This is a genomic window from Microbacterium sp. ET2, from assembly GCF_030347395.1.
GTDB lineage: Bacteria > Actinomycetota > Actinomycetes > Actinomycetales > Microbacteriaceae > Microbacterium > Microbacterium albipurpureum.
In genome coordinates, this window is sequence record NZ_CP128170.1 from 2,945,170 (window position 1) to 3,172,482 (window position 227,313).

Consider the following 227,313-nt stretch of genomic DNA (forward strand, 5'->3'; position numbering starts at 1 on the left):
CGTCCCTCCTCGGTCTCCGCGAGATCGACGGCCGTGAAAGCTGCGGCATTGACGATGGCGCCGTATTCGCGCCACCGCCTGGCCTGTGCGAGGTCGGGGGAATCCAGATCGAGGTCCTCACGATCGGCGAACTCGACGTGCGCGGAATCGGCGAACTCCCGCCGGAGTGCGCGACCGAGTTGGCCCTTCGCGCCCAGGACGAGGATGCGTCGCGGTGCCATGGGCCTCACGTCGGCCAAGCGAGGATGAGCTTTGTCCTTCGCCGACATCTCGACGCGATCCAGAGGGATGGGCCAGTCGATCGCGACGGATTCGTCGGCCAGATTGAGGAAGGTGTAGGGAGCCTCCGCAGACCAGTGATCGTTGACGAGGTAGGTGTACGCGGTGTCGGGTTCCAACGTCTGGTAGGAGTTGCCCACCCCGCGGGGGACGAAGATCGCACGCGAGGGATCGAGTTCCGCGGTGAACACCGCGCCGAAGGTCGGGCCCTCGCGCAGATCCACCCAGGCGCCGAACACTCGCCCGGTCGCAACGGAGATCCACTTGTCCCACGGCTCAGCGTGAATGCCGCGGGTCGTGCCCACGGCGTCGTTGAAGGAGATGTTGTTCTGTACCGGTCCGAAGTCCGGAAGACCGGCGCGCACCATCGTTTCGCGCTGCCAGTTCTCCTTGAACCACCCGCGGCTGTCGCCGTGGACCGGCAGGTCCCACACGACCAGCCCCGGAATCGGCGTGGCAGTGTGGGTCAGGCGTTTGCCGAACCCGATCGTCACCGTCTACTGACCCTTCGATGCGTAGAACGCTTCCACGCCATCCTTGGTCGCAGCCCACCAGTCTTCGTGGCTGCGATACCAATCGATGGTCGCGCGCAGGCCGGCCTCGAAGTCGCGGTAGCGCGGCTGCCAACCGAGTTCGGCGCGCAGCTTGCCCGAATCGATCGCATACCTGAGGTCGTGTCCAGCGCGGTCGGTGACGTGATCGTATGCGTCGGCGGGTTGCCCCATCTGCGTGAGGATCAGCTCGATGACGGTCTTGTTGTCCTTCTCTCCATCCGCGCCGATGAGATATGTCTCGCCGATCGAGCCCCTGTCAAGGATCGTCAGGACAGCCGAGGAGTGGTCGTCGGCGTGAATCCAGTCGCGCACGTTCTCGCCGTTGCCGTAGAGCTTCGGCCGGATACCTCGGATGACGTTCGTGATCTGACGTGGAATGAATTTCTCCACGTGCTGGTAGGGCCCGTAGTTGTTCGAGCAGTTGGAGATGGTCGCCTGTACGCCGAACGAGCGCACCCAAGCACGCACCAGCAGATCGCTGCCTGCTTTGGTGGAGGAGTAGGGCGAGGAGGGGTTGTACGGCGTCGACTCGGTGAAACGCGCCGGATCGTCGAGCTCGAGGTCGCCGTAGACCTCGTCGGTGGAGATGTGATGGAAACGGGTGCCGTACTTCCTGGCAGCTTCGAGCAGCGTGTAGGTGCCGATGATGTTGGTGTCCAGGAAGGGCCGCGGGTCGTGCAGAGAATTGTCATTGTGCGACTCGGCTGCATAGTGCACGATCGCGTCGGATCCACTCACCAGATCATCGACGAGCTCCGCGTCGGCGATGTCGCCGCGGACGAAGGCGAAGCGCTCGTCGGGGAGCCCGGACAGCGAGGCGAGGTTGCCGGCGTAGGTCAATTTGTCCAGCACCGTCACTCGGTGGTCCGTGTTCTCGAGCACGTGGTGCACGAAATTCGAGCCGATGAAGCCGGCGCCTCCCGTCACGAGCAGATGAGCCATCAACGACCTCTTTCCAGAAGCTCGAGAAGATATGTCCCGTACCCGGACTTCACGAGCGCCTGAGCACGCGTCCGCAACTCGTCGTCCGAGAGGAACCCCTGCCGCCAGGCGACCTCCTCCGGTACGCCGATCCGCATGCCGGTGCGTCGCTCGATGGTCCGCACGTAGTCGGCGGCGTCGGTCATCTGATCGAAGGTCCCGGTGTCCAGCCACGCCGTCCCGCGGGGGAGCACCTGAACGTGCAGGGCCCCTCTCTGCAGGTAAGCCCGGTTGATGTCCGTGATCTCGTACTCGCCCCGGGCGCTCGGCTTCAGGCTGCGAGCGATGCCCACCACCTCATTGTCGTAGAAGTAGAGACCCGGTACCGCGTAGTTGCTCTTCGGAGCGGTCGGCTTCTCTTCCAAGGACACCGCTCGGCCGTCATCATCGAACTCCACCACTCCGTAGGCGGTGGGTTCTGCCACCCAGTACGCGAACACCGCACCACCGTCGATGTCGGTATAACGCTTGAGCTGCGTTCCCAGACCGGGTCCGTACAGGAGGTTGTCGCCGAGCACCAGGGCGACCTTGTCATCGCCGATGAAATCCGCGCCGATCGTGAAGGCCTGCGCAAGGCCGTCGGGTGACGGCTGCTGCGCGAAGGTCAGGTTGACTCCGAATCCGGACCCGTCACCCAGGAGTCGCTCGAAGAACGGCGCGTCGTGCGGTGTCGTGATGATCATGATGTCGCGGATGCCCGCGAGCATGAGGGTCGACAGCGGGTAGTACACCATCGGCTTGTCATAGACCGGGATCAGCTGCTTGGAGACGCCCAGCGTGATCGGGTGAAGTCTGGTGCCGCTTCCGCCCGCGAGGATGATGCCTTTCACACGCCAATCGTTTCACATCCCGCTCGTTCGTCGTGCGAGCACCGCCTGAGCGCGTTGCTAGCATTATCGGGCCTCTCCTCGCCCGTACTCTTTTTGATTGGCGACCCGTGTCTCCCAGGAAAACCGTTCGAGCCCCGGCCGCTCTCTGGGCGATGCTGTCAGTGGTGGCGACAGCGATCGTGGGCGCCGTCCGATTCGCCTTCAACCGTGACTTCTATTTCGCCGACGACAGCCAGACCGGGGCCTTCGGACAGTGGTGGGAACTCGGCGATCATCTTCTCCAAGGTCGCATTCCCGTTCTCGAGCCCTACGCATGGCAGGCGGGTAACTACTTCGCCGAGGGGCAATGGGGTCTGCTCAATCCGGTCACATGGCTTGTCGCGCTCGGAGCGCGGGCGATGGAGGAGCCGACGTTGCACGGAGCGATCGTCAAGATCGCGTTCCTCATGATCATGTCGGGTGGGGTCTTCCTCTTGGCCCGTTCGTTCGGAGCCGGGGCTTCGTGGTCGGCCCTGGCGGGGCTGCTCGTCCCCATGAGCGGTTTCACCGTCTACATGGATGCGACATCGTGGGCGACGGGTCTGTTCAACGCCGCCGTCTTCCCCTGGGTCTGGTGGGCCCTGCGCCGTCTGGCCGAGGACGGTCGATCTCCGTGGCCCTACCTGGTGAGCAGCTACGTGCTCATCACCTTCGGCTACGTGTTCGGCGTGTTGATCCTGATCGTCGTGCTGGTCGAAAGTCTTATCCGTGCTGTCGTCGCCCGCGACAGGGGTCGCATCCTGAGGGTTCTCGCCGCCTCGGTGTGGGGTGGGCTGTTGACCATCGCCATCTACCTGCCTGCTCTGCTCACGGCTCCCGTGACGGAGCGAGCCGGCTTCGAGATCCTCAACACCTGGTTCCTCAGTGCGGATCTGACCGACCTCGCGTCGACAGCGTCCCCGATGGGCAGTGCATCGATCGGTTCGTGGTGGGGGCCGGTGACCGATGCGCCTCTGGTCTACATCGCTTGGATCCTTCCGTTCGTTCCCCTCTTCCTCCCGATGGCACGGGATGCAGCCCGTCGTTGCATCCCCCTCCTCGTCTTGGCGACGATCGTGCTGCTGATCGTCGTGGGTCCGAGTGACGTCGGTCCGATCCGGTGGCCGGTCCGTTTCATGCCCTATCTCGCGCTGCCCGTCGTCATCCTGGTCGCCGTCATGGCGACGAGGACGTTCCCATCACGGATCACGCGCCGTGGAATCGCCTGGTCGGGCGCCCTCATCGTGCTCACCGCGCTCCTGTCCTACGGGAACACCCCTGGCGGGTGGAAAGGCATCGCGACCATCGTCATCGTCCAGGCAGCGGCACTCTGCGGCCTGGTGTTCGTGGCATGGGAGAAGAAGTGGCCGGCGACCGAACGCACCAGGACGGTCATCGCGGTCGGAGCGGGACTCGTGGTGACGGTGCTCCTGGTGGTTCCTCAGCTGCTCGTCTTCCCGGCCACGCCGCTGCCGAAGTTCGCCGTGCCGGACAGCGTGTCACGGATGAGCGCCGTGGTTTCGGATGCTCCCGGTGATGCCATCGTGGTCGGAGACATCTACGCGGACGGTGGGCGCGAAGCGAGCTTCGACGAACGGCTGCTCGGCAATCTGTGGTACCTCAGCCCGGCCCACGTCGGGAGCCTCTACACCGTTCTGCCCTACTCGCGCTTCTCCAACGACCTGTGCTCCGACCTCCGGGGCTCGACCTGCGACGAGGCGCTCGAGACGTTGTGGTCGACGGACCCGGACACCGGCCTCCCGGTGGCGGATCTGATGGGGGTCTCGACGATCATCGCGATGAAGGAGACGTTCCCACGTGCTCCCGACGCTCCCGCGGGCTGGCGCATCGTCGACGACGGCGACTTCACGTGGCGGTTGGAGCGTTCCCAGCCGATCCCGGGTGCCGGAGGCGTGGTCTACACGGGAACGGGAACCGAGGTCACGACCATTGCGCAATCGGATACGGCGGTCACGCTCCGAGTCGACGACGTCGGTGACGATGGGCGCATCGTTCTGAGTCGCCTGGATTATCCCGGGTACTCGGTCGACGGCGCGGGGTTCGATCAGCCGGTCCGGGGATGGCTCCTGACAGTGGACGCTTCTGGGGCCGCTCCCGGTGACGTCATCACCGTGAGGTTCCGGCCTCCGGGATTCGGAGCGATGATCGCGGCGTACATCCTCTGCGCCGCCCTCGTGGCGGGCTGGATGGTCGTTCGTTTTCGTCAGCGGGCTGGAGCTCCGGTGGCCGGGAACGTCCCACCGGCGCCGACGGAGCCTACAGAGGATTCAGCCGTCCCGAGAGCTGAGCAGCGTACACGCGGCTGAGTCCTTCGGGAAGGGTCGTCCGCACGAGCCCGTCCAACTCGGGCCAGACGATCGACTTCACCCTCAGGTCCAGGGATTGCCCTCTCGCATCGCCGCCCCCGAGGACGATCGGGCCCCGCCGGCGGCGCAGTCGCGTCAGCTCGGCGAGCAGGGCGCCGATGGATACCGCGCGCATCGTGCCGATGATCTTCACGACGGTCGATCCTGCGTCGACGGCGCGTGTTCGTCGCATCGCGGCGGCCACTACAGCGGCGCAATCGTCTTCGTAGATGTAGTCGCGCAGCGTGTCCAGTGGTACGTAGACGGGAATGGGCTGGCCGTTGAGGTGTCCGCGGATCAGCGCCGAGATCAGTCCTTGCGCCTTCGTGAGGTCCTGCCCGGCGCCGTAGATGTTGGTGATCCTGCCGATGAACGACCGCCAGCCGCCTTGCGATGTGGCATCGGTCAGCAGCTGTTCCATCTGCAGCTTCGCGCGACCGTAGTTCGACAGTGGACTGGTCGGCGTGGCCTCGGTGAACGGTGGCGACCCGGATCCCGCATAGGCGCCGCCAACCGAAGAGGCCAGGAAGAAAGTGAGGCGTGCGCGGCGATGCGGTGGCAGCGCCATGATCGCCAGCAGAAAACGGCGGAAGACATCGACCTCGATCTCCAGTTGCTCTGCCGGCGTGGAGGTGACTCCGCGGCCAGCCGACCAGTAGATCTCGAGGTCGTCATCTCCCTCAGCGAACGACGACAGACCGTCGCTCATCGCCTGAACCGCCGAGTCAGGCTCCGCCCACGGGATGAGCGTTGCGAAGGCCTCGTCGTCGTGAACTCGGGCGATCGCTCGACCGAGCAACCCGCGTCCGATGATCCAGCGTCGTGTCATCCGTGACCGGAGGGGGAGGTGGAGGTGTCCGGTTCCGAGACCGGGTTCGTGTGCCCGAGAGGCCCCGAAGCGGGGTCGCGCACGATCAGATAGGCGGGTTTCCCCAGCGCGGTGTTGACCGCCACTCCCAAGTACTCAGCGATGATCCCGAGGGAGACCAGGATGAAACCCGTGCCGAGCGCGGTCAGAACCATCTGCGACGTCCACCCGTCGGGTATGTCGCCGGAGACGAAACGGGCGATCGTGAGATAGATCGCGAAGATGATCCCGCCGATGAAGAAGATGACCCCTGCCGCGGTCACGAGCCGAAGGCCACGAGTGCCCGAAGTCAGGACCATGCGCCAGAAGTGGGCGATCAAGCGTCGGTATGAATAGCCGGACCGTCGGTCGCCTTCCTCACGCAGTGTCACCGGCGCGGTCTCCACCGTGGAGGCGATCCAGGACAAGGCGACGTCGAGGTACACGCCCGTGCCTGCGTACGCGGCGACGCTGCGGCCGATCTCGCCGAGCATGAGGCGGAAGCTGTTGAAGTGAGATGCCCGGCCTCCGCCCAGCACGCTTTCCAGGATGCGCTTCGAGGTTTTCGACGCCGTGTTCCGGACGAATCCGTGAGGCGCTCGATTGACAGGGTCGGCGTAGACGAGATCGGCTCGCTCTCTCAGTGCGACATCGAGGAGGGAGCTGATCTGGGCTGGGTCGTGCTGACCGTCCTCGTCGAGCGTGACGATCCACTCTCCTCCCGAACTGGCCATGCCTGCGAGCGTCGCTGCGTGCTGGCCGAAGTTGCGGCTCAGCCAGACAGGCTTCACCCAGGTGTATCGCTGAGCGAGCTCACGGATGACCCTGGCGGAATCATCCGGGCCGCGGTCATAGGCCAGGACCACTTCGTCCACTCGTGCGGGGTGTCCGCCGGGGGTGCGGAAGCCGTCGACCAGCGGAGCGATCTCCTGGATCACTCCCTCCAGAGTGCGCTCTCCGCCGTAGACGGGGATGACGATGCTGATGCGGTGCTCGTACCCGTGATCCATGCTCACCGCATCCTCCTCTTCAGCAGACCATAGGACAGCCGACGCGCGCGAGCCATGATCCCCGCCCGCAGGTCGCCCATTCGGACGTCTCCCGCTGTCACGACATCGGGGTATCGGCTCCTCACCCATGCGTGGAAGGCCCGCGCCTGCCCCGACTGCTCACGGACGAGAGCAACGCTCCACTGACTGGCGCTCATGCGGAAGGTCGCACCCACCGTCGAGTCAGGGGCGAACGATCCGTGCAGGAGAACCCTGCTGTAGGTGGCCTGGTCGATGAGGTAGGGGAAACGATCGAACCAACCCCCCGTCTCGGTCAGCGCCTCACGTCTCATCATGACCGAGGCCGGTTCCCCGAAGAGATTCGATCCTGCGCGCACCGCGGCGCGCACCGCATTCTTCCCCGGCATCGGGCGGCCGATCCCGCGCAGGCCCCATCCTTTGACGACCACCCGTCCTTCGGAATCCACGACGTCCCGCCGGCAGGCGGTCAGAACGGCACCGCTGCCGCGCAGAATCTCCACCTGTCGCTTCAGGACTCCTGGGCGCAGCACATCGTCACCGCAGACGAGTTTGATGAACTCGCCCGATGCGGCCTCTGTGACCCGATTCCAGTTCCGGCCGGCGCCGCCACCGGCCGGAGTCGAGAGCAGTGTCACCCGATCGTCGTCGGCGAACCGGCTCATGACGGCCGCAGTGTCGTCCGATGAGGAATGGTCGGCCACAATGAGCTCGAGGCCGCTGACGTCCTGGTCGAGGACCGAGCGCAGGGTCTCGTCGAGAGTTCGTCCGTTGTTGTATGCGGGCACGACGACGCTGATCGTGGGCGTGCTCACGTGAGACTCCTTTCGCGCGGCGTGGGCCATATCCCGTCCACCGCGAGCGCATCCAGCGCGAGGTCAAACAGCTTCTGAGCTTAGTCGAGGTCGACTCTCACTCCCTTCGCGCTCAACGTGCGTCGATGCGGGTCAGCACGATCTCTCCGCCCTCGAAGGGGAACCTCTGCGCATCGATCTCGTCGATTCCATTCAGCTGCACGGGCGCGCACGACGTGTCAGTCAGGAGCCACCGGGTACCCGAGGCTGCGATGTCCGTTCCGTCCAGCGTGCCTTCCAGACGTCCTTCGATCAGCCCGCCCACGGCGTCGACCTGCGCCGGCCATGCCATCCCGAGATAGTAATAGGCGATCGTCTGCTGGGAGGTGATCTTCGTCGTCCGTGGGTCCACGCACGAGTCCGTCGCGATCAGCCCGGGCTCTTCAGCGCCGGCGGTGCGGGCTGCGGAGGCGATGGCCTGCTCACGCGAGCTCATGGGGTTCCACGTTTCAGACATCTCCGGGTCCACGACGAACGCGACGGCATCAGCGAGGGAGAGGGCGTAGACGACCGCGGCGACGGCGGCGGCGGCGATGACGGCCGGCCTGACGCGCCGTCTGCTCCCGAGTGCGCCCGGCGCCCCGGCCATGAGACAAGCGACGATGGCGCCGACCACGCCTGTGAGGAAGAACATGTCGATCCAGAACCTGTACGGCTCGGCATTCGCGCCCCACAGGTCATTCAGCGAGAGCAGCGCCGCCGTGAGCACGGCCGCTGACAGCACCGGAGTGGCGAAGCGGTCGCGCCGCGTGATGGCGATGAGCAGAAGCACCAGGATCGGCAGGGCCACCGGGAGTGATGCGATCAGTGTCTCTCGATGAGCCACGCCGAGATTCTCATTCGACGCCACTCGGTAGGTGAGGAACGGGTCGCCCGAGAGAATGCCGCTCACCGTCCAGAGGATCGGCGGAGCCGCCACCGCTGCAAGGATCATCCCGTAAAGGACCAGCATTCCCCGCGACTTCGCGACACCCAGGAGGATGCCGGGAACGGCGACGAGGAGCCCGAACACCAGAGCGGGCAGCTGGCCGGCACGGTCGGCGACGAGGGGCCCGCCGACGATGACGACGAGCACGGCGACACCCGAGGCGACCCACCACCACCATCGGGCTCTCCAAAGGAACACCGCCGCGGTGATGGCCGCAACCAGGTACACGCCGGTGATGAAGCTGTAGGTCTGGAACCCCGACAACGCCCCGAGGGCTGCGGCGGAGCCGATGCTCACCGTGATGCGCGCGGGTCTGGACGTCGGTCTGGCCCAGACGAGCGCGAGCGAGCACAGGACGACGACGATGACACTCAGCCCCGCGGTTTCAGCGTTGCTCGAGAACATCACGCCGTAGGGGCCCCACAGCACCGCGTGACTGTCGAGAGGAGTGCGCCAGCCACCGCCGGTCACGAAGGACAGCGTTCCGACGACGAACGGAGCCGACGCGAAGAGCCCCGCCCACCAGCGACGCGCGAGGATCGACATGGTGACCGCCAGCATCGCGACCGCGGCAAGCTGCATCGCGATGGACACGGCATTCCACGCGACGACGGGTTCGATTCCGACGAGGTGGGCGATCGCTCCGACGCCGACGTAGTACGAGCGGGGATAGTGGTTGACGCCGGTGAGCGTCATCGGCTCGACTACCTCGTAATTGCCTGCAGCGGCGTTCGCCACGATGCTGAGATACCCCAGCTGGTCATGCCAGAACGCTGTCCTCATGGAACGCAGCGGACCCGGCGGCGATGTCAGAACCGGCACGAGGAAGATCGCGCTGTAGGCGAGAACGCTGAAGACCGCCGCGATGATCGTTCCGCGGGCCCGGACGGCAGGGCGCATCAGGTCTCCTGGAGGCGAAGGCTGTATCGACCTGACAAGGGTAAGAGCTGAACCCGGCTGATCAGCACAGCGCGGCGGTGTAAGGTTTCGGGCTGTGCGCAGCCTTATTGCCCGGATCGCCGGACGCCCCGAGGTTCGCTACCTCTTCTTCGGTGGGCTGAATACAGCGTTCTCCTACGGTCTGTTCACCGTCGCGCTGCTGCTTTTGCACGCGGCCGGCGTTCCCGGCGATTACGCGATCGCCATCACCTTCAGCTGGCTCGTGTCGAACCTCACATCGTTCCTGCTGCAGCGACGATTCGTCTTCCGCGGGACCGGGCACCCCGTGCGCGAATTCCTCAAGTTCACCTCTGTGACGTTCGGGTCCTTGATCGCGAATCTGGTGCTGTCCTGGTTCTCCGCCTCGATCCTCGGTTTCGACAGCGCCGGGGAGAAGCTCATCAGCCAGCTCGTGGTCACGGTGCTTCTGGTCGTCGTCACCTATGTGCTGCACCGCGTGTTCTCCTTCAGCAAAGCGGGGGCACAGCCTGCCGGCATGGGGGCGGTGGAAGCCGTGCCCGAGGGACCGTCCGCCGACTGATGCCCGGCTCGGTAAACTTGACAGCCGTCGCGCGGTCTGCGTGGCTCACCGCGGTATAGAAATGGGATGCATGGATCTCCTCGTCGTCGGCTCCGGGTTCTTCGGCCTCACCATCGCGGAACGGGCCGCGGCGGCGGGTCGCAAGGTGACGGTCATCGATCGCCGTTCCCACATCGGGGGCAACGCCTACAGCGAGAACGAGACGCAGACCGGTATCGAGGTCCACCGCTACGGGGCGCATCTGTTCCACACCTCCAATCCCGGCGTGTGGGAGTACGTCAACCGGTTCACCACGTTCACCGACTACGTGCACCGCGTGTACACCAACCACCGCGGCGTCGTCTACCCGCTGCCGATCAACCTCGGAACCATCAACCAGTTCTTCACTGCTGCGTACTCGCCGGATCAGGCGCGGGCGCTCATCCAGGAGCTCGCGGGCGAGTTCGATGTCGCCGAGGCTCGGAACCTGGAGGAGAAGGGCATCGCACTCATCGGGCGGCCTCTCTACGAGGCGTTCATCCGGGACTACACCGCCAAGCAATGGCAAACCGACCCGACCGAACTTCCTGCCGAGGTCATCAGCCGGCTCCCGGTGCGCTACACCTACGACAACCGGTACTTCAACGACACCTGGGAGGGGCTGCCCACCGACGGGTACACGGCGTGGTTGGAGCGAATGGCCGACCACCCGAACATCGAGGTGCGACTGGACACCGACTTCTTCGACGAGTCGCAGCCCCTGCACAAGAAGGCAGTGGTCGGGCAGTTGCCGGTCGTCTACACCGGGCCGGTGGACCGGTACTTCGACTACGCCGAGGGTGCACTGTCCTGGCGGACCCTGGACTTCGAGGAGGAGGTGCTGGAGGTCGGCGATTATCAGGGCACGTCGGTGATGAACTACGCCGACGCCGATGTGCCGTACACGCGCATCCACGAGTTCAAGCACTTCCACCCCGAGCGCTCCGAGCGGTACCCCCGGGATCGCACGGTGATCATGCGCGAGTTCTCCCGCTTCGCCTCCGCCGAGGACGAGCCCTACTACCCCGTCAATACGCCTGACGACCGCGCCGGCCTTCTGGCCTACCGCGAGCTCGCGAAGGGCGAGGAGGGTGTTCTGTTCGGCGGCCGTCTCGGCACCTATCAGTACCTTGACATGCACATGGCGATCGGCTCCGCGCTGTCGATGTGGGGCAATCAACTGGCGTGAGCGGGCCCGCATAGACTCGACCCGTGACCACTGCCGCCGTCGGCGCCCCCGGATCAGCCCGGCGCTACGTCCACTCGCTGTGGCTGCTGTCGGCGCGTGATCTGAAGGTCAGGTACGCCACCAGCGCGCTCGGATATCTGTGGTCGATCCTCGACCCGCTGGTGATGAGCGCCATCTACTGGTTCGTCTTCACGCAGATCTTCGACCGCACTGTCGGACATGAGCCGTACATCGTCTTCCTGATCGTCGCCCTGCTGCCGTGGGTGTGGTTCAACTCAGCGGTGTCCGATTTCACACGGGCCTTCAACAAGGACGCGCGGCTGGTGCGATCGACGGCGATCCCGCGGTCGATCTGGGTCAACCGCATCGTGCTCAGCAAGGGCATCGAGTTCCTCTGCTCGATCCCGGTGCTGGTCCTGTTCATCCTCTTCGCGGGTCCGGGCATTCAGCTCAACTGGGGATTGCTCCTCTTCCCCGTCGCGATGGTGCTGCAGACCGCTCTGCTTGTCGGGCTCGGGTTGCTGGTGGCGCCGTTGTGCGTCCTCTGGAGCGATCTGGAGCGCACGACGAAGTTGATCCTGCGGGCGCTGTTCTACGCGTCGCCCGTCATCTACGGCGTCTCGGACCTGCCCGGGGTGTTCGAGACGCTCGCGGCATTCAATCCGCTGGCCGGAATCTTCGCGCTCTATCGCGTGGGCTTCTTCCCGGAGGAGTGGGACCCGTGGGTGGTGTCCATCGGAGCCGTCATGTCGCTCCTGATCCTCGTGCTCGGAATTGTCGTGTTCCGCCGGCTCGAACGCCCCGTGTTGAAGGAGCTGTGATGACCCACGCGATCGAGGTGGAGGATCTCGGGGTCCGGTTCCGACGGAACCGTCGCGGCCGGCGCAGCTTCAAGGACCTCTTCGCCGGGTCGAACCGGCGCTCGCGACCCGGTGAGTTCTGGGCCCTGCGGGACGTGAGCTTCACCGTCGCGCCCGGCGAGTCGATCGGTGTGGTCGGCCGGAACGGGCAGGGGAAGTCCACGCTGCTCAAACTCGTCGCCGGCGTCCTCCTCCCGGACGAGGGTTCGGTGCGCGTCACCGGGGGAGTCGCACCGCTGATCGAGATCACGGGCGGCTTCGTCGGCGACCTGACGGTCCGCGAGAACGTGCGGCTGACCTCCGGACTGCATGGGATGCCGCGGGCCGAGGTCTCGCGCCGCTTCGACGGCATCATCGACTTCGCCGAGCTCGACGACTTCGTCGACACCCCCTACAAGCATCTGAGCAACGGGATGAAGGTGCGCTTGGCCTTCAGCGTGGTGTCGCAGCTGGAAGAGCCGATCCTTCTGGTCGACGAAGTGCTCGCCGTCGGCGATCGCGCGTTCCGAGAGAAGTGCTACACGCGCATCGACGAGTTGCTGGCAGACGGGCGGACGCTGTTCTTCGTCTCGCACAGCGAGCGCGACCTGCGTCGATTCTGTCGTCGTGGCCTCTATCTCGACAAGCATCATCTGGCGTTGGATGCTCCGATCGCCGACGTGCTCGATCGGTACAACGCCGACTACCCGACCGGCTGATCGCGCCCGTGAGCGGTGCTCTCGTAGTGTGGGGGAGTGCGAGTACTCCTCTCCGGTGGCGCCGGCTATATCGGCGTGCACACCGCGATCGCGCTTCTGGAAGCCGGACACGAGGTCGTCGTTGTGGACGACATGTCGAACTCCTCACTCGAAGCGCTCGTTCGGGCGGGAGAAATCACCGGGGCCGGCATCCCTCTCCTCGTCTCGGACATCCGCGACGAGGCCCGGGTGCGCACATTCGTGTCGGAGAACGCTCCGCTGGACGCGGTCATCCACTTCGCAGGATTGAAGGCGGTCGGCGAGTCGGTGGCCGATCCGCTTCGGTACTACGACGTGAACATCGGATCGGCTGTCGCTGTGCTCAAGCTCATGGCTGCCGAGTCCATCCCGACAGTGGTCTTCTCCAGCTCGGCCACCGTGTACGGACAGCCGGAGCGGCTGCCCCTGGTCGAAGACTCGCCCACCGGGCTCGACCTGCCCAATCCGTACGGCAAGACCAAGCGCATCGTGGAGGAGATCCTCGCCGACGCTGCAGCCGCCGGCCCGGGCGTGCGTGCGGTGGCGCTGCGCTACTTCAACCCCGTCGGAGCCCACCCGAGCGGCCGGGTCGGCGAAGACCCCGTCGGGGTGCCGACCAACCTCATGCCCTACGTCGCTCGCGTCGCGGTCGGAGAGCTTGAGCGCGTGGGCATCTTCGGTGATGACTATCCGACCCCCGACGGCACGGGGCTGCGGGACTACATTCACGTCATGGACCTTGCCGCAGGTCATGTCGCGGCCCTCGAGAACGCCCGCCCGGGCTACGAGGTCTTCAATCTCGGGACCGGCGTCCCGATCAGCGTCCGCCAGCTCATCGCCGCGTTCGGGCGGGCAGCTCGGCGCGAGATCCCGTCGACCGTGCTGCCACGACGCGCCGGGGACGTGGCAGCCTCGTACTGCGATCCCGCCAAGGCGTGGAACCGATGGGGATGGCGCGCCGAACGGAGCATCGACGACGCCTGCGCTGACGCGTGGCGCTGGCAGTCCAGAAATCCGCAGGGGTACCGGACACCCTAGAGCTGAGACGTCTCCGATTTCAGCGGCGGCATCGGCTGCCACGACCCGTCGCTTGCGATCTTGCGTCCGTCACGGAGCCCGCGGATCAGGTTCGAGGTGCCTCGAACCGTACGCTCGACGAACAGCAGTCGGATCAGCTCTTTCCCGAAGGTCAGCGCCGTACCGAGGCCGAACAGCGGAGCGCGGTACACGCCCAGCGCACGGTAGTACTGCTTGATCAGGGCGCGATTTCGCATGATGTAGTACCGGTAGGCGTTGCTCGAGGCGTTCATGTGGCGGATGCCCATGTCCCACTGCTTGATCTCGCGGGTGCGACGCAGCACGAACTCGTCGACGATCACCGACGTCGTGATCCGAGACGCCAGCCACCCGTAGACCTGGTCGTCCCAGTAGATGAAGAAGCGGGGGTCGGGCAGCCCGATCTCGGCGACGATGTCCCGGTGGATGAACATCCCCTCGAAGCATCCCGAGTTCATCTCCTTGTAGCCGGAGGCGTCGAAGCTCGCGGGAGCGAAGGGGATGGGGATGCCGAGGGGCTCGGCGATGCGGTACTGCCAATAGAACTCGCTGCCGTCGTAGTCGTAGCGCCGGCCTTGGATGCTCTTGAAGCGAGGCGCCCAGGTGCCCATCTTGGCCAGGCCGTCGGGGAGGACCTCGACGTCGTCATCCATCAGCCAGATCCAGGTCGAGCCGAGGTCGTAGGCGACCCGCATCCCCTCGCTGAAGCCGCCGGACCCGCCCGTGTTGGTGTCCATCCGCCGATAGACGAGCTCGGTGCCGAGACGGTCGCGGAACGATTCGACGACGTCGCCGGTGTCATCTGTCGACGCGTTGTCGACGATCACGACGTGACCGGGCTTGGGGTCCATCCGTTCGATGCTCTCGAGGAGTCGGGAGAGCAGTCCCGAACGGTTGAACGTGACCACGGCGATCGTCGCGCTCTGCGGAGCGAAGGCGCCAGGGGTCGCCGAGGTCACGACCGCTCCGCGAAGATCCGCGCCCACGATTCCCGTGACGTCATACCCGCCTGCGCGGCGCGATACTCCCGGGCCAGCCGCGGCCACTCGCGTTGCAGCTGTCGGTGAAGCCGCACGCTCGCTACGAGCATCGAGCGGAATTTCGCCCGGTCGCGCGTGTAGATGTTCTTCCCGGAGCCATCCGCGGCGCTCACCAGGGCGCTGTCGTAGAGAGGGACGCGCCACCAGTTCGCGTCGCCCTTTCCGAACTCGACTTCGGGGGCTCGCACGTTCTCGGGCCGGGGGCGATGGAACCAGTGGGAAACCAGGGTCGACAGGGTGAACCACCGCAGCATCAGCCCCTCAGGACTGTCGAAGGTGTGCGCTTTCAGCCTCTTGTACACCAGGCGGCCCCGGCGGGCCCTCAGCGGAACACCGGTGTCTCGGTGAACGGTCGTCTCGCCGAACTTCTTCGCCAGTGCGCGGGCTTCGGGCATCGCTGTCGCGATGTTGCGCGCCATGTGCGATGGACCGGAGAGGACGTCGCGCAAGGCCCGGTGACGAAGAGCAACAGGGTAGTACTGCATCATCATCAGATGCTTCAGATCGGCACGACGGCTGTGTCGGATGAGCGTGCCACCACGCTCGACCGGGGAATGCAGGAGCGCGGCGACCGCACGATTTCGGATATGGAAGTAGGCCTGCCAATCGATCGAGTCGTCCTTGCCGACCCACGACACGTGCCAGAGAGCCACCCCCGGAACCGAGACCGTGGGGTAGCCGGCGTCCCGTGCCCGGAGGCAGTACTCGGCGTCATCCCATTTGATGAACGCGGGAAGGGAGAGGCCTATCTCGCGGATGACGGATACCGGGATCAAGCACATCCACCAGCCGTTGTAGTCGGCGTCCAGCCGCATGTGGAGGATCGGCGACTGTCGCAGGTTGGCGACGCTGAAGTCGTGCGGCATCTTCTCCTGGAAGAGCGTCCGCCACATGAAGGGCCCGTCGTCGACGACCTCCGCCCACGCGTGGAGCTTCGGACGATCGAGAAGATCGAACATGTGCGCGCCGACGATCGTCGGCACGGACGCATACTGGCCGAAGACGATGGATCGACGGATGGACTCCGGTTCGATGCGCACGTCGTCGTCGAGAAGCTGGACGAAGTCGCTGTCCGGTCGCTCGAGCGTTTCGGCCATGGCTCGGGCGAACCCGCCCGAGCCGCCGATGTTCGGCTGCGTCACGATCTGAAGCTGCTCGCCGAGCGCGGCGGCGGTCTCCTCGTAACCGTCCTCCTGATCGACTCGCTTGTCACCCTGATCGACGACGAAGATGCGATCCAGCAGCGGAAGCACGTCCGGTGACGCCGCAAGACTCTGAAGGGTTGCGACGCAGTAGTCGGGCTTGTTGTACGTCGTGATGCCGATCGACGCCTTCCCGGTCCGCACCGGTTCCTGATCGGTCGTCCACTCTGCGCCGTCGAAACGGGCCTCGGATTCGTCGGCGACGAGGTCGAACCAGATGAACCCGCCGTCACTGTACTGATCCAGCACGAGATCGAAGGTGGACTCCGTTTCGCCGGTCACCTCGCGCGTCTCGATGCGCTGTTTCGTCCCGCCTCCGTTGGATCGGTACACGAGGATCGAGACCGGTCCCGACGTGCGAACAGTGAGTCTCACCTGGCGCACGGCGGTCCAGTGCTGCCAGTAGGACGCGGGGAAGGCGTTGAAGTAGGTGCCGAAGGACACTCGCCGCCCCGGGACGATACGGGCGGTGGTGCGATCGAGGATGTGGCCGAGCTGCGCGCGATTGGACACACGCACCGGCTCCTCATCGATCACCGACCACGTTTCCGGGTCGATGTAGAGAGAGAGCAGATCGGGGTCGCGTTCCGTGGGGAAAACGACGTTCGAAAGGACGTGGGCCACGGGAGGTCTCCGAAGGTATGCGTGCAGGCGATGAGCCGAAGAGAGCCTACCTGGCCCGCGGTGGCACTTCCTGAATGGCCGCGCCGGTGCACCTCACCGCGGCACGTCGAAGATCGGCAGTCCCGGGCCGACATCGTCGGGGGCGCCCAGGCGCTCGCGCCAGGAGCGGGAGTGGCCCGCGCGCACGGCGCAGAGGACGAGCATGAGCCATCCGATGCCGAACAGGGTGAAGCTCTCGAACAGCGAGTCGATCAGCAGCGCTACGAGGATCAGGGGCGTCCAGGCGTAGATGACCGACCGGCGCTCGCTGGCGTCGAGCCACGCGCGTACGAGTGCGGCGGCGCAGAACGCCAGGAACAGCAGCAGCCCCACCCAGCCGATCTGCAGCAGCACGTCGAGGTAGGCGTTGAGCCCCGTGGCGTGGTTCGTCCGCGTCAGGGCGTTCAGGGCGTTGAAGGGCCACTCGTCGACGTCCCAGGGGCCGTACCAGCCCTGCCCCTGCACCGGGCGGAAGCGCATGAGATCGACCATCCGGTTCCACAGTTCGACCCGGATGGAAAAGTCGGTGCCGGCCCCGAGGAATGTGACGATCGGCTGCCGGGCGACGTACCCGACACCGATCCCGATCACCACCAGCGCGCCGAGCGCCCACTGCACCGCCCCGCGACGGGCCGGCGCCGTGTGGCGCACGAGCGCGAGCGCGGCGGTGGCGAGCCCCACACCCACGGCGAGGACGAGCACGGTGGGGGAGTCGCTGAGCGCGGCCAGGGAGCCGGCGAGGATGACGGAGTACAGCGACGTGCCGGGTCTGACCGACTGCGTGCGGTACTCGATCAGGAACGTGATGAGGGCGAGCACGGCGACGAACCCCAGCACGTTGCGGGTGCCGAAGATGCCCTGGATGGGCCCGAGCTGAGCGATGTTCCCCTGGATCCCGAGGAAGCGGAAGGGGGTGTCGAGAAGGATGCCGCTGAGGATCTCGACCCCGAGCGACACGGTCAGCAGCACCCGGAGCACGTCCCCGAGCGCGCGGGCGGTCTGCAGAGTGTCGCGCACGTGCCCGAGCGTGACGGCGAGGAAGGCGATGGCGACGAAGGACAGCCACCCCCAGAACGACCCCGTGGGGTCCGAGCTCCAGAAGATGCTGACGAACGCCCACCCCGCCAAGAGGACCAGGGTCGTCGGCACGAGCCGCAGGAACGAGATCTCCCGACGACGGACGAAGAGCATCGCACCGCCGAAAAGGCAGAGGACGGCGAGGATCGTGACGTAGGTGACGCGACCGGTCATCCGCTCGATGAGGAAACCGGAGAACACCGCTCCCAGGACGCACAGCGAATAGGCGCGGGCGAACGCGGCCGACTCGAGGAGATGCGACACCCACCCGCGGTGCGGCGCGCCCGCCTCCGCTGCGGTCACCGCGCCGGCTTCGCGTCGGTGTTCGATGCGTCGGTGTTCGTCGCGTCGGTGTGCGATGCGGCGGTGCCCGGTCCGGGGGCGTCGGATGCGGCGGTGTCCGGTGCCGCGGCGCCGGCTGCGGACTCGCTCGAGGCAGAGCCGGTCGCTGCACCCGCGACCACCGCACCTGCGGGCGTGGCGACGAGCCCGCGGGGGCGGGGGCTGTCGGCGCGGAGGGCGTCGAGCATCAACTCACCGCGCTCGATCGCCAGTGACTGCTCGGTCGGCCCGACGCCGACGTGCGGGGTCTGCTTGATCTTGCCGCCGAGCATCACCAGGAACATCCAGCCCCACATCAGCAGCGGCGTGGACTCGGCGACCCCCTGCACGAGGAGGATGGCGCCGACGAGGGTCGGAAGGAGCGTCAGGGGAGAGTAGGGCCGGTCGGCGCGCAGGTCCCACCGGGGCCGGTCGATGGCGAAGAACCACGCGCGCCAGATGAAGGCCAGGAGGGCCGCAGCGAAGATGACGACGCCGATGATGCCGAGCTGCAGATAGACGTCGAGCCACATGTTGTGGGCCTGCATCACTGTCTCGCCATGATCGACGATCCACCGGTCGAACAGCGGCTCCGACGGCAGCCAGGGCGTCGCGAAACCCCACCCGACGATCGGACGCTCGTTCGCCCGCTCGAGTACCGCCTGCCAGATGCCCTGGCGTCCGGTGAGGTCGCTCTCGCGTCCGACGGCGCGGAAGAGCGCGTCGCGAGAGAACCACAGCGCGAGGCCCCCGCCGATCGCGATGACGGCATAGGCGATGTACCACCGCGTGCGCTCCCCGGGCCGGCGCGTGCGGCGCATGAGGAGAACGGTGATGAGGACGATGAGGGCGAGCACGCCGGCGAGGAAAGCCGTGGCCGAGGCCGCCCGCACGTAGAGGAATGCCGCGAGCGCGATCCACCCGATGAGCAGCACGCGACGAGGTGCGCGCGCGGCGAAGCGGATCGCGAAGACGATGATGCCGAGAAGGGCCACGGGGCCGAGGAGATTGGCGTTCCCCATGACGCCCTGGAGGCGCCCGCCGTCGAAGAGGTTGTCGCGCGACCAGTAGACGATGGGGTCGTAGTCCACGGTCGGGTCGGGGAGGGCGAAGCCGGGAAGGAGCGGCCCCTGCACGAAGAGCGACACCGCCAGTTCGAACAGCAGCGACAGCCCGAGCACCCACTTCAGCGCCGACGCGACGGCGCGGATGAGCTCGCGCCAGGTCAGCATCGCCGCCACGAACAGCCCCTGCAGGGTGGTGAGGGCGAGCAGGAGCCAGGTGAGTGCGGATGTCCCGAGCCAGGCCGACCACGTCAGCGACAGCGCCGCCCAGGCGACGTAGGCCACCGCGAACCACGGCAGTCGCCGCCACTGGAAGGGCGGACGGATGGCGATCCACGCCGTCAGCGACAGCACACCGGCCGAGATCATGAGCACCCCGGCCCCGGCATCGCCGAGCACATGGACCCAGCCGACACCGGCGAGCATCGAGGCGAGGACGAAGATGCACCATGCGCGAAGCAGCAGATGCCCTGTCTTCTCGCGCACGGGCGGGCCGGGGCGTGCCGCGACCGGATGCTTCGTGTGGACGGCCATGGTGCATTCAGGCTACCGGCGGCCGGGCTCCTAGGCTGGACCCATGCTGGTGCCGATCGCGAACGATCCCCGTGACTACGCCTGGGGATCGACCACCCTCCTGGCCGAGCTCGAAGGACGCGAGCCCTCGGGCCGCCCCGAAGCGGAGGTGTGGTTCGGCGACCACCCGGGGTCGCCGGCCCGGGTCGTCGGAGGCCGGTCGCTGGATGAGTGGCTCGCCGAGGAGGGACGGGCGGCTGGAGCCCCGACGAGGCTCCCGTATCTGCTGAAGCTGCTCGCAGCGGCATCCGCCCTCTCGATCCAGGCGCATCCGACGATCGCGCAGGCGCAGGACGGGTTCGCGCGGGAGGAGGAAGCGGGCATTCCGGTGGATGCCGCGCACCGCACCTACCGCGACCTGAACCACAAGCCCGAGCTCATCGTCGCCGTCTCCGACGAGTTCGTCGCGATGGCGGGGCTCCGCGACGTCGCGGCCACCCGGCGGCTGCTGGGAGCGCTGGGCGAAGCCGCCGCTGCGCTGGAGGCGGTGCTCGCGGCATCCGATCCCGCGGACGGTCTGCGCGCGGCGCTGACCTGGACTCTCGCGGGCGCGACGCCGGACGACCTGGGCGCGCTGCTCGGGGCTGTGCAGTCCGCGCGCTCGGAGGAGTTCGCCGCCGAGCTCGCCAACGCCCGCCAGCTGATCGCCGATCATCCCGGCGATGCGGGCGTCGTGGTGGCCCTGCTGATGAACCTCGTCACCCTGCGCCGCGGCGAGGGGCTGTTCGTCGACGCCGGTGTGCTTCACGCCTACGTGCGGGGACTCGGCGTGGAGATCATGGCCGCGAGCGACAACGTGCTGCGCGGAGGCCTGACGCCCAAGCACATCGACGTCGACGAGCTGCTCGCGATCGTCGACACCACGCCGGGTCCTGCCCGCGTGGTGCGCCCCCGCCCCGACGGCGCCGGCATCGGCCGCTACGACGTGCCGGTCGCCGACTTCGCGCTGACCACGGTGGAGGTGCGGGGGAGCGCGGTGGAGGTGGCGCTGTCGGGCACCGCGCTCGTCGTGGCCACCGAGGGAGATGTCACCGTCGCCGGCGGCAGCGGGGACGCGGTGCCTCTCCGGCCGGGCCGGGCGGTTCTCGTCGCCCCTGACGAGCCCGCCGTCGTGCTCCACGGCACCGGTCGCGTGTTCCTCGCCGAACCCGGCAGATGAGACTTCTCTCATCTGCGCCGGAATCCGCAGGGGCGTGATCGAACCGCGACACGCCGACGGCGCGTCGTGAAGATTCACCCGCCGGTTGAGGGTTTACGATCTGCGACTTGACCGCGGGGAACTACACGGGTGTAATTACTCGTACACGCAGCAGGGCGTGGGTGACAGGTGGGAGAACGAGATGGCGGCGCAATACCGTTCCGGCGTTCCCGACAATTGGTTCGTCGATCCGGTTCAGCTGGGGGTCCCGGGCGTTCGTCGTCCCGTCGTCGAAGACGAAGAGACCCAGCTCGGCTGGCAGACCGACGCACTGTGCTCGCAGACCGATCCCGAGGCGTTCTTCCCCGAGAAGGGCGGCTCGACCCGTGATGCCAAGCGCATCTGCTCCTCGTGCGACGTGCGCACCGAGTGCCTGGAGTACGCGCTGCAGAACGACGAGCGGTTCGGCATCTGGGGCGGATTGAGCGAGCGGGAGCGCCGCAAGCTCAAGCGGCGGGCCGGCTGACGACGACAACGAGGGGATGCTGCGGCGTCCCCTTCGTCGTCTCCGCGGCGCGTGCGACCAGGCCCCGCCGGCTTCGCCGCCTAGGCTGACCAGGTCATGCCCGCGAGAGTCCATGCCTTCCTCGTCGTGCGCCCCGACGGGCGGACGACGGCGGCCCCCCACCTGCGTCGCACGCTGGCGGCGCTGCGGCAGCAGTCCCGTCCCGTCGACGCGCTGACGATCGTGCTGTGCGGCGAGAGCGCCGGCCTGTCCGAGATCGCGGCGTCCTCCGGTGCCGAGTCGGTCATCACCGCCTCGGCCTCGACCGGGTTCGCCGCCGCCACGGCGCTGGCCTCCCACCGGCTGAACGGCGACGCGGTGTGGCTTCTCGCGCAGGACACCGCGCCCGAACCCGATGCGCTCCGGCAGCTCCTCGGCGCCCTCGAGCTCGCGCCGTCGGTGGCGTTTGTGGCTCCCAAACTCGTGCGGTGGGATGACCGCAGCGAGATCGTCTCGCTCGGTGTCACGCTGACCCGGCTCGGTCGGACCGTGGGGCTGGCCGATGGCGAACTCGATCAGGGCCAGCACGACGCCCGGCAGGATGTGCTCGGCGCCGACGTGCGCGGCCTTCTCGTCCGGGCCGACGCGTGGCGGCAGCTCGACGGCCTGGACCCCGGGCTCAGCGGCGCGGATGAAGGACTCGACCTCGGCATCCGCGCCCGACTCGCCGGCTCCCGGGTCTCGATCGTCCCGTCGGCGCTCGTCGCCACCGAGGGCGACGGCGTCGCCGGCCTCCCCGCGCCGACCAATGCGCGCCGACGCCGCCGGCGCGCCTTCGCGACGCGCGCCGCAGAGCTTCACCGGCGGCTCGTCTACGCCCACCCCGCCGCGGTCTTCGCCCTCTGGCTGACGATCCTCCCCATCGCGGTGTGGCGGACCGCCGCCCACCTCGTCACCAAGCAGCCCGAACGCGTGCTCCCCGAGTGGTGGGCGGCGGTCGTCGCGCTCGTCCGCATCCCCCCCGTGGTGCGTGCCCGCCGTCGCATCCGTCGCACTCGCCGGGCGTCCTGGCTGCAGTTGGCCGCCCTCCGCATCTCGCAGAGCGAGCTCAGGGAGCGCCTCGATGATGAGGCCGACGCCGAGGCTGCCACCGACTCGGGTGTCTACGTGCGCCGCGACCTGCACTTCTTCACCGGCGGCGGAGCGTGGCTGGTGCTCGGCGCTCTGGTCCTCTCGGTCGCGGCCTTCACCGCGCTCCTGGCCTGGCCCGTGATGGGCGGAGGTGGCCTGCTGCCGCTGCGCACGACGCTGACCGAGCTCTGGGCCGACGCGGCCTTCGGCCGGCGCCAGCTCGGTCTCGACGTCGTCGGCCCCGCCGACCCGTTCGCCACCGTCCTCGCCATCGTCGGGAGTCTGTGGCCGGGCGACCCCTCACGGGCGCTGGTGCTGCTGTGGATCCTGGCCCTGCCGCTGGCGGCCGCAGGCGGCTGGTTCGCCGCCACGCGCGTCACCGAGCGCGCGGGGCTCCGGCTGCTCGGCGGCGCGCTGTGGGCGCTCGCCCCCATGTTCCTGGCCGCCCTCACCGACGGGCGACCGGCGGCCGTCATCCTTCATCTTCTTCTGCCGTGGCTGTTCTACACCGGCTCGGTGGCCCACCGCTCGTGGGCGGCGGCGGGGGTCGCCTCCCTGCTCCTGGCGGCGGTGATCGCCTGCGCACCGTTGCTCGCCCCCGCGGTCGTCGCGCTGTGGGTGCTGGCGCTGCTGCTGGCCATCGTCGTGCGTTCCGGACGCGGGACAGCGCAGCTGGTCTGGACCCTCGTTCCGACCGCGGTCATGGCGGCACCGCTGGTCTGGTGGCAGGGGATGGCGGGGCAGTGGTGGGCTCTCGTGGCCGACCCGGGACTGCCGTGGTCGGGCTCGCAGGTCGGTGCCGATGTCGTCGGCCGGAGCCTGCTGATCGCCGGGCTGCCCTCGCCCGACGCCGGCGAATGGGCGACGATGCTGGAGGGAGTCTGGGTGTGGTGGGTGCCGCTCCTGGTCGCCCCGATCGCGGTTCTGGCGCTCCTGGCGCCGCTCACGCCGCGGTGGGCCACCGGGATCAGCCTGCTCGTCATCACCGCGCTCGGCATCGTCACCGCTTTCATCGCGGTGGGCATCTCGGTCTCGGTGGTGCAGGGGCAGAGCGTGCCGCTGTGGCCGGGCCCCGGCCTGAGCCTCGCGTGGATCGGCCTGGTGGGCGGGTCACTCGTCGCCCTGGACGCCGGTTTCGCGCCGCGGATGCGCAGCGCACGGGTCGCGGCCGCCGTCACCGCGGGTCTGGCCATCACCGTGCTCGCCGTCCCTCAGCTCACCGCGCTCGCGCGGGGTGCTGCGGAGCTCACCAACGGACCCGACAGCACACTCCCCGCCTTCATCGCCGCCGAGGGGGGTGACGACCCCGACGTCGGGACTCTCGTGCTCACCCCGCAGAACGGCGGCGGGGTCGCCGCGGCGGTGGTGTGGGGCGAGAGCGAGACGCTCAGCGGCCAGAGCACCGTGGAGGCCACGCGAGCCACTCCCACCCCCGCCGATTCGACCGTCGCGACCCTGGCAGTCGACCTCATCTCCACGACCGGGGAGGGGTCTGTCGCCGAACTCGCCGCTCGCGGGATCGGCTTCGTCGTGCTGGCGCCGGCTGCGCCCCCCGAGTCCGACGCCGCTCGCGCGTTCCGGTTGGACGCCGTCCTCGCCCTCGATCAGCGGAACGGACTGGACAACGCCGGTGCCACCCCGAAGGGCGAGCTGTGGCGCGTGACCGGGGAAGTCGCCGAGCGACCGGGTCTGCCGGCATCCGCCGCCGATCTCTCACGCGTCATCCTGTGGGCGAACCTCGTCGTGCTCGCGATCGCGCTCCTGCTCGCCGTCCCGACGCGGGCGTCGCGGCGCGCGGCGCGCCGGACGCCCCGCATCGTCGGCTTCGGCACGAGCGGCCCGGGCGCTGTGGAGGAACGATGAAGGATCGCCGCAGGTTCCGTTGGGCAGCAACGAGTGCCCGGATGCTGGCGGGCACGCTTGCCGCGGCCGGGTTCGTCGTCGGCATCGTGACCCTGTCGGCGGTGCCCTGGCCGACCGTCGAACGTGCGCCGTTGGCTCTTTCGGTCACCCCTGAGCCCGACACCGTCACCCTCGCGTGCCCCGGCGGCCTCATCTCCCTCGGCCGCACCGCCGAGGATGCGCTCGGACTGAGTCAGGCGGCCGTCGCCGCGGTGACCAGCGGAGGGACCAGCGGAGGGCGACCGGGCGACGCCGCTGCCGAGCCTCGCATCCTCGAGACCGAAGTGCCCGAGGCCGTCGGGCCCGAGGCGTACACGGCCGAGCCGGTGGACCGCCAAGCGGCCGCCCTCGCCGCCGCGGGGGCGGCGACGGTGTCCGACCCCGACCTCTCCGGCTTCGCCGCGTCGGCGTGTCGCCCGCCGCTCACGGAATCGTGGCTGGTCGGCGGGTCGGGAACGACGGGCGCGGCCGACCTCGTCATCCTCACCAACCCCGGGTCTGTTCCCGCGACCGTGCAGCTCACCCTGTTCGGCGCGTCTGGGGAGCAGCAGCCCGCCGGTGGCGCCGACATCGTGGTGCGGGCGGGGGCTCAGCGCGTCGTGCCGCTGGCCGGACTGCTCCTGGGCGAGCAGAGCCCGGTCATCCGCGTCACCGCCATCGGGGCCCCCATCCAGGCGTCGCTGCAGACCAGTGTCACCCGCACCCTGCAGGCGGCGGGCATCGACCAGATCGGCCCGATCGTGGCGCCCTCCACCGAGCAGGTGATCGCCGGCGTGGCCGTACCCGCCGCGACGCAGGGCGAGGGTGCCGGTGAGGGCGCCGAGACGATCGTGCGTGTCATGGCGCCCGCCGCCGGCGCCACCGGGCCGGTCTCTGCGACGGTCACCGCCACCGACGCCGCGACCGGGGTGAGCGTCGGAGCGCCCGTCGTCGTGCCCCTCGAACCCGGGGTGCCGCTCGAGGCGGAGGTGGCCGGTCTCACCGACGGCGAGTACGTGGTGCGCGTCGAGGCCAACGCTCCGGTGGTTGCCGCAGCCTGGCACACCAGCGGGTTCGTGCAGGGGAGCGACTTCGCCTGGTTCACCCCGGCCCCGGCCCTCGGTGCCACGGCGCTGGTGGCGGCTCCGGCAGGTCCTGTCCCGGTGCTGACGCTCGCCAACAGCGGCGAGGAGACGGCGAGCGTCACCGTCTCGACGCTGGAGGGTGCGGTGATCCAGGCCGTCGACGTGCCCGCAGGCGGGTCGGCCGTCGTGCCGGTCGAGCCGCGCACAGTCTCGGTCATCGACACCTCGGGGGGCGTGATCCACGCCGGGCTGTCGCTGTCGGGCGACAACGCGCTCGCCGGCTACCCGGTGTGGCCGTCCGACGCGGCGGCCCCGCCGACCGTCGTCTACCCCTGAGCCGGGCCCACCGGTGCCGCTCAGAGGAAGCGGAAACGCTCCGGACCCAGGTCCCACGGGTCGCGGTCGAGGTACTCGGCGGCCGCGCGGAACACGCAGCTCTCGATCATCATGCGGCGGTGCAGATCGTCGTTGCGGTGGAGGTGGCCGAGGCGCTCGATGGGGATGCGGTACAGGATGATGCGCTTGCGGTCACGGGAGACGACCCAGCGGGGGATGCCGTCGGCGTCCGTCGCGGGAGGCATGTCGGCCATCTCGAAGCTCACTTCGCGCAGCTCGGGCCAGGCGGAGCGGAGGAATTCGGCCACCGAGCCCACGGCCAGGTCGAACCGCTCGACCCGGGTGTCCAGCGGCGGAAGCGGCGGGCGGACCACGGGGCTGCGGCCCTCGCGTCCGTGTCGTCCGTGACGGTCGGGGCGGGAGTACGCCTGCGCGCTTCGTCCTCGACGCCAGGCCATGCGTTCATCCTACGGCGCGGCATCCCGTGGGTGTCCGAGGTCGTGACTAGCGTGAAGGGCGATGCGCGACAGACTCTGCTCCAAGGTCGGCTGCGCCCGTGAGGCGACGTCGACACTGACCTTCGATTACGGCGACCAGATGGCGGCCCTCGGGCCGCTCGGGCGGACCGGCGATCCCCACGCGCACGATCTCTGCGCGATCCACACCGAGCGGATGTCGGTGCCCAAGGGCTGGGTCGTCGTCCGGCACGAGACGCTGCGCGTCTGACCGCCCGCCTGCGGCGCCGGCGTGAAGCAGGGGCGTGGGAGAATGGGGCAATGGCCACTCCCATCGTCGCCGCCGCGCCCGCGGCATCCGATTCGTCCGCCGCCACCGTCGACGGGGCCCGCTCGAGCGAATACTCCGTCGCCGACCTGTCGCTCGCACCGGCCGGGCGCCACCAGATCCGACTCGCCGAGAACGAGATGCCCGGTCTCATGGCGCTCCGAGAGGAATTCGGTCCGTCGCAGCCGCTGCGCGGTGCCCGCATCGCCGGGTCGCTGCACATGACGGTGCAGACCGCGGTCCTGATCGAGACCCTCGTGGCCCTCGGCGCCCAGGTGCGCTGGGCCAGCTGCAACATCTTCTCCACGCAGGACGAAGCGGCCGCCGCGGTCGTCGTCGGTCCGACCGGCACGGTCGACCAGCCCGCCGGAGTGCCGGTGTTCGCGTGGAAGGGCGAGACGCTCGAGGAGTACTGGGCGTGCACCGACCGCATCTTCGACTGGTCGGCAGAGGGCGCTCCGGGGCCGAATCTCATCCTCGACGACGGCGGCGACGCCACGCTCCTCGTCCACAGGGGCGTCCAGTTCGAGAAGGCAGGCGCGGTGCCCGATGCGGACGAGGGCGTCTCGGCGGAGTACCGCATCGTCCTCGAGACGCTTCGCCGGAGCCTCGCGCGCGATCCGCAGCGCTTCACCCGCATGGCCGCCGACCTCCTCGGCGTCACCGAGGAGACGACCACGGGCGTCCACCGTCTCTACGAGCTCGCCGCCGCGGGGACCCTCCTCTTTCCCGCGATCAACGTCAACGACTCGGTGACGAAGTCGAAGTTCGACAACGTCTACGGCATCCGCCACTCGCTGCCCGACGGGCTGAACCGCGCCACCGACGTGCTCATCGGGGGCAAGGTCGCCTTCGTCGCCGGGTACGGGGATGTCGGAAAGGGGGCCGCCGAGGCGCTGCGCGGCCAGGGGGCCCGCGTGATCGTCGGAGAGATCGATCCGATCTGCGCGCTGCAGGCTGCGATGGACGGCTTCCAGGTGGCGCGGCTGGAGTCGGTGCTCGAGCAGGTCGACATCGTGGTGACGGGGACAGGGAACACCGGCGTCGTCACCGTCGATCACCTCCTGGGGCTCAAGCACCTCGCGATCGTGGCGAACGTCGGTCATTTCGACGACGAGATCGACATGGCGGGCCTGGAGTCGCTCGCCGGCGCGGAGCGTGTCGAGATCAAGCCGCAGGTGCACGAGTGGCGTCTGCCGAACGGTCGCAGCGTCCTCATCCTCAGCGAGGGACGCCTGATGAACCTCGGCAACGCCACGGGTCATCCGTCCTTCGTCATGAGCGCGTCGTTCACCAACCAGGTGCTCGCTCAGCTGGAGCTGTACACGCGCCGCGAGGAGTACCCGACCGGTGTCTACGTGCTCCCGAAGGCGCTGGACGAGAAGGTCGCGCGTCTGCACCTTTCTGCGCTCGGCGTCGAACTCACCGAGCTCTCACCGACGCAGGCGGCCTACATCGGCGTGCCGGTCGAGGGTCCGTACAAGCTCGATCACTACCGGTACTGAGGCGCGGAAGCACCTACGGCGCAGGTCTGCGGAGGCGTCGGCCGGCGGAGCGGGTCAGCGCTCGGGGAAGCCGCGCGGTGCCGCGGTCTCACCCGCGGTGAGGGCCGCCACGCGTCGCGCCTCCAGCGCGAGGGCGCGGTACTCGCGGTCGCGGCGGATGCTCGCCACTGCGCGCAGAAGGGTCTCGGGATCGGTGGGCGGCAGCGGCGAGACGTGCGCGGCCACCTCGTTCGCCAGCGACACCGCGACGCGCGTGCGGGCGGCCGGTTCGAGGTTCACCGCATTGCGGACGAACTGCGCGATGCGCCGGGCGAGCGGATCGGGCAGGCGAGCGACATCCGCGATGGTCGCCCAGCCCTCGAGCGCCGGCGGCATGCCGGGAGCCGGGGCCGGCAGACGCGGAGTGCGGGTGCGCTCGGCGTAGGTGCCGGCCAGCAGATCGCCCAGCCGCTGCGAACGCGGAGTGAAGGCGCCCACGATGGCGGCGAGGGCCCCGACGGTGAACCAGATCTCCAGGACGCCGACGAGGGCGCGGATGAACGCCTGCCGGAAGCCGGAGGCGCCGCCGTCGCTGCGGACGATGCGCCCGCCGACGGCGAGCTTGCCGACGCTGCGGCCGCGCGTGGCGGTCTCCACCACCGTGGGGAGGACGACGAGCACGGTCACGATGACCGCGATGGTGAGGATCGGGGTCACGACCGGGTCGAGGGCGCCCGAGGCGGTGAGCCAGCCGGCCGCGATCGCGAACAGGATGAGGATCGCGGCGCCGATGAGGACGTCGATCAGCGTGCCGAGGGCGCGGAGGAAGAAGCCGATCGGCTGCACGTCGAGGGCGACGGCTTCGCCGGTGAGGATCTCGTCCTGGTCGATCTCCACGATCTGCGGACGCGCTGGTGCGCCGCTTCGGGGATCGGTCCCGGCGCGCGGGGGAGACGTGTTCGCCGAGCCGTCGGGGGGCATGACTACAGTGAAACACATGGACCTCGACGCCCTCACCGCTGCGCGGCGGGAGGAGTGGGCGCGACTGGACGAGCTCAGCAGGCGCCGCCGTCTGACCGGGTCGGAGGTCGACGAACTCGTCGACCGCTATCGCGCGGCGTCGGCGGATCTCGCCGAGATCAAGACGACGGCCGGGCGGACGCCCGAGGGCGACCACGTCTCGACGATCCTCGCCCGCGCGCGGCTTCGGCTGACCGGTGGACGAGAGAACCCGCTGCGACAGATCCCCCGGTTCTTCCTGCTGCAGCTGCCCGCGGCCCTGTACCGGCTGCGGTGGACGACGCTGGTGATCGCGCTGTCGTTCATCGCCGTCGGCGCGGTGGTGGCGTTCTGGATCTCCTCCGATCCGGCGCTCGTCGCGACCCTCGGGCCGCAGGCCCAGCTGGAGTACTACGCCGACGAGCAGTTCACCTCGTACTACAGCGAGAACCCTGCCGCCGCCTTCGCCGGGACGGTCTGGACCAACAACGCCTGGATCGCGGCGCAGTGCGTCATGTTCGGCATCACCGGGATCTGGCCCGTGATGGTGCTGGTGCAGAACGCCGTCGCCGTCGGCACGGCCGCCGCGATCATGCTCGCGTTCGACCGGGGCGACGTCTTCATCCTGTTCATCCTCCCCCACGGGCTGCTCGAGCTGACCTGCATCTTCGTCGCCGGTGCGGCGGGGCTCCACATCTTCTGGGCGTGGGTGGCGCCGGGGCGCAGGCCGCGGGCCGAGGCGCTCGCCGCCGCGGGGCGTTCACTCGCGACCGTGGCGATCGGTCTCGTGCTCGCTCTGGCGGTGGCGGGTGTCATCGAGGGTTTCGTCACGGCGCAGCCGTGGCCGTGGGCGGTCAAGATCGGCATCGGCGCGCTGGCGCTCGGCGCGTTCCTCGCCTACATGCTCATCGTCGGCCGCCGCGCCGAGCGACTCGGCGAGACCGGCGACATGACGGAGTTCGAAACCGGCACGCCCACCCTCGTCGCCGGCTGACCCCGCGGCGCGGGCGCCGCGCGCGCGAAGGTGGCGCAGATGGTGGCCTTGGGCGTGTGAAGGTCGCATTCTGCGCCACTTCCATGTCGGGCGGGGGAGTGAAAGGGGCGCAGATGGTGGCCTTGGGCGTGTGAAGGTCGCGATGTGCGTCACTTCGGTTGGCCGGATGGGACCGAGTGACGATGTTGGTCGCGTGGCGGGGCGAGTGGGCGACCATCTGTGCCACCCCGATGGTGTCGGGCTGATCGGGGTGGCGGAAGTGGTCGTCGTGGGGGCGAATGAGCGACCACCTCTGCCCCCCGTGAGAGCCCGGGCGTATGAGGTGGAGGTGTTGGTCAGAGGTCACGGCGAGCGAGCAGGGTTTCTTTTGAATCAATCAAAAGAACACACTAGGGTGGAGACGTGACCTCGCCAGCCGCACCGACCTCCGCCGAGGCGCTCCGCTCGGCGGGGCTGCGAGTCACCGACTCGCGGCGAGCGGTGCTCGATGCTCTCACCGACGCACCGCACTCCAGCGCCGACGAGCTGTACCGACGCGTCGTCCGGAGCATCCCGCAGACCAACCTGCAGTCGGTGTACAACGCCCTGGCCGACTTCGTCGCCGCAGGCGTCGCGCGGCGCATCGAGCCGGCCGGTCACCCGGGGCTGTACGAGCGCCGCGTCGCCGACAACCACCATCACCTGGTCTGCACGTCGTGCGGCGCGGTCGCCGACGTCGACTGCGTCGTCGGCAAGGCGCCCTGTCTTCACCCGTCGTCGGCGCAGGGCTTCGCCGTGCACACCGCCGAGGTGACGTTCTGGGGGCTGTGCGTGGATTGCCGGCCGGGCGGCGCCACGGCCGACACCGGCGCGCCCTCGCCGCTACCCCCGACGACGCAGCGCTGACGCGGCGGGCCCCGGCCCCGCATCCGCGCGCCCGGTGCGCGAAGCCGCCACGTCCATCATCCCCACCCCTGAGGAAGGAAACACATGACGCATCACGACGACGTCACCACCGCCAGCGACATCGACACCGCGACGGGCATCGGCGGCGAGACCGAGGTCGACCAGGCCGTCACGGTCACCGACGAGCCCGAACAGCAGGCGGCCTCCTGCCCCGTGGTGCACACCTCGATACCGCACCCGACCGCGGGATCGGCGAACCGGGTGTGGTGGCCGAACCAGCTGAATGTGCGGATCCTGGCGAAGAACCCCACCGAGCGCGACCCGCTGGGTGCCGACTTCGACTACCGCGCCGCGTTCGAGGCCCTCGATCTGGCCGCGGTGAAGCGCGACATCGCCGAGCTGCTCACCACCTCGCAGGACTGGTGGCCCGCCGACTTCGGTCACTACGGCCCGCTGATGATCCGCATGGCCTGGCACAGCGCCGGCACCTACCGGGTGACCGACGGCCGCGGCGGGGGCGGCGCCGGGCAGCAGCGCTTCGCGCCCCTGAACAGCTGGCCCGACAACGTCAACCTCGACAAGGCACGTCGCCTTCTCTGGCCTGTCAAGAAGAAGTACGGCCAGAGCATCTCATGGGCCGATCTCATGATCCTCGCCGGCAACGTCGCGCTCGAAGACATGGGCTTCCCGACCTTCGGCTTCGCCGGCGGCCGCGCCGACGTGTGGGAGCCCGACGATGACGTGTACTGGGGCGCCGAGACCGAGTGGATGGGCAGCGACAAGCGCTTCTCATCCGAGGGGCGCCAGCTCGACAAGCCGCTGGGTGCGACCCACATGGGGCTCATCTACGTCAACCCCGAGGGCCCGGAGGGACACCCCGACCCGATCGCCGCGGCGCACGACATCCGGCAGACCTTCGCCCGCATGGCGATGAACGACGAGGAGACCGTCGCGCTCATCGCCGGCGGCCACACGTTCGGCAAGACCCACGGTGCGGCGCCGGACTCGGCGCTCTCCGACAACCCCGAGGCCTCTCCGCTGGAGGAGCAGGGGCTCGGGTGGCGCAGCTCCCACGCCAGTGGCAAGGGCGATGACACCATCACCTCGGGCCTGGAGGTCACCTGGACCTACCACCCCACCCGCTGGGACAACGAGTTCTTCCACATCCTGTTCGCCTACGAGTGGGAGCTGATGAAGAGCCCGGCGGGCGCCCACCAGTGGCGTCCGAAGAACGGTGCCGGGGCAGACATGGTGCCCCTGGCCCACGACGGCTCGAAGCGGCGCGAACCGCGCATGCTCACCACCGACCTGGCGCTACGCATGGACCCCGAGTACGAGAAGATCTCGCGGCGGTTCCTGGAGAGCCCCGAGGCCTTCGCCGACGCGTTCGCCCGTGCCTGGTTCAAGCTGACCCACCGCGACATGGGTCCGCGCGACCGGTACCTGGGCGCCGAGGTTCCCGAGGAAGTGCTGCTGTGGCAGGACCCGGTGCCGGCGGTCGACCACGAGCTCATCGACGCCGCCGACGCGGCCGCGCTGAAGAGCGAGATCCTCGCTTCGGGCCTCTCGGTCTCGCAGCTGGTCAGCACCACGTGGGCGGCGGCATCGACCTTCCGTGGCAGCGACAAGCGCGGCGGCGTCAACGGCGCGCGCATTCGCCTCGCCCCGCAGAAGGACTGGGCCGTGAACAACCCCGCGCAGCTCGCAGAGGTGCTCTCCGTGCTCGAGGGCATCCAGCGGCGTTTCAACGAGTCGCAGACCGGCGGCACGCGCGTCTCGCTCGCCGACCTGCTCGTCCTCGCCGGCAACGCCGGCGTGGAGAAGGCCGCGGCCGAGACCGGGATCACCGTCGAGGTGCCCTTCCGTCCCGGGCGCACCGACGCCACGCAGGAGATGACCGACGCCGACTCGTTCGCGTGGCTCGAGCCCGTCGCCGACGGCTTCCGCAACTACTACGGATCCGACGCGACGCTCCCCGCCGAGTACCACCTGCTCGACCGTGCGAACCTCCTCACCCTCACCGCACCCGAGATGACGGTGCTCGTCGGGGGCCTGCGGGTGCTCGGCGCGAACTGGGACGGCTCGGACCACGGTGTCTTCACCGACCGGCCCGGCGTGCTCACGAACGACTTCTTCGTGAACCTGCTCGACCTGGGGGTCACCTGGAAGCCGCTCGACCCGGGCTCGCACGCTTTCCAGGGACGCCGTGACGGCAGCGGCGAGTCGGTCGGCATCGGCACACGCGTCGACCTCGTGTTCGGCTCGAACTCCGAGCTGCGCGCGCTCGCCGAGGTGTATGCCGGCGACGACGCGACCGAGAAGTTCGTGCGCGACTTCGTCGCCGCCTGGACCAAGGTCACCGAGCTCGACCGCTTCGACCTCGTCTGACGGCCGCGGCGGGGCATCCGTCGCAGGCAGCGGGCCCGCTCTCTTCACAGAGGGCGGGCCCGTGCTCGTTCCACAGGAGGACGGAGAGCGGATGACGCGGGCCGGCGTCAGCGCGTCCGGGCCTCCTTCTGCGCCGGCGGCGCGGGCGTCTTCTCGAACAGCGCGCGGTGCAGGAAGCCCGCGAGGAGGCCTCCGAGGATCGGGAACACGATGAAGACCCACAGCTGCAGGAACGGCTCGGCTCCGCCGTAGACGGCGGTCGCGATCGAGCGTGCGGGGTTGACGGAGGTGTTGTCGATCGGGATCGTCGCGAGGTGGATGAGGGTGAGGGTCAGCCCGATGGCGAGCCCGGCGAAGCCCGCGGTGCCGCGCTGCGGGTGGGTGACCCCGAGGATCACGATGACGAAGATCGCGGTGAAGAGCACCTCGGCGATGATCGCGGCACCGAGGCCGAACCCGCCGGGGGAGAGCTCGCCGAAGCCGTTGCTGGCGAAACCACCGTCCTGGGCCTGCGCGAGCCAGTCGCCGGGGCCGAACAGGCCGATGAGCACGATCAGCGTCGTTCCGACGAGTCCGCCGACGACCTGCGCGATGAGGTAGGCGGGCACGTCGCGCCAGGCGAAGCGCCCGGCGGCGGCGAGGCCCAGCGTGACGGCGGGGTTGAAGTGACCCCCCGAGATCGGGCCGAAGGCGTAGATGCCGGCGATGAGCGTCAGGCCGAACGCCAGGGAGACGCCGACGAACCCGATGCCGAGCGAGGTGCCGTTCTCGCTCGCGCCGAGATCGGCGGCGAAGAGCGCCGCCGAGATTGCGCCGAAGACGAGGAGGAAGGTGCCCAGCGCCTCTGCCACCAGCCTGGTGCTCGTCGAGGGCGTGGCATCGAGCGCAGCGGGGTCGAGCCGCGCCGGAGGTGATGCGTCCGGCATGTCGGTTTCCTTTCGTCGCGCCGAGCGTAGCGTCGGACGGGGGCGGCGCGTGGCCGCACACGCGGCTCAGCCGCGGGCTGGCACTGCGCCCCGAGGTATGCCGCGTCAGCGGCCGGTCACAGCCGTCCCGCGGCCTTCAGGGCGAGGTAGCGGTCGGCGACGGCGGGCGGCAGATCGTCGGGCGAGGCGGCGATCGACTCCGCGCCGGCACGACGGACAGCGGCGGCGACCCGCTCGGCGTCGCGCGCCGCGCGCGCGTGGGCGGCCTGCCGGTACAGCTCGTCGGCGTCGGGCCGCAGATCCGGGTGCACCGGGTCGTCGGTGACCGAGGCCACCACGACGCGGGTTCGCGCGGTCAGCGCCGGAAGCGACCCGAGGAACCCGCGGGCGGCCTCGGGGGCGTCCTGTGCGGTCAGCAGCACCACCAGCGAGGGGCGAGAGGTGAGGCGTCGCACCTGCGCGATCGCCGCGTCCCAGTCGGTGTCGATCAGCTGCGGGTCCACCGGAGCCATCGCGTCGACCAGGGCGGGGAGGAGACCGGGGCCGTCGACCCCGGTCACCCGGGCCCGCACGAGCCGATCGAACATCAGCAGGTGCACGTGGTCGCCCGCCCGCGAAGCGAGGGCCGACAGCAGGAGGGCGGCCTCCATCGCCGCATCCATCCGCACCCCGTCTCCGACGCGCGCGGCAGCGGTACGGCCGGTGTCGATGATGATGACCACGTGCCGGTCGCGCTCGGGTCGCCAGGTGCGGAGCATGGTCGTCCCGGCACGAGCGGTCGCCCGCCAGTCGATGGAGCGCACGTCGTCGCCGCGCACGTACTCGCGAAGGCTGTCGAACTCGGTGCCCTGCCCGCGGACCTGGACGCTGGTGTTGCCGTCGAGTTCGCGCAGTCGCGCCAGGCGCGAGGGGAGGTGACGCCGAGAGGTGAAGGGCGGAAGGATCCGCAGCGCTCCCGGGGCGTCGAGGCGCCGCTGGCGGCCCGCGAGTCCCAGGGGGCCGGCGCTGCGCACCACGAGGAAGTCCGTGCGCAGCTCACCGCGCCGGCGGGGGAGGAGCGGCACCCGCACCCGGCGGGATTCGCCGGGCGGGATCTCGACGGCGATGCGCTCGAGCGGTGCCCCGGCCGTCGGCTGCCACGCATCGCGCACCCGACCCCGGATCGTCCGCGCACCGGCGTTGCGGAGCGTCACGCCCGTCTCCACCTGCTGTCCGAGGAGGCTTCTTCGAGGGATGTCGCGGACGACGTCGAGCTGCCGCGGATCGGGTGTGGCCGCGGCATCCCCGAGGGCCAGCGCGAGCGACAGCAGCGCCCAGGCGAGCATCGCCAGCCACGCGTCGACACCGGCGATCGAGAGGAGCACGACCGGCACCACGCCGAGACCGACGAAGAGGGGAAGGCGCCCGGTGACGTACACGCTCAGACCGGCACGCGCGTCTGCTGCACCACCGCGGTGAGCACGGCGTCGACAGACACGCCCTCGAGCTCGGCGTCGGGGCGCAGCCGGATCCGGTGCCGCCAGGTGGGGACGAGCAGGGTCTGAACGTGGTCGGGGGTGATCGCGGGGTAGCCGCCGAGCCAGGCCCAGGCCTTGGCCGCCGCGAGGAGCGCGGTGGTCGCCCGGGGGCTCACTCCCAGCTGCACCGACGGGCTCTGGCGGGTCGCCTGCGCGAGGTCGACGACGTACCCCAGCACATCGTCGGTGACCGTCACCCGTGCAGCGGCGTGCTGCGCTGCGACGATCTCTGCGGGATCGACGACGCGGTCGAGGCCTGCGGCCCCGAGGTCGCGCGGGTCGAACCCTTCCGCATGGCGCCGGAGCACGGCCAGCTCCGCATCGCGCGGGGGCAGATCGACGATCAGCTTCAGCAGGAAGCGGTCGAGCTGGGCCTCGGGGAGGGTGTAGGTGCCCTCCTGCTCGATCGGATTCTGCGTCGCGGCGACGAGGAACGGCGACGGCAGCGGCCGGGTCACGCCGTCGGAGGAGACCTGGCGCTCCTCCATCGCCTCCAGGAGCGCCGCCTGGGTCTTCGGCGGGGTGCGGTTGATCTCATCGGCGAGCACGATGTTGCTGAACACCGGGCCGGGGCGGAACTCGAATTCGCCGGTGCGCGCGTCGTAGACGAGCGAGCCCGACACGTCGCCGGGCATGAGGTCGGGGGTGAACTGGATGCGCTTGGTGTCAAGGCCCAGCGCGGTGCTGAACGATCGCACCAGCAGCGTCTTCGCGACCCCGGGCACGCCTTCGAGCAGCACGTGACCACGGGCGAGGAGGGCGATGAGGAGGCCGGTGACCGTGCCGTCCTGGCCGATCACGGCCTTTCCGACCTCGCTGCGCACCCGGTGCATCGCGTCTCGGAGCGCCGCGTCGTCGGGCGCCGCTGCGCCAGAGGTGCCCTCGGTGGTGTCGGGGTGATCGGTCATGGGCGGTTCCTTTCGGGACGAACAGCGTCGCGGAGGGCTGCTTCGAGTTCGCGCAGGCGCGAGGCGATGACGGTGAGCTGGGCGTCGTCGGCCGGGACATCGTCGAGGAGGATGCCGCGGACGACGCGCCGGTCGGCGGAGAGCCGTTCGGCGGCGGCGTCGGAGATCTCGTCGGCCGCGGCGTTCGGGCCGAGGCCGAGGAGCCGGGCCAGGCGGCGCAGCGCCGCGATGCGGAGATCATCGGCGGCGTGTGCGGCATCCCGGGTCTGGGCGTACAGGCGGGCGCGGCCCTCGGCGGTCTCCGCGGCGCGGACCGTGACCGGGAGGCGCTCGCGCACGAGCGGCCCGAACCGGCGGCCGCGCCAGATCGCGGCGGCCGCGGCGGCGAGGAATAGGAGAGTGATCGCGGGGCTCACCCACGGGGGAGTGGACTCGCCGAGCGAGGGGTCGGTGTTCTCCAGGTCGGTGTCGCCGAGCATCGGGTCGTACCAGACCACGAGCGGATGCCGCGCGAAGAGGTTCACGCCGAGGGCGGCGTTGCCGTCGTCTGCCAGCACCTCGTTGACGAGGACCGCGCGAGCGTCGATGGCCGCGACCCGGCGCCCGTCGGCATCGGCGACGACGAGGCCCGCCTGCCCGTCCGCGGTGAGGTAACAGCCTTCGGCGCCTTCTCCGGCGTCGAAGACCGCGCCCGGGACCACCGGGCCCGACCGCTCGGCGTCGGCGAGGTCGCACTGAGGGTCGAGCAGCGCATCGGCACGTGCGCCGATCGTCGTACCAGGCAGGAAGAGGCGCAGCGTGCGGGAGCGGGGGTCGATGAGCACGATATCGGCGGCGGGATCGGCGAGGTCGATGAGTCCCTCGTCGGAGAGGGCCGGTGTGTCGGGAAGCACGAGCGTCGATCCCGTGGAGGCCTCGTCGAGCGCGCGGGCCACGTCGGCGCGGCTGCGAGCGACCTCGACCTCGACGCCCTGATCGCGCAGCACCTCCACCAGCGCACGGGTTCCGGTCGGGCCGGCCGACTCCGGATCGAGGGCGTCGCGCTGCGCCCACTCGCCGATTCCAGCCAGAAGCGCGCCGATGCTGCCGACGGCGAGGAGGGCGATGGCCAGCGCGATCCAGCCGCCGATCCGCCGTCGTCGCGAGGTGGGCGGCGGGGCGACGGAGGCGCGGGCCTCGGTGCGAGGCGGAGAGGCGGTCATCCGCTCATTCCCGTGCGAACGGGGGTGGCCGGCCTCGCGGCGATCAGCTGCTCGTCGAGGCGGCTGAGCTGCTCGTAGTCGCCGCGAGAGCCGGGTCGGCGCAGGTAGCGGACATCATCGAACGCGGAGGCGCCCGCCTCGAGATCGGCTGCGGAACTCGGGAAGACACGTCCGGCCGAGCGGGCGAACGCATGCACCGTGGCGCCGGGCGGCGTGCTGACGACACCGCGCTCGGCGAGACCGCGCGCGAGCGCGCGGAAGCGCAGGATGAGGGCCTCGTCCCAATCCCCGGCGGCGGCGGCGGATGCCGCGGCGCGGCGCAGATCGTCGGCGGAGCGCTCGTCGGAGTCGCCGAAGAGGGTGGCCACCGGCGCCGCTGCACGACGACGTGCGCGGGGAAGACCCCACACCAGGACGGCGACGATGATCAGCGCAGCCACCGCGATCGCGGCGACGAGGGCGAAGGTCGACCCGAGGCCGCCGGAGACGTCGGTGGAGAAGAGTCGGCCGAGGAACTCCCCGATGGCGCGGGCGATGCGGTCGAAGGCCGTCGGCTCCGCCTCGGCGTAGACCGGATTCGACAGCTCCCGCTCCGCCCACTCCCGCGCCTCGTCGCCGTCAGGGGTGACGGGCGTCGCGACGAGCATCCGCGCGACGCCGGAGATCACGGTGCGTCGCGGTCGGCGTCGTCGGGGCCGGGCCTGTCACCGGGTGCTGCCCAGCTCGTCGGCGGTGCGGCCGGCGGCGCCGGGGGGCCGGCCGGCGGGGAGTATCCCGGCGGTGGGCCGTACCCGGGCGGCGGGCCGTAGCCCGGCGAAGCAGGGGCTCCCTGAGGTGGGGGCGGCGGGCCGTAGCCCTGCGGCGCGGGATAGCCCGGTGGCGGGCCGTAGCCCTGCGGAGCCGGGTACGCGGGGGAGGCCTGCGCGGGAGGTCGCGGCGCCATCGAACGGCCGATGTGCAGGCGGTAGGGGTCGGGAAGGTCGGCCCGTCCGGCGTCGCGCTGCTCCACGTAGCTCTGCAGATCGAGGTCGAGGCCCTCTCGGCGCATCCGGCAGTCGATGTAGACCAGCGCCGACGCGGTGGACTGCACCACGACGGCGACAGCCTGGATGAGAAGGGTCACGACCTGCGTGAGGATGAGCCCGAAGATGAGGGCCACGATCGCGCCCGGCTCGGGGTCGCCCGTGGGGGAGATGATCGTGGAGACGCCGCTCGTGAGGAGGCTGAACGGCACGCTCACCACCTGCGCGAGCACCGAGAAGGTGAGGGAGACCAGCACGAGCACCCCGAGACCCACCCAGAATCTGCCGCGGATGAGGGTCCACGACCGCACGACGGCCCCTCGGATGGTGGCGTGCTCGAGGATGATCGCGGAAGGCGCGAGCATGAGCTTGGTCGAGAGCCACAGCACGAGTGGGATCGCCGCCAGCACGGCCAGCACGGTCAGGACGATGGCGACGGGGAGAACCGCGAATCCGATGGCGACGAGCACGAGCACCACGAGGGTCACGGCGACGATGCCGGCGGCCGCGAGCAGGAAGGCGTAGCCGATCAGGCGCCACACCACGGGCTTCAGCTGGGCCCAGATCGCACCCAGGCTCGGCTTCTCGGCGACGGCACCTCGGGCGACCTCGGTCACCACCACGCCCTGGACGATGACGCCGACGGCGCCGGCGACCAGACCCAGGACGATCCCGGCGACCACGACGAGGGCGATCGACCCGGCCAGCACCGTGTCGAACTCCTCCGACCCCGGCCGCAGGGTGTCCAGGCGTGAGAACGCGCCGATGGCGATGGCGCCGATGGCGACGATCACCACGATGTAGGTGACGGCCTGGATGCCCAGGGCGAATCCGAGCAGCACCTTCGGGTTGTGCCGGAGCGCCGTGAACGACCTGCCGAGGATCGTTCCGAACGTCAGAGGGTGCAGGGGAATGATGCCGGGCCGGAATGCCGGCGTCCACGCCGGATACGACGTCACGGGGCGGTCCTCCTCGCGTCTGCGGCCATGCGGTCGCGGTCGCGCCGCACCGGTTCCATCGTGTCATACCGGCGCGCGGCGGCCTCCTGACTCCCTGCTGATGCTCGGTGCACCTCCAGGCGCCGTCGACTAGTGTGGCTCAGAGCGTTCGACACCCGTGGCGTCTCACCGAGCCCGACCGGACCCGAAGGACGAAAGACCCGATGACATCACGGATCCTGGTTGTCGACGACGACACCGCTCTGGCAGAGATGATCGGGATCGTGCTGCGCACGGAGGGTTTCGAGCCCGCCTTCTGCGCTGACGGTGCTCGCGCGGTCGAGGCGTGGCGCGAGGAGCGGCCCGACCTCGTGCTGCTGGACCTCATGCTCCCCGGCATGGACGGCATCGAGGTGTGCACGCGCATCCGGGCCGAATCCGGCATCCCGATCATCATGCTCACCGCACGCACCGACACCGCCGACGTCGTGCGAGGGCTCGAATCGGGAGCAGACGATTACATCGTCAAGCCCTTCAATCCCAAGGAGCTCGTCGCCCGGATCCGCACCCGATTGCGACCGGCCTCCCAGACGACCCCCGATGTGCTGCGCATCGGCGACCTCACCGTCGACGTCTCGGCGCACGAGGTGAGGCGCGGTGAGGACCCGATCGCGCTGACGCCCCTGGAGTTCGAGCTGCTCGTGGCTCTCGCCTCCAAGCCCCAGCAGGTGTTCTCGCGCGAGATGCTGCTCGAGCAGGTGTGGGGCTACCACTACAAGGCCGACACGCGCCTGGTCAACGTCCACGTGCAGCGCCTCCGAGCCAAGGTCGAGCGCGACCCCGACAACCCGCGGATCGTGACCACCGTCCGCGGCGTCGGCTATCGCGCGGGCGCCGTGGCGTGACGGTCTGACATGAGGGCCCCATGACGACCGGCTCGGATCCCCGCACGGTGACGAGCTCGGCGCCGACGGCCGGGACGGCGACGGGTTCCACCGCGATCGGCCGCCGCATGGCGCAGTGGCGCGACTGGCGCTCGTGGCCCGACCGCCTCACGAACCTCTGGCGCCGATCTCTGAGGTTCCGCACCGTCCTCATCACCCTCGCCCTCACGGCGCTGACGGTCCTCATCGCCTGTGTGTGGATGGCCCTCGCGATCCAGCACGACCTGTTCACCGCCGGGCGCGACCAGGCCACCGGCGGGGCGCTGCGGGCCACCCAGTCCGCTCAGGAGCGACTGGACTCGGCCGAGCCCGGGAACGACCCCGTGCAGCTGCAGCTGCTGATGACCACCCTGAGCACCGACCTGGCCGAGCAGTCGGGGAGCGACCGGATCGCGATCTTCCGCATCGACCGCGCGTCGCGCATCGCCCCGCAGGACCTGGTCACCCAGGGCCTTCCCGAGGAGGTGCTGAGCGAGGGCCTCCGGCAGAAAGTGCGGGCCGACGGCGACGTGCAGCAGTGGTGGCAGTCGGTGGCGCTGGAATCCGAGAACGGCGGCACCGTTCCCGGCATCGTGGTGGGCCAGCAGCTGTCCTTCCCCGTCGTCGGCGCGTACGAGGTCTACATCGCCTACGACCTCGCCGGTGAATCGCAGATCCTCACCTTCATCCAAGGAACGCTCTGGGCGGTCGGTGTGGGCCTCGTCATCCTCATCGGGCTGATCGCGTGGTTCGTCCTCCGCTCGGTGACCACCCCCATCGGGGAGGCCGCCGATACCAGCGCGAAGCTCGCCCGGGGAGAGCTGAACGTGCGACTCCCGGTGCGGGGACAGGATGAGCTGGCGACCCTCGGCCAGTCCTTCAACGCGATGGCCGACAGCATCGAGTCGCAGATCAAGGAGCTCGCCGAGCTGTCCCTCGTCCAGCAGCGCTTCGTCTCCGACGTCTCGCACGAGCTGCGCACGCCGCTCACGACGATCCGGCTCGCCGCCGACATGATCAACGACCAGCGCGACTCGTTCGACCCCGCCACGGCGCGCGCCGCGGAGCTGCTGAACGCGCAGGTGCAGCGCTTCGAGACCCTCCTGACCGATCTGCTGGAGATCAGCCGCTACGACGCCGGATCGGTCCAGTTGGGCTCGAGCCCACGAGTCTCGCCCATCTCGCAGGCGACGTCATCGAGTCGATGGGTCAGCTCGCCGAGCAGCACGGATCGGATGTGCGTCTGGTGGCTCCCGGGGGATATTCCCCGGTCGACATGGATCCTCGGCGGGTGCGGCGGATCGTCCGCAATCTGCTCGGCAACGCCATCGAGCACGGCGAGGGGCGCCCCATCGTCGTCACCGTGGACAGCGACCAGCAGGCCGTGGCGCTCGGGGTCCGCGACTTCGGGCTCGGGATGCGAGCCGAGGAGGTCGAGCACGTGTTCGACCGGTTCTGGCGTGCCGACCCGTCCCGCAAGCGCACGATCGGCGGCACCGGTCTCGGCCTGTCGATCTCGCTCGGAGATGCGCGCCTCCACGGTGGAGAGCTCGCGGTCTGGTCGGAGCTCGGGCGGGGATCGCACTTCGTGCTGACCCTGCCGCGCCTCGCGCAGGGGCTTCAGGGCGCGTCGCCCATCGCCGTGGTCCCGGGGGAGGACAACACCGCGCCGCTGGACGCCCTCGGGCTCACCCAGCCGATCCAGGTGCTGTCCGAGAGCGCCACCGTCGCGGCATCCCCCGGTGACGGCCGTCGGTCTCAGGGGGCATCGTGAGAGGCGCGGCGAGGGGCGTCCGCGCGCTGCACGCCCTCGCGGTGGCGGTCCTCACCGTCCTCGCGCTCACCGCGTGCGCGGGGCTTCCCCTCACCGGAACGGTGCAGGGCGGGCGTTCGGTGGGGGAGCAGCTCCCGGGGCCCGACTTCCTGCGTCTTCCCGACCGGCCGCAGCCGGGCGCGACACCGGAGGAGATCGTCGACGGATTCCTCCGCGCCGGGGCGGGCCCGCTCAGCGACTGGGCGCGGGCGCGCGAATTCCTCGCGCCCGCCCTTCGGGATACATGGGATCCGACGGCGGGGGTCATCATCGAACCGACCGGCACGACCCGCACGCCGGTCGCCGTCGGCGAGAACGCCGTCGAGGTGGCGGTCGCCCCGACGGCGACCGTGGACGCGACCGGGGTCTATGAACCCGCCACCGGCGGCACCCTGCCGCTGCGGTTCGAACTGCTTCAGCAGGAGGACGGCGAGTGGCGGATCAGCCAGGCACCCGACGGCATCGTGCTCGACCGCGATTCGTTCGTCACCGCCTTCGATCGGTACACCCTCGCCTTCTTCGACCCGACCTTCGAGTACCTCGTTCCCGACGGGCGGTGGTTCCCGACGACGAACGCCGCCACGCGCATCGCCGCGGCCCTCGTCGAGGGTTCGCCGGTGGAGTGGCTGGCAGGCTCGGTGGTCTCGGCCTTCCCCGACAGTGTGGCGCTCAGCCCGACTGCGGTCCCGGTGTCTCTGGGCGAGGCGCAGGTGAGCCTCAACGAGGCGGCGCTGACGGTCGAGCAGCTCACCCTCGACCGGATGCAGACCCAGCTCGATGAGAGCCTGGCCTCCGCCGGGGTGACCCGGGTGCAGATGCGGGTGGGGTCCTCCGACGTCGAGGCGGGAACCGTCGCCGTGCGCTCCACCCGTGTCGCAGCCCAGCCGCTCGTTGTCACAGCCGATGGATTCGGGTTCCTCACCGGCGACGAACTCGACCGCGTGCCGGGACTGTCCGATGCGCTGGATCAGGCGGCGGACGTCGACGCGCTGCAGCTGTCGCCCGACCGCGTCTTCGCCGCCGCACGCTTCGCAGGCGACGGATCGACCGGTCGCGTGGACGCCGACGGCGACGTGCAGGTGTTCGATCAGCGTCCCGGTCTGGTCGCGCCGACGATCGACCCGTTCGGCTACGTCTGGACCGTTCCCGAGGCGACTCCGGCCGCGCTGCGGGCGTGGGTGCCGAGCGGACCGATCGAGATCGCCAACGCCTGGCCGGGCGCCGCCACGATCTCGGCGATGGCGCTGTCGCGCGACGGCACACGCCTGGCCGCGGCCGTGACCGTCGGTGGGCGGACGACGCTGAGCGTCGCCGGCGTGATCCGGGATGGGGATGGAGTGCCGAGCGGCCTCGGCGACCCGGTCGTCATCGGCGACCTGGAGGGCGCGGTGTCGTCGGTCACCTGGCTCGACGACTCGTCTGTGGCCGCCCTCATCGACGGCGGCACGGAGCCGCGCCTGCGGGAGCAGGTCGTGGGGGGCGAGGGGACGGAGTCCGCGGCGCCCGCCGGAGCCGACACCCTCGCAGGTGGCAACTCCGCCTCCTCGCTGCGGGTCCACACCGATCAGGGCGGCCTGTTCGTTCGTCGCGGCGCGAACTGGACGCAGACGGCGGAGGGCATCCTCGTCCTGGCGACTCAGCAGGGGGCGCCGCGCTGACTCCTCCCCAGGCACGCGCGACGCGACGTTGTCCACCGATCACGCGGCGGCGGCTCGCGCCCGCGCCGGGACGCGCGAGGCTGACGGCATGCCCTTCCTGTCCACCGTGTCCGAGTCGCTCGCAGACGCTCTCGCCCTCATCCTCCCGGTCGAGTGCGCCGGGTGCGACACCGAGGATCAGGCGCTCTGCGCGGGATGCCGCGATGCGCTCGTCCCGCGGCCGACGAGGCGTCTGCTCGACGAAGAGGTCTGGGTGCACAGCGCCCTCGCCTTCGAAGGGATTCCGGCCCGCGTCATCCGCTGCCTGAAGGAGGAGGGCCGCACGGGACTCGCCCGACCGCTGGGCAGGGCGCTGCGCGACGCCATCCTGTCCTCGGACGCGCCTGGGGACGCCGTCGTCGTTCCGGTGCCGTCCTCGCGCCGGGCGCTGCGTCGCCGCGGCTTCGCGGTGACGCCGCTCCTCGTCCGACGGGCCGGGTTCCGCACCGTCGGGCTGCTCGCACCCGCGCGGGTGACCGCCGATCAGCGGGGGCTCGATCGCGACGCCCGGGCGCGCAATGTGGCCGGGAGCCTGCGCGTCCGCGCGCGGAGTGCCGAGCTCCTGCGCGATCGCCCCATCGTGATCGTCGATGACGTCCTCACCACGGGAGCGACCCTCCTCGAAGCCGCGGGCACGCTCCGATCGGCGGGGCTCACCGTGGCCGCGGCGGCAACGGTCGCCGCGACTCCGCGGCGCTCATCCGCAACTCACAGGTGATCAGGTGGGCGTCCTGCGTGACAGCTGTGGGCCACGGCACTACGTTGGGGGGACACACGCACACTGCCGTGTATACAGAGGCGACTGGTGGTCCGCCCTTGTCCGGGCGGACCGGATCAAGGAGGTCTGACATGGAGAGCAGCATCGTCGGCGTAGGGGTCGGTATCACCGATCGGTTCCGCGCGGTCGTCGAGGAGAAGGCGCCCCGGATCGAACACCTCGCGCCGCGAGCCCAGCGCCTGGACGTCAAGGTCACCCATCGCACGTACCGCAACGGTCACGTGGAGGACCACACCGTGGAACTCACCGTCACGGGCAAGGGCCCGGTCGTGCGGGCCGAGGCGACCGACGCCGACAAGTTCACCGCCCTCGACCTCGCGGTCGACAAGCTCTGCGAGCAGCTGCGCCGCGCGAAGGACAAGCGGGTCGATGCGCGCAATCATCCGCGCGGCCCGAAGTTCGAAAAGGGCACCGGGGCGCTCGAGGGGATCGACGTCGAACCCGCATCCGTCGACGTGCTCCGTGCCGTCGCGACCGGTGAGGTGCCGATCGTGAACGGTGAGGCCGAGGAAGAGGAGTACACCCCCGTCGTCATCCGCACGAAGGAATTCGGGCCCGAATGGATGACCGTCGAGGACGCCGTGGACCGCATGGAACTCGTCGGACACGATTTCTTCCTCTTCATCGACGTCCGCACCGACCACCCGAGCGTGGTCTACCGCCGCAAGGGATGGGACTACGGCGTGATCTCACTGACCACGCAAGCGCAGCCGGCGGCGGAACTGGTCTCCTGACCCCCTGACGAAGAGACGGATGCCCCGGGCGAAGGTCAGCCCGGGGCATCCGCTCGTCCGGCGCAGCGTGTCGGGGTCAGTCGATGAAGCCGTCGAGCAGGCTGCCGATCACGAGACCGCCGAGGATGCCGCCCATCAGGCCGCTTCCCCCACTGTTGCCGCGACCGCCGCCCCAGCCGCCGCCCCACTGGTCAGGACCGTTCTGCGGGCGGGACGAGTCGATGTCGCGCTGGGCGAGCTGAAGGGCCTCGCTGGCGAGGTGCGCGACGCGACGCGACATGGTCATGGCCTGCTCGCGGTGGTCCTCGTCGATGTCGATCGCCGCCGAGGCGGAGGTGCCGAGATAGCGGTCGAGGTCGATGCGGATGCGCTCCGCCTCGGCGATCCGGGTGCGCGCGTCCGCGCCGATCCACCCGCGGTGGCCGGCGATGACATCCCGCGCGACGGCGAGCTGCCGGTCGGCGTCGTCGATCGAGTGCCGCACGTGCGCGATGTCGGGGATCGGCCGCGCCGCACGCTCTCGCGCCTTGGCGACGGCCTCGTCGAGGGCGATGTTCGCCGCGCGCAGGCGCGTCAGCTGTGCGAAGGGATCGGTGTTCACACCGGCGGCGGGAAGGGCGGCAAGCGCCGCCTGCAGCTCGCCCATCGCTTCGGCGACGCCCGCGGTCTGCGGTGCGGTCCGGGCCGCGATGAGGTCGCCGCGCGAGTCCTCCACGACTGCGGCGAGGGTCGATTCCGCCCGGAGCGCCTCGACTTCGAACGTCTCGACGGCGTCGATGAGGGTCTCGGCGCGGCGCACCGCCTCGGTGCAGGCCTCCAGGGCCAGGTTGGCCTGCTCCCGCTGGCCGGCCTCGCGGCGCCGCTCGGCGATGCCGGCGCTGTGCTCGGCGAAACCGAGGAGCTGCTCGGCCTCGGCCGGGTTGGCCTCGATCTGGTGAAGAGCCTCGTCGGAGTAGCGGGCGCCGAGTCGGGTCACCGTCTCCCGGGCCTGCGGCAGGCGCCCGCGCAGCCGTTCGGCGTCGCGGCGTACCCCGGCGATGATCTCGGGCGCCCGGCGAGCGCGGGCGATCGGCTCGGCGAGCGCCTCGGTGCGGTCATCGAGCAACTCCTCCGCCCACTCGCACAGCTGCACGATCCGGGCGTTGCGGGTGCGCAGCTCCTCCGGAGTGTCGGGGATCTCGTCGTGGTTGAGCTGGTGGAGATGGAACGCCTCGCTCATGTGGGTGCGCACCGACTCCAGCGCCTCGCGGAGATCGGCGGTAGGGCCGCTGCCGAGCTCGGCCTCGGCGAAGGCGAGTTCGTCGGTGGTGACGCGGATGCGCTCGTCGGTGGCGACCAGGGAAGACTGCGCCCGCCGGGCGAGATCGGCGTCCTGCGCCGCGACTTCTTCGCGTTCCTTCTTGCGACTGCCCCAGAATCCGGCCATGGATCGATCCTACGGTTCCCGTTCGAGCGGGCCGCTGGACAACGGCTGGGGAACAGGGTGATGGAGGGGAGGCTTCGCCCACGGCGTAACCGGCCTCGGGGTTCACGGTCGCGGAGGGCGCCCCCGACGCGGTCTCTGGGTAGCCAGGGCGACGGCGAGCGCGTGATCCGGATGCTGCGCCAGCACCTGCGCCGCATGATCGAGCCACCGCACCTCGGCCTCGAGTGCGTCACGTCGGGCGGCGAGGACGAGGGCCCGGGGGAGGGCATCGGCCTGTTCGGCGGCGCCGAGCTCCTCGCGAACCCGCGCCAGCTCCGCCGCCGAGGAGCGGCGCTGCGCCGCCAGCACATCGTCGACGTCGACGCCCGGGAGGCTGGCGGCGAGGGCGACCTTCGCCGCGACATCCTCTCTGCCGGCCCGCGCGCGGGGAGCGGGCGAGCCGAACCATTCCGCGACGGCGGACGATCCCGCCGGCGTGATGCTCCAGTAGATGTGGCCCTGGGTGTCGGGTTCTCCCCGCACCACCAGGCCGTCGCGCTCGAGCCGTTCGAGGGTGCGGTAGATCTGGCCGACGTTCAGAGGCTGATCCGCGCCGGTGCGCCGATCGTGTTCGGCGCGCAGCTGGTAGCCGTAGCACGGCCCCTGGTCGAGGATCGCGAGGAGACTCTGCGGTACCGACATCCGTCTCTCGCTTTCGCTGCAGGTGCGGCTCGAGTATATGCATACCCGGCAACGTGCCCGCCGCCGCGATCTTCGCCCAGCCCACGCCAAGGTCACGGGTGGATAACATGGGGAGGTTCGCCCGACAGTATGGAGATTTCGTGGCCAATCCTCTCGAGAAACTGCTCCGCGCCGGCGAGGGCCGGATCCTGCGGCAGCTGCAGCGGATCGTGAAGGCGGTGAACGCCCTCGAAGAGGACTACGCCCAGCTCACCGACGAGGAGCTGCGCGGCGAGACCGCCGAACTGCGCGCCCGCCACGAAGCCGGCGAGACGCTGGATCAGCTGCTGCCCGAGGCTTTCGCCGCGGTACGTGAGGCGGCCAAGCGCACGCTCGGCCAGCGGCACTACGACGTGCAGATCATGGGCGGTGCCGCCCTGCACCTCGGCAACATCGCCGAGATGAAGACCGGTGAGGGCAAGACCCTGGTGGCGACCCTCCCCGCGTACCTCAACGCGATCGCCGGCAAGGGCGTGCACGTCATCACCGTCAACGACTTCCTCGCCAGCTACCAGTCCGAGCTCATGGGACGCATCTTCCGGGCCCTCGGCATGACGACCGGGACGATCGTCTCGGGGCAGAACCCGCAGGTGCGCCGTGAGCAGTACAACGCCGACATCACCTACGGCACCAACAACGAGTTCGGCTTCGACTATCTGCGCGACAACATGGCGTGGCGCAAGGAGGACCTCGTCCAGCGCGGCCACTTCTTCGCCATCGTCGACGAGGTCGACTCGATCCTCATCGACGAGGCGCGCACCCCGCTGATCATCTCGGGACCGTCCTCCGGCGAGGCCAACCGGTGGTTCACCGAATTCGCCAAGATCGCACGGACGCTCGAGCCCGGCGTCGATTACGAGATCGACGAGAAGAAGCGCACCGTCGGCGTCCTCGAGCCCGGAATCGAGAAGGTCGAGGACTACCTCGGCATCGACAACCTCTACGAGTCGGCGAACACCCCGCTGATCTCGTTCCTGAACAACTCCATCAAGGCGCTCGCCCTGTTCAAGCGCGACACCGACTACGTCGTCATGAACGACGAGGTCATGATCGTCGACGAGCACACCGGCCGCATCCTCGTCGGTCGCCGCTACAACGAGGGCATCCACCAGGCGATCGAGGCCAAGGAGGGCGTGCCGGTCAAGGCGGAGAACCAGACCCTCGCCACGGTGACGCTGCAGAACTACTTCCGTCTCTACGAAAAGCTCTCCGGCATGACCGGAACCGCCGAGACCGAGGCGGCAGAGTTCATGTCGACCTACAAGCTCGGCGTCGTCCCCATCCCCACGAACAAGCCGATGGTCCGCAAGGACCAGTCCGACCTCGTCTACAAGAACGAGGAGGCGAAATTCGCCCAGGTCGTCGAGGACATCGTCGAGCGACACGCCAAGGGCCAGCCGGTGCTCGTCGGAACCGTCAGCGTCGAGAAGAGCGAGTACCTCTCTCGGCTGCTGGCGAAGAAGGGCGTCAAGCACGAGGTGCTCAACGCCAAGAACCACGCCCGGGAGGCCGAGATCGTCGCCCGCGCCGGACGTCTGGGCGCCGTCACCGTCGCGACGAACATGGCCGGCCGTGGAACCGACATCATGCTGGGCGGGAACGCGGAGTTCTTCGCTGTGCAGGAGATGAAGGCCAAGGGTCTGGATTCGCTCGAGACCCCCGACGAGTATGAGGCGGAGTGGGACGCCGTATACGACGCCGTGCGCGAGGGCGTCTCCGAAGAGGCGGCGAAGGTCGTCGAGACCGGTGGCCTCTACGTGCTCGGCACCGAGCGACACGAGTCCCGCCGCATCGACAACCAGCTGCGGGGTCGATCGGGTCGCCAGGGCGACCCCGGCGAGAGCCGTTTCTACCTGTCGCTCACCGATGACCTCATGCGCCTGTTCCAGTCGGGGGCGGCCGAGGCCATCATGGCGCGGACCAATTTCCCCGATGACGTCGCGATCGAGTCGGGCATGGTCTCGCGCGCCATCAAGAGCGCACAGTCGCAGGTCGAGGCGCGGAACGCCGAGATCCGCAAGAACGTGCTGAAGTACGACGACGTCCTGAACCGGCAGCGTGAGGCGATCTACGCCGACCGCCGTCACATCCTGCAGGGCGATGACATCGCCGACCGGGTGCAGCACTTCATCGAGGACGCCATCAACGCCGTCATCGACGACCACACCTCGTCGGGTCACACCGAGAGCTGGGACTTCGACGCCCTGTGGACCGAGTTGAAGACCCTCTACCCCGTGAGCGTCACGATCGACGAGGTCGTCGCCGAGGCCGGCAACAAGGGCCGCATCACTCCCGAGGTGCTCAAGCGCGAGCTGCTCTCCGACGCCAAGATCGCCTACGACAACCGCGAGGAGTCCCTCGGGTCGCCGGCGATGCGTGAACTGGAGCGCCGTGTCGTGCTGCAGGTGCTCGATCGCCGCTGGCGCGACCACCTCTACGAGATGGACTATCTCAAGGACGGCATCGGCCTGCGGGCGATGGCTCAGCGCGACCCTCTGATCGAGTACCAGCGCGAGGGCTACCAGATGTTCCAGGCGATGATGGGTCAGATCAAAGAGGAATCGGTCGGCTACCTCTACAACCTGGATGTCGAGGTGCGACGTGCCGGCGAGGGCGACCAGCCCGCCGAAGTGGAGGCCAAGGGTCTGGGCGCGGTGCCCGTCGAGGGGGAGCGGCTGCAGTACTCCGCGGCCAACGACGCCGGCGAGGTCGAAGTCCGCAACGATCGGGGTCAGGTGCAGCAGGCCGCGACCAACCGCATCCGCCAGGCCGCGGCCGCGGCGACCACCGTCGCCGAACCGCCCGAGGCCCCCGCGCCCCGCGGAGCGTTCGGGCAGCGGACCGGCGCCGACGCCGCCGGCGGCCCACCGAAGCCCGCGCCGCAGAACCGCGCAGAGCGTCGGGCGGCAGGCAAGAAGCGCTGACGCCCGGCCGGTCCACGAGCCGGCGATTGGACGGCTGCGGCGGTCGGTGACGGCCGTTCCACCGCCGCTATCCTGAGTCGATGACGCTCCTTCGCCCCCTCGACCAATCGCGCAAGCTCCGCGACGTTCTCTACGAGATCCGCGGTCAGGCACTGGTGGAGGCGCAGCGGCTGGAGGCCGAGGGCCACAACATCCTGAAGCTGAACACCGGCAACCCCGCCGCGTTCGGGTTCGACGCGCCCTACCAGATCGTCCGCGACATGATCGATGCCGTGCCTCACGCGCACGGGTACAGCGACAGTCGAGGAATCATGTCGGCGCGGCTCGCGGTGGTGTACCGCTACGAGCAGACGCCCGGGTTCCCGCAGGTCGACCCCGACGACGTCTATCTCGGCAACGGCGTGTCCGAACTCATCACCATGACCATGCAGTCGCTTCTCGACGAGGGCGACGAGGTGCTCATCCCCGCGCCCGACTACCCGCTGTGGACCGCGATGACGAGCCTCGGCGGCGGAACTCCGGTGCACTACCACTGCGACGAGTCGGCGGGATGGCAACCCGACCTCGAGGACATCCGCGCCAAGATCACCGAGCGCACCAAGGCGATCGTGGTGATCAACCCGAACAACCCCACGGGGGCGGTGTACACCCGAGAGGTGCTGGAGGGAATCGCCGACATCGCCCGCGAGCACTCGCTGCTGCTGCTGGCGGACGAGATCTACGATCGCATCGTCTTCGACGACGCCGAACACATCCCGATGGCGGTCGTCGCCCCCGACCTGCTCTGTCTCACCTTCAACGGGTTGAGCAAGACCTATCGGGTCGCGGGATACCGTTCGGGATGGCTCGTCATCACGGGTCCGAAAGACCACGCTGCGGGCTTCCTCGAGGGGATCACGCTGCTCGCCTCGACGAGGCTCTGCCCCAACGTCCCCGCACAGCACGCCGTGCAGGCCGCGCTCTCGGGCATCCAGTCGATCGACGCCCTCATCGCGCCGACCGGCCGCCTGCATGAACAGCGCGATGCGGCCTGGGAAGGGCTCGAGGCGATTCCCGGGGTGACCTGCGTACGGCCGGCGGGTGCGCTGTACGCCTTCCCGCGGCTCGATCCCGAGGTGTACGAGATCCGCGACGACGCCAAGCTCGTCTACGACTTCCTCGTCGCCGAGCATGTGCTCCTCGTGCAGGGCACGGGCTTCAACTGGCCGACGCCTGACCACGTACGCATCGTCACGCTGCCGGAGGCGAGGGTGCTCAGTCAAGCGATCGAGCGGCTCGGCAACTTCCTGTCGTCGTATCGCCAGTAGCCCGGGCGTCCCGTGCGCGCGGGGGGCGGGGGCGGCAGCGGCGAGGGTCCCTCGCCTCCCGGGAACCGTCAAGGCCCTCCCGGACCGACATCGTCCTGTCTACCGTTGCGATATGGCGATCGAGTTGAACGAACCTGCACTGCGCCACGCCCGCTCCCTGGTCCGCGACGGGAAGGTGGTCCGCGACGAACGAGACGACTGGTCGGAGGCGGCGCCGAGCGCCGACGACGAGAACGAGTTCATCGACAGGGAGGGCTGGACGCAGTACTCGCACTGGCACCTCGGCATCGACAGGAGTGAGAACGGCGAGACCAAGAAGGCCTATTCGTTCCCGTTCGGCGATTTCCGCCGCGTTCACCGGTCAGGAGTCATCTCCGGTGAGAGCAGGGCCGGTCAGTACGAACACATCGAGATCCGCGATGCGCTGAAGTCGCTCCTCGAGCTGATCGACGAGGGCTGACGGCGAGCGTCACAGGAGGGCGAGCGAGGTTGTGCGCCAGCGACCGTCCATGCCCTCCAGGCGCACGGCCACCGCCCGGGTGCGGGCCGGGCCCGCGACCACCACGACGCCCTCGATGATGCCGTCGGCGGGCGAGGAGTGCCGGATGGTGAGGATCTGGTGCACCGGGCGCTTGGCCGGCACCCCGCGGGCGCTGCGGGCGCGGGCGGCGAGGTTCGCCCGGGTGAGGAGCTTGCGGTACGCGTCCTCCGTCAGCCAGCGGGCGAGCTGTTCGACCTCGCGCACCCCGGCGAAGACTTCGAGCACGCCGCGGGTCAGGTTCTCGATGAAGACCTGCGGGTCGGGGAGGGCCTCGGTCGAGGTGCGCTGAGGCGCGAAGTACTCCGAAAGCTCTCGTGCACCCGTGGGTGGTTTGGGTGCGCGGGCCGGTGCCGGCGGCGTCGGTGCCATCTCTCGCCAATCTCGTCAGGACATCGGTTGCCGAGAAGTACAACACACGGACAACTCCCAGAAAGAGCCCGGGGAGCCCCTGGGGATAAGTTCTCATCGACTCCTCACGTTCTGGACTACTGTCACGGCGTGCGATGGGACCGCTTCTTCGACGACCTCGAAGACCAGCTCGCCTCCGAGTGGGAGGCTGAGCGCGCTGCCCTCGACACCGAGGCGGAGCGGCTGCGCGTGTCCCGGCTCGAGATGCGCCAGCGTCTGACGGTCCTGCAGGCCGAGGCGTCCCACAGCGAGGTGTCGTGGGAGCTGAGCGACGGTTCGTCTCTGAATGCCGGCCTCGTCGGCGTCGGTGCCGACTGGGTGGCGCTCAGCGACGCAGCTCGTCGGACGGGGATCACCCTCGTGCCCCTTCCCGCGATCGTCGGGATCAGGATGAGCCAGGCCGACCTGCTCCGCACCGCGCGTGCCGACGGCGCCACGCTCTCGGGCCTGGCGAGCCGGATGACCTTCGGCTTCGTCGTGCGTGATCTCGTGCGCCGCCGCGCAGCGGTGGCGCTGCAGCTGTCATCCGGTCGGGGGATGACCGGGACGATCGATCGGGCCGGAGCCGACCACCTCGACATCGCCCTCCACGATCCCGGCTCGCCGCGGCGGACGGGAGAGGTGACGGGATACCGGATGGTGCCCTTCTCGGCGCTGGCATGGCTCAGGGCGGAGGAGGGGGTCAGCGTCCTCTGACGCTTCTTGCGCCGTCAGTCGGGGTTGCGGACGAAACCGGTGCCCCACAGCTCAGGGAAGCTGGCCTCCTGCGACTGGTGCCACAGGGCGATCCGCCGGGCCTCCTCAGCCTGATCGTCGAGGTAGTCGGTGACGCTCTGCTCCTCCACTCGCCAGCGGGCGGGCGATCCGACCCGGGCACCGCGAAGCCGGCGCTCATGGACGAGCGCGATCACCTCGTCCACCGAGACCCCCAGCACCTCGGCGACCTGCGCGGGCGCGAGCATGCGCACGTCGGCGGACGGGGATTCGGGCATGCCCCCATTATCGTCGCGGGCTCCGGCGGGCCGACGAGCCCGCGCGGCGTTGTGGATAACGGCGGCTGTGGATAACGCGCGGGCCTGTTCCCCGGCCTGAGCGAACATGGCCTCATGACCGCTGTGGACACCGGCCGCCGCCCTCGCGCCTTCTGGGCCGACGCACGCTTCCTCCTCGGCATCCTTCTGATCGTGGCCTCCGTGGCCGGGGTCTGGTTCGTCGTCTCGGCCGCGCGCCAGACCGTGCCCGTCTTCGTCGCCGCTCGCACGATCGTCTCGGGGGAGTTCGTCTCGACCGAGGATGTGCGCGTCGAGCAGGTGGCTCTCGGCGCCCTCGAAGGGTCGTACCTCGATCCCGCGTCGTGGGAGGGGTCACTCGCGGAGGGGATCGTCGCTACGCGCACCATTGCCTCCGACGAACTCGTGCCGCGCAGCGCCGTCGAGTCCGCCGACGCGGTGCGCACCACCTCGGTCGTGCTCCGCAGCTCCGTCGACGTCCCGGCGGCGGTGGAGGCGGGATCGGTGGTGGAGGTGTGGGCGGCGCCGCTCGTGGAACCGGGCACCTACGACGTGCCGCGGATCCTCGTCGCGGACGCCACGGTCGCCTCTGTCACGCGCGACGACTCGATGATCGGCGGGGGCGCCGCCGCGCTGGAGATCGTCATCCCGCGCGCAGACGTCGCGGTCGTGCTCGAGGCCATGTCCGACGAGTCCGCGCTCTCGGTCGTGCCCGCGGCCGGAGGCGCACGATGAAGGTTCTGGTCGCGGTGGATGAGCCGCGGGGGTCGGACCTCGCTCATCAGCTCGCCTCGGAGGGCGTCGAGGTGGTGGCGGTCGTCGCCGCGGATGCGTTGGCGCTCTCCGGGGAGGATGCCGCCTACGGCAGCGATGCCCGCATCACCGCGGTGGCGCTCCGCGAAGTGGAGGCGGTCATCCTCCAGGCCGATCGGCGGACCATGACCGCCGCCGCCGTGGCGCTCTGCGATCGTCACGGCGTCCGCATCGTGGCGTTGTGCGCCGAGGATGCCGACCGTCCCCTGGCCGAGGCGTACGGGCTGTCCTCGACGCTGGCACCGACCGACCCGGGCTGGCGGATCGCCGAGGCCCTCACGCTGGACGGCCTGACACGCGGCGCGACCGCTGCCTCGACCGGCGGCGCGGGGGGAGTCGAGCGCGAGCGACCAGCGCCCCGCATCATCGCCGTGTGGGGTCCGGCCGGGTCGCCCGGTCGATCCACGGTCGCGGTCGAACTCGCCCTGGAACTCGCCCGGGGCGGACGACGCGTCGCTCTCGTGGATGCCGACGCGCACGCCCCCGCTCTCGCCCTCACCCTGGGGCTCGCCGACGAAGGGCCCGGCTTCGCCGCCGCCTGCCGCCACGCGGGCCGCGGCGAGCTGACCACCGCCGAACTCGAACGCATCAGCACGCCGCTGGGTCGCACCGGCGTGCGGGTTCTCACCGGCATCAACCGTCCGTCGCGGTGGCCCGAACTCTCGCACGCTCGGGTGGCGGCGGCCCTGGAAGCCTGCCGCACGTGGGTGGAGTTCACCATCGTCGACGTCTCCTCGTCGCTCGAGCGCGACGAGGAGATCGTCAGCGACCTCGACGGGCCGCGCCGAAATGCCGCGACGCTCGCCGCGCTCGAGGTCGCCGACCACGTCGTCGCGGTCGCGGCGGCCGATCCCGTCGGCGTCGCCCGGTTCCTCCGCGGCTACACCGAGCTGCGCGCGACGGTCGGGGCGACTCCCGTCGCCGTGCTCGCGAACCGGCTGCGACCCGGAGCCCTCGGCATCGACGCGCGGGGGCAGGTGCGCCGCACCCTCGACCGGTTCGCCGGCATCCGCGACGTCTGGTTCGTCCCCCACGACGCCCGCTCCGCGGATGCAGCTCTGCTCGCCGCGCGCCCCATCGCCGAGGTCGCACCGCGCTCGCCCTTCGCCGCGGCGATCCGGCGGTTCGTGGGCGAGACCCTCGAACCGCCCGACCCCGGTGTGTCGCGGCGTGAGCAGCGCGCACGGCGCATCCGCCCGGCTCGCGACGCGAGACGTGTCCGGACCGCGGGCGCGGACGATCAGGCTCCGGAGCGGTCGCGTGTTCGGGGCGGGCGGCGCCGCGGCGCGGTCGCCGTCCCCGAGGCGCGCTGAGCCGCGGCATCCGTCCCTCACCGGACTGCCCTCCCTCACCGGACTGCCCTCCCTCACCGGACTGCACCGCCACCGCGCATAGGCTGGGAGCCGTGTCGACGCTCAGTGATCTCGTGTACGCGCAGGGCCGCTCCCGGTCGGAGGAGGTCGAGTGGCTCCACGGCCTCGCCGGCGACGGGCAGCTCCTGGCGGACCTGGCCTTCGCCGACATCGTGATCTGGGTGCCCACCGCCGATGACTCCTTCGTCGCGGTCGCGCACACGAGGCCGAGCGGCGCGGCGACGCTGTTCTATCGCGACATCGTCAGCGACCGGGTCCGCCCCCAGTGGGCCACCCAGGTGCGCGACGCCTTCGTCTCGGGGCGCATTGTCGACTCCGCCTCACCGGACTGGTTCGAGGAGACCCCCACCCGCGTGCGGGCTGTGCCGATCGTGCGCCGAAGCGGCGAGACCGTCGAGACGGTCGGGGTGCTCACCCGTCACACCAACCTCGGCGAGACCCGCACGCCGTCGAGACAGCAGATCACCTTCAACGACTGCGCCGACGACCTGTTCGGCATGATCGCCTCGGGCGAATTCCCCGACCTGTCCACGCCGACCGCGCCGCGGCGCGGGGCGCCCCGCGCGTCGGACGGGCTCATCCGCATCGACCCCGCCGGCGTCGTCACGTTCGCCAGCCCCAACGCGCTGTCCGCCTTCAACCGGATGGGATTCGACGACGAGCTCGAGGGCGAGTCGCTGGTGGAGGTCACCACCCGCATCCTCACCACGCGACGTGAGTTCGACGAGTCGCTGCCGCTGGTGGTCACCGGCCGAGCACCGTGGCGTGCCGACATCGAGGCGCAGGGGGTCACGGTGTCGTTGCGGACCATCCCGCTCCGCGACCGTGGCACCCGCATCGGGGCGATCGTGCTCTGCCGCGATGTCACCGAGCTGCGCCACCAGGAGCAGGAGCTCATCACCAAGGACGCCACGATCCGCGAGATCCACCACCGGGTGAAGAACAACCTCCAGACGGTGGCCTCGCTGCTGCGGATCCAGGCGCGGCGGTCGCACTCCGACGAGGCTCGTGAGGCCCTCACGCAGGCCATGCGCCGGGTGTCGGCGATCGCGGTCGTGCACGACACGCTGTCGGAGGGTCTCACCCAGAGCGTGGACTTCGACGACGTGTTCGCCCGCGTGCTGAAGCTCGTCGCCGAGGTCGCGGCGGCACCCAACACCCGTGCGCGAACGCGCTCGACCGGCCGATTCGGCACCCTCCCGAGCGCCTACGCGACCCCGCTCGCGCTCGCGCTGACCGAACTCGTCACCAACGCGGTCGAGCACGGACTGGCCGGTCAAGAGGGCGACGTGGAGATCCTCGCCGACCGCAGCGACGAGCGACTCGAGGTGCGGGTCCGTGACAACGGCGTGGGTCTGCCGGAGGGCCTGGTCGGGCGCGGTCTCGGCACACAGATCGTGCGCACGCTCATCCAGGGCGAACTCGGCGGCACGATCGACTGGCACACGCTGGTCGGCAGCGGGACCGAGGTCACGATCGAGATCCCGCTGCGCTACATCGAGCGGATGCAGGGCTGAATCGTCGCGGACATCCCCCGACCCGCCGCGGAACGGGTTTTCCCGAAGCGGCTCGACGCAATTCTTGACGGGTCGCGGGGAAGGGCCCCGCGGACAGGTCGCGGGGGAAGGGCTCCTCGGACGGGTCGCGGGGGAGGGGCTCCTCGGACGGGTCCGAGGGACGGCCGCCGGGTGAACCCGGGGGAGGCGAGGGGCTCAGCTGGCGCGACGGGCGCGCGCGGCGCGACGCTTCAGGGCGCGACGCTCATCCTCGGACAGCCCGCCCCAGACGCCGGAATCCTGGCCGCTCTCGAGGGCGTACTGCAGGCACGTCTCGGTGACGGTGCACCGGGCGCACACGGACTTCGCCTTCTCGATCTGGTCGACGGCAGGCCCGGTGTTCCCGACGGGGAAGAACAGCTCGGGGTCGACGGTGAGGCAGGCGGCCTTGTCGCGCCAATCCATGGTGGTGCTCCTTGATGCAGAATGGTGGGGGAAATGGTATGTCCCGGAATCGGGGCCGATACCCTGTGGGAGTGCGAGCGGATGCCCGCCCCACGTCGCTGTGGGAGCACACGGCTTATCTAATGGTCCCATAGCACATGAAGGGAATCAAGAGTCGACGTCTTGGTTTCGGCCAGGTTTCCTTCCGCCCCCCGGAACGAGAGAGATTCATGCGCGACATCATCGCCCACCGGATCGCCGGTTCGCTGCTGGCTCTCGAGGGCATAGGACTGCTGGTCCTCGTCGGCTGGCAGGTGGTCGCGCTCGCAGGCGGCGACACCGGGATCCTGACGACTGCGCTCGCCCTGCTCGTGCTGACCCTCGCCGGCGCGGCGATCGTGCTCGCGTTCGCGGGTGCCACGTGGCGGCGGGTCTCGTGGGGCCGATCGGGCGGAATCGTCACTCAGCTGTTGATCCTCGCCGTCGCGCTGGGGGCGGCGACGGGCGCCTATGCGCAGCCGTTCTCGGCGCTGCTTCTCGCGGCGCCGGGGGTGGTGGTGCTGGTCGCGCTCATCTGGGCGACTCGGACCTCGGCGCCCCCGGAAGCGTCCGACGGGGATGCGGGCCCCGGGGCGTGACCCCGGTGCGATCTCAGGCGGCGAGGCCCAGGATGCTCCGCACCCGGGCGACGTGGCCGGTGGCCTTGACGTTGTAGAGGGCGTGAGCGACACGGCCGTCCGCGTCGATCACGAAGGTCGAGCGGACGACACCCTGCACCGTCTTGCCGTAGTTGGACTTCTCTCCCCAGGCGCCGTAGGCGTCGTGCACGGCATGGTCGGGATCGCTGAGCAGCGGGTAGGTGAGACCGTCGCGCTCGCGGAACTTCTGCAGGGTCGCCGCGTCGTCGCGCGAGATTCCGAGCACGGCGAACCCTGCGGCCTGCAGCGGGGCGAGCGAGTCGCGGAAGTCGCACGCCTCGGTGGTGCACCCGGGGGTCATCGCGGCGGGGTAGAAGAAGAGCACCACACCGGTGCCGCGGAAGTCGGCGAGCGAGACCGGCGTGGAGTCCTGGTCATCGAGGGTGAAGTCGGGGGCGAGGTCTCCGGGTTCCAGACGCGTCATGGCTCCAGCCTAGGGCGAACCGGATGCCGGGGCGCTGCCCGGTCGCCGCGGTCGGCGAAGGTGGCGAGAAGCCGCTGCAGCGAGTCCAGCCGCGCCGGACCGGTGGGCCCGAGTCGCCCCTCGGCGACCGCCTCGATGAGCGCGCAGTCGGGGGCGTCGGGCAGATGCGTGCATCCTCGCGGGCACTCGTCGGCGACCTCGGCGAGTTCGGTGAAGGCACGCAGGATGTTCGCGGGGTCGACGTGACCCAGACCGAACGAGCGGACACCGGGAGTGTCGATCACCCACCCCGATCCGGACGCTCCGCGGTAGCGCAGCGAGACCGTCGAGCTGGAGGTGTGACGCCCGCGGCCGGTGACCTCGTTCACATGTCCCGTGGCGCGGCCCGCGTCGGGAACCAGGGCGTTGACCAGGGTCGACTTGCCGACACCCGAGTGCCCTACGAAGACCGTCGCGTGCCCTGCCAGCGAGGCGCCGATGCGCTCGACCGGCATCTCGCCGCGCGCACTGGTGAACACCTCGAGGTCGAGCCCTTCGAAGTGGCTCAGGAAGTCCGCGGGGTCGGCGAGGTCGGTCTTCGTCACGACCAGAAGCGGGCGGATCCCGGCGTCCAGCGCGGCGACGAGATAGCGGTCGACCAGGCGTTCCCGCGGCTCAGGATCCGCCGCGGCGACGACGACGAGCATCTGGTCGGCGTTGGCGACGATGACCCGCTCGACCTGATCGGTGTCGTCGGCGCTGCGGCGGAGGAGCGAGGAGCGCTCTTCGATGCCGATGATCCGGGCGAGGGTGCCCTCGTCTCCGGATCTGTCGCCCACCAGCCGCGCCCGGTCGCCCGTGACGATGGGGACCTTGCGCAGCTCACGCGCCCGCATCGCGATGATCTCGTGCTCGTCGTCGCCGTCTTCGTCCACGAGGACCGCGTACCGGCCCCGGTCGACACCGAGCACCCGACCGATCTGGGCGTCGGCATGCGCCGGGCGGCGCTTGGTGCGCGGACGGTTGGCCTTCGGATTCGGCCTGACGCGCACATCGGCCTCGTCGAAGTCGAGGTCATCGTCGTCGGCGTCGTCCAGCCAGCTCACGGGTGGTCATCCCTCCGCAGCTGCGCGGGGGCCGTCGAGCATCCCCTGCCAGAGCTGCGGGAACTGGGGCATCGTCTTCGCCGTCGTGCCGATGTCGTCCACCGACACCCCCTCCACACGCAGTCCGACGAGGGCGCCGGTGGTGGCGAGGCGGTGATCGTGGTGGGCGCGCCAGAGACCGGCACGAAGCGGCCGCGGGACGATGCGGATGCCGTCGGCGAGTTCGTGCGCCTCGCCGCCCAGAGCGCGGAGGTTCGCCACGAGCGCCGCGATGCGGTCGGTCTCGTGTCCGCGGATGTGTCCGATGCCGTACAGGGTCGTCGGTGCGTCGGCGAAGGCGGCGAGGGCGAACAGGGTGGGGGTCAGCTCGCCTGCGGCGGAGAGGTCGAGGTCGACGCCCGCGATGGTCTCCCCGGCGCTCACGGTCAGCGCGCCACCTCTGCGGACCACGCGTGCCCCCATAAGGGACAGGATGTCACTGAGCATGGCCCCGGGCTGGGTGGAGTGCAGCGGCCAGCCGGTCACCGACACCGAGCCGCCCGCGATCATGGCCGCGGCCAGGAACGGTGCGGCGTTGGAGAGGTCGGGTTCGATCGCGACATCCTTCGCCCGGATGGGTCCTGCGGGGACGACCCACTCACCGGGCGCGGGCCGCTCGACATGGACGCCTCTGCGGGCGAGGGCTTCGATCGTCATGTCGATGTGCGGGATGCTCGGGAGCCTGCCCCCGGAATGGATGAGATGCAGGCCCACGTCGAATCGCGGAGCGGCCAGCAGCAGCCCGGAAACGAACTGGCTGGAGGCGCTGGCGTCCATCGTCACCTCGCCACCGCGCACGTGCCCGCGGCCCCGCACGAGGAAGGGGAGCGTCCAGTGGCCGCCATCGTCGATGTCGACACCGACATCGCGGAGCGCGTGGATCATCGCACCCATGGGGCGGTGGAGTGCCGTCTCGTGGGCGGTGACCTCGACGTCGTTGTCGGCGAAGCCGGCGACGGGGCTGATGAACCGCATCACGGTGCCGGCCTGACCGCAGTCCACCGCGCCGCCCCCGTGCAGCGGCCAGATGGGGGTGATGAGCAGGTCATCGCCGAAGTCGCCCTCGCCGGGTTCCGTCTCGACGCAGACGCCGAGCGCCCGCAGCGCATCGATCATCCGGGCGGAGTCGTCGCTGTGCAACGGGGCGATCAGCCGGCTGGGGCCGTCGGCGAGTGCAGCGAGGACGAGTTCGCGGTTGGTCAGCGATTTCGACCCCGGCACCGTGACGACGGCGCGCAAGGGGCCCTCCGCCGTCGGGGCGGCCCACGCGCGGACGTCGGAGTCGGGGGAATACCCGGGCGGTGTCATCGAGTTCTACCCTAACGAACCACCGAGAGGAGCCGGGATGATCGCCACGCTCGAACGGCCTGACGCACAGACTGTCGAGGAGATCGCCGCCGTAGACTGGCGCGTGATGTCTGACCAGCCAGCCTCCGTCGAGGAAACGCGTACGCAGTTCGAGCAGCAGGCGCTGCCGTTCATGGACCAGCTGTACGCCGCGGCGATGCGGATGACGCGCAATCCGGCCGACGCCGCCGACCTCGTCCAGGAGACGTTCGTCAAGGCGTTCGCGTCGTGGAAGAGCTTCACCCAGGGCACGAATCTGAAGGCGTGGCTCTACCGGATCCTCACCAACACCTACATCAACACCTACCGGAAGAAGCAGCGCGAGCCCTTCCAAGGGGCGATCGACGAGCTGGAGGACTGGCAGCTCGGCGGAGCCGAATCGACGACGGCGATCAGTACGCGTTCGGCAGAGGCCGAAGCGATCGATCACATGCCGGCGTCGGTGGTGAAGGACGCTCTGCAGGCGATCCCGGAGGACTTCCGGTTGGCGGTGTACCTCGCCGATGTGGAGGGCTTCGCCTACCAGGAGATCGCCGACATCATGAAAACCCCCATCGGCACGGTCATGAGCCGTCTGCACCGAGGCAGGCGGATGCTGCGTGACCTGCTGGCCGATTACGCGAAAGAGCGCGGTATCGACACCGCCGCCACGGGAGTGAAGAAATGACGGACTGCGGCTGCGAGAAGGCACGGCGCGACCTCGAGGAGTACCTCCGCAACGAGGTCTGCAAGACCGAGCACAAAGACATCACCGAGCACCTGGACAACTGCCCGGGATGCCGCGACGAGGCGTTGGTGGCCCGGACGCTCACCGAGGTCGTGGCCCGGGCGTGCAAGGAGACCGCGCCCGAGGAGCTGCGCGACCAGATCCTCACGCGGCTGCGCACCGCCCAGGCCACGCACTGACCGTGCCTGACCGGCCACCGCCAGAGACGGTAACCGGTCAGCGCAGAGTTACAAGGTGAGGGCCGCCCGCATGATCTCGGCCTGCTCGGCCGCGTGCACCTTCGGCGACCCGGTCGCCGTCGACGCCATCGCGGGGCGCGAGATCAGTTCGATGTCGCGGCCGTCGAGGTGCTTGCTCAGCTCGAGGGCGATGAACGGCCATGCGCCCTGGTTCTCGGGTTCGTCCTGCACCCACACGAGGTCGGCGCCGGGGTAGTTGGCCAGTACGCGGTGCAGCGCTTCGACGGGTGAGGGGTAGAACTGCTCCAGACGCACCAGGGCGATCCGCGGGTCGGGCTTCTTGTCGAGCTCCGCGCGCAGATCCCAGTGCAGCTTGCCGGAGTGCAGCAGCACCCGCTCCACCTTCGACGCCTCGACGCCGCGGTCGTCGTCGAGCACCGGCTCGAAGCGACCCGACAGGAAGTCCTCGACCTTGCTGGTCGCTCCGCGCAGGCGCAGCATCGCCTTGGGCGTGAAGACGACGAGCGGTCGGCGAGGACGTGCGTATGCCTGGCGACGCAGCAGGTGGAAGTACGACGCCGGGGTCGACGGGCGAGCGACGATCATGTTGTCCTGGGCGCACATCTGCAGGTACCGCTCGATCCGCGCCGACGAGTGGTCGGGCCCCTGGCCCTCGTACCCGTGGGGGAGAAGGAGCGTGACGCTGGACTGCTGGCCCCACTTCTGCTCGGCGGAGGAGATGAACTCGTCGATGACGGACTGGGCGCCGTTGGCGAAGTCGCCGAACTGCGCCTCCCAGAGCACCAGCGCGTCGGTGCGCTCGACCGAGTAGCCGTATTCGAAGGCCATCGCGGCGTATTCGCTGAGCAGGGAGTCGTAGACCCAGAAGCGCCCCTGGTTGTCGGCCAGGTTCGTGAGCGGAATCCACTCCTGGCCGTTCTGGCGGTCATGCAGCACCGAGTGGCGCTGGACGAACGTGCCGCGGCGGGAGTCCTGACCGGCCAGCCGCACCGAGGTGCCCTCGACCAGCAGCGAGCCGAAGGCGAGGAGCTCGGCGAAGCCCCAATCGATGTTGCCGTTGCGGCTCATGTCCAGGCGCTTGTCCAGCAGCTGCTGGAGCTTCCCGTGCACGGTGAAGCCATCGGGCTTGTTGACGAATGCGTCGCCGATGAGGTGCACCATGTCGCGGGAGACGCCCGTGGTGTCGAGCTCGCCTGCGGGCGTGGCCCCGGCCTCATTCGCATCCGGACCGACGGTGGGCGAGGATCCGGTCTCGGCCGCGTGCGTTTCTGCGAAGGCGATCTCGAGGCGGTTCTGGAAGTCGCGCTTGGCCTGCTCGTACTCTTCCTCGGTGATGTCGCCGCGGCCGACGAGCGCCTCCGTGTAGAGGCGCCGCACCGAACGCTTGGCCTCGATGAGGTTCGTCATCAGCGGCTGCGTCATCGAGGGGTCGTCGCCCTCGTTGTGGCCTCGGCGTCGGTAGCAGACCAGATCGATCACGACGTCGCGGTGGAACTTCTCGCGGAAGGCGAAGGCCAGCTGCGCCACGCGGACGACGGCCTCGGGGTCGTCGCCGTTGACATGGAAGATCGGCGCCTGGATCGTCTTGGCCACGTCGGTGGCGTACACCGAGGTGCGCGCGTCGCCCGGCATGGTGGTGAAGCCGACCTGGTTGTTGACCACGATGTGGACCGTGCCGCCCGTGCGGTAACCGCGCAGCTGCGACATCTGCAGCGTCTCGACGACCACGCCCTGGCCGGCGAAGGCCGCATCCCCGTGGATGAGGACCGGCAGCCACGAGAACGTGCCCACGGGCTTGCGGTCCTGGCGGGCGCGCACGATGCCCTCCAGCACGCCGTCGACGGTCTCGAGGTGCGAGGGGTTGGCGGCGAGGTAGACCGGGAGCTCACTGCCGTCGTCGGCGACGAAGGTGCCCTCGGTGCCGAGGTGATACTTCACGTCGCCCGAGCCGCGCTTGGCCCCCACGGCGACCGAGCCCTCGAATTCGCGGAACACCTGTCCGTAGGTCTTGCCGCCGATGTTGGTCAGGACGTTCAGGCGGCCGCGGTGGGCCATGCCGATCGCCGCGCCGTCCAGGCCCGCCTGCGCGGCACCCTGCAGCACCTCGTCCAGCAGCGGAATGAGCGACTCGCCGCCCTCGAGACTGAAGCGCTTCTGGCCGACGTACTTCGTCTGGAGGAACGTCTCGAAGGCCTCGGCCTGGTTCAGCTTCGACAGGATGCGAAGCTGCTCATCGTGGCCGGGCTTGGTGTATTTGACCTCGACGTTCTGCTGGAACCACAGCCGCTGCTCGGGGTCTTGAATGTGCATGTACTCCAGGCCGATGGTGCGGCAGTACGAGTCGCGCAGCACACCGAGGATCTCGCGGAGCTTCATGAGGCGTTTGCCGCCGAAGCCGCCGGTGACGAACTCGCGGTCGAGGTCCCAGAACGTCAGCCCGTGCTGCTCGATCTCGAGGTCGGGGTGGGTGCGCTGGACGTACTCGAGCGGGTCGATGTCGGCCATGAGGTGGCCGCGCACGCGGAAGGAGTTGATGAGTTCCTGCACGCGTGCGGTCTTGTCCACCCGCTCGGCGACGTCGACGTTGATGTCGCTGGCCCAGTGGATCGGGGCGTAAGGGATGCGCAGTGCGGCGAAGATGTCGTCGTAGAAGCCGCGCTTGCCGATGAGCAGCTCGTGGATGATCTTCAGGAACTCGCCCGACCCGGCACCCTGGATCACGCGGTGGTCGTAGGTGCTGGTGAGGGTGATCGTCTTGCCGATCGCCATCTCGTTCAGCGTCTTCTCGCTCGCGCCCTGGAACTCGGCCGGGTAGTCCAGCGCGCCCGCGCCGACGATGCATCCCTGACCCTTCATCAGGCGCGGCACCGAGTGGACGGTGCCGATGCCGCCGGGGTTGGTGAGGGAGATCGTGGTGCCCTGGAAGTCGGCCGCGGTGAGCTTGTTGCCCCGGGCACGCGTGACCAGGTCCTCGTAGGAGGCGAGGTACTCGCCGAAGGTGAGACTCTCGGCCCGCTTGATGCTCGGGACCAGGAGCGACCGCGTGCCGTCGGGCTTGGGGAGGTCGATCGCGATGCCGAGGTTGATGTGCGCGGGGGCCACCACCGAGGGCTTGCCGTCCACCTCGGCGTAGAAGACGTTCTGGCTCGGGAACGCCTTCAGCGCCTGGATCATGGCCCAGCCGATGAGGTGGGTGAAGCTCACCTTGCCGCCGCGGGTGCGCGACATGTGGTTGTTGATGACGATGCGGTTGTCGATCATCAGCTTCGCCGGCACGGTGCGCACGCTCGTCGCGGTGGGCACGGTCAGCGACTGGTCCATGTTCGCCGCGAGGGTCTTCGTTATGCCCTTGAGGACCGTGACCGTGTCTTCATCGGCCTGCTCCGGTGCTGCCGACGGGGTGACCTTGGGAGCCTGCGCCGGAATCGGCTGCGGCGCCGCCGGCTTCGCGGTCGTGCGGGCGACGGGCTGGGCGCCGATCACGGGAACCGGTGCGGTGATCGGGTGGGCATCGTTCGCAGGGGACGAAGCCGGAGCGTCGGATGCGGCGGGCGCATCGGATGCACCGGGCGCATCGGATGCCGGGGGCGACGGGTCCTTCGCCGGTGCCGCGTCGCTGGCGGCGGCGCTGTCATCCGCGCCTCCACCGTCGACCTCGACGGGGTGATAGGCCTCGAGGATCGGCCACCACTCCTTGTCCACGGAGTTCTTGTCGACCTTGTACTGCTCGTACAGTTCGTCGACCAGCCATTCGTTGGCCCCGAACTCTCCCTCGCTCGACACCCCGACGCCGGTCACCTGGCTCGACACGCTCGATCGCCTGCTTTCATCGCCGAAATTCATCTGTCGCACAGGTCTCGGTCCGGCCCGCACGCACGATTGTTAAGACTAACCCAGTCTGCCGAGGCCGTTCCCGGGTCCAGCCCCGCTCAGTGGGCCACCAATCGCCTCTCTTCACGCGAGCGCAAAGATCCCTAGGATCGGTGCAATGGAGTTCTACGGCGAGAAACCGCAGGTCGACCTCACGTACTCGGACGTGTTCCTGGTTCCGCGCCATTCGGCGATCACGAGCCGCCTCGACGTCGATCTGTCACCCGCGGACGGCACGCCCGCGACCCTCCCGCTGGTGTCGGCGAACATGAACTCGGTGACGGGCGCACGCCTGGCCGCCACTCTCGCGCGACGCGGCGGGCTCGGCGTCCTGCCGCAGGATCTTCCCCTGCAGGAGCTCGACGCGGCGATCCGGTGGGTCAAGGCGCAGCCGGTGCCGTGGGACACCCCGCTGGTGCTGCCCTCGTCGGCGACCGTCGCCGACGCCGCACGGCTCCTCCCGGCCACTGATGGACACGGCATCGTCGTCAGCGACGCGCCCGCCGGACGCGTGCACATCGACGACGTCCATGGGGTGGTGCCCGCCCGCAGGCTGGGCTCGGCGCTGCCCGATGCGCGCCTGGGCGATCTCGCCCGCGGACATGCGGCGTCGATCGATGCGGACGATGTCGACGACGCCCGGCATGCCTTCGACCTCATCGTGGGCGCCGACGCCGAGACGGTGTGCGTGCTGCACCACGGTTTCGTCGTCGGCACGCTCTCGCGCCGCAGCGCGCTGCGCACCACGCTCTACCGCCCGGCCGTCGACGCCTCGGGGCGCCTCGCGGTCGCCGCCGCCGTCGGGATCAACGGCGACGTGGCGGCCAAGGCTCGCGCACTCGTCGCCGCCGGCGTCGATGTGCTTGTCGTGGACACCGCCCACGGGCACCAGGACGGCATGCTCCGCGCCCTCCGCGCAGTGTCGGCCGAGGGTCTCGGCGTGCCGATCGTCGCGGGGAACATCGTCACCGCGGACGGGGTCGCCGACCTCGTCGACGCCGGCGCGACGATCCTCAAGGTCGGCGTCGGCCCGGGTGCGATGTGCACCACGCGCATGATGACGGCGGTGGGTCGTCCGCAGTTCTCGGCCGTCCTCGAGACCGCCGCGGCCGCACGGGCCCGCGGCGCGCACGTGTGGGCCGACGGCGGGGTGCGCTACCCCCGCGATGTCGCGCTGGCGCTCGCAGCCGGGGCCGCCTCCGTCATGATCGGCTCCTGGTTCGCGGGCACCATCGAGGCTCCGGGGGAGCTTCTGCGGGATGACGCGGGTCGGGCATACAAGGAATCGTGGGGCATGGCATCGACCAAGGCGGTGCAGGAGCGCTTCGGTCGGCTCGATCCCTACGAGCGGGCACGCAAGGAGCTCTTCGCCGAGGGCATCTCGTCGTCGAAGATCTACCTCGACCCGCTCCGACCCGGCCTCGAGGACCTGCTGGACATGATCACCTCGGGCGTGCGGTCGTCCTTCACCTACGCGGGCGCGCACACCGTGTCGCAGTTCCACGAGCGCGCCCGCGTGGGCCTCCAGTCCGCCGCCGGCTATGAGGAGGGCAAGGCGCTCCCCGTCAGCTGGTGATGGTGTCAGCAGGCGTGACCGCTCAGAGCGGGTACTGTCCCGGCTCGCGCCGCATCGTGATCCAGCGGGTCGCGGTGAAGGCGTCGATGTTCGCCTGCGCGCCTCCGTGGCGCGAGCCGGTGCCCGACGCGCCGACGCCGCCGAACGGGGCGTTGGCCTCGTCGTTCACGGTCTGATCGTTCACGTGCACGATCCCCGACGGGATGCGCTGCGCCATCTCCCACCCCGCCATCGCGTCGGCGGTGACGATGCCCAGCGACAGCCCGTACTCGGTGTCGGAGGCGAGGGCGACCGCCTCGTCGTCGGTGGCGAACGACACCACCGATGCGACCGGGCCGAAGACCTCGTCGCAGTAGGCGGCGGCGTCCTTCGGCGGGTTCGCGAGCACCGTCGGGCGGTAGAAGAGGTCCTGGTAGGTGCCGCCCGCGGCTAGCGTCGCCCCCTGGGCGACGGCGTCTTGCACGAGCGTGTGCACGCGGTCGCGCTGGACCTCGTCGATGAGCGGCCCGAGGTGCACCTGACCTGCGGCGGGATCGCCGACGACCATCGATTCGGCCTTCGCGGCGAGCTTGTCCACGTAAGCGTCGAAGAGCGACTCGTGCACGATGTGGCGGCCCACGGTCATGCAGATCTGGCCCTGGTGGAGGAACGACCCCCACGTGGCGAGGTTGACCGCCCTGTCGACATCCGCGTCGTGGCGGATGACGAACGCGGAGTTGCCGCCGAGCTCGAGGTGCGCCCGGGTCAGGTGGCGTCCGGCGAGCTCGCCCACGGCGCGCCCGGCGCGCGTGGAACCCGTGAACGCCACGACCCGCACCCGCGGGTCGGCGACCATCGCCTCACCGACATCGGCGCCGCCGGGCACCAGCTGCAGCAGTCCCTTCGGAAGGCCCGCCTCCTCGAAGATGCGCACCATGCTCACCCCACCGGTGATGACGGTGCGGGGGTCGGGTTTGAGCAGCACGGCGTTGCCGAGGGCGAGCGCGGGGGCGACGGCGCGGATGCCGAGGATCAGCGGCACGTTGAACGGCGAGATGACCCCGACCACACCGACGGGAACCTGCTGTGCCAGGGACAGCCGGGGCTCCTCGCTGGCCAGGATCGAGCCGAGGGGGGCCGAGGGGAGGGCTGCGGCCTCGTAGCACTCCGCGGCCGTCACGTGCAGGGCGAAGCCGGCGAGAGGCGGGATGGCGCCGACCTCGCGGACGTTCCAGCCCATGATCTCCTCGGCGTGCTCCTCCCACAGCTGCGCCGCCTTGCGCAGAACACCGGCGCGTACCGGATGCGGGGTCGCCGCCCACTCCCGCTGGGCGCGTGCTGCTCCCTCGGCTGCTTTCGCGACATCCGCGGGCCCGGCCATGCCGACCATGGTGAGCGTTTCACCGGTCGCGGGTTCGACGGAGGCGGTCTGACCCCCCTCGCCGTGCACCCAGGCTCCGTCGATGTGGATGAGCCCCGCGAACACGTCGGGGTTGATGAGGGTGGAGGTGGCGGTGGGGGAGTCGGTGACGGTCGACATCGTTGTTCCTTCGTCAGATGTGCACGTTCAGCGGATGGATTCGCATGAATGCGTGTGGGAAGCGTACGACGATCTCGGCGGTCGAGGGAGGGTCAATCCCACTCATCGGCACATCGATCCCCCGGGGCGATCGGCGTCGTCCTGCCGTAGACTTCTCGGCGAAATGGACGACCCTCCCAGTTGTAGACCCTCGCCCCACCGCCCCGCCCCCTCCCTGAACGGGGGTGGCACGTGATGGATTACGTCATGTTGGGCGTGGGGCTCCTGCTGACCGTCGGCACAGGCCTGTTCGTCGCGAGCGAGTTCGCGCTGGTCAATCTCGATCGTGCCGACCTCGAGGCCCGCCAGGAGGCGGGGGAATCCCGGCTGTCGCTGACCATCAGCGCGCTGCGCATCACTTCCACGCACCTCTCGAGCGCCCAGTTGGGCATCACTCTGACGACGCTGCTGACCGGCTACACGATGGAACCGGCCATCTCCAACCTGCTGCGTCCGATCCTGATCGGCTGGGGATGGCCGGAGGGCGTGGTCGTGGCGCTGTCGTCGATCATCGGCGTCTCGATCGCGACGGTGTTCTCGATGATCATCGGCGAGCTCGTCCCGAAGAACTTCGCTCTGGCGGTCCCGCGCCAGACCGCCAAGCTCGTGATGCCCTTCCAGGTGGCCTTCACCACCGTCTTCCGCCCCGCCATCCGGCTCCTCAACGGCAGCGCCAACGCGGTGCTGAGGGCCCTCGGCATCGAGCCCAAGGAGGAGCTGTCGGGCGCGCGCACGGCTGAAGAGCTCTCGAGTCTCGTCCGACGGTCCGCCAGCGCCGGCGTCCTGGAGAAGGACACCGCCAGCCTCCTGGACCGCAGCTTGAACTTCGCCCGGCTCACCGCGGCCGACGTCATGACGCCTCGCCCCAGCATCCATGCCCTGTCGTCCTCCGACAGCGCCGACGATGTCATCCAACTCGCCCGCCGGACGGGCCACTCGCGCTTTCCCGTCACGGGGGAGTCGATGGACGACATCACCGGCATCGTGCACCTGAAGGCCGCGATCGGCGTGCCGCGAGAGCGGCGTGCCGACGTGCCGGCGGCGGCCCTGGCGAGCGAGGTCCTGCGCGTGCCCGAGGCGGTGCACCTCGACGCCCTCGTCTCGGAGCTGCGGGCCCGCGGCTATCAGATGGCGGTCGTCGTCGACGAGTACGGCGGGACCGCGGGCGTGGTCACCCTGGAAGACCTCGTGGAGGAGATCGTCGGCGAGGTGCTCGACGAGCACGACCGCCGCCGCGCCGGCATCGTGCGCGGGAGCGGGTACGTGAGCTTCCCCGGCGAGCTCCGCCCCGACGAGGTGCGCGACCGCACCGGCATCCGCATCCCCGAGGGAGACGTGTACGACACCGTGGGCGGATTCATCATGAGCGTCCTCGAGCGCATTCCCGCCGTCGGCGACAGCGTGAGCATCGAGGACGGCGATCTGGAGGTGCAGCGGATGGACGGCCGCCGCGTCGACCGGGTGCGCTTCACGCCGGCGGTCGTCGCCGCCCACACCTCGGCGGGGGGTGAGGACCGATGAGCGATTGGGCGGGAATCGCCTGGCTGGTCGTACTCCTCCTCGGCAACGCCTTCTTCGTCGGCGCCGAGTTCGCCGTGATCTCGGCCAGGCGCTCGCAGATCGAGCCCCTGGCGGAGAGGGGCGTGCGCGCTGCTCGCACCGCGCTGTACGCGATGGAGCACGCGACCCTGATGCTCGCGACCTCGCAGCTGGGCATCACGATCTGTTCGCTGCTGATCCTGAACGTCTCCGAACCCGCCATCCACCACCTGCTCGAAGAGCCGCTGGCGCTCACGGGGCTGCCCGAAGGGCTCGTCGACGCGATCGCCTTCGCCATCGCCCTGGTGCTGGTGTCGTACCTCCACGTCGTCTTCGGAGAGATGGTGCCGAAGAACCTCGCCTTCTCGGTGCCCGACCGTGCGGTGTTGATGCTCGCGGCCCCGCTGGTGTGGGTGTCGAAGGTCTTCCACCCCGTGATCTTCACGCTGAACTGGATCGCCAACCACGTCGTGCGCCTGTTCCGGGTGGAGCCGAAGGACGAGGCCGCCTCGACGTTCACGCTCGAGGAGGTCGCCACGATCGTCAACCAGTCGCGCATCGAAGGCGTGCTGGACGATTCGGCGGGGACGGTCGCGGCGGTGATGGAGTTCACTGACAAGAAGGCGAAGGACATCGCCGTGCCGCTGGCGGACCTGGTCACCCTTCCCGAGACCACGACGCCCGGCGACATCGAGCGGGCCGTGGCCCGGCACGGCTTCTCGCGGTACGTCATCGTCGGCTCCGACGGCGCCCCGGTGGGCTACGTGCACCTCAAGGACATCCTCCGGGTGGCCGAGGGGCCGGATGCCGCGGTGGACACCGCCATCCCGCCCAAGCGCATCCATCACATGGTGCCGGTGCAGGAGACCACCGACCTGGAGGACGCCCTGGCGCTGATGCGACGGGACGGCCGCCACCTCGCGCAGGTGCGGAACGAAGGCGGAACGATCACCGCGGTGCTGTTCCTCGAGGACGTCATCGAGGAACTCGTCGGTGAGGTGCAGGACGCGACCCGCCGCCGCCGCTGAAGGCCGAGGTGAGGCGCCGGACGCCTGAGTAGGGTGACGGGATGAGCACCTGGGATCTGTCCACCACCGCGGCCGAGCTGCATGCCCCGACCGATACCGATGACAAGTACCGGCGGGGCGTCCTCGGCATCCGCACCGGCTCGGAGCAGTATCCCGGCGCCGCGGTGCTCGGCGTCGAAGCGGCGTGGCGGACGGGCGTCGGCATGGTCCGCTACCTCGGCCCCGACCGGCCCACCGCGCTCGTCCTGCACCGCCGCCCCGAGACGGTCACCTCCGGAGGGCGGGTTCAGGCTTGGCTGATCGGGTCGGGAACGGATGCCGCACAGCGACCGCCGGGAGAGGCCGCGGCGTTGCGTGCCATCCTCTCCCGACCCGAACCGGTCGTCGTCGACGCCGGCGCGCTCGACCTCGTCGCCGACGGGGCGCGGGAGGGCGGCGTGAGGATCCTCACCCCGCACGACCGTGAGCACGACCGGCTGCGCGAGGGGCTCGGTCTGGCTCCCCTGGGCCCCGACGCGGGCGACCTGCGGGTCGAGGCGGCGGTGGAGACCGCCCGCCGCTCGGGCGCGATCGTGGTGCTGAAGGGCGCGCGCACGGTCGTCGCCGAACCGGACGGCTGGCACGCTCTCGTCGCCCAGGAGGGGACGGCATGGCTCGCGACCGCCGGCACCGGCGACGTGCTGGCAGGGGTGCTCGGGGCGGTCGTGGCGGGTGCGGCGGCCCGGGAGGAGCGTTCGGAAACCAACGGGGATGCCGCTGACCCAGATCTCGCGCCGTGGGCACGGCGTGCCGCGGCCGGCGTCTGGGTCCATCAGCGCGCCGGTGTCCGTGCGGCCGAGCGCGCGGCGGACGGGGCGGGGCGGGGCGGCGGTCCGGTCACGGCGCTCGATGTGGCCGCGGCTCTTCCCTCCGTCGTCGCTGAAGCGCTCGGCGGCTGACTCGGCCCTCGGGTGGGTGATCCCTCGCCCGCCTAGGATGAGCGCGTGTCGAAACGGGCAGTGCTGTGGATCGCGTTCGTGCTGGTGCACGTCGCGGTGGGGGTGCTCGGCTTCCTCCAGCCCAATCAGCCCATGGGCGATGTCAACCTCGTCTACGAGCCGTGGGCGAACCGTGCCGTCGCGGGTGCCGGTGTCGTCGGGGTCACCGAGAACTGGGTGTACCCCGCCCTCGCTCTCGTGCCCCTCATGCTCGCGCACGTGCTCGCGCCGGTCTTCGGCTCCTACCTCGTGGCCTGGGCCGTGCTGGTGACGGTCGTCGACGCGGCGGCGTTCCGGGTGCTGGTCGGTCGGGGCCGGTCGCAGGGACGTGTGGTTGCGGCGGTCTTCTGGTTGGTGTTCATCGCCGCGCTCGGGCCCGTGGGGATGTACCGCCTGGATGCGATCACCGTGCCTCTCGCCGTCGCCGGGTGTCTGTGGCTGCTGACGAGACCCGCCGTGGCCGCGGCGCTGCTGGCGGCGGCCACTTGGATCAAGGTCTGGCCGGCGGCGCTCCTCCTCGCCGCCGTCGTCACCGTCCGTCGCCGCCTCGCCGTGATCGGGTCCGCCGCCGCGGTGTCGGCGATCGTGGCGGGGATCATCGTCGCGGTGGGCGGGGCGCGACACCTGTTCGGCTTCGTCTTCGACCAGACCGAACGCGGCCTGCAGGTCGAGGCGCCCGTCAGCGCCTATTGGCTGTGGCGCGCCGTCGCCGGCTTCCCCGACTCCCGCGTGTACTACGACGACGACCTGCTCACCTGGCAGGTGTCCGGCCCCGGCGCTCCCGTCGTCGGCGGGGCGATGACGGCCGTCCTCGTCGCGGCGGTCGCTGTGGTGACGGTCATCGGAGTGACGCGGGTGCGCCGCGGCATCCCCTTCCTCCGCGTGTTCCCCGCGCTCGCCTCGAGTCTCGTCCTGCTCCTGATCGTCACCAATAAGGTCGGTTCGCCCCAGTACCTCACGTGGATCATCGCGCCATTCGTGGTCGGGCTGGTGCTCGACCGTGAGCGCTGGTGGTCGCCGGCCTGCCTCGCGCTGGTGTCCGCCGCCCTGACCCAGCTGGTCTACCCGATCTGGTACGGCAGACTGCTCGGGGGTGACCCGCTTGCGGCCGGTGCCCTGACGCTGCGCAACGCCCTGCTCATCGCACTGCTGGTGTGGAGCGTCGTCCTGCTCGTGCGCACGCCGCGCGCCGCGCGCGCGCCGGTGCACGCGCTGATCTGATCCGCCACCGAGAGGAACCCCATGCTCGTCGCTTTCTCCGTCGCTCCGAGCGGCACCGGCCGCTCCGACGGCTCCGTCCACGATGCCGTCGCCGCCGCTGTCCGTGTGGTGCGCAGCTCCGGGCTGCCGCACCGCACCACCTCGATGTTCACCGAGATCGAAGGGGAGTGGGATGAGGTGATGGACGTCGTCAAGCGCGCGACCGAGGCCGTCCTGCCCTTCGGCTCGCGGGTCTCCCTCGTGCTGAAGGCCGACATCCGTCCGGGCCGGACCGGCGAGATCGAGGCGAAGATCGAGCGTCTCGAGCGTGCGCTGCAGGACGACGGGTCATCCGACACGGACGACTGACGGTCGGGTGGACGTCGCAGCGCGGCATCCTCCACGGGGGAGTCGAATCGATTCGACACGTCCTTCAGACGGACGTAGCATGCGAGAGTGACCTCCTCGACTCTCTCGAGGGGGGCGGCGACGTGGGCGCTCCTCTCCCTCGCCGTCGGCAGCTTCGGCATCGGCATGACTGAGTTCGTCGTGATGGGACTGCTTCCCGAGATCGCCGCCGACCTGCTGCCTGCGCTGTCGGTGGCCGATCCCGATGCCGCCATCGCGCAGACCGGGTGGCTGATCTCGCTGTATGCGCTCGGCGTGGTCGTCGGCGCCCCGACGATCGCCGCGGTGGTGGCGAAGTACCCGCGTCACCGGGTGATGCTGGGTCTCGCGCTGGCGCTGACGGCATTCAATGCCCTGACCTTCGTCCTCCCGACCTTCGAGCTCGTGGCGGCCTCGCGGTTCCTCGCGGGCCTGCCGCACGGGGCGTACTTCGGAATCGGCGCGCTCGTCGCCGCCGAGGTGCTCGGCCCCGGCAAGCGTGCGAAGGGCGTGGCGGTCGTGCTCACGGGTCTGACGGTCGCCAACGTCGTCGGGGTGCCCCTCGGCACCTTCCTCGGCCAGCAGGTGGGGTGGCGGGCGGCGTTCGTCGTCGTCGCCGCCGTCTTCGCCCTCGCCGCCTTCTGCATCGCGTCGTTCGTGCCCGCGCACGACGGTGACGCCGCTCGGACGTTCCGTGCCGAGCTGCGGGTCTTCCGCATCCGCCAGGTGTGGCTCACGCTCGCGGTGGGCGCGATCGGATTCGGCGGATTCTTCGCGGTGTACAGCTACATCGCCCCGCTCGTCACCGATGTCGCGGGTTCGCCGGGGTGGGTCGTGCCGATCGTGCTGGTCGTGATGGGCCTCGGAATGACGGTAGGCAACGTCCTCGGGGGCGTCCTGGCCGACATCGATCTGCACCGGACCCTCCTCGGAGGATTCGTGGCCCTCGCGCTCGTGCAGACCCTTCTCGCGCTGTCCGCTCAGACCCTGTGGGCCCTGGCGGTGTTCATCTTCGCCACGGGGCTGGTCTCGGCGTGCGTGAGCCCGGCCATACAGACCCGGCTGATGGATGTCGCAGGCGACAACCAATCGATCGCGGCGGCCCTGAACCACTCCGCCTTGAACATGGGCAACAGCCTCGGCGCTCTCCTGGGCGGGGCGGTCATCGCGGTCGGCTGGGGCTTCGTCGCGCCGGCGTGGGTCGGGGTCGCGCTCGCGCTCGCCGGTCTCGGCCTCGCGATCGTGAGCATCGCGACCGATCGGCAGCGTCACCCGATCTCCGTCTGAGCGGTCCGATTTAGGCTGGGCGGGTGGCTGCCGTCAACCCGCCCGAACATCCTCGGCCGGTCGACCGCGCCCGGCAGGTGCTCGCCGGAGTGCTCGCGGAGGCGCGTGAGCGCCTGCCGCACGACGGTGAGGATCCCTCGGTCCCGGTCGCCGGGACGGTCGTGCTGCTGCGCGACGGCGAGCGAGGACCGGAGGTGCTTCTGCTGGAGCGGCCCGACCGCGGCTCGTTCGCCGGTGCCTGGGTCTTTCCCGGCGGCAAGCGCGAGGACGCGGATGCTGCGGAGGACGGGTCGGAGGAGGGGGCGGCGCGCCGCGCGGCGGTGCGTGAGACGTTCGAGGAGGCCGGGCTCGTCGTCGACCTTGACAGCCTCTGGGCGCTGTCGTGCTGGGATCCACCCCCGGGCCTGCCGCTGCGGATCCGCACGTGGTTCTTCGTCGCCCGTGCGGGGGACGGGTCGCTCGCGCTCTCGGCCGACGAGGCCGTGGACGCGCGCTGGCTGAGACCCGAAGACGTGCTCGAGCGGCACGCCGGGGGCGAGGTCACCCTGTACCCGCCGACGTGGGTCACTCTCCACACCCTGGCCGGAAAGCGCGACGTCGACGCGCTCGTCGCGATGCTGCGACGCAAGGGCTTCCGACGCTACGAGACGATCGCGCGCCAGGGCCCCGCGGGCCCGCTGCTGCTCTGGCAGGAGGATGCGGAGTATCGGCTCGATGGGGGTGAGAGCGACCGCGCCGCCGATCCGGCCCGCCACCGGTTGGAGATCGGCGAGCTCCCCTGGATCTACACCGCCCCCGATCCCGCCTCCGGGTAGCATTCCCGGATGCCAACGACCCTCCCGCGCCACGACCCCTCCGCCGAGGGAGTCGACCCCCGCGGCGTCCTTCCCGGGTGCGGACGGGTTCAGCCTGAAGCTCGAGGGCGCTGGGCCGCCGCTCAGGCCGAGAGGAGCCGCCGGAGGTGGATCCCGACGGCGTCGGTCTCGATGAGGAACCCGTCGTGGCCGAAATCGCTGACGAGCTCGACCGCGCGATCACCGTCGATGTGGTGCCGGAGCCCCCGCGCGATGCGGTGCTGTCCATCCACCGGGAAGAGGCGGTCGCTGTCGATGCCGAGCACCAGGGCCCGGGCGGTGACGCGCTCCAGCGCGCTCTCGACGCCGCCGCGGTCGCGGCCGATGTCGTGCGAGTTCATCGCCTCGACGAGGGTGAGATAGCTGTTGGCGTCGAAGCGGCGCGTGAACTTGTTGCCGTGGAAGTCGAGGTAGCTCTCCACCGCGAAGCGTCCGCCGTGCCCGAGCGGGCTCACGCCGGACTGCCACGACCGCTGGAACCGCTGGTTCAGCTCGGTGGGCGAGCGGTAGTTCAGAAGCGCCATGCGCCGGGCGAGCGCGAGCCCCCGGTGCGGACCGTCTCCGTCCCCGGCGTCGTAGTACTCCCCGCCCTGGAAGCGGGGATCGATCCGTATCGCCTCGAGCTGCACCGAGTTCAGGGCCACCTGGTCGGCGGTCGTCACCGGTGGAGCCGACAGCACCGCCATCCGCTCCACCCGGTCGGGGTGCGAGACGGCCCACTCCAGCGCGTGCATGCCGCCCATCGACCCGCCGATCGCCGCGGCCCAGCTGTCGATGCCGAGGGCATCGGCGAGGCGCACCTGGGCGGCGACCTGATCGCGGACCGTGAGGTACGGGAAACGCGAAGCCCACTCGTAGCCGTCGGGCGCGACGCTTGCGGGGCCGGTCGAGCCCTGACATCCGCCCAGCATGTTCGGCGCGACCACGAACCAGCGGTCGGTGTCGACGGGCTTTCCGGGACCGACGATGTCGTTCCACCACCCGTCGGTCGGGTGTCCGGGGCCCGCCTCACCGGTGACATGGCTGTCGCCGGTGAGGGCGTGGAGGATGAGCACCGCGTTGTCGCGGGCCGGATCGAGCTCGCCCCAGGTCTCGAATGCGATACGGATGCCGGGAAGCTCGCGGCCGCCCTCGGTGCGGAACGCGCCGAAGGCGGCGAACTGGCGCGCCCCCGCGGGGTCGCCGTCACGCCAGGCGCCGGTCACGGGTGGGCGGCCGAGAAGCAGACGGGCATCGGCCTCCGTCACCGGCGCGCTCGGCACCGTGTCCTCGGAGGTCTGCCAGTCCATGCCTGCCATTCTCTCCGCTGGTAGCGCTGACCAGCGCCGTGTTACGGCCCCGGCTATTGTGGGGCCGGGGGGACGGACGTGAACACAGCACAGGACGTGAGGCGCCGCGAGGTGATCGCTCAGTACGGTGTCGTCGGTGAGCCCCCCGAGCCCGACCTCGAGGGTCTGGTGGAGCTGGCCGCAACCATCTCGGGCGTGCCGACCGCGGTGATCAACATCATCGACGACCGGCACCAGCATCAGATCGCCGCCGTGGGGATCTCTCCCGCCGTCTGCGCCCGGGAGGACTCGATGTGCGCGGTCGTCTTCGAGGGCTCTCAGCGGGTGGTCGTCCGCGACGCCCGGCGCGATGAGCGGTTCGCTGCGAATCCCTTCGTCACCGGTGACATCGCACGCATCAGGTTCTACGCCTCGAGCCCGCTGGTGACGCCGGGGGGAGTTCCGATCGGCACGCTGTGCGTCTTCGACGACGACCCGGGCCTGCTCACCGACGAACAGGGTCACGCGCTCGACGTCCTCGCCCATCAGGTGGTCGACGTGCTGGAGCTGCGCAGACTCGCACGTGAGCTCAAGCGATCCAACGAGGCGCTCGAGGGTTTCGCCCGCCAGGTCAGCCACGACCTGCGCAACCCCCTCACCGCGATCAGCGGCTTCCTCGAACTCGCCGTCGACAGCCCCGAGCTCGCCGACGCACCGGTCGCGGCCCGCGCGATCGAGAGGGCGGAGGCCGCGGCGCACCGCATGTCGGGCATGCTGGACGACCTGCTCGCCTTCGCGCGCGTGGGTGGTGTGCCCCCCACGACGGTGGGGGTCGATGTCGCCGATCTCCTCGGGGAGATCCAGGATGATCTGCACTCCGCCCTCAGCCAGAGCGGAGCCCGCATCGATGTCACCGCTTCGACGGACATCGAAGGAGACCGCACGATGCTCCGCGTCCTGGTGGAGAATCTCGTCGCCAACGCCGTGAAGTTCGCAAGCGCAGCCGGCGGGAGGCCCCACGTCGACGTCCGCGTCGAGCAGACGTCGTCCGGCGTCCGGCTGATCGTCGACGACGACGGTCCCGGCATCCCGGTGGAGGAACGGGAACGGGTCTTCGGGCTGATGGAGCGAGGTCGAAACGCCCCGGCGCCCGGCCTGGGGATCGGCCTGGCCACCTGCCGGCGCATCGCCGAGGCGCACGGCGGTCAGATCGGCATCAGCGATTCCCCGCTCGGTGGCGCCCGGGTCTGGGTGACCCTCCCCGGATCTCGCCGATCCGAGCCCGTCCCCGCCTGAGCGCACGATGATGGGAGCATGGCGCGCTTCCTCCTCATCGCCGCATCCAGCGGCATCGGCCAGGCCACCGCGAAGACCCTCCGCGAGAGCGGGCACGAGGTCATCACGACCGCCCGCGGTGATGACTCCATCTCTCCCGACCACGTCGTGGACGCCACCGACTTCGCTGCCGTCGACGAGGTGTTCGCCGCAGCGGGGGAGCTCGACGGAGTCGCCTGCTTCGCCGGGTCGCTGCTGCTCAAGCCGGCGCATCTGACGACGGCCGACGAGTACGACGAGGTCATCGCCGCGTCTCTCACGACCGCGTTCGCGACCGTGCGGGGAGCCGGCAAGCACCTCAAGCGCGGGGGATCGGTCGTGCTCGTGTCATCCGCGGCGGCTCTGCACGGCACGGCCAATCACGAGGCCATCGCCGCCGCGAAGTCGGGGGTGATCGGCCTGGCCCTGTCAGCCGCCGCGACCTACGCGCCGCGCAACCTGCGGGTGAATGCGGTCGCCCCGGGACTGACCGAGACGTCGCTGACCGCATCGCTGACCGAGACCGACGGGGCGCGCAAGGTGTCGGAGGCGATGCACGCCCTCGGGCGCCTGGGGAAGCCCGAGGATGTCGCACGGGCAGTGGCCTTCCTCCTCGACCCCGCGAACGACTGGATCACCGGGCAGGTGCTGGCCGTCGACGGGGGCCTGGCGCGGGTGCGCCCGCGCATGAAGGTCTGACGCCGGCGCCGGTCGCGCGCACACTGCGCGGCCGCCGGCGTGCGGGCCCAATTCGCCCGAGCGGAGATCTGCGCTCGCGCGGGCGCGCGGGCGGATCGGTCCGCGGGAGCGTGGATCTCCGCGGGAGCGAGGAAGGCCGTTCCGAAAGAGGAGACGGATGCCGCGGGGCGGCGTCGTGCCTCGATGGCGCGCCGCGCTCCCCGCGACCCAGACGCGGGGCGCCCCGCGAACCCTGGTCGAGCTCGCGGGGCGCCCCGGGGTCGCGCAGGTCAGGCGCGTGCGGCCTCCGACACCCGGCGGGCGGCGGCGAGCGCCTGCTCGAGGTCGGCCTTGAGGTCGTCGACGTTCTCGATCCCCACCGACAGGCGCACGAGCCCGGGGGTGACCCCCGCGGTGAGCTGCTGCTCGGGCGTGAGCTGCGAGTGGGTGGTCGAGGCGGGGTGGATGACGAGCGAGCGCACGTCGCCGATGTTGGCCAGGTGGCTGAAGAGCGACAGCGAGTTGACGAACTCGCGGCCCGCATCCACACCGCCCTTGAGCTCGAAGGACAGCACCGCGCCCACGCCCTTCGGGGCGTAGCGGTTCGCGGCGGCGTACCAGGGCGAGGTGGGAAGACCCGAGTAGTTCACCGAGGCCACGTCGGGCTGGTTCTCCAGCCACTCCGCGATCTCCTGGGCGTTCTGCACGTGCCGCTCGATCCGCAGCGACAGCGTCTCGATGCCCTGCAGCAGCAGCCACGCGCTGTTCGGGGAGATGGATGCGCCGAGGTCGCGCAGCAGCTGCACGCGGGCCTTGATGATGTAGGCCAGGCCGTCACCCACCGCCGCGGTGTAGCTCGCGCCGTGGTACGACGGGTCGGGCTCGGTGAACCCCGGGAACCGGTCGACGTTCTTGGACCACTCGAACGATCCGCCGTCGACGATCACGCCGCCGATAACGGTGCCGTGACCGCCGAGGAACTTCGTCGCCGAGTGCAGCACGATGTCGGCGCCGTGCTCGAACGGGCGGATGAGGTACGGGGTGGCGATGGTGTTGTCGACGATCAGCGGCACCCCGGCCTCGTGCGCCACGTCGGCGACGGTGCGGATGTCGAGCACGTTGATCTTGGGGTTGCCGATCGTCTCGGCGAAGAACGCCTTGGTGTTCGGCCGCACCGCCCGACGCCACTCCTCGGCGTCATCCTGGTTCTCGACGAAGGTCACCTCGATGCCGAGCTTGGCCAGGGTGTACTTGAACAGGTTGTACGTGCCGCCGTAGATCGAGCTCGACGACACGAAGTGATCACCCGCCTGGGCGAGGTTCAGGATCGCGAAGGTCTCGGCGGCCTGGCCGCTGGAGACCAGCAGGGCGCCGGTGCCGCCCTCGAGCGCCGCGATGCGCTGCTCGACGACATCCTGCGTGGGGTTCTGGATCCGGGTGTAGATGTTGCCGAACTCCGCCAGTGCGAAGAGGTTCGCGGCGTGATCGGTGTTGTCGAACACGTAGGACGTGGTCTGGTAGATGGGCGTCGCGCGGGCCTTCGTCACCGGGTCGGGCTGGGCGCCCGAGTGGATCTGCTTGGTCTCGAAACGCCAGTTCTCGGGTGCGGACATGGGCTGCTCCTACCGGTCGATGGGTGTCGCGGCGGGTTCCGCGACCTCTCCGAGGGTACGGAAGGCCGCTCCCGCCGACAATGCGGGGGAAATGTGACGTAATGCGGGCGCGCGCGGGCCGCGCGCCCGCCGCCGGGTGCGGCTTGTAGCGTGAGGAGTATGACCGATGCCACGACGACGGATGCTGCAGATCGACCGACCGCGAAGCGTGCGGTGGTGACCGGGGCGAGCTCGGGAATCGGGGAGGCGACGGCGCGGAAGCTCCGCGCACTCGGGTGGGACGTCGTCGCCGTGGCGCGGCGCGCGGAGCGGCTCGCGGCACTGGAGAACGAGATCGGCGTGGTCGCCTTCGCCGCCGACCTCACCGCCGAAGCCGATGTCGAGGCGCTCGCCGAGTGGCTGTCGGAGACCGGGCCGGTCGATGCGCTCGTCAACGTCGCCGGGGGGGCACGCGGCACCGACCGCGTCGAGGACGGCGACCCCGACGACTGGCAGTGGATGTTCGAGGTCAATGTGCTCGCCACGCAGCGTCTCACCGCCGCCGTGCTGCCGCTGCTGCGCCGCACGGCGGCGGGCCGGGCGACCCACGCCGACGTGGTCTTCGTCACCTCGACCGCCGCGCAGATCGCCTATGCCGGCGGCGCCGGGTACAACGCCGCGAAGGCGGGGCAGTCGATGATCGCGCACGCGCTGCGCCTGGAGGTCAACGGCGAGCCGCTCCGGGTCATCGAGATCGCGCCGGGCATGGTGCAGACCGAGGAGTTCACGCTCAATCGCCTCGGGGGTGATCGCGCCGCGGCCGACCGCGTCTATGAGGACGTCCAGGCACCGCTCACCGCCGACGACGTCGCCGACGTCATCGGTTACGCGCTGTCCGCGCCCGGGCACGTCAACCTCGACCTCGTCACGATGCGACCGGTCGCGCAGTCGGCGCAGCACCTCCTGGCCCGCGGGCCCCTCCACGTCCGCACCGCCGGATGATGGCGCGTTCGCTCGACGAACTGGCCACCGCGGGTCTCCTGGATGCCGGGTGGGCGGCCGCCCTCGGCCCCGTCGCCCCTGACATCGCCGCCCTCGGCGAGCGGCTGCGGGCCGAGACCGCCGCGGGCCATCACTACCTCCCGGCAGGGGAGCGGGTGCTGCGGGCCTTCTCCCGTCCGATCGACGACGTGAAGGTGCTCATCGTCGGACAGGATCCCTACCCGACGCCCGGTCATCCGATCGGTCTCTCCTTCGCCGTCGATCCTCGCGTGCGACCGCTGCCGCGGAGTCTGGCGAACATCTACAGCGAGCTGAGGGACGACCTCGGCATCGATCCGGTCGCCCACGGCGACCTGTCGGCGTGGAGCGACCAGGGCGTCATGCTGCTGAACCGCGTACTCACCGTCCGCCCCGGCGAGCCCGGCTCCCATCGCGGCTGGGGATGGGAACGCGTCACCGAACACGCCATCCGCGTCCTCGCGGCCCGAGACCGACCCCTGGTGGCGGTCCTCTGGGGACGGGATGCCGCGACCCTCCGTCCACTCCTCGGCGACACCGCCGTCATCTCCTCGGCGCACCCGTCGCCTCTCTCGGCCAGCCGGGGCTTCTTCGGCTCGCGGCCGTTCTCACGCGCGAACGAGATGCTCGGTGCCCAGGGCGCTGCGCCGGTCGACTGGCGCCTCCCCGCCGCCGCGTAGGCTGTCGCCATGCTGGAGGAGGAGTACGAGACGGCGCGGCGCCGGATCCCCCGTCATCTTCGTCGCAGACCCGAGCCGGAGCGCCCGTTCTCCTTCGAGGTACGCCCGGTCGCGGACCGGGACATCCCTGACATCCGTGAGATCTACAACTACTACGTGACCAACTCGGTGGTGACCTTCGACGAGAAGAAGTGGACCCTTGCGCAGTGGCGCGACAAAGTCGCCTACCTGAACAAACTCGGGTTGCCGTTCCTCGTCGCCGAATCACCCTCGGGCCAGGTGCTCGGGTACGCGTACGTGCAGCCGATGTCGAGCAAGACCGCTTACCGATACTCGGTGGAGAACTCCATCTACCTCGGACAGGCCGCTACCGGGAAGGGGCTCGGACGGGCGCTCCTCACGGCGCTCATCGCCGCCTGCGAGCAGGCCGGGATCCGCGAGATGGTGGCCGTGATCAGTGACAAGGGCGCTGAAGCCTCGATCGCCCTCCACGAGAAGCTCGGGTTCGAGGAGGTCGGCCGCATGGGCCGGGTCGGCTTCAAATTCGGCCGGTGGCTCGGGACGGTGTATCTGCAGAAGTCGCTGAAGCCGGCGAAGAAGCGGCGTTCGCTCTTGCGTCGGTGATCAGCCCGGACGACCGTGCTCGCGCACCCGCTCCACGAGGGTCTGCCAGGGGCCTTGCAGATCCGCGTCGCCGAACTCGGCCTCCCGGTCGGCGCCGTGCGAGGTGGCGTGCACGCGCCAGCGGAACCGATCAGCACCCCGCGTCGCGCGTGGCGCCACGTCCCAGGGACAGGCGTCGATGAGCGGAAGCCAGGATGAGGCGTCGTCGCCCTCGACCTCCGCGCGCCATCGACGGGGAATTCCGGTTATACCGCCCGTGCGTTCCACCAGGATCACCACGATCGCCTTCGCACTCCGATCGCCGTCGTCCCTCTGTCCGTCCATCCCCGTCCACGATGCTCTCTCGGGGCCGCAGCGCCTAACCGGCGAGGTCGACCCCGACACCCGCCCAGGCGGCGCGGACGGCCGCTGCTTCTTCGGATGATTCACCGTACTCCGACTGGGCGGTGGACACTGTCGCCGCGGCGAACTCGGAGAAGTCGGCGGTCGGAGAGAGGCTGCCCGACGTCAGGGTCAGGTACCACACCCGCCCCGCGCGTTCCCAGGCGTACCCGCCCAGCGCGGTGGCGACGAGGTGGAATGCCCGGTTGGGGATGCCGGAGTTAATGTGCACGCCGCCGTTGTCGTCGACGGTCACCACGTAGTCGTCCATGTGCCCGGGCTGCGGGTCGCGACCGAGGATGTCGTCGTCGTAGGCGGTGCCCGGCGCCGCCAGCGAGCGCAGAGCGCGTCCCTGCACCGCGGGGGTGAAGATCCCCTCGCCGACCAGCCAGCTCGCCTCTTCGGTGGTCTGGCCGAGGTGGTGCTGCTCCACCAGCACCCCGAAGACGTCGGCGATCGACTCGTTCAGCGCGCCGGACTGGTCCTGGTAGTCCAGACCCCCGGCGGCCTCGATGACGCCGTGCGCGAGTTCGTGGGCGATGACGGTGAGGGAGCCGGTGAACCCGGTGAACACCTCGCCGTCACCGTCGCCGAAGACCATGCGCTCGCCGTTCCAGAAGGCGTTGTCGTAGTCGCGGCCGTAGTGCACGGTCGCCAGCAGCGGGCCGCCCCGCCCATCGATGCCGTTGCGGGTGAAGGCATCCCAGAACGCATCGAAGGTGATGCCGAGCCCGGCGAATGCCTCGTCCACGGCGGCGTCGCCGGTGTCGGGATCGTCTTCGCCGCGTACGCGGCGACCGGGGAGCACCTCGCGCTGCTCGGCATCCGAGATCGTCCGATCGGGCGCGGGTGTGGTCTCGGCGGTGATCGTGCCGTCGTCGTCGATGGAGAGTCGAAGCCTTCTCCGGGTGATGCGGTACGGCGGGGTGGCCTGCAGGGTGGCGCGCGCCGCAGCGGCCGCGTGGGCGAATGTCGCCTCGTTCACGGAGGCGATCCGGGCGAGAAGATACGGAGGGATGATCGCGCGCATGGCGACCACGCTAACGTCCGCCTCCGACACAGGGGCGGGTCGCCGGGGGATCGATCGTGGGCACCGACGCCAGCAGGCGCCGCGTGTAGGCCACCTGTGGTTGCTGGAGCACCTTTTCGGTGGGCCCCTCCTCGACGATGCGGCCGTCCTTCATCACGACCACCTCGTCGCAGATGCTCTGCACGACGCCGATGTCGTGAGAGACCATCACGAGCGTGAGGTCCTCCTGACGGCGGAGATCGGCCAGCAGGGCGAGGATCTGCGCGCGGACGGTGACATCGAGCGCCGAGAGCGGCTCGTCGCCGACGAGCAGGCGCGGGCGGTGCACGAGCGCCCGGGCCAGAGCGATCCGCTGGCGCTGGCCGCCGGAGAACTCGTGCGGGAACCGCTCGGCCATCGCGGCCTCGAGCCCGACCTGCTCCAGCACCTCGCCCACCCGTGCCCGTCGGTCGCCCTCGATCCCGAGGGCCCAGAGGGGTTCTCCGACGATGCGCCCCACGCTCATCCGCGGGTCGAGGGAGGCGTAGGGGTCCTGGAACACCACGCCGGTCAGGCGCCGGAGCCAGTGCAGCGAGCGTGCGGACGCCGTGGCGTCGACGGCGCGCCCGTCGACCTCGACCGTGCCCGAGGTGGGGGCATCGAGCCCGAGGAGGATCCGCACGAGAGTGGACTTCCCCGACCCCGACTCGCCGATGATGCCCAGCGCGCTCCCGGCGCTGACGTCGACGTCGGCGTCCTCGAGAGCGGTCGTGTACGTCCGCCGCTCGAACAGGGTGGTCTTCGGCAGCGCGTGACGGCGGGTGAGGCGCCGGGCGCTCACCAGGATGTCGCTCACGGCGTCCTCCCCTCGGGGCGCCAGAGCGTCGCGGTGGCATCGCGCAGGAGTCCGCGGGTCACGGGCGAGGCGGGGTTGCGCAGGATCGTGGCCACCGGGCCCGCCTCCACGATCCTCCCGTCCTCGAGGACCACGGCGTCGGTGGCGACCTGGGACAGCACGGCGAGGTCGTGGGTGATGAAGATCAGCGACATCCCGTCGTCCGAGACGAGCGTGCGAAGAAGATCGAGGATCTCGGCCTGGATCGTCACGTCCAGCGCCGTGGTGGGTTCGTCCGCGATGAGCAGGCGCGGTCGGCAGGCGAGAGCCATGGCGATCGCTACCCGCTGACGCTGGCCACCGGAGAGCTGGTGCGGGTAACGCGTCACGATGCGCTCTGGCTCGGGGAGGGCGACGCGTGCAACCTCGGCGACGGCTCGTGCCGCGGCATCCCTGCGGGTCGCCCGTTCGTGGATGCGCACCGCCTCGGCGATCTGGCGGCCGACCGTGCGGATCGGGTTCAGCGCCGAGCGCGGCTCCTGGAACACGATGCCGATCTCGTCGCCGCGGAGCTCTGCGAGCTCGCGATCGCGAAGACCGATGAGTTCGCGGCCGTTCCAGCGCACGCTCCCCGACGCGCTCGCGCCGTCGGGGAGGAGCCCGAGGATGGCCAGTGCCGTGAGCGACTTGCCCGACCCCGACTCGCCGATGAGCCCCACGCGCGCACCGTCGGGCACCTGGAACGAGATGCCGTCGACGACGCGTCGGCCGTCGATCTCGACGACGAGGTCCTTCACCGACAGGCTCATGCGACCACCTCGGGCACGTGTGTCCGTGCGCGGCGGGCGGAGCCCCCGCGGCGGGAGAGGGTCGGATCGGTCGCGTCGCGGATGCCGTCGCCCAGCAGGTTCAGCCCGAGCACCGTCAGGGTGATCGCGAGGCCCGGCCAGAGCACAGACAGCGGGTAGACGGTGAGGTACTGCTGAAGCTCAGCCAACAGCAGCCCCCACGACGGCTCCGTCGGGGGCGCCCCGAAGCCCAGATACGACAGCCCCGCCTCGGCGAGGACGGCCACGGCCATGCCCCACGACAGCTGCACGATGAACACCGGCGCGATGTTCGGCAGCAGGTGGCGGACGAGGTTCTGCGCGGCGGTGAGACCCGAGGCGCGGCCCGCGAGCACGAAGTCGCTCTGCAGCACCCGCCGGAGCTCGGGCCGGGTGACCCGGGCGATGTTCACTCCGAAACCGATCCCGACCGCCCAGATCACCACCCACAGCGAGCCGCCCCACACCGCCGAGATCATCATCGCGATGAGGAGCACGGGGAAGGCGATGAGGATGTCGACGGTGACCGCGACCGCTTCGCGCAGCCAGCGGCGGGTGAGCGCGCCGAGCGCGGCCAGGGCGAGACCCATGACGGTGGCGACCAGCCCCGCGCCGACGGCGACGACGACCGTCGTCCGCGAGCCGGCGATGAGGAGGCTGAGGATGTCACGTCCCGTGCCGTCGGTGCCGAGGACGTGGGGCCAGCCGGGCGATGCCCAGCGGTTCGGGATGTCGACCTGCTGGGGGTCGAAGGGCGTCCACACGAGCGAGATCACCGCGGTGACGAGGATCACCGCGACGACGACGAGACCGAAGCGGCCGGTCGACAGCGCCCACAGGCGTCGGAGGGCGCTCATGCGGCCTCCCGCTGACGTGGATCCAGAAGGCGGTGGACGATGTCGACGACGAATCCGATGAGGAGGACGAAACCGGTGAGTATCAGCAGCTCGCCCTGGACCATGGGGAGGTCTCGGCGGTCGACGTCCTCCACCAGCATCCGTCCGATCCCGGGCAGGCTGAACAGCTGCTCGATGATGACCGCCCCGACGACGATGCCGGCGACCTGGAGGCCGAGCACCGAGATCACCGAGAGGCCGACGTTGGGGAGGCCGTGTCGGATGAGCGCTGAGTTCCGGGTGAGACCCTTCGCCGCTGCGGTGCGGACATAGTCCTGTCCGATCGCCTGAAGCGTGGCGCTCCGGACGAAACGCAGCAGCATCGCGCCCTCGATGACGCCGATGGTGAGCGCGGGGAGGATGAGGGCCCGGAGCGCGTCGGCGGGCTGACTCCAGCCGCCCCGGGGGAATCCCTGGGCGGGGAGCCAGCCGAGCCACACCGCGAAGACCACGACGAGCATCATCCCCGCCCACACCACCGGCACGGCGGCGAGGGCCTGGGCTCCGACGCTCAGCGCCGTGCCGTCGGCTCGCCCGCGGCGCAGGGCCGCGAGGACCCCGAGGGGGATGCTGAAGACCAGGGCGAAGAGGAGGGACAGGATGCCGAGCGGCACCGTCACGCGGGCCTTCTCGGCGAGCTCGGTGGTGACGCCGGTGCCGGTGTAGAGCGAGGTGCCGAGGTCGCCGCGGAACACCCCGCCGATCCAGTCGGCGTACTGCGCCCACAGTGGGGCATTCAGCCCGAGGCTCTCCCGGATGGCCGCGACCTGCTCGGGGGTGCCGTTGGTGCCCGCGATCTGCTGCGCGACGTCGCCGGGGAGAACCCGCAGGGTGAGGAAGATCAGCGCGCTGGCCACGAACAGCCCCAGCAGCAGCAGGGCTCCCGGGTCAGCGCGTATCGGATCACTCGCTCTTGGTCAGCTCTGCGAGGTTGAGGCGGGCGTTGACGTTGTCCGCGGGCATCCCGTCGATGCCCGTTGCGACCGCGCTCACCCCGGCCCAGTTGTAGAGCCAGTCAGCAGCGGAGTCCTCGGCGACGATCCGAGCCGCCTCGGCGAGGAGGGCGTCGGCCTCGTCCTCGCTCGTGGCGCGCAGCGACTGGTCGTAGAGGTCCTGCACCTCGGGGTTGTCGTAGGTGAAGTAGTAGTCGGGGTTCGCCCAGTTCTCGAAGTCGCGGGGCTCGGCGTGGTTGACGTAGCTGAGCTCGTAGTCCTTGTTCGTGTACACGTCGTTGACCCAGACGCCGAAGTCGACGGCGTCGACCTCGAGGGTGATGCCGACCTCGTTGAGGTTCGACACCAGGATCTGCGGGATGGTCGTGCCGTAGAACGAGGGGATCGTGAGGGTCAGTTCCAGGTCGTCGACGCCGGCCTCCTCCAGCAGGGCGCGGGCGGCCTCGGGGTCGTACGGTGCGGTGTCGCTGAGGTCTTCGTAGCCGGGGTCGGGCTCGGGAATGGGGCCGTAGAGCGTCTGGCCGGCGCCGACCGCCTCGACGATGGCGTCGTGGTCGATGGCCTGACGGATCGCCTGGCGCACGCGCTGGTCGTCCAGCGGTGCCGCCGTGCTGTTCATCGCCAGCACGCTCTTGTCGGTGGCGGTGCCGAGCACCACGGTCCAGTCGCCGTTCTGCTCGATCTGCTCGGTGAGGTTGGGATCGAACCCGGTGAGCACGTCCACCTCGCCCGCGGCGGCGGCGTTCACGGCCGCCTGGTCCTCGGCGATGTACTGGAACACCACCTCGCCGACGCCGGCGGCCTCGCCCCAGTAGGCGTCGTTGCGCGTGAGCGTGATGCTCGCCCCCTGCTGCCACTCGTCGAGGACGAACGGACCGGTGCCATTGGCAGCGGTCTGGTAGTCGACGGTGTCGCCCTCCTTGAGGATGATCCCGGCGCGACCGGTGAGATTCCACAGCAGGCTCGAATCGGGCTCGGTGAGCGTGAGGGTCACCGTCTGCCCGTCGGCGGCGATCGATGCCACATTCGCCAGGCGAGAGGACTCCGCCCACTCCGGGGTGTCCTTCCGGGTCTGGAGCGACCACACGACATCCTGCGGGGTGAGTTCTTCACCGTCGTGGAAGGTGACGCCCTCTTCGACGGTGAAGGTGTAGGTCAGGCCGTCGTCCGAGACCTCCCAGTCACTCGCGAGCGCCGGCACGACCTCCTGGTCGGTGGTCCTGGATACCAGGCCCTGGTAGACGTTGTCGATGAGGACCTGGTCCAGGGCCGCGCCGGTCGTCTGGCGGATGTCGAGGTTTCCGGGCTCGAGCACCAGTCGGACCGCCACGGACGCGTCGGGATCGGGCTCGCCCGTCGTCGTCGGTGCCGGGTCGGCGGAGGAGGTGCAGCCGGCGAGCACGAGGGCGGATGCAGCGAAGAGGGCGGTGGCGGCCAGTGCCGTACGGCGAAGCATGTGATTCCTTTCGGGACGGCATCCGGGGGACGGGGATGCCGGCAGGCTCGTGCGAGCGAGCCGCGGTGCGGATACAGCCTAGGGAACCGTCGGGAGCCCTGCCGAACCCGCTACACCGAACGCAACAGAAGCGTTAATCCTTCCCAGCGACCCGTCGCACCTCCGAGGCGAGGGCGACGGGCGCGTCCTCCTGAAGATTGTGGCCGCCGGCGAGGGTGAGGACGGAGGCCGCGGGCACGCGCTCGCGGAACACATCGACGTCGGCGTTCGTGACGTAGCCGCGCTCGCCGCGGATCAGCTCCAGCGGGGCGCGCACGGCGGCGAGGTCTTCCCAACCCGCCTCGCCGAGCACCGCGGCCACGGCGTCGCTTCCCGCTGCCGCGCCGCGGTCGTCGGAGGGTCCGTCGCCCGCGGCGGATGCGGCGGCTGCGATGTGGGCGAAGTGGTGCTTCCACTCCACGCGCCCGTCGGCTCGGATGCGCGAGTTGAAGTAGACCCCGCGCGCGGCCTTCTCGCGCGTTCCGCCGCCGAGGCCGAACGCCATGGCCCTGTCGACGAGCTCGTCGCGGTCAGCCCAATCGGTGGGTCCGGAGAAGAACCGGCGGATCTCGGCGGCCCCGGCGTTCGGGTCGAGGCCCGGTGTGATGTCGATCACGACCAGGCGCTCGACGAGCTCGGGGCGGGTGGCGGCGACGGCGGCCGCGGTGAGACCGCCGAGCGACTGTCCGACGAGCACCTGCGGACGAGCGGTCCAGGCGGTCATCGCCGTGGCGACGTCGGGAGCCAGTACCCGTCCGACATAGGCGGCGTCATCCCGCCACGACGAATCGCCATGACCGGGCAGGTCGATCGCGAGGGCAGGAATCCCCAGGGCGATGACGGTGGTGTCCCAGGTGTGGGCGTTCAGGCCCGCGCCGTGGAGGAACGTCACCACGGGGCGGTCGCCGGGGGCATCGAACCACCAGCGCAGTCCGCTGACGACCCGACCGTCGGGAAGGTCGATCCGAAGGCGCTCACCGTGGGGGAGCGGGCCCGGCAGACCGGCGTCGGCGGCCTGGGCGGGGAGGAATGAGAACTCATCGGCGGGTTCGGTCACGCGGCCATTCTGCCTCAGGCCCGCTTACGGCCGCGCGGGTAGGCTGACGCCATGACCGCGGAACAGCGCGTACACCTGGCGAAGTCGGCTCCCCCCGCCTACACCTCGCTCGCGGGCCTGGCGAAGCAGGTCGGGGCGATCGCGGCCGAGGCCGGCATCGATGACCGCCTCAAGGAGATCGTGCAGATCCACGTCTCCCAGCTCAACGGCTGCGCATACTGTGTGCGCGTGCACGTGGAGAAGGGGCTGAAAGCGGGGCTCGATGCCGACGTCGTCGCACAGATCGCGACGTGGCGCGATTCGGGCGTCTTCTCCGAGCGCGAACGGGCAGGGCTGGAGCTGGCCGAGGCCTTCACCTTCATCCACGACGACGGGATCCCCGACGACGTCTACGACCGCGTCGGGGGCGTCCTGAGCGAGGCCGAGTACGTCGCCCTCAGCTGGATCCTCATCTCCATCAACGCCTTCAACCGCCTCGCCATCGCCGGGCGGTATCCGGTCGCGTCGCGGGAGACCAGCGCGGCGACCGCGCGATGACCTCGGGCGACCCGCACGTCCCCGGCAGCGTCAACCTCCGCGACACCGGGGGGCTCCCGGCCGGCCGCGGCAGGACGCGGTTCGGCGTCCTCTTCCGGTCGGGGAATCTCGCTCAGCTGCACGACGACGGGGTCTCAGCGATCGGTCGACTGGGTATCCGCACCATCGTCGACCTCCGCGCCCACGACGAGGTCGCGCACGCCCCGAGCCGAATCGACTCGCTGCCGGTCGCCACGGCCCATGTGCCGCTCTTCCTCGGCTCGGTGACCTCGTTCTTCTCGCAGGACATGAGCCTGTCCGACATGTACCGTTCGCTCGCCGAGGAATCGGGTGAGCAGATCGTGGCCGCGATCCGCGCCGTCCTCGGTGATCCCCCCGCCCTGGTCCACTGCACGGTGGGGAAGGATCGCACCGGGGTCACTGTCGCCATCGCGCTCGCCGCGGCGGGCGTCGACCGCGAGGCGATCATCGCCGACTACGCCCGCACCGAGGGGCTGCTGCCCGAGTGGCGCAACCGCGACATCGTGGCGCGGCTGAAGCAGCGGCATCCCGAAGCCGTTCATCTGGAGGAACTGGCCACCCGGTCTCCGGCGCCGGTGATGCGCGCGTTCCTCGACGACCTGGAGAAGCGGTACGGGTCGGCGGCCGGCTTCCTCCTGGCGCACGGGCTGACCGATCAGGAGGTGCAGCGGCTTCGCGGCGTGTTGGTGGAGGAGGATGGCACCGTCGCCGAGCGCGCCGCCGCCGCCGAGAAAGACCTCGCGTCGAACGATTCAGGTTAGGCAACCCTTCCTCGGCGGTATAGTGGTGGGGTCATGTCGAAGATCATCCCGTCGCTCACCGAGCACAACACCGCCGCGTGCCGTTCCTCGCGGCACACGCGTGTGCAGCATGTGATCGCCGCCGACGAATCGTCGTTGGTCGAGCTCGAGACGCTGCTGGCGACCCTCCCGCTGTGCTCGACCGGACGGGTATTCATCGAGATCCCCGACGACGCCTCCCGCAGCGACATCGCTGTTCCGCCGCGGATGGTGCTCACCTGGCTCGATCGCTCGCGCCGCAGCGGCGCACCCGGCACGGGGCGCGGCTGCGCCTCGGGCGAGGCTCTGTCCCGCGCGGTGATCGCGTGGGCCGACGAGATGCTCTGCGACGACGGCGACGCCACGCGCATTCATCTGCTGGGCGGCTACCTCGGGACCGTCGACATCGTCGAACACCTCACCGGGGTGCGCGGGATCGACCCCTCGCACATCTACACGCCGGCTCGCTACGGCCTCAGCTCCGCGCGCTGACGCGTCCGGGCCGGCGCGGAAGGTAGCGGCCGTCCTCCAGGCCCGCCTGGATCTCGAAGCGGTTGCGCAAAGGATCACGCCCCGCCAGCAGGTAGAGGACGGGCATGAGGAACCCGTACCGGCGCCACTGTCGCTTATGCACCGCCTCGTGCGTGAGGAGCGGGTCGTCGATCGTGCCCGTGCCGGTGAGGAAGCAGTCGCCGACGCACACTCCGCCGCGCGCGAAGGTCCACTTCGGCATGCCGCGGAAGACGAGCAGACCACCCCGGCGCTCGACCCTGCCGGTGCTCCACAGCGCGCCCCACACGCGGCCGAGGGCGCACCCGTAGAGGTACCCGAGGTAGCTGACCGGCGAGTCGAGAAGAACGGAAGGGATGAACCGGTCGGGGTCTGTGCGGTCGTCGCTCACGCCAACGCCCCGACGATGCGCAGGATCGCGCCGAGATCGTCGACGGCGACCTCGGGTTCGCTCGGGGAGAACTCGGTGAGTGTCGCTCCCGCGAGGGGGAGGCGGGCGCGCACGGCGCGGATCGTGCCGACGACCTGCTCCACGGTGGCTCCGAAGGGCACCGGATGACTCACCCCGCTGATCAGCCCTGGGTCGAGCACGTCGAGGTCGACGTGGATGTACACGCGGCTCGCCCCGGTCGCAGCCACCGCCTCGGCGACGGCTTCGGGGTCGGCGAGGGTTTCGGCGCCGAGGAGGGTGATCCCGGATGCCGGGGCGAAGTCCTCCTCCTCGGGGTCGAATTCGCGGGTTCCCGCGAGGATCACGCGATCCGCCGGCAGCGGCGGGTTCAGAGCCAGCCCCACGGGGGCGTCGCCGAGGAGCGCACGCACGACCATGCCGTGGAACGCGCCGCTCGGCGAGGTCGACGGCGTCTGCAGGTCGGCGTGAGCGTCGAGCCACAGGACGGTCACATCGGCGGTGTCGAGGGCAGCGAGGGAGGGGAGGGCGACCCCGCAGTCACCGCCGATCACGACCGCGGGCCCTTCGCCGTCGGCGACAGCGCGGGAGACAAGCTCGGCGATGCGGGTCAGCGAGCTGAATCTGCGCACTCCCGAGCCGAGCTCCTCGCCGGCCTCGGCGGGGACGTCGAGGATCGTCGTGGCGGCGCGCGGGAGGTCGCCGGCGATCGCCAGCGCCCCGTCGACCAGACGCATCGCCCGCGACGACGACGACCCCTGCCACTGCGGGACGACGATGAAGCGTGCCACGTCGACTCCTTTCGTGAGAACGGCGACGGGGGTGGGCGATCGTGCGCCCACCCCCGTCGATGCGATCAGACCGCGTCGGGGCTGGCCGGCAGAGCCTGCGGCGTCGAGCCCCCGGTCTTCAGCGCGGCCAGGCGCGCCTCGACCTCGGTGAGCTCACCGACGTCCTCCAGGGCGGTGAACTGGGCGTCCAGGCTCGAGGCGGCCAGTTCCTGCTTCCCCTGGGCGAGGGCCTCCTGACGGCGGACCTTGTCCTCGAACCGGCCGAGCTCGCTCGTGGGGTCGAGCACGTCGATCGAGCGGACCGCGTCGTGCACCTTCGTCTGGGCCTCGGCGACCTTCGCGCGCGACAGCAGCTCGGAGCGCTTGGACTTCAGCTGGTCCAGCTTCTGCTTCATACCGTTGAGGCCGTCCTTGAGCTTGTCGACGACCTCGGTCTGGGTGGCGATGGTCGGGGCAATCGCCCGAGCCTCGTTCTCCTCGCTGATCTGGCGCTGCAGCGCGATCTTGGCCAGATTGTCGAACTTGTCGGCGTCGACGGTGTTGCCCTGGGTCCGCAGCTCGTCGGCCTTCCGGCTGGCCGCGAGCGCCTTGTTGCCCCACTCGGCCGCCGCCTGCACGTCCTCCTGGTGGTCGCGCTCGAGCAGGCGCAGGTTGCCGATGGTCTCGGCGATCGCCGACTCCGCGTCGGCGATGGAATTGGTGTAGTCGCGCACCAGCTGATCGAGCATCTTCTGCGGATCCTCGGCCTGGTCGATGAGGGCGTTGATGTTCGCTCGCACGAGCGTGGAGATGCGACCGAAGATGGACTGCTTGGCCATCATGTTTCCTTCCTGTCGGTACGTGGGGTGAGCCGGAGCTCGGGGTCGAACGATGTCGGTGCCGGTGGTGGGTCCGGACGTGGGCGGCGGATCAGAAGCGGCCACCTCCGCGGCGCCCGCGGGTGCCGCCCCCTCCGAAGCTACCGGTGCGGAAGCCGCCGCCCGATCGACGTCCGCCGAAGGAGGCGGACCCGCCGGAGCGCCTCGAGGAACCGCCCCCTCCGCTGCGGAGGGAGTTGACGACGATACCGCCGAGGATCGCCCCGAGGATGTCGCTGCCGCCGCCTCCGGCGCGACCGCCGCCGAACATGCCGTCGCTGCCGTATCCGCCCCCGTCGAAGGCGCCGACGTCTCGTTGGGCCGTGGCCAGGGCCTCGTCGGCGAGGGCCTGGGCGCGCTGAGCCTCGGCCAGTGCGGCGCGCGGATCGGAGGTCTGGAGCTGCTCGGCGCGGACGGCGGCGGCGCCGGCCTCGGCGAGCCGGGTGCGTGCGTTCGCGCCCACCGCCCCGCGCCTGGTCATGATGTAGTCCTCGGCGGCGGCGACCCGGGCGCGAGCGCCGGCGAGGGTGCGGGAGAGCGCCTCGGTCAGCCGGTGCTGCTCGGCCTGGGCGTCGCGGATGCCCGCCACGAGTGCGTCCAGCTGCTGATCGGCGGCCTGGAGCCGCTGCAGTGTGGCGAATGGGTCACGGGGGCTCGCCGACAGTTCGTCGCGGGCGAGCCCGGTGACCTGCCGCGTGGCGGCGACGGCAGCAGCGACCTGTCCGTCGGGGTCGGGGAGCACCCCCGACGCGGCCGTCTCTCGCTCGAGCTCGGCGATGAGATCGGATGCCGCGGTCTCGGCGGCACTCAGATCGGTTGCCAGCTTCTCCACCGCGTTCTCGAGCACCTCGGCCTGATCGACCGCCTCCTCGGCGGCGCGGATCCCGACGGCGGCCTCGCCGCCGTCGCCGCCGTCCAGCGCAGTGCGTGCCTCGGCCAGCTGCTGCTCGGCGAACCCCAGACGCTGGCGCGCCTGATCGACGTTGTCGGCGACGGCGCTGAGGGCGGTGTCGCGGTAGGTCGTGCGCAGCTGCGACATCCGCTCCTCGGCATCGCCGAGCCGGGCGACCGCGCGCTCACGCTCACCCGCGACCCGGGTGAGCGCCTCGGGGGCGGTGCGCTCGAGCTCGCGCAGCTCATCGAAGTCTGCGGCCTTCTCGTCGAGCCCGGCGTTGGCGTTCTGGCAGAGCTGGAGGATGCGCTCGTTCCACTCGCGACGCTCGGCGTCGGTGTCGGCGATCTCGTCGTCGAGGCGCTGCTTGAGCGTGAAGGCCTCGGCGAGCCTGCGCCTTGGCGGTGTCGAGGGCGGCGACGAAGTCGGCGGTGGCGTCGTCGCCGAACTGCGCGCGGGCGAAGCCGAGCTCCTGCTCGCTCGTGCGGACGGCGTCGTCGGTGTCGACGAGCGCGGAGGAAGCCTGGCGTTCGAGGTCGGCGAGCGGCACCTGCGGGGCGTCTGCGGCGCCTGACCGCTGGCTGGGGCCGGCGGCGCGGCGGCGGCGCACGACGAGCCAGATGATGACCACGGCGGCGATTCCCACCAGCACGAGGACGAAGATCCATCCCGCTCCGGCGCCGGAGGTGGTGGCGGACTCGAAACCGGCGACCGTCGTCGTCACGGCACCCACCCAGTCTCCGTCGCGGAGGAAGGGTCGGATCTCTCCTTCGATGGCGGTCAGCTCGTCCGCCGACACCGGGCCAGCGCTGTCGGCGGAGATGTAGTACTCCCGCCCGTCGGTCGAGACCGCGAGCACGTACTGGTCGACGCCGAGGCCGTTGCGAGAGGCCACCTCGTCGGCCCACTGCTGGCTGTCCTCGGGGTTGGTGAACTCCGAGACGAACACGGCGTAGAGGTCGATGCCGGTCTGGTCGTACAGCTCGGCGAGCTGATCCTGGACGGCTGATTCCTGAGCCTGGTCGAGCACGTCCGACTCATCGACCACGTACCCGGCGCCCAGCTCCACCGGGTCGGTCGCCGAAGCGGCGGGCCCGACCGCCACGAGGATCATCGTCAGCGCCGCCGTGACCGCCGCCGCCCATCGCGCACGCATGGATCAGCCTCCCACCGTGAGTCTATGCAGGGGTGCTCACCGGACGGTAGGGAAACGTCCAGGCTCAGCCCAGGGGCGGGTCGCTGCAGCGCGCGGCGACGGCGCGCGGGTAAGGTCTTCTCCGCCTCGGAGGGGAGCAGATGGACGATCGATACGGTGGCGACGTGCTGTCGGCAGGCTGGCGCGAGCGCGGCCGTCCGGTGGTGGCGCGCGTGGCCGCGGAGCGCGACCTCGTCGTCGAAGTCGCCGACGACGGGTTCTGCGGAGCCGTGACCGGCGTCACCGGCGGACTGGTCGAACTCGAGGACCGCCTCGGGCGGCGGCGGGTGTTCCCCCTCGGCCCCGGGTTCCTCATCGACGGCGCCGACGTGATCCTCGACCCGCCGCGCCCCGCAGCGGCATCGGCGCCGCGGCGCACCGCATCGGGATCGTTCGCCGTCGCCGACGCGCGGGCCCGGACGGCCCGGGCGAGCCGCATCCTCGTCGAGGGACGACACGATGCCGAACTGGTCGAGAAGGTCTGGGGAGACGATCTGCGAGCCGAGGGCGTGGTGGTCGAGTACCTGGAAGGGGTCGACCACCTCGCCGATGTCCTCGACGCCGATCCGCCCCGTTCCGACCGCCGCTACGGCGTGCTCGTCGACCACCTCGTGCCGGGCTCGAAGGAGTCGCGACTGGCGGCCGCCGTCGTGGCGTCCCGCCACGGGCCCTTCCTGCGGATCGTGGGGCATCCCTTCGTCGACGTGTGGCAGTGCGTCACGCCTCGGGCGATGGGGATCACCGCGTGGCCCGAGGTGCCCCGGGACATCGAGTTCAAGGTCGGTGTCTGCCGGGCGCTCGGCTGGCCCGCGCGGGATCAGGTCGACATCGCCCGCGCCTGGCAGCGGATTCTCAGACGGGTGAGCTCGTACCGTGACCTCGAACCGGCGCTTCTCGGGCGTGTGGAGGAGCTCATCGATTTCGTGACCGAACCCGGCGCCGCATGAGGGGTCGGTAGCCTGGGGGCATGCCCGAAGCCACCGACGTCCGCGTCTTCCGTGAGCGGCCGGTGTCGTTCGTCCGGCGCAGCGGCCGGATGTCCGAGGCCCAGGAACGCGCCTGGGCGGAGCTTTCGGCGCACTACCTGCTGCAGATCGAGCGAGGGGATGCCGCCACGAGCGTACGGCCGGGTGCCGTGATCGATCCCGTGCGCGTGTTCGGCCGCACCGCACCCCTCGTGGTCGAGATCGGGTCGGGCCAGGGGCACGCGATCGTTCACGCCGCGGCATCCCGTCCCGACAGCGACTTCCTCGCCGTCGAGGTCTTCAGGGCGGGCCTTGCCCGCACGATGCTCGATGCCGACCGCGCGGGCGCGCGGAACCTCCGCCTGGCCGAGGCCAACGCGCCCGAGGTGCTGGAGCACCTGCTGCCGGCGGGCTCGGTGGACGAGCTGTGGATCTTCTTCCCCGACCCGTGGCACAAGAAGCGGCATACCAAACGTCGACTCATCGACGCGGATTTCGCCCCCTTGGTCCGGCAGGCGCTCCGCCCCGGCGGCGTCGCGCGACTGGCCACCGACTGGGAGGATTACGCGAGGCAGATGCGCGTCGTGTTCGATGAGGCGCAGGGATTCACGCGCGATTTCGCAGGGGAGTGGGCCGAGCGCCACCCCGGGCGGGTACTCACCGCGTTCGAGCGCAAGGGTGAGCGGGCGGGGCGCGCGATCCGCGACCTCGCCTACCGTGCCGCCGGCGGGCACTGATGCCCGCGCTTCCCGAGGTCGCGACCCTCCACCGCCCGGCGCTGTCGGCGAAACTCGCCCCGGCCATCCTGGTCTGTCTCGCCGCGCCGGCGTTCTTCGTCCTCCTGATGCCCTGGCTCGGGTGGATCCTCCTGGCCGCGGGCCTGGTCGCAGCGTTCCTGGTCGAGCGATCCGACGCCCGCCGTACGATGACCACGGGCACGGCCGCCGAGGGGTTCGAGGGGCGTCGGCCCCCCGGCATCCTTCGCGACCTGTCTCTCATCGCCGCCGGTCTGCTCATCGTCAGTGCCATCCCGCTCAAGGCCGAACTCGACAACATCGCCATGCTGCGGTTCACCGTGGCCCTCGGCGGAGCGGTGCTGGTGCCCTACCTGATCTCGCGATTCGTGTATCGCGATTACGCCATCCGCTTCCCGTGGCGAGGCGGGGGCCGCTGGACCTCGCTGCAGTGGGGCTGGCTCGTGGGCGTGCTGGTGCTCGGCTGGCTGATCCTGCCGTTCTACTTCATCACCTCGGGGGTCTACCAGAACTGGCCGGTCGTGGACACCCCCGACCTCATCGCACGACTGTTCGTCGGCGTCGGCGCGGTGGGCATCTGGGACGAGCTGTTCTTCATCTGCACGTGCTTCGCGCTCCTTCGCCGCCACTTCCCCGACGTGCAGGCCAACGTGCTGCAGTCGATCATCTTCGTGTCGTTCCTGTGGGAACTGGGCTACCGCGCGTGGGGTCCGGTGCTCACCATCCCCTTCGCGCTTCTGCAGGGCTACATCTTCATGCGCACGCGGTCGCTCGCCTACGTCGTCACGGTGCATCTGCTCTTCGACGCGGTGGTGTTCGCCGTGCTCGTGCACGCGCACAATCCGGGCCTGCTCGACGGACTGTTCTTCGTACCCAGCCCCGCCGGCTGAGCCCGGCCGGGGACGGCCCGATCCCCGGGACCTTGGTCCCTGCCTGCGTCGCGCCACCGCCCTAGCGTCAGGACATCGCCCCACTGCGCGGAGGGGCCGAGTCGCCGAGGCTGGAGGAGCGAGATGAGCACTGTCAGAACCACGGGCATGGATACCGCCGAGACCACCGGATGGGCCGGATGGGTCGTCTTCGCCGGCGTGATCCTCCTCGTCAGCGGGGTCTTCAGCGCCGTCCAGGGTCTGGTTGCCCTCATCGGTCCGGACGCGTACTACGTGATGGCCGGCGGATCGCTGTGGCTGATGAATGTCGCCGGCTGGGGCTGGTGGAACCTCATCGTCGGGACTCTTCTCGTCCTCACGGCCATCGCGCTGTTCGCCGGGCAGACCTGGGCGCGTGTCATCGCCGTCGTCCTCGCGGTCCTCAGTGCCGTCGGCCAGCTCATGCTGATCCCGGCTCAACCCTGGTGGTCGCTGATCGTCATCGCGATCGATGTGGTCATCATCTACGCGCTGACGGTCCACGGCCGCGAGCTGCGCACCGACGTCTGAAACGATGCGGCGCACTTCGGCCCGACGGGTCGTCGGCGCGCGGAAGAGGAAATGCCCATGACCACCTTCGACTACGGTCCGATCGAGTTCTGCGATCGCCTTCGACGGCGATCGCCCCGGTCCCGCCGTTCCTCAGGCGATCGACGACCTCGTCGCCTTGGGGACGGTGAACCTCCTCGATCTCGTCTTCGTCCGACGTTCGCCGGAGGGCGAGATCGAGACGCTCGAGTTCAGCGACACCGTCGACGACGGTGCGCCCGCCCTCGACCTGGCGGGTCTGGCCGGCCAGGAAGACATCCGGTACCTGGCGGACAGCCTGGAACCGGGCACCTCGGCGGCGATCCTCGTCGTCGAGCTGTTGTGGGCGAAGGCCTTCGCCGCCGCGCTCTACGACGCGGGCGGCGCGGTCATCGCACGGGAGGCGATCCCCGCTCCCGTCGTCAATGCATTCCTGTCCGAGTACGCGGACTGAGGGGAGAAGGACATGCCTTTGGGACGTCGGGGCCGCCCTGGCCTCATCGGGATGGCCGCCCGAACCGCGGTCGTGGCGGGTACCGCCACCGCTGTGTCGGGTCGCGTCCAGCAACGCCAGCAGCAGAAGTACGCCGAGCAGTCGCAGCAGCAGGCCGATCAGGCCGCGCAGCAGCAGGCGGCCATGGACCAGGCTGCCGCGCAGGCCGTAGCCGACGCTCAGGCAGCTCAGCCGTCGGCCGGCCCGCCGCCCGCGGCAGGCGATGACATGATGGCCAGGCTCACCCATCTCGCGCAGCTGCACGCACAGGGCGTCCTCACCGACGACGAGTTCGCGGCCGCCAAGGCGAAGCTCCTCGGCTGAGTCCTCACGGGCGGGCGCGGGACGCCCCGCGACATCCCTCGCAGATCGAGCAGTGCGCGCGAGTCAGCGATCACGCGATGAAGAAGGGTGCCCCCGACAGGAATCGAACCTGCGACCTTTGGTACCGGAAACCAACGCTCTATCCCCTGAGCTACGGAGGCGTACCGGTCGAGATTACCACCCGGAAGGGGGCGTCCCCGACGGTCAGGGAGCCACGACGTCCTCGTTCAGCGGCGCGTCGGCGACGACATCCGCTCCCTCGCCGAGAGTGCGCACGGCCTGGGCGACGCGGTCGGCGAGGTACGCATGGCCCTCGGTGGAGGGGTGGTCGCGGCCGATCCCGGTGTCGATCACCGCGTCGTAGTTGGTCTCGGTGATCCACTCCTCGTCGATCGGGGAGATGTACCACCAGCCGCGGCCGGCCGCGAGAGCGGCGAGGTCATCGTCGATCTGCGCGGTCGCCGCCTCCACCGGCAGCACCTGCGGTGCGGGGCCGAGGATCACGACGGTGGCCTCGGGATAGGTCGCCGCGACCGCATCCCAGACCGCCGTCACGGCCTCGGAATACCCGGCGGGGTAGAGGCGGCGGTCGTTGATCGAGCCCTGCAGGATCACCAGGTCGGGATCGAGCGACGGGTCCAGCGCTGCCACACGTTCACCGAACGAACCGCCGTCCAGACCGGGCTTGAGGTAGCCGCTCCCGCGGACACCGTCCACCACGACCTCGGCGCCGAAGCGATCGGCCAGAAGGTACGCATATCCGAGGGATGGGTCACTGGCGGCGGAGCCGAAGGTCCACGAATCGCCGAACACCAGGATCCGGGGGTCGTCGGGGAGTGCCAGGGGAGCGGGCTGGATGACCGCATCCTCGGGTGCGGCGACGGCCACGGGTGGGGCCGGCGGCGGCGTCAGCCAGGCGCGGATGCCGGCGACGGCAGCCACCGCGCCGACCGTGACGGCGAGCGCCAGCACGGCCGCGATCAGGCGGGTACGCCACGACAGCCGAGGGGCGAGGGCACGGGTCACACGGGAAGGGTAGATCACTCTCGTCCCGACGCCGAATCCGACGCCCCCGGGGCCGTGCGAGGATACTCCGGTGCCGCGTGTCGTGACCGCTGAAATGGACCTGGAGATGTGGTCTCCCGTCGACCTCATCCTCCAGGTCGCGGCAACCCGCCATACCCCTCTCGCCGAGGAGTCGCTGACCCTGCGCCAGGGCGATCGCGAGTACACGCCCACCGAGATCGTCGACCAGAACGGCAGCCGCCTCCACCGGATCACCGGCGAAGCCGGGGTGCTGCAGGTTCGCTACCGCGCAGTAGTCACCGGCCCGGCCGCCGCGACCGAACCCCGCGACCTCGAGACCATCACCTATCTCCGCCCGAGCCGCTACTGCCAGTCGGACGAGGTCTTCGCCCAGGCGCGCCGCCAGTTCCGGGGGCTCGAGGGCGTCGAGCTGCTGGTCGCCGTCGAGGACTTCGTCGCCTCGAGCACGACCTATGCGCCCGGCCTCAGCCAGGGCACCGACAGCGCGGTCACGACGCTGATGACCGGGCAGGGCGTCTGCCGCGACTACGCGCACGTCGTCATCGCGCTGCTTCGGGCGATGGACGTGCCGGCGCGCTACACCGCCTGCTACGCCCCGGGGCTGGCGCCCATGGACTTCCACGCCGTCGCCGAGGCGTACCTCGACGGGGCCTGGTACGTCATCGATGCCACGCGCCTGACCGACCGGCGCTCGCTCGTGCGCATCGCCACCGGGCGGGACGCCGCCGATTGCGCGTTCCTCAGCTACCACGGTGGTGCGGTGGGGCTGCAGCACTTGCGGGTGGATGCCGAGTGGATGACGGGGGCCGATGGCGACCCGGATCTCCCCGGCGGCGCGGACGACCATCGCGCGCTCGTGCGGATCGGCTGACTCGCGGCATCCGGCGGGCCTTCACGCCACATCTAGACTGGTCGGGCTATGAATCCCGACACGCTCTCCGCCACCCTGCTCGATGTCATCGCCCCGCTGGCCGAGGCCCGACGTCCGGGTGCGAGCGAGGGTCTGACGGCGGCCGACCTGGTTCTCGAGCGGCCGAAGAATCGAGATCACGGCGACTGGGCTTCCAACGCCGCACTGAAACTGTCGAAGACCGTCGGGGCGAACCCGCGCGAGTTCGCCGGTGAGATCGCCGAGCGCCTCCGCGAGGTCGGCGGGATCGCGGGGGTGGAGGTGGCAGGACCCGGCTTCATCAACATCCGACTGGATGCCGCCGCCGCCGGCGCCCTGGCGAAGCAGATCGTCGACGCGGGGGAGGCCTACGGCACCAACGACTCCCAGCACGGCAACACGATCAACCTGGAGTTCGTCAGCGCCAATCCCACCGGTCCGATGCACATCGGGCATACGCGGTGGGCGGCGCTCGGCGACTCGATGGCTCGGCTGCTGCAGGCCAGCGGCGCAACCCTGGCCCGCGAGTTCTACGTCAACGACGCCGGCGCCCAGATGGAGCGGTTCGGTCGCTCGGTGCTGGCCTCGGCCAAGGGCGAGCCGACCCCCGAGGACGGCTATCCCGGCTCGTACATCGACGACCTCGCCCGGCGGGTGCTCGCCGCGGAGCCCGAGCTGCTCTCGCTTCCCGACGACGAGCAGCTCGCCCTCGCGCGCGATAAGGCCTACGAATACCAGCTCGGCGATCTGCAGGCGTCGCTGGAGAAGTTCAACGTGCACTTCGACGTGTTCTTCAGCGAGCGCAGCCTCCACGCCCCCGGCCCCGACGGGGCACCGAGCCTGGTCGACCAGGCTCTGGACCGGTTGCGGGCCCAGGGGCACGTGTTCGACGACGAGGGTGCGGTCTGGGTGCGCACCACCGACTTCGGCGACGACAAAGACCGGGTGATCCGCCGGTCCAACGGCGAGTACACCTACTTCGCCGCCGACGCGGCGTATTACCTGAACAAGGGCGACCGAGGGTTCGCGCACAAGATCTACCTCCTCGGAGCCGATCACCACGGGTACGTGCACCGTCTCAAGGCCCTGGCGGGCGCAGCGGGCGACGACCCCGAGAAGGACATCGAGGTGCTCATCGGTCAGCTCGTCTCGATCAACGGCGCCCGGCTGTCCAAGCGTGCGGGCAACATCATCGAGCTCGACGACCTCCGGGATTGGATCGGCACCGACGCGCTGCGCTACTCGCTGGCGCGCTACCCGGCCGATTCCCCGCTGACGCTCGACCCCGAGATCCTGCGCAAGCGCACGAACGACAACCCCGTCTTCTACGTGCAGTACGCCCACGCCCGCACCCACAACGTCTCGCGCAACGCCGCGGACTCCGGGGTGGACCGGTCGGAGTTCGCCCCGGAGCTGCTGACGCACGAGACCGAGTCGGCGCTGCTCGGCGCCCTTCAGGAATTCCCCCGCGTCGTGGCGTTCGCCGCCGAGGTGCGGGAGCCCCACCGCGTCGCCCGCTACCTCGAGGAGCTCGCCGGGCTCTACCACCGCTGGTACGACAACTGCCGCGTCATCCCGCTGGGCGATCAGCCCGTCGAGTCGGTGCACCGCACCCGCCTGTGGGTGAACGACGCCACCGGCCAGGTGCTCCGCAACGGCCTGACGCTCCTCGGTGTCTCGGCTCCCGAGCGGATGTAGCTCCGTGACTGCCGGCGACACCCAGCCGACCCGGCCACTCCCGGAGTGGGCGGTCGCCACCGAGCCGCCCGCGCGGCGTCGCCGGCGGGTCTGGCCGTGGCTGCTGGCGGTCCTGTTCGTCGCGGGCCTCGCCGTCGCGGCCTGGTTCGTGGGGGAGGCGATCGCGCGCGACCTCGTCAAGAGCACCGTCCGGGAGCAGGTGATCACCGCCCTCGACCTTCCCGCCGACCAGCCGATCGACGTCGAGGTCGACGGCGCCGTCCTTCCTCAGCTCATCCGCGGCAGCCTCGACGACCTCACCATCTCCTCCGACGACGTCACGATCGGTCCTCTGACCGGTGACATCGACGTGCGCACCCAGGGAGTGCCGATCCGCGGTGACGCCGACCTCGAGGCCGGGAGTGGATCGGTCACCCTCGATCGCGCGCAGCTTCAGAGCCTGCTCACCGGACTCGAGGGGTTCCCCGACGGTGCCGAGGTGGACCTGGACGCTCCGGATGTCCGTCTGTCGACGTCCTTCCCCGTGTTCGGGATCGAGGTACCGGTCACGGTCGCGGTCATCCCCTCGGCTGTGGACGGCGACCTCGCCCTCACTCCGTCGGCGGTCGAGGTCGCGGGAGCGGAGCTGACCGCCGATGGGGTGCGGCAGCAGTTCGGCGGCCTCGTCGACGGGCTGCTGCGGGACTGGACCATCTGCATCGCCGGCGATCTGCCCGCGGGCATCACCCTCACCGGCCTCGCCGTCGACGGAGACCGGCTCATCGGGGCTTTCGACATCGACCCGGCCATTGTCCGCGACGCGTCCCTGCAGGAGAACGGCACGTGCGCCTGACGGGCGGAGATCATCGTGGCGCCGTCACGCGACCGGTGGGTAGCGGGGCTCTGCCCTAGACTGCAAGGACTGCCCGACGCGTGAGTCCTCCGGTCGAGGCAGCCCGTCACACCGGCGATCCCGGTCGACGTCGCGCCGAAGCATCCACCGATTGGTCTCCCACCCGTGTCCGCCGCCCCATCGCCCGGCTCGTCTCCCGCTCGAGTCGTGCCCGCCGATCCGAACGCCCTCGCCGCCGGCGTGTGGCCCGGGCGCGCCCACCGCGGCGATGACGGAGAGCTCGTGCTGGGCGGAGTCGCGGCGACCGCGCTGGCGGTGCAATTCGGCACCCCGCTGTACGTGATGGACGAGTCCGAGGTACGTGAGCACGCCCGGCGGGTGCGCGACGCCTTCGAGGGCGCGGCCGCCGCGCACGGCACGACAGTGCGCGTCTACTACGCGGGAAAGGCGTTCCTGTCGACCGAGATCGTGCGGTGGGTCACCGCAGAGGGCCTGGGCGTCGACGTCGCCAGCGGCGGGGAACTCGCCATCGCGATCGCGGGCGGAGCGGATGCCGCGGCTGTGGGTTTCCACGGCAACAACAAGAGCGTCGCCGAGCTCGAGCGAGCGATCGACCTGGGCGTCGGCTCCATCGTCGTGGACAGCCACATCGAGATTGAGCGGCTGGCTTCTCTGACCGCGCGCGCCGACGCGCCGCGCACCGGTCCTCAGACCGTGTTCGTGCGCGTCAACAGCGGAGTGCACGCCGAGACCCACTCGTTCCTCGCCACCGCGCACGAGGACCAGAAGTTCGGCTTCGCCCTGCACGACGCTCCCGCCGCGGTCGCGCGGATCCGGGAGATCCCGGGCTTGCGCTTCGGCGGGTTGCACTCCCACATCGGGTCGCAGATCTTCGGGGTCGCCGGGTTCCGCGAGGCCGCCTCGCGCCTCATCGACCTGCACGCGGCGCTGCTCGATGAGGGCGACGTCCCCGCCCTGAACCTCGGCGGCGGGTTCGGCATCGCCTACACCGAGGCCGACGAGCCGACCGACATCGCGGACCTCGCCGCGGCGATCGTCGGTGCGGTCGCCGAGGAGTGCGCGGCCCGCGGCATCCCCGTTCCCCGCCTCGCTTTCGAGCCCGGACGCTCCATCGTGGGCCAAGCGGGGGTGACCCTGTACGAAGTCGGCACGGTCAAGCCCGTGCATCTCGAGTCGGGCGTCGATCGGCTGTACGTGAGCGTCGACGGCGGAATGAGCGACAACGCCCGCACCGCGCTGTACGGTGCGCAGTACTCCGCCCGTGTCGCCTCGCGCACGAGCACCGCCGACCCTGCGCTCAGCCGGGTCGTGGGCAAGCACTGCGAGGCCGGCGACATCGTGGTCGACGTCGAATACCTTCCGGGCGACGTGGCCCCCGGTGATCTGCTCGCCGTCCCCGCGACCGGCGCCTACTGCTACTCGCTCGCGAGCAACTACAACGCCGTACCCCGGCCCCCGGTCGTCGCCGTGCGCGACGGCCAGGCCCGGCTCATCGTCCGCGGCGAGACCGTGGACGACCTCCTCGCCCGAGACGTCGGCGCCGCGGTGCGGCCGGCCGACGCATCAACGAAGGGACCCCATGCCTGACTACCGTCGCCTGCGCGTGGCGCTCCTGGGAGCCGGCGCCGTCGGCTCGCAGGTCGCCGCGCTGCTGCGTCTGCACAGCGCCGAGCTCGCCGATCGGGCCGGTGCCAGCCTCGAGCTCGCCGGCATTGCGGTGCGCAACCTCGACGCGCCGCGCGAGACCGACCTGCCCAAGGAGCTGTTCACCACCGACGCCGAGAGCCTCATCGTCGGCGCCGACATCGTGATCGAGCTCATGGGCGGGATCGAGCCGGCACGCACCTACCTGCTGCAGGCGATCAACTCCGGCGCCGACGTCGTCACGGCCAACAAGGCGCTCCTCGCCACCCACGGCCCCGAGATCTTCGACGCCGCCGACCAGGTCGGAGCGCAGGTGTACTACGAAGCGGCCGCGGCGGGCGCGATCCCGATCATCCGGCCGCTGCGCGACTCGCTCGCCGGCGACCGCGTGCAGCGCATCATGGGCATCGTCAACGGCACGACCAACTACATCCTCGACCGCATGGACACCGAGGGAGCAGAGTTCGCCGACGTGCTCGCCGACGCGCAGCGTCTCGGGTATGCCGAGGCCGACCCGACGGCGGATGTGGAGGGCTACGACGCCGCACAGAAGGCCGCGATCCTGGCGAGCCTGGCCTTCCACACCTCGGTTCCGCTGGAGTCGGTTCACCGTGAGGGCATCACGGGCATCGATAAGGCGATGATGGATGCCGCGCGGCACGCCGGCCTCGTGATCAAGCTTCTCGCCGTCTGCGAGCGGCTGCGCGATGCCGACGACTCCGAGTCGATCTCGGTGCGGGTGTACCCCGCGCTCATCGACCGCGCCCACCCCCTCGCCAGCGTCCACGGCGCCAACAACGCCGTGTTCGTCCAGGCCGAAGCCGCGGGCAACCTCATGTTCTACGGCGCGGGGGCCGGCGGCGTGCAGACCGCCTCCGCCGTTCTCGGCGATGTGGTCTCCGCCGCTCGGCGTCACATCGCCGGCGGCGTGGGCGTGGGGGAGTCCACCCGTGCCAACCTCGCCGTCGTGCCGATCGGCCGGGTCACCACGCGCTACCAGATCACCCTCGAAGTCGACGATCAGCCGGGGGTGCTCGCCACGGTGGCGGGCATCCTGTCCGAGGGCCGTGTGTCGATCGCGACCGTCGAGCAGACGGTCGCCGGCGAACCCGTCCCCGGCGGCGGCATCGCGCCCCAGACCCCCGAGAACACCGCGCGCCTGGTCATCGGCACGCACAAAGCCAAGGAGCAGGACCTGAGCGAGACCGTGGCACGATTGGCCGGCAGCGGCGTCGTCGAGCGGGTCGTGTCGGTGCTGCGAGTGGAAGGAGAGTGACATGGCGCACGTCTGGCGGGGAGTCCTCCGCGAATACGCCGATCGACTGGGAGTGACCGACGACTCCACCGTGGTCACCCTGGGAGAGGGAGGCACACCCCTTCTGCCGGCCCCGGCGCTGTCCCGGCGCACGGGCGCCGACGTCTGGGTCAAGTACGAGGGGATGAACCCCACCGGATCGTTCAAGGACCGAGGCATGACGGTCGCCCTCTCACGCGCCGTCGAGCACGGCGCGAAGGCGGTCATCTGCGCGTCCACGGGCAACACCTCCGCCTCGGCGGCGGCCTACGCCGCGCACGCCGGCATCACCGCGGCCGTCCTCGTGCCCGAGGGCAAGATCGCCATGGGCAAGCTCAGCCAGGCTGTCGCACACCAGGGCCGGCTCATCCAGATCCGCGGCAATTTCGACGACTGCCTTGAGATCGCGCGCGAGCTCGCCGACAACTACCCCGTGCATCTGGTGAACTCGGTCAACCCCGACCGCATCGAAGGCCAGAAGACCGCGGCGTACGAGGTCGTCGAGGTGCTCGGCGATGCGCCGGACTTCCACTTCATCCCCGTCGGCAACGCCGGCAACTACACCGCCTACTCGCGCGGCTACCGCGAGGAGGTCGAGCGGGGCGTGGCCACGCGGGTGCCCCGGATGTTCGGGTTCCAGGCGGCCGGCAGCGCGCCGCTGGTGACCGGCTCGGTGGTGCGTCATCCCGAGACGATCGCCAGCGCCATCCGGATCGGAAACCCCGCGTCGTGGCAGTTCGCCATCGAAGAGCGCGAGGCCACCGACGGCTACTTCGGGGCCATCGACGACGAGCGCATCCTCGCCGCGCAGAAGCTCCTCTCGGGAGAGGTCGGCATCTTCGTCGAGCCCGCGTCGGCGATCAGCGTCGCCGGGCTGCTCGACCGCGCCGAGGCCGGTGTCATCCCCGCCGGGTCGCGCGTGGTGCTCACCGTCACGGGGCACGGGCTGAAGGACCCGCAGTGGGCGCTGCGCAATGCCGACGGCTCCGAGGTGCAGCCGACGGTCGTCGACGCCGCGACCACCGAGGTCGCCTCGGTCCTCGAGCTCGCCCCCGTCGCGGCGCCGGCGTGAGCGGGGTGCCCGTGGGGCGAGAAGTCGTCGTGCGGGTGCCGGCGACGAGTGCGAACCTCGGCCCCGGATTCGACACTCTCGGCCTCGCGCTCAGCGTCTACGACGAGCTGACCGTCACCGCGCTCGAACCCGGTCGCCTCGAGATCGAGGTCGAGGGGCAGGGTGCGGAGGGTGTCCCGCGGGATGGCTCGCACCTGGTGGTGACCGCCATCCGCTACGCGTTCGACGCGGTCGGGCGCGAGATGCCGGGGCTGAGCCTGCGCGCCGTGAACGTCATCCCGCACGGACGGGGACTCGGGTCCTCGGGCGCGGCGGTCGTCTCAGGCCTCCTCGCGGCCAAAGGGCTCCTCGCCGGTGACGTCGATCTGGATGACGACACCCTCCTCCACCTGGCCACCGAGATGGAGGGCCACCCCGACAACGTCGCGCCGGCGCTCTTCGGCGGACTCACGATCGCCTGGGTCGACAACGGACGCCCGCAGCACAAGAAGCTGCTCGTGCATCGGGGTGTCGCACCGCTGGTGTTCGTCCCGGAGTTCACGATGTCGACGTCGGTCGCGCGGAGTCTGCAGCCTCTTCAGGTGCCGCGCGAAGACGCGGTGTTCAACGTGTCGCGGTCGGCGCTGCTGATCGCCGCGCTGACTCAGAGCCCTGAGCTGCTGCTCGCGGCCACCGAGGACAAGCTGCACCAGAACTACCGCGCGCAGGCGATGCCCGACACCGACAGGCTGGTGCGGGCGCTCCGAGCCGTCGGCTTCGCCGCGGTGGTCTCCGGAGCAGGCCCCAGCGTCCTCGTGCTCGCCGACGGACCGGGTCGGCGCCTCGAAGCGGTAGACGTCGCGCAGCGCGCCACCGACACCCCGTGGGAGGCCCTCATGCTGGCCGTCGACGTCAAGGGTGGTACAGTGAGGGAGTACGCGGAGGGTTCCACGTGACACGTGAATCTGGCCTCCGTCGCAAATCTGCGAAACCACCGCACACCTCTCGTCCTGCCGAAGCGCTCTAGCCACGCCAGGTCGCCGGGCCATGGACGAGATTCTGCTTTGCCGCGCGTGCGGTCATCGTGCACCGTCTGACATTCATCTGCCTGCAATCTGCTGAGAAGGAGGACTCGTGGAGTCCATCTCCGAGGTCCACACCCCTGACGACACCACCGACGAGCGCGCCGACGCGCCCGAGGCGGCCGCCACGGACCCGAACACCACCCCTGACAACCAGGCCGAGGCCGCCGAGTCCGAAGGCGCCGCTCCGGCGGACGCGGAAGAGACGACGGACGCCGCCGCCGAGGCGACGCCGTCCGACGAGCCCGCCGCCCAGCCCGCCGATGCCGCTGCGGAGGCACCGGCCGCCGATGCGGCCCCCGCCGACGAGGCGCCTGCCGACGTCGCCGCCGCGGAGGCGCCTGCCGAGGCACCTGCCGACGACGCGCCCGCCGAGACCGCGCCGCGTAAGCGAGCGCCCCGTCGGGCCAAGACCGAGGGCGCCACGGCGACCACTCGCCCCAAGCGCACCCGCGCCACCAAGGCGGAGAAGGCTGCTGCGGTCGACGCGACCGCCGCTGACCAGCCCGCCGCTGACCAGCCCGCTGCGGATGAGACCGCGACCTCAGCTACCGAGGCGGCGCCTTCTGCCGAGGACACGGCCGACGACGCCGCATCCACGCCGAACGCCGCCGACACCGCTGATGGTCCGGCGGAGGCTCCTTCGGATGACAGCACGACCGAGGATGACGAGGCGGCGCCGACCGCCGAGAAGTCCGACGACGCGTCGTCCTCGTCCGAGGGTGGCGCCGACGCGGGGAGCCGTGACGACAACGCCGACGAGACCCCCTCGCGCGGCCGGAGCCGCAACCGCAATCGCAACCGCAACCGCGGCGGCCAGAACGGCAACGCGCAGGAGACCGGCAACGGCCAGGGCGGCCAGAACCAGGGCGGCCAGAATCAGGGCGGCAGCGGGCGCGGAGCGCAGAACCAGAACGCCGCGGTCGCCGCGAACGCCGGCCCCGACGCGTCCGATGACGACACCTCCTCGACGGGCGGCCGCGGTCGTCAGCGCAACAAGCGCCGCGGGCAGGGTCAGGTCGACGAGTTCGAGACCGAGGTCAACGAGGACGACGTCCTCATCCCGATCGCGGGCATCCTCGACGTGCTCGACAACTACGCCTTCGTCCGCACCACCGGCTACCTCCCCGGTCCGCAGGACGTCTACGTCTCGCTGGGTCAGGTGAAGAAGTACAACCTGCGCAAGGGCGACGCCGTCGTCGGCTCGATCAAGCAGCCGCGCGAGGGCGAGCAGTCCAGTCGGCAGAAGTACAACGCGCTGGTCAAGGTCGACGCGGTCAACGGCCTGTCGGTCGACGACGCCGCGGAGCGCGTCGAGTTCGGCAAGCTCACGCCGCTGTACCCGCAGGAGCGCCTGCGCCTGGAGACGGCGCCCGAGAAGCTTACACAGCGGATCATCGACCTCGTCGCCCCCATCGGCAAGGGTCAGCGCGGTCTCATCGTCGCGCCGCCGAAGGCCGGCAAGACGATCGTGCTGCAGCAGATCGCGAACGCCATCGCGATCAACAACCCCGAGGTGCACCTCATGGTCGTGCTCGTCGACGAGCGGCCCGAAGAGGTCACCGACATGCAGCGCACGGTGAAGGGCGAGGTCATCGCCTCGACCTTCGACCGTCCCGCCGAGGACCACACCACGGTCGCCGAGCTCGCGATCGAACGCGCGAAGCGCCTGGTGGAGCTCGGTCGCGACGTCGTCGTGCTGCTGGACTCGATCACGCGCCTCGGCCGTGCCTACAACATCTCCGCGCCCACCTCGGGTCGCGTGCTCACCGGCGGGGTCGACGCGTCGGCCCTGTACCCGCCCAAGCGGTTCTTCGGCGCCGCGCGCAACATCGAGAACGGCGGGTCGCTCACGATCCTCGCCACCGCGCTGGTGGAGACCGGCTCGAAGATGGACGAGGTGATCTTCGAGGAGTTCAAGGGCACCGGCAACAGCGAGCTGCGTCTGAACCGTCAGCTCGCCGACAAGCGCATCTTCCCCGCCGTCGACGTCAACGCTTCGTCGACGCGTCGCGAAGAGATGCTGATGTCGGCCGACGAGGTCAAGATCACCTGGAAGCTCCGGCGCGCACTCGCGGGCCTGGACCCCCAGCAGGCGCTGGAGGTCGTGCTCGGCAAGCTCAAGGAGACCGGCTCGAACGTCGAGTTCCTCGTGCAGATGCAGAAGTCGATGCCGGCGCCCGCGCAGGGCGGTCACGGCGGCCACGGCAGCAGCCACGGTCACGACAACAGCATCCGCTGAGCGGATCGTCCGTGGCTGAGCCCGCGATGTGGGAGTCCGTCCGCGCGCTGATCGACGAGCACGCGGCGGTGCAGCACGAGCTGTCCGATCCGGCCGTGCACGCCGACGCCGCGCGTGCGAAGCGCGTCAACCGGCGGTACGCCGAGCTGTCGCGCATCGTCGCGGCGCACGAGGCGGTGCTCGCCGCATCCGAGGATCTGGATGCCGCGCGCGACCTCGCCCGGGAGGATGCATCGTTCGCCGAGGAGGTCCCGTCGCTGGAGGCCCGGCTTGCGGACGCTCAGGAGAAGCTGCGGCGGCTGCTAATCCCCCGGGATCCGGATGACGCCCGCGACGTGATCATGGAGATCAAGGCCGGCGAGGGCGGAGCGGAAAGCGCGCTGTTCGCCGCCGACCTCCTGCGGATGTACGTGCAGTACGCCGCCGCGAAGGGCTGGAAGACCGAGCTCCTCGAGCGCACGGAGTCCGACCTCGGCGGCTTCAAGGACGTGCAGGTGGCGATCAAGGGATCCTCGACCGATCCCGCGCAGGGCGTGTGGGCGCACCTGAAGTACGAGGGCGGCGTCCATCGTGTGCAGCGGGTTCCCGCCACGGAGTCGCAGGGGCGGATCCACACCTCGACCACCGGTGTGCTCGTCTTCCCTGAGGTCGACGAGCCCGAAGAGGTCCAGATCGACCCGAACGACCTCAAGGTCGATGTCTTCCGCTCCTCAGGACCGGGCGGTCAGTCGGTGAACACCACCGACTCCGCCGTGCGCATCACCCACCTTCCCACCGGGATCGTCGTGTCGATGCAGAATGAGAAGTCGCAGCTGCAGAACCGCGAGGCCGGTATGCGGGTGCTCAGAGCCCGGCTCCTCGCGCGTCAGCAGGAGGAACGGGATGCCGCGGCATCCGATGCCCGGAAGTCGCAGATCCGCGGGATGGACCGCTCCGAGCGCATCCGCACGTACAACTTCCCCGAGAACCGCATCGCCGACCACCGCACCGGGTACAAGGCGTACAACCTCGACCAGGTGATGGACGGCGCTCTGGAGGCTCTCATCGAGTCGTGCATCGCTGCGGACGAGGAGGAGCGGCTCGCCGCCCTCGGCGGCGACGCCTGACGGCTGTTCGCGGACTTCATCGCCGCGCGGCGGAGGAGACCCGGGCACCGGAGGACGGATGCCGCAGGGAAGCCCTCCCACGTGCGGATCTCCTCCGCTGCGCGCCCACCGAAGCGCCGCCGGAGCGCGACCGGCAGGTCAGGGCGCCGGAGGGTGGGGGAGCGGCCCCCGAAGGCGCTCGAGCTGCGCGGCGACGGCGAGGATCATCCGCTCTCCGCCCGGCCGCCCGATGAGCTGCACGCTCACCGGATGCCCGGCACTCATCGCCACCGGGAGCACGAGAGCGGGAAGGCCCGCGACGTTGACGAAGCTGCTGAAGGGCGCGTACTGCACCTGCTGGGCGAAGCCGCGCTCGGGATCGTCGCGGTCGTACCAGCCGATGGGCCGCGGCGTCTGCGCGAGCGCCGGGGTGAGGATCACGTCGTAGGGAGCGAATGCGCCGATCGTCTCGCGCTCGAAGACGCGCGCATCGGCCAGGGCGCCGAGCAGCCCCCGGGCGTCGAGGGCCCTTCCCTCGCGCACGAGCCACGCGGTGAGCGGCTCGACGATCTGCAGATCATCATCGGTGAGGGGGATGCGGGCGGCGCTCGCGCGCCACAGCACGCGGAAGAGCGGCCCGTACCCGTGCGGCCGCCACGCGGCCTCGGTCACCTCGTGTCCACGGGATGCGAGAATCCTCGCGGCCTCGCCGAGCGCGCCGACCGCCGCGGGATCCACCACGATCTCGAGGTCGTCGTCCCACGGCGACACCGTGGTGACGCCCACGCGGAGGCGCGGCGGATCCGCGGCGGTCGCGGGGAGGAAGGGCGGGCCATCGACCGCACGCACCGAGAAGTCGTAGGGAGCGAGTCCGCACAGCGCGTCGAGGAAGAACGCCGCGTCGGCGACCGTCCGGGCGATCGGACCGGTGACCGCGAGTCCCTCCGGTGCATCCAGGCCCGACCCGAGCGGGAGGCGACCCCGCGACGGCTTCAGTCCCACCACTCCCACGGTGGCCGCAGGGATCCGGATCGATCCGCCGCCGTCCGACGCCGGCGCGATCAAGAGGACGCCGGCGGCCACCGCCACCGCCGCGCCGCCGCTCGACCCGCCCGCGCCGTACCCGGGATTCCACGGGTCGCGCGCCCAGGCTCCGCCCCCGAGGGGCTCGGTGAATCCCGTGAGACCGAACTCCGAGGTGCTCGTCTTGCCGATGCTCACGGCGCCCGCCCGGTCCAGGGCCGCTGCAAGCGGATCCGATGCGGTCGGTATGAAATCGGCGCGGGCACGCGATCCGTACCGGGTGGGGACGCCGGCGCGCGCCACGAGATCCTTGTCGGCGATCGGGATGCCCCAGAGCGGTCCGTCGGGCGTGTCGGCGTCCCGCCGCGCCGCCTGCTCGAGCGCTTGTCCGGCGGTCACCTCGACGAAAGCCCCCAGGTCCCTCGTCGACGCTGCGCGCCCGAGGGCTGCCTGGACGACCTCGACGGTGCGGAGCTCGCGACGCTGCAGCGCGGCAGCGAGATCGACCGCCGACATCCCGAGAAGTTCGCTCACCCTCCGACCCTAGTCAGCCCGGCCCTCCCGCCCCGCGGCGTGGCGAAGCCGGACCGCCCCGCGCACAAGAGGCGCGGGGCGTACCCTGAGCGCGTGATCATCTTCCTCATCCGCGCGCTCATCTTCCTCGTCTCCGCCGCGCTCGGGCTGATCGTGGCAGATCTCCTCCTGCCCGGATTCCGCATCGACTGGGCCAACTGGTGGGGTTTCGCCCTGGCCATCGTCATCTTCGCGGTGCTGCAGAGCATCCTCACCCCGTGGATCGCGAGCGTCGCACGCCGGAACGCGCCCGCCCTCCTCGGCGGGATCGGCATCATCTCCACGCTGGCGGCTCTGATCGTCGTGGTGCTCATTCCCGGGGCAGGCATCACGATCGGGCAGCCGTTCGTGCTCACGTGGATCCTGGCGCCGGTCATCGTGTGGCTGATCACAGCGCTCGCGACGCTGTTCCTGCCGATGATCTTCCTCAAGCGGAGGATCGACGAGCGACGCGACGGAGCCGACAGGGGCGGGAAGCGGGCCTGACCGCTCAGATCACATATTCCGGGGCGGTCAGAACCGCGCGCGTGTCCTCTCCTTCGCGCCGGGGCCGGGGCTTGGCGGGCACTCCCACCAGCACGCTGTCAGCGGGGGCGTCCTTGGTCACCACCGCGTTCGCGCCGACGACGGAGCGGGCACCGATCGTGATCGGTCCGAGGATCTTCGCACCCGCGCCCACCGCGACGCCGTCGAGCAGCGTGGGGTGACGCTTCCCGCCCTCCCGCTGACGGCCGCCGAGGGTCACCCCGTGGTACAGCATCACGTCGTCGCCGACCTCGGCGGTCTCGCCGATGACGACCCCCATGCCGTGGTCGATGAAGAAGCGGCGTCCGATGACCGCACCGGGGTGGATCTCGATGCCGGTGGTCCAGCGGGTGACCTGCGAGCCGAGGCGCGCCACGAAACGCAGCCGTCGCCGCCACAGCGCATGCCACACCCGGTGCGCCCAGATCGCGTGCAGCCCCGGGTAGAGCAGGGCGATCTCCCACGCGCCGCGCGCGGCGGGGTCGCGCAGCTTCGCTGCGGCGAGGTCCTCGCGCACGCGGACGAGGGCTCGGGTGAGGATCATGCCGGTACCGCCTGTTCGTCGCGGAGGTCCGCGTACATCGCGGTCGAGAGGTAGCGCTCGCCCGAGTCCGGCACGATGACGACGATCCGCTTCCCGGATGCTTCGGGTCGGCGCGCGATCTGCAGGGCCGCACTCACCGCGGCGCCCGCCGACATCCCGGCGAGGATCCCCTCGCGTGCGGCCAGATCGCGGGCAACCCTGATCGCGTCGTCGAAGTCGGCGTCGATGATCTCGTCGACGACGTCGCGGTCGAGCACATCGGGGACGAAGTTGGGACCGATCCCCTGGATGCGATGCCCGCCCGGCCGGCCCTCGGTGAGGACGGGGGAGTCCTTCGGCTGCACGAGGACGACCTGAACGTCGGGGTTCCGCTCCTTCAGCACGCGACCCACACCGGTGACGGTGCCGCCGGTGCCGAATCCCGCGACGACGTAGTCCACGCGACCGCCGGTGTCGCGCCAGATCTCCTCCGCGGTCGTCCGGCGGTGGATCTCGGGATTCGCCGGATGCTCGAACTGGCGGGCCAGCACCGCGCCGGGGGTGTCGGCGGCGATCTGCTTCGCCGTGCGGACGGCCTCCGTCATCCCCTTGTGCGGATCGGTGAGGACGAGCTCGGCCCCATAGGCCTTCAGCAGCGTCCGCCGCTCCTTCGACATCGACGCCGGCATGGTCAGGATGACGCGATATCCTCGGGCGGCCCCGACGAGCGCGAGGGCGATGCCGGTGTTCCCACTGGTGGACTCCACGATCGTGCCGCCGGGCTGAAGCTCGCCGGCCGCCTCTGCGGCGTCGACGAGCGCGATGCCGAGGCGGCACTTCACGCTCGCGCCGGGGTTGTAGAACTCCAGCTTGGCGACGACCTCGGCGTCAAGGCCCGCGGTGAGAATGTTCAGCCGCACCAGGGGGGTGTCGCCGAATGCGGTGGTGATATCGGGATGGATGGCGGACACGGGAGCGCTCTTCGCCGCCGGGAGGACCCGGCTCAGTCCTCTCGGAGGTCGGCGTACAGCGGCGTGGAGAGGTAGCGCTCACCGAAGGAAGGGATGATGACGACGATGTTCTTGCCCGCCGCTTCGGGGCGCGCCGCCAGCTGCAGCGCGGCCCATACCGCGGCGCCCGACGAGATGCCGACGAGGATTCCTTCGCGGGCACCGACGTCTCGCGCCGTGGCGACGGCGTCGTCGAACTCGACGTCGAAGACCTCGTCGATGACGTCCCGGTCGAGGATGGCGGGGATGAAGTTCGGACCGATTCCCTGGATCTTGTGCGGCCCCGGGGTGCCCTTGGTCAGCAACGGCGAGTCGGCCGGCTCGACCGCGACGATCTTCACCCCCGGCACACGCTCCTTCAGCACCTGGCCCACACCGGTGATGGTGCCCCCGGTGCCGATGCCGGCGACGAGGTAGTCGACGGCGCCGTCGGTGTCGCGGAGGATCTCCTCGGCGGTGGTCTTGCGGTGGATGGCGGGGTTGGCCTCGTTCTCGAACTGGCGAGCGAGGACGGCGCCCGGGGTCTCGGCCACGATCTCCTGCGCCTTCGCGACGGCGCCCTTCATGCCGCCGGCAGGATCGGTCAGCACGACCTCGGCGCCGTATGCGCGCAGCAGGATGCGGCGCTCCATGGACATGGACGACGGCATCGCCAGGACGACCTTGTACCCGCGGGCGGCTCCGACCATCGCCAGTGCGATGCCGGTGTTGCCGCTCGTCGCCTCCACGATCGTGCCCCCGGGCTTGAGCTCACCGGATGCTTCGGCCGCGTCGACGATCGCGATCCCGAGGCGGTCCTTGACGCTGGACGCGGGGTTGTAGAACTCCAGCTTGGCCACGACCGTGGCGGCGAGACCCTCGGTGACCCGGTTCAGTCGGACGAGCGGCGTGTCGCCGAAGGCGGACGTGATGTCGGGGTGGATGCCGGGCATGGTGACCTTTCGGGCGGTGGGGGTGACCCTGAGAGCCTACGGGAGGCACGGCGACGCGGCCCGAATATGACAGTCTGGACGGCGGTCATGAACACCCTTCCCGCCGAGATCTCCCTCGCCGACGCGCTGCGCGACGCCCGGGCGCGGCTCGAACGCGCCGGCGTCCCCGGTGCTGACGTCGATGCCGAGCTCCTCGCGGGGCACGTGCTGGAACTCGGTCGGGGTGAGGTGCAGGCCGCCGCCATCCGCGGTGCCGGACTGGACACCGTGCAGCGCTCCCGGTTCGACGCGCTCGTCGATCAGCGGGCGACCCGGGTGCCGCTGCAGCACCTCACCGGACGCGCACCGTTCCGTCACCTGGAACTGCGCGTGGGCCCGGGCGTCTTCGTTCCACGGCCCGAGACCGAGATGGTCGCCCAGCTCGCGATCGACGCCCTGCGCGCGGCCGCCTCACCCGAGCCGATCGCCGTCGATCTCGGCACCGGCAGCGGCGCGATCGCCCTCGCCCTGGCGACGGAGGTTCCCCACGCCCAGGTGCACGCCGCCGAGAACGACGTCGAGGCGTTCCTGTGGGCCAAGGAGAACTTCGCCGCTGTGGGCGCTCCGAACGCGCGCGTCGCATTCGTCGACCTCGCCGCGGCGTTCGGCGAGCTGGACGGAACGGTATCCGTGCTGGTCTCCAATCCGCCCTACGTTCCCGACGACGCGATACCCCGCGACCCCGAGGTGCGCCTGTTCGATCCGCCCGCCGCACTGTACGGCGGTCCCGACGGACTCGACGTCGTCCGCGTGCTGAGCAGCGTCGGACGCCGGCTGCTGCATCCGGGCGGGGTCCTCGTCCTCGAGCACGGCGAATGGCAGGGCGCCGACATCCGCGCCCTGCTGACGGCGGACGGATGGCGCGCCGCGGCGACCCATCGTGATCTGACCCTCCGCGATCGAGCGACCACGGCCCTGCGTCCCTGATCCCGGCTGTCGCGCCCGCGATGGAGGGGAGCCGGGGCACGGAGAGGTCGGGGCCGTAGACTCGTGGCGTCATGTCTACCCTCTTCGACTGCCGTGACGACGAGCAGCTCCTCCCCGGCATGCGGCAGGCCCGACAGGCCATCAGCCGTGGCGACCTCGTCGTGATGCCCACCGACACCGTCTACGGCGTGGCCGCCGACGCCTTCAACGCCCGCGCGGTGCAGCGGCTCCTGGACGCCAAGGGTCGGGGACGTCAGTCGCCGCCGCCGGTCCTCGTGGCAGGGCAGGCGACGCTCCGGGCCCTCGTGGCCGAAGTCCCCGAGCCGGTCGAACGCCTGGTGGCGCAGTTCTGGCCGGGCGGTCTCACCATCGTCCTGCCCTCGCAGCCGTCGCTGTCGTGGGACCTCGGCGATACCCACGGCACCGTCGCCGTCCGCATGCCCGCGCAGCGCATCGCGCTGGAGCTGCTGGAGGAGACCGGGCCTCTGGCCGTCTCCAGCGCCAATCTCACCGGCCGCCCGGCCGCGGTGCAGATCAGCGAGGCCCAGGCCATGCTCGGCGACAGCATCGCAGTCTACCTCGACGGTGGACCCGCCGACGTCGGGGTCGCCTCGACGATCGTCGACGCCACGCCGCTGGTGGTGCGCGGTGCCGAGCGGCGGGTGCGCATCCTCCGCGACGGCGCGATCAGTCGCGAACGGCTGCGCGACGTGCTGGGCGAGCTGCTGGAGGATCCGGAGCCGGCGTCGGCGGGCGACGCCGAGTGAGAGCGGACGGCAGAGGGTGAAGCAGTACGTCTTCACGGTCCTGTTCACCGCCACCGTCACCTTCGTGCTGACGTGGGTGGTCTGGCGGCTGAGTCTGCGCTTCAAGCTCTACCCCGGCATCCGCGAGCGCGACGTCCACAAGACCCCGACCCCGCGCCTGGGGGGAGTGGCGATGTTCCTCGGGGTGGTGGCGGCTTTCCTGGTGTCGTCGCAGAACCCGTTCTTCTCCATCGTCTGGCTCGAGCCGCGCACGGTGATCGCCATCCTCATCGCCACCGCGCTGATCGTCGTCGTCGGGGTCGCGGACGACCTGTTCGATCTCGACTGGATGGTCAAGCTCGGTGCCCAGTTCGTCGCGGCCGGGATCATCGCGTGGTTCGGCGGGCTGCAGATCTACACGCTGCCGATCGGCGATCTGATCATCGGCTCGGGCTGGCAGAGCTTCCTGCTCACCGTGCTGTCGATCGTGATCGTCATGAACGCCGTCAACTTCATCGACGGTCTGGACGGTCTGGTCGCCGGCGTCTGCCTCATCGCCAACGTCGTGTTCTTCGCGTACTCGTATCTGCTCGCCCGCGACACAGGACAGAACACGTACTTCAACCTCGCCACCCTCATCGCGGCGGTGCTCATCGGGGCGTGCATCGGATTCCTGCCGCTGAACTGGAGCCCCGCGAAGCTGTTCATGGGCGATTCCGGTGCGCTGATGCTCGGCCTCCTCATGGCCTGCTCGGCGATCTCCATCACCGGGCAGCTCTCGCCCGAGCTGCTCGACCCCGAGCGCTTCGGCCGCTCCCAGCTGCTGGGTGCCTTCATCCCGATCATCCTGCCGATCGTCGTCGTGCTGCTGCCGCTGCTCGATTTCGGCCTCGCGGTCATCCGGCGCATGCGGGCCGGGAAGTCGCCGTTCTCGCCCGACCGCAAGCACCTGCACCATCGCATGCTCGACATGGGGCACAGCGATCGCGACGCCGTGCTCATCTTCTATTCGTGGACCGCGGTGGTCAGTCTCGCCGTGCTGCTGATGTACGTCGGCACCCAGGAGGAATGGCCGGGAGACTATCTCCTGGGTGTCGCCCTCGGCGCCGTCGGGGTCATCGCCTGCCTCGTGGTCACCCTTCTCCCCGCTCGCCAGCGCGGCCGCAGCGCCGCCGACGTCCCCCAGGAAGCCTCATGACCTCCGATGTGTCCAGCAATCCGATCCTTCGCACCACTCTGCTGTGGTCGGGGGTGGTCACCGTGGTTCTCGCCGTCGCCGCGGCGATCGTCGGTGGCCTCGTGGCCGGCACGGACGGGGTGTGGAGCGCGCTGTCGGGCGTCATCCTGGCCGCGGTCTTCCTCGGCATCACCGGCGCCAGCATCCTCATCGCCAATCGCTGGTTCGGCGACCCGCTGTACATCCCGGTCTTTTTCGGGATCGTCATGGGCGGCTGGATCCTCAAGCTCGTCATCTTCATCGTCGCCCTGATCATCCTGCGCGGGCAGCCGTGGCTGGTGGGCCCCGTGTTCTTCGTCGCCGTGGTCGTGAGCGTCCTGGCATCGCTCGCGATCGACGTGGTGGTGCTCACCAGGATGCGCATTCCCCATGTCAGCGACGTGTCGCTCCCTACCACGGACCCCGATGATGACCTGAACCGGCCTCTCGACGACGAGAAGGACCCGGACACCGGGAAAAACGCCGCCCCCTGAGTTTGATAGGGTGGTGTCTGCGCCCGCCCGCCGCTCTGCGCGCGTCTGCGGAACGACTCTCACCGACCATCGTCGCAACGGTCCTCGACCGGTGCCCCGAAGCTGGAGCCCGCGCTGTCTACTCAAGCTGCGACACTGATCGCGAACACCTCGTCGTCCGACGGTGAGTTCCACCCGCCCTCGATCTCGGACTTCTTCCCGCCGAACATCCTCGAAGGCCTCGGGCTTCCGATCGAGTTCACGCGCATCAACCTCGTGCAGGTGCTCGCGACGATCGTCCTCATCCTCGTCTTCGTCATCGGCACGCGCCGCATGCGGATCGTCCCGACCCGCTTCCAGAGCGTGGTGGAGATGGGCCTGGACTTCGTCCGCGTCAACATCGCGCACGACCTGCTCGGGCGCAAGGACGGCGACCGCTTCCTGCCGCTGCTGACGACGATGTTCTTCATGATCCTGTTCATGAACATCACCGGGATCATCCCGTTCCTGAACATCGCGGGAACCAGCGTCATCGCGGTTCCGCTGCTGCTGGCGATCGTGTCGTACGTGACCTTCATCTACGCGGGCCTGCGCAAGAGCCCGAAGAACTTCGTCAAGAACTCCCTCTTCCCCTCCGGAGTCCCGCCGTTCCTCTACATCATCGTCACGCCGCTGGAGTTCCTCTCCACCTTCATCATCCGGCCGGTGACGCTCACCCTGCGACTGCTGATGAACATGATCGTCGGGCACCTCATGCTCGTGCTGTTCTTCTCGGCGACGCAGTTCTTCCTCTTCACCGCCGACGGCCTGTGGAAGGCCTTCGGCGTCGGCACCCTCGCCTTCGGGCTGGCCTTCACTCTCTTCGAGATGCTGGTCGCCTTCCTGCAGGCCTACGTCTTCACGATCCTCACCGCGGTCTACATCCAGCTCGCGGTCGCGGAAGAGCACTGAGCGGGCAGGCTCCGGCCTGCCCACCCAACCGAAAGGAAACACACCCGTGGATGCAACTACGGTTCTCGCCCAGGTCACCGGTTCGATCGCGACCGTCGGCTACGGCCTCGCCGCCATCGGCCCCGCCATCGGCGTGGGCATCGTCGTCGGCAAGACCATCGAGGGCGTTGCTCGTCAGCCCGAACTGGCCGGTCGCCTCCAGGTCCTGATGTGGATCGGTATCGCGTTCACCGAGGCGCTCGCGTTCATCGGCATCGCCACCGGCTTCATCTTCGGCGCCTGATTCCCTTCCTCACGTTTAAGGAGACGAGATGCTGAACGCTCTTGTCACTCTCGCTGCGGAAGAGGGTGAGTCGCAGAACCCGCTGCTGCCGGCGTACTACGACATCATCTGGTCAGCGGTGTGCTTCATCGTCATCCTGGCGGTGTTCTGGCGCATCGTGCTGCCGCGCATGCAGAAGCTGCTCGACGAGCGCGCTGCCGCGATCGAAGGCAACATCGCCAAGGCCGACGAGGCCCAGCGCAAGGCCGAGGCCGCGCTCGAGGAGTACACCGCGCAGCTCGCCGACGCCCGGCGCGAAGCCGGCGAGATCCGCGATGCCGCCCGCGAGGACGGCAAGAAGATCCTCGCCGAGGCGAAGGATTCCGCAGCCTCCGAGGCCGCGCGCATCACCGCCACCGCGCACGCCCAGATCGAGGCGGAGCGGCAGTCGGCGCTGGTGTCGCTGCGCAGCGAGGTGGGCACGCTCGCCCTCGACCTCGCCGGCGGTGTGATCGGTGAGACCCTCTCCGATGACGCGAAGGCCCAGGCGGTCGTCGACCGCTTCCTCGCCGAGCTCGAGGCCGACGAGGCCGCCAAGGCCGCGACAGGCCAGAAGCAGGGCCTCTGATGGGAAGCGCGACCACGCAGGCCCGGGTGTCGGGCATCGCCGCACTGGATGCCGCGGCGATCACCGACCTCGCCGTGGCGCGTGAGCTCTTCGGGGTCGCGCGTGCGGCGGGTCAGACCCCGCAGCTGGCATCGGCCCTCGCCGACGCGTCGGCGCCGGCACCGGCCCGACAGAAGGTCGTCGACGACGTCTTCGGGCGCCAGGTGTCGGCCACCACGCGCACCCTTCTGAGCGCTGCGGTCGCAGAGCGGTGGTCGTCGGCCGCCGATCTCGTCGAGGGCATCGAGGAGCTGGCGGTGCGCGCCGCCGCTGTGGCGGAGCCGCAGGCCGACGTCGAGGCCGACCTGTTCGCCTTCTCCCGCGTCGTCGCCGACAACGGAGAGCTCGAGCTCGCGCTCGGCAGCCGCCTGGGCGATGCGGCGGCCAAGGGTCGGCTCGTGTCCTCCCTGCTCACCGGTCGCGCCAGCGCCTCGGCGATCGTCATCGCCGACGCCCTCGTGCAGCAGCCGCGTGAGCGCCGCGTGCGTCAGCTCCTGACCTGGGCGATGCGCATCGTGGCCGACCAGCGCGGCCGCAAGGTCGCCACGGTCGTCACCGCCGTCGCGCTCAGCGACGCGCAGAGGGAGCGTCTGACGCGGACGCTCTCCGCCCGCTACGGCACCGAGGTCTCCATCAACACCGTGGTCGACCCGACCGTGGTCGGTGGCCTGCGCGTGCAGATCGCCGACGACGTCATCGACGCCAGCGTGTCGTCGCGACTCGCCGACCTCCGCCAGCGGCTGGCCGGATAACAGACTTCCCGTGCGTTTCCCAGGAAGCGCCGGAGCATTCGGGGTCACACTCGCTGGTGAGGCCCCACCGAACGAAGGAAGATCATGACAGACCTCTCTATCAGCCCCGACGTCATCCGTGACGCGCTGAAGGACTTCGTCGCGGCCTACGAACCCACCGGCGCCGCCGCGACCGAGGTCGGCACGGTCATCGACGCCGCCGACGGCATCGCGCACGTCGAGGGACTCCCCGGCGTCATGGCCAATGAGCTGGTGCTGTTCGGCGACGGCACCCAGGGCCTCGCGCTGAACCTCGACGAGCACGAGATCGGTGTCGTCGTCCTCGGCGACTTCTCCGGCATCGAAGCCGGCATGCAGGTCACCCGCACCGGCGAGGTGCTCTCAGTCCCCGTCGGCGACGGGTACCTCGGTCGCGTGGTCGACCCGCTGGGCACCCCGATCGACGGCCTCGGCGAGGTCGCGACCACCGGCCGCCGCGCCCTCGAACTCCAGGCGCCCGGTGTCATGCAGCGCAAGTCCGTGCACGAGCCGATGCAGACCGGCATCAAGGCGATCGACGCGATGATCCCGATCGGCCGCGGTCAGCGCCAGCTGATCATCGGCGACCGTCAGACCGGCAAGACCGCCATCGCGATCGACACGATCATCAACCAGAAGGCCAACTGGGAGTCCGGCGACCCGACCAAGCAGGTGCGCTGCATCTACGTCGCGATCGGCCAGAAGGGCTCGACCATCGCCGCGGTGAAGGGTGCTCTCGAGGACGCCGGTGCGATGGAGTACACCACGATCGTGGCCGCTCCCGCCTCCGACCCGGCCGGCTTCAAGTACCTCGCCCCCTACACCGGTTCGGCGATCGGTCAGCACTGGATGTACGACGGCAAGCACGTCCTCATCGTCTTCGACGACCTCACCAAGCAGGCCGAGGCCTACCGCGCGGTGTCGCTGCTGCTTCGTCGTCCGCCGGGGCGCGAGGCCTACCCCGGCGACGTCTTCTACCTGCACTCGCGTCTGCTCGAGCGTTGCGCGAAGCTCTCCGACGAGCTCGGTGCGGGGTCGATGACGGGTCTGCCTCTCATCGAGACCAAGGCCAATGACGTCTCGGCGTACATCCCCACGAACGTCATCTCGATCACCGACGGCCAGATCTTCCTGCAGTCCGACCTCTTCAACGCCAACCAGCGTCCGGCGGTCGACGTGGGCATCTCGGTCTCCCGGGTGGGTGGTGACGCGCAGGTGAAGTCGATCAAGAAGGTCTCCGGAACCCTGAAGCTCGAGCTCGCGCAGTACCGCTCGCTCGAGGCGTTCGCGATGTTCGCCTCCGACCTCGACGCCGCCTCCCGTCGCCAGCTGGCGCGCGGCGCGCGTCTGACCGAGCTGCTGAAGCAGCCGCAGTACTCGCCGTACCCGGTCGAGGAGCAGGTCGTGTCGATCTGGGCGGGCACGAACGGCAAGCTCGACTCGATCGACGTCGAGGACGTGCTGCCGTTCGAGCGGGAGCTCCTGGACTACCTGCGTCGCAACACCACCATCCTCGATCGCCTGCGCGACTCCAACGTGCTCGATGACGACACCGTCGCCGAGCTGGACAAGAAGGTCGACGAGTTCATCCTGGAGTTCCGCTCCGGGAAGGGCCAGTCGATCAACCGTCCCGGCAGCGACGAGGTCGCCGCGGCAGAGGCCGAGGACGTCAACCAGGAGAAGATCGTCAAGGGCCGTCGCTGAGCGGAACCGGTAAAGGATCATGGGCGCACAACTGAGGGTCTACAAGCAGAAGATCAACTCTGCTCAGACCACCAAGAAGATCACGAAGGCGATGGAGCTCATCGCTGCTTCGCGGATCCAGAAGGCGATGGCGCGGGTCCGCGCATCCTCGCCCTTCGCCCGCGCGGTGACCCGCGCGGTGTCCGCGGTGGCGACGCACTCCAACGTCGATCACCCCCTGACGCAGGAGCGGCCCACCATCCGCCGGTCGGCCGTCGTGATCTTCGCGTCGGACCGGGGTCTGGCGGGCGCGTTCAACTCGCAGATCCTCCGCGAGGGAATGGAACTGGCGGCGCTGCTGCGGTCCGAGGGCCGCGAGCCGGTCTTCTATCTGATCGGACGCAAGGCCGTCGGGTACTTCCAGTTCCGCCGCATCGAGGCCGCTGCGGAGTGGACGGGTGACACGGACACCCCGCAGTTCCACACCGCCGAGGAGATCTCGGCCACCCTGCTCGACGCGTACAACCGCGGCGGCGAGCAGGGCGGGGTGGATGAGATCCACCTGGTGTACAACCGGTTCGTCAGCATGATGACCCAGAGCCCCGAGACCGTGCGTCTCCTGCCGCTGGAGGTCGTCGAGGCCGAGGAGGAGTCGTCGGCCCAGGTCTACCCGCTCTACGAATTCGAGCCGGACGCCGAGACGGTTCTCGACGCGCTCCTGCCCGTCTACATCCAGAGCCGCGTCTTCAACGCCCTCCTGCAGTCCTCTGCGGCCAAGCACGCCGCGACGCAGAAGGCGATGAAGTCTGCCAGCGACAACGCCGACAAGCTCATCACCGACTACACCCGTCTGCGCAACAACGCGCGACAGGCCGAGATCACGCAGCAGATCGCCGAGATCGTCGGCGGCGCCGACGCTCTCGCGTCGGGCAAATAGACCCACACGAAAGAGAAGAAGCCATGAGCCTCACCGCTGAGAAGACGGATGCCACGACGGCCGCAGCGCCCGCCGTCGGCCGAGTCGCCCGCGTCACCGGCCCCGTCGTCGACATCGAGTTCCCCCACGATGCCATCCCCGACATCTACAACGCGCTGAAGACGACGATCGTGATCGGTGACTCGTCGACCGAGATCACCCTCGAGGTCGCCCAGCACCTCGGCGACGACCTCGTCCGCGCCATCGCGCTCAAGCCCACGGACGGCATCGTCCGCGGCCAGGAGGTGCGCGACACCGGCGAGCAGATCACCGTGCCCGTCGGCGACGTCACCAAGGGTCGGGTGTTCAACGTCACCGGTGAGGTGCTGAACGGCGAGCCGGGCGAGACCATCGAGATCACGGAGCGCTGGCCGATCCACCGCCAGGCGCCGAACTTCGACCAGCTGGAGTCGAAGACCCAGATGTTCGAGACCGGCATCAAGGTCATCGATCTGCTCACCCCGTACGTGCTGGGCGGGAAGATCGGCCTCTTCGGCGGCGCGGGTGTCGGCAAGACCGTCCTCATCCAGGAGATGATCCAGCGTGTCGCGCAGGACCACGGTGGTGTGTCGGTGTTCGCCGGCGTGGGTGAGCGCACCCGTGAGGGCAATGACCTCATCGGCGAGATGGAGGAGGCGGGCGTCTTCGACAAGACCGCCCTCGTCTTCGGCCAGATGGACGAGCCGCCGGGCACGCGTCTGCGCGTGGCCCTGTCGGCGCTGACGATGGCGGAGTACTTCCGCGACGTGCAGAAGCAGGACGTGCTGCTGTTCATCGACAACATCTTCCGCTTCACGCAGGCCGGCTCCGAGGTCTCGACGCTCCTGGGTCGCATGCCCTCCGCCGTGGGCTACCAGCCGAACCTCGCCGACGAGATGGGTGTGCTCCAGGAGCGCATCACCTCGACCCGTGGTCACTCGATCACCTCGCTCCAGGCGATCTACGTCCCTGCCGACGACTACACCGACCCGGCGCCGGCGACCACCTTCGCCCACCTCGACGCCACCACGGAGCTCTCGCGTGAGATCGCGTCGAAGGGTCTGTACCCCGCGGTCGACCCGCTGACCTCGACGAGCCGCATCCTCGACCCCCGTTACATCGGCGAGGACCACTACCGCGTCGCGACCGCCGTGAAGCAGATCCTGCAGAAGAACAAGGAGCTGCAGGAGATCATCGCGATCCTCGGTGTCGACGAGCTCTCCGAAGAGGACAAGGTCGTCGTCGCCCGCGCGCGTCGCATCCAGCAGTTCCTCTCGCAGAACACCTACATGGCGAAGAAGTTCACCGGTGTCGAGGGCTCGACGGTTCCGATCAAGGAGACCATCGAGTCGTTCGACGCCATCGTCAAGGGTGACTTCGACCACGTCGCCGAGCAGGCGTTCTTCAACGTCGGCGGCATCTCCGACGTCGAAGAGGCGTGGGCCCGTATCCAGAAGGAGAACGGCTGATCATGCCTCTCAAAGTCAGCCTGGTTTCCGCCGACGCGGAGGTCTGGTCCGGCGAGGCGTCGCTGGTGGTCGCCAAGACCGTCGAGGGAGAGATCGGCTTCATGGCCGGTCACGAGCCGGTGCTGGCGATCCTCGCCGAGGGCCAGGTGCGCATCACCCGCACCGATGGGTCCAAGATCGTCGCCAACGCCCAGGACGGCTTCCTGTCGATGGAGCGCGACGAGGTCACGGTCGTGGCAGGAAACGCCGCACTGATCTCCTGAGCGCCTGATCCTCCTCCCGCCCTCCCGCGAGAGTGCAACTGGCCGCCGAGAGCACGGGTGAACCCCGCGCCCTCGGCGGCCAGTCGCATCCTCGCCGTCCTTCATCGTGGTGCTGCATGCTGATCCTCCTCCCGCCCTCCGAGACGAAGCAGACCGGCGGGCGCCGGCGCGCGCTCGACCTCGACAGTCTCTCGCTGCCATCGCTCGGGCCGCAGCGCGAGGAGGTCCTCGCGGCGCTGACCGCGCTGTCGGATGATGCGGACGAGGCCGCGCGGGTACTGAAGCTCGGACCGCGCCAGCGCGATGAGGTCGCCGTCAACGCGCTGCTGCGCACCGCCCCGACGCTTCCCGCCGTCGACCGCTACACCGGGGTGCTCTTCGACGCGCTGGATGCTCCGAGTCTCGACGCGTCAGCGCGCCGCTGGCTCAGGACGCACGTGTTCATCCACTCCGCACCGTTCGGCCCGGTGGGCGCCCTGGATCCCATCCCCAACTACCGGTTGAAAGCGGGTGTGCGCCTACCCGGGCTCGCGGCGCCCTCCCGGCACTGGGCGGCTCCTGTCGCCACCGCCCTCGCGACCATGGCGCCGCCGTTCATCCTCGACCTGCGCTCTCACGCCTACGTCGCGCTCGGACCGGTGCCCGCCTCCGTCCCCGCCATCTCGCTGCGCGTCGTCACCGACTCCCCGGGTGGGGCGGTGCGGGCCCTCAATCACTTCAACAAGCACGCCAAGGGCGCGCTCGTCCGACGCCTCGCTGTCGAGCGTCCGCGCATCCGCAGCGTCTCCGGATTGCGGCAGTGGGCGGATGCGGCGGGGCTGCGCCTCCTCGGGGGGAGCGACTCCGCGGAGCTCGACCTGATCGTCTGACGCCGGCTATCGCCGCGTGTGGGCCGCGGTGCGCTCGGTGTTCTCCGCGATCGCGATGAGGGCGACGACGGCTTCGATGACGAAGCGGAGGGCGATCACCGCAAGGAACGAGAAGAGCGGCACCAGGATGACGGTGGCCACGATCAGCGAGATGCCCGCGCCGGGGTTGAACCAGAGGGCGCCGATGCCCTCGACGATCCCGGTCACGAGATAGACGACGAACGCGATCCCGATGGCCATGAGACCCACGACGTAGAACACCGCGGCCAAGCGTCGCGTGATGAAGGTGCGGAACGACAGGTCGAACAGGGAACGGAAGAAGCCCCGGCCGACCTCCGCGGCATCCCTGTCACCCCCGTCGGGAACGCCGGTGTCGTCGACGCCCGCGATGCCGCCGGCCGCAGGTTCGGTGGCGCGTGCCGCCTCGGCAGCGGGCTGACGGGGAAGCGGGGGAGGGGTGTCGGTGCTCATGGGTCCTCGTCCTTCGATGGCGTCTTCCCGCCACGTTACCGATCGCGACGCGCCCGACCCCGTGTTTCTGGGAATTTCCTCACAACGGCGGCGCCGCGTCGATAGCATGACCACGCGGGCAGACCATCCCGCCGTGCTTGCACGCTGGGGATAACTCTGGAGGTCTCATGGATTCTACGTACGACGGATACGGCGCAGTACTGGCCTTCTTGCTGATCCTGCTGCCGCTCCTGCTCATCTTCGCGCTTGCGGGGTATCTGATCAGTGCCTTCTTCCTGATGAGGATCTTCGAGAAGGCGGGCGTCGAGGGAAAGTGGCGGGCCTGGGTCCCGGTGTACAACACGCTGGTCCTCGCCAAGCTCGGTGACCTCTCTCCCTGGGTGATGCTGGGTGCCGTCGTCGGCTCGGCGATTCTCAGCCAGGTACCGGTCATCGGCTGGATCCTGTCTCTGGTGGCCATCGCGGTCGGCGTCATGGTCGGCTGGCGCGTCGGACTGAAGCTCGGCAAGGATTGGCCCTACCTGCTCCTCTGGCTCATTCCCGGCGTCGGAACCCTGATCTGGCTCGGCATCCTCGCGTTCTCCTCCGCCCGCTGGAACCCCAACATCCCACCGGCGCCCTGGGCGAATTCGTTCCTCAAGGACACGACGGTGTGGTCCGGCATCCCGCAGCAGCCGAGCGCGGTCGCCGCGCCCGGCTACGGCTACCCGCCGTCGGCACCCGGCGGTCCCGCCGTGCCGCCCGCCGGGTACGAGCCCGCGCCCGGTTACCAGGCGCCCCCGTCGCCGGCAGCCGCACCGCCGGCGACCCCGCCCGCGATGCCGCCGGCACCTGCCGCCGACCCGCCGTCGGCGGACCCCACCCCGCCTCCCGCCGCACCGCCGGCGAACGAGCCGCCCGCGGATCCTAACGCTCCGCGTCGGTAGCCCCTCCTCGACAGCCCCCGGCCCCAGAGCCGGGGGCTGTCGTCGCTCGGGCGCGGGTAGCGTGGAGTCATGAATGCTGTGCCGCTTCGCCGTCTCGGATCATCCGGTCTCCTCGTCTCGGCCGTCGGGCTGGGCTGCAACAACTTCGGCCGGCCGGGCACGCGCACCGAGACCATCGAGGGCACCCGCGCCGTCCTCGACGCCGCGATCGATGCGGGGGTGACGTTCCTCGACACCGCAGACATGTACGGGGGCGATCCCGGACAGTCCGAGACCCTCATGGGCGAGGCTCTCGCCGGTCGCCGAGACCAGGTCGTGCTCGCGACGAAGTTCGGTCACTCCGGTCGCGACATGGGATACGGGCTGAGCGGGGCCAAAGCGTCTCGCGCGTACATCCGGCGTGCGGTCGAAGCCTCCCTCCGCCGGCTGCAGACCGACCGGATCGACCTCTACCAGTTGCACACGCCCGACCCGGGCACCCCTATCGAAGAGACCCTCGATGCCCTCGGGGACCTCGTCCGGGAGGGGAAGGTGCGCTACATCGGGCACTCGAACCTCAGCGGCTGGCAGATCGCCGAAGCGCACTTCATCGCCGAACGCCGTGGAACCGTCCCTTTCGTGTCATCGCAGGACCATTACAGCCTGCTCGCACGCGGCGTCGAGCGGGAGCGTCTGCCCGCGGCGGAGCACTTCGGTCTGGGGTTCCTGCCGTACTTCCCGCTCCACAACGGCCTTCTCACGGGCAAGTTCTCCCGCACCGAGGCACCCTCCGACACCCGCATCATGCGGCAACGTCCTCACCTGTGGGAGGACGCGCCCTGGGACGCGCTCGAGGCATACGCATCGTTCTGCCGCGATCAGGGGATCACGATGCTCGAGGCGACCTTCGGATGGCTGCTGGCGCGATCATCGATCTCCAGCGTGATCGCGGGCGCGACGAGCCCGGAGCAGGTCCAGGCCAACGCCGCGGCGGCGACGGCGTGGACGCCCACTGTCGCAGACGTCGCCGAGATCGACGCCATCTTCCCTCTCCCGGACGACCCCGCGGCCTGAGCCGTGGAGAGCCGGTTCGCTCAGAGCGCACCGACCAAGGTGGTTGACCTGGCGCAACGGCTGTAGCGTTCACGCAGATGCGAGTGCCGCGACGGGCCCGCATCGTGGAAGGGACCCCTGTGCTCGGCAAGCTCCTCGCCCGCTACCTCCGGCCCGGCTGGCCGCTGATCATCGCCGTCGTGGTGTTCCAGCTCGCGCAGTCGATCGCGTCGCTTCTGCTGCCGACGCTCAACGCCGACATCATCGACAACGGCGTCATCACCGGCGACATCCCCTACATCTGGTCGACGGGTGCGGTGATGCTCGGGATCAGCCTCGTCCAGATCGTGTGCGCCATCGTCGCGGTGTACTTCGGCTCCCGCCTGGCGATGGGCGTCGGGCGTCAGATGCGGGCCGATCTGTTCCACCGGGTCGTCGCCTTCTCGCAGCGCGAGGTCGGTCACTTCGGCGCGGCTTCGCTCATCACCCGCAACACCAACGACGTCCAGCAGGTGCAGATGCTCGTTCAGGTGTCGGCGACACTCATGGTGTCGGCGCCGATCCTCGCCGTCGGCGGCGTGATCCTCGCCATCAGTCAGGACGTCGGTCTGTCATGGCTGATGGCGGTGTCGATCCCGGCCCTCCTCGTCATCGTCGGTCTGATCGTGTGGCGCATGGTGCCCGCCTTCACCGTCATGCAGAAGCGCATCGACCGGGTGAATCAGATCCTACGCGAGCAGCTCAGCGGCATCCGCGTCATCCGGGCCTTTGTGCGGGAGCCGCAGGAACGCACGCGCTTCTCGGTCGCGAGCGCGGAGGTGATGGCGACGGGCCTTCGCGCCGGCAACCTCATGGCGTTGATGTTCCCGGCGGTGATGCTGGTGCTGAACGTCTCCAGCGTCGCCGTGATCTGGTTCGGCGCGTTCCAGGTGCAGCAGAACGACGTGCAGATCGGCACGCTCTTCGCCTTTCTGACGTACATCATGCAGATCCTCATGGGCGTGATGATGGCGACGTTCATGTTCGTGATGATCCCCCGGGCCGCGGTCTGCGCCGACCGCATCGGCGAGGTGCTCGCCACCGACCCGTCGGTCGCGCCGCCTGCCGAGCCGGCCACTTCGCCGGCCCCCCGCGGCGCCGTGCGCTTCGACGGGGTGGCCTTCGCCTATCCCGGCGCGGCCGACCCGGTGCTCAGCGACATCTCGTTCGAGGTGGCGCCCGGAACGACGACGGCGGTCATCGGCTCGACAGGGTCGGGCAAGACCACCTTGATCGGGCTGGTCCCTCGACTCTTCGACGCCACAGCGGGTACGGTGCGGGTGGACGGAATGGATGTCCGCGACTTCGACCCCGACGAACTGTGGCGCCGGGTGGGGCTCGTCCCGCAGCGTGCGTTCCTGTTCTCGGGAACGGTCGCCTCGAACCTGCGCTACGGCGATCCGGACGCCGGCGACGCCGAGCTGTGGCGCGCCCTCGAGCTCGCGCAGGCGGCCGACTTCGTCCGGGCCATGCCGGAGCAGCTGAACGCTCCCATCGCGCAGGGCGGCACCAACGTATCCGGCGGTCAGCGGCAGCGGCTCGCCATCGCGCGGGCGCTGGTGAAGAAGCCCGGGATCTATCTCTTCGACGACGCGTTCTCCGCGCTGGATCTCGCCACCGATGCGGCGCTGCGCGACGCGTTGGACACGTACCTGCCTGACGCGACACGGATCGTGGTGGCCCAGCGCGTCTCCACCGTCCAGAGCGCCGATCAGATCATCGTGCTCGACCACGGTCGCGTGGTCGGAATCGGCACTCACGACGAGCTGGTCGAGTCCAGCCAGACCTACCGTGAGATCGTCGAGTCGCAGCTCTCGGTGGAGGCGGCATGAGCGGGCCGGGGCACGGGCGCATGCAGACGGCGCCGGTGGTGAGGGCCAAGAGCTTCGGTCCGAGCGCGCGACGACTGCTGGGCACCCTGAGTTCGGACAGACCTCGGCTGGCGCTCGTGCTCGTGCTCGGGATCCTGAGCGTGGGTCTGTCGGTGCTGGGCCCCAAACTGCTCGGCGACGCCACGAACATCGTCTTCGCCGGCTTCCTCTCCCTTCAGGCGCCGGCTGGGGCGACCAAGCAGGAGGTCGTCGACCAGCTCGTCGCCGCCGGGCAGGAGCAGCAGGCCGACCTCGTCCGCGCCGTCGACTTCACCCCCGGGGCCGGTATCGCATTCGAGGCGCTGGGCGCGGTCATCCTCGCCGTGCTCGCCGTCTACGTGTTCTCGAGCATCTTCGGCTGGCTCCAGGCGCGGCTGCTCAACGGCATCGTGCAACGGGCGATGAACCGCCTGCGGCTGCAGGTGGAGGACAAGATCCACCGCCTGCCGCTGTCGTATTTCGACCGGGTGCAGCGAGGCGAGCTGCTCAGCCGGGTGACCAACGATGTCGACAACATCGGCCAGTCGATGCAGCAGACGCTGTCGCAGGTGATCATCTCGCTGCTGACGGTCATCGGTGTGATGGTCATGATGTTCCTCATCTCGCCCCTCCTCGCGCTGATCGCCCTCGTGACCGTGCCGCTCACGCTCGTCATCACGGCCGTCGTGGCGGGCCGTTCGCAGAAGCTCTTCGCCGCGCAGTGGAAGGCGACGGGGGTTCTCAATGCGCGCGTCGAGGAGACCTTCTCCGGCCACGCGATCGTGAAGGTGTTCGGCCACCAGCGCGAAGTGGAGGCCGACTTCCTGGCCGAGAACGAGGAGGTGTATCGCGCCAGCTTCGGCGCGCAGTTCCTCTCCGGGATCATCCAGCCCGCGATGATGTTCGTCGGAAACCTGGTCTACGTCGCCATCGCCGTCGTGGGCGGCATCCAGGTGGCATCCGGTCTTCTTTCCATCGGCAGCGTGCAGGCCTTCATCCAGTACTCGAGGCAGTTCACCCAGCCACTTGCTCAGCTCGGCTCGATGGCCAATCTGCTGCAGTCGGGCGTCGCCAGCGCAGAGCGCGTGTTCGAGCTGCTCGACCGGGCCGAGCAGACTCCTGACGCGGAGCCCGCCGAGACCGCTCCGGCGTCGGCGAAGCGGCTGGCGTTCGAGGACGTGTCGTTCCGCTACAGCGCCGACACGCCGCTCATCGACGGCCTCGACCTCACCGTCGAACCAGGCAGCACGATCGCCATCGTCGGTCCGACCGGGGCGGGCAAGACCACGCTGGTGAACCTGATCATGCGCTTCTACGACGTCGACTCGGGCCGTATCGCACTCGACGGCGTCGACACCCGTCGGATGACCCGTGACGACCTCCGCTCCCGTACCGGCATGGTCCTCCAGGACACCTGGCTGTTCGCCGGCAGCATCCGTGAGAACATCGCCTACGGGCGCCCCGACGCCGACGACGCCGCGATCCTCGACGCGGCGCGGGCCGCGTACGTCGACCGGTTCGTCCACGCTCTGCCGGACGGCTACGACACCGTGCTCGACGATGAGGCGGGGAACCTGAGCGTGGGTGAGCGCCAGCTCATCACTATCGCCCGCGCGTTCCTCGCCGATCCGCGCATCCTCATCCTCGATGAGGCGACCTCGTCGGTCGACACCCGCACCGAGCTCCTGATCCAGCGGGCGATGTCGCAGCTGCGGCAGGACCGCACGGCGTTCGTCATCGCCCACCGGCTCTCCACCATCCGCGACGCCGACCTCATCCTCGTGATGGAGGACGGCCGGATCGTCGAGCAGGGGACGCACGAGGAGCTTCTCGCGGCCGGCGGTGCCTACCGGCGTCTGTCCGATGCGCAGTTCCGCGCAGCCGTGACCGATGCCGAGGACGACGAATCGGATGCCGCGGACGCGGCGGGGGAGTCCGCGGGGCCTTCCCGCGTGTCCACTAGGATGTGAAGACGCCACCGCCGGCGATCGTGCCGATCCGGTGGCGAATGCGAGCCGATGTGGGGAGAGGAGAGCAGGTGCCTGAGATCTCCTCCGGAGACCGCGTGATCGAACTCCCGGATGCCACGCTGTCGTTGCGCTGGGCCGCCACCACGCACACCGGACGGCGACGCGAGGTGAATCAGGACGCCGTGCTCGCCTCGTTCCCCCTCTTCGCCGTCGCCGACGGCATGGGCGGTCACATCGGGGGCGAGATCGCCAGCGCCAGCACCGTCGATCGGCTGCGCGCGGTTGTGGAGACCGGACCGGTGAGCGCGAAGACGATCGAGAAGGCGCTGGGTCGTGCCGTGAAGGACATCGCCTCGCACCCCGAGACGACCGACGACGGCACCGGCACGACTCTCACAGGCGTCTATCTGGATCCGACGACCGAACCGGCCACGTGGGTCACGCTCAACATCGGCGACTCCCGGGTCTACGTGCTCCGCGACGACGACGTCGTACAGGTCACCACCGATCACTCGGTCGTGCAGGAGCTCATTTCCTCGGGGCGTCTCAGCCCCGAAGAGGCCGAGAACCACCCCTACGGCAACGTCATCACCCGCGCGGTCGGACCGAGCGAGAGTGTGACACCCGACTACGTGCGCCTCGACATCGTCGACGGCGACAGATTCGTGGTGTGCTCCGACGGGCTCACCAAGGAGCTGACTGATTTCGGCATCCGTCATTTCCTCGCAGAGCACGACGATCCCGCCGGTGCCGTGGGAGCGATGCTCGACGCGGCGCTCGAGAACGGCGGTCGCGACAACATCACGATCATCGTCGTCAACGTCTCCCTGCGCGAGAAGACCGCGGGCGCGGCAGCCGGCGTCGATTCCTCCACAGCCTCGGCCTGAGAGGGAGTTCTCCACCGATCGACCGTGACGTGGGTCGTCATGTGTGCTCGGTGTCCAGGGTGGGTGGGTGTCGTCGTTCACTCCACGTCCTCCGGCTCTCCCGCCGACATCGTCACCGAAGGCGCGATCGTCACGCCGCCTCGAGGCGGCCGACGGCGAGGATCCCTTCGCATCCACCCTCCCCGACGACCCGGCACCCGACGACCTGCTCCACCTCGAGGACGGGTGGGAGCCTCCGCCCCGGCCTCCGCTGCCCATCGTCGCCTCGACGGTCCCGATCCTCGGGGCCGGTGCGCTGTGGCTCGTGACCGGATCCGTCCTCGCGCTGTGGCTCGCAGCCCTCGGGCCCCTCATCGCCATCGCGTCGATCGCCGACGCCGCCCGCACCGCCCGTCGGGACCGGCGTGAGGCCGAGCGGGTGGCCGCGCGGACGCGGGCGGACGTGACGCGTGCGGTGACGTCCCGTCACCGGAGGGAGCGCGAGCGGTGGTGGGGTGTGCACCCCGATGTCGCACGGCTCGTGGGATCCGACGTCGAGGTCTGGCGAACACATCGTGCCCGCGGCGACACCGTCGTCGTCGGCCGCGGACGCATCCCGAGCGCCGTTCGGGTCACCGGCGGACGGGGTGACCCGCGTGCCGGCGAGCTGCGCCGCCGCGCCGCGGTCCTCGAGGATGCTCCCATCGCGGTGCCGCTGGACGCCGGAATCGCCGTCATCGGACCGCCGCTGGTCAGTGCGGCCGTCGCTCGGGCTCTGGCGCTGCAGGCCTGTCTGCTGCATCCGCCCGGGTCGTTCTCTGTGCTGCCGTCGGCATCCGACGACGAGGATTGGCTCGCGAGGCTGCCGCATCGCCGGATCGCCGCCGGGCGCACTCTCGCGCTCCGAGCCGGGGGAGCGGATGCCTCCGACACGGCCGATATCCGCATCGTCCGCGTCGGTCCGGGGGAACCACCGCCGCCCGGGTGCGCGGTCGTGCTCCGTGTCGACGATCCCGACCAGGCGCAGGCCGACATCGGGGGCCAGACGTATGAGATCAGGCCTGAAGCGGTCGGGCGCGCGCAGGCGGCGTCGATCGCAGATGATCTGGCCCAGCGTGCCGCGCGCTCGTTCGGAGACCTGGGCGGGGACGACCGCACTGTCCGGCTGGCCGACCTCCTCGCCGATGACGGCTGGTCGCCCGTCGCCGACGGTGGACTGGCGGCCACGATCGGACGCGATCGCGGCCCGGTGTCGGTGGACCTCGTGGAAGACGGTCCTCACGCCGTCGTCACCGGCATGACGGGGTCGGGCAAGAGCGAGCTCCTCGTCACCTGGGTGCTGGCCCTGTGCGCCCGCTACTCCACCCGCCAGGTCACCTTTCTCCTCGCCGATTTCAAAGGCGGCACCGCGTTCCAGCGCCTCGCGGACCTCCCGCACGTCACCGGCGTCCTCACCGACTTGGACCCCGGAGGTGCCCGCCGGGCGATCGAGAGCCTCCGGGCCGAGATACGGTGGCGGGAATCCGAGCTCGCTCGCACCGGCGCCCGTGACATCCGGGATGACCGCGCCGAGCTGCCGCGGCTCGTCGTGGTCGTCGACGAATTCGCTGCGCTCCTCGCCGAACATCCCGAACTGCAGGCGCTGTTCACCGACCTCGCCGCCCGCGGAAGGGCGCTGGGGATGCACCTCATCCTCGGCACCCAGCGCACGACGGGCGTGATCCGCGAGGGCCTGTGGGCGAACCTGCCGCTGCGATTGAGCCTGCGGGTCGCCGACGCCGCCGACAGCCGAGCCGTGCTGGGGACGGATGACGCGGCGGGTCCGGTGTCGTCGGGAACCGAGCGCGGCACCGCGTGGCTTCGCCGGAGCGTCGATGCCGCGCCCCGGCGATTCCGGGTGGCACTCGCCGGAGCCGACGAGGTCGCCTCCGTCCGCCACGCCGCCCAGGGACCGGCACCGCGACGCTCCTGGCTGCCGGCACTGCCGGTGCGTGTCGACCTGGCCGATCTGCGGGTGCCGGCCGCGGAGGACGGGTCGGCGGCGCCCCTGATCCTCGGGCTGCTCGATGAACCCGAACAGCAGCGGCAGCGGCCGGCGTTGCTCGAGCGCCGCACCGCAGGAGTGGTGTTCCTCGGACGAAGCGGCAGCGGCCGGTCGACCGCGTTGCAGACCCTCGGCGCTCAGCGCGCGGATTCCGCGACGTGGGTGCCGGCCGATCCGGAAGCGGCGTGGGATCTCGTGGCCGACCTCGTCCGCGCTCCGCGTTCGGTGCCACGCTCTCCGCGGCTCATCCTGGTCGACGACGTCGATGCGCTGGTCGGACGCTATCCGATGGACTACGCCGGCCAGTTCGTACAGCGGCTCGAGGATCTTCTCCGCGGCGCCGGGGGTGAGGGCGCCGTCGTGGCACTCACCGCGCAGCGGCTGACCGGCGGGGTGGCGCGCCTGGTCGATCTGGTCCCGCGGCGCGTCCTGCTCGCCACCGCCTCACGTGCCGATCATGTCGCACTCGGCGGCGACCCGGCCGGGTGGGAGGCCCATGCGGTACCGGGGCGCGGCACGATGGACGGCATCGCCGTGCAGGTGGCCACGGCGTGGGACGCCGCGGTCCCGCGCCCGGCCGATCCGCCCGCGATCTGGCGCCCTCGAGAGCTCACCGGGTTCGTGACGCGGCGCTCGCCGCAGGCGCGCGCGGCGCTTCGCACCTGGGAGGAGGCGGGGGCCGCACTGATCGACCTCGACGCCTTCGACGCCGGAGTGGAGCGCGGCAGTCGGACCGGGCGCGTCGTGGTCGTCGGCGAACCTGATGAGTGGCAGCGGCACTGGCGGACCCTCGGGCTGATCCGGTCTGACCACGACCTGGTCGTCGACGCCGCCTGCGGGCCGGAGTATCGGATGCTGACGGCCGACCGCGACCTTCCTCCGTACTGCCTGACCGGACGCGGCCGAGCCTGGCTGCGCCACGCGGGTGGCGAGCCCCGCCGCATCCTTCTTCCCGACGTACCCGCGCATGCTTGACCGCCGTCAGCCGCTGGCCATAACGTCAGCGCATGGCAACCTCCCCTGTGACCCTGGGCCGACCCGAAGGCAAGGGCCTCGCAGCGGGGACGCTGGGGCTCTGGGGCTCGACCGTGATCGGTCTGGCATCGACGGCACCGGTGTACTCGCTGGTCGCAACCCTCGGATTCGTGGTCCTCGCCGTCGGCGCCCAGGCGCCGATCGCGTTCATCATCGCCTTCGTGCCGATGCTGTTCATCGCCTTCGCCTACCGCGAGCTCAACAATGCCGTGCCCGACTGCGGCACGACATTCACCTGGAGCACGAAGGCCTTCGGCCCCTGGGTCGGGTGGCTCGGCGGGTGGGGAGTGGCCGTGGCGGGCACGATCGTTCTCGCCAATCTCGCCCAGATCGCCGGCATCTACTTCTGGGCACTCTTCGGAGACGGCTCGTTGGCCGAGAACGTGCCGCTGGTCACCGCCACCGGTGTTCTCTTCATCGCCCTGATGACCTGGGTGAGCTGGCGGGGGGTGGAGATCGGCGAACGGATCCAGAACGTCCTCCTCGCCATCCAGTACCTCCTCCTGGCGGTCTTCATCGTCGCCGCGCTCTGGCATTTCTTCACCGGCACCGCCCCGAACCCCACGCCGTTCGACCTGGCCTGGTTCAACCCGCTCGGCTTCACCGATTGGAGCGCGTTCACCGAGGCCATCCTCCTGGCGATCTTCATCTACTGGGGGTGGGACACCTGCCTCGCGCTGAACGAGGAGACCAAGGACCCCAAGCGCATCCCGGGTCGGGCGGCGCTCCTGACCACCCTCATCCTCGTCTTCACCTACGTCGGCGTCACCGTCGCGGCGATGATGTACGCCGGTCTGGGCTCCACGGGCGTGGGCCTGGGCAACGAGGCCAACGCCGACGACATCTTCCTGGCGCTCAAGGACGACCTGCTCGGTCCTCTCGCCCCGCTGCTCCTGATCGCGGTGCTCATCTCCGCCGTGTCGTCGACGCAGACGACGATCCTCCCCACCGCGCGTGGCACCCTGTCGATGGCGGTGTACAAGGCACTGCCGCAGCGGTTTCGCACGGTGCACCCCGTATACAAGACCCCTTCGTTCTCCACGATCGTCATGGGCATCGTCGCGAGCCTGTACTACATCGGGATGACGCTCATCAGCGACAACATCCTGCAGGACTCGATCCTGTCGCTCGGCCTCGCGATCGCCTTCTACTACGCGTTGACCGGATATGCCTGCGTCTGGTATTTCCGACGCGACCTGTTCACCTCGGCGCGGAACCTCGTCTACCGCGGCATCCTGCCGTTGCTCGGCGCGCTGATGCTGAGCTACGCGTTCATCCAGTCCGCGATCGACATGTACGACGTCGACTACGGATACACCGTCCTGCTGGGTGTGGGCGGCACCTTCGTCGTCGGCGTCGGTTCGTTGGCGATCGGCGTCGTGCTGATGTTCATCTGGTACGCGTTCCCCGCGTCCAAGCCCTTCTTCCGCGGTGAGCGACTCAACCGTGACACTCCGGTGCTCGTGCCCGATGAGGGGGCCTATCAGCGGTCGGTGGACGGCGGGCTCAGCTGATCGTGCTCCCTGCGACCTCGGTGCTCAGCCGAGGACATCGACGGGGCGGATCACGCCGACGTCTCGGCCGCCGCCGGTGACCGACAGCGGAAGCTCGGCGAGTGTCGCGGCGACGTCGGCCGCAGGCAGCGCGCCATGACGCTCGAGGAGGCGCAGGGCGACCGCGGTGGCCGCACGCGACGACCCGTCGAGGATCTTCAGCGCGACGGTCGCGCCGCCCGGGGCTGTCATCACCAGCACGCCCTCGGCGCCGGTCTTGGCGAAGACGCCGAGGCGCTCGATGGCGACCGTGTCGGGGCGACCGGGCCCTTCGATGGTCCAGGGGTGCTCGCGCACCGTGCGGACGAGGGTTCCGGCCTGGCGGTGCAGCGCGAACGGCGACCGCTCCGATGACACCCCGATGCGGTGGACGGCCCGGGCGAGACCCAGCAGGGTGACGGCATGGACCGGAGCCCCGCAGCCGTCGACGGCGGTCGCGGCGACGCGCTCGCCGGTGAGACGTTCGATCACCTCGCGGATGCGGGCCTGCAGCGGATGCTCGGGCTGGAGGTAGGTCTCCGTGTCCCAGCCGTTCGCGGCGGCGGTCAGGAGCATGGCGGCGTGCTTTCCCGAGCAGTTCATCCGCTCGCGCGTGGGCTCGCCGCCGGCGCGGACGACAGCGTCACGCGTGGGCTGGTCCGACGGCCAGGCCGGAGGGCAGCCGAGCGCGCGTTCGTCCAGACCGGCACGATCCAGGATGCCGCGGACGACGGACACATGCCGGTCGGTGCCGGTGTGGCTCGCGGTCGAAAGGCCCAGCTCCTCGCCGGCGAGGTCGGCACCCGCCGTGAGGAGAGCGAGCGCCTGCAGCGGCTTGAGGCTCGAGCGGGGGAGGATGAGCGCCTCGACGTCGCCGAGCCGTTCGGAGACCACGCCGTCAGCATCCAGAACCACGGCGACGCCGCTGTGACGGGACTCCACGAATCCGCTGCGTTCGACGACGGCGAGCTCGACGGCCTCTGCGGCGGCGATGGTCTGCGGCACGCACGTCAGCCTACCCTCGACCTCTCAGGCGGCTGGATCCCGCATGGGAGACTGAGGTCATGTGGGGTGAGCATCGATACGCGCTGCGCGCGACGTGGACGGGTAACCGGGGGAACGGCACGAGCGGGTACCGGGACTACGACCGCTCGGTCACCATCGAGATCGACGGCAAGCCCACACTGCTCGCCTCGGCTGACAAGCCGTTCCGGGGAGACCCGGCGCGATGGAACCCCGAAGACCTCCTCCTCGCGGCGCTCAGCGAGTGCCACCTGCTGTCGTACCTCCACGCGTGCGTCATGACCGGAGTCGTCGTGGTCGGCTACGACGACGAGGCGACCGGTCTCATGGTCGAGGACGGCGCGGGGAGCGGCGCATTCCGCGAGGTGGTGCTGCACCCGCGTGTCGCGGTCGCTTCAGAGGAGATGAGGGATGCCGCCATCGCCGCGCATGATAAGGCCCATGCCCTGTGCTTCATCGCCAACTCGGTCAACTTTCCGGTGCGCCATGAGCCGACCATCCTGGTGGCTGACGCGTCGGAGTGACGGTCGCGGCGTCGCTCTCACGCTCGGGTGGCGCGAGTGGTCGGGTTGCGGCGCCGGATGCGACCATCTGCGCCACCTCCGCCCCGCGCGACGATCTACAGGCGCTCGTGCGGAAGCACCTGTTTGATGCGCTCGATGGGGTTCTGCGCGGGAACCTCGTTGTACACACCGGCGAGCTCCTGCTCGCTGAGGGCGTGGATCCCCGCCATGATCTCGTCGGTCGCCCCTCGGCGCGCGCGCCCCGAGGAGGCCGCGCCGTGGTGCGAGAGGTCCAGCGGCGTTCCGAACCGGACGGTGATGCGCTCGGAGAACGACGGGCGTTTCGCCCCCACCGGCATCACGCGGTCGGTCCCGATGAGTCCCACCGGCACCACGGGGGCGCCGGTCTCCAGCGCGAGGAAGGCGACGCCGGTGCGGCCCTTGTAGAGCCGTCCGTCCAGCGAGCGCGTGCCCTCGGGATAAAGCGCCACCGCGCGCCCCTCCGCCAGCAGCCGGCGCTGCTGCTCGAGGGCGTCGAGCGCTGCCTGACCCGCCCCGCGCTGAACGGGGATGGCGCCGATCGCGCGGAAGAACTCCCGCGACATCCAGCCCTTCATCCCCGTGCCCTCGAAGTAGCTGGACTTGGCGAGGAAGTGCACCGGGCGGGGCGCGGCGACCGGGATGGCGATGGAGTCGATGAACGACAGGTGGTTGCTGGCGAAGATCACAGGGCCCTGGCGTGGAACGTTGCCCTTGCCCTCGACCCTCGGACGGTAGATGAGTCGCCCCAGCGGCGCGATCACCATCCGCCCCAGCGCATAAGTGATGCCGATCGATTGCGAGGACGCGTCGGTGGCCCCCGGGGGGAGATCGCTGGCTGCCTCGGACGTCACCAGACGAGGGTACTCTCGCTCCTATTCCGTCGTCGGCATCCCCGCCATCCGACCCCACGCGCGCCGGCCTTCGCGGCCTCTCAGCCCAGACAGAGGAAAGGTAGGCCAGGATGGGGAGGTCCTCCCGTCCCTCGACCCTGAGGTTTTTGTGCGTATTCGACCGCTCGCCGCTCTGTCCGTCGCCGCCGTATCGGTCTTGATGTTGACGTCGTGCTCCGGCGCCGCGCCCGACGCGACCGAGTCGCCGTCGGCCCAGGTCGCCGATCTGTGCGATTCGGTCGCCCCGTCGGGCGACGCGTCCGAAGCGGTCACGGTCGAGGGCGAGCCCGGCGCCGCATCTCAGGCGGTCTTCACCGCGCCGCTGGAGATCTCCGAGCTGCAGAGCACCGTCGTCACCGAGGGGGAGGGCGACGCGGTCGAGGCCGGTGAGCTCGTCAACATCGCCTTCACCGCCTTCAGCGCCGAGACCGGCGAAGAGCTGGGATCGCTCAACTACGAGCCCGGCCAGTTCCTGCCGCAGCAGATCTCCGCAGACAACCCCATCGGCCAGGTCCTGGGGTGCGCGACGCCCGGCACGCGCGTCGTCGCCACCTTCCCCGCGACCGAGACCAACGGCGGCGAGGTCTACGTCTTCGACTTCCTCGAGACCGTCCCCGATGCGGCGTGGGGCACTGAGCAGCCCGCGCCCGAGGGGCTTCCCGAGGTGGACCTGGCGGATGACGGCGAGCCGACCATCACGGTTCCCGACACCGACGCTCCCACCGAGGTGGAGCTTGCGACGCTGAAGCAGGGCGATGGCGAGACCGTCGCGCCCGGTGACACCGTGCTGGTGCAGTACACCGGCGTGAAGTGGTCGGACAACGAGATTTTCGACTCCAGCTGGGAGGCCGGGACCCCCACGTCGTTCCAGACCACCGGTGTGGTCGACGGATTCCGTCAGGCACTGGAGGGTCAGACCGTCGGTTCGCAGGTGCTCGTGGTGATCCCGCCGGAGTTCGGCTACGGCGCCGTGGAGGGCAACGAGCTGCAGGAGGAGACCCTGGTCTTCGTCGTCGACATCCTCGGCGTCCAGCACGCCGTACCCACGACCGCACCCTGACGCCGCCGGCGCGCTGGGAGCGCGGATAGGCTGACCGGATGCGGCGCATCCTCGTCCTCGGCTCCACCGGCTCCATCGGCACGCAGGCCCTCGAGGTCATCGCAGCCAATCCCGATCGCTTCGAGGTGGCCGGTCTCGCGACGGGACGTCGGCATGATCTGATGACCGTGCAGGCCGAGCAGTTCGGAGTCGCCGAGAGCGCGTGCGCGCTCGGCGCGGTCGAGGCGGAGCAGCTCGTCCGCGACGTCGAGGCCGATGTCGTGCTCAACGGAATCACCGGTTCCGTGGGGCTCGGCCCCACCCTCGCCGCACTCGAGACCGGCCGCACATTGGCGTTGGCGAACAAGGAGTCGCTGATCGTGGGCGGGGAGCTGGTGACCGCCCTCGCCGCGCCGGGGCAGATCGTCCCCGTCGACTCCGAGCACTCCGCGATCGCCCAGGCGCTGCGCGCCGGTACGCACGACGAGGTGCGTCGCCTGGTGCTCACCGCGTCGGGCGGACCTTTCCGCGGGCGCTCACGGTCAGAGCTCGCCGAGGTCACTCCTGCACAGGCACTGGCCCACCCGACGTGGGACATGGGCCGGGTCGTGACGACGAACTCCGCCACGTTGGTGAACAAAGGCCTCGAGGTCATCGAGGCGCACCTGCTGTTCGGCGTGCCCTATGACGCGATCGACGTCGTCGTGCACCCGCAGTCGGTCGTGCATTCCATGGTGGAGTTCGTCGACGGGTCGACGATCGCGCAGGCGTCACCGCCCGACATGCGACTTCCCATCTCCCTGGGCCTGGACTGGCCGCAGCGCGTGGCCGGTGTCGGCGTGCCGATCGACTGGACCGGTGCGACGCGGTGGGACTTCGAGCCGCTCGATGAGGACGCCTTCCCCGCGGTGCGCCTGGCCAAACACGTCGGAGAAGCCGGCGCGACCTACCCAGCCGTGTTCAACGCGGCGAACGAGCAGGCGGTCGACGCGTTCCACGAGGGGCGTCTGCGGTTCCTCGACATCGTCGACCTGGTCGCCGACGTGGTCGACCGACACGAGGCCCCCGCCGCTCTCACCCGCGCATCGCTCGCGGACGCCGAGAGCTGGGCGAGACGCGTCGCCGACGAGCTGATCGACGCTCGCTGAGGTCGCTCTCCTGTGCCGGCTCTCAGGCCGGGCGAAGGGGATCGGATGACGGTGTGCCGTCGTCCGGGTAGGGCACCGGCCAGCGCGGCTCGGGCACCGGCCATCCGCGGGCGGCGAGAGCCCGCCGGGCGAGCTCACGCGCGGAATAGGGGGTGCGCACACCCCGGATGTCGCGGTAATCCTGGTGCCCCGGGCCGGCCCACAGGATGGCGTCACCCTCTCCGACCAGCGCGACGGCCTCGCGGATGGCCCGCTCAGGAGGAGAGTACTCGTGTATCTCGGCATCGGGCTTCGCGCGTCGCGCCCCCGCGATGAGGGTGGCCCGGATCGAATCGGGGTCCTCGTACCGCGGGTGGTGGTCGGTGATGACGAGGATGTCACTGCCTTCGGCGGCAGTGCGTCCCATGTCCAGCCGCTTCGTGGCGTCGCGATCGCCGTCCGCGCCGACGAGCATCAGGACGCGACCGGGCGTGACATGCCGCACTGCGGCGAGGGTCTTCTCGAAGGCGTCGGGGGAGTGGCCGAAGTCCACGAAGACCGCCGGCCCGCGCTCGCCCGAGACGAGTTCCGTGCGTCCGGGCAGATATGCCCGTATCCCGCCGTCGCGGGTGAATGCCGAGACCAGGTCGTCCCATGCGTAGCCGCCCTCGAGGAGCATGACGATGGCAAGACCGGCGTTGGCGGCCATGTGCTGGCCGATGACCGGGACGACGGTCTCCAGCATCCGTCCGTCTTTCGACGCCAGCCGGAACCGGGTGCCCTGCTGGCGATCCTCGACGATCTCGACGACCCAGTCGGCCCGCGCCGCGGCCTCGGGGTCGACGGCGATCGCGGGGGTCCCGATCGTCAGTGTCGGCACCTCCGATCGCGCGACGGCGTCCGCACCGGCGGCGGAATCGAGGGAGATCACGGCGCGCCGCGCGCGCTCGGCGGTGAAGAGCGGCAGCTTCGCCTCGAGGTACTCGGCCATGTCGGCGTAGTCGTCGAGGTGGTCGTGGCTGAGGTTGGTGAACCCTGCGACATCGAAGACGATGCCGTCGACGCGGCGGCGGCTGAGCGCCTGCGCGCTCACCTCGACCGCCACGGCCTGCACGCCCCGTTCGCGCATGAGCGCCAGCAGCGCGTGCATCTCGTAGGCCTCGGGGGTGGTCAGGCGTGAGACCACCACCTGCCCGGCGATGTGCCGCTCGGCCGTCGAGGACAACCCCGTGACGACGCCGAGCTGATCGAGCATCCCTTCCAGGAGGTGGGACACGCTCGTCTTGCCGTTCGTGCCGGTGGTGCCGAACAGCAACGGCAGGTGGTCGTCGCGCCCGGTGCCGTAGACCCACGCCGAGATGGCGCCGAGATGGGCGCGTGGGTCGTCGACGACGAGGACGGGGAGACCGGATGCCGCAGCGAGAGCTTCACCGGATTCATCGGTGATCACGGCCACGGCACCGCGTTCTGCGGCATCACCGGCGAATTCTGCGCCGTGGCGATTCACCCCGCGGACGGCGACGAAGACATCGCCCGGTCGCAGGTCCGCGGTGGCCAGGGTCACTCCCGTGAGGGTCAGCTCACCGGGGTCGCCGCTGACACGTCGGGCGAAGCGATCGGCGAGATCACCCACGCGGTGCACGGGCGGGTGGTCCGGCCGAAGCACGGGGGGCAGGTGGGGAGCGTCATCCGTCGGCATGGCGCCTCCATCCTCTCACCCGGCTTCGGCCGAACTGCGACCTGCGGCTCAGGCCCGTGCGCGTCGGCGCCAGATCGCCACGACGAGGGTCGCGACGCCGGTCGCGAGGCTTGCGGCGGCGAGGCCACGAGCGACGGGATCATCCACGCCGGCGGACTCCGCCGCCGTGGTGGACGACGGGGTGTCCGACTCGGAGTCGCTGTGCGCGTCGCCGTGCCCGTCACTCGCCGTCGCCGCATCGCTCTCGTCGGCGGCGGAGACCAGGACGAGGGGAGCGGGATGCGCGGGCTCCTCGTCGCCTGCGTCGGCCACCTCGCTCCATGCGGTCGACCCGGTGACGCATCGCTGCTCGACGGGGAAGGCGACGGAGGTGCCCGCAGAGCCTTCGGCGAAGGTCACATCGAGAGCGACCGTGGCGCGCAGCCCGCTTTCAACGGGCTCATCGGCGGTGAACGTCACGCGGGTCGGAACGCCGTCCGCACCCAGGTCCCGGGCGATCGTCCACTCACCGGTCGACACCGGTGTCACCGTCGTGACCTCATCGGGGATGTCGACGGCGAGGGCCATGGTGGGAGAGTCCTCACAGCCGTGTGAGAACGAGAACTGCAGCGTCGTTCGGGTGCCGGCCGGGGCCGTATCGGGGGATACCCCGACGTGCGCCGACGCAGCGAGGGGCATCGCGACAGCGAGCGCGAGGCCGACGAGGGAGCCGGCTGCCGCGAGGTGCGTGCGGCGGGAAACGGGAGTGGTCATGCGGATTTCTTCCTTCACAGATGGGGTCGACGGCGTGCCGCCGGAACCGGCGGGCACGCTCGGATCACCGACGCTCCAACCGGGCGCCGGTGTGCAGGGTCGCTGCGGCCTCAGACGGCCGCGACGAGTGCCGGGGGACCCCGGGAGGAACAGCCCGACGCCGGTCGGGGGCGTACCGTCCATGCCGACCGGTCGATGCCGAGGTGAGGCATCGCGGCGCGAAGCGGGGGCAGCACCGGATGCGTCCTGCTGAGAAGCCGACGCACTCCGCGGCCGAGGGCGTGCAGCATCTGCTCGCCACGGTGGAGCAGGAGGGCGGTGATGATGGCGGCGAGGGCGTGCGCGCCGAGCATCGGGGTGTCCGGAACGGTCGAGACGGCGCCTTCCGCGAGGGGGAGCGGCAGGTGATGGAGGTGCCTTGGAGCAGAGGCGGAGCTCGAGGCGGCGCCCGGCGCGACGAGCGCGAAGGCGACATGGTAGATCGCCTGCGCTGCCGCGACGGTGACAAGTGTCCGCCCGAAGCTCAGCCGGCGGCCGATCAGGAGCAGGGCGACCGGCGTTGCGAGCACGGTCGCCGCCAGAAGCAGGATGATCGGTGGCGGTCCCTCCGCGGCGAGGGTGTGCGAGGTGCCCGCGATCACCGTCGCCGTTGTGGCGGCCGCGACGGCTCGGCCGGCGCGAAGGTGTCGGGGGCTCACAGGCGTCCTTCGGAGGAGCAGGATCATGGAGGTCATCTCAGGCTACGTCGTGCGACAAGAGAATTCGTGTCATCGGTCCGCTGTCGACTGCGGCATGGGAACAAAGATTCGCTTGCGGGGCGCATGAAGTCGTTATGAATGTCGGAACCCTCTGCGATGATGGGGGTAGGTCATCAGGACGGGGATGTCAGTGGACGCGGACGAGAAGCGGCGGCGGGCGGAGGACAAGCGCGCCGGGGTGTTCGCGGATGAGCTGGCGAAGCTGCGGCGGCGTCGGGCGGCGCTGGAGGCGAAGGAGACCCGGCTGCTGGCGGACGCGTACGCGCTGACTCTGGAGCAGCGGTCACGGATCGGGTCGGCGTCGTCGCGGGAGCGGGACATGCCGCTGCGGTCCATGGCGCTGGAGCTGGGGATGGCGGTGCGGGTCAACGACCGGTCGATGCAATCGCAGATGCATGACGCGCACGAACTGATCGAGCTGTTCCCGCAGACGATGGAAGCCCTGGTAGAGGGGCGGATCACGCGGGCGCATGCGCAGGTGATACAGGACGCCAGCCGGGTCATCGACGACCCGGCCGATCGAGCGGACTACGAACGGATCGTGTTGGTGGAGGCGGAGCGGCAGACGGTGCCGCGGACGAAGAAGTACGCCATCCAACGCGCCGCGGTCCTGGACCCGCGGCCACTGCAGGAACGACACGACACCGCGATGCGGGAACGCCGGGTGTGGGTCACCGACCTGGACGATGCCATGTCGACGCTGACGATCCTCGGCAAGAACGTCTACATCCACGGGGCCTACCACCGACTGACGGGCCAGGGCACCGAGATCAAAGCCGTGGACCGGGACAAGCGGCGCGCACACGCGGCCGCGCAGGCCCGGGCCGAAGCCGACGCCGAAAAGAGCGGTGGAAATGCCGACACCGACACGGCCGCTGAGGCTGACGCGGCTGAGCCCTGGTTCGACGACCGGCTCCTGGACGAGATCCGCTGCGACCTCGCGCTGGACATGCTCCTCGCCGGGTCCCCGGTGATCGATCCCACCGACCCGACCACCGGCGGACTCGGAAAGATCACCGCCGAGGTGCAGATCACGATCCCGATCACCACCCTGACCGGGGTCACGTGCTCGGGCGCGGAACTCAATGGAGTCACCCCCGTCGATCCGGACACCGCGAGGCGGATGGCGGGGACGACCCGGGTGTGGGATCGGGTGATGACCGACCCGATCAGCGGAGTCGTGACCGCCGTCGACAGATACCAGCTCCATCCCTCCCAAACCCGGTACCTCAACGCCAGGGATGTGACCTGCCGGACCCCGGGCTGTCGAAGGCCGGCGAAGCTGTGCCATATCGATCATTCGAAGGACTTCGCCCTCGGCGGACCCAGCTGCAACGACAACCTCTGCAACGAATGCGCCCGACACCACACGTTGAAGCACGCCACGAACTGGCATGTCGAACAGCTGCCCGGCGGCATCCTGACCTTCACCAGCCCCGGCGGGAAGACCTACGACAGCCACCCACCCTCACGCGTCACCTTCGTCCCCACCGACGACGGCCAACTCACCGTCGCGCCCTTCTGAGCGGCATCTGACGATGGTTGCCCACCCGGCACACCCACGGCGGACTCAAAGAACCCGGGTATAGCGTGAGTGGCGTGGAGGTCCTTGCATTCGTCATCGGCATCGCCCTGATGGTCGTCGGGCTGGCGGTTTCCATCGCCCTCCATGAGCTCGGGCACCTGTGGCCCGCCAAGCGCTTCGGTGTACGCGTCGGTCAGTACATGATCGGCTTCGGACCGACGCTGTGGTCGCGCCGCATCGGCGAGACCGAATACGGCGTCAAGGCGATCCCGCTCGGCGGATACATCTCCATGGCGGGCATGTACCCGCCCTCGCCCAAGAGCGGCGAGCGCGGCGGTCGGGCCGGCGGCGGGTTCTTCGCCACCATGGTGCAGGACGCGCGCGCGGCCAACGACGAGACCCTCGACGGCGACGACGACCGTCGCGTGTTCTACAAGCTGCCGGTGTGGAAGCGGATCGTCGTCATGCTGGGGGGACCGATCATGAACTTCCTGTTCGCGATCGTGCTCTTCGCCATCCTGCTCTCGGGGATCGGCGTGCAGACATCGACGACGACGGTCCAGACGGTCAACGAGTGCGTGATCCCGGCGTCATCGGAACGTGCGGCCTGCGAACCATCCGACCCGGCCGCGCCCGCAGCGGCGGCCGGTTTCGAGCCGGGCGATGAGATCGTCTCGATCGACGGTACGACGATCTCGACCTTCGCCGAAGCCTCGGAGATCATCCGTTCGTCCCCGGGCGACACCCTCTCGGTGGTGGTGCAGCGCGACGGCGAGGAGCGCACTCTCCAGCTCGTGCCCACGACGGCCGAGCGGAGGGTCTACGACGAAGCCGGGATGCCGGTGACCGATGCCTCGGGCGGGGCCATCACCGAGGAGGTGGGTTTCGCCGGCATCGCCCCGTCCACGACCTACGTCCAGCAGCCGATCTGGGCCGGCCCGCAGTTCGCCTTCGAGAATGTCGGCGCCGTCGCCGGGGTGATCTGGCAGCTTCCGGTGCGCATCTACGACACCGCCACGACGCTGTTCACCGGCGAGGAGCGCGACCCCAACGGACCCCTCAGCGTCGTCGGCGTCGGGGTGCTCGCCGGCGAGGTCGCTGCCGCCGAGGCGCCGATCCTCAACCGGGTCGCGGGCTTCCTCTCCCTGCTGGCATCGCTGAACGTCGCCCTGTTCGCCTTCAACCTGCTGCCCCTGCTCCCTCTCGACGGCGGCCACGTCGTCGTGGCGCTCTGGGACGGCATCAAACGGGCATGGGCGAAGCTGTTCCGTCGCCCACCCCCGAAGCCGGTCGACGCCACCAAGCTCGTTCCGGTCACCTTCGTGGTGTTCGTAGCGCTCCTGGTGATGGGCGGCACGCTGATCCTCGCCGACATCCTGAACCCGATCTCGCTCTTCGGTTGACCTCACGCGAGCGCGGGCGAGCGACGCTCAGGCGGTGACGGGCGACAGCGCGGCGGCCACCAGGCGCTCGAGCGTCAGCATCCCGTCCCTGGACAGGATCGATTCGAGGTGCCCCTGGATGGAGGCGAAGCCGGGCCCGCGGAGGGCGAAGACGTCGCCCGTGGCGGGGTCGGTGGCCACCGCGACATCGACAGCCCCGTCCGCACCGATCCGGGTGGTTCCGGCGGGGACCCGCGCGGTGAAGGTGTTGTAGAAGCCGATCGATGCGGGTTCGCCGAACACGTCCACCGTCTTCTGCAGGCCCTGGTGGGGCTGATCGAGCGGGACGAGGCCGATGCCCAGCCCGTCGGCGAGGATCTGGTGACTCAGGCACACCGCGACGAGAGGGCGGCCCTGCGCACGGCGACGGGCGACGACCTCGCGCATGCGCCGCATCCGCGGTGTGGACGGGTCCCGCGGATCACCTGGTCCCGGGCCGGATACGACCAGCTCCGCGGCATCGATCTGTTCGTCCGAGACCTGGTCCCACGCCACGATCTCGACGTCGAGACCGAGGTGGCGCAGCTGATGGGCGAGCATCGTGGTGAACCGATCCTCGGCGTCGACGACGATCGCCGAGCGACCGGCGAAAGGGCCCCCGCCCTCGGGGGCCTCCTGCGGGTTCAGCCAGAAGGCGGCCAGGCGGGCGTTGCGCGAGGACAGGAGCGAGGCGATCTCAGGGTCGGATCCGAGGGGTCGCACCTCGGCGGCAGGAGCATCTTCGTCGATCGCGTCGTCCCCCGCGGCCGGGACCGGCAGGACGGCCGGCGCCGGGCGATCGCGCGGAATCGCGCCGATGGCGCCCAGCACCCCGGCGGCCTTGCCGTGCGTCTCGCCGACTTCGCCGTACGGATCGGAATGGCGCACCAGTGTCGCGCCGACGGGAACGCGAAGCCGACCGTCGACGAGATACGCCGTGCGGATGAGGATCGGCGCATCGAGGTCGTGCGTCGACTCGCCTTCGGGGATCGCATCGGTGCGCGGAGTGAAGAGGGCGGCGACACCGGAGTAGTAGCCCCGGGGCGAGGTCTCGTGACGTGTGATGACCGTGCAGGCGTTCTGCATGGGGGATCCGGTCACGGTCGGGGCGAACATCGTTTCGCGGAGGATCTCCCGAGGGTCCAGACGGCTGCGTCCGCGCAGCACGTACTCGGTGTGGGTGAGGCGCGACATCTCCTTCAGGTGCGGCCCGGTGATGCGCCCGCCATCGGAGCAGACGGCGCTCATCATCTTCAGCTCCTCGTCCACGACCATGAAGAGCTCCTCGGTCTCCTTGGTCGATCTGAGGAACTCCGTGAGCGTCTCGACGGTCGCGCCGCCTTCGGGATGGCGGAACGTCCCGGAGATCGGGTTCATCGTCACCACGCCGTCGCGGGCGCTGACATGGGCCTCGGGGCTCGCGCCGACGGCGATGTGGCCGGGTGTCACCACGGCGAAGGTCCAATACGCGCCGCGCTCGTGTTCGAGGAGCGCCCGGAACCACGTCAGCGCGGCGGTGACCGGGTCGGCGTCGACGGCGGCGGTGAAATCGCGCCGGATGACGAAGTTCGCTCCCTCGCCGCGGCCGATCTCGTCGGCGATGACGCGCCGGACGATGTCGGCGTACGCCTCGTCGTCGATGTCGAAGCCGGCGTCCTGCAGCGCGACCGGTGCGCTCGGCAGCTCGGCGAGCGCTTCCGCCCGCGAGATCACGGTGCGACCGGTGACGATGAGGCAACGCAACGGGGCCCCGTCGTCGTGGCACGCGAAGCCGCGTTCGCGGACCTGTCGGAAGGGCACGAGGGCGAGAACCTCGCGCGGCGTACCCGAGGTATCGGTCAGCGGGATATCGGCGAGGAGGTCGACGTCCACGACGTCGCCGGTCAGCAGCTCCACGGTCTCGGCGTCGCGGGCGATGAGGGCGAAGGGCAGGGCGCCCTGGGCGAGCTCGGCGAACAGGTCGTGGGGGAAGCCGGTCATCTCGGTCTTTCGTCAGGGGGCGGTCACCCTACGAAGAAGACCGCCCGGAGGCGGTCGGATGTCGCGCGAACATCACCGCCTACGCGGTGAGCCACCAGTGCGCCAACATGCGGCGAACCTACCACACCGGCATCGCAACCCCGCGGGCGAGCCGGTTTTCCCGCCCGGGCGCACGCGCGCGGCGTAGGCTGAAAGGGTGCCTGCTGTGAACATCGGTATGCCTCGCGTGCCCGAGGTCCTCGCCCCCCGCCGCAAGACCCGGCAGATCCGCGTCGGAAAGGTCCTGGTCGGCGGTGATGCCCCCGTGAGCGTCCAGTCCATGACCACCACGCCGACGACCAACATCAATGCCACCCTCCAGCAGATCGCCGAACTGACGGCATCCGGCTGCGAGATCGTGCGCGTGGCGGTGCCGTCCCAGGACGACGCCGATGTGCTCCACATCATCGCCAAGAAGAGTCAGATCCCGGTCATCGCCGACATCCACTTCCAGCCGAAGTACGTCTTCCAGGCGATCGACGCGGGCTGCGGCGCGGTGCGGGTGAACCCCGGCAACATCCGCAAGTTCGACGATCAGGTGGGCGCGATCGCCAAGGCCGCGAAGGATGCGGGCGTCTCGCTGCGCATCGGGGTGAACGCCGGCTCACTCGATCCGCGACTTCTGGAGAAGTACGGCAAGGCGACGCCCGAGGCGCTGATGGAGAGCGCCGTGTGGGAGGCGTCGCTGTTCGAGGAGCACGACTTCCACGACTTCAAGATCTCGGTCAAGCACAACGACCCGGTCGTCATGGTCAAGGCCTACCGCCTGCTCGCCGAGCGCGGCGACTGGCCGCTGCACCTCGGTGTGACCGAGGCGGGCCCCGCCTTCCAGGGCACCATCAAGAGCGCGACGGCGTTCGGCATTTTGCTGGGAGAGGGGATCGGCGACACGATCCGCGTCTCGCTCTCGGCGCCCCCGGCGGAAGAGGTCAAGGTCGGGCACCAGATCCTCCAGTCGCTGAATCTGCGCGAGCGCAAGCTCGAGATCGTCTCCTGCCCGTCGTGCGGACGCGCGCAGGTGGACGTGTACTCCCTCGCCGACAACGTCACCGAGGGCCTGAAGGACATGACCGTCCCGCTGCGCGTCGCCGTCATGGGCTGCGTCGTGAACGGTCCCGGCGAAGCCCGCGAGGCCGACCTCGGCGTCGCATCCGGCAACGGAAAGGGGCAGATCTTCGTCAAGGGTCAGGTCATCAAGACCGTGCCCGAGTCCGAGATCGTCGCCACCCTCATCGAGGAGGCCAACCGCATCGCCGACGAGATGGGCCCCGACGCACCCCTCGGGACCGCGCAGGTCGTCACGACCTGACGCGCGGGCGTGCTCCGAATTCCGCGAGCGGAAGCAGCCCGGCGGGCTCAGCTCCAGAGTGCGTGGTAGGCGTTGATCGCCGGCTGGCCGCCGAGGTGGGCGTACAGAACAGTGGATGACCTGGGGATGTCGCCGCCCTTCACGAGATCGATGAGCCCTGCGAGAGATTTCCCTTCGTAGACCGGATCGGTGATCATCGCTTCGAGCTGGGCCCCGAGAGACATGGCCTCCATGGTCGAGTCGACCGGGATGCCGTACAGGTCGCCGGCCCAGCCCTCGAGCACCTGCATCTCGTCGTCGCGGAGGTCGCGGCCGACTTCGATCAGTTCTGCGGTGCTCCGGGCGATCCGCGTCACCTGGTCGCGCGTCTTCACGATCGTCGCGGAGGCGTCGATGCCGAGGACCCGTCGGCGGACGCCGGTCAGCTCTTCCAGAGCCGCGAACCCGGCGATCATCCCCGCGTGGGTGGACCCCGTGACCGTGCAGACGATGATCGTGTCGAAGAACACCCCGAGCGCCTTCTCCTGCTCGGCGACCTCGAAGGCCCAGTTCGCGAAACCGAGCCCGCCGAGCCGATGCTCGGACGCGCCCGCCGGGATCGGGTAGGGGGTGCCGCCGCCGGCCTCCACCTCGGCCAGCGCCTGCTTCCACGAGTCGCGGATGCCGATGTCGAACCCCGCGTCGTCCAGGCGCGAGTCGGCGCCCATCATGCGGGAGAGCAGGATGTTGCCGACCTTGTCGTTCACCGGGTCATCCCAGGGGACCCACTTCTCCTGGACCAGCCGCGCCTTCAGCCCGAGGTGCGCTGCGACCGCGGCGACCTGCCGGGTGTGGTTGGACTGGTACCCGCCGATCGAGACGAGGGTGTCGGCGCCCGAGGCAAGCACGTCGGGGACGATGTACTCGAGCTTCCGGATCTTGTTGCCCCCGAAGGCCAGGCCGCTGGAGACGTCCTCTCGTTTGGCCCAGATCTCCGCCCCGCCGAGGTGCTGCGTCAGCCGATTCAACCGCTGAAGGGGGCTCGGTCCGAAGGTGAGCGGATGCCGGGGGAAGTCGTGCAGCTTCACGGTGCGCCTTTCATGCGTGCGTGGAGGAAGTCCGTTGTAATATATTGCATTCTCACATGGCCGAGGTGGTGACTCCTTCCTGCGGGAACGGGTGGGAGCGCCGTGGCGGCGCCTGCAGCCCGAACCGTGAGACTGACGTCCCGCCCTAGACTTGTCGCTCGTGGTCACCCGTCTCTCGCACTTCTTCCTCCGCACGCTCCGCGAAGACCCCGCCGACGCCGAGGTCACCAGTCACCGTCTCCTCGTCCGCGCCGGGTACATCCGTCGCCAGGCGCCGGGAATCTTCGCCTGGCTGCCCCTGGGCCTGCGCGTGAAGGCGCGCATCGAGAACATCATCCGCGAGGAGATGTCGGCGATCGGGGCGTACGAGGTGCACTTCCCCGCCCTGGTGCCCGCCGACCCGTACCGGGAATCCGGTCGATGGGAGGCCTACGGTGACGGCATCTTCCGGCTGAAGGACCGCAAGGACGCCGACTACCTGCTGGCGCCCACGCACGAGGAGCTGTTCACGCTTCTGGTGAAGGACCTCTACTCCTCGTACAAGGACCTGCCGCTGTCGATCTACCAGATCCAGGACAAGTACCGCGACGAGGCCCGGCCGCGTGCGGGGCTCCTGCGCGGGCGGGAGTTCACCATGAAGGACGCCTACTCCTTCGACTACACCGACGAGGGCCTCGACGCCTCCTACCAGGCGCAGCGCGACGCGTACGAGCGGATCTTCCAGCGGTTGGGCATGGAGTACGTCATCGTGCAGGCCGACAACGGCCTGATGGGCGGTGCCCGCAGCGAGGAGTTCCTGCACCCCACCTCCGTCGGCGAGGACACCTTCGTCCGCTCGCAGGGCGGGTACGCCGCCAACGTCGAGGCGTTCGAGACGATCGCGCCTGCGCCGCTGCCGGCCGAGGGGCTCCCCGCCCCGGCGATCTTCGACTCGCCCGACACGCCGACGATCCAGACCCTCGTCGACCACGCCAACGCCCATCTCGCCGCGCCCTCCGCGGGCATTGCGGGGCCGGCGACCGACGACGCCACGCAGTGGACGGCGGCGCACACGCTGAAGAACGTGGTGCTCGCCCTGGCCCACCTGGACGGCACGCGCGAACTGGTCGTCGTGGGGATTCCCGGCGACCGCGACATCGACGACAAGCGCGTCGAGGTCGCCTTCGCTCCCGCAGAGGTCGAGGCCGCCACCGACGCAGACTTCGAGAGGAACCCGCAGCTCGTCCGCGGATACATCGGTCCGTGGTCCGAGACCGGGCCGATCCTGGGCGAGGAGTCTGCCAGCGGCATCCGCTACCTGTTGGATCCCCGTGTCGTGGACGGCACCAGCTGGATCACCGGGGCCAACATCCACGAGAAGCACGTCCACTCCCTCGTCGCGGGCCGCGATTTCGTCGGGGACGGCGTCGTGGATGTCGCCTCGGTGCACGCCGGCGACCCTGCCCCCGACGGGTCGGGCCCGGTGTCGCTGGCACGGGGAATGGAGATCGGCCACGTCTTCCAGCTCGGCCGGTTCTTCGCCGAGACGCTCGGGCTGAAAGTCCTCGATGAGAACGGCAAGCTCGTCACGGTCACGATGGGCTCGTACGGCATCGGCGTCACGCGGATCCTTGCGATCCTCGCCGAGCTGAACAACGACGACAGGGGCCTGATCTGGCCCGCGTCGGTCTCGCCGTTCGACGTGCACGTGGTGGCGACGGGGAAGGATGCCGCGGCGTACGCTCTGGCCGAGGACATCGCCGCTCGTCTGGAGGCCACGGGTCGCGACGTGCTCTACGACGACCGGCCCAAGGTCTCTCCCGGGGTGAAATTCGCCGACGCCGAGCTCGTCGGCGTGCCCCGCATCGTCATCGCGGGGCGCGACGCCGCTTCCGGCAACGTCGAGCTGTGGGATCGTGCGACCGGCGAGCGTGAGGTCATGGACGTCGAGGCCGCGATCGCGCGGCTCACCGCCAGGTGAGTCGCGCGTACCGCGCCCGGAACATGCTGAACACGCCGTAGCAGAGCAGCCCGACACCGACCGCGGTCACCAGGGACGGACCGAGGGCGAGGCGGAAGAGCGCCTGCACGGCGCCGTCGAGACCTCCTGCGACATCGGCGTCTGCGGTCACGGTCGCGACGAGCAGCAGGACCCCGACGGTCGCGAGAGCGACGCCCTTGGCGACGAACCCGACGACCCCGAGCACCCGGACGGTCGTGCCGAGCAGGCCGTCCGGCAGCGTCATCCGGTTCTCGAAGGTCCGTCGCACGCCCATCACGACGAACGCGATGCCGCCGACTCCCACCCCGAGGCCGGTGAGTCCGAGCACCACGGGCCCGCCCCAGATGCCAAGGAGCACGGAGCTGAGGTCTTCCGTGGTCCTCTCGGCGTCGGGGCGGGCGCCGAGCGCGACAGCAGCGGCGATGAGTCCCAGAGCGAGGAAGATCACAGCCTGTCCCCACGCGCCGAGGCGGCGGCCCCACACGGCCAGGGGCATCTCATCGCCCCGACGGCGCATCAGAATGCTCTGCACGAGCTGCCAGAGGCCCAGTGCGGACAGTCCCACCGTCAGCGCCCACAGCGCCGCGAAGCCCAGCGGTGCCGCGGCGACGGCCTTGAAGACCACGGTCTGGTCGCTGGCGCCATCCGAGCCCACGGCGATCGCCAGCGTGAGCACCCCCAGGATGAGGTGCACGACCCCGTTCGCGACGTAGCCCGAGCGCGCGAGAACCCGGAACCACTCGGCATCCTCGACGGCGCGCGCTGCGTTCCGGGCTTCTGTCGCCGCCCCCATCACGCCAGCGTAACCAGGAGGGATGCCTGGACGTGACCCGCGCCCCGTCCCGTCATGGTCGTTCTGCGGTGGCGTGGAGGTGGTCGCGGTGCTTGCGGCTCTGCCGCGTGCGGGTGGGGAGGTCGATGGGGCCGGTGACGGTGAGTTCGTCCTCCCACACCGAGATGCCGGTGATCTCGGGGAGGCGGTCGCGGGTGAAGACAGGATCGCGGCCCTCTCGGCGCTGCTGGGTGTAATCCTTCAGCAGCTTGAAGGCGATGCCCGACAGCAGGCCGATGGCGACGAGGTTGGTCAGCGCCATGAGGCCCATGACGCCGTCGGCGAAGTTCCACACGAGATCCGCTCCGACGACCGATCCGACGAGGACGGCGACGACGACGAGGGTGCGGTAGCCGGTGAGCAGCCACGGTGCCGGGTTGATGAACTCGATGTTCGATTCGCCGTAGTAGTAGTTGCCGAGGATCGACGAGAACGCCAGGAGGAAGATGACGACGCTCAACACCACGCTCGCCCATGAGCCCAGTGTGGACTCGAGCGCGCCCTGCGTGAGATCGATGCCGCGCTGGGCGCCGGCGAGATCGGGGACGGAGACGAGGATGATGAACGCCGTGATCGTGCACACCAGGAAGGTGTCGAAGTAGACGCCGAGGGTCTGCACGAGACCCTGCTTGACGGGATGCGTCACCGCGGCGCTCGCGCCGGCATTGGGGGCCGACCCGAGGCCTGCTTCGTTGGAGAACATGCCGCGCTTGACCCCGGTCAGCACGATGTAGCCGAAGGCGGCGCCGACGACCTCGTTGAACCCGAAGGCCTGGGTGAAGATCTGCGCGAACACCTCCGGCACCCGCTCGATGTTCACTGCCACGACGATCAGCCCGAGCAGCAGGTAGGTCAGCGCCATGACGGGCACCAGCAGCTGGGTCACCGACGCGATGCGGCGGATGCCGCCGAACACCACCAGTCCCGTCAGCACCGCGACCGCGCCGCCGATGAGCCAGGGGAGCCACCCGGGGGAGCCCTCGCCGATCGTGGCGACGACGGTGGCGGAGATGGTGTTCGCCTGCAGTGAGCTGAAGGCGAACGGGAAGCACACGATGAGGATGACCGCGAACCACACGCCCAGCCACCGCGCCTTGAGCCCGCGCTCCATGTAGTAGGCGGGCCCGCCGCGGAACCCGTCCTTGTCACGGATCTTGAACAGCTGCGCGAGCGAGGACTCGATGAAGCTCGAGGCGCCACCCACGAACGCCATGAGCCACATCCAGAAGACCGCGCCCGGACCGCCGACCGCGATCGCGGTGCCGACGCCGGCGATGTTGCCCACTCCCACGCGCGAGGCGGCCGAGATCGTGAACGCCTGGAACGCCGACACCGACTGCGGCTCGCCGCTCTCGGTGCGCGGCGTGCGATCGGTGAGGGTGCGGAACATCTCGGGGATGAGACGGAACTGCACGACCCCAGACCGGAGCGTGAAGTACAGCCCGAGCAGCACCACCACCGGCAGCACGACCCAGGTCCACAGGTTGTCGCCCCAGGTGAGGAGCCAGGCGTTGACGTCATCCATCCGCAAAGTATGGCGGGCGACGTCGTCCTCGCGCGAGCATTGTCGCGCCGCCGTCGCGGTCCGAGGTTCCTCCCACCGAAGGCGAATAGGCTGGCGCGGGTGAGCGCCCACCCGAACCCGCGCCGCGTCCGGTGGCGAACGCTCGCGCATCTCGCCACCCACGCGCCGCCGTGGGTGTCGGTGGTGATCGGGGCGGGCGCCCTTCTGCTGGGCCTCCTCGTCGTCACGCGGCCGCTCACCTCCCTCGTGCTCCTGGCGGTCTACGTCGCCCTGAGCGCCCTGGCCACCGGGATCGCCGAGATCGTCCGCCCGAGGGAGCCGCGCGGGCTCTCGCGCGTGCTGGCGATCGTCTGGGTGGCGCTCGGTCTCGGCATCCTCCTGGGCCTGCGTGGCGCTCTGCAGATCCTTCCCGCCGCGATCGCCGTGCTGCTCTTCGTGGGTGGTCTGACCTCCCTCGCCGACGCCCTGATGCGCGGCCGTGCGAGCGAGCGCGTGCTTTCGGCGACCTGGGGTGCGAGTCAGATCGTCTTCGCCATCCTCTCCGTGACGTGGCCCGACGTCACCGTCCTCGTCGTCGCGGTGGTCTTCGGCGTCCGTACCATCGTCTTCGGGGCGACCCAGCTGGTGCGCGTCGTCCGTCAGGCGGCGCTGTCCTCCCGTGAGCGCGCGTCCGCGGACGGCGCGGCGCCGGAGTCCCCACGGCTGCGCGGGTGGCAGGCGGTGGGACGGTACGCCCTCTCGCTGCTCCTGGTGGCGGTCAGCGCCGGCGGCTGGTCGGTGAACGAGTGGTTGCAGGACGGCGCCCCGGTCGTGGATGCGTTCTACACCCCACCCGAGGTGGTGCCCTATGAGCACGGGCGGCTGATCCGCGCCGACGACTACTCCGGTCGTCTCCCGGCGGGAGGGGAGGTCACGCGGATCCTGTACACCACGAGGGATGCCGCGGGGCAGCCGGCCGTCGCGAGCGGTCTGGTCATCTCGCCGGTGGATCCGCCGCGGGGTGCGCGGCCGGTCGTGATGTGGCATCACGGCACGACGGGTGTCGCCCGCGGGTGCGCGCCGAGCCTCCGCGACGACGCCGCCACGCGGTGGGCGATCCCGGCACTGGAGGACGCCCTGGAGAAGGGGTGGGTGGTCGTCTCGACCGACTACTCGGGGCAGGGTGCCCCCGGTGTCTTCCCGTACCTCATCGGCACCGGCGAGGCGAGGTCGTCCTTGGACGCGGTTCTTGCCGCGCGCGAGGCTCGACGGGCTGATCCTGTCGAAGCGGACGATGGCCTGGGGGCATTCCCAGGGCGGGCATGCGGCCCTCTGGGCCGCTCAGATCGCGGACGACTACGCTCCCGACGTGGACGTCCTGGGAGTGGCGGCTCTCGCCCCGGCGGCGGAGCCGGCCGAACTGGCCGAAGAGCTCATCTCCGGCGAACCGAACGCGCTCCTGGCGATCCTCATCTCCTGGGTCCTCGTGCCGTACTCCGACACCTACGATGACGTCGAGCTCTCCCGGTATCTCGCCCCGGGCGCCGCCCCCATCGTCCGCGAGATGACGCAGCGCTGCCCGAGCGAACCGGGGGTGGTCGTCTCGGTCGCGACCGCGCTTGGCGTCTCCGCCGACAATCCGCTGTACGCCAGCGACCTCACGACGGGTCCCCTCGGGGAGCGTCTGGAGGCCAACGCCGCTTCCGGCCCGTGGGAGGTGCCGGTCCTCTTGGCGTGGGGGAGCGCCGACGAAGTGATCCCTCCCTCCCTCCAGGAGGACTTCCTCGCACGTTCCTGCGCTGCCGACAACCGCATGCGGACGCTGGTGTACGACGATTACGAGCACCTCCAGATCCTGCTGCCCGGATCGCGGTTCCTGCCCGTCCTCGTGCGCTGGAGCGATGAGCGGTTCCAGCTGCGCGAACTCGATCGCGACGATTGCGCGCGGTGACCGACCGACACCCGCGGGTGCCCCATCGGGTACCGTAGGAAGGATTCCGGAGCGGCTGGATGCCGGAGAGAGCTGAATAGAGGAGAGGGCATCGTGGATATCGATCTCGGATTGCTGCGCACCATCGAGCGGGAGAAGGAGATCCCCTTCGACGAGCTGCTGCGCATCATCGAGCAGGCGATCCTGACCGCCTATGCCAAGCACTCCTCGGCCACCGGTGAACTGCCTCAGGGCGCCCGCGCGCAGATCGACCGCAAGACCGGTCACGTGGCGATCTACCTGCCTCTCACCGACGAAGAGGGCGCGATCATCGGCGAGGAGGAGACCACTCCCGACGACTTCGGCCGCATCGCCGCCTTCGCCGCGAAGCAGGTCATCAGTCAGCGCCTGCGCGACATCGCCGACGACGCGGTGCTGGGGGAGTTCCGCGGCAAAGAGGGCGACATCGTCGCGGGCATCGTGCAGCAGGGGCCGAATCCCCGCATGGTGCACGTCGACCTCGGCACCGTCGAGGCGATCCTTCCTCCCGAGGAGCAGGTTCCCGGTGAGGACTACGCCCACGGGGCGCGCCTGCGCGTCTACGTCACCTCGGTGTCGAAGGGCACCAAGGGCCCCTCGATCACGGTGTCGCGCACGCACCCGGGTCTGGTCCGCAAGCTGTTCGCCCTCGAGGTGCCCGAGATCGCCGAGGGGCTGGTCGAGATCGTCTCGCTCGCGCGCGAGGCGGGCCACCGCACGAAGATCGCGGTCAAGGCCATCGATCCGACGGTCAATGCCAAGGGCGCCTGCATCGGCGAACTCGGTCGACGTGTGCGGGCGGTCACCGAAGAGCTCGGCGGGGAGAAGATCGACATCGTCGATTGGGACGGCGAGCTTGCGAAGTTCGTCGCGAACGCCCTCTCTCCCGCGAAGGTGACCTCCAGCTTCATCCTCGATTCGAACAGCAAGGCCGTCCGCGCGCTCGTCCCCGACTACCAGCTGTCGCTGGCCATCGGCAAGGAAGGGCAGAACGCACGTCTCGCGGCGAAGCTGACGGGCGCGAAGATCGACATCCAGCCCGACTCGATCCTGGAAGAGGGCTGATCCCGCACCGGGCCGGGGCCCGGCGAGGTGTACCATGGAACCCGTACGAATGTGCGTCGGATGCCGCGCGCGTGCTCCCCGGGCCACTCTTCTGAGGGTGGTGGCGGTCGATTCGGTTCTCATCCTCGATGAGCGCGCGTCGATGCCGGGGCGGGGCGCGTGGGTACACGACACACAGGAGTGCGTGGAGGCCGCGGTGCGGCGCCGCGCATTCATTCGCGCATTGCGGGTGTCAGGTGCGCTTGACACGAAAGCCCTCGAGAAACGGCTGAACGGCTATGGAAAAAAAGTGAACGGCTCGAAATGAGACCCGTCCGCGACTAACGGCCTGCCCTGTCTGGGTGGGCCCAGACAGGAGAATTTGTGGCTGCCAAACCACGCGTGCACGAGATCGCTTCCGAACTCGGCGTCGACAGCAAGGTCGCTCTGGCCAAGCTGAAGGAACTCGGCGAGTTCGTCAAGAGCCCCTCGTCGACCATCGAGCCCCCCGTGGCTCGCAAGCTCCGCGCTGCTCTGCAGGCGGACGGTGCCCCGACCCCCGCGGCGGGCGACACCAAGACCGCACCCGCCCGCCCCGCGGGTCGACCCGGTCCCTCACGTCCCGCGCCCTCGGCCAAGCCGTCGGCACCCGCGCCCGCTGCTCCGGCGGCGACGGCGGCCCCGGCTGCTCCGCAGTCGTCGCCGCGCCCTGCGGCGCCCGGCGCGCCGGCCCCTGCGGCCGAGCGTCCTGCCGCCGCGGCACCGGAGGCCCCGGCCTCCTCCGCACCCGCGCCTTCCCCGGCGGCACCGACCCCGCCCGCACCCCGGCCGGGTGGCGGCGCTCCGCGTCCGGGTGCACCGCGTCCGGGCAACAATCCCTTCTCCTCGCAGCAGGGGATGGGGCAGCGCCCCGCCGGCCCGCGTCCGGGCAACAATCCCTTCTCCTCGCAGCAGGGGATGGGGCAGCGCCCGACCCCCGGTAACATCCCGCGGCCGCAGGCTCCGCGTCCAGGTGCGCCGCGCCCCGGCGCGCCGCGTCCCGGTGGCGGCGGTCGTCCGGGTGGCGGCGGTCGTCCCGGCGCGCCCTTCCAGCAGCGTCCCGGTGGCGCCGGTCGTCCCGGCGGTGCCGGTGGCGGCGGGTTCCGCCCCGGTGCTCCCGCCGGCGGCGGCTTCGCCGGTCGCCCAGGTGGCGGCGGTGGCCGCGGTCGCGGCCCCGGTGGCGGTACCGCCGGTGCCTTCGGCAAGGGCGGCGGAAAGTCCAAGCAGCGCAAGTCGCGTCGGGCGAAGCGGCAGGAATTCGAGATGCGGTCGGCGCCGGTCGTCGGCGGCATCAACGTCCAGAAGGGCAACGGCGAGATCATCCGCCTGCGCCGCGGCGCGTCGATCTCGGACTTCGCGGACAAGCTCGAGGCGCTGCGCGGCTACACCGTCCAGCCCGGAACGCTCGTGACCATCCTGTTCAACCTCGGTGAGATGGCGACGGCGACCGAGTCTCTCGACGAAGCCACCTTCGAGGTGCTCGGCGAGGAGCTGGGCTACAAGATCCAGATGGTCTCGCCCGAGGACGAGGACAAGGAGCTCCTCGAGGGCTTCGGTCTCGACCTCGATGCAGAACTCGAGGCCGAGAGCGAAGAGGACCTGGAGATCCGTCCCCCGGTCGTGACCGTCATGGGTCACGTCGACCACGGTAAGACGCGACTGCTCGACGCCATCCGTCAGACCAACGTGGTCGCCGGTGAGGCCGGTGGCATCACCCAGCACATCGGCGCCTACCAGGTGTGGACCGAGCACGACAGCATCGAGCGCGCGATCACCTTCATCGACACGCCGGGTCACGAGGCCTTCACCGCTATGCGTGCCCGTGGTGCGCAGGTGACCGACCTTGCGATCCTCGTGGTCGCCGCCGACGACGGCATCATGCCGCAGACGGTGGAGGCGCTGAACCACGCCCAGGCGGCGAACGTGCCGATCGTGGTCGCGGTGAACAAGATCGACAAGCCCGAGGCGAACCCGGCCAAGGTCCGCCAGCAGCTGACCGAGTACGGTCTGGTGGCCGAGGAGTACGGCGGCGACGTGATGTTCGTCGACGTGTCGGCGCGCAACAACATCGGCATTCAGGACCTCCTGGATGCGGTGCTGCTGACCGCCGATGCGGGACTGGACCTCACCGCCAACCCGAACAAGGCCGCCCGCGGTGTCGCCATCGAAGCCAAGCTCGACAAGGGCCGCGGTTCGGTCGCGACGGTGCTCATCCAGTCCGGAACCCTCCGGGTGGGCGACGCGATCGTGGCGGGCACCGCCTACGGCCGCGTCCGCGCGATGATCGACGAGAACGGCGAGCCGGTCGAGGAGGCCTACCCCTCGCGACCCGTTCAGGTTCAGGGGCTCAACTCCGTCCCCCGTGCCGGCGACGTCTTCATCGTCACCGAGGAAGACCGCACGGCCCGGCAGATCGCTGAGAAGCGTGAAGCCGCAGAGCGAAACGCCGCCCTGGCGAAGGCGCGCAAGCGCATCTCGCTCGAGGACTTCACCCGTGCGCTGGAAGAGGGCAAGGTCGAGTCGCTCAACCTCATCATCAAGGGTGACGTCTCCGGTGCCGTCGAGGCGCTGGAGGAGTCGCTGCTGAAGATCGAGGTCGACGACAGCGTCCAGTTGCGCATCATCCACCGCGGCGTCGGCGCAATCACCGAGTCGGACATCAACCTGGCCACGATCGACAACGCGATCGTGATCGGCTTCAACGTCCGTCCCGACACCAAGGCGCGCGAGCGCGCCGCGCGCGAGGGTGTGGACGTGCGGTTCTACTCGGTCATCTACAACGCGATCGACGACGTCGAGCAGTCGCTGACGGGCATGCTCAAGCCGGAGTTCGAAGAGGTCCAGTCGGGTGTGGCCGAGATCCGCGAGGTGTTCCGCTCCTCGAAGTTCGGCAACATCGCCGGTGTGATCGTCCGCTCCGGCACGATCACGCGCAACGCCAAGGCGCGGGTCATCCGCGACGGCGTCGTGATCGCCGATGGGCTCGCCATCGAGTCGCTGCGCCGGTTCAAGGATGACGTCACCGAGGTCCGCACGGACTTCGAGGCCGGTATCGGACTGGGCAAGTACAACGACATCCAGATCGGCGACGAGATCGAGACAACCGAGATGGTGGAGAAGCCGCGCGGCTGATCCGCCACGCTGCGGCGAGGGATGCCTCATCGACAACGGGAACCCGCAAGACCCCGACCGTCGACGAGGCATCCCTCGCCTCCGCTCCCACCGATCATCACCGGGGGAGTGGGGAGAGAAAGAGGAATGAAATGGCTGGGGAACGACAGGCTCGACTGGCGGACCGCATCAAGGTGCTGATCGCCGAGCGACTCGAGAAGGGTCTGCGCGACCCCCGGTTGGGGTTCGTCACGATCACCGATGTAAAGGTGACCGGCGACCTGCAGCACGCCTCGGTGTTCTACACCGTGCTCGGCGACGAGGAAGCTCGCCTGGCCTCCGGTGAGGCCCTGCGCCGGGCCACGGGCATGCTCCGCAGCGAAGTCGGCCGGGGCCTGGGCGTCCGGCTCACCCCGACCCTGGAGTTCATCCCCGACGCGCTCCCCGAGAACGCGGGCCACATCGAAGACCTCCTCCGTCAGGCGCGCGAGCGCGACCAGGCGGTGGCGGGACTTGCGTCCTCCGCGAGCTACGCCGGCGAAGCCGACCCCTACGTCAAGCCGCGCGACGACGAGGACTGACCCCGCACGGGAAGACGCAGCATCCCCGCGGATGCCTCCACGAGGCCATCCGACACGAGCGAGTCGATCGCGCGGTCGCGCTGCAGGGCGTCCGGCCAGTCCGCGAGCACCGATTCCTGGGGCACGTCGTGCGCGGCGTCCCTCAGCGTCTTCAGCACCGCTCCGCGCGCCTGCCGGTCGCTGCCCTCGTAACGCGCCTGGCGCCGGCGCACGTCTCCGGTGTCGGGGTGCCCCGCCGTCCGCCACGCGCACATCGCCGACAGCGGACAGTCCGCGCACCGTGGTGCCCGTGCGGTGCAGACCATCGCACCGAGCTCCATCGCGGCCGCGTTGACGGTCGCGGCCGCGTCGTCATCGGGCGGCAGGATCGCCTCCATCGCCGACAGGTCACGACGCGCAGGGGGCCCCGGCTGCGAACGACCCGCCACGGCGCGGGCGAGCACCCGACGTGTGTTGGTGTCCACCACGGGGTGACGCCTGCCGTACGCGAAGACCGCCACAGCCCGCGCGGTGTAGTCGCCGATCCCGGTCAGCGAAAGGAGCGCATCGACATCCTGCGGCACGACTCCGCCGTGTCGGTCGCGGATCTCGGTGGCGGCGCGGTGCAGCCAGAGCGCACGCCGCGGGTACCCGAGGTTCGCCCACTGCCGCACCGCCTCTGCCGGAGGATCGGCGGCGAGGTCTGCCGGGGCGGGCCAGCGCGCGAGCCACGCCTCCAGATGGGGGATGACGCGGGTCACCGGCGTCTGCTGCAGCATGAACTCCGACACCAGCGTGCCCCAGGCGGGAAAGCCGGGGCGCCGCCACGGCAGGTCGCGCGCGTTGTCGCGGTACCACGCGATGAGCGGCGTGGCGAGGTCGGGCATGGCGATCAGCCTAGACAGACCCGCGCGGTGCGCGGGTCGCGCGGTCGTAGGCTGAGTGCCATGCAGTTGCCCGTCACACCGGCCACCACACTGTGGCGGTCGCTTCGCGATGAGGTGCGCCAGCACTACCGCGCGGGGCGCATCATCCTCGCCGTCGACGGCATAGACGGTGCCGGCAAGACCACGTTCGCCGACCACCTCGCCACCGTCTTCGCCGAGGACGGCTCCGCCGTCTTCCGTGCATCGATCGACGGCTTCCACCGTCCTCGCACCGAGCGCTACGCCCGGGGGCGCACGTCGCCCGAAGGCTTCTATCGTGACTCCTTCGACTACGCCACCTTCCGGCGGGTGCTCATCGAGCCGTTCCGCGACGGCGCGCAGACCAGCGGCGCCACGGGCTTCCAACTCGCGGCGTTCGACCACCGTCGCGACGCCCCGGTCGAGGCCGAGTGGGTCACGGCGCCGCGCGACGCCGTGCTCATCGTCGACGGGGTGTTCCTCCTGCGCCCCGAGCTCCGAGGCATCTGGCACTGGTCGGTCTGGCTCGACGTGCCGATCGACGTCGCCGCCGCACGCGTTGCCGCCCGCGACGGCAGCGATCCGGATCCGTGGTCGCCCTGGAACGCCCGCTACCGCGAGGGGCAGGAGCTCTACCTGCAGGACGCCGATCCGCGCGCCGAGGCCTCGGCGATCGTCGACAACACCGATCCCGAGCGTCTCCGCCGCGCCTGGGCGGACTCCTGCTGATGGCGGGCATCCTCCTCGTGGACAAGCCCCCCGGCATCACCAGCCACGACGTCGTCGCCCGCGCTCGACGCGCACGGGGGACGCGCAAGATCGGCCATGCCGGGACCCTCGACCCGATGGCCACGGGGCTCCTGGTGCTGGGGGTGGATGCCGCCACGCGCCTGCTCACCTTCGTCGTCGGGCTCGACAAGACCTACGAGGCCACCATCCGCCTCGGCGAGACGACCACCACAGACGACGCCGACGGGGAGACCACGGCGGTGACGGATTCCTCGGGGGTGAGCGCCGACGAGATCGAGACGCACCTGTCGCCACTCCGCGGCACCATCTCGCAGGTTCCGAGCACCTACTCCGCCATCAAGGTCGACGGGCGGCGGGCCTACGACCTGGCGCGCTCCGGGCAGGAGGTCCAGCTGGCGGCACGCGAGGTGACGGTGACCCGTCTCGAGGTCACCGACGAGCGCCGCACCGGCACCGTGGTCGATCTCGACGTGACAGTGGACTGCTCAAGCGGAACGTACATCCGCTCCCTTGCGCGCGACCTCGGCGTCGCCCTCGGCGTGGGCGGCCATCTCACAGCCCTGCGTCGCACACGCATCGGTCCCTTCCACATCGGCGACGCGGTCGGCGTCGAGGACCTGGTCGAGGCATCACCCTGGCCCCCGGCAGAGGCCGCCGCAGCGGTGCTCGGCGCTCTCGGCGTCACCGCCGCGCAAGCCCGAGACCTTCGCCACGGCAAACGGCTGGCCGGGATCGCCTCGGCTCTCCCCGGTCCCCGTGCCGCGGCGATCGACCCCGACGGGGCGTTGGTTGGAATCGTCGAACGCCGAGGAGACGACATCAAGAGCGTCGTCAACATGCCCGAGGAGGTCGCGGGATGATCCTGTGGTTCACCCTGATCCAGGTCGCGGTCGCCGTCGCGGCGGGGCTGCTCGGCGTCATCCTCGGTCTTGCCGGACGCCGACCGAGCGACGTCACCGTCGGGGCGATGGCGCTGGTCGAAGTGCTGCTGATCGTGCAGATCGTCGTCGCGATCATCGCGCCCTTCGCCGGCAACCAACCCAGCGGCAGCCTGCTGGAGTTCTGGGTCTACCTCGTCTCGGCGGCCCTCCTTCCGCCCGCGGGTGTCGCCTGGGCCCTCGTGGAACGCAGCCGGTGGAGCACGGTGATCATGGGCGTCGCAGCACTCGCCGTGGCGGTCATGGTCTGGCGGATGCAGGTGATCTGGACCATCCAGCTCGCCTGAGCGTCCGGGGGACGACGAACGTAGGATGGAGGACGCCATGATCTCGACCCCCCGCACCCGCATGACCGGCGTCGGCCGCGTCCTCGTCATCGTCTACGGCATCATGGCGCTCGCCGCCACCGGGCGGTCCTTCGTCCAGATCGTCCGCGAGTTCGACGAGGCGCCGCTGGCCTACTCCCTCTCGGCGCTCGCGGCGGTGGTCTACATCCTCGCCACGCTGGCACTGATCTTCTCCGGGTCGCGCACCTGGTACCGCGTCGCCTGGGTCGCGATCTGCTTCGAGCTCGCGGGGGTGCTCATCATCGGCACGCTCAGCTTCGTCCTCCCCGCCCTGTTCGCCCACCCCACCGTCTGGTCGTGGTTCGGAGCGGGGTATCTGCTGATCCCCCTGGTGCTGCCCTTCCTCGGACTCTGGTGGCTGATCCTGCACCGGCCCGCCGTTCGCCCGGCTGCGGCGGCCCGCGCCGACGCGGTGGCGCGATGATCGTCTTCCGCAGCCCGGAGGACATCCCCACCGGCTACGGGCCCTCCGTCGTCGCCATCGGCAAGTTCGACGGCGTGCACGCCGGTCACCGCGCACTCATCGAGCGGGCCAGGGTCAACGCCGCCACCATGGGCACGCCGGTCGTCGCGGTGACCTTCGATCGCAATCCGCTCGCGCTCCTGCGTCCCGACCTGTGCCCGGTGAGCCTCGTCGGACCCGACCAGAAGCTCAGGCTGCTGGCGGAGGCGGGGGTCGATGCCACGCTGATGTTGACGTTCGACCGCGAGCTCGCCGACCTCGAGCCGCGCCGGTTCGTCCAGACGCTCCTGGTCGACGCCCTCGGGGTTGCGATGCTGCTGGTCGGTCGTGACTTCCGGTTCGGCCGGGGCGGTGCGGGAGACGTGACGCTCCTGGAGGAGGCTCGCGGCCGAGCACGGCTTCTCCCTCCAGGTCGTCGACGACGTCCGCGCCATCGAGGGTGAGCGTCGTGTGTCGTCGACGTGGATCCGCGAACTCCTCGAAGTCGGCGACGTCGAGACGGCGGCGAAGCTCCTCGGGCGAGCCCCGTCGGTGCGGGGGGAGGTCGTGCACGGACTCAAGCGGGGGAGGGAGCTCGGCTACCCCACCGCCAACCTGTCCGCGGATCGCGAAGGATACGTCCCCGCCGACGGGGTCTACGCCGGCTGGCTCGTGGATGAGGGGGCGATCGCGGCGGGTGCTCCCGAAGGTCCACGCAGCAGCATCCGCTATCCCGCCGCCATCAGCATCGGAACCAACCCCACCTTCGACGACGTCACCGGTCGGCAGGTGGAGGCGTACGTCCTCGACGAGACCGATCTCGACCTTTACGGTCACCGGGTCGAGGTGCAGTTCAGTCATCGGATCCGGGCCATGGGCGCCTTCGAGGGAATCCCGCAGCTCATCGCGCAGATGGCCGACGACGTCGACCGTGTGCGTGCGGCGCTGACGGTCTAGGCTTGAGGTTTGCCCGACCGCAGGCAAACCGGGAAAGGGAAAGGCCATGAGCCGCACCGAACTTCAGACGCTCGCCGAGCGCGCCGTCGATCTCCTCGGCGGAGAACCGGACGACACCACCCTCCGGCGCTACCTCCACGGGCTCCCCGGCGTCGACGCCGTCGGGCTCGAGCAGCGCGCTGCGGCCCTCGCGACGCGCTCGATCAAGACGACCTCCAAGGCCTGGGCGCTGGACCGCATCATCGAACTGATCGACCTCACGACCCTCGAGGGTGCCGACACTCCGGGCAAGGTCCGCTCCCTCGTCGCCAAGGCGCTCACCCCGGATCCGACCGACCCCACCTGTCCTCGTGTGGCAGCCGTCTGCGTCTACGGCGACATGGTTCAAGGCGCCGTCGCCGCCCTCGGCGCCGCGCACGGCGACCCCGACGACGGCCTGATCAGCGTCGCGGCCGTGGCCACCGCGTTCCCGAGCGGCCGCTCGTCGCTGGCCATCAAGCTCGCCGACACCGCCGAGGCGGTGTCGGCAGGCGCAGACGAGATCGACATGGTGATCGACCGCGGTGCGTTCCTCTCCGGCCGTTACGGTCTGGTCTTCGACCAGATCGTGCAGGTCAAGCAGGCGTGCCGTCGCGCTGACGGCAGCTCCGCATCGCTGAAGGTCATCCTCGAGACCGGGGAGTTGAACACCTACGACAACATCAAGCGCGCCTCGTGGCTGGCGGTCCTCGCCGGAGCGGACTTCATCAAGACCTCCACCGGCAAGGTGCAGCCCGCCGCCACGCGCCCGACGACCCTCCTCATGCTCGAGGTGGTGCGCGACTGGTATCGCGCCACCGGGCAGCGGGTGGGGGTCAAACCCGCCGGCGGCATCCGCACCGCCAAGGACGCCATCGCCTATCTGGTGCTCGTCGCCGAGACGGTGGGGGAGGAGTGGCTTCAGCCGCACCTGTTCCGCTACGGAGCGTCGTCGCTGCTGAACGATGTCCTCCGCCAGCGGCAGAAGCTGCGCACCGGGCACTACACCGGCGCCGACTACGTCACGATCGACTGAGGAGACACGGATGACCCGCGAGGCTCGACACCACGAAAGAATCCACGTCCTTCCTCGACTACGCCCCGGCGCCCGAGTCCCGGTCGATCCTCACCCTGCAGGACGAGTACGGGCTCTTCGTCGACGGCGAGTTCCGCCCAGGATCAGGGCCGGCGTTCGACACCGTGTCACCGGCCGACGAGAAGCGCATCGCCACGGTGGCACACGCGGACGACGCCGACGTCGACGCCGCCGTCACCGCCGCGCGCCGCGCCTTCGACAAGACCTGGTCGGCCATGTCGGGGCGCGACCGCGGGAAGTATCTCTTCCGCATCGCCCGCCTCATCCAGGAGCGCGCCCGCGAGCTCGCTGTCGCCGAGAGCCTCGACAACGGCAAGCCCATCAAGGAGAGCCGTGACGTCGACATCCCGCAGGTCGCCGCGTGGTTCTTCTACTACGCGGGATGGGCGGACAAGCTCGACTACGCCGGCGCCGGCGCGAACCCCCGCCCGCTCGGGGTCGCCGCCCAGGTGATCCCGTGGAACTTCCCGCTGCTCATGCTCGCGTGGAAGGTCGCCCCGGCCCTGGCCGCCGGAAACACCGTCGTGCTCAAGCCCGCCGAGACCACCCCGCTGTCGGCGCTGCTCTTCGCGGAGATCCTGCAGCAGGCCGACCTTCCGCCGGGCGTGGTCAACATCATCACCGGCGCGGGGGCGACGGGGGCGGCGCTCGTGCGTCATCCCGATGTCGACAAGGTGGCCTTCACCGGTTCGACCGCCGTCGGACGCGAGATCGCCCGCGCTGTGGCCGGCACCCCCAAGAAGCTCACCCTCGAGCTCGGCGGCAAGGCGGCGAACATCGTCTTCGAGGACGCGCCGATCGATCAGGCCATCGAGGGGATCGTCAACGGGATCTTCTTCAATCAGGGTCACGTCTGCTGCGCAGGCAGTCGACTGCTCGTGCAGGAGTCCATCCACGACGAGGTCGTCGACCGGCTGAAGGCGCGCCTGTCGACCCTGCGTCTCGGCGACCCGCTGGACAAGAACACCGACATCGGCGCGATCAACTCCCGGGAGCAGCTGGACCGCATCCGCGAGGCTCAGCCGCATCGGCGAGGAGGAGGGCGCCGAGCGCTGGAGCGCGGACTGCGTCATCCCCGACAACGGCTTCTGGTTCCCGCCGACGATCTTCACCGGCGTCCAGACCAGCCACCGCATCGCGCGTGACGAGATCTTCGGGCCGGTGCTGTCGGTGCTGACCTTCCGCACCCCTGCGGAGGCCATCGAGAAGGCCAACAACACCCCTTACGGTCTCTCGGCCGGCATCTGGAGCGACAAGGGGTCGCGCATCCTCGCCGTCGCGGATCGCCTGCGCGCGGGTGTCGTGTGGACCAATACCTTCAACCGCTTCGACCCGTCGAGCCCGTTCGGCGGCTACAAGGAATCCGGTTACGGACGCGAAGGCGGCCGCCACGGGCTGCTGGCGTATCTGAAGAGCACCGCGAACAGCTGAGGACCGAGGACATGACACAGCGTTTGACCGTTCCCAAGACCTACAAGCTCTTCATCGGCGGTGCGTTCCCCCGCAGCGAATCCGGGCGTACCTACGAGGTCCGCTCACCCGGCGGCGCCTTCCTCGCCAATGCGGCGCAGGCCTCGCGGAAGGATGCCCGCGACGCGGTGGGTGCCGCCGTCGGTGCCGCGAAGACCTGGTCGGGCGCCACCGCGTACAACCGCGGTCAGGTGCTGTACCGCGTCGCCGAGGTGCTCGAGGGCCGTCGCGGCCAGTTCGTCGACGAGATCATCGCGCAGACCGGACTGTCGCAGTCCACGGCGGCTGCCGAGGTCGACGAAGCCATCGACCGGTGGGTCTGGTACGCCGGCTGGTGCGACAAGTTCGCCCAGGTCACGGGCAACGCCAACCCGGTGGCAGGGCCCTACTTCAACCTGTCGGTGCCCGAGCCGACGGGAGTGGTGGGTGTCATCGCGCCGCAGGACACCGCCCTGGTCGGACTCGTCTCGGCGATCGCGCCGGCCCTCGTCGCCGGCAACAGCGTGGTCGTCGTCGCCTCGGAGTCGTTCCCGCTCTCGGCCGTCAGCCTCGCCGAGGTGCTGGCCACCTCGGATGTGCCCGGCGGTGTCGTCAACGTCCTGACCGGGTCGCCTGCCGAGATCGCGCCGTGGCTGGCGGGTCACCCCGACGTGCACGCGCTCGACCTGGTCGGCGCGGGAGAGATCGACTGGGTCGACCTGCAGGTGAAGGCGGCAGAGACGCTCACGCGCGTGCTTCCGCCCGAGCAGGGACCGGATGCCGCGGCGCCGAGCCTCGAGCGGATCAGCGCCTTCACCGAGGTGAAGACGGTCTGGCACACCAAGAGCCTCGTCTGACGTCCGCCCGCCTCACCTGACCTCCGCCGGGCTGTCATTCGCTGCCGGATTGCGGATCCCGAGCCACGACACCGCCCCGCCGATGGCGAGGAACACCGCGGTCACGATCGCGGCGCGGTGGAAGCCGTCGAGATCGAGCGAGCCACCCACGATGGTGCCGAGGGCGGCGATCACCAGCAGACCCGCGACGCGGGCGACGGCGTTGTTCACCGCCGAGGCGATCCCGGAGCGTGAGCTGTCGATCGCGCCGAGGATGGCGGAGGTGAGGGGGGAGACGGTCGCGGCGAGCCCCACACCGAAGATCACGACGCTGGGAAGCACCTGCCACCAGTAGTCGAAGTCCTCCGAGACGGTCAGGAGCAGAAGGGCGCCCACGGCCATCAGCAGTGGTCCGACCGTCATGAACAGGCGCGGGCCGATCCTGCCGGCGAGCGCACCGATGCGCGAGCTCAGCACGATGAGCAGCACGGTGCTCGGGAGCATCGCCAACCCCGCAAGGGTCGCGGGGAGCCCGGCGCCCTGCTGCAGATACACCCCGACCACGAAGCCGTTCAACGACAGCGCGCCGTAGATGAAGGCGGTGGCGATGTTGCCGGTCCAGAAGTTGCGGACGCGGAAGAGCCCGAGCGGCATCATGGGACTTCGCGCCACGCGCTGTCGCACGAGGAACCCGGCGAAGGAGAGGATGCCGACGACCAGCGTCGTCCAGATGAGGGGTGAGGACCACCCGAGGTTCGGCTGCTCGATGAGGGCGAACACCACCCCGCCGAGCCCGACGGCGCACATCACCGCGCCCGCCCAGTCGACGCTGCGAGTGGGGTCGCGCTTCTCGGCCAGGCCCATCTGCGGAAGGAGGAAGAGCGTGACCGCGATGGGGAGGACGTTGATCAGGAAGGCCAGGCGCCAGGACAGCAGATCGACGAAGACACCGCCCAGGAGAGGGCCGACGAGCATCGCCGCCGTCGTCGCGCCTGTCCACGTTCCGATGGCACGCGCCTGCGCGGGACCGCGGAAGGTCGCAGTGATGAGGGCGAGCGAGCTGGGCACGAGCAGGGCACCGGCGACCCCCTGGAGCCCGCGCGCGACGATGAGGAACTCCGCCGTGGGAGCCGCGGCGATCGCGACGGAGGTCACTCCGAACCCGATGAGTCCCCACACCAGCACCACGACCCGGCCGAACACGTCGCTGAGGGAACCCGCGACGAGGATGAGCGCACCGAGCGTGATGAGGTACGCATCCACCACCCACTGCTGGGTGGCGAGTCCTCCGCCGAGCTCTTCGGCGATGGCGGGAAGGGCGACCGTGACCACGGTGCTGTCGAGGAAGGCCACGAACGACGCGAGGATGGCGACGAGGAGAACGACACGCTCGCGTGTCGCCGGCTGATCGGTCACGCGCTCACCCTACTCCCGCGGGTATCGTCGAGATCCGACGGGGAAGGGGCACCCATGATGAACATCCGACGCGCAGTCGTCACCGCCGCGGGCGCGGCGATGGTGCTCGCCGCGATATCCGGGTGCGTTCCCGAGCCCGGTTCGACGCCGTCGCCGTCCGCGTCGATCTCGAGCCCGACCCCGTCGGGTGCCGCCACGCCGGTGTCGCCGGCGCCCACCCCGTCGCCGATCGAGACCATGCTGCCCGACACGCTGCAGCTGCCCGAGCGGTGCGAGGACATCTACTCGGCGGGGATGCTCGAGTCCCTCAACCAGCAGAATCCACCCTTGAACGACCCCGGCGTGACGATGTACTCCACCGAGAACGCCGTCGGGCTGGAGATCCTCGCCGCAGGACCTGCGTCGATCCGCTGCTCATGGGGCACTCCGAGCGAGTCGGGGCTCGCGACCACCGTCACGGTGATCGACGCGACGCAGGCGGCGGCGCTGCGCACCGGCCTGCTGGAGTCGGGCTTCGGCTGCGAGGACGGGCTGGGCGGGACCGTCTGCCGGATCGAGCAGCGCGGTGTCTCGCTCGACGACGTACCCTACCTTCGGGGCGAGACCCACGTCGTGCGCGACAACGGCTGGGTGGCCACCGCCTACATCAATTTCACCCCCGAGGGGTACAGCGAGGACATCGTCCAGACGCTCTGGGGGTGACCCGACGCGCCGCACGGCGTGCCCGGAGTGGGCGCGCGGCCCGCCGGCGCGCTAGAATCGGTGTCGGAGATCTCACCGGCGTCGCCGCAGCTCGCTGAAGCGAGAGCCCGCAGCCGCCCGGCCGAGGACTCCGACCCGCGTCGTGACGGATCGCCGCCCGCGGACCCCGTCGCTCTCACCGTCCCGCCGGACACCCGCCGGTCTTCACCGGCACTCACGCTCAGGAGGAGCATGCCGACCACGGCACCCGCCCAGGATTCGCGCTCACGCTCGGCGTCGGGCCGCAGAAGGTCGTCGTCGCGCCGTGACGACGACGCTCCCGTCATCCCGATCCTCGCCCGTAAGGTGCGCGAGGTCGAAGCCAAAGCCCAGCGCGGCAAGCTCGGACCCACCAATCGCGTCAAGTTCCAGGTGATCGCATTCCTCGTCCGCGAGGAGCGGGCCCGGGTCAAGGCCGACACCGAGATCACCGACGCCACCCGCTCGGAGCTGCTGAAGCGACTCGACGGTGTCGCGACGATCCTCGCCAAGACGGCCGCACGCGACACCTCGCTGATCCAGCTGCTCGAAGTCGATCAGGCCACCTCTCCGGTCGCCCGCCGCATGCGTCGCGACTGGCTGCTGGAGTCCGGTGCCGAGCTGCCGCCGGACGAGCTGATCATCACCGACAGCGCTCCCGCACCCGCGCAGGTCGTGCCCGCGGCGCTCGCCGAGCGCCAGGTAGTGCCTGCGACCGTCGAAGCCCGCCAGATGGCGAACCCGTTCCTCGCGCCGGATCTGTCGCGCCTGGCACCCAAGGAGAACATCCGCCGCCGCCTCGACGGCTGGGGGCTCATGGGTCCGCTGTACAAGGCCTTCGAGACAGGGGCCGGCGGCGGAGCGGCATCCATGGATCTTCCCCCCGTCCCCGAGTTCGACCGTCTCTCGCCCAAGGGGCTGGACGTCATGCCGCACCAGTCGCGCTTCCTCGAGGCGGTGCGTCAGGGGCACCGGTCGTTCCTCCTGGCCGACGAGCCGGGCCTCGGCAAGACCGCCGAGTCGGTGCTCGCCGCCTCGGTCGCCGACGCCTATCCGCTGCTCGCGGTCGTCCCGAACGTGGTGAAGATGAACTGGGCACGCGAGGTCGCGCGCTGGACACCGCAGCGCCGAGCGACCGTCATCCACGGCGACGGCGAGGCGATGGACGCCTTCGCCGATGTGTTCATCGTCAACTACGAGATCCTCGACCGGCACCTGTCGTGGCTCAGCTCGATCGGGCTGAAAGGCATGGTCGTCGACGAGGCCCACTTCATCAAGAACCTCACCTCGCTCCGCTCGCAGAACGTCCTCGCGCTGGCGGGCCGCATCCGCGAGCAGGTGCGCGATCCCCTCATGCTGGCCCTCACCGGAACGCCGCTGATCAACGACGTCGAGGACTTCGACGCCATCTGGCGCTTCCTCGGCTGGACCAACGGCGAGAAGCCGGGGCCGGAGCTGATGGAGAAGCTCGACGAGTCGGGGCTCACACCGGCCGACAAGGCGTTCTACCCCGCCGCCCGCGAAGCGGTCATCTCGATGGGGATCGTCCGGCGCCTGAAGACGGATGTCGCGGCCGACCTCCCCGACAAGCTCATCGCCGACCTTCCCGTCGAGCTCGATGACGAATTCGGTCGATCGATCCGCCAGGCCGAGCGCGAGCTCGGCGAGCGCCTCGCCGCGCGCTATCGCCGGATCATCGAGGCCCGCGGCACCGCCCGCCAGGGTCAGGCGAACCTGCACCTGCCCGGAGAGCTCGACGACGACATCGTGCGCCTGGTCGCCCAGAACGAGCTCGATGAGTCCAAGGCGCAGGGGACCGGGGCCGAGAACGTCTTCACCATGGTGCGTCGCATCGGTCAGGCAAAGGCCCATCTCGCCGCCGATTATGCGGTGCAGCTGCAACGGTCGGTGGGCAAGGTGGTGTTCTTCGCCAAGCACATCGACGTCATGGACGCCGCCGAGGCGCACTTCCGTGCGTCGGGGCTGCGGTCGGTGTCGCTGCGCGGAGACCAGACCTCCACCGCACGCCAGGAGGCCATCGACGCGTTCAACAACGACCCGGAGGTCGGGGTCGCGGTGTGTTCGCTGACGGCCGCAGGAGTCGGTGTCAACATGCAGGCGGCCTCCAACGTCGTGCTGGCGGAGCTGTCGTGGACGGCCGCCGAGCAGACGCAGGCCATCGACCGGGTGCACCGCATCGGTCAGGCGGAGCCCGTGACCGCGTGGCGCATCATCGCCGCCCACACGATCGACACCAAGATCGCCGAGCTGATCGACTCCAAGCAGGGGCTCGCCCAGCGTGCCCTCGACGGCATCGCGGTGGACCCCGAGTCCAGCGACTCGGTGCAGCTGTCCGCGCTCATGCACCTCACCCGGCGAGCGCTGGGCGAGGTCTGATCCGCGCGGGGCGCACCGGGTTGGTGTGCCCCCGGCATCCGGCAGTACTCTCGGGGTGAGGCAGCGTCGCCGATAGCCCCACCCCGAGAGCACCGAGGACACACATGAAGATCGGCATCCTGACCAGCGGCGGCGACTGCCCCGGCCTGAACGCCGTCATCCGCGGCGTCGTGCTGAAGGGCACGACGAACTACAACCTCGAGTTCGTCGGCATCCGAGACGGCTGGCGCGGCGTGGTGGATGCGGACTTCTTCCCCCTCACCCGCCACGAAGTGAAGGGCCTGTCGAAGGTCGGCGGAACGATCCTCGGCACCAGCCGCACCAACCCGTACGAGGGGTCGCGCGGGGGAGCGGACAACATCGCCAAAACCCTCTACGGTCATCGCATCGACGGGATCATCGCGATCGGCGGGGAGGGGACCCTCGCCGCCGCCGACCGCCTGTCGAAGGACGGCATCAACGTCATCGGGGTCCCGAAGACCATCGACAACGACCTGCGCGCCACGGACTACTCGTTCGGCTTCGACACCGCCGTCAACATCGCCTCGGAGGCGATGGACCGCCTCCGCACCACGGGCGATTCCCATCAGCGCTGCATGGTCGCCGAGGTCATGGGGCGCCACGTCGGGTGGATCGCGCTGCACGCCGGGATCGCCGCAGGGGCGCACGCGATTCTCATCCCCGAGGTGCCGCTGACGATCGACGACATCTGCGAGCTGGTGACCAAGGCGCACGACCGTGGCCGCGCGCCGCTGGTCGTCGTCTCGGAGGGCTTCAAGCTCAAGGGCATGGACGAGGCGTTCAGCGACAAGGGTCTGGACGCCTTCAACCGTCCGCGCCTGGGCGGGATCAGCGAGGTGCTCGCCCCCGAGATCGAGCGCATCACGGGGATCGAGACTCGCGCCACGGTGCTCGGGCACATCCAACGGGGCGGCTCGCCCTCGGGCTTCGACCGGGTGCTCGCCACGCGCCTGGGGCTCCACACCGCCGACGCGGTGGTGGACGCGGAGTGGGGCAAGATGGTGGCGCTTCGCGGCACCGACATCGTGCGGGTGCCGTTCGCCGAGGCGCTGGGAGAGCTCAACACCGTCCCCCGCTACCGCTACGACGAGGCCGCCGCGCTCTTCGGCTGAGCAGGCCGGGACGGGCAGTCGTGCCCCCCGGGTCAGTCCGCGACGCCGAGCACGTCCAACAGCCACGCGAGCTCGAAGGCCCGCTCCCGCCACGCGTTGTACCGGCCCGAGACGCCGCCGTGACCGGCGACCATCTCGCACTTCAGCAACGCGTCGGCGCCGACCTCTCGCAGCCGCGCGACCCACTTCGCCGGCTCGACGTAGAGCACCCGGGTGTCGTTGAGCGAGGTCACCGCGAGAACACGGGGATAGCGCACGCCCTCCCGCACGTTCTCGTAGGGGGTGTACGACTTCATGTAGGCGTAGACGTCGGCATCGTGAAGCGGGTCTCCCCATTCGTCCCACTCGATGACGGTCAACGGCAGCGACGGATCGAGGATCGTCGTCAGCGCATCGACGAACGGCACGTCCGCGAGGATCCCGGCGAAGCTCTCGGGTGCGAGATTCGCCACCGCGCCCATGAGTAGTCCGCCGGCGCTTCCGCCCTCGGCCACGATCCGGTCGGGGGTGGTGTAGCCGTTCTCGATGAGATGGTGTGCTGCGGCGACGAAGTCGGTGAAGGTGTTGCGCTTGGCCAGGAGCTTCCCGTCCTCGTACCACTGCCGACCCATCTCCCCGCCCCCGCGCACGTGGGCGACGGCGAAGACCACGCCGCGATCGAGCTCCGACAGGCGCGGCACCGAGAATCCGGGCTCGATGGAGTGCTCGTACGAGCCGTAGCCGTAAAGGTGCACAGGGCGCGGCGCCGCGCCGGGCTCGCCGAATGACTTCTTCCACACCAGCGACACCGGCACCTCCGTGCCGTCGCCGGCGCGGGCCCAGACGCGCGCCTGCCCGTACTCGGCCGGATCGTAGCCGCCGAGGACCGGCTGGCGCTTGCGCAGGATGAGGGCGCCGGTGGCGATCTCGTAGTCGAACACGGTGCCGGGGGTGACGAACGAGCCGTACGACAGCCGCAGCATCGGCGGAGCCCACTCGGGGTTCCCGCCGGTGCCCACCGAGTACAGAGGCTCGTCGAATTCGATCTCCGTCACCGCCGACGTGGCGTAGTCGAGCATCCCGAGTCGTGCCAGGCCCTCCCGGCGGTAGCCGATCACACCCCAGTCGCGGAAGGTGGAAAGACCGAGCAGGCGGATGCCGGCGCGATGGGGGATGACGCTGCGGCGGGGGCCCTGCGGGTCGGCCGCGGATACGCGGACGAGCCTCGAAGTCGAGCGCGCCGTCGTTGTGGAGGATGTACAGCGTGTCTTCGCCGTCGACGACGGCGTGCGAGACGTCGTATTCCACGCCCTCGTGGCGGGGCCAGATCACCCGCGGCTCGGATCTCAGATCGGTGGCGTCGACGAGCCACTCCTCGGAGGTGATCGACGAGCCCAGGCTGATGACGAGGTAGCGGTCGCTGCGCGTGAATCCGGCGCCCACCCAATACCGCTCATCGGGCTCGTGGAAGAGCTTGGCGTCGTCGGCGACCGGTGTGCCGAGCTCGTGGAGCCATACGGTGTCGGGGCGCCAGGCGTCATCGACCGTGGTGTAGACGATGAACCGGCCGTCGGGGGAGAAGCTCGCCCCGGCGAAGGTGCCGGGGATCTCGTCCGGGAGCTGACGGCCGGTCACGAGGTCCCGGACGCGGATCGTGTACCGCTCGTCGCCGGCGACATCGACGCCGAACAGCATGCGCGAGCCGTCGGTCGAGACGTCGAAGCTGCCGAGGGAGAAGAAATCCTGGCCGTCGGCCTCGACGTTGCTGTCGAGCAGTACCTGCTCACCGGGTACCTCGGCATCCGGCGAGAGCAGCGGCGGGGTCCAATCGTCGGGCGACGCCAGGGGAGCGCGGCACTGGATGCCGTACTGCTTCCCCGCGACGGTCCGGCCGTAGTACCACCACTCGCCGTGGCGGCTGGGGACGGAGAGGTCGGTCTCCAGGGTGCGGGACCTGATCTCCTCGAACACCCGCTCCCGCAGGGCCACCAGGTGTGCGGTGCGCGCCGCGGTATAGGCGTTCTCGGCCTCCAGATGTGCGATGACCGCCGGATCCTCCTTGGCCCGGAGCCACTCGTAGGCGTCTTCGACGTCGTCGCCATGATGGCTCCGCACGATCGGCGTGCGTGCGGCGACGGGGGGTGTGGGGGATGCGGCGGCGGTGGTCACCGTCCCACGCTAGTCGACTCCTCGGGCCGCGCTCCGGCGCTCGCTACGAGCTCGCGTCCCGCGCCGTGATGCGCTTCCGCCGCGGCGGCGGGACCTCGTCCGGGATGCCGCGTGAGAGCAGGAGCGATGCCAGTGCGAGCAGGATGAGACCGAACAGAGCCGTGCGCAGCGACGTCAGCTGCGACTGGACATAGACCGCCTGCAGCTCGGTCGCCTCCTGGTCGCTGAGGCCCGCGTCGGTCGCGATCTGCGGCACGCTGTCGGCCGGCACGATCTGCACGCCGCCTGCCGTGCGCTCGGTGACGACCGTCTGCGTCTGGGCGGGCAGCGTGCTCTGCGCGACGCCGCTCGTGAAGGATGTGGCGAGGGTGCTGATCAGGATCGAACCGATCAACGCGGTGCCGAGAGAGGAGCCGAGGTTCTGGAAGACGCCTTGCAGGCCCCCGACCTCGCTCGTCTCCTTCTCCGTGACCGACGACATGTTCACGTTTCCCAGTTGTGAGGCAAGCAGTCCGAGGCCGGCGCCCGCACAGAACATCCCCAGCCCGAACGCGGGGCTGGACAGCTCGGGGTCGACGGCGGTGAGCAGCACGAGGCAGCTCGCCGCCAGGGTCCACTGGCCGACGCGCACGATGCGTTTCGGTGACCAGCGCGTGGACAGACGGGTGCCGAAGATCGAAAACAGGATCAGCGACACCGACAGGGGGAAGATGCGGACGCCCGTCTCGAGGGCGTCGAAACCGAGCGTCATCTGCAGGTAGACCGGGACCATGAAGAACAGCCCTGCCGTGATCGCGTACTGACCGCCCAGCACGCTCAAGCCGCTGCGCAGCCGGCGGATGGACAGCAGCTCGGCGTGCAGCAGAGGGTCGCCTCCCCGAGCGACCAGGCGGCGCTGACGGGCGAAGAAGAGCGTCAGCAGGACGCTGCCGACGACGATGAGCCATGCAGTGAGCGAGATACCCAACGGTGCGATCGCCACGCCGCCGATCTCGGGGGAGTGCAGCGGGATGATCCATCCCCAGACCTTGCTCTGCAGCATCCCGTACACGACCGCGACGAGGCCGACCGCCGACAGCAGCACGCTCAGCGCATCGAGCCCGACGCGCTGGCGCGCCGCCCTCTCACCGATGCGCCGGGCGAGGAGCACGACCACTGCCATGATGGCGACTTCGCCCGCGAACACGTACCGCCAGCTGAGGTAGGTGGTCATGAATCCGCCGATGAGGGGGCCCGCGGCCACGGCGGCACCGGAGACGGCGCCGATGGCCGCGAAGGCCGTCACCCGATCGGACCCGTCGTAGTTGTCGGCGATCAGCGCTGCGATGGCGGGGATGACGAGCACTGCGCCGAGGCCCTCGATGACCGACCAACCGAGGAAGAGCGTCAGCATGTTCGGGCTGAGGGCCGTCAGGAGCGAGCCCGCCGCGTACACGATCGACCCGATGACCAGCGCGCGGCGCCGGCCCCAGATGTCGCCGAGCTTCGCACCGAGCAGCATCGTGGCGGCCATCGTGAGGGTGTAGAACGTGATCGCGGTCTGCATCGCTGTCACGCTGCTGTCGAGGTCGGCCACCACGGTCGAGATCGAGACGTTCATGACGGTGCTGTCGAGCACCATCACGAACTGTGCCGCGCCCAGGATCAGCACGACGGACCACTTCTTCATCCGGCCACCTGCCTTCGCCCCCAGGCCGATCCGGGGCTTGCGGCATCATCCAACACCCTCGGCCCCGACTTCGCATCACCCCATGTGGAGGACGCCGGACGCGCCGAAGGTCACCCTGGAGTCGCGGCTCCCTGAGTTGACCAGGATCAAGGCCGGTGAAAGGATTCTGTCTGGCCGGTTGCCGGTTCCTTAACTCCCGGTGAACTCTTCGTTCGCACACGCCGATCCCGTCGGCATCCTCCCTTTTGGCACTCTCGGAAAGCGAACGGTGGAGACCGCAGCCCTCATCATCGTGCTCGTCATCGTGCTGGCATTGTTCTTCGACTTCACGAACGGGTTCCACGACACGGCCAACGCCATGGCGACGCCGATCGCGACCGGTGCGCTCAAGCCCAAGGTCGCCGTCCTGCTCGCGGCCGTGCTGAATCTTGTCGGAGCGTTCCTGTCCACCGAGGTCGCCAAGACGATCTCGGGAGGGATGATCCGGGAGGATGAGCTCTCCGCAGCGATCTTCCCCGCGATCATCTTCGCGGGGTTGATCGGCGCCATCTCCTGGAACATGCTCACCTGGCTGCTGGGTCTTCCCTCCAGCTCCTCGCACGCCCTGTTCGGCGGACTGATCGGCGCCACGATCGTGGGGGCAGGCTTCGCGGCGATCGACCTCGGCGTGGTGATGTCGAAGGTGATCCTGCCCGCGTTGATCGCCCCGCTCACCGCGGGTGTGATCGCCTTCGCGACCACCAAGATCGCCTACGCCGTCACGCGGCGACACGACGGCAGACCCGACGGCCGTGACGGGTTCCGGTGGGGACAGATCTTCACCTCTTCCCTCGTCGCACTCGCGCACGGCACGAATGACGCCCAGAAGACGATGGGCGTCATCACGCTGGCGCTCATCACGGTGGGATGGCAGTCGAGTGCGACTCCTGACCCGCAGCTCTGGGTGATCATCGCCTGCGCCGTCACCATCGCGCTCGGGACCTACATGGGCGGATGGCGCATCATCCGCACGCTCGGCAAGGGGCTCACCGACGTCAAGCCCGCTCAGGGATTCGCCGCGGAGTCGTCCACGGCCTCCACCATCCTGGCGTCCAGCGCCCTCGGATTCGCCCTGTCCACGACCCAGGTCGCGTCGGGTTCGGTGATCGGCTCCGGTCTCGGCCGCCGGGGCTCGATCGTGCGCTGGCGGACGGTGGGCCGCATCATGGTCGGCTGGCTCCTCACCCTCCCGGCTGCCGGTGCCGTAGGCGCCCTCGCGGCGTTCGTGGTCGTTCTGCTGGGAACCTGGGGGATCTTGATCGACGCGGTCGCCGCCGGCGTGGTGGTGCTGGCGATCTATCTGCGTTCGCGTCGCAACGCGGTCAACGCGGCCAATGCGATGAGCGAGGTCGCCGATTCGGGTGCGGCGATCAAGGTCCCGCGCAACCCGCCGCCCACGCGTCGCGAGCGGACGCGTCGCTCCGAGCAGATCGACCAGGGCTCAGCGGCCGCCCCGCGTGAGCGCACCGGGACCAAGGGGGAGCGCTCATGATCTCGATCGACTGGTTGGCGTTCGTCGAGGTCTTCCTCGCCGCGTTGATCGCGGCGACGACGGTCGTGCTGTTCTACGCCCTCGGGCTCCGCCTCCTCGTCCGCAGCGGGCGTGCTCCTGTCGTGACGCCGGCGGAGTTCACCGACGCCATCACCGTGATCTCCGCGAAGCAAGCGCGCCGCGCGGCGAAGGCGGCAGAGAAGGCCGCGAGGAAGAGTCCTCTGACGGACCGCCAGAAGCAGGTGTCCTACATCGGCGCATACGGATGCTTCACGGTCTGCGCGCTCGCGGTGATCGGCGGCATTGTGCTCATCGTCGTCAACCACTAGTGCTCATCCCGCACATTCCGGGTCGGACGCGGCGGGACCGCGGGGGTGGGGCTGGTTAGGCTCGGGGAATGGACGCGGCATCCCTCCGATTCGGACAGTACCCCCCGCCCGAACGCACGCTCCTGCACCTGAGCGACACCCATCTGCTGGCGGGCGGAGCTCTGCACGGGCCGGGGATCGACACCGAGGAGCATCTCGCGGTGACGCTCCGACTGATCGAGCGGATGCGCCCGCGACCGGACGCCCTCGTCGTCACCGGCGACCTGACCGACCTTGGAGAGCCTGATGCGTACCGGCGTCTGCGCGAGCTGGTCGAGCCGGTGGCCGCGGCACTGGGCGCCCCCGTCGTCTGGGTGGCGGGGAACCACGACGAACGCCCGGCGATGCGCCGACACCTGCTCGACGAAGAGCCGAGCGAGGCGCCTCTCGACCGGGTGTGGGACCTCGACGGCCTCCGTATCGTCGGCATCGACACCACGGTGCCCGGCTGGCACCACGGCGATCTGGACGACGCTCAGCTGGCGTGGTTGTCCGACGTGCTGACGGCGCCGGCGCCCCTCGGCACCATCCTCGCCATGCATCACCCCCCGATCCCCTCGCCGCTCCCGCTGTTCGACATCCTCGAATTGCGCGACCAGAGCCGCCTCGCCCGCGTGCTCGAGGGGACGGATGTCCGCGCGATCCTCGCCGGCCACCTGCACTACTCCACCAGCGCGACGTTCGCGGGAATCCCCGTCTCGGTCGCGTCGTCGACGTGCTACGGAATGAACCTCGGCCTCCCGGCGCTGGAGGTCAACGGCTTCGACGCCGGGCAGTCGTTCCACGTCGTCCGCGTGTACCCGACGACGATCACGCACGACGTCGTCCCCGTCGTGGACGCTCCGACGGGGGACTACTTCACACCGGAGTGGGCAGAGCGGATGGCGCGTCTGAGCCCGGAGGCCAGACTCGAGGCCTTCTCGCGCAAGCGGCGCTGACACCCTGGAGGGGACGCTGCGGACAGTGCTCCTGCCCCACCTGTACACCAGGGCCACCGAGGAGCCGGTGACTCGTGACTAGGCTCGGGGGATCACCGACCGCCGCGACCCAAAAGGACTATCGATGGCTCCGGACGCAACGACGCGCACCCGCACCGAATCGGATTCGCTGGGATCCCTGGAGATTCCCGCAGACGCCTACTGGGGCATCCACACCGCGCGGGCGCTGGAGAACTTCCCGGTCAGCAAGCGCCCCATCTCGGTGTACCGAGACCTGGTGCGGGCCCTCGCGATGGTCAAGCAGGCCTCGGCGCGGGCGAACCGAGACATCGGCGTCCTCGACGCGATGAAGGCCGACCTCATCGATCGCGCCGCGCAGCTGGTCATCGACGGTCAGTACCACGATCAATTCGTCGTCGGCGTGGTGCAGGGCGGTGCCGGCACCTCGACGAACATGAACGCCAACGAGGTCATCACCAACATCGCCCTCGAACTCGCCGGAAGGCAGAAGGGCGATTACGCGTTCCTGTCGCCGATCGACGACACCAACCGCAGCCAGTCCACGAACGACGTCTATCCCACGGCGGTCAAGGTGGGTCTGAGCCTGGATCTGAAGACGCTCCTGGACGAGCTCGACCTGCTCCGGCACTCGTTCCTGGCGAAGGCGCGAGAATTCCACGACGTCCTCAAGGTCGGTCGCACGCAGCTGCAGGACGCCGTGCCGATGACACTGGGACAGGAGTTCCACGGCTTCGCCACCACACTCGGCGAGGACTACAACCGGCTCACCGAGAACGCCTACCTCCTCTACGAGATCAACATGGGTGCGACGGCCATCGGCACCGGCATCACCGCCTCGCCCGGTTACAGCACCGCGGTGCTCGCTCACCTGCGGTCGATCACGGGTCTGGACCTGGAGCTGGCCACCGACCTGGTCGAGTCCACCAGCGACACCGGCGCGTTCATGTCGTTCTCCGCCTCGCTGAAGCGCAACGCGATCAAACTCTCCAAGATCTGCAACGATCTGCGCCTTCTCTCCTCCGGCCCGCAGGCAGGATTCGGTGAGATCAACCTCCCGCCCCGCCAGGCGGGCTCCAGCATCATGCCGGGGAAGGTGAACCCCGTGATCCCCGAAGTGGTCAACCAGGTGGCCTTCGCGGTGGCGGGAGCCGACCTCACCGTGACGATGGCGGTCGAGGCAGGTCAGCTGCAGCTGAACGCCTTCGAGCCGATCATCGCGCACTCGATCTTCCAGTCGATCACCTGGATGCGTCGCGGAATGCACACGCTGCGCGTGAACTGCATCGACGGCATCACCGCCAATCGAGAGCGACTGGGTGCCATGGTCGGCACCTCCGTCGGAGTCGTCACGGCCCTCACGCCCTTCATCGGCTATGCCGCCGCCGCCGCGCTGGCGAAGACCGCGCTGCTGACGGGCCACAACATCGCCGACCTCGTCGTGGAGGCGGGGCTGATGTCGCGCGAGGAGGTCGCCAAGCAGCTCTCGCCCGCACGACTGTCGGGACTGGAGGCGACCACGGCCGCGATCCCGCTCATCCTGCCGGCTGAGAACCTCGTCGCGGAGTCCGCAGATTGACCCACTCGTGACGCGGCGCGTCAGGCTGGCGCTCCCGCGCACGGACCGATAGCGTTCGTTCGCAACCCTGAACCGCTTCCCTGCACCAAGGAGCCAACGTGACCGATCCGCAGAATCCGAGCGCCGTTCCGCCGAGCGCTCCGCAGAACCCGCCCGCCTACAGTTCCGCGCCTCCGCCCGCGTACAACTCCCAGCCCGCGCCGGGCGCGCCCGTTCCCGGCAAGACCCTGGGCATCGTGGCGTTCGTGCTGTCGTTCTTCGCACAGCTGATCGCCCTGATCCTCGGCATCGTCGCTCTCGTGCAGAGCCGCAAGGCCGGGGTCAAGAACGGATGGGCGCTGGCGGCCATCATCATCAGCGCGGTGCTGATGGTGATCGGCATCATCGTCGGCATCCTCGTCGTCACCGCAATCGTCGGTGGCCTCGCCGCCGCGTGTGCCGAACTCGGCCCGGGCGTCCACACCCTGGAGGGTGGCGGCACCATCACCTGCAACTGATCCCTGTCGAGCGCTTCCTCGTCAGTCCAGGATGCGGCAGTGCGTGGTGAGCTCGCCGATGCCGTCGATCCCGACGGTCACCGTCGAGTGGTCGCGGAGGAAGACCTGAGGGTCTCGGGAGTACCCCGCCCCGCCCGGGCTGCCGGTGGAGATCAGGGTGCCGGGCAGGAGGGTGGCCGACTGCGACAGCGAGGTGATGAGAGTGGCGACCGACCGCACCATCTGCCCGGTCGACGCGTCCTGCAGGGTGCGACCGTCCAGCACGGTCCAGATGTGCAGGTCCTGCGGGTCGGGCACCTCATCGGCGGTCACCACGAACGGACCGGTCGGGGTGAAGCCGTCGAACGACTTGCACCGTGACCACTGCGCTTCGGAGAACTGGATGTCGCGAGCGGTGATGTCGTTGACGACGGTGTACCCCCACACGTGATCGAGCGCGGCCTCGACGGAGACGTCCTTGGCGGGACGTCCGATGATCACTCCGAGCTCGGCCTCGTAGTCGACCGATTCGCTGAGGCGGCGGGGCCACGATGTCGTGCCTTCGTGACCGGTGAGAGAGTTCGGCCACAGTACGAACACCGTCGGCGTCGCATCCGTCTTCAGCCCGAGCTCGCCCGAGTGGGCGGCGTAGTTCAGGCCCACCGCGAGGATGGCCGGGGGACTCAGGACGGCCGAGGCGAACCCGAAGGGGGAGAGAGGGTGCCGCGGCGCGTCGTCCGCGGCCTCCGCGACGGCCTCGAGCAGTTTTTCGCCGCCCTCGACCAGCGCCTGCAGTGTGGCGGGCGCTCCGGGGAAGAGCTCATCGACGAAGACGGCCTCATCGTCGCCGGGGACGAGAACGAGGCGGGGCCGCGCATGGTCCGACGAGGTCACGTGGGCGAAGCGCATCCTTCCACGGTATACGCAAACGGTCGGGCCCCCTCGGCGCGGAGCGCGCCCGCATAGGCTGTTCGCCATGACGAACTCGGCCGGCCCCGGGGGCGCACGTCCCTCGCTTCTTCCCCCGGCATTTCCCACGGTCTTCGCCCAGCCGCAGGTCGCCCACGGGGCGTCGATCCCCCAGGCGCGGGTCTCACCCGAACCGGTGCCCCTTCCCACCTCCGCTGCGGCCCTGCCCCGCGCCGGGCGCACGGCACCGCTGTGGATCGCTGCGCTGCTCGTGCTGATCCTCATCGCGCTCTTCGGCTACTTCCTCAACGCACTCGGCCCGGCGGCATCCCTCATCGGCGGGGTCGCAGCCCTGATCCCCCTCGTCGGCGTCCTCTTCGCCATCCGGCTGATCGACCGGTGGGAGCCCGAGCCCCGGGGCCTCCTGGTGCTCGCGGTCGCCTGGGGGGCGATCGCATCGGTCGGAATCGCCCTGGGCGTCGACCTGATGCTGGGCTTCCTGTTCGGATTCGACTCCACGCCGCTCGGCGACGCGCTGTCGGCGGTCGTTCAGGCGCCCGTCGTGGAGGAGGTCGCCAAGGGTCTCGGGGTGCTGCTGATCTTCCTCACCGCCCGCCGGGCCTTCGATGGCCCGGTCGACGGCATCGTCTACGGCGCGCTCGTCGGTGCCGGCTTCGCCTTCACCGAGAACATCCAGTACTTCGGCATCGGATTCATCGAGGGGGGCGTCGCCGACGTCTCGCAGATCTTCTTCCTCCGCGGCATCCTCTCCCCGTTCGCGCACGTGATGTTCACCAGCGTCATCGGGTTCGCTCTGGGCTTGGCCGCGCGGCGGAGCGGCAGGGTGCGCGATGCCGTGGGTCCTTTCCTCATCGGGCTCGCCGGCGCGATCCTGCTCCATGCGTTCTGGAACGGCTCGGCCGTCTTCGGGGACTTCTTCGGCCTCTACCTGACCCTTCAGGTGCCGCTGTTCATCCTCTTCATCCTGGGGATCTTGGGGCTGCGCAGGGAGGAGGCGCGCCTCACCCGGGAACGACTGTCTGATTACGCCACGGCGGGATGGTTCACCTCCCAGGAGGTCGACATGCTCGCCACCGGTTCGGGTCGCCGCGCCGCGCTGGCGTGGGCGGCGGGGCTGCGCGGCGATCGCACGGCGACGATGAAGGGCTTCATCCACGACGCCACGGCGCTCGCGGCCACCCGTCAGCGGTCGATCACCGGCCGCGACCCTCGTGCCGCCGAGGACGAGCACGTCCTCCTCGCTCGGGTCACCGCGGCCCGCGCCGCACTGTTCGCCCCCTGATCGCGGGCGGGCGGAGGGCCGGAAAGAACTCAGCGCCCGGTGCCGCGGCGATGCCTGCGTGTCTACCGGGCGCTGAGTTTGCCTGACCTCAGGATGCCGAGCCGTGCCTGCGGCTGTCAAGACCCCCTCCGCCACGCCGGTCGCGTTGACCGGGAGCGACGCCTCGGCTTGGATGGAGCCATGACCGATGACCGCACCAAGCCCGAGATCGACGCCCCCGCCGGACCCGCCCCCAGTGAGCTGGAGATTCGCGACCTGATCGTCGGGGAGGGCGCGGAGGCTCGCCCCGGCGACCAGGTGACCGTCCACTACGTCGGTGTCGAGTTCGACTCCGGTGAGGAGTTCGACTCGTCGTGGAACCGGGGTGAGAGCATCCAGTTCCCGCTTCGCGGTCTCATCCAGGGATGGCAGGACGGCATCCCCGGCATGCGGGTCGGGGGACGTCGCGAACTCGTCATCCCTCCGCGCCTGGCCTACGGCGAGGGCGGCGGACACTTCCTGGGCGGCAAGACCCTGATCTTCGTGATCGACCTCATCGCCGTCGGCTGACGCCGATCCCGCTGGTCACCCCGACACGGACACCGTGCGCCCGACGCTTGCGCCGGTTTCCACCAACTCGGCGTGCACGCGTGCGACCGCCGCGCGACTGACGCGGCGACCGCGCACCGTCCCGTCCTCGGACACGTGGTGTTCGATGTCGTCGGTGTCGGTCAGGTACACCGGCTGCACGATGGTCCAGTCCAGGTCGGAGCCGCGCAGCACGCCCTCCTGGATCTCGGAGTCCACGATCTGGGGTCGGATGAGCAGCGCGAAGAGAACGCGATCCGCGAGGGTCAGCCGGTCGCGCGTTTCACCGACGCCGTAGGAGGATTGCACGACGATTCGGCGGATTCCGGCCCGGCGGGCGGCATCGACGACGGCGGCGGTTCCCCTCGACCGGATGTCGCCGAGTGTTGCACGGGGCCCTCGCAGGCGCACTCGCACGGCGGGCTCGGAGATGCCGAGGGTCACGACCACCGCGTCATGGCCGGGAAGCGCGCGATCGAGCGCGCGGACGTCGGACGCGTCGAGGTCGAGGCGACGGAGCCGCTCGTGCGCCGGCAGGTGCGACGCGTGCCGCGACACCGCCGTCACGCTGTGCCCGCGATCCAGGAGGGCCTCGCATGCCGCTCGGCCCGAGCCGCCGGTCGCTCCGATCACGATGACGTTCATGACTGATCCTTTCGTAGACGTGTACCCACCCTGGAGGTCCGTGCCTGAATGATCTATCGTCCGTGATACGGATTACTTGATCGCTCGTTCAAGGACGCACATATGGTGACCGCCATGACGATGCCGTGGGACACGGCCGACGAGCTGACCACCGCGCTCTTCCACGTGCGCATGCGCGGGGCGTTCTACTGCTGGACGGAGGCGGCGGGCACCGCCGCCGTCGAGATGCCGCAGATCGACCACACCCTGAGCTTCCACATCGTCGACACCGGGACCGCCTACCTGGAGGTGGACGGCGCCGAGCCCCTCCGGCTCGATCCGGGAATGCTCGCCCTTGTGCCGCGAGGGCTGGGTCACCGCATCTCGTGTCGCCCCGGCGGCGCTGTGCTCGGCCGGGCCGACGAGCTTCCGCAGACCATGATCGGCGACAGCTTCTCCGTGCTGCGCATCGGTTCACCCGACGTCGATCCCGACCTCCGCCTGCTGTGCGGCGTCGTCGCGTTCGAGTCCCCCGCCGTCGAGGGGATGCTGGAGGTGTTGCCGCCCGTTGTCACCGCGGCTTCCGAGGAGTACCCCGTCGCCCGCGCTCTTCTTCCTCTGCTGCGCGAGGAGATGGTCTCCCCGCGCCCCGGGGGGAGTGCCATGGCGACCAGACTGGCGGACCTCCTCGTCATCGAGACCGTCCGCGCATGGATCGCCCGTGACGGATCGGCCACGGGCGGATGGCTGGCCGCCGCGCGTGATCCGCAGCTGGGCCGCGTCGTCGCGGCGGTGCAGCGCGCACCGGGTCACCCCTGGTCGTTGGGCGCCCTCGCCTCGACGGCACGGATGTCTCGAACCTCGTTCGCGGTGCGTTTCACCGAGGTCGTGGGCGTCGCGCCGATGACGTTCGTCAGCCAGTGGCGGATGAGGGTCGGACGCGGACTGCTCCTGCGCGGCGACACGGTCGGTGCGGTCGCATCCGAGCTCGGCTACGGGTCGGAGGCGGCATTCAGCCGGGCGTTCCAGCGGATCACGGGCGAGACCCCGGGGAGCATCCGCCGCTCAGGACGCTGATGACCCCGTGGAACGCGACGAGCGGCCCACGCGGACGCGGTCCTGGGCGAGGAGGATGCCGGCGAACACGACGAGCGCTCCCACCGGCTCGTTCCAGCTCAGCCGCTCCCCGAGGATCAGGATGCCGAGGGCGACGCCGATGACGGGGGTGATGTAGGTCACCGTCGACGCGCGCGTCGGTCCCCATGCCCGCACGACGTTCTGGTTCCAGATGTACGCCAGGCCCGTCCCGAGGGCGCCGAGGAGGGTCAGGCTCACGACGACCGCTGGGGTCAACTGCACCGGAGCCCACGCGACCACCGGTGTCAGCACGATCATGATCGCCGCGGCGATCCCGATGTTGAGGAAGGAGAACGTCAGCGCCGACATCCCGGTGTGGGCGACGAATCGCCGCATGTAGGCCAGGCTGAACCCGTAGCACGCGGTCGCTCCGAGGATCGCGAGCTGCGCCACGACGCTCTGCGAGAGGTCCAGACCCTGCCAGGGCCCGATGATGACGACCACCCCGCTGATGCCCACCGCGATCCCGGTGATCTGGTTCCGGCTGAGCCGCTCGACGCGCAGGAGCAGGCCCGCCATGATCGCCGTCATGATGGGTGTCGTGGCGTTGTAGATGCTGGCCAGGCCCGACGTGACGTGCTGCTGCGCCCACGAGAACAGCAGGAACGGGATGACGCAGAACGTCGACGCGAGGACGGTCATGTGTCCCCAGATGCGAAGCGAGCGAGGCAGCCGCTCGCGTCGGATGGCGACGAGAATCCCGAGCGCGAGGGCGCCGAGGACCAGACGTGCCCACGCGACCTGACCGGGCCCGACACCCTCGAGGGCGACCTTCATGAAGAGGAAGCTCGAGCCCCAGACGACCCCGGCGAGAGTGAACTGCAGCACGATCATCCCCGGAAGCCGCGAGATCTTCGGGGATTCGGTCGCGAGCTCATCCGTGGTCATGTCGCGACCCTATGGCGCAGGCGGGCGCCGGGACAGCGCAGGCCGGCGCATCGTCCGTTTTCCGCCGGTAGCCGACCGTCCACCGACGCGTCGTCATCGCGGGGGAGGACTGGTAGACTCGTGCAGTTGCCGTTGGATCGGCCGCGGATAAAGAGAGCTCGCGCATCAGGCGTCGGGCACCGCGCAATGAGGAGAAAGGGGATCCCATCTATGGCACTCGAAGCAGACGTCAAGAAGGCGATCATCGAAGAGTACGCGACGCACCCCGGTGACACCGGATCCCCCGAGGTGCAGGTCGCGATGCTGACGCAGCGCATCAAGGACCTCACCGAGCACCTCAAGGAGCACAAGCACGACCACCACTCGCGTCGTGGGCTGTTCCTGCTCGTCGGTCAGCGCCGCCGTCTGCTCGGCTACCTCCAGGACATCGACATCGCGCGCTACCGCTCGCTGATCGAGCGCCTGGGGCTGCGCCGCTAATCGCGTCCAGCGTTCAATCGCGCAAACGTTCTTGTGAGAGCCGCCCGAGGTGTCGGGCGGCTCTCTCCTTTTCGCGACGAGTCGGTCAGGACGAGGCGCGGGCTGCCAGCAGGTCGGCGTGCCACCGCTCGGCGACATCGGGATGCGCCCGCAGCCGCGACTTCAGCGCATTCTCGCCGAACAGCGAGTGGATGGGGTTCGACGGGTCCTCAGTGACGCCCCTCGCCCGCGCGGCCAGCTCTGCCGGCAGCTCGACGAGCGGCAGCGCTGCGTCGAGAGCGGGGTTGAAGAAGAAGGGCACCGAGATGCGGTCGTCGGGGAAGCGCGGCGAGATCACCCGGTGATTGGTGGCGACGAGATAGCCCTGGGTCGCGTACTCCATCATCTCGCCGATGTTCACCACGAAGGCGCCCGGCACGGCCGGGGCATCGACCCACTGGCCCTCGCGCTCGACCTGCAGGCCGCCCTTGCCGGGCTCGACCCACAGCAGCGTCAGCACGCCGGAGTCCTTATGCGCGCCCACACCCTGCTGCGGCTCCGGCTCGGTGGTGCCGGGGTAGCGCACGATCTTTATCAGGCTCGCCGGCTCTCCGAAGTGCCGTTCGAAGTGATCGGCCTCGGCGGCCAGGGCCAGTGCCCACTGCTGGAGCAGAACGCGGGAGATCCGGGTGAGCTTGTCGTGCCACTCGGTGACGACCTCGCGCAGCTCCGGCTGCGCCGCCGGCCAGAGGTTGGGTCCGGTCAGACGGTGGAAGTCCGCCGCATCCGGATCAGTGACGGGTTCGCGCTCGGGCCCGATGTCGATCTGCTCGCGCCAGTCGACCTCGCCCTGAGTGCGCTCGCCGCCGATACGGGTGTAGCCGCGGAAGTGCGGGCTGTTGAGGTTCTCGATCGCCAGCTTGTCGGCCTCGGGGAGGTCGAAGAACGCCCGCGCCGCGGTGTGCAGGCGATTCTCGAGCTCCGGGCCGACCCCCGTGCCGGTGAGGTAGAAGAATCCGACCCGGTGCGTGGCCTCGCGCAGCTCGTCGCGGAAAGCGGCGGCTTCAGCGGGTCCGGAGTCGAGGCGGGAGAGGTCGAGGATCGGCAGCGACAGGTCGGTCATGGCCACAGGCTACGTCGGCGACACGGGTGCCTGGCGCCGTGTTACGCGGCGGCTGTCACAGTGTTACGCCCACGCTCCGGCGGGACCGTCACAGGGGCCCGCGCGCCTCGTGCGGCGGGGCGGCGGGGCGCGTCCTGGGCGGCTCGGGCGGTCGGCGTGAACCGGTCGGGTCGGATCGCCGACCCTCCGACCCTGCGAGCGAGGGATCAGCGAAGAGCCAGCGCGGTCGAGGTTCGATCAGCGGGCGGAAGATGCGCCGCACCGGCTTCGTGGCAAGACCCAGCGCGATGCCGACCGACAGCAGGCACACCAGCGGCAGCCACAGCCAGGTCGGCTCGAGGCCGCGGAGCACCCCCGACTCGCGGAACGGGTAGAGCACGAAGGAGTGGAGCAGGTAGACGTACATGGTGTACTGCCCGAAGTGGGTCCACCACTTCTGTCCGCGCGGAATGAGGATGAAGAAAGCGGTGGAGAGGACCAGGGCGATCATCATCAGAGCGATGCGCACGCCTCCCGCCCACCACTGGGTTCCGCCGAGGTCGGCGTAGGAGTCGTCGTAGAAGAACCAGGTCGCGAGGTTCATCTGCTTCCACTCGTCGACGAAGAACCACGCGGCCCAGCCGGCCAGGACGAAGGTCGCGATGGCGGCCGGGAAGGTCCACCAGGGTCGACGGTCCAGCAGCTGCAGCCGTTCGATGACCCGGTGCTCACGGAGCCACCATCCGAGGGTGAAGAACGGCAGGAGTCCGAGCGTGCGGGACAGGGAGAAGGTCGAGTCGATGTTCGGCAGATAGCCCGCGCCGATGGAGATCACGATGGTCCACGCCAGCGGCCATTTCAGCAGTGCGAGGTAGGGGAGCACGACGCGGAAGATGCCGAGGGCGAGGAGGAACCACAGCGTCCACGACGGGCGGGTGAGGTTCGGGTCGGCCTGGCCCTCGACGATCCACTTCGTGAGCACCCACAGCCCCTCGAAGATCACGTAGGGCACGACGATATCGGTGAGCACGCGCGCCATCTGGCGCTTGCCCGGCGCATCCGACTTGGAGAAGTACCCCGAGATCAGCGCGAACGCCGGCATGTGGAAGGCGTAGATGAGCAGGTACATCGACAGGGCGATGTCGGAGTCGTAGGTGAGGCGCTGGATCGCATGGCCGAGGACGACCAGGACGATGCATCCGAATCGCGCATTGTCGAAGAACGGCGTGCGGCGCTTCGTGCGCGTCGTGCCGGTTGTGGGGGTGGCTGCCGTGGGTGGCGCGCTGTTGCCGGACATGGTCACCTCCCCGGGTTGAGATCAGACTATCCGTCACCGCGCCCGTCGGCCCGGGAACCCGGGCACCGCCCGCGCGGCTCGGTCGCCGCCCCCGTGCCGGGAATAGCCTGGAGCGACAGGCGTTGTCTCAGATACATTCATTTGCATGTACTCGTTCGAGGCGGATGGCACCGCGCGGCGAGAGAGCGGAGAGAAGACGTGAACACCCCCACCTGGCCGGGAATGCAGTTCGGCATCTTCACGGTGAGCGACATCACCGAAGACCCCACGACGGGGCGCACCCCGAGCGAATCGGAGCGTATCCAGGCGACGATAACGATCGCGCGCCACGCCGAAGAGGTCGGGCTGGACGTGTTCGCCCTCGGCGAGCACCACAATACGCCGTTCTGGTCGTCGTCGCCGACCACGACGCTCGCCTACATCGCCGCCCAGACCGAACGGCTCATCCTCTCCACCGCGACCACGCTGATCACCACGAACGACCCGGTGAAGATCGCCGAGGACTATGCGATGCTGCAGCACCTCGCCCAGGGACGGGTCGACCTGACCCTCGGCCGGGGGAACACCGGCCCGGTCTACCCGTGGTTCGGCAAGGACATCCGTCAGGGCCTGCCCCTGGCGATCGAGAACTACGCCCTGCTGCACAAGCTCTGGCGCGAGGACGTCGTGGACTGGGAGGGGCGCTTCCGGACGCCGCTGCAGGGTTTCACCTCGACCCCGCGGCCGCTGGACGGCGTGGCCCCCTTCGTCTGGCACGGGTCGATCCGCACCCCCGAGATCGCCGAACAGGCGGCCTACTACGGGGACGGATTCTTCGCCAACAACATCTTCTGGCCCAAGGAGCACTACCAGCGCCTCATCGCGCTGTACCGTCAGCGCTTCGCCCACTACGGCCACGGTGCCCCCGAGCAGGCGATCGTGGGTCTGGGCGGTCAGGTGTTCATGGCCAAGAACTCCCAGGATGCGGTGAAGGAGTTCCGCCCGTACTTCGACAACGCCCCGGTGTACGGTCACGGACCGAGCCTGGAGGACTTCAGCGAGATGACGCCCCTCACCGTCGGCTCGCCGCAGCAGATCATCGACCGCTACGCGGGGATGCGCGAGCACTACGGCGACTACCAGCGTCAGCTCTTCCTCATCGACCACGCCGGGCTGCCGCTGAAGACGGTGCTCGAGCAGCTCGACATCCTCGGCGGTGAGGTGGTTCCGGCGCTCCGGCGCGAGCTGGCCGCCGGCCGTCCCGCGAACGTCCCCGACGCGCCCACTCACGCCGCCCGTGTCGCCGCTGCATACGCCGGAGCATCCGCTCCGCAGGCGATCCCCAACGCGAACCGCGGCGACAACCTCTCCGGCGGACCGAGCCCCTATCGCCAGCCCGCCGCCACCGGCGCCTCCTTCAGGAAGGCGGAGTGAGATGACCGCGCGCCGCATCGCCGTGATCTCCGCCGGCCTGTCCAGCCCCTCCTCCACACGCCTCCTGGCCGATCGCCTGGCGACGGCCGCGGTGCGCGAACTCGGCGGCCAGGGCGACGAGGCGGTCACCGACGTCTTCGAACTCCGTGACCACGCCCACGCCATCACCGACAATCTCCTCACCGGCTTCGCGCCCCCGAGTCTGGAGACGATGATCAACGCCGTCGTCTCGGCGGATGGTCTGATCGCGGTGACGCCGATCTTCTCCACCAGCTACTCGGGCCTGTTCAAGTCGTTCATCGATGTGCTCGACCCCGACGCGCTGACCGGCATGCCGGTGCTCCTCGCGGCGAACGCCGGCACCGCGCGGCACTCGCTCGCGATCGACTACGCCATCCGGCCGCTGTTCACCTACCTCCACGCCTCACCCGTTCCGACCGGGGTCTTCGCCGCGTCGAGCGACTGGGGCGGTGCCGGCGATCAGGTCTCGCCGCTCGGGGAGCGCATCGACCGTGCCGCACGGGAATTCGCCTCCGCGGTCGCCGGCCGGCCCGCGGCATCCGCTTCTGATCCCTTCGATCCCGCGAATTTCCTCGGGGAGGGCCGCTCCTTCGGGCACCTGCTCGGCGGGCTCTCGGGAGAATGAGCCCGGACCGGCGGTCGACCTTCCGCAAGGATCGCCCAGGCGCTCCGGACGGCTTCTTCGCCGCCGAGGCGGCGGGCCTGGCGTGGCTCGCCGAGGCGGGCGGCGTGCGCACCGCGACCGTCGTGAACGTGGACGCGGAGGCCATCGAACTCGAGCGCCTCGAGTCCGTGGCTCCCGATCGTGCCGTTGCGAGAGCCTTCGGCGCTGCACTCGCCGTCACACACGACGCCGGAGCCCCCGCCTTCGGCTCGCCACCGCCCGGGATCACCGCGCTCTTCATCGGAAGACGGTCGCAGCCCGCGGCCGCCGAGCCGTCGTGGGGAGCCTTCTACGCGCGCGACCGCGTTCTCCCGTTCCTGCCGGCGGCACGGGCCGCGGGCTTTCTCACCGAGGACGAGGACGACGTCGTGCGACAGGCGTGCGCGGCGATCGCCGCTGGAGCGTTCGACGACGGCGAGGGGCCGGCGCGGCTGCACGGCGACCTGTGGCATGGCAACGTGCTGTGGAGTCCGGGCGAGGTGGTCCTCATCGACCCGGCCGCCCACGGCGGCCACCGCGAGACCGACCTGGCGATGCTCGCGCTCTTCGGCTGCCCGTTCCTCGACGAGATCATCGCCGGTTACGAAGAACGTCGCCGCCTCGCCCCCGGGTGGCGCGACCGCCTTCCACTCCATCAGCTGCATCCCCTGGCGGTGCACGCCGCCGGGCACGGTCGCCACTACGGCAGGGCATTGACGGATGCCGCGCGGCAGACACTCGCGCTCGCGTGATGCCGCCGGCTCATCGATCCGTCGGTAGGGTCCGACGGGCGAAGAGCCGGTCGATGAGGAGCCCGAGCACAAGCGCGACCACCACCGACACCACCACCGCCGCCACCGGCCCACCGGGCACGACCGCTGCCACGATGGCCCCGACGAGCGACTGGTAGACGGCCCACCCGAGCGCGGCGAGCCCCGCCACCAGCAGGTAGCGGGGCGCGGGCACACGGGATGCGCCGGCGGTGAGATTGACCGCGAGGCGGGCGAACGGCACGAAGCGGGCCGTGAACAGCACCACCGCCGTGCGCCGCTGGAGGCGATCGCCGACGGCGCGCAGTGCCGCGCGGACGCGCCGCCCGCGCATCCACCGCCAACGATCCAGGCCGATGGTGCGCCCGATGAGATAGCAGAGCGTGTCGCCGGCGAGGGCGGCGATCGCCGCCACCGCGATGACCGCGAGAAGTGGCGGAGCGCCATGGACCACCGCCAGGGCCCCGAGGGCCGTCACGGCCACCTCGCCGGGGATGACGACGAGGAAGGCGTCGCCGAGGACGAGTGCCGCCATCACCACGAGCGACCACGGGTTCCCCGAGATGCCGGCCAGCAGATCGTCGATCACACCTTCGTGGGTACCAGCGGGCGGTGAACGGCGACCGAACGGAGGACGACCGGTGACGCACCGCCGTGCGGACGGTGAATTCTCGACGACGAGGTGCGCCGCGGCAACCTTTCGGACACCCGCCGCCGCGATGGTGGATGCGTGAGAGTCGCGGTCATCGCCGAGTCCTTCCTTCCCCACATGAACGGGGTCACGGGTTCCGTGCTGCAGATCCTGCGCCATCTGTCGGCGGCGGGGCACGAGATCCTCGTCATCGCCCCGCGGGCCGGTGATTCTCCCGAGGAAGGGGTGGTCGCGGGTCTCCACGGCGCCGATGCGAGGCTGCTGCGCTCGGTGCCGCTTCCCTCCTACCCCGAGGTGCGGGTCGTCTTCGCCCGTGCCGCCCGCCTCGCCGGCATCCTTCGGGCCTTCCGCCCCGATGTGGTGCACCTCGCCTCGCCCTTCGTGCTCGGGTGGCAGGCCGTGGTCGCCGCCGACACGCTGCGCGTGCCGACCGTCGCGGTCTATCAGACCGATGTGGTCGCCTACGCCGAGAAATACGGGATGCCGCGGGCCACTGCCCTGGTGCGTTCCCACGTCGCCCGGATGCACCGGCGTGCGACGTTGACCCTCGCTCCGTCGTCGACGTCGATGGCCCAGCTCGACGCCCTCGGGGTGGATCGGGTGCGTCGGTGGGGGCGCGGAGTCGACACCGATCTGTTCCACCCGGCGCGGCGGAGCGACCACTGGCGGGCTGAGATCGCTCCGGGTCGGCGCATCGTCGGCTACGTCGGCAGGCTCGCTCCCGAGAAGCAGGTGGCCGATCTCCGCGCGCTGGACGGGTTGGAGGACACCACCCTCGTCATCGTCGGCGACGGGCCGTCCCGCCCGGCACTGGAGGGGATGCTCCCCGGTGCGATCTTCACCGGACACCTGCGGGGGGACGCCCTCGCGAGGGCGCTGGCGAGTTTCGACGTGTTCGTCCATCCCGGCGAGAGCGAGACATTCGGCCAGACGATCCAGGAGGCTCTCGCCAGCGGCGTCCCCGTCGTCGCCACCGGCACCGGGGGGCCCGTCGACCTCGTGCGCTCGAGTGTGGACGGCTGGCTGTACCGGCCCGGCGACCTTGCGGACCTCCGCGCCCGCGTGGCCGACCTCCTCGGTGATGAGGCCAAACGGCACGCTTTCGCCGCCGCCGCGGCCGACGCTGTTCGTGCACGTAGCTGGGCGGCGGTGTGCGACCAGCTGCTCGAGCACTACCAGGAGGCTCGCCGGCTGCGTCCGATCGATGATGCGCAGTTCGTCCGGGGTCTCGGTCGCCCCGCCGCCGCTCCCGCGCCGGTGATCTCCGCACCGCGCTGGCGTCGGTTCATCGCCCTGGGAGACTCGTTGACCGAGGGCCTCTGCGACTCCTCGCGCATGCCGTCCGGCGAGTATCGGGGGTGGGCTGACCGCCTCGCCGAACTGCTGGCGCGTCCCCGGGGGACGGGGGAGACGCCGCCCCTGCAGTATGCGAACCTGGCCGTCCGCAGCCGCCGGGTGCGCGACGTGGTCGCGGTGCAGGTGCCTCACGCGCTGGCGATGAAGCCCGATCTGGTGTCGATCCTCATCGGGGCGAACGACCTGGTGGGCTCGCGCGCCGATCCGGTCGCTCTCGCCGACGAGGTCGCCGGCGCGGTGCGCCGCCTGCGTGACGGGGGCATAGACGTCCTCCTGGTGACCCCGTTCCTCCCGCGCCGTCGCGAAGCCCGGGTGTTCTCCCGACGGTTCGCCCGGTACGCCGATCAGCTGCGGCGCGTCGCGTCGGAGACCGGGGCGATGCTCCTCGACCTCGATGCCCATCCCGCCATTGGAGACGTCGGCTTCTGGGCAGACGACAGAGTGCACCTGCGCTCCCGCGGACACCGCTTCCTGGCCTATCGCGCAGCCGAGACGCTCGGGGTCCCCGACGCCGAGGCCCTCGGCCGGCTCGACGCGGCGCTCCACGCCGACGACGATCCGCCCGCCGTCGGCAGCTGGCTCCGCCGCGATGCGCTGCCGTGGGTCTGGCGGCGGCTGCGGGGGAGGACCGCCGGCGACGGTCTCGACGCCAAGCACGCCGACTACGTGCCGGTGGGAGGTGGCGGAACCGCGCCGGCACGGCTCATCGAACGATCCTGATCAGCGACGCCAACGGCATTCAGGGCTCGAGGTGACCGCTTTCGATCGCGGCATCGCGCTCCTCGGCGACGAGCTCGTCGCCGTCGTCCTCGATGCGCTCGAGAGGATCGATGGTGGGCGGCGGAAGCTCGAGCTCGGCGTCGTCGTCGAGGGGTACGGGACGCTCGTCGTCGGAGCGGATCTCGCGGAAGTCGCCGATGCCGTGGGTCTCCATGCCCGCATCGTAGGCACGATCAGTCGGGCCGCGCCAGGGGTGTGCCCCGCCCGACGCTGATAGGCTGAGGAGGGTTGCCCCCGGGCATCCGCTCAATTCCATACGAGCACCGTGCTGCACAGCACACCGGAGCAGGCCGGCAGGAAGCTGGTCCCCTGAGGTGGAATCCCCGTCGTGGCGATGATGATCATCGCGCCGGGTGCTCTTCTTCTGGTGACCAGCGCTGGCGAGAACCGCGGCCGCGCCGCACGCTGAGATCTGCCTGTTCCTGCTCCTTCGCACATCCTCGCGCTCGATACGCGTGCGCGAGCATAAAAAAAGAAGGAGAGACCTCTTGGAAGGTCCTGAAATCACCGCCGCTGAAGCCGTTCTCGACAACGGCCGCTTCGGCACCCGTACCGTCCGGTTCGAGACCGGTCGACTCGCGCAGCAGGCGCAGGGCGCCGTCGCCGCGTACCTCGATGAGGAGACGATGCTCCTCTCGGCCACCAGCGCCGGAAAGCACCCCCGGGAAGGGTTCGACTTCTTCCCCCTGACCGTCGACGTCGAGGAGCGCTCCTACGCCGCGGGCAAGATCCCCGGCTCGTTCTTCCGCCGCGAAGGTCGGCCCTCCACCGAGGCGATCCTCGTGTGCCGTCTCATCGACCGGCCCCTGCGTCCCTCGTTCGTCGAGGGGCTGCGCAACGAGGTCCAGATCGTCGTCACCGTGCTCTCCATCGCGCCCGGCGAGTTCTACGACGCCCTCGCGATCAACGCCGCATCGGCGTCGACGCAGATCTCGGGTCTGCCGTTCTCGGGCCCGATCGCCGGTGTGCGCCTCGCTCTGGTCCCCGGCCAGGGCGAGCACCCCGACCAGTGGGTGGCGTTCCCCAACACCAGCGTGCTCGAGCAGGCCGTCTTCGACCTCGTGGTCGCCGGTCGCGTGCTCGATGACGGCGACGTCGCGATCATGATGGTCGAGGCCGAGGCCACCGAGCACTCCTGGAACCTCATCCAGGGTGGCGCCACCAAGCCCAGCGAGGAGATCGTCGCGCAGGGTCTGGAGGCTTCGAAGCCCTTCATCAAGGAGCTCGTCGCCGCACAGACGAAGCTGGCCAGCACCGCCGCCAAGGAGATCCAGCCCTACCCGGTGTTCCTGCCCTACTCGCGGGAGACCTACGACTTCGTCGCCGCCCGCGCGTACGACGAGCTCAAGGGCATCTACCAGGTCGCCGACAAGCAGGAGCGCCAGAGCGCCGACGACGCGCTGAAGGAGCGTGTCCGTGGCGAGCTCATCGCCGCCGTCGAGGCGGGCGAGCTTCCGGCCGTCGCGACGATCGAGTTCTCGGCCGCTTACAAGTCGGTGACGAAGCTCATCGTCCGCAGCCGCATCCTCACCGACGGTGTCCGCATCGACGGACGCGGCCTCGCCGACATCCGTCCGCTGGACGCCGAGGTGCAGGTCATCCCTCGTGTGCACGGCTCGGCGGTGTTCCAGCGCGGTGAGACCCAGATCCTGGGTGTCACGACGCTGAACATGCTGAAGATGGAGCAGCAGATCGACTCGCTGTCGCCCGTCACCCACAAGCGGTACATGCACCACTACAACTTCCCGCCCTACTCGACCGGCGAGACCGGTCGCGTCGGATCGCCCAAGCGTCGCGAGATCGGGCACGGCTTCCTCGCCGAGCGCGCGCTCGTGCCGGTGCTGCCGGCCCGCGAGGAGTTCCCGTACGCCATCCGCCAGGTCTCCGAGGCGCTGAGCTCCAACGGATCGACCTCGATGGGCTCGGTCTGCGCATCGACCCTGTCGCTGCTGAACGCCGGTGTGCCCCTGCGCGCGCCGGTCGCGGGCATCGCCATGGGCCTGGTCTCGGACGTGGTCGACGGCCAGACGCGCTACGCGGCGCTGACCGACATCCTCGGCGCCGAAGACGCTCTCGGCGACATGGACTTCAAGGTCGCCGGCACCCGTGAGTTCGTCACCGCGATCCAGCTCGACACCAAGCTCGACGGCATTCCGTCGTCGGTGCTGTCGGCTGCGCTGCAGCAGGCGCGCGATGCGCGTCTGACGATCCTCGACGTGCTGAACCAGGCGATCGACGCGCCCGACGAGATGGCGCCCACCGCGCCGCGCGTCATCAGCGTGCAGATCCCCGTCGACAAGATCGGTGAGCTGATCGGCCCCAAGGGCAAGACGATCAACGCCATCCAGGACGAGACCGGCGCCGACATCTCCATCGAGGAGGACGGCACCGTCTACATCGGCGCCGTCGACGGGCCGTCCGCCGAGGCTGCCCGCGCGCAGGTCAACGCGATCGCGAACCCGACCAATCCCGAGATCGGTGACCAGTTCCTGGGCACCGTGGTGAAGATCGCGACCTTCGGCGCGTTCATCTCGCTGCTCCCGGGCAAGGACGGACTGCTCCACGTCAGCGAGGTCCGCAAGCTCGCCGGCGGCAAGCGCGTCGAGAACGTCGAGGACGTGCTCGGTGTCGGTCAGAAGCTCCTGGTACGCATCACCAAGGTCGATGACCGCGGGAAGCTCTCGCTCGAGCCGGTGCTCGAGGAGACCGAGGCGGCCGAGGCCGCGCCGGTCGCCGCTGACGCCTGAGCGACACACCCCTGACGGATGCCCGTCCCTCGCCATGAGGGGCGGGCATCCGTGTCATCCGGATCTTTCGTGATGAAACCGTTACGCGAAGTTCACCGACAGGGCGCCGCAATGTCAGGCGGGGTCGGAGGCACCCCCTACCCTCGAAGTACGCGTCGGGGGGCGCGTCACGCGACAGGACGTCGTGAGGGGGTGCGTATGTCGAACCGGGGCACTGAGCTCGTCTCGACACGACGACAACGCCGGAAAGAGCTGCCGACGTCCGCGCTGCACCCGTCCGCACCGATCCCGGTGCAGGGTCCCGGCGTAGGAGTCGGCGTCCGCGTCCCGCTCGGCGACGCCGGCGCACAGATCTTCCCTCTCATCCTCGGTGCGGCCGAATTCGGCTGGAACGTCGATCTCGAATCCAGTCACGCGATCCTCGACACCTACGCCGAGCTCGGCGGAAACGCCGTGCACACCGCCGACACGTACTCCAGCGGTCGCAGTGAGCACATCGTCGGCCAGTGGGTGCATTCGCGGGGGCTGCGCGACGAGGTCGCACTCATGGTGCGGGTCGGCGGACATCCTGACAATCCCGGCCTCGGACCCGTCGACCTCGTCCGCAGCGTCGAGGCGTCGCTCAGTCGACTTCGCACCGATCGGATCGACGTGCTGACGCTCGATGCCGCCGCCGACAGCGTGACTGCCCTGGAAGACACGTTGGCCACGGCCGAGTGGCTCGTGGAGGCCGGCAAGATCCGGGCCCTCGGTGCCGTCGGCTACAGCGCGGCGCAGCTGGTCGAGGCTCGCATCCTCTCCTCCGCGGGCTACCCGCGCATCACCGTGCTCGACGTCCCCTTCAACATCCTGCGACGGCACGAGTTCGACGCCGACCTCCGACTGGTCGCCAGCGCGCAGGGGATGTCGGTCACCGCCTCGCACGCGCTGGAGCACGGCTTCCTCGCCGGGCGATACCGCAGCCGCTCCCGCGGCGGGCTGTCGGCCCGGGGCGCACAGCTCGCGGCGAGCCTCAATCGGCGCGGCACGCGGGTGCTCCGGGCACTCGACGAGGTGGGCGCAGACCTCGGCCTCCCCGATGCCGCGGTGGCGGTGGCATGGCTGCTCGCGCAGCGGCTGGTGACCGCGCCCATCGTGAATGCCTACGCGCCGGAGCACGTCGAGGAGCTGGTGCAGGGTGTCGGCGTGCATCTCAGTCGCGCGCAGCTCTCCGAGATCGCCCGCGCGGCGGAGTGATCCCGTGACGCGCGGCCGCGGTCGACCCCGGAGAGGCCCGCTGACGTAGGCTGGAAGAGCGCCGTCCGGCGCCCAGCCCCGACGAAGTGAGCGAGCGTGACGCACTACCTCTACCTCGTGCGCCACGGCGAGCATCTGGATGCCGAGCACGGCCTCGTCGATGGGCCGCTCTCGCCTCGCGGTCGGCGTCAGGCCGCTCACCTCGCAGACCGGCTCTCGGGTGTGCCCTTCGACGCGGTCTGGCACTCACCGCTCGAGCGTGCCGCACAGACCGCCCGTGCAGTCTCGGAGCGGATGCCGTCGCTGTCTCCCGAACCGTCGGCGCTGCTGTTCGACTGCGTCCCCACGGGCCTCTGCGACGACACCCCGGCGGTGTACGAGCCCTTCTTCGGGGGAGTGACCGAGGCCGAGGTCGAAGCGGGACGCGCCCAGATGGCCGACGCGGTCAGTGAATACCTCGCCCGCAAGAGCGGTGAGGTGCACGAGCTCCTCATCACCCACAACGCTGTCATCGCCTGGTTCGTCCGGGAGGTGCTCCAGACGCCGGAGTGGCGATGGATGACGCTCAATCAGGCTCACTGCGGGCTCACGGTGCTCGCCCAGAAACAGGGTCGACCGTGGACCGTGCTGTCGCACAATGACATGGCCCACCTGCCCTTCGAGCTGCGCACCGGCCTTCCCGAGGTGTACCCGGTCTGAGCCGGGACAGATCGCCGGGCGCCTCAGGCGAGTCGCTTGCCCAGCCACACCGTCGCGTTCGGATTGCCGTTGTAGGCCTCGATCGGGGTGTATCCCGCGGCGGCGTACAGACGTGCCGCCGGTTCGAGGGTGTGGTGGGTGTCGAGAACGACCTCGGCTGCGCCGAAGGCGGCCGCGCGGCGCTCGAGATCGGCCAGCAGCATCCGCCCCCACCCTCGCCCGCGGGTCTCCGGCGCGAGGTACAGGTGCTTGACCTCGAAGCGCGGGCCGAGGGGCCCGGGGTCGATCGCTCGCACGCCGCCGCAGCCCACGGGCGTGCCGCCGTCGTCCACGACGATCACGAACACGCCGCGGGGCGGCTCGAACACCTCCGGAGACGGAAACACCGTGGTGTAGGTGTTGCCGGGGAAGGTATCGGCGCGGGTGCGGAAATAGTCGGTCAGGAGGGACCGGGCGACGGGGTCGTCGACGGATGTCGCGGTGAGCTCGACCATCCTCCGAGCCTACGACCGGCGCACCTAGGCTTGAGGCATGACAACGCGCGTGGCCATCGTGGGGCACACCGGCAAGCTCGGCTCCATCATCGAAGCGGTCGTCGAGGCCGAGCCCGACGTAGAGATCGTCGGCCGACTGACCTCTCGCTCCGACCTCGCCGAGCTCGATGGCGCCGACCTGGTCGTCGACGCCTCGACTCCTGCGGTGTCGATCGACGTGGTGCGTGCCGCCATCGAGCGCGGCATGAATGTGCTGGTGGGTACGTCAGGGTGGTCGGCGGAGCGCATCGCCCTCATCCGTCCGCTGGTCGATCAGGCGGGCACCGGCGCGGTGTTCATCCCCAACTTCTCGCTCGGCTCGGTCTTGGGCTCGGCCCTCGCCGCCGCGGCGGCGCCCTTCTTCCCCTCGATCGAGATCGTCGAGTCGCACCGCGAGACGAAGGTGGATTCGCCCAGCGGCACAGCCGTGCGCACGGCCGAGCTCATCGCGGCGGCACGCACGGAGGTGGGGCCGGTGGAATCGCCGCACGTCGACCAGCGGGCCCGGGGCCAGCAGGTTGCGAGCGTCCCCATCCACTCGCTGCGCCGTCCGGGCGTGATCGCGCGGCAGGAGGTGATTCTCTCCGGCCCTGGCGAGTCGGTGACGGTCAGCCATGACACCGTAGACCCGGCCGCGGCCTACGCCCCCGGCATCCGCTTGGCTCTTCAGGCCGCTCGCGACGCACGGGGCGTTCTCGTCGGGCTCGACAGCTTCGTCGACATCGGCGTCCGGGTGCCGCGACCGCACGCCGCGCGCGACGTGGAGGAACGCGGCGTGCCCGGTCAGGTCGCGCGGGTCACCGGCGCATGACGACGCGGATCGGCGTCGCCGTGATGGCGGTGCTCCTCGCGCTCTACATCGCGCTGGTCGCCCAGCGGGCCTGGTTGCTGCTGACGAGCGCCGACCCCGCAGGCATAGCGCTCGGCGTGGGCCTGATCATCCTGCCGGTCATCGCCGCGTGGGCGCTCTGGCGGGAGCTCGCATTCGGCATCGGCGCCGAAAGACTCGGCCGGCGTCTGGAGGCCGAGGGAGGCCTGCCGTCGGAATCCGTCACGGTCAGGCCGAGCGGTCGCCCCATCCGTGAGGATGGCGAGGCGGTTTTCCCGACCTACCGCGACGCGGTAGCGGAGGATCCGACCGACTGGCAGGCGTGGTACCGCCTGGGCCTCGCCTACGACGCCGCCGGGGATCGACGCCGGGCGCGTCAGGCCGTGCGGGAGGCCATCCGGCGGGAGCGGAACGCGCGCGCGAACGGCTGACTCGGCGATCCTCTCGCCCGCGTCGCAGTGGACTGGTCAGTCCGCCGTGGCGACCGCGGCGTCGATCGCCTGCTCGACGGTGGGATGACGGAAGGTGTACCCGGCCCGCTGCAGGACCTCGGGGACGATGTCCTGGTCGTTGGTCAGGAGGGCCTCGGTGGCGTCCTTCCCGAGGAGCAGCTTCAGACCCCACTCCGGCGCCCGTAGGACGAAGGGCCGGTTGAGGCGCCGTGCGAGGGCGAATCCGATGTCGTTGGCGGTCGCTCGCGTCGGGCCGGCGAGGTTCACGGGGCCGTCGATGTCGGCGGTGAGGAGGAAGCGGATCGCCTCGATCTCGTCCTCCAACGAGATCCACGGCCACACCTGGGTGCCTCGTCCGATCGGACCGCTCAGGCCGAGCCTGGTCAGGGGGATGAGGGGCTTCAGGAACGCCCCGCGGTCGACGATGGCGGTGGTGCGCAGCAGCACCAGCCGCGTGTCCTCGCCGGCGGAGCGCGCCGCGCCCTCCCATTCGCCGCAGATGTCCGCGAGGAAGCTCTCGCCGCGGCCGGTGGCCTCGGTGATGCGCTCGCCGGGACGGCTGCCGTAGTAGCCGGATGCCGAGGCCGAGAGGAACGCCGGTGCGTCGTCGCCGAGCTCCCGCAGGGCGCGGGCCAGCGCGCGAGTGGGCGTGACCCGAGACCACAGCAGGGTGCTGCGATACGACGAGGTCCAGGGGAAGCGCGCGATGCTCGCTCCGTTCAGGCCCACCACCGCGTCGGCGCCCTCGAGCACGCGCGGGTCGAGGGCAGCGGGAGAGGTGAGCCACTCCACCTCGTCGGGGCCCGTCGGGGCGCGCCGGACCAGATGGGTCACCCGGACGCCCTCGGCGCGCAGACGCTCGGTGAGCGCGCGTCCGATGAGACCCGACGCGCCGGAGATGACGACGTGGCGCGGGGCGGCGGCGTTCGCACCGCCGCCCGCGCCGGCGTCACCGGTGTCAGGCAAGCGTGGCCTCGAGGGTGATCTCGATGCCGGCGAGTGCCTGCGAGACCGGGCAGCCGACCTTGGCCTCCTGGGCGATGCGCTCGAAGTCCTCGGCCGAGATGCCCGGCACCACCGCGTTGACGTTGAGGTGACTGCCGCTGATGCCCGTGCCGGGCTTGAAGGTGACCGACGCGGTCGTCTCGATCGACCCCGGCGGGGTGCCGTTCTCGCCCAGGGCGTGCGAGAGCGCCATGCTGAAGCACGACGAATGAGCGGCGGCGATGAGCTCCTCAGGCGTCGTGGTCGACGTGGAGCCTTCGCTGCGGGCGCGCCAGTTGACATCGAACGTGCCGGTGTTCGACGACACCAGGGTCACCGCCCCCGATCCGTCGGCGAGTCCGCCCTTCCAGGCGGTGCTGGCTTCGCTCGTGATGGTCATGGGAACCTCCTCGGTCGACGATAGGGACCCCTGGTCCCGCGGTCAGCCTAACGGCGACGCGCAGGGTGGGCGACCGGTTGCGCGAGGTTTGTCAGGCGGGGCGTCGGCGCCCGATCAGGCCGCCGCGCTGAAGCAGCAGGTACAGCTGGCACCCGAGGCACAGCCCGAACACGGCATTGAGGAATGCGGCGACGAAGGCCATCGCGACGGCGATCGGAAGGGCCCACGGTACGCCGGCCACGTGCAGCAGAAGGCCGGCGCCTGTGACGAAGAAGCCCACGCCCTGAGCGAATCGAGGCGGCCGCGGGTCTTCACGCTCCCGAACCGGAGAGATGCGCGGAGCGACCAGTCGACGGAAGACGACGCCCCACGGTGCGGTCGCGGGGGAGAGGACCCCCCACAGGAACAGCAGCGCGATGATCGCGGTGAGGAGGAACCCGGGGTCGAAGAACCGCGCAGGCGAACCCACCGCGTCGGCACCCAGGAGGGCGAGGACGAAGGCCACAGCCAGCAGCCCGGCGGTGATGCCGGCGACGAACCGCGGGGCGCGGACGTCGATCCCGCCGGGACCGCCGGCCTCAGACATCTGCCGTCTCCTCGGTGCGTGCCCGGCCACCGGCATCCTCTGCCAGGCGAGCCAGCTCGAGGTCGAGTACATCCCGGTTCGGGACTCCGCCGATGCGGGACTGGATGGCGCCGTTCCGGTCGAGGATCAGGGTGGTCGGGGTCTGCAGCACGTGGAAGTGCTGCGCGATGTCGGGACGGTGGGTCAGATCCACGTCCAGGTGCCGGACGCCGTCGTGGCGATCGGCGACCTCGGCCAGCAGTCGGTGCACATTCGGGCACCGTGCGCACATCTCGGTGCTGAACTGCAGCAGTGTCGCCTGCTCGCCCAAGCCGTCCGCGCCCAGTCGCAGCGGGTCGACGATCTCGTGGGCGACGTGGTGCCGAGGACGACCTTCTCGCCAGCGCAGGAGGAGGCCGACGCCGATCGTCAGGGCGAGGAGAGCCGTGAGGGTGAGCACCGCGGGAAGAAGATCCACAGCAGTCCAGGCTAATCGACCGCGGGGCGGTGGGCGTTTCCGCGCCGACATATGACGCGGCGATAGGGTTTCCCCGTGACCGATGCCGAAGCCAGCCCCGAGATCGAGTTCCGAAGCGACGTGACGGTCGAGCTCGTCCGATCCAGCGCCTCCGACGCCGACGTGCTCTTCGCCGCGCGCGTGTCGACGCAGGGTGAGCAGACCCTGGAGGACGCCGCCGCCGGAACCGAAGCGACCGCGAGAGACCGGGGCCTCATCAACTACCTGATGCGCGATCGTCACGGGTCGCCCTTCGAGCACAACTCGATGACCTTCTACGTGCAGGCGCCGATCTTCGTCTTCCGCGAATTCATGCGGCACCGGATCGCCTCCTACAACGAGGAATCGGGGCGCTACCGGGAGCTGCGGCCCGTCTTCTACGTGCCCGCGGCGGACCGCAACCTCGTGCAGGTCGGAAAGCCGGGAGCATACGAGTTCCTCCCCGGGACGCCCGAGCAGCACGGGGTCGTCGACGAGGGGGTGCGCCGGGTCGCCACCGACGCTTTCGAGACGTACCAGCGGATGCTGTCGGCCGGCGTTGCGCGAGAGGTGGCCCGTATCGTGCTGCCGCTGAACATCTACTCCTCGATGTACGTCACGATGAACGCCCGGTCGCTGATGAACTTCCTGTCGCTGCGCACCAAGGCCGAAGGCAGCCACTTCCCTTCTTTCCCGCAGCGGGAGATCGAGATGTGCGCGGAGAAGATGGAAGCCTTCTGGGCCGAGCTGATGCCGCTCACCCACGCGGCTTTCACCGCGGGTGGCCGGGTGGCTCCCTGAGATGGCGCGGACCGCTCTGATCACGGGCGCGAGCTCCGGACTCGGGGCCGAGTACGCCCGGCAGCTGGCCTCCCGGGGGATGGACCTGGTCCTCGTCGCCCGAGACGCGGCGGCGCTGGAGCGGATCGCGGTCGAGGCGCGATCCTCCGGTGCGGACGTGGAGGTGGTCGCCGCAGACCTCCTCGACGCCGACGACCGGAAACGCGTCGAGGCGCGGGCGGCCGACCCGCGGCATCCCATCGACCTCCTCGTCAACAACGCCGGCTTCGGTCTGCCTCTCGCCTTCGAGCGGAACGACGCCGACGACGAGGCCCGCCATCTGACCCTGCACGTCGAGGTGGCGATGCGCCTCGTGCGCGCCGTCCTCCCCGGCATGCTCGAGCGGGGGAGCGGGCGGATCGTGAACATCGCATCGGTGGCGGGATTCGTGCCGCGCGGCACCTACGGCGCGGCGAAGGGGTGGCTGATCAGCTTCAGCCGCTGGGCGAACGTGGCCTACCGCGGCCGCGGCGTCACCGTCACGGCGGTCTGCCCGGGCTTCGTGCACACCAACTTCCACGAGCGGATGGGGCTGCCGCCGGGCCAGGAGGGCGTACCCGGCCCGCTGTGGCTGCACGCGCCCGACGTCGTGCGGGAGTCGCTGCGCGACGTCGCGCGGGGGCGGGCGGTCTCGGTCCCGTCGCTGCGGTACAAGGCGCTCGTCGCGCTGTCGCGGGCGTTGCCCGACGGGCTCGTGGCCGCGGCCGCGTCGCGCGGCCGCTGATTTCCCTCGAACTCAACCGCGCGGGCGGCCGTTGCGCGACGGATGTAGGGCGCGCCGCCGCTGCGACGTCTCAGCCTGCACACGAGATGTGTTCCGGCCCACCGATCTTGCATCCGTCGCCTCCCATCCCTCCTGCACATCAGGGGGCGCGCGAAGACTCTCCACGATTCGGGCCGTGGCGATCCCAGCCTTGGAAACGCAGCGCCACGCTGGCTGGATGGACCCACACGCCATTGCAGCGGTGATCCGATCGCACGGGGGCATCGTACGCGGGCGACAGCTCCTCTCATACGGCGCCACCCGGTCCCTGCTCGCACGGGCCGTCGACCGCGGGGTCATCGCGCGCGTGCGGTCCGGGGTCTTCGCCACGACCGAGGCTGAGCCTCTCGTGCTCGCCGCGGCCGCGCACGGCGGTGAGCTGTGCTGCGCGTCCGCGCTCCGGCATCTCGGCGTCTGGGTGCTCGATGACCGCGCCCGCCTGCACGTATGGCTGGGTTCCGGCGGTCGGCGGCATCCCCACCCGGAGTGCCGCTGCATAGATCACCGCGACGCCGGCGGCTCGGCCTTCGGTGTCGTCTCCCTCGTTCAGGCGCTCGTGCAGGTCGCGCGGTGCCTGGGCGGCGAGGCCTTCTTCTGTGCGTTGGAGTCCGCGCTGCGTCAAGGTCTTCTCACCCGCGCCGATCGTGCCGAGGTGCGGGCGCGGGTCTCGGCTCGCTTCCGGTGGCTGGTCGACCTGGCGAGGGCCGATGCCGACAGCGGCCTCGAGTCTCTCGTCCGCCTGCGGCTGCATCGCCTCGGCATCACGGTGCGCTCGCAGGTCTTCATTTCCGCGGTGGGCGTGGTCGATTTCCTGATCGGCGACAGGTTGATCTTGGAGATCGACGGCCGTCAGAATCACGAGGGGCCCTCGCTTCGGCACAAAGACCTGGTCCGCGATGCGGAGGCCGCTGCTCTGGGGTACGAGACGCTCCGCTTCGACTACGCACTCGTGATCCACAACTGGCCGCGGGTAGAGCGGGCGATTCTCGCCCGGCTCGCACGCGGCGTGCGGACGGTCGCATGACCGAGTGGCTGATGGTTGCATCATTGGCCACAAGAGCTGTCATGTGTCCCGCCGATCATGCATCCGTCGCGTGCCCTGACACGCGCGGCCGCTGATTCCGCACAGCCGCGAGCGATAGCCTGGGGGTATGACGCACACCGGCAATCCTTTCGGACAGGTGCTCGTCGCGCTGGTCACGCCGATGACCGCCGACGGCGAGGTCGACTGGCCCGCCGTGGAGAAGCACATCGACTCGTGCATCACCGCCGGAGCCGACGGCATCGTCGTCACGGGCACCACGGGCGAGACGAGCACCCTCACCGACGCCGAGAAGATCCGGCTGGTGGAGGTGGGGAAGGATGTCGCGGCGGGCCGCGCCCGCATCATCACCGGCGGCGGTTCCAACGAGACGGCGCACGCGATCGAGCTGTACAAGGCCAGCGAGCGCGCCGGGGCGGACGGGATCATGATCGTGACGCCCTACTACAACAAGCCGACCCAGGCGGGGATCCTGACGCACTTCCGGCTCGTCGCCGATGCCACCGACCTCCCGGTCATCCTCTACGACATCCCCGGTCGCACGGGCGTGCCGATCCGCTACGAGACCATCCTGCGTCTGGCGAAGCACCCGAACATCCTGGCGATCAAGGATGCCAAGGGGGACTTCAGCGAAGTCAGCCGCGTGCTGAACCAGACCGACCTGATGTACTTCTCCGGAGACGACGCCAATGTGCTCCCGCACCTGTCGATCGGCGCCACCGGGCTCATCGGGGTCACCGCGAACGTCGCCGCTCAGCCCTACCGGGTGATCGTCGATGCGGTCAACAGCGGTGACCTGGGTGCGGCGACAGCGGCCCACAAGAAGCTCGAGCCCCTCGTCCGCGCCGTGATGACGCACGTGCCGGGCACGGTCGCGGCGAAGTACATCCTCCACGGGCTGGGACGCATCTCCAGCCCCCGCGTCCGCCTGCCGCTCGTCGGTCCCGAAGAATGGGAGGCCGCGCGCATCGAAGACGAACTGGCTCTGGTCTCCGAGGTTCCCGGCGCCGACTTCTCCAACTTCCGACCCGACCGCAACGCCGCCGCCGGCGGCGCGCTGCCCAAGGTGTCGGGTACCACGCGATAACCCCCCGCGGCTCTCGACGAGCCCGCGACCGCCGCGCACCGCGCGGCAGGAAGGCGAGAGATGCCCACCACCCCCTTCGATCCCCCCGCCCTTTCCGCAGGAACCCTCCGCGTCACGCCCCTCGGCGGTCTCGGCGAGGTCGGCCGGAACATGACCGTCTTCGAGTTCGACGGCAAGCTCCTCGTCGTCGACTGCGGCGTGCTCTTCCCCGAGGAGCACCAGCCGGGCGTCGACCTGATCCTCCCCGACTTCGAGCCGATCCGTCAGCGCCTCGACGACATCGTCGGCGTCGTCCTCACCCACGGACACGAGGACCACATCGGCGCCGTTCCCTACCTGCTGCGGCTGAAGAGCGACATCCCCCTCATCGGATCGTCGCTGACTCTCGCCCTCGTCGAGGCGAAGCTCAAGGAGCACCGCATCAAGCCCTACAGTCTCACGGTGGCCGAGGGGCGTCGGGAGAAGGTGGGTCCGTTCGACCTCGAGTTCGTCGCGGTCAACCACTCGATCCCCGACGCGCTCGCCGTGGCTATCCGCACGCCGGCCGGAACGGTGCTCGCCACCGGCGACTTCAAGATGGACCAGCTGCCGCTGGACGGACGCCTCACCGACCTGCGCGCCTTCGCGCGCCTGGGGGAGGAGGGCGTCGACCTCTTCCTGGTCGACTCCACCAACGCGGATGTCCCGGGGTTCACGCCGCTGGAGCGCTCGATCGGTCCCGTGCTCGACCAGGTCATCGCCCGGGCGCCGCGCCGCGTGATCGTGGCGAGCTTCTCCAGCCACGTCCACCGCGTGCAGCAGGTCCTCGACGCCGCTGCGGCCCACGGCCGGCGGGTGGCCCTGCTCGGACGCAGCATGCTGCGCAATATGACCATCGCGTCCGACCTCGGCTACCTCCACGTGCCCGAAGGTGTGCTGATCGACTACAAGAAGGCCCGCGACCTCCCCGACGACAAGATCGTCTACATGTCGACCGGGTCGCAGGGCGAGCCCATGGCGGTCCTCAGCCGCATGGCGAATCTCGACCACGAGATCGAGCCGGGGGAGGGCGACACCGTGATCCTCGCCTCCAGCCTCATCCCGGGCAATGAGAACGCCGTCTACCGTGTGATCGACGGGCTCACCAAGCTCGGTGCGAACGTGGTGCATAAGGGCAACGCCCAGGTGCACGTCTCCGGTCACGCCGCGGCCGGCGAACTGCTGTACTGCTACAACATCCTCAAGCCCCGCAACGTCCTGCCCGTGCACGGCGAGTACCGCCACCTTATGGCGAACGCCCGGCTCGCCCAGGACACCGGCATCGCGCCCGAGCGGACGATCATCGGCGAGAACGGCACCGTCGTCGACCTCCGAGGCGGCATCGCCGACGTCGTCGGGCAGCTCGACCTCGGTTTCGTGTACGTCGACGGTTCGACCGTCGGCGAGATCACCGAGGCCGACCTCAAGGACCGCCGGATCCTCGGCGAGGAGGGGTTCATCTCGGTCATCATCGTCGTCGACGCCGCGACCGGCAAGATCATCAGCGGGCCCGAGATCCATGCGCGCGGATTCGCCGAGGACGACAAGGTCTTCGATGGGGTCAAGCCGAAGATCGCCGCGGCCCTGACCGAAGCGGCGCAATCGGGCGTCCGCGACACCCACGCGCTCTCCCAGGTCGTGCGCCGCACCATCGGGCGCTGGGTCAACCAGTCGCTTCGTCGGCGGCCGATGATCGTCCCGCTGGTCATCGAGGCCTGACGCGAGCGCGCCGCCGCACCCTCGTCTTACAATCGCCGCATGCCCGCCGCCTACCGCCTCCGTCCGGCCATCCAGGCAGACGGCGGGTTCCTGGCCGACATGGTCGTGGAGGCGGCGAACTGGCGGCAGGGAGGTGCCCGTCCGCGGCACCAGATCCTGGCCAGTGACGAGTACAGCAGGTACGTGGCCGGATGGATGCGGCCGGGCGACGGAGGCTTCGTGGCGCTCACCGCTCACGACGAGGCCATCGGCGCCGCCTGGTACCGCGTGTTCCCGCGCAGCGATCCGGGTTTCGGCTACGTCGGCACCGGCGTGCCCGAATTGATCATCGGTGTGAAGCCGATGTGGCGAGCTCAGGGCGTCGGACGCGAACTGTTGCGTCGGCTCGCCGATCAGGCGCGCCGCAGCGGTTCGTCGAGACTCAGCCTGAGCGTGGAGCGGGGGAACCACGCCACGACGCTGTACCGCTCGGAAGGATTCGCTGTGACCCAGTCGGGGATGGGGCGCGACACGATGGTCAAGCGCCTGCGCTGAGCTGCTTCCCCTCCCGAACGTCTCCCTTCGGGGGGTCGCTCCGGGTGAAGGCGGGTGGTGGCGCCTACGCTCGAACCATGGCCAGGAGTACCAGCCCGACCAAGAGCGGTCGAGCGCCCGCGAAGGGCGCCCCGACGCGCGCTCGCAAAGCCGCGCCCGCTCCCAAGGCCTACGTCGATGACGCCGAACGTCCCCCCGTGGTCGTGCGTGCCTGGCTGGGTCTGGCCCACGGCGTCGGCGGCCTCTTCCGCGCCTTCGGGCTCGAGTCGCTCGAGAAGGATCAGCGCCGTGATGGCTTCCCGTTCCTGCTGGTGCTGCTTGCGGTGGCCGGCGCGGTCGTGGAGTGGTTCTTCATCGGGTCCGAGGTCGCCCGGACGATCAGCGCCTACACGGCCGGCGGGCTGATCGGCCGCGAGGCGTTCGTCCTGCCGGTCTTCCTGATCCTGCTGGCGGGGTGGCTCTTCCGGCATCCGCCGTCCGTTCACGACAACGGGCGCATCGGGATCGGCTTCGCCCTGTTCGTCCTGACGGTCGCGGGGTTCTGTCACGTCCTGGGCGGCCGCCCCGAACCCCGGCAGGGGCTTCCGGCGCTCAGCGAGGCCGGTGGGGTACTCGGCTGGATGGTGGGCGAGCCGCTTGCGCTGCTGCTGACGGAGGTGGGGGGCTGCATCGCGCTCGGGCTGCTGGTGGTCCTCAGCATCCTCATCCTCACCAAGACTCCGCCGAATCGGATCGGGCGGCGGCTGGGGGAGCTCTACGCCTGGATGTTCGGCGCCGAGCCTGCGCCGGAGCGCGCACCGGGGGCATCCGGTACCGAACCCGACGGCGACGGGGACGATGAGCGCACGGGTTCCCTGCCGTGGTGGCGCCGCAACCGCACCGGCCGAGAGAAGGACGTCGACAGCGACCTGTCCTCGGACGACCTGACCGCGCTTCTGACGCCGGGTGCCGCCGAGGGCGGGTTCGAGCAGGCCATCACGCCCGTCGCACCCGCCGCGGACGCGGTCACCGAGATCATCCCCGCCCGTCCGCCGCTTCCCGCCCCGCCCAGCGGTGGCGAGTCCACGGCCCTGCGCGACGACGCCGCGCCGGATGACGCCGGTGACGAACTCCCCGGACTTTCCGGCCTCGGGACCGAGGGTGGGCTCACATCCTCCGATGCCCCCTACCGCCTCCCGTCGGTCGCGGCGCTCGCCGCCGGGACGCCGCACCGCGAACGCTCCGCCGCCAACGACGCCGTCGTCGCCGCGATCACCGGGGTCCTCGATCAGTTCCAGGTCGACGCGCGCGTCACAGGCTTCTCGCGCGGACCGACTGTCACGCAGTACGAGATCTCGCTGGGCCCCGGGGTCAAGGTCGAGCGCATCACCGCGCTCACCAACAACATCGCCTACGCCGTGGCCTCCAATGAGGTGCGAATCCTCGCGCCGATTCCGGGGAAGAGCGCGATCGGCGTGGAGATCCCCAACACCGACCGCGAGATCGTCACTCTCGGCGACGTCCTCCGCTCGGGAGCCGCCACCCAGTCGACCCACCCCATGACCATCGGCGTCGGGAAGGACGTCGGCGGCGGGTACGTCGTGGCGAACCTCGCGAAGATGCCCCATCTGCTGGTGGCCGGCTCCACCGGGTCGGGCAAGTCGAGCTTCGTGAACTCGATGATCACGAGCCTGCTCATGCGCGCGAAGCCTGCCGATGTCCGGATGGTCCTGATCGACCCCAAGCGCGTGGAACTGACCTCGTACGCGGGAGTCCCGCATCTGATCACCCCGATCATCACCAACCCCAAGAAGGCGGCGGAAGCGCTGCAGTGGGTGGTGAAGGAGATGGACATGCGGTACGACGACCTGGCGTCGTTCGGGTTCCGTCACATCGATGATTTCAACCGCGCCGTCCGCGCCGGCGAGGTGCAGCTGCCGGCGGGCAGCGAGCGCGTCCTCAAGCCGTACCCCTACCTCCTCGTCGTCGTCGACGAGCTCGCCGACCTCATGATGGTCGCGCCTCGTGACGTCGAGGATTCGATCGTGCGCATCACCCAGCTGGCGCGCGCGAGCGGTATCCATCTGGTGCTGGCGACCCAGCGACCCTCCGTGGATGTCGTGACGGGTCTGATCAAGGCCAACGTGCCCTCGCGGCTCGCCTTCGCCGTGACGAGTGTCACCGACTCCCGCGTCATCCTCGACCAGCCCGGTGCCGACCGTCTGATCGGTCAGGGTGACGGCCTGTTCCTGCCGATGGGCACCTCGAAGGCGATCCGCGTGCAGGGCGCGTGGGTCAGCGAGCCCGAGATAGAGAAGGTCGTCGCGCACGTCACCCAGCAGGCGCGTCCGGAGTACCGGCCGGACGTCGCTGTGGCCGCGGAGAAGAAGGAGATCGACGCCGACATCGGCGACGACCTCGAACTACTGCTGGCCGCCGCGGAGCTCGTGGTCTCGACACAGTTCGGCTCGACCTCGATGCTGCAGCGGAAGCTGCGCGTCGGTTTCGCCAAAGCCGGGCGGCTGATGGATCTGCTCGAGTCGCGTGAGATCGTCGGCCCGTCCGAGGGATCCAAGGCCCGCGATGTGCTCGTCACCGCCGAGCAGCTGCCCGGTGTGCTCGCGCGGATGCGCGGCGAGGACGTGCCCGAGGACGAGGGCGATCCTGTCGACGCCCAGTTCGAAGGTCTTCCCGTGGTCGACGCCGATGCCGGCGAAGACGCGTGGGATCTGACGGGGCGCGACTGATGGCCGTGCCGAGGCAGCTGCCGAACATCATCACCGTGGTGCGGATCCTCGTCGCACCCGTGTTCCTGGCGATGCTCCTCATCGACGACGGCGCGGACGGGGCGCTGCGGTGGTGGGCGGCGGCGCTGTTCATCGTCGCGATCGCCACCGACGGCATCGACGGGTGGATCGCTCGGCGCCATGACATCGTCACCGACCTCGGCAAGCTCCTGGATCCGATCGCGGACAAGGTGCTCACCGGGTTCGCCTTCATCGGCCTGTCGATCCTCGGCGAGCTGCCGTGGTGGATCACCATCGTGGTGCTGATCCGCGAGATCGGGATCACGGTCTACCGGTTCATGGTCGTCAGCGACCACGTGCTCGCCGCGGCGTGGATGGGCAAGCTCAAGACCGTCGCGCAGTCGGTCGCACTGTCCCTGGCGCTGCTGCCACTGGCCCCGCTCATCGGCGAATGGGTCTGGTGGGTGAACGGCGTGACGATGGCGATCGCCGTCATCCTCACCATCGCCAGCGGCATCGACTACGTCATCAGCGAGGTGCGCGGCGCGCGCCGCGCACGGGGCGGCTCGTGACGGGCCGGCACGCCGACCTCCAGGGCCGCCGAGACGGCGGAGAGGGGGATGCTGCGGCATCCGCTCTCCTGCACGCACTCGCGCACCGCGGGTGGACCATCGCCGTCGCCGAGTCCCTCACCGGGGGACTGCTCGTCGCCGCGCTGATCTCGGTACCCGGGGCGTCTTCGCTCGTTCGCGGGGGTGTGACCGCGTATGCCACGGATCTGAAGCATCATCTGCTGGGCGTCGACGACTCCCTGCTCGACGCCCGCGGCGCGGTGGATCCCGAAGTCGCGCTTCAGATGGCGGGCGGGGTGCGAGATCGGCTGGGGGCGGACGTCGGCGTCTCGACGACCGGCGTCGCCGGGCCCGACCCGCAGGACGGCCAGCCGGTGGGTACCGTCTTCGTCGGGATCCGCACCCCGGAGGCGTCCGCGGTGGTTCCCCTGGAACTGCAGGGGACACGAGCGGAGATACGCGCGGAGACGGTTCGCCGGGCTCTCGACGAGGTGCGGGCGCGGACGTGATCGGCGGATCGGGAACAAGTCGTGTTTCCGCTCGGTTACATTCGGTGATTCCCACCCATCACCCAGCGCACGGGATTAGTGTGACTGCATCGGTGTTGTACCGTTGTTCACCCGGACAGCGGCGGAATCAACGGTAAGGAGGGGACCCACATGATCCTGGTACGTCACGAGATCGGCGAAGTCCTGCGTGACCTCCGCCAGCAGAAGGGGCGCACCCTCCGTCAGGTCGCCAGCCGTGCAAGCGTCGCCCTCGGATACCTGAGCGAGGTCGAGCGCGGGCAGAAGGAGGCCTCGAGCGAGATTCTCGCGTCGGTCGCCGAAGCGCTGGATGTTCCGATCTCCACCATCATGCGCGAAGTGGGCGATCGCATCGCCGTCCTCGAGGGCCTGCAGACTTTCCCCGACGTCGTGCCCGACGACCTGGTCGCGTCCGTGGACGCCGAGCTCTCCCTGCGCTGACGCGCGGCCACTCATGCGTCGCAGTGAGTTCCAGCGCGCCGTCGAAGCAGAGTTCGGACCTCGAGGCCCCTCGCTGACCGCCGACCTGGTGCTGTCCGAGCTCGGTGACCGCACGGCCGCCGAGGCTCTCGACGCAGGCACGGCCCCGCGCGACGTGTGGCGCGCCCTGTGCGCGGCGGCCGACGTGCCGCCCGAGCGCTGGTACGGCGTAGGACGACTGGAACCGCGGCGCGGCTGATTCGCCCGGCGTGTCGTCGAAGATGCGTTCGAGGTCGGCGTAGGCTCCTGCACAGCAGGTGTCGCACGGTGGTTATCCACGGAACGGCCCGGGCCGACGGTCGATGTCGGAGGCCCCTCGTACCGTGAATCGCGTCGAACGACACCTCCGCCTTGCCGCAGCATCCGCGCCATCCGGTGCAGAGCGCGGCAGCCTACAGGCGACGGAACGCGAGCAGAAGGAGCACGCCATGCCATCACCCGCCGACCGCGAGAAAGCCCTCGAAACGGCTCTCGCTCAGATCGACCGGCAGTTCGGAAAGGGCTCGGTGATGCGCCTCGGCGGTGACGAGCGCGCTCCGGTCGAGGTCATCTCCACCGGCTCGATCGCGTTGGACGTGGCCCTCGGCGTCGGCGGGATCCCCCGCGGCCGGATCATCGAGATCTATGGGCCGGAGTCCTCCGGTAAGACCACGCTCACCCTGCATGCGATCGCGAACGTGCAGCGCTCCGGCGGCATCGCCGCGTTCATCGACGCCGAGCACGCCCTCGACCCCGACTACGCCAAGAAGCTCGGGGTCGACATCGATTCGCTGCTGGTGTCGCAGCCCGATACCGGTGAGCAGGCGCTCGAGATCGCCGACATGCTCGTCCGCTCGGGAGCGATCGACCTCGTCGTCATCGACTCCGTCGCGGCGCTCGTGCCCAAGGCCGAGATCGAGGGTGAGATGGGTGATTCCCACGTCGGTCTGCAAGCGCGACTGATGTCGCAGGCGCTTCGCAAGCTGACCGGTGGCCTCAATCAGACGAACACCACGATGATCTTCATCAACCAGCTGCGCGAGAAGATCGGGGTGTTCTTCGGATCACCCGAGACCACCGCCGGTGGAAAGGCTCTGAAGTTCTACGCGTCGGTGCGCCTGGACATCCGTCGTATCGAGACGCTCAAGGACGGTACCGAAGCCGTCGGCAACCGCACGCGCGTCAAGGTGGTCAAGAACAAGATGGCGCCGCCGTTCAAGCAGGCCGAGTTCGACATCCTCTACGGCGTCGGCATCTCGCGAGAGGGAAGCCTCATCGATTTCGGTGTCGAGCACGGGATCGTGAAGAAGTCGGGCGCCTGGTACACCTACGACGGAGAGCAGCTCGGTCAGGGCAAGGAGAACGCCCGGAACTTCCTCCTCAAGAACGACGACATCGCCGCTGACATCGAGACGAAGATCAAGGACAAGCTCGGCATCGGCCAGCCCCGCGGGGGCGCGGTCGCCGACGAGCTCGCGGCGCGTCGCCCGGCCTGATGGTCCGCTTCGTCGAGAGCGGGGGCGAGGGAGACCTCGCCCCCGTCATCCCGCTCTTCACCGGATCGACGCCTGACGCCTCTCCTGCGCACCCGTCGGGTGGGCGGGCGGCCCGCGGTCGTTCAGCCGAGGCGCAGGCGAGGTCGGATCGCGCCGGGCACCCTTCGTCGAGGAGACGGGGCGGGAGCACGGCACACGTCCAGAAGGAGGCCGGTACCGACACCGAGGAGCTCGCCGTCGACCCGGCGACGGTCGAGCGAGCGCTGCTCCGGAGGCTGGGCGCGCGGGGCCTCTCGGTCCGCGAGGCGGAAGCCTTCGTCGTCGCACGGGGGCTGAGTCGCGAGGCGGCGGCCGAGCTCGTCGCGACCTTCTGCGAGCGCGGGTACCTCGACGACGGCCGCCTCGCCGAGCAGGTCGTCTGGAGCGGTGTGGCCCGCAAGAGCGAAGGTCGCCGAGCCATCGCCCGGCGTCTGGCACAGCGCGGGGTCGAACGAGATGTCGCCGACGCGGCGCTGGCAGAGCTGCCCGATGATGACGACGAACGGGCACTCGAGTTCGCCCGGGGCAAGGCGCGCAGTCTTGCCAGGCTCGATCACGACGTGGCGCTCCGACGGCTCGCCGGCCAGCTCGCCCGCCGGGGGTTCGGTGGATCGTCGGCGCTCGCCGCGGCGCGGACGGCACTCCAGGAGGCGCACGAAGGCGATTGACCGTCGGCGTGCGGAAGACCACCGACGGATACCGGCTGGGACAACGCGGGCTTCTACAATTACAGGCACCATGTCTACTCCCTCCTCCGCGCCCACCCTGGTCGCCCCCTCGCCCGCCGCCGTGGCCCGAGACGGCAGCGCCCGCACCTACGAGGTGCGCACTTTCGGCTGCCAGATGAACGTGCATGACTCCGAGCGCCTGTCGGGTTCGCTCGAGAGCGCGGGGTACCGGCCTGCGGGGCCTGGCGAGGAGGCCGACGTCGTGGTGATCAACACCTGCGCCGTCCGCGACAACGCCGCGGGCAAGCTCTACGGCACGCTCGGGCATCTGAAGTCGCGCAAAGACGTCCGCGAGGGGATGCAGATCGCCGTCGGTGGGTGCATGGCCCAGATGGACAAGCAGAGCGTCCTCGATAAAGCGCCGTGGGTGGACGTCGTCTTCGGCACCCACAACATGGGTTCGCTTCCGCGTCTTCTCGAGCGTGCACGCCACAATGAGGCGGCGGAGCTCGAGATCCTCGAGGCGCTCGAGGTGTTCCCGTCGACACTTCCCACCAAGCGCGACCACATCCACAGCGGATGGGTCTCGATCTCCGTCGGGTGCAACAACACGTGCACGTTCTGCATCGTTCCTCACCTCCGCGGCAAGGAGAAGGATCGACGTCCCGGCGACATCCTCAGTGAGATCCGGATGCTGGTCGACGACGGCGCGATCGAGGTCACCCTCCTCGGGCAGAACGTCAACAGCTACGGCGTCGAATTCGGTGACCGGCAGGCCTTCGGCAAGCTCCTCCGGGCCGCCGGCGGCATCGACGGTCTCGAGCGGATCCGCTTCACCAGCCCGCATCCCGCAGCGTTCACAGACGATGTGATCGACGCGATGGCCGAGACCCGCGCGGTCATGCCGCAGCTGCATATGCCGCTGCAGTCGGGCAGCGACCGGATCCTCAGGGCGATGCGACGGTCCTACCGCAGCGAGCGATTCCTCGGCATTCTCGATCGGGTGCGCGCCCGCATCCCGCACGCGGCGATCACCACCGACATCATCGTCGGCTTCCCCGGCGAGACCGATGAGGATTTCGAAGACACCCTCCGCGTCGTCGAGCAGTCGCGCTTCGCCAGTGCCTTCACTTTCCAGTACTCCATCCGCGAGGGCACGCCGGCCGCGACGATGCCCGATCAGGTGCCGAAGGCCGTCGTGCAGGA

At 69.9% G+C, this 227,313-nt stretch carries 207 protein-coding genes, 1 tRNA gene and 6 pseudogenes (2 of these 214 cut by a window edge); 138 read left to right on the plus strand and 76 right to left on the minus strand.

Annotation, left to right across the window (positions count from 1 at the left end; all coding sequences use genetic code 11):
* The 3 genes in view from rfbD to rfbA are tightly spaced (at most 3 nt apart) and all read right to left on the minus strand, a layout consistent with a single transcriptional unit that may run on beyond the window.
* Positions 1-773, minus strand: the 5' portion of a protein-coding gene (gene rfbD / locus QSU92_RS14260; RefSeq protein WP_289262809.1) for a dTDP-4-dehydrorhamnose reductase. Its footprint begins 667 nt before the window's first position; 773 of the gene's 1,440 nt are visible here — the first part of the coding sequence; its start codon is at positions 771-773; the stop codon falls past the left edge of the window.
* A gap of 3 nt (positions 774-776) precedes the next feature.
* The gene (gene rfbB, locus QSU92_RS14265; RefSeq protein ID WP_289262810.1) at positions 777-1,775 is read right to left on the minus strand and encodes a dTDP-glucose 4,6-dehydratase; all 999 of its coding nucleotides are present in this window, start codon (positions 1,773-1,775) and stop codon (positions 777-779) included.
* Complete coding sequence (rfbA, locus tag QSU92_RS14270; RefSeq protein ID WP_289262811.1) at positions 1,775-2,644, minus strand: glucose-1-phosphate thymidylyltransferase RfbA; 870 nt, start codon at positions 2,642-2,644, stop codon at positions 1,775-1,777. The genes rfbB and rfbA overlap by 1 nt, the downstream gene beginning before the upstream one ends.
* Before the next feature lie 164 nt (positions 2,645-2,808).
* Here rfbA and QSU92_RS14275 point away from each other — a divergent pair, with 164 nt between their 5' ends.
* Entirely contained in the window at positions 2,809-4,989 is a 2,181-nt protein-coding gene (locus tag QSU92_RS14275) for a hypothetical protein (RefSeq protein WP_289262812.1), read from the plus strand.
* On the opposite strand, the gene QSU92_RS14280 is transcribed toward QSU92_RS14275, so the two are convergent.
* The 4 genes from QSU92_RS14280 to QSU92_RS14295 all read right to left on the minus strand — a co-directional run bounded on the left by QSU92_RS14280 (position 4,940) and on the right by QSU92_RS14295 (position 9,585).
* Positions 4,940-5,857 (minus strand): NAD-dependent epimerase/dehydratase family protein, encoded by a 918-nt coding sequence (locus tag QSU92_RS14280; protein WP_289262813.1) that lies wholly within the window; start codon positions 5,855-5,857, stop codon positions 4,940-4,942. The genes QSU92_RS14275 and QSU92_RS14280 overlap by 50 nt on opposite strands.
* Positions 5,854-6,885 carry a glycosyltransferase gene (locus QSU92_RS14285; protein WP_289265918.1) on the minus strand — a complete coding sequence of 344 codons (1,032 nt, stop codon included), beginning with the start codon at positions 6,883-6,885 and terminating at the stop codon, positions 5,854-5,856. The genes QSU92_RS14280 and QSU92_RS14285 overlap by 4 nt, the downstream gene beginning before the upstream one ends.
* A gap of 2 nt (positions 6,886-6,887) precedes the next feature.
* Positions 6,888-7,718, minus strand: coding sequence for a glycosyltransferase family 2 protein (locus QSU92_RS14290; RefSeq protein WP_289262814.1), 831 nt, complete (start codon positions 7,716-7,718; stop codon positions 6,888-6,890).
* A gap of 112 nt (positions 7,719-7,830) precedes the next feature.
* A complete protein-coding gene (locus QSU92_RS14295; RefSeq protein WP_289262815.1) occupies positions 7,831-9,585 on the minus strand; it encodes a hypothetical protein in 1,755 nt (584 codons plus the stop codon).
* Positions 9,586-9,679: 94 nt separating this feature from the next.
* On the opposite strand from QSU92_RS14295, the gene QSU92_RS14300 reads away from it, so the two are divergent.
* The 5 genes from QSU92_RS14300 (at position 9,680) to galE (ending at position 13,986) form a co-directional block, all read left to right on the plus strand.
* Positions 9,680-10,165 carry a GtrA family protein gene (locus QSU92_RS14300; protein WP_289262816.1) on the plus strand — a complete coding sequence of 162 codons (486 nt, stop codon included), beginning with the start codon at positions 9,680-9,682 and terminating at the stop codon, positions 10,163-10,165.
* A 70-nt stretch (positions 10,166-10,235) separates the two neighbouring features.
* Entirely contained in the window at positions 10,236-11,372 is a 1,137-nt protein-coding gene (gene glf, locus QSU92_RS14305; protein WP_289262817.1) for a UDP-galactopyranose mutase, read from the plus strand.
* 23 nt (positions 11,373-11,395) lie between these two features.
* Positions 11,396-12,193: an ABC transporter permease gene (locus QSU92_RS14310; RefSeq protein ID WP_289262818.1), complete on the plus strand. Its 798-nt coding sequence runs from the start codon at positions 11,396-11,398 to the stop codon at positions 12,191-12,193.
* Positions 12,193-12,930, plus strand: coding sequence for an ABC transporter ATP-binding protein (locus QSU92_RS14315; RefSeq protein ID WP_289262819.1), 738 nt, complete (start codon positions 12,193-12,195; stop codon positions 12,928-12,930). The genes QSU92_RS14310 and QSU92_RS14315 overlap by 1 nt, the downstream gene beginning before the upstream one ends.
* A gap of 36 nt (positions 12,931-12,966) precedes the next feature.
* Complete coding sequence (gene galE, locus QSU92_RS14320; RefSeq protein WP_289262820.1) at positions 12,967-13,986, plus strand: UDP-glucose 4-epimerase GalE; 1,020 nt, start codon at positions 12,967-12,969, stop codon at positions 13,984-13,986.
* Here the strand turns inward: galE and QSU92_RS14325 are convergent.
* The 4 genes from QSU92_RS14325 to QSU92_RS14340 all read right to left on the minus strand — a co-directional run bounded on the left by QSU92_RS14325 (position 13,983) and on the right by QSU92_RS14340 (position 19,905).
* Positions 13,983-14,963, minus strand: a complete 981-nt coding sequence (locus QSU92_RS14325; protein WP_289262821.1) for a glycosyltransferase family 2 protein — start codon at positions 14,961-14,963, stop codon at positions 13,983-13,985. The genes galE and QSU92_RS14325 overlap by 4 nt on opposite strands.
* Positions 14,960-16,870, minus strand: a complete 1,911-nt coding sequence (locus tag QSU92_RS14330; protein ID WP_289262822.1) for a glycosyltransferase — start codon at positions 16,868-16,870, stop codon at positions 14,960-14,962. The genes QSU92_RS14325 and QSU92_RS14330 overlap by 4 nt, the downstream gene beginning before the upstream one ends.
* A gap of 93 nt (positions 16,871-16,963) precedes the next feature.
* Complete coding sequence (locus tag QSU92_RS14335) at positions 16,964-18,289, minus strand: O-antigen ligase family protein (RefSeq protein WP_289262823.1); 1,326 nt, start codon at positions 18,287-18,289, stop codon at positions 16,964-16,966.
* Positions 18,286-19,905: an O-antigen ligase family protein gene (locus tag QSU92_RS14340; RefSeq protein WP_289262824.1), complete on the minus strand. Its 1,620-nt coding sequence runs from the start codon at positions 19,903-19,905 to the stop codon at positions 18,286-18,288. The genes QSU92_RS14335 and QSU92_RS14340 overlap by 4 nt, the downstream gene beginning before the upstream one ends.
* Positions 19,906-19,948: 43 nt before the next feature.
* Here QSU92_RS14340 and manA point away from each other — a divergent pair, with 43 nt between their 5' ends.
* From manA to QSU92_RS14360, 4 genes are all read left to right on the plus strand, one after another.
* Positions 19,949-21,103 (plus strand): mannose-6-phosphate isomerase, class I, encoded by a 1,155-nt coding sequence (gene manA, locus QSU92_RS14345; protein WP_289262825.1) that lies wholly within the window; start codon positions 19,949-19,951, stop codon positions 21,101-21,103.
* A gap of 181 nt (positions 21,104-21,284) precedes the next feature.
* Positions 21,285-21,608 carry a WhiB family transcriptional regulator gene (locus QSU92_RS14350; RefSeq protein WP_124294400.1) on the plus strand — a complete coding sequence of 108 codons (324 nt, stop codon included), beginning with the start codon at positions 21,285-21,287 and terminating at the stop codon, positions 21,606-21,608.
* Between the two features lie 96 nt (positions 21,609-21,704).
* Positions 21,705-24,581: a glycosyltransferase gene (locus tag QSU92_RS14355; protein WP_289262826.1), complete on the plus strand. Its 2,877-nt coding sequence runs from the start codon at positions 21,705-21,707 to the stop codon at positions 24,579-24,581.
* Positions 24,582-24,622: 41 nt separating this feature from the next.
* A complete protein-coding gene (locus QSU92_RS14360; RefSeq protein ID WP_289262827.1) occupies positions 24,623-26,020 on the plus strand; it encodes a DUF5719 family protein in 1,398 nt (465 codons plus the stop codon).
* Positions 26,021-26,040: 20 nt separating this feature from the next.
* Here QSU92_RS14360 and QSU92_RS14365 read toward each other — a convergent pair whose 3' ends face one another.
* Positions 26,041-26,478: a metallopeptidase family protein gene (locus tag QSU92_RS14365; protein ID WP_289262828.1), complete on the minus strand. Its 438-nt coding sequence runs from the start codon at positions 26,476-26,478 to the stop codon at positions 26,041-26,043.
* Between the two features lie 61 nt (positions 26,479-26,539).
* Here QSU92_RS14365 and QSU92_RS14370 point away from each other — a divergent pair, with 61 nt between their 5' ends.
* Both QSU92_RS14370 and ahcY read left to right on the plus strand, forming a co-directional pair.
* Positions 26,540-26,746 (plus strand): DUF3499 family protein, encoded by a 207-nt coding sequence (locus QSU92_RS14370; protein WP_124292740.1) that lies wholly within the window; start codon positions 26,540-26,542, stop codon positions 26,744-26,746.
* Positions 26,747-26,796: 50 nt separating this feature from the next.
* Positions 26,797-28,308: an adenosylhomocysteinase gene (ahcY, locus tag QSU92_RS14375; protein ID WP_289262832.1), complete on the plus strand. Its 1,512-nt coding sequence runs from the start codon at positions 26,797-26,799 to the stop codon at positions 28,306-28,308.
* 54 nt (positions 28,309-28,362) lie between these two features.
* Here the strand turns inward: ahcY and QSU92_RS14380 are convergent, their stop codons facing one another.
* The gene (locus QSU92_RS14380) at positions 28,363-29,268 is read right to left on the minus strand and encodes an RDD family protein (RefSeq protein ID WP_289262834.1); all 906 of its coding nucleotides are present in this window, start codon (positions 29,266-29,268) and stop codon (positions 28,363-28,365) included.
* 16 nt (positions 29,269-29,284) lie between these two features.
* Here QSU92_RS14380 and QSU92_RS14385 point away from each other — a divergent pair, with 16 nt between their 5' ends.
* The 3 genes from QSU92_RS14385 to katG all read left to right on the plus strand — a co-directional run bounded on the left by QSU92_RS14385 (position 29,285) and on the right by katG (position 33,553).
* Positions 29,285-30,280: a stage II sporulation protein M gene (locus tag QSU92_RS14385; protein ID WP_289262836.1), complete on the plus strand. Its 996-nt coding sequence runs from the start codon at positions 29,285-29,287 to the stop codon at positions 30,278-30,280.
* Between the two features lie 402 nt (positions 30,281-30,682).
* Positions 30,683-31,165 (plus strand): Fur family transcriptional regulator, encoded by a 483-nt coding sequence (locus QSU92_RS14390; RefSeq protein WP_289262838.1) that lies wholly within the window; start codon positions 30,683-30,685, stop codon positions 31,163-31,165.
* Between the two features lie 84 nt (positions 31,166-31,249).
* Positions 31,250-33,553, plus strand: a complete 2,304-nt coding sequence (gene katG / locus QSU92_RS14395) for a catalase/peroxidase HPI (protein WP_289262840.1) — start codon at positions 31,250-31,252, stop codon at positions 33,551-33,553.
* A gap of 107 nt (positions 33,554-33,660) precedes the next feature.
* Here katG and aqpZ read toward each other — a convergent pair whose 3' ends face one another.
* From aqpZ to QSU92_RS14425, 6 genes are all read right to left on the minus strand, one after another.
* Positions 33,661-34,479 carry an aquaporin Z gene (aqpZ, locus tag QSU92_RS14400; RefSeq protein WP_289262842.1) on the minus strand — a complete coding sequence of 273 codons (819 nt, stop codon included), beginning with the start codon at positions 34,477-34,479 and terminating at the stop codon, positions 33,661-33,663.
* A 116-nt stretch (positions 34,480-34,595) separates the two neighbouring features.
* On the minus strand, positions 34,596-35,897 hold the full coding sequence (locus QSU92_RS14405) for a DUF58 domain-containing protein (RefSeq protein WP_289262845.1): 1,302 nt from the start codon (positions 35,895-35,897) through the stop codon (positions 34,596-34,598).
* Between the two features lie 2 nt (positions 35,898-35,899).
* Entirely contained in the window at positions 35,900-36,904 is a 1,005-nt protein-coding gene (locus QSU92_RS14410; protein WP_422880383.1) for an AAA family ATPase, read from the minus strand.
* Entirely contained in the window at positions 36,901-38,106 is a 1,206-nt protein-coding gene (locus QSU92_RS14415) for a DUF4350 domain-containing protein (RefSeq protein ID WP_289262847.1), read from the minus strand. Before QSU92_RS14415 ends, QSU92_RS14410 begins: the two co-directional genes overlap by 4 nt.
* Positions 38,103-38,774, minus strand: a complete 672-nt coding sequence (locus QSU92_RS14420; protein ID WP_289262849.1) for a DUF4129 domain-containing protein — start codon at positions 38,772-38,774, stop codon at positions 38,103-38,105. Before QSU92_RS14420 ends, QSU92_RS14415 begins: the two co-directional genes overlap by 4 nt.
* Positions 38,771-40,087 (minus strand): glycerophosphoryl diester phosphodiesterase membrane domain-containing protein, encoded by a 1,317-nt coding sequence (locus QSU92_RS14425; RefSeq protein WP_289262851.1) that lies wholly within the window; start codon positions 40,085-40,087, stop codon positions 38,771-38,773. The genes QSU92_RS14420 and QSU92_RS14425 overlap by 4 nt, the downstream gene beginning before the upstream one ends.
* A gap of 203 nt (positions 40,088-40,290) precedes the next feature.
* On the opposite strand from QSU92_RS14425, the gene mtrA reads away from it, so the two are divergent.
* From mtrA to hpf, 5 genes and pseudogenes are all read left to right on the plus strand, one after another.
* Positions 40,291-40,971 (plus strand): MtrAB system response regulator MtrA, encoded by a 681-nt coding sequence (gene mtrA, locus QSU92_RS14430; RefSeq protein ID WP_289262853.1) that lies wholly within the window; start codon positions 40,291-40,293, stop codon positions 40,969-40,971.
* Between the two features lie 107 nt (positions 40,972-41,078).
* A pseudogene (gene mtrB / locus QSU92_RS14435) lies at positions 41,079-42,763 on the plus strand (MtrAB system histidine kinase MtrB).
* Positions 42,760-44,460 carry an LpqB family beta-propeller domain-containing protein gene (locus QSU92_RS14440; RefSeq protein ID WP_289262855.1) on the plus strand — a complete coding sequence of 567 codons (1,701 nt, stop codon included), beginning with the start codon at positions 42,760-42,762 and terminating at the stop codon, positions 44,458-44,460. The pseudogene mtrB and the gene QSU92_RS14440 overlap by 4 nt, the downstream one beginning before the upstream one ends.
* 88 nt (positions 44,461-44,548) lie before the next feature.
* Positions 44,549-45,217 (plus strand): ComF family protein, encoded by a 669-nt coding sequence (locus tag QSU92_RS14445; RefSeq protein WP_289262857.1) that lies wholly within the window; start codon positions 44,549-44,551, stop codon positions 45,215-45,217.
* A 131-nt stretch (positions 45,218-45,348) separates the two neighbouring features.
* Positions 45,349-46,011 (plus strand): ribosome hibernation-promoting factor, HPF/YfiA family, encoded by a 663-nt coding sequence (gene hpf, locus QSU92_RS14450; RefSeq protein ID WP_289262859.1) that lies wholly within the window; start codon positions 45,349-45,351, stop codon positions 46,009-46,011.
* A 76-nt stretch (positions 46,012-46,087) separates the two neighbouring features.
* Here the strand turns inward: hpf and QSU92_RS14455 are convergent, their stop codons facing one another.
* Positions 46,088-47,437: a hypothetical protein gene (locus tag QSU92_RS14455; RefSeq protein ID WP_289262861.1), complete on the minus strand. Its 1,350-nt coding sequence runs from the start codon at positions 47,435-47,437 to the stop codon at positions 46,088-46,090.
* 102 nt (positions 47,438-47,539) lie between these two features.
* Positions 47,540-48,118 (minus strand): PadR family transcriptional regulator, encoded by a 579-nt coding sequence (locus QSU92_RS14460; protein WP_289262863.1) that lies wholly within the window; start codon positions 48,116-48,118, stop codon positions 47,540-47,542.
* 140 nt (positions 48,119-48,258) lie between these two features.
* On the opposite strand from QSU92_RS14460, the gene secA reads away from it, so the two are divergent.
* From secA to QSU92_RS14475, 3 genes are all read left to right on the plus strand, one after another.
* A complete protein-coding gene (secA, locus tag QSU92_RS14465) occupies positions 48,259-51,081 on the plus strand; it encodes a preprotein translocase subunit SecA (protein ID WP_289262865.1) in 2,823 nt (940 codons plus the stop codon).
* A gap of 80 nt (positions 51,082-51,161) precedes the next feature.
* Positions 51,162-52,388 carry a pyridoxal phosphate-dependent aminotransferase gene (locus QSU92_RS14470; protein ID WP_289262867.1) on the plus strand — a complete coding sequence of 409 codons (1,227 nt, stop codon included), beginning with the start codon at positions 51,162-51,164 and terminating at the stop codon, positions 52,386-52,388.
* Between the two features lie 112 nt (positions 52,389-52,500).
* Positions 52,501-52,848 (plus strand): hypothetical protein, encoded by a 348-nt coding sequence (locus tag QSU92_RS14475; RefSeq protein ID WP_289262869.1) that lies wholly within the window; start codon positions 52,501-52,503, stop codon positions 52,846-52,848.
* 9 nt (positions 52,849-52,857) lie between these two features.
* Here QSU92_RS14475 and QSU92_RS14480 read toward each other — a convergent pair whose 3' ends face one another.
* The gene (locus QSU92_RS14480) at positions 52,858-53,298 is read right to left on the minus strand and encodes an Rv3235 family protein (protein WP_248241154.1); all 441 of its coding nucleotides are present in this window, start codon (positions 53,296-53,298) and stop codon (positions 52,858-52,860) included.
* A 129-nt stretch (positions 53,299-53,427) separates the two neighbouring features.
* Between QSU92_RS14480 and QSU92_RS14485 the strand changes: the two genes are divergently transcribed.
* Positions 53,428-54,033: a hypothetical protein gene (locus QSU92_RS14485; RefSeq protein WP_289262874.1), complete on the plus strand. Its 606-nt coding sequence runs from the start codon at positions 53,428-53,430 to the stop codon at positions 54,031-54,033.
* A gap of 14 nt (positions 54,034-54,047) precedes the next feature.
* Here the strand turns inward: QSU92_RS14485 and QSU92_RS14490 are convergent, their stop codons facing one another.
* Positions 54,048-54,329, minus strand: a complete 282-nt coding sequence (locus tag QSU92_RS14490) for a helix-turn-helix domain-containing protein (RefSeq protein WP_179558963.1) — start codon at positions 54,327-54,329, stop codon at positions 54,048-54,050.
* Positions 54,330-54,443: 114 nt separating this feature from the next.
* Between QSU92_RS14490 and QSU92_RS14495 the strand changes: the two genes are divergently transcribed.
* The 3 genes from QSU92_RS14495 to QSU92_RS14505 all read left to right on the plus strand — a co-directional run bounded on the left by QSU92_RS14495 (position 54,444) and on the right by QSU92_RS14505 (position 58,050).
* Positions 54,444-55,082, plus strand: coding sequence for a flagella basal body P-ring formation protein FlgA (locus tag QSU92_RS14495; protein WP_289262877.1), 639 nt, complete (start codon positions 54,444-54,446; stop codon positions 55,080-55,082).
* Positions 55,079-56,473: a CpaE/TadZ family protein gene (locus tag QSU92_RS14500; protein ID WP_289262879.1), complete on the plus strand. Its 1,395-nt coding sequence runs from the start codon at positions 55,079-55,081 to the stop codon at positions 56,471-56,473. The genes QSU92_RS14495 and QSU92_RS14500 overlap by 4 nt, the downstream gene beginning before the upstream one ends.
* A gap of 92 nt (positions 56,474-56,565) precedes the next feature.
* A complete protein-coding gene (locus tag QSU92_RS14505; RefSeq protein WP_289262881.1) occupies positions 56,566-58,050 on the plus strand; it encodes a sensor histidine kinase in 1,485 nt (494 codons plus the stop codon).
* A 195-nt stretch (positions 58,051-58,245) separates the two neighbouring features.
* Here the strand turns inward: QSU92_RS14505 and QSU92_RS14510 are convergent, their stop codons facing one another.
* Entirely contained in the window at positions 58,246-58,494 is a 249-nt protein-coding gene (locus QSU92_RS14510; protein ID WP_124292764.1) for a WhiB family transcriptional regulator, read from the minus strand.
* 209 nt (positions 58,495-58,703) lie between these two features.
* Here QSU92_RS14510 and QSU92_RS14515 point away from each other — a divergent pair, with 209 nt between their 5' ends.
* The gene (locus tag QSU92_RS14515) at positions 58,704-59,111 is read left to right on the plus strand and encodes a histidine kinase (RefSeq protein ID WP_289262885.1); all 408 of its coding nucleotides are present in this window, start codon (positions 58,704-58,706) and stop codon (positions 59,109-59,111) included.
* A gap of 13 nt (positions 59,112-59,124) precedes the next feature.
* Here QSU92_RS14515 and bcp read toward each other — a convergent pair whose 3' ends face one another.
* From bcp to aroA, 3 genes are read right to left on the minus strand one after another with little or no spacing between them, the layout of a single operon-like run.
* A complete protein-coding gene (gene bcp, locus QSU92_RS14520; RefSeq protein ID WP_289262887.1) occupies positions 59,125-59,595 on the minus strand; it encodes a thioredoxin-dependent thiol peroxidase in 471 nt (156 codons plus the stop codon).
* Entirely contained in the window at positions 59,592-60,680 is a 1,089-nt protein-coding gene (rsgA, locus tag QSU92_RS14525) for a ribosome small subunit-dependent GTPase A (RefSeq protein ID WP_289262890.1), read from the minus strand. Before rsgA ends, bcp begins: the two co-directional genes overlap by 4 nt.
* A gap of 6 nt (positions 60,681-60,686) precedes the next feature.
* Positions 60,687-62,027: a 3-phosphoshikimate 1-carboxyvinyltransferase gene (aroA, locus tag QSU92_RS14530; RefSeq protein WP_289262892.1), complete on the minus strand. Its 1,341-nt coding sequence runs from the start codon at positions 62,025-62,027 to the stop codon at positions 60,687-60,689.
* Between the two features lie 37 nt (positions 62,028-62,064).
* Between aroA and QSU92_RS14535 the strand changes: the two genes are divergently transcribed.
* Complete coding sequence (locus QSU92_RS14535) at positions 62,065-62,733, plus strand: sigma-70 family RNA polymerase sigma factor (protein ID WP_289262893.1); 669 nt, start codon at positions 62,065-62,067, stop codon at positions 62,731-62,733.
* Complete coding sequence (locus QSU92_RS14540) at positions 62,730-62,972, plus strand: zf-HC2 domain-containing protein (RefSeq protein ID WP_289262895.1); 243 nt, start codon at positions 62,730-62,732, stop codon at positions 62,970-62,972. Before QSU92_RS14535 ends, QSU92_RS14540 begins: the two co-directional genes overlap by 4 nt.
* Before the next feature lie 48 nt (positions 62,973-63,020).
* Here QSU92_RS14540 and QSU92_RS14545 read toward each other — a convergent pair whose 3' ends face one another.
* Complete coding sequence (locus QSU92_RS14545; RefSeq protein ID WP_289262897.1) at positions 63,021-66,803, minus strand: multifunctional oxoglutarate decarboxylase/oxoglutarate dehydrogenase thiamine pyrophosphate-binding subunit/dihydrolipoyllysine-residue succinyltransferase subunit; 3,783 nt, start codon at positions 66,801-66,803, stop codon at positions 63,021-63,023.
* 178 nt (positions 66,804-66,981) lie between these two features.
* Here QSU92_RS14545 and guaB1 point away from each other — a divergent pair, with 178 nt between their 5' ends.
* Complete coding sequence (gene guaB1 / locus QSU92_RS14550; protein ID WP_289262899.1) at positions 66,982-68,439, plus strand: GMP reductase; 1,458 nt, start codon at positions 66,982-66,984, stop codon at positions 68,437-68,439.
* 22 nt (positions 68,440-68,461) lie between these two features.
* On the opposite strand, the gene QSU92_RS14555 is transcribed toward guaB1, so the two are convergent.
* Entirely contained in the window at positions 68,462-69,958 is a 1,497-nt protein-coding gene (locus tag QSU92_RS14555) for an aldehyde dehydrogenase family protein (RefSeq protein ID WP_289262901.1), read from the minus strand.
* Positions 69,959-70,192: 234 nt separating this feature from the next.
* Here QSU92_RS14555 and QSU92_RS14560 point away from each other — a divergent pair, with 234 nt between their 5' ends.
* From QSU92_RS14560 to QSU92_RS14590, 7 genes are all read left to right on the plus strand, one after another.
* Entirely contained in the window at positions 70,193-71,518 is a 1,326-nt protein-coding gene (locus tag QSU92_RS14560; RefSeq protein WP_289262902.1) for a hemolysin family protein, read from the plus strand.
* Entirely contained in the window at positions 71,515-72,564 is a 1,050-nt protein-coding gene (locus QSU92_RS14565; protein WP_289262904.1) for a hemolysin family protein, read from the plus strand. The genes QSU92_RS14560 and QSU92_RS14565 overlap by 4 nt, the downstream gene beginning before the upstream one ends.
* Positions 72,565-72,605: 41 nt before the next feature.
* Positions 72,606-73,502, plus strand: a complete 897-nt coding sequence (locus QSU92_RS14570) for an ADP-dependent NAD(P)H-hydrate dehydratase (protein WP_289262906.1) — start codon at positions 72,606-72,608, stop codon at positions 73,500-73,502.
* Positions 73,503-73,547: 45 nt separating this feature from the next.
* Complete coding sequence (locus QSU92_RS14575) at positions 73,548-74,762, plus strand: glycosyltransferase 87 family protein (RefSeq protein ID WP_289262908.1); 1,215 nt, start codon at positions 73,548-73,550, stop codon at positions 74,760-74,762.
* Between the two features lie 21 nt (positions 74,763-74,783).
* Complete coding sequence (locus QSU92_RS14580; protein WP_289262910.1) at positions 74,784-75,110, plus strand: thiamine-binding protein; 327 nt, start codon at positions 74,784-74,786, stop codon at positions 75,108-75,110.
* Positions 75,111-75,197: 87 nt separating this feature from the next.
* Complete coding sequence (locus QSU92_RS14585; protein ID WP_289262912.1) at positions 75,198-76,415, plus strand: MFS transporter; 1,218 nt, start codon at positions 75,198-75,200, stop codon at positions 76,413-76,415.
* A 23-nt stretch (positions 76,416-76,438) separates the two neighbouring features.
* On the plus strand, positions 76,439-77,230 hold the full coding sequence (locus QSU92_RS14590; protein WP_289262913.1) for an NUDIX hydrolase: 792 nt from the start codon (positions 76,439-76,441) through the stop codon (positions 77,228-77,230).
* A gap of 122 nt (positions 77,231-77,352) precedes the next feature.
* On the opposite strand, the gene metX is transcribed toward QSU92_RS14590, so the two are convergent.
* On the minus strand, positions 77,353-78,558 hold the full coding sequence (gene metX / locus QSU92_RS14595; protein ID WP_289262915.1) for a homoserine O-acetyltransferase MetX: 1,206 nt from the start codon (positions 78,556-78,558) through the stop codon (positions 77,353-77,355).
* A 78-nt stretch (positions 78,559-78,636) separates the two neighbouring features.
* Here metX and QSU92_RS14600 point away from each other — a divergent pair, with 78 nt between their 5' ends.
* Both QSU92_RS14600 and QSU92_RS14605 read left to right on the plus strand, forming a co-directional pair.
* Positions 78,637-79,833, plus strand: coding sequence for a sensor histidine kinase (locus tag QSU92_RS14600; RefSeq protein WP_289262917.1), 1,197 nt, complete (start codon positions 78,637-78,639; stop codon positions 79,831-79,833).
* An 18-nt stretch (positions 79,834-79,851) separates the two neighbouring features.
* Positions 79,852-80,550, plus strand: a complete 699-nt coding sequence (locus QSU92_RS14605; protein WP_289262919.1) for an SDR family oxidoreductase — start codon at positions 79,852-79,854, stop codon at positions 80,548-80,550.
* 269 nt (positions 80,551-80,819) lie between these two features.
* Here QSU92_RS14605 and QSU92_RS14610 read toward each other — a convergent pair whose 3' ends face one another.
* On the minus strand, positions 80,820-82,142 hold the full coding sequence (locus QSU92_RS14610; protein WP_289262921.1) for a bifunctional o-acetylhomoserine/o-acetylserine sulfhydrylase: 1,323 nt from the start codon (positions 82,140-82,142) through the stop codon (positions 80,820-80,822).
* A gap of 159 nt (positions 82,143-82,301) precedes the next feature.
* On the opposite strand from QSU92_RS14610, the gene QSU92_RS14615 reads away from it, so the two are divergent.
* From QSU92_RS14615 to QSU92_RS14625, 3 genes are read left to right on the plus strand one after another with little or no spacing between them, the layout of a single operon-like run.
* A complete protein-coding gene (locus QSU92_RS14615; RefSeq protein ID WP_289262923.1) occupies positions 82,302-83,123 on the plus strand; it encodes an SDR family oxidoreductase in 822 nt (273 codons plus the stop codon).
* Positions 83,123-83,821, plus strand: a complete 699-nt coding sequence (locus QSU92_RS14620; protein WP_289265920.1) for a uracil-DNA glycosylase — start codon at positions 83,123-83,125, stop codon at positions 83,819-83,821. The genes QSU92_RS14615 and QSU92_RS14620 overlap by 1 nt, the downstream gene beginning before the upstream one ends.
* Positions 83,822-83,830: 9 nt before the next feature.
* Positions 83,831-84,445 carry a GNAT family N-acetyltransferase gene (locus tag QSU92_RS14625; RefSeq protein WP_289262925.1) on the plus strand — a complete coding sequence of 205 codons (615 nt, stop codon included), beginning with the start codon at positions 83,831-83,833 and terminating at the stop codon, positions 84,443-84,445.
* Here the strand turns inward: QSU92_RS14625 and QSU92_RS14630 are convergent, their stop codons facing one another.
* The 8 genes and pseudogenes from QSU92_RS14630 to QSU92_RS14665 all read right to left on the minus strand — a co-directional run bounded on the left by QSU92_RS14630 (position 84,446) and on the right by QSU92_RS14665 (position 91,898).
* On the minus strand, positions 84,446-84,769 hold the full coding sequence (locus tag QSU92_RS14630; RefSeq protein WP_289262927.1) for a protealysin inhibitor emfourin: 324 nt from the start codon (positions 84,767-84,769) through the stop codon (positions 84,446-84,448).
* Between the two features lie 34 nt (positions 84,770-84,803).
* Complete coding sequence (locus tag QSU92_RS14635; RefSeq protein ID WP_289262929.1) at positions 84,804-85,856, minus strand: M4 family metallopeptidase; 1,053 nt, start codon at positions 85,854-85,856, stop codon at positions 84,804-84,806.
* A gap of 10 nt (positions 85,857-85,866) precedes the next feature.
* The gene (locus tag QSU92_RS14640) at positions 85,867-86,691 is read right to left on the minus strand and encodes an ABC transporter ATP-binding protein (RefSeq protein WP_289262931.1); all 825 of its coding nucleotides are present in this window, start codon (positions 86,689-86,691) and stop codon (positions 85,867-85,869) included.
* Positions 86,688-87,479, minus strand: a complete 792-nt coding sequence (locus tag QSU92_RS14645) for an ABC transporter ATP-binding protein (protein WP_289262933.1) — start codon at positions 87,477-87,479, stop codon at positions 86,688-86,690. The genes QSU92_RS14640 and QSU92_RS14645 overlap by 4 nt, the downstream gene beginning before the upstream one ends.
* Complete coding sequence (locus QSU92_RS14650) at positions 87,476-88,354, minus strand: ABC transporter permease (protein ID WP_289262935.1); 879 nt, start codon at positions 88,352-88,354, stop codon at positions 87,476-87,478. Before QSU92_RS14650 ends, QSU92_RS14645 begins: the two co-directional genes overlap by 4 nt.
* Positions 88,351-89,300, minus strand: a pseudogene (locus tag QSU92_RS14655) (ABC transporter permease). Before QSU92_RS14655 ends, QSU92_RS14650 begins: the two are co-directional and overlap by 4 nt.
* Positions 89,297-90,802 carry an ABC transporter substrate-binding protein gene (locus tag QSU92_RS14660; protein WP_289262936.1) on the minus strand — a complete coding sequence of 502 codons (1,506 nt, stop codon included), beginning with the start codon at positions 90,800-90,802 and terminating at the stop codon, positions 89,297-89,299. The pseudogene QSU92_RS14655 and the gene QSU92_RS14660 overlap by 4 nt, the downstream one beginning before the upstream one ends.
* Positions 90,803-90,935: 133 nt before the next feature.
* Positions 90,936-91,898: an alpha/beta fold hydrolase gene (locus tag QSU92_RS14665; protein WP_289262937.1), complete on the minus strand. Its 963-nt coding sequence runs from the start codon at positions 91,896-91,898 to the stop codon at positions 90,936-90,938.
* A 51-nt stretch (positions 91,899-91,949) separates the two neighbouring features.
* Between QSU92_RS14665 and QSU92_RS14670 the strand changes: the two genes are divergently transcribed.
* Genes QSU92_RS14670 through QSU92_RS14680 form a run of 3 tightly spaced genes read left to right on the plus strand, consistent with a single transcriptional unit; the run spans position 91,950 to position 93,727 of the window.
* The gene (locus QSU92_RS14670; RefSeq protein WP_289262939.1) at positions 91,950-92,435 is read left to right on the plus strand and encodes a carboxymuconolactone decarboxylase family protein; all 486 of its coding nucleotides are present in this window, start codon (positions 91,950-91,952) and stop codon (positions 92,433-92,435) included.
* Positions 92,432-93,217, plus strand: coding sequence for a tyrosine-protein phosphatase (locus tag QSU92_RS14675; protein ID WP_289262941.1), 786 nt, complete (start codon positions 92,432-92,434; stop codon positions 93,215-93,217). Before QSU92_RS14670 ends, QSU92_RS14675 begins: the two co-directional genes overlap by 4 nt.
* A 33-nt stretch (positions 93,218-93,250) precedes the next feature.
* Positions 93,251-93,727, plus strand: a complete 477-nt coding sequence (locus tag QSU92_RS14680; RefSeq protein WP_289262943.1) for an SIP domain-containing protein — start codon at positions 93,251-93,253, stop codon at positions 93,725-93,727.
* On the opposite strand, the gene QSU92_RS14685 is transcribed toward QSU92_RS14680, so the two are convergent.
* The 5 genes from QSU92_RS14685 to QSU92_RS14705 all read right to left on the minus strand — a co-directional run bounded on the left by QSU92_RS14685 (position 93,711) and on the right by QSU92_RS14705 (position 97,850).
* The gene (locus QSU92_RS14685; RefSeq protein ID WP_289262944.1) at positions 93,711-94,136 is read right to left on the minus strand and encodes a Fe-S oxidoreductase; all 426 of its coding nucleotides are present in this window, start codon (positions 94,134-94,136) and stop codon (positions 93,711-93,713) included. The two genes, QSU92_RS14680 and QSU92_RS14685, sit on opposite strands and share 17 nt — an antisense overlap.
* On the minus strand, positions 94,133-94,945 hold the full coding sequence (locus QSU92_RS14690) for an arginase family protein (RefSeq protein ID WP_289262946.1): 813 nt from the start codon (positions 94,943-94,945) through the stop codon (positions 94,133-94,135). The genes QSU92_RS14685 and QSU92_RS14690 overlap by 4 nt, the downstream gene beginning before the upstream one ends.
* 65 nt (positions 94,946-95,010) lie before the next feature.
* The gene (locus tag QSU92_RS14695) at positions 95,011-95,763 is read right to left on the minus strand and encodes a PspA/IM30 family protein (RefSeq protein WP_289265921.1); all 753 of its coding nucleotides are present in this window, start codon (positions 95,761-95,763) and stop codon (positions 95,011-95,013) included.
* A gap of 91 nt (positions 95,764-95,854) precedes the next feature.
* The gene (locus QSU92_RS14700; RefSeq protein ID WP_289262950.1) at positions 95,855-96,841 is read right to left on the minus strand and encodes a coiled-coil domain-containing protein; all 987 of its coding nucleotides are present in this window, start codon (positions 96,839-96,841) and stop codon (positions 95,855-95,857) included.
* A gap of 97 nt (positions 96,842-96,938) precedes the next feature.
* On the minus strand, positions 96,939-97,850 hold the full coding sequence (locus QSU92_RS14705) for a TPM domain-containing protein (protein WP_289262952.1): 912 nt from the start codon (positions 97,848-97,850) through the stop codon (positions 96,939-96,941).
* 140 nt (positions 97,851-97,990) lie between these two features.
* Here QSU92_RS14705 and QSU92_RS14710 point away from each other — a divergent pair, with 140 nt between their 5' ends.
* The 6 genes from QSU92_RS14710 (at position 97,991) to QSU92_RS14735 (ending at position 101,883) form a co-directional block, all read left to right on the plus strand.
* A complete protein-coding gene (locus tag QSU92_RS14710) occupies positions 97,991-98,836 on the plus strand; it encodes a DUF3097 family protein (protein ID WP_289262954.1) in 846 nt (281 codons plus the stop codon).
* Positions 98,837-98,856: 20 nt separating this feature from the next.
* Positions 98,857-99,591, plus strand: coding sequence for a tRNA (guanosine(46)-N7)-methyltransferase TrmB (trmB, locus tag QSU92_RS14715; RefSeq protein WP_289262956.1), 735 nt, complete (start codon positions 98,857-98,859; stop codon positions 99,589-99,591).
* Positions 99,591-100,499: a CPBP family intramembrane glutamic endopeptidase gene (locus tag QSU92_RS14720; protein WP_289262958.1), complete on the plus strand. Its 909-nt coding sequence runs from the start codon at positions 99,591-99,593 to the stop codon at positions 100,497-100,499. The genes trmB and QSU92_RS14720 overlap by 1 nt, the downstream gene beginning before the upstream one ends.
* 123 nt (positions 100,500-100,622) lie before the next feature.
* Entirely contained in the window at positions 100,623-101,048 is a 426-nt protein-coding gene (locus tag QSU92_RS14725; protein WP_289262959.1) for a DUF7144 family membrane protein, read from the plus strand.
* Positions 101,049-101,205: 157 nt separating this feature from the next.
* Positions 101,206-101,520, plus strand: a complete 315-nt coding sequence (locus QSU92_RS14730; RefSeq protein WP_289262961.1) for a DUF6325 family protein — start codon at positions 101,206-101,208, stop codon at positions 101,518-101,520.
* A 51-nt stretch (positions 101,521-101,571) separates the two neighbouring features.
* Positions 101,572-101,883 carry an SHOCT domain-containing protein gene (locus QSU92_RS14735; RefSeq protein WP_289262963.1) on the plus strand — a complete coding sequence of 104 codons (312 nt, stop codon included), beginning with the start codon at positions 101,572-101,574 and terminating at the stop codon, positions 101,881-101,883.
* An 88-nt stretch (positions 101,884-101,971) separates the two neighbouring features.
* On the opposite strand, the gene QSU92_RS14740 is transcribed toward QSU92_RS14735, so the two are convergent.
* Positions 101,972-102,044 (minus strand) — tRNA-Arg (locus QSU92_RS14740).
* Between the two features lie 43 nt (positions 102,045-102,087).
* Positions 102,088-102,909: an SGNH/GDSL hydrolase family protein gene (locus QSU92_RS14745; protein ID WP_289262965.1), complete on the minus strand. Its 822-nt coding sequence runs from the start codon at positions 102,907-102,909 to the stop codon at positions 102,088-102,090.
* Positions 102,910-102,979: 70 nt separating this feature from the next.
* Here QSU92_RS14745 and QSU92_RS14750 point away from each other — a divergent pair, with 70 nt between their 5' ends.
* The 9 genes from QSU92_RS14750 (at position 102,980) to prfA (ending at position 114,789) form a co-directional block, all read left to right on the plus strand.
* On the plus strand, positions 102,980-103,801 hold the full coding sequence (locus QSU92_RS14750; protein WP_289262967.1) for a transglutaminase-like domain-containing protein: 822 nt from the start codon (positions 102,980-102,982) through the stop codon (positions 103,799-103,801).
* 48 nt (positions 103,802-103,849) lie between these two features.
* Positions 103,850-105,517, plus strand: coding sequence for an arginine--tRNA ligase (locus QSU92_RS14755; protein WP_289262969.1), 1,668 nt, complete (start codon positions 103,850-103,852; stop codon positions 105,515-105,517).
* Between the two features lie 4 nt (positions 105,518-105,521).
* Complete coding sequence (locus QSU92_RS14760; protein WP_289262970.1) at positions 105,522-106,349, plus strand: LmeA family phospholipid-binding protein; 828 nt, start codon at positions 105,522-105,524, stop codon at positions 106,347-106,349.
* Between the two features lie 165 nt (positions 106,350-106,514).
* Positions 106,515-107,957 (plus strand): diaminopimelate decarboxylase, encoded by a 1,443-nt coding sequence (gene lysA, locus QSU92_RS14765; RefSeq protein ID WP_289262972.1) that lies wholly within the window; start codon positions 106,515-106,517, stop codon positions 107,955-107,957.
* Positions 107,950-109,290, plus strand: coding sequence for a homoserine dehydrogenase (locus tag QSU92_RS14770; protein WP_289262975.1), 1,341 nt, complete (start codon positions 107,950-107,952; stop codon positions 109,288-109,290). Before lysA ends, QSU92_RS14770 begins: the two co-directional genes overlap by 8 nt.
* Before the next feature lies 1 nt (position 109,291).
* Complete coding sequence (gene thrC / locus QSU92_RS14775) at positions 109,292-110,380, plus strand: threonine synthase (RefSeq protein WP_289262977.1); 1,089 nt, start codon at positions 109,292-109,294, stop codon at positions 110,378-110,380.
* Positions 110,377-111,315 (plus strand): homoserine kinase, encoded by a 939-nt coding sequence (thrB, locus tag QSU92_RS14780; protein WP_289262979.1) that lies wholly within the window; start codon positions 110,377-110,379, stop codon positions 111,313-111,315. Before thrC ends, thrB begins: the two co-directional genes overlap by 4 nt.
* Positions 111,316-111,493: 178 nt before the next feature.
* The gene (gene rho, locus QSU92_RS14785; protein ID WP_289262981.1) at positions 111,494-113,683 is read left to right on the plus strand and encodes a transcription termination factor Rho; all 2,190 of its coding nucleotides are present in this window, start codon (positions 111,494-111,496) and stop codon (positions 113,681-113,683) included.
* Positions 113,684-113,709: 26 nt separating this feature from the next.
* Entirely contained in the window at positions 113,710-114,789 is a 1,080-nt protein-coding gene (gene prfA / locus QSU92_RS14790) for a peptide chain release factor 1 (RefSeq protein WP_289265922.1), read from the plus strand.
* A gap of 138 nt (positions 114,790-114,927) precedes the next feature.
* Here prfA and QSU92_RS14795 read toward each other — a convergent pair whose 3' ends face one another.
* Complete coding sequence (locus QSU92_RS14795; protein ID WP_289262982.1) at positions 114,928-116,325, minus strand: amidase; 1,398 nt, start codon at positions 116,323-116,325, stop codon at positions 114,928-114,930.
* A 93-nt stretch (positions 116,326-116,418) separates the two neighbouring features.
* Here QSU92_RS14795 and QSU92_RS14800 point away from each other — a divergent pair, with 93 nt between their 5' ends.
* Positions 116,419-116,850 (plus strand): hypothetical protein, encoded by a 432-nt coding sequence (locus QSU92_RS14800; protein WP_289262984.1) that lies wholly within the window; start codon positions 116,419-116,421, stop codon positions 116,848-116,850.
* A 4-nt stretch (positions 116,851-116,854) separates the two neighbouring features.
* Here the strand turns inward: QSU92_RS14800 and epsC are convergent, their stop codons facing one another.
* Genes epsC through cysK (QSU92_RS14815) form a run of 3 tightly spaced genes read right to left on the minus strand, consistent with a single transcriptional unit; the run spans position 116,855 to position 119,354 of the window.
* Positions 116,855-117,433 carry a serine O-acetyltransferase EpsC gene (epsC, locus tag QSU92_RS14805; RefSeq protein ID WP_289262987.1) on the minus strand — a complete coding sequence of 193 codons (579 nt, stop codon included), beginning with the start codon at positions 117,431-117,433 and terminating at the stop codon, positions 116,855-116,857.
* A complete protein-coding gene (gene cysK / locus QSU92_RS14810) occupies positions 117,430-118,383 on the minus strand; it encodes a cysteine synthase A (protein WP_289262989.1) in 954 nt (317 codons plus the stop codon). The genes epsC and cysK (QSU92_RS14810) overlap by 4 nt, the downstream gene beginning before the upstream one ends.
* A gap of 32 nt (positions 118,384-118,415) precedes the next feature.
* Positions 118,416-119,354 (minus strand): cysteine synthase A, encoded by a 939-nt coding sequence (cysK, locus tag QSU92_RS14815; RefSeq protein ID WP_289262991.1) that lies wholly within the window; start codon positions 119,352-119,354, stop codon positions 118,416-118,418.
* Between the two features lie 87 nt (positions 119,355-119,441).
* Here cysK (QSU92_RS14815) and prmC point away from each other — a divergent pair, with 87 nt between their 5' ends.
* The 13 genes from prmC (at position 119,442) to QSU92_RS14880 (ending at position 130,644) form a co-directional block, all read left to right on the plus strand.
* Positions 119,442-120,320: a peptide chain release factor N(5)-glutamine methyltransferase gene (gene prmC, locus QSU92_RS14820; RefSeq protein ID WP_289262993.1), complete on the plus strand. Its 879-nt coding sequence runs from the start codon at positions 119,442-119,444 to the stop codon at positions 120,318-120,320.
* A gap of 71 nt (positions 120,321-120,391) precedes the next feature.
* Complete coding sequence (locus QSU92_RS14825) at positions 120,392-121,087, plus strand: L-threonylcarbamoyladenylate synthase (RefSeq protein WP_289262995.1); 696 nt, start codon at positions 120,392-120,394, stop codon at positions 121,085-121,087.
* Between the two features lie 16 nt (positions 121,088-121,103).
* Positions 121,104-122,264, plus strand: a complete 1,161-nt coding sequence (locus QSU92_RS14830; protein WP_289262997.1) for an MraY family glycosyltransferase — start codon at positions 121,104-121,106, stop codon at positions 122,262-122,264.
* Positions 122,261-122,776, plus strand: a complete 516-nt coding sequence (locus QSU92_RS14835) for a Cg1360 family ATP-synthase-associated protein (RefSeq protein WP_289263000.1) — start codon at positions 122,261-122,263, stop codon at positions 122,774-122,776. The genes QSU92_RS14830 and QSU92_RS14835 overlap by 4 nt, the downstream gene beginning before the upstream one ends.
* Positions 122,777-122,911: 135 nt before the next feature.
* Positions 122,912-123,706, plus strand: a complete 795-nt coding sequence (gene atpB / locus QSU92_RS14840; protein WP_289265923.1) for a F0F1 ATP synthase subunit A — start codon at positions 122,912-122,914, stop codon at positions 123,704-123,706.
* Positions 123,707-123,752: 46 nt separating this feature from the next.
* Positions 123,753-123,989, plus strand: coding sequence for an ATP synthase F0 subunit C (gene atpE / locus QSU92_RS14845; RefSeq protein ID WP_124292836.1), 237 nt, complete (start codon positions 123,753-123,755; stop codon positions 123,987-123,989).
* Positions 123,990-124,017: 28 nt separating this feature from the next.
* Positions 124,018-124,596 carry a F0F1 ATP synthase subunit B gene (locus QSU92_RS14850; RefSeq protein WP_289263004.1) on the plus strand — a complete coding sequence of 193 codons (579 nt, stop codon included), beginning with the start codon at positions 124,018-124,020 and terminating at the stop codon, positions 124,594-124,596.
* Positions 124,596-125,387, plus strand: a complete 792-nt coding sequence (locus QSU92_RS14855; protein ID WP_289263006.1) for a F0F1 ATP synthase subunit delta — start codon at positions 124,596-124,598, stop codon at positions 125,385-125,387. Before QSU92_RS14850 ends, QSU92_RS14855 begins: the two co-directional genes overlap by 1 nt.
* Before the next feature lie 84 nt (positions 125,388-125,471).
* Positions 125,472-127,109 (plus strand): F0F1 ATP synthase subunit alpha, encoded by a 1,638-nt coding sequence (gene atpA / locus QSU92_RS14860; protein WP_289263008.1) that lies wholly within the window; start codon positions 125,472-125,474, stop codon positions 127,107-127,109.
* 19 nt (positions 127,110-127,128) lie between these two features.
* Positions 127,129-128,025 (plus strand): F0F1 ATP synthase subunit gamma, encoded by an 897-nt coding sequence (locus QSU92_RS14865; RefSeq protein WP_289263010.1) that lies wholly within the window; start codon positions 127,129-127,131, stop codon positions 128,023-128,025.
* Positions 128,026-128,048: 23 nt separating this feature from the next.
* On the plus strand, positions 128,049-129,512 hold the full coding sequence (gene atpD / locus QSU92_RS14870; protein ID WP_289263012.1) for a F0F1 ATP synthase subunit beta: 1,464 nt from the start codon (positions 128,049-128,051) through the stop codon (positions 129,510-129,512).
* 2 nt (positions 129,513-129,514) lie between these two features.
* On the plus strand, positions 129,515-129,775 hold the full coding sequence (locus QSU92_RS14875) for a F0F1 ATP synthase subunit epsilon (RefSeq protein WP_124292842.1): 261 nt from the start codon (positions 129,515-129,517) through the stop codon (positions 129,773-129,775).
* A gap of 116 nt (positions 129,776-129,891) precedes the next feature.
* Positions 129,892-130,644 carry a YaaA family protein gene (locus QSU92_RS14880; protein WP_289263015.1) on the plus strand — a complete coding sequence of 251 codons (753 nt, stop codon included), beginning with the start codon at positions 129,892-129,894 and terminating at the stop codon, positions 130,642-130,644.
* Between the two features lie 6 nt (positions 130,645-130,650).
* Here QSU92_RS14880 and QSU92_RS14885 read toward each other — a convergent pair whose 3' ends face one another.
* Positions 130,651-131,115, minus strand: a complete 465-nt coding sequence (locus tag QSU92_RS14885; RefSeq protein WP_289263017.1) for a DUF4282 domain-containing protein — start codon at positions 131,113-131,115, stop codon at positions 130,651-130,653.
* 167 nt (positions 131,116-131,282) lie between these two features.
* Between QSU92_RS14885 and QSU92_RS14890 the strand changes: the two genes are divergently transcribed.
* The 7 genes from QSU92_RS14890 to QSU92_RS14920 all read left to right on the plus strand — a co-directional run bounded on the left by QSU92_RS14890 (position 131,283) and on the right by QSU92_RS14920 (position 142,391).
* A complete protein-coding gene (locus tag QSU92_RS14890; protein ID WP_289263019.1) occupies positions 131,283-132,041 on the plus strand; it encodes a large exoprotein in 759 nt (252 codons plus the stop codon).
* A 69-nt stretch (positions 132,042-132,110) separates the two neighbouring features.
* The gene (locus tag QSU92_RS14895; protein WP_289263021.1) at positions 132,111-133,094 is read left to right on the plus strand and encodes an aldo/keto reductase; all 984 of its coding nucleotides are present in this window, start codon (positions 132,111-132,113) and stop codon (positions 133,092-133,094) included.
* A gap of 119 nt (positions 133,095-133,213) precedes the next feature.
* Positions 133,214-134,944: an ABC transporter ATP-binding protein gene (locus QSU92_RS14900; RefSeq protein WP_289265924.1), complete on the plus strand. Its 1,731-nt coding sequence runs from the start codon at positions 133,214-133,216 to the stop codon at positions 134,942-134,944.
* Positions 134,941-136,932, plus strand: coding sequence for an ABC transporter ATP-binding protein (locus tag QSU92_RS14905; RefSeq protein ID WP_289263023.1), 1,992 nt, complete (start codon positions 134,941-134,943; stop codon positions 136,930-136,932). Before QSU92_RS14900 ends, QSU92_RS14905 begins: the two co-directional genes overlap by 4 nt.
* A gap of 68 nt (positions 136,933-137,000) precedes the next feature.
* Complete coding sequence (locus tag QSU92_RS14910; RefSeq protein ID WP_289263025.1) at positions 137,001-137,819, plus strand: PP2C family protein-serine/threonine phosphatase; 819 nt, start codon at positions 137,001-137,003, stop codon at positions 137,817-137,819.
* Between the two features lie 67 nt (positions 137,820-137,886).
* Positions 137,887-140,817, plus strand: coding sequence for an FtsK/SpoIIIE domain-containing protein (locus tag QSU92_RS14915; RefSeq protein WP_289263027.1), 2,931 nt, complete (start codon positions 137,887-137,889; stop codon positions 140,815-140,817).
* A gap of 32 nt (positions 140,818-140,849) precedes the next feature.
* Complete coding sequence (locus tag QSU92_RS14920; RefSeq protein WP_289263029.1) at positions 140,850-142,391, plus strand: APC family permease; 1,542 nt, start codon at positions 140,850-140,852, stop codon at positions 142,389-142,391.
* Between the two features lie 24 nt (positions 142,392-142,415).
* Here the strand turns inward: QSU92_RS14920 and QSU92_RS14925 are convergent, their stop codons facing one another.
* A complete protein-coding gene (locus tag QSU92_RS14925; protein ID WP_289263032.1) occupies positions 142,416-143,414 on the minus strand; it encodes an asparaginase in 999 nt (332 codons plus the stop codon).
* Between the two features lie 59 nt (positions 143,415-143,473).
* On the opposite strand from QSU92_RS14925, the gene QSU92_RS14930 reads away from it, so the two are divergent.
* Positions 143,474-143,956: an OsmC family protein gene (locus QSU92_RS14930; protein WP_289263034.1), complete on the plus strand. Its 483-nt coding sequence runs from the start codon at positions 143,474-143,476 to the stop codon at positions 143,954-143,956.
* A gap of 95 nt (positions 143,957-144,051) precedes the next feature.
* On the opposite strand, the gene QSU92_RS14935 is transcribed toward QSU92_RS14930, so the two are convergent.
* Entirely contained in the window at positions 144,052-144,741 is a 690-nt protein-coding gene (locus tag QSU92_RS14935) for a lysophospholipid acyltransferase family protein (RefSeq protein WP_422880445.1), read from the minus strand.
* A gap of 235 nt (positions 144,742-144,976) precedes the next feature.
* On the opposite strand from QSU92_RS14935, the gene QSU92_RS14940 reads away from it, so the two are divergent.
* Positions 144,977-145,927, plus strand: a complete 951-nt coding sequence (locus QSU92_RS14940) for an FKBP-type peptidyl-prolyl cis-trans isomerase (RefSeq protein ID WP_289263038.1) — start codon at positions 144,977-144,979, stop codon at positions 145,925-145,927.
* 38 nt (positions 145,928-145,965) lie between these two features.
* Positions 145,966-147,054, plus strand: a complete 1,089-nt coding sequence (dxr, locus tag QSU92_RS14945) for a 1-deoxy-D-xylulose-5-phosphate reductoisomerase (protein WP_289263040.1) — start codon at positions 145,966-145,968, stop codon at positions 147,052-147,054.
* Positions 147,055-147,076: 22 nt separating this feature from the next.
* Here the strand turns inward: dxr and QSU92_RS14950 are convergent, their stop codons facing one another.
* From QSU92_RS14950 to QSU92_RS14960, 3 genes are all read right to left on the minus strand, one after another.
* Entirely contained in the window at positions 147,077-148,732 is a 1,656-nt protein-coding gene (locus QSU92_RS14950; protein ID WP_289263041.1) for a Mur ligase family protein, read from the minus strand.
* A gap of 48 nt (positions 148,733-148,780) precedes the next feature.
* Positions 148,781-149,485 (minus strand): DUF1775 domain-containing protein, encoded by a 705-nt coding sequence (locus QSU92_RS14955; protein WP_289263043.1) that lies wholly within the window; start codon positions 149,483-149,485, stop codon positions 148,781-148,783.
* Between the two features lie 110 nt (positions 149,486-149,595).
* Complete coding sequence (locus QSU92_RS14960; RefSeq protein WP_289263045.1) at positions 149,596-150,219, minus strand: hypothetical protein; 624 nt, start codon at positions 150,217-150,219, stop codon at positions 149,596-149,598.
* A 148-nt stretch (positions 150,220-150,367) separates the two neighbouring features.
* On the opposite strand from QSU92_RS14960, the gene QSU92_RS14965 reads away from it, so the two are divergent.
* Together QSU92_RS14965 and QSU92_RS14970 are read left to right on the plus strand one after the other, a co-directional pair.
* On the plus strand, positions 150,368-151,768 hold the full coding sequence (locus QSU92_RS14965) for an HNH endonuclease signature motif containing protein (RefSeq protein ID WP_289263047.1): 1,401 nt from the start codon (positions 150,368-150,370) through the stop codon (positions 151,766-151,768).
* Positions 151,769-151,842: 74 nt separating this feature from the next.
* Positions 151,843-153,171 (plus strand): M50 family metallopeptidase, encoded by a 1,329-nt coding sequence (locus QSU92_RS14970; RefSeq protein WP_289263049.1) that lies wholly within the window; start codon positions 151,843-151,845, stop codon positions 153,169-153,171.
* A gap of 27 nt (positions 153,172-153,198) precedes the next feature.
* Here QSU92_RS14970 and QSU92_RS14975 read toward each other — a convergent pair whose 3' ends face one another.
* Positions 153,199-155,169 (minus strand): anthranilate synthase family protein, encoded by a 1,971-nt coding sequence (locus QSU92_RS14975; protein ID WP_289263051.1) that lies wholly within the window; start codon positions 155,167-155,169, stop codon positions 153,199-153,201.
* Between the two features lie 196 nt (positions 155,170-155,365).
* Here QSU92_RS14975 and ispG point away from each other — a divergent pair, with 196 nt between their 5' ends.
* Positions 155,366-156,517: a flavodoxin-dependent (E)-4-hydroxy-3-methylbut-2-enyl-diphosphate synthase gene (gene ispG / locus QSU92_RS14980; RefSeq protein ID WP_289263053.1), complete on the plus strand. Its 1,152-nt coding sequence runs from the start codon at positions 155,366-155,368 to the stop codon at positions 156,515-156,517.
* 47 nt (positions 156,518-156,564) lie between these two features.
* Here ispG and QSU92_RS14985 read toward each other — a convergent pair whose 3' ends face one another.
* Entirely contained in the window at positions 156,565-157,584 is a 1,020-nt protein-coding gene (locus QSU92_RS14985) for a 1-aminocyclopropane-1-carboxylate deaminase (protein ID WP_289263055.1), read from the minus strand.
* Between the two features lie 160 nt (positions 157,585-157,744).
* Between QSU92_RS14985 and QSU92_RS14990 the strand changes: the two genes are divergently transcribed.
* Positions 157,745-159,544, plus strand: a complete 1,800-nt coding sequence (locus QSU92_RS14990; RefSeq protein ID WP_289263057.1) for a proline--tRNA ligase — start codon at positions 157,745-157,747, stop codon at positions 159,542-159,544.
* Here QSU92_RS14990 and QSU92_RS14995 read toward each other — a convergent pair.
* Both QSU92_RS14995 and QSU92_RS15000 read right to left on the minus strand, forming a co-directional pair.
* Positions 159,531-160,358: a DUF1206 domain-containing protein gene (locus QSU92_RS14995; RefSeq protein WP_289263061.1), complete on the minus strand. Its 828-nt coding sequence runs from the start codon at positions 160,356-160,358 to the stop codon at positions 159,531-159,533. The genes QSU92_RS14990 and QSU92_RS14995 overlap by 14 nt on opposite strands.
* A gap of 52 nt (positions 160,359-160,410) precedes the next feature.
* A complete protein-coding gene (locus tag QSU92_RS15000; RefSeq protein WP_289263063.1) occupies positions 160,411-161,922 on the minus strand; it encodes an alanine/glycine:cation symporter family protein in 1,512 nt (503 codons plus the stop codon).
* A gap of 468 nt (positions 161,923-162,390) precedes the next feature.
* Between QSU92_RS15000 and QSU92_RS15005 the strand changes: the two are divergent.
* The 6 genes and pseudogenes from QSU92_RS15005 to rbfA all read left to right on the plus strand — a co-directional run.
* Positions 162,391-162,507, plus strand: a pseudogene (locus tag QSU92_RS15005) (hypothetical protein); the annotation flags it as partial.
* 688 nt (positions 162,508-163,195) lie between these two features.
* Entirely contained in the window at positions 163,196-163,852 is a 657-nt protein-coding gene (locus QSU92_RS15010; protein WP_289263065.1) for a lipase family protein, read from the plus strand.
* 93 nt (positions 163,853-163,945) lie between these two features.
* Positions 163,946-164,935: a transcription termination factor NusA gene (gene nusA / locus QSU92_RS15015; RefSeq protein ID WP_289263067.1), complete on the plus strand. Its 990-nt coding sequence runs from the start codon at positions 163,946-163,948 to the stop codon at positions 164,933-164,935.
* 97 nt (positions 164,936-165,032) lie between these two features.
* Positions 165,033-165,242, plus strand: coding sequence for a YlxR family protein (locus QSU92_RS15020; protein WP_289263068.1), 210 nt, complete (start codon positions 165,033-165,035; stop codon positions 165,240-165,242).
* 56 nt (positions 165,243-165,298) lie between these two features.
* Positions 165,299-168,085 (plus strand): translation initiation factor IF-2, encoded by a 2,787-nt coding sequence (gene infB / locus QSU92_RS15025; protein WP_289263070.1) that lies wholly within the window; start codon positions 165,299-165,301, stop codon positions 168,083-168,085.
* A gap of 131 nt (positions 168,086-168,216) precedes the next feature.
* On the plus strand, positions 168,217-168,645 hold the full coding sequence (gene rbfA / locus QSU92_RS15030; RefSeq protein WP_289263072.1) for a 30S ribosome-binding factor RbfA: 429 nt from the start codon (positions 168,217-168,219) through the stop codon (positions 168,643-168,645).
* Here the strand turns inward: rbfA and QSU92_RS15035 are convergent.
* Complete coding sequence (locus QSU92_RS15035) at positions 168,615-169,511, minus strand: HhH-GPD family protein (RefSeq protein WP_289263074.1); 897 nt, start codon at positions 169,509-169,511, stop codon at positions 168,615-168,617. The two genes, rbfA and QSU92_RS15035, sit on opposite strands and share 31 nt — an antisense overlap.
* A 60-nt stretch (positions 169,512-169,571) precedes the next feature.
* On the opposite strand from QSU92_RS15035, the gene QSU92_RS15040 reads away from it, so the two are divergent.
* The 8 genes and pseudogenes from QSU92_RS15040 (at position 169,572) to QSU92_RS15075 (ending at position 176,383) form a co-directional block, all read left to right on the plus strand.
* Positions 169,572-170,258, plus strand: coding sequence for a nucleoside/nucleotide kinase family protein (locus QSU92_RS15040; protein WP_289263076.1), 687 nt, complete (start codon positions 169,572-169,574; stop codon positions 170,256-170,258).
* Positions 170,258-171,139 (plus strand): tRNA pseudouridine(55) synthase TruB, encoded by an 882-nt coding sequence (gene truB / locus QSU92_RS15045; protein WP_289263078.1) that lies wholly within the window; start codon positions 170,258-170,260, stop codon positions 171,137-171,139. The genes QSU92_RS15040 and truB overlap by 1 nt, the downstream gene beginning before the upstream one ends.
* Positions 171,136-171,504, plus strand: a complete 369-nt coding sequence (locus tag QSU92_RS15050) for a hypothetical protein (RefSeq protein WP_289263079.1) — start codon at positions 171,136-171,138, stop codon at positions 171,502-171,504. The genes truB and QSU92_RS15050 overlap by 4 nt, the downstream gene beginning before the upstream one ends.
* A 37-nt stretch (positions 171,505-171,541) precedes the next feature.
* The gene (locus tag QSU92_RS15055) at positions 171,542-171,988 is read left to right on the plus strand and encodes a hypothetical protein (RefSeq protein WP_289263081.1); all 447 of its coding nucleotides are present in this window, start codon (positions 171,542-171,544) and stop codon (positions 171,986-171,988) included.
* Positions 171,985-172,963, plus strand: a pseudogene (locus QSU92_RS15060) (bifunctional riboflavin kinase/FAD synthetase). Before QSU92_RS15055 ends, QSU92_RS15060 begins: the two are co-directional and overlap by 4 nt.
* A 46-nt stretch (positions 172,964-173,009) precedes the next feature.
* Complete coding sequence (deoC, locus tag QSU92_RS15065) at positions 173,010-174,017, plus strand: deoxyribose-phosphate aldolase (RefSeq protein WP_289263084.1); 1,008 nt, start codon at positions 173,010-173,012, stop codon at positions 174,015-174,017.
* An 86-nt stretch (positions 174,018-174,103) separates the two neighbouring features.
* Positions 174,104-175,508, plus strand: a pseudogene (locus QSU92_RS15070) (aldehyde dehydrogenase family protein).
* A gap of 11 nt (positions 175,509-175,519) precedes the next feature.
* Complete coding sequence (locus tag QSU92_RS15075; protein ID WP_289263086.1) at positions 175,520-176,383, plus strand: aldehyde dehydrogenase family protein; 864 nt, start codon at positions 175,520-175,522, stop codon at positions 176,381-176,383.
* A 12-nt stretch (positions 176,384-176,395) separates the two neighbouring features.
* On the opposite strand, the gene QSU92_RS15080 is transcribed toward QSU92_RS15075, so the two are convergent.
* Positions 176,396-177,778 carry an MFS transporter gene (locus QSU92_RS15080; protein WP_289263088.1) on the minus strand — a complete coding sequence of 461 codons (1,383 nt, stop codon included), beginning with the start codon at positions 177,776-177,778 and terminating at the stop codon, positions 176,396-176,398.
* Between the two features lie 54 nt (positions 177,779-177,832).
* Between QSU92_RS15080 and QSU92_RS15085 the strand changes: the two genes are divergently transcribed.
* The 3 genes from QSU92_RS15085 to QSU92_RS15095 all read left to right on the plus strand — a co-directional run bounded on the left by QSU92_RS15085 (position 177,833) and on the right by QSU92_RS15095 (position 182,028).
* A complete protein-coding gene (locus QSU92_RS15085; RefSeq protein WP_289263090.1) occupies positions 177,833-178,480 on the plus strand; it encodes a hypothetical protein in 648 nt (215 codons plus the stop codon).
* A 231-nt stretch (positions 178,481-178,711) separates the two neighbouring features.
* Positions 178,712-180,895 (plus strand): DEAD/DEAH box helicase, encoded by a 2,184-nt coding sequence (locus tag QSU92_RS15090; protein ID WP_289263092.1) that lies wholly within the window; start codon positions 178,712-178,714, stop codon positions 180,893-180,895.
* Between the two features lie 104 nt (positions 180,896-180,999).
* The gene (locus QSU92_RS15095; RefSeq protein WP_289263094.1) at positions 181,000-182,028 is read left to right on the plus strand and encodes an ATP-dependent 6-phosphofructokinase; all 1,029 of its coding nucleotides are present in this window, start codon (positions 181,000-181,002) and stop codon (positions 182,026-182,028) included.
* 32 nt (positions 182,029-182,060) lie between these two features.
* On the opposite strand, the pseudogene QSU92_RS15100 reads toward QSU92_RS15095, so the two are convergent.
* Both QSU92_RS15100 and QSU92_RS15105 read right to left on the minus strand, forming a co-directional pair.
* Positions 182,061-184,176, minus strand: a pseudogene (locus QSU92_RS15100) (S9 family peptidase).
* A 43-nt stretch (positions 184,177-184,219) separates the two neighbouring features.
* Positions 184,220-185,845 (minus strand): MFS transporter, encoded by a 1,626-nt coding sequence (locus tag QSU92_RS15105; protein WP_289263096.1) that lies wholly within the window; start codon positions 185,843-185,845, stop codon positions 184,220-184,222.
* 268 nt (positions 185,846-186,113) lie between these two features.
* Between QSU92_RS15105 and QSU92_RS15110 the strand changes: the two genes are divergently transcribed.
* The 5 genes from QSU92_RS15110 to QSU92_RS15130 all read left to right on the plus strand — a co-directional run bounded on the left by QSU92_RS15110 (position 186,114) and on the right by QSU92_RS15130 (position 190,776).
* Positions 186,114-187,376, plus strand: coding sequence for an inorganic phosphate transporter (locus QSU92_RS15110; RefSeq protein WP_289263098.1), 1,263 nt, complete (start codon positions 186,114-186,116; stop codon positions 187,374-187,376).
* Positions 187,373-187,705, plus strand: coding sequence for a peptidase (locus QSU92_RS15115; RefSeq protein WP_289263100.1), 333 nt, complete (start codon positions 187,373-187,375; stop codon positions 187,703-187,705). The genes QSU92_RS15110 and QSU92_RS15115 overlap by 4 nt, the downstream gene beginning before the upstream one ends.
* A gap of 68 nt (positions 187,706-187,773) precedes the next feature.
* Entirely contained in the window at positions 187,774-188,682 is a 909-nt protein-coding gene (locus QSU92_RS15120; RefSeq protein WP_289263102.1) for a phosphodiesterase, read from the plus strand.
* A gap of 124 nt (positions 188,683-188,806) precedes the next feature.
* Positions 188,807-190,279: an aspartate ammonia-lyase gene (locus QSU92_RS15125; protein ID WP_289263104.1), complete on the plus strand. Its 1,473-nt coding sequence runs from the start codon at positions 188,807-188,809 to the stop codon at positions 190,277-190,279.
* Positions 190,280-190,377: 98 nt separating this feature from the next.
* A complete protein-coding gene (locus QSU92_RS15130; protein WP_289263106.1) occupies positions 190,378-190,776 on the plus strand; it encodes a DUF4190 domain-containing protein in 399 nt (132 codons plus the stop codon).
* Between the two features lie 21 nt (positions 190,777-190,797).
* On the opposite strand, the gene QSU92_RS15135 is transcribed toward QSU92_RS15130, so the two are convergent.
* The gene (locus QSU92_RS15135) at positions 190,798-191,664 is read right to left on the minus strand and encodes a fumarylacetoacetate hydrolase family protein (RefSeq protein ID WP_289263108.1); all 867 of its coding nucleotides are present in this window, start codon (positions 191,662-191,664) and stop codon (positions 190,798-190,800) included.
* A 67-nt stretch (positions 191,665-191,731) separates the two neighbouring features.
* Here QSU92_RS15135 and QSU92_RS15140 point away from each other — a divergent pair, with 67 nt between their 5' ends.
* A complete protein-coding gene (locus QSU92_RS15140) occupies positions 191,732-192,967 on the plus strand; it encodes a PrsW family intramembrane metalloprotease (RefSeq protein WP_289263109.1) in 1,236 nt (411 codons plus the stop codon).
* Positions 192,968-193,147: 180 nt separating this feature from the next.
* Complete coding sequence (locus QSU92_RS15145; RefSeq protein WP_141937933.1) at positions 193,148-193,516, plus strand: FKBP-type peptidyl-prolyl cis-trans isomerase; 369 nt, start codon at positions 193,148-193,150, stop codon at positions 193,514-193,516.
* Between the two features lie 15 nt (positions 193,517-193,531).
* On the opposite strand, the gene QSU92_RS15150 is transcribed toward QSU92_RS15145, so the two are convergent.
* On the minus strand, positions 193,532-194,179 hold the full coding sequence (locus QSU92_RS15150; protein WP_289263114.1) for an NAD(P)-dependent oxidoreductase: 648 nt from the start codon (positions 194,177-194,179) through the stop codon (positions 193,532-193,534).
* A 114-nt stretch (positions 194,180-194,293) separates the two neighbouring features.
* On the opposite strand from QSU92_RS15150, the gene QSU92_RS15155 reads away from it, so the two are divergent.
* Positions 194,294-195,235, plus strand: coding sequence for an AraC family transcriptional regulator (locus tag QSU92_RS15155; RefSeq protein ID WP_289263116.1), 942 nt, complete (start codon positions 194,294-194,296; stop codon positions 195,233-195,235).
* Here the strand turns inward: QSU92_RS15155 and QSU92_RS15160 are convergent.
* Positions 195,224-196,183: a DMT family transporter gene (locus tag QSU92_RS15160; protein WP_289263118.1), complete on the minus strand. Its 960-nt coding sequence runs from the start codon at positions 196,181-196,183 to the stop codon at positions 195,224-195,226. The two genes, QSU92_RS15155 and QSU92_RS15160, sit on opposite strands and share 12 nt — an antisense overlap.
* A gap of 210 nt (positions 196,184-196,393) precedes the next feature.
* Between QSU92_RS15160 and rpsO the strand changes: the two genes are divergently transcribed.
* A complete protein-coding gene (gene rpsO / locus QSU92_RS15165) occupies positions 196,394-196,663 on the plus strand; it encodes a 30S ribosomal protein S15 (RefSeq protein ID WP_017830938.1) in 270 nt (89 codons plus the stop codon).
* An 85-nt stretch (positions 196,664-196,748) separates the two neighbouring features.
* On the opposite strand, the gene QSU92_RS15170 is transcribed toward rpsO, so the two are convergent.
* Positions 196,749-197,765: an isopenicillin N synthase family dioxygenase gene (locus QSU92_RS15170; RefSeq protein ID WP_289263127.1), complete on the minus strand. Its 1,017-nt coding sequence runs from the start codon at positions 197,763-197,765 to the stop codon at positions 196,749-196,751.
* An 88-nt stretch (positions 197,766-197,853) separates the two neighbouring features.
* Complete coding sequence (locus QSU92_RS15175; RefSeq protein ID WP_289263130.1) at positions 197,854-199,041, minus strand: acyltransferase family protein; 1,188 nt, start codon at positions 199,039-199,041, stop codon at positions 197,854-197,856.
* A 222-nt stretch (positions 199,042-199,263) separates the two neighbouring features.
* On the opposite strand from QSU92_RS15175, the gene QSU92_RS15180 reads away from it, so the two are divergent.
* The 3 genes from QSU92_RS15180 to QSU92_RS15190 are packed head-to-tail and all read left to right on the plus strand — an operon-like array spanning position 199,264 to position 201,870.
* Positions 199,264-200,454: an LLM class flavin-dependent oxidoreductase gene (locus tag QSU92_RS15180; RefSeq protein ID WP_289265925.1), complete on the plus strand. Its 1,191-nt coding sequence runs from the start codon at positions 199,264-199,266 to the stop codon at positions 200,452-200,454.
* Between the two features lies 1 nt (position 200,455).
* Positions 200,456-201,100 (plus strand): FMN reductase, encoded by a 645-nt coding sequence (locus tag QSU92_RS15185; protein WP_289263132.1) that lies wholly within the window; start codon positions 200,456-200,458, stop codon positions 201,098-201,100.
* The gene (locus tag QSU92_RS15190) at positions 201,097-201,870 is read left to right on the plus strand and encodes a fructosamine kinase family protein (protein WP_289263134.1); all 774 of its coding nucleotides are present in this window, start codon (positions 201,097-201,099) and stop codon (positions 201,868-201,870) included. Before QSU92_RS15185 ends, QSU92_RS15190 begins: the two co-directional genes overlap by 4 nt.
* 10 nt (positions 201,871-201,880) lie before the next feature.
* Here the strand turns inward: QSU92_RS15190 and QSU92_RS15195 are convergent, their stop codons facing one another.
* On the minus strand, positions 201,881-202,477 hold the full coding sequence (locus QSU92_RS15195; RefSeq protein WP_289263136.1) for a DedA family protein: 597 nt from the start codon (positions 202,475-202,477) through the stop codon (positions 201,881-201,883).
* A 141-nt stretch (positions 202,478-202,618) separates the two neighbouring features.
* On the opposite strand from QSU92_RS15195, the gene QSU92_RS15200 reads away from it, so the two are divergent.
* Positions 202,619-204,616, plus strand: a complete 1,998-nt coding sequence (locus tag QSU92_RS15200; protein WP_289263138.1) for a glycosyltransferase — start codon at positions 202,619-202,621, stop codon at positions 204,614-204,616.
* Between the two features lie 19 nt (positions 204,617-204,635).
* On the opposite strand, the gene QSU92_RS15205 is transcribed toward QSU92_RS15200, so the two are convergent.
* Positions 204,636-204,830: a hypothetical protein gene (locus QSU92_RS15205; RefSeq protein WP_289263140.1), complete on the minus strand. Its 195-nt coding sequence runs from the start codon at positions 204,828-204,830 to the stop codon at positions 204,636-204,638.
* A gap of 334 nt (positions 204,831-205,164) precedes the next feature.
* Between QSU92_RS15205 and QSU92_RS15210 the strand changes: the two genes are divergently transcribed.
* From QSU92_RS15210 to QSU92_RS15220, 3 genes are all read left to right on the plus strand, one after another.
* A complete protein-coding gene (locus QSU92_RS15210; RefSeq protein ID WP_289263142.1) occupies positions 205,165-207,423 on the plus strand; it encodes a polyribonucleotide nucleotidyltransferase in 2,259 nt (752 codons plus the stop codon).
* A 198-nt stretch (positions 207,424-207,621) separates the two neighbouring features.
* On the plus strand, positions 207,622-208,659 hold the full coding sequence (locus QSU92_RS15215; protein WP_289263143.1) for an aldo/keto reductase: 1,038 nt from the start codon (positions 207,622-207,624) through the stop codon (positions 208,657-208,659).
* A gap of 96 nt (positions 208,660-208,755) precedes the next feature.
* Complete coding sequence (locus tag QSU92_RS15220) at positions 208,756-209,358, plus strand: histidine phosphatase family protein (protein WP_289263146.1); 603 nt, start codon at positions 208,756-208,758, stop codon at positions 209,356-209,358.
* A 23-nt stretch (positions 209,359-209,381) separates the two neighbouring features.
* Here the strand turns inward: QSU92_RS15220 and QSU92_RS15225 are convergent, their stop codons facing one another.
* Entirely contained in the window at positions 209,382-209,852 is a 471-nt protein-coding gene (locus tag QSU92_RS15225; protein WP_289263148.1) for a GNAT family N-acetyltransferase, read from the minus strand.
* 37 nt (positions 209,853-209,889) lie between these two features.
* Here QSU92_RS15225 and dapB point away from each other — a divergent pair, with 37 nt between their 5' ends.
* Both dapB and QSU92_RS15235 read left to right on the plus strand, forming a co-directional pair.
* Positions 209,890-210,702 (plus strand): 4-hydroxy-tetrahydrodipicolinate reductase, encoded by an 813-nt coding sequence (gene dapB / locus QSU92_RS15230; RefSeq protein ID WP_289263150.1) that lies wholly within the window; start codon positions 209,890-209,892, stop codon positions 210,700-210,702.
* Positions 210,699-211,151 (plus strand): tetratricopeptide repeat protein, encoded by a 453-nt coding sequence (locus QSU92_RS15235; protein WP_289263153.1) that lies wholly within the window; start codon positions 210,699-210,701, stop codon positions 211,149-211,151. Before dapB ends, QSU92_RS15235 begins: the two co-directional genes overlap by 4 nt.
* A 36-nt stretch (positions 211,152-211,187) precedes the next feature.
* On the opposite strand, the gene QSU92_RS15240 is transcribed toward QSU92_RS15235, so the two are convergent.
* The 4 genes from QSU92_RS15240 to QSU92_RS15255 form a co-directional block, all read right to left on the minus strand.
* Entirely contained in the window at positions 211,188-212,138 is a 951-nt protein-coding gene (locus QSU92_RS15240) for a TIGR01777 family oxidoreductase (protein ID WP_289263155.1), read from the minus strand.
* Positions 212,131-212,556 (minus strand): OsmC family peroxiredoxin, encoded by a 426-nt coding sequence (locus tag QSU92_RS15245; protein WP_289263157.1) that lies wholly within the window; start codon positions 212,554-212,556, stop codon positions 212,131-212,133. The genes QSU92_RS15240 and QSU92_RS15245 overlap by 8 nt, the downstream gene beginning before the upstream one ends.
* 91 nt (positions 212,557-212,647) lie before the next feature.
* Complete coding sequence (locus QSU92_RS15250) at positions 212,648-213,142, minus strand: DUF4395 domain-containing protein (RefSeq protein ID WP_289263158.1); 495 nt, start codon at positions 213,140-213,142, stop codon at positions 212,648-212,650.
* Positions 213,135-213,599, minus strand: a complete 465-nt coding sequence (locus tag QSU92_RS15255) for a TlpA family protein disulfide reductase (protein ID WP_289263160.1) — start codon at positions 213,597-213,599, stop codon at positions 213,135-213,137. The genes QSU92_RS15250 and QSU92_RS15255 overlap by 8 nt, the downstream gene beginning before the upstream one ends.
* Positions 213,600-213,674: 75 nt before the next feature.
* On the opposite strand from QSU92_RS15255, the gene thyX reads away from it, so the two are divergent.
* From thyX to miaB, 14 genes are all read left to right on the plus strand, one after another.
* Positions 213,675-214,418, plus strand: a complete 744-nt coding sequence (thyX, locus tag QSU92_RS15260; protein ID WP_289263161.1) for an FAD-dependent thymidylate synthase — start codon at positions 213,675-213,677, stop codon at positions 214,416-214,418.
* Position 214,419: 1 nt separating this feature from the next.
* Entirely contained in the window at positions 214,420-215,181 is a 762-nt protein-coding gene (locus QSU92_RS15265; RefSeq protein ID WP_289263163.1) for an SDR family NAD(P)-dependent oxidoreductase, read from the plus strand.
* A gap of 217 nt (positions 215,182-215,398) precedes the next feature.
* Positions 215,399-216,244 (plus strand): type IV toxin-antitoxin system AbiEi family antitoxin domain-containing protein, encoded by an 846-nt coding sequence (locus QSU92_RS15270; protein ID WP_289263166.1) that lies wholly within the window; start codon positions 215,399-215,401, stop codon positions 216,242-216,244.
* A gap of 127 nt (positions 216,245-216,371) precedes the next feature.
* On the plus strand, positions 216,372-217,349 hold the full coding sequence (gene dapA / locus QSU92_RS15275; RefSeq protein WP_289263168.1) for a 4-hydroxy-tetrahydrodipicolinate synthase: 978 nt from the start codon (positions 216,372-216,374) through the stop codon (positions 217,347-217,349).
* Positions 217,350-217,409: 60 nt separating this feature from the next.
* Positions 217,410-219,086: a ribonuclease J gene (locus QSU92_RS15280; RefSeq protein WP_289263170.1), complete on the plus strand. Its 1,677-nt coding sequence runs from the start codon at positions 217,410-217,412 to the stop codon at positions 219,084-219,086.
* Positions 219,087-219,125: 39 nt separating this feature from the next.
* Positions 219,126-219,620: a GNAT family N-acetyltransferase gene (locus QSU92_RS15285; protein WP_289263172.1), complete on the plus strand. Its 495-nt coding sequence runs from the start codon at positions 219,126-219,128 to the stop codon at positions 219,618-219,620.
* Between the two features lie 77 nt (positions 219,621-219,697).
* The gene (locus QSU92_RS15290) at positions 219,698-222,346 is read left to right on the plus strand and encodes an FtsK/SpoIIIE family DNA translocase (RefSeq protein WP_289263174.1); all 2,649 of its coding nucleotides are present in this window, start codon (positions 219,698-219,700) and stop codon (positions 222,344-222,346) included.
* On the plus strand, positions 222,346-222,918 hold the full coding sequence (gene pgsA, locus QSU92_RS15295) for a CDP-diacylglycerol--glycerol-3-phosphate 3-phosphatidyltransferase (protein WP_289263176.1): 573 nt from the start codon (positions 222,346-222,348) through the stop codon (positions 222,916-222,918). The genes QSU92_RS15290 and pgsA overlap by 1 nt, the downstream gene beginning before the upstream one ends.
* Positions 222,915-223,427: a CinA family protein gene (locus QSU92_RS15300; protein ID WP_422880384.1), complete on the plus strand. Its 513-nt coding sequence runs from the start codon at positions 222,915-222,917 to the stop codon at positions 223,425-223,427. The genes pgsA and QSU92_RS15300 overlap by 4 nt, the downstream gene beginning before the upstream one ends.
* A gap of 150 nt (positions 223,428-223,577) precedes the next feature.
* On the plus strand, positions 223,578-223,886 hold the full coding sequence (locus tag QSU92_RS15305; RefSeq protein ID WP_124292917.1) for a helix-turn-helix domain-containing protein: 309 nt from the start codon (positions 223,578-223,580) through the stop codon (positions 223,884-223,886).
* A 13-nt stretch (positions 223,887-223,899) separates the two neighbouring features.
* Complete coding sequence (locus tag QSU92_RS15310) at positions 223,900-224,124, plus strand: DUF3046 domain-containing protein (RefSeq protein WP_289263180.1); 225 nt, start codon at positions 223,900-223,902, stop codon at positions 224,122-224,124.
* Positions 224,125-224,353: 229 nt separating this feature from the next.
* A complete protein-coding gene (gene recA, locus QSU92_RS15315; protein WP_289263182.1) occupies positions 224,354-225,400 on the plus strand; it encodes a recombinase RecA in 1,047 nt (348 codons plus the stop codon).
* Complete coding sequence (locus QSU92_RS15320) at positions 225,400-226,107, plus strand: regulatory protein RecX (protein ID WP_289263184.1); 708 nt, start codon at positions 225,400-225,402, stop codon at positions 226,105-226,107. The genes recA and QSU92_RS15320 overlap by 1 nt, the downstream gene beginning before the upstream one ends.
* Before the next feature lie 70 nt (positions 226,108-226,177).
* Positions 226,178-227,313 carry the 5' portion of a tRNA (N6-isopentenyl adenosine(37)-C2)-methylthiotransferase MiaB gene (gene miaB, locus QSU92_RS15325; protein ID WP_289263186.1) on the plus strand. The gene runs 415 nt beyond the window's last position, so 1,136 of the gene's 1,551 nt are visible here — the first part of the coding sequence; its start codon is at positions 226,178-226,180; its stop codon lies off the right edge, out of view.

Bases quoted from the DNA above. Each gene is read 5' to 3' on its own strand.
- QSU92_RS14935 (WP_422880445.1), bottom strand. From the start codon at position 144,741: ATGGTGATCGCGCCGCTGGGGCGACTCATCTACCGTCCGAGGGTCGAG.
- hpf (WP_289262859.1), top strand. From the start codon at position 45,349: ATGGAGAGCAGCATCGTCGGCGTAGGGGTCGGTATCACCGATCGGTTC.
- QSU92_RS15115 (WP_289263100.1), top strand. From the start codon at position 187,373: ATGATCTCGATCGACTGGTTGGCGTTCGTCGAGGTCTTCCTCGCCGCG.
- trmB (WP_289262956.1), top strand. From the start codon at position 98,857: ATGCCCGAAGCCACCGACGTCCGCGTCTTCCGTGAGCGGCCGGTGTCG.
- QSU92_RS15095 (WP_289263094.1), top strand. From the start codon at position 181,000: ATGAAGATCGGCATCCTGACCAGCGGCGGCGACTGCCCCGGCCTGAAC.
- QSU92_RS15120 (WP_289263102.1), top strand. From the start codon at position 187,774: ATGGACGCGGCATCCCTCCGATTCGGACAGTACCCCCCGCCCGAACGC.
- QSU92_RS14630 (WP_289262927.1), bottom strand. From the start codon at position 84,769: ATGGACGGACAGAGGGACGACGGCGATCGGAGTGCGAAGGCGATCGTG.
- QSU92_RS14650 (WP_289262935.1), bottom strand. From the start codon at position 88,354: ATGAGCGCCCTCCGACGCCTGTGGGCGCTGTCGACCGGCCGCTTCGGT.
- QSU92_RS14825 (WP_289262995.1), top strand. From the start codon at position 120,392: ATGTCTACCCTCTTCGACTGCCGTGACGACGAGCAGCTCCTCCCCGGC.
- metX (WP_289262915.1), bottom strand. From the start codon at position 78,558: ATGGACTGGCAGACCTCCGAGGACACGGTGCCGAGCGCGCCGGTGACG.
- QSU92_RS14285 (WP_289265918.1), bottom strand. From the start codon at position 6,885: ATGGATCACGGGTACGAGCACCGCATCAGCATCGTCATCCCCGTCTAC.
- QSU92_RS15135 (WP_289263108.1), bottom strand. From the start codon at position 191,664: ATGCGCTTCGCCCACGTGACCTCGTCGGACCATGCGCGGCCCCGCCTC.
- QSU92_RS14475 (WP_289262869.1), top strand. From the start codon at position 52,501: ATGGCGATCGAGTTGAACGAACCTGCACTGCGCCACGCCCGCTCCCTG.
- mtrA (WP_289262853.1), top strand. From the start codon at position 40,291: ATGACATCACGGATCCTGGTTGTCGACGACGACACCGCTCTGGCAGAG.
- QSU92_RS15250 (WP_289263158.1), bottom strand. From the start codon at position 213,142: ATGTCTGAGGCCGGCGGTCCCGGCGGGATCGACGTCCGCGCCCCGCGG.
- QSU92_RS14855 (WP_289263006.1), top strand. From the start codon at position 124,596: ATGGGAAGCGCGACCACGCAGGCCCGGGTGTCGGGCATCGCCGCACTG.
- dxr (WP_289263040.1), top strand. From the start codon at position 145,966: ATGCGGCGCATCCTCGTCCTCGGCTCCACCGGCTCCATCGGCACGCAG.
- QSU92_RS14340 (WP_289262824.1), bottom strand. From the start codon at position 19,905: ATGGCCGTCCACACGAAGCATCCGGTCGCGGCACGCCCCGGCCCGCCC.
- QSU92_RS15075 (WP_289263086.1), top strand. From the start codon at position 175,520: ATGACACAGCGTTTGACCGTTCCCAAGACCTACAAGCTCTTCATCGGC.
- QSU92_RS14620 (WP_289265920.1), top strand. From the start codon at position 83,123: ATGGCGCGTTCGCTCGACGAACTGGCCACCGCGGGTCTCCTGGATGCC.
- QSU92_RS15245 (WP_289263157.1), bottom strand. From the start codon at position 212,556: ATGACCATCACGAGCGAAGCCAGCACCGCCTGGAAGGGCGGACTCGCC.
- pgsA (WP_289263176.1), top strand. From the start codon at position 222,346: ATGGCCGTGCCGAGGCAGCTGCCGAACATCATCACCGTGGTGCGGATC.
- dapA (WP_289263168.1), top strand. From the start codon at position 216,372: ATGACGCACACCGGCAATCCTTTCGGACAGGTGCTCGTCGCGCTGGTC.
- QSU92_RS15050 (WP_289263079.1), top strand. From the start codon at position 171,136: ATGATCCTGTGGTTCACCCTGATCCAGGTCGCGGTCGCCGTCGCGGCG.
- QSU92_RS14315 (WP_289262819.1), top strand. From the start codon at position 12,193: ATGACCCACGCGATCGAGGTGGAGGATCTCGGGGTCCGGTTCCGACGG.
- QSU92_RS15265 (WP_289263163.1), top strand. From the start codon at position 214,420: ATGGCGCGGACCGCTCTGATCACGGGCGCGAGCTCCGGACTCGGGGCC.
- QSU92_RS14695 (WP_289265921.1), bottom strand. From the start codon at position 95,763: ATGGCCAAGCAGTCCATCTTCGGTCGCATCTCCACGCTCGTGCGAGCG.
- QSU92_RS15170 (WP_289263127.1), bottom strand. From the start codon at position 197,765: ATGACCGACCTGTCGCTGCCGATCCTCGACCTCTCCCGCCTCGACTCC.
- QSU92_RS14350 (WP_124294400.1), top strand. From the start codon at position 21,285: ATGGCGGCGCAATACCGTTCCGGCGTTCCCGACAATTGGTTCGTCGAT.
- QSU92_RS14570 (WP_289262906.1), top strand. From the start codon at position 72,606: ATGAGCACCTGGGATCTGTCCACCACCGCGGCCGAGCTGCATGCCCCG.
- QSU92_RS15145 (WP_141937933.1), top strand. From the start codon at position 193,148: ATGACCGATGACCGCACCAAGCCCGAGATCGACGCCCCCGCCGGACCC.
- QSU92_RS14670 (WP_289262939.1), top strand. From the start codon at position 91,950: ATGACCGCGGAACAGCGCGTACACCTGGCGAAGTCGGCTCCCCCCGCC.
- QSU92_RS14615 (WP_289262923.1), top strand. From the start codon at position 82,302: ATGACCGATGCCACGACGACGGATGCTGCAGATCGACCGACCGCGAAG.
- guaB1 (WP_289262899.1), top strand. From the start codon at position 66,982: ATGGAGTTCTACGGCGAGAAACCGCAGGTCGACCTCACGTACTCGGAC.
- QSU92_RS14470 (WP_289262867.1), top strand. From the start codon at position 51,162: ATGACGCTCCTTCGCCCCCTCGACCAATCGCGCAAGCTCCGCGACGTT.
- recA (WP_289263182.1), top strand. From the start codon at position 224,354: ATGCCATCACCCGCCGACCGCGAGAAAGCCCTCGAAACGGCTCTCGCT.
- rpsO (WP_017830938.1), top strand. From the start codon at position 196,394: ATGGCACTCGAAGCAGACGTCAAGAAGGCGATCATCGAAGAGTACGCG.
- thrC (WP_289262977.1), top strand. From the start codon at position 109,292: ATGGCGCACGTCTGGCGGGGAGTCCTCCGCGAATACGCCGATCGACTG.
- QSU92_RS14510 (WP_124292764.1), bottom strand. From the start codon at position 58,494: ATGGATTGGCGCGACAAGGCCGCCTGCCTCACCGTCGACCCCGAGCTG.
- ahcY (WP_289262832.1), top strand. From the start codon at position 26,797: ATGGCCACTCCCATCGTCGCCGCCGCGCCCGCGGCATCCGATTCGTCC.
- QSU92_RS15235 (WP_289263153.1), top strand. From the start codon at position 210,699: ATGACGACGCGGATCGGCGTCGCCGTGATGGCGGTGCTCCTCGCGCTC.
- rbfA (WP_289263072.1), top strand. From the start codon at position 168,217: ATGGCTGGGGAACGACAGGCTCGACTGGCGGACCGCATCAAGGTGCTG.
- QSU92_RS14580 (WP_289262910.1), top strand. From the start codon at position 74,784: ATGCTCGTCGCTTTCTCCGTCGCTCCGAGCGGCACCGGCCGCTCCGAC.
- QSU92_RS15150 (WP_289263114.1), bottom strand. From the start codon at position 194,179: ATGAACGTCATCGTGATCGGAGCGACCGGCGGCTCGGGCCGAGCGGCA.
- deoC (WP_289263084.1), top strand. From the start codon at position 173,010: ATGAGCCGCACCGAACTTCAGACGCTCGCCGAGCGCGCCGTCGATCTC.
- QSU92_RS15085 (WP_289263090.1), top strand. From the start codon at position 177,833: ATGATGAACATCCGACGCGCAGTCGTCACCGCCGCGGGCGCGGCGATG.
- QSU92_RS14480 (WP_248241154.1), bottom strand. From the start codon at position 53,298: ATGGCACCGACGCCGCCGGCACCGGCCCGCGCACCCAAACCACCCACG.
- QSU92_RS14850 (WP_289263004.1), top strand. From the start codon at position 124,018: ATGCTGAACGCTCTTGTCACTCTCGCTGCGGAAGAGGGTGAGTCGCAG.
- QSU92_RS15055 (WP_289263081.1), top strand. From the start codon at position 171,542: ATGATCTCGACCCCCCGCACCCGCATGACCGGCGTCGGCCGCGTCCTC.
- QSU92_RS15285 (WP_289263172.1), top strand. From the start codon at position 219,126: ATGCCCGCCGCCTACCGCCTCCGTCCGGCCATCCAGGCAGACGGCGGG.
- QSU92_RS15270 (WP_289263166.1), top strand. From the start codon at position 215,399: ATGGACCCACACGCCATTGCAGCGGTGATCCGATCGCACGGGGGCATC.
- epsC (WP_289262987.1), bottom strand. From the start codon at position 117,433: ATGATCCTCACCCGAGCCCTCGTCCGCGTGCGCGAGGACCTCGCCGCA.
- QSU92_RS14555 (WP_289262901.1), bottom strand. From the start codon at position 69,958: ATGTCGACCGTCACCGACTCCCCCACCGCCACCTCCACCCTCATCAAC.
- QSU92_RS14410 (WP_422880383.1), bottom strand. From the start codon at position 36,904: ATGACCGATCACCCCGACACCACCGAGGGCACCTCTGGCGCAGCGGCG.
- aroA (WP_289262892.1), bottom strand. From the start codon at position 62,027: ATGACACCGCCCGGGTATTCCCCCGACTCCGACGTCCGCGCGTGGGCC.
- QSU92_RS15155 (WP_289263116.1), top strand. From the start codon at position 194,294: ATGACGATGCCGTGGGACACGGCCGACGAGCTGACCACCGCGCTCTTC.
- QSU92_RS14355 (WP_289262826.1), top strand. From the start codon at position 21,705: ATGCCCGCGAGAGTCCATGCCTTCCTCGTCGTGCGCCCCGACGGGCGG.
- katG (WP_289262840.1), top strand. From the start codon at position 31,250: ATGACGCATCACGACGACGTCACCACCGCCAGCGACATCGACACCGCG.
- QSU92_RS14495 (WP_289262877.1), top strand. From the start codon at position 54,444: ATGACCGCTGTGGACACCGGCCGCCGCCCTCGCGCCTTCTGGGCCGAC.
- QSU92_RS15000 (WP_289263063.1), bottom strand. From the start codon at position 161,922: ATGGATGACGTCAACGCCTGGCTCCTCACCTGGGGCGACAACCTGTGG.
- QSU92_RS14710 (WP_289262954.1), top strand. From the start codon at position 97,991: ATGGACGATCGATACGGTGGCGACGTGCTGTCGGCAGGCTGGCGCGAG.
- QSU92_RS14975 (WP_289263051.1), bottom strand. From the start codon at position 155,169: ATGACCGGCTTCCCCCACGACCTGTTCGCCGAGCTCGCCCAGGGCGCC.
- aqpZ (WP_289262842.1), bottom strand. From the start codon at position 34,479: ATGCCGGACGCATCACCTCCGGCGCGGCTCGACCCCGCTGCGCTCGAT.
- QSU92_RS14835 (WP_289263000.1), top strand. From the start codon at position 122,261: ATGACCTCCGATGTGTCCAGCAATCCGATCCTTCGCACCACTCTGCTG.
- QSU92_RS14385 (WP_289262836.1), top strand. From the start codon at position 29,285: ATGGACCTCGACGCCCTCACCGCTGCGCGGCGGGAGGAGTGGGCGCGA.
- QSU92_RS14965 (WP_289263047.1), top strand. From the start codon at position 150,368: ATGTCAGTGGACGCGGACGAGAAGCGGCGGCGGGCGGAGGACAAGCGC.
- QSU92_RS14755 (WP_289262969.1), top strand. From the start codon at position 103,850: ATGAATCCCGACACGCTCTCCGCCACCCTGCTCGATGTCATCGCCCCG.
- QSU92_RS15310 (WP_289263180.1), top strand. From the start codon at position 223,900: ATGCGTCGCAGTGAGTTCCAGCGCGCCGTCGAAGCAGAGTTCGGACCT.
- QSU92_RS14295 (WP_289262815.1), bottom strand. From the start codon at position 9,585: ATGCGCCCTGCCGTCCGGGCCCGCGGAACGATCATCGCGGCGGTCTTC.
- QSU92_RS14625 (WP_289262925.1), top strand. From the start codon at position 83,831: ATGCTGGAGGAGGAGTACGAGACGGCGCGGCGCCGGATCCCCCGTCAT.
- QSU92_RS15090 (WP_289263092.1), top strand. From the start codon at position 178,712: ATGCCGACCACGGCACCCGCCCAGGATTCGCGCTCACGCTCGGCGTCG.
- QSU92_RS15205 (WP_289263140.1), bottom strand. From the start codon at position 204,830: ATGGAGACCCACGGCATCGGCGACTTCCGCGAGATCCGCTCCGACGAC.
- QSU92_RS14720 (WP_289262958.1), top strand. From the start codon at position 99,591: ATGCCCGCGCTTCCCGAGGTCGCGACCCTCCACCGCCCGGCGCTGTCG.
- QSU92_RS14890 (WP_289263019.1), top strand. From the start codon at position 131,283: ATGGATTCTACGTACGACGGATACGGCGCAGTACTGGCCTTCTTGCTG.
- QSU92_RS15215 (WP_289263143.1), top strand. From the start codon at position 207,622: ATGTCGAACCGGGGCACTGAGCTCGTCTCGACACGACGACAACGCCGG.
- QSU92_RS14535 (WP_289262893.1), top strand. From the start codon at position 62,065: ATGATCGCCACGCTCGAACGGCCTGACGCACAGACTGTCGAGGAGATC.
- QSU92_RS14705 (WP_289262952.1), bottom strand. From the start codon at position 97,850: ATGCGTGCGCGATGGGCGGCGGCGGTCACGGCGGCGCTGACGATGATC.
- QSU92_RS14490 (WP_179558963.1), bottom strand. From the start codon at position 54,329: ATGCCCGAATCCCCGTCCGCCGACGTGCGCATGCTCGCGCCCGCGCAG.
- cysK (WP_289262991.1), bottom strand. From the start codon at position 119,354: ATGCCCGGCATCCACCCCGACATCACGTCCGCCTTCGGCGACACGCCG.
- QSU92_RS15035 (WP_289263074.1), bottom strand. From the start codon at position 169,511: ATGCCCGACCTCGCCACGCCGCTCATCGCGTGGTACCGCGACAACGCG.
- QSU92_RS15125 (WP_289263104.1), top strand. From the start codon at position 188,807: ATGGCTCCGGACGCAACGACGCGCACCCGCACCGAATCGGATTCGCTG.
- QSU92_RS14560 (WP_289262902.1), top strand. From the start codon at position 70,193: ATGGATTACGTCATGTTGGGCGTGGGGCTCCTGCTGACCGTCGGCACA.
- QSU92_RS14960 (WP_289263045.1), bottom strand. From the start codon at position 150,219: ATGACCTCCATGATCCTGCTCCTCCGAAGGACGCCTGTGAGCCCCCGA.
- QSU92_RS14880 (WP_289263015.1), top strand. From the start codon at position 129,892: ATGCTGATCCTCCTCCCGCCCTCCGAGACGAAGCAGACCGGCGGGCGC.
- QSU92_RS15175 (WP_289263130.1), bottom strand. From the start codon at position 199,041: ATGTCCGGCAACAGCGCGCCACCCACGGCAGCCACCCCCACAACCGGC.
- rfbB (WP_289262810.1), bottom strand. From the start codon at position 1,775: ATGGCTCATCTGCTCGTGACGGGAGGCGCCGGCTTCATCGGCTCGAAT.
- QSU92_RS15305 (WP_124292917.1), top strand. From the start codon at position 223,578: ATGATCCTGGTACGTCACGAGATCGGCGAAGTCCTGCGTGACCTCCGC.
- truB (WP_289263078.1), top strand. From the start codon at position 170,258: ATGGCGGGCATCCTCCTCGTGGACAAGCCCCCCGGCATCACCAGCCAC.
- QSU92_RS14380 (WP_289262834.1), bottom strand. From the start codon at position 29,268: ATGCCCCCCGACGGCTCGGCGAACACGTCTCCCCCGCGCGCCGGGACC.
- QSU92_RS14500 (WP_289262879.1), top strand. From the start codon at position 55,079: ATGAAGGTTCTGGTCGCGGTGGATGAGCCGCGGGGGTCGGACCTCGCT.
- atpA (WP_289263008.1), top strand. From the start codon at position 125,472: ATGACAGACCTCTCTATCAGCCCCGACGTCATCCGTGACGCGCTGAAG.
- QSU92_RS15290 (WP_289263174.1), top strand. From the start codon at position 219,698: ATGGCCAGGAGTACCAGCCCGACCAAGAGCGGTCGAGCGCCCGCGAAG.
- QSU92_RS14660 (WP_289262936.1), bottom strand. From the start codon at position 90,802: ATGCTTCGCCGTACGGCACTGGCCGCCACCGCCCTCTTCGCTGCATCC.
- bcp (WP_289262887.1), bottom strand. From the start codon at position 59,595: ATGACGCGTCTGGAACCCGGAGACCTCGCCCCCGACTTCACCCTCGAT.
- prfA (WP_289265922.1), top strand. From the start codon at position 113,710: ATGTGGGAGTCCGTCCGCGCGCTGATCGACGAGCACGCGGCGGTGCAG.
- QSU92_RS14445 (WP_289262857.1), top strand. From the start codon at position 44,549: ATGCCCTTCCTGTCCACCGTGTCCGAGTCGCTCGCAGACGCTCTCGCC.
- dapB (WP_289263150.1), top strand. From the start codon at position 209,890: ATGACAACGCGCGTGGCCATCGTGGGGCACACCGGCAAGCTCGGCTCC.
- QSU92_RS14365 (WP_289262828.1), bottom strand. From the start codon at position 26,478: ATGGCCTGGCGTCGAGGACGAAGCGCGCAGGCGTACTCCCGCCCCGAC.
- QSU92_RS14895 (WP_289263021.1), top strand. From the start codon at position 132,111: ATGAATGCTGTGCCGCTTCGCCGTCTCGGATCATCCGGTCTCCTCGTC.
- glf (WP_289262817.1), top strand. From the start codon at position 10,236: ATGGATCTCCTCGTCGTCGGCTCCGGGTTCTTCGGCCTCACCATCGCG.
- QSU92_RS14610 (WP_289262921.1), bottom strand. From the start codon at position 82,142: ATGTCCGCACCCGAGAACTGGCGTTTCGAGACCAAGCAGATCCACTCG.
- QSU92_RS14905 (WP_289263023.1), top strand. From the start codon at position 134,941: ATGAGCGGGCCGGGGCACGGGCGCATGCAGACGGCGCCGGTGGTGAGG.
- QSU92_RS15105 (WP_289263096.1), bottom strand. From the start codon at position 185,845: ATGAAGAAGTGGTCCGTCGTGCTGATCCTGGGCGCGGCACAGTTCGTG.
- QSU92_RS15185 (WP_289263132.1), top strand. From the start codon at position 200,456: ATGACCGCGCGCCGCATCGCCGTGATCTCCGCCGGCCTGTCCAGCCCC.
- QSU92_RS14675 (WP_289262941.1), top strand. From the start codon at position 92,432: ATGACCTCGGGCGACCCGCACGTCCCCGGCAGCGTCAACCTCCGCGAC.
- QSU92_RS14455 (WP_289262861.1), bottom strand. From the start codon at position 47,437: ATGGCCGGATTCTGGGGCAGTCGCAAGAAGGAACGCGAAGAAGTCGCG.
- QSU92_RS14920 (WP_289263029.1), top strand. From the start codon at position 140,850: ATGGCAACCTCCCCTGTGACCCTGGGCCGACCCGAAGGCAAGGGCCTC.
- QSU92_RS14645 (WP_289262933.1), bottom strand. From the start codon at position 87,479: ATGAGCCTGTCGGTGAAGGACCTCGTCGTCGAGATCGACGGCCGACGC.
- QSU92_RS14995 (WP_289263061.1), bottom strand. From the start codon at position 160,358: ATGGGGGCGGCGACAGAAGCCCGGAACGCAGCGCGCGCCGTCGAGGAT.
- atpD (WP_289263012.1), top strand. From the start codon at position 128,049: ATGAGCCTCACCGCTGAGAAGACGGATGCCACGACGGCCGCAGCGCCC.
- QSU92_RS14865 (WP_289263010.1), top strand. From the start codon at position 127,129: ATGGGCGCACAACTGAGGGTCTACAAGCAGAAGATCAACTCTGCTCAG.
- QSU92_RS15140 (WP_289263109.1), top strand. From the start codon at position 191,732: ATGACGAACTCGGCCGGCCCCGGGGGCGCACGTCCCTCGCTTCTTCCC.
- QSU92_RS14280 (WP_289262813.1), bottom strand. From the start codon at position 5,857: ATGACACGACGCTGGATCATCGGACGCGGGTTGCTCGGTCGAGCGATC.
- QSU92_RS14725 (WP_289262959.1), top strand. From the start codon at position 100,623: ATGAGCACTGTCAGAACCACGGGCATGGATACCGCCGAGACCACCGGA.
- QSU92_RS14605 (WP_289262919.1), top strand. From the start codon at position 79,852: ATGGCGCGCTTCCTCCTCATCGCCGCATCCAGCGGCATCGGCCAGGCC.
- QSU92_RS14930 (WP_289263034.1), top strand. From the start codon at position 143,474: ATGTGGGGTGAGCATCGATACGCGCTGCGCGCGACGTGGACGGGTAAC.
- QSU92_RS15320 (WP_289263184.1), top strand. From the start codon at position 225,400: ATGGTCCGCTTCGTCGAGAGCGGGGGCGAGGGAGACCTCGCCCCCGTC.
- QSU92_RS14515 (WP_289262885.1), top strand. From the start codon at position 58,704: ATGCGCGACATCATCGCCCACCGGATCGCCGGTTCGCTGCTGGCTCTC.
- QSU92_RS14680 (WP_289262943.1), top strand. From the start codon at position 93,251: ATGTCGAAGATCATCCCGTCGCTCACCGAGCACAACACCGCCGCGTGC.
- QSU92_RS14885 (WP_289263017.1), bottom strand. From the start codon at position 131,115: ATGAGCACCGACACCCCTCCCCCGCTTCCCCGTCAGCCCGCTGCCGAG.
- QSU92_RS14370 (WP_124292740.1), top strand. From the start codon at position 26,540: ATGCGCGACAGACTCTGCTCCAAGGTCGGCTGCGCCCGTGAGGCGACG.
- QSU92_RS14360 (WP_289262827.1), top strand. From the start codon at position 24,623: ATGCTGGCGGGCACGCTTGCCGCGGCCGGGTTCGTCGTCGGCATCGTG.
- QSU92_RS15180 (WP_289265925.1), top strand. From the start codon at position 199,264: ATGCAGTTCGGCATCTTCACGGTGAGCGACATCACCGAAGACCCCACG.
- QSU92_RS14635 (WP_289262929.1), bottom strand. From the start codon at position 85,856: ATGCGCGCGATCATCCCTCCGTATCTTCTCGCCCGGATCGCCTCCGTG.
- QSU92_RS14700 (WP_289262950.1), bottom strand. From the start codon at position 96,841: ATGTCGCAGCTGCGCACGACCTACCGCGACACCGCCCTCAGCGCCGTC.
- QSU92_RS15225 (WP_289263148.1), bottom strand. From the start codon at position 209,852: ATGGTCGAGCTCACCGCGACATCCGTCGACGACCCCGTCGCCCGGTCC.
- QSU92_RS15190 (WP_289263134.1), top strand. From the start codon at position 201,097: ATGAGCCCGGACCGGCGGTCGACCTTCCGCAAGGATCGCCCAGGCGCT.
- manA (WP_289262825.1), top strand. From the start codon at position 19,949: ATGCTGGTGCCGATCGCGAACGATCCCCGTGACTACGCCTGGGGATCG.
- QSU92_RS14460 (WP_289262863.1), bottom strand. From the start codon at position 48,118: ATGTCGGTACCGCAGAGTCTCCTCGCGATCCTCGACCAGGGGCCGTGC.
- QSU92_RS15160 (WP_289263118.1), bottom strand. From the start codon at position 196,183: ATGACCACGGATGAGCTCGCGACCGAATCCCCGAAGATCTCGCGGCTT.
- QSU92_RS14735 (WP_289262963.1), top strand. From the start codon at position 101,572: ATGGCCGCCCGAACCGCGGTCGTGGCGGGTACCGCCACCGCTGTGTCG.
- QSU92_RS15040 (WP_289263076.1), top strand. From the start codon at position 169,572: ATGCAGTTGCCCGTCACACCGGCCACCACACTGTGGCGGTCGCTTCGC.
- QSU92_RS14565 (WP_289262904.1), top strand. From the start codon at position 71,515: ATGAGCGATTGGGCGGGAATCGCCTGGCTGGTCGTACTCCTCCTCGGC.
- prmC (WP_289262993.1), top strand. From the start codon at position 119,442: ATGAACACCCTTCCCGCCGAGATCTCCCTCGCCGACGCGCTGCGCGAC.
- QSU92_RS14955 (WP_289263043.1), bottom strand. From the start codon at position 149,485: ATGACCACTCCCGTTTCCCGCCGCACGCACCTCGCGGCAGCCGGCTCC.
- QSU92_RS15010 (WP_289263065.1), top strand. From the start codon at position 163,196: ATGGCCTGGGGGCATTCCCAGGGCGGGCATGCGGCCCTCTGGGCCGCT.
- QSU92_RS14415 (WP_289262847.1), bottom strand. From the start codon at position 38,106: ATGACCGCCTCTCCGCCTCGCACCGAGGCCCGCGCCTCCGTCGCCCCG.
- QSU92_RS14875 (WP_124292842.1), top strand. From the start codon at position 129,515: ATGCCTCTCAAAGTCAGCCTGGTTTCCGCCGACGCGGAGGTCTGGTCC.
- QSU92_RS14770 (WP_289262975.1), top strand. From the start codon at position 107,950: ATGCCTGACTACCGTCGCCTGCGCGTGGCGCTCCTGGGAGCCGGCGCC.
- QSU92_RS15280 (WP_289263170.1), top strand. From the start codon at position 217,410: ATGCCCACCACCCCCTTCGATCCCCCCGCCCTTTCCGCAGGAACCCTC.
- QSU92_RS14950 (WP_289263041.1), bottom strand. From the start codon at position 148,732: ATGCCGACGGATGACGCTCCCCACCTGCCCCCCGTGCTTCGGCCGGAC.
- QSU92_RS14540 (WP_289262895.1), top strand. From the start codon at position 62,730: ATGACGGACTGCGGCTGCGAGAAGGCACGGCGCGACCTCGAGGAGTAC.